This is a genomic window from Paenibacillus sp. LjRoot56 (genome assembly GCF_964253335.1).
GTDB lineage: Bacteria > Bacillota > Bacilli > Paenibacillales > NBRC-103111 > Paenibacillus_E > Paenibacillus_E allorhizoplanae.
This window is the reverse complement of record NZ_CAXURV020000002.1, coordinates 980,418-1,211,103: the sequence shown is the minus strand read 5'-3', so window position 1 is coordinate 1,211,103 and position 230,686 is coordinate 980,418. Positions and strand designations below refer to the sequence as shown.

The following is a 230,686-nucleotide window of genomic DNA, read 5'->3' as shown; positions in this document are numbered from 1 at the left end:
CCCTTGCCCACATAGCCACAGGCCAGTTGCCCTTCACCTGGTTCAATAAAACGGACGCCGCGACGAAGCAACGCCTCCATGTTGGTTTGTACCGCAGGATTCGCGTACATGTGCACATTCATCGCAGGTGCCACCCAGATCGGTGCCATGGTTGCAAGCAACGTGGTACTCAGCATATCATCACCAAGCCCTAAAGCTAGTTTGCCGATCGTATTCGCCGTAGCTGGGGCGATCAGCACGAGATCCGCGCTGTCCGCCAAATTAATATGAGACACAACTGCGGGATCCTTCTCATCGAAGGTATCGACAAAAACATGATGCCGCGACAAAGTTTGAAACGTTAACGGCGCAACGAATTGCACCGCGGAGCGTGTCATAATGACCCGCACAACAGCCCCAGCTTGTGTTAATTTACTCGTTAACGCCGCAGCCTTATAAGCCGCAATGCCTCCACAGACACCGAGCACGATCGTTTTGCCTTGCAATACACCCATGTGAATCCCCTTTCGAAATGCCAAATGAGAAAAAAATAACAACCACTAGGGTTGTTGGGTAAGGCGGTTTATTTCTTCGCGTATTTCTCGCTCTCGTTTGTGTTAATTTTCTCGTAACCGATGTAATTACCGTAAAGTTCTTCTAACGCAACACCAACATGTTTATGAGCTTTCTGGCCTTTCAAATCCGATTTCGCACCATCACGAAGGGATCTAGCTCTTTTGGAAGCTGCAACAACCAGGGAGTACTTGCTGTCTACGATATCGAGCAGTTTATCAATTGAAGGGTATAACATTCAATTCACCTCATCCATCCATTGTACGATTTTTGGAAACATACGATCTTTTTTGCAATGCTCAGCAGCTAGTATCGCTTGTATTTTCGCGCATGCGGTATCTACATGATCATTTACGATCGCATAATCATAGTGTTCCATCAGACGAATTTCATCGATGGCCACTGACATGCGACTGCGGATGACCTCATCCGTTTCCGTACCACGTGTAACAATACGATTCTCAAGCTCATCTAGAGATGGCGGCAACAAGAAAATAAATACACCCTCGTCAAACTTCTGCTTGACCTGAAGTGCACCTTGAACCTCGATTTCCAAGATCACATCGTGGCCTGAACGCAGCGTCTCCTCTACGAAACGTCTTGGTGTTCCATAGAAGTTGCCCACATATTCAGCCCATTCCAGCACTTCATCGGTTTCAATCAACTGCTGAAACTGCTCGCGGGTTTTGAAAAAATAATTAACACCGTCTACTTCACCTTGTCTAGGAGAACGTGTTGTCGCTGATACCGAGTAGACAATATCAGGAGCAACCTTGCGCAGCGCCGCACAAACCGTTCCTTTGCCAACACCAGACGGTCCGGATAAAACAATCAGAATACCTCTCTCACGCTCAAGAGTGTTCGTATTACTCGTCATGATCATCGTCCTTATTCGAAAGTCTATGCGCTACCGTCTCTGGTTGTACTGCCGACAAAATCACATGATCGCTGTCCGTGATAATAACGGCACGGGTTCTTCTACCATATGTAGCGTCAATCAGCATGTGACGATCACGCGCTTCTTGAATGATTCTCTTGATCGGAGCGGATTCTGGACTCACGATCGAGATAATGCGGTTCGCCGATACGATGTTGCCGAACCCGATATTGATTAATTTGATAGCCATCTAGGACTTCCTCCTCGCGAAGCACATGCAAGCTTCACTCGATATTCTGTATTTGTTCCCGCATTTTCTCAAGCTCTGCTTTCATCGCAATCACTCTAGCCGTAGGCTCCGAATGATTCGACTTCGATCCGATCGTGTTCACTTCCCGATTCATTTCTTGAATCAAGAAGTCCAACTTTCGGCCAACAGGCTCTTTGTCTAAAAGCAATGCATCACATTGCCCAAAATGACTCTTCAGACGCGTTAATTCCTCATCCACATTCGAACGATCTGCGAAGAGAGCAATCTCAGTCGCTAGGCGTTGCTCATCCACAGGTATCCCATCGAGAACGAGGGACTGAATGCGAATCGTCATCTTCGTCGCATACTCCTGAACGACTTGAGGAGCAAGTGCTTCTAACTCGATATGAATTCGCTTCATCTCGGCTAGCCGTTCGCGGATATCCTGCTCTAAGCATTCACCTTCGCGGTGTCTCATTGCGGATAGTTGAGCGACAGCCTCCTGTAAGCAGGCGCATAGCTCCTGTTCAATCTCGTCATCAGGCTCTTGACGTACGTCTTTCATTTGAATCAGCTCAGGAAGTTTCAATAAATCGTTGAGATCTACCTGACCCGTGATCCCATACCGCTGCTTCAACTGCTCAGCTGCCTCCAGATAAGCATCTGCCAAAGCATAATTAACCGTTAGGTTCTTCGGGGAAGCTGCTTCACGTTCCGCCGTGATGAAGACATCAACTCGTCCTCGCTTCACAGCATGCAATACCGTTTTCTTCAAAGCGTCTTCAAAAGCCGCCCATTCCTTCGGCAACCGAATCGACACTTCACTATACCTATGATTGACCGATTTCACATCGATAAACACGTTGTATCCCGCAAAAGAACGATTCGCTTGTCCGAACCCGGTCATACTGCAAATCATTCTAATCACATCCATTACCCTATTTTAATTCATTTTGAAAGTGGGTACAAGTGGAAATCATGCCTTTTCGACTTTTCCCACACATAGTTCGTCAGATCTACGCACATTTCATACGCCAGAAATGGCGTCATCAGATAAATACCATTAAAGTATTGCATCGCCGTATCCAGCAATTCTTTGGCAATTTCCACACCCATTGCGCGACCTTCTGGGCCTTTCAAGCCATCCATCCGTGCTCTAACTTCATCCGATAGACGAATACCTGGGACCTCATTGTGCAGGTATTCGGCATTGCCACCACTAGCCAGCGGGGCGATTCCGATGAAAATAGGAATTTGCAAATGCTTGGTCGCTTCATAGATGTCTTCAATGAGCTTCGCATCGTACACAGGCTGCGTCATGATATAATCTGCGCCTGCCTCAATCTTGCGCTCCAAGCGCTGAACGGCTTTATCTAAATGCTTCACATTCGGATTGAATGCCGCACCAACAACGAAATTAGCCTTCTGCTTCAAAGGTTTACCGGAGAAGGCGATGCCTTCGTTGAGCTGTTTGATCATCCGAATAATTTCGAATGAGGTAAGGTCATACACAGAGCTGGACCCGGGGAGATCGCCAAACTTGGCGGGATCGCCGGTCACGGCCAGCACGTGGTCTATCCCCAGCGCGTGCAAGCCCATGAGATGGGACTGCGTCCCAATCATGTTGCGGTCACGACACGCTATGTGAATGAGCGGACGCGCGCCCAAACGCTCCTGCACGAGGTAGCCGAGTGCTAGGTTACTCATGCGCGTCACAGCAAGGGAATTGTCGGCCATCGTAATGGCGTCGACATGAGCGTCCTGCAGGGCCTTCGAACCCTGCATGAACTTCTCGATGTCGAGATCCTTCGGAGGATCCAGCTCGACAATGACGGTTTTGCGCTGCTTCACGATGTCCAGCAGTGAAGGTATGCCCGCCGGCGGCGCAGGCTTCGCCGGTGCCGGCTCGATCACGATCGCAGCGGCTCCCGCAGGAGCTGCGCCTGGTGCAGCCGGCACGTAGCCCTGCAGCGCCTTCGCCACAGCGGCGATGTGCTCCGGCGTCGTGCCGCAGCAGCCGCCGATGATACGCGCACCAAGATCAGCGAAGCGCAGCGCGCTTTCAGCGAAGTACTTCGGCGTCGCCGCATACGTATAGTGCCCGTCTACGTAGTCGGGCAAACCTGCGTTCGGAAACGCCGAGAATGGAATACCAGGAATCGGCGCGATCTTCTCCATCGAACGCAGAATCCCGTTCGGGCCGACCCGGCAGTTGAAGCCGATCACATCAGCGCCTTCATCACGTAACCGCAGGAAAGCTTCTTGCAACGGAACACCGTCCTGCGTGCTGCCCGTGCCCTCATTGGCAAACTGGCAGATCACAGGAAGCCCACTCATGCTGCGAATAATTCGCAAAGCAAGCTGCAGCTCTTCCAAATCGTAGAAGGTCTCTAATAATAGCCCGTCCACAGGTGAGTCAAGCAGAATACCTATCTGTTCCCGTAAGGATTGCTCGACTTCAGAGGTTCTTACATTCTTTCGCTTGCCTGCGCGAATGGAACCGATAGCTCCAACGACATAAGCATCGTCGCCAACAGCGTTCCTAGCGAGCTCAACACCCGCGCGGTTAATGGCTTCAACGTCGCCTTCCAGCCCGTACTTCGAAAGCTTCTCCCGATTCGCCGAAAACGTATTCGTTTCAATAAGACGAGCACCTGCCTCGAAATAACGGCGGTGCACGTCAGCGACCGTTTCTGGTCTAAGCAAATTCAATTCTTCATATGAAATGCCGACGGGAAATCCCATCTGATATAAGTATGTCCCCATAGCGCCGTCACCGGTCAAAATCTCCTGTTGCAGCGCTGCACGAAGATCCAATTTCATGCATCATTTCCCCTATCTATAGTTTGCCTGTAAACACTTCTTCTGCAGGCCCCGTCATATAGACGTGATTGTCCTCTTCCAGCCACTCGATGAACAGGTCTCCACCTTTGAGTGAAACGGTCGCTTCACGATCAGATAGACCATTCAGCACGGAAGAGACCAGCGTAGCACACGCGCCCGTTCCGCAAGCAAGCGTAGGCCCAGCGCCACGCTCCCAAACACGCATATCTGTATAAGCGCGATCTCGAACGGTTGCGAATTCGACATTTATTTTACGCGGAAACATAGGATGTGCCTCAAGCTTAGGCCCCCATGTTGCCAAGTCAAAATTCACAGCATCCTCTACATAAATGACACAATGCGGATTCCCCATGGACACCGCTGTAAAACGAAATGATGTGCCATCTACCTCGATTGGATAATCGATCACCTCGTCAGCATCAACAGTCGTTGGTACCTGAAGTCCCTGTAGAATAGGCTCTCCCATGTCCACACGTGCAGTCACAACTCGACCATCTTGCACATGTACTTGAACCTTCTGTACACCAGCACCAATGGTTTCGATAGTAATTTCAGTAGCATCAATCAACTTATGGTCATAAACATATTTGGAAACACAGCGGATCGCGTTGCCGCATTGCTCGGCCTCAGATCCATCCGAGTTGATAATGCGCATTTGAAAATCAGCTTTCTCTGAAGGAAGAATAAAGACAACACCGTCAGCACCGATGCTAAAAAATCGATTACACAACTGAATGGCCAACTGGTCCGCCCCGGCAGGCAGCTCTTTCTCTCCGGCTACGACAATAAAATCATTGCCAAGACCGTGCATTTTCGTAAAATTCATGTCAAGCACCCCTATGTGCGGTTTAGCCATTATCATAGCGTAAAATCGTCAGTATGCATAGCCCTGCGCCCTCGCAGCACGTCATAGTCGCTAAATCGCCATAGTTGTAAATCTAACAGTGACTTTTGGATTTGGTGCAGTTGGTGGGAGTTTGCTAGGGGGATGAGATGAGATATGGTAAGTGAGTAGCGTGTGTTGGTGGAATGAGTTACGGTAGGTGAATAGTGTGAATTGGATGTGCTGAATAAATTACTGGAAAACCTACACCTATTTCGAGCGAATATGATCTAAAATTGAGTTTAAATGGTAAACATGTAGTTAATCCCTTCCATTCTATTCAAATCCAAAGAAAACCCCGAAAATAACTGGAGAAAATCCATTTATTCGGAAATTCAAGGGAAATTCCAGTATATTAACTGTATAAAATACATCTACTCGTAGGCGGAACGGGAGTCTGGCAGGGCAGTGTCGAGGTAAAGATGGGGCCCTAAACAGGAAAAAGCTGCCTCACGGCAGCTTTCCATCTTTCCATCTCTCCATGTCCCTTATCGGAAGCTCGGTTTAGACGATTTATTATACACAGAGGCGCTTGAACCTCTCGATCCTCTTGAACCTTTGTTGCGTTTTGGCGAGAACACACTGCCTAGACCCATAAAGAAGGTCGGAATACCAGCTGCAATTAAAACAAGAATCCAATCTTTCCAGCCTAGAGGAACTGTTTTGAAGATCGGTTGGAGTGCTTCGATGTACATAACGCCGAGCATGAGTATGAGCGATGATAGTACTGCCAGAACTAGGTACTTATTTTGCAAAGGATTCCGGTGGAAAATGGAACGTGAACTGCGACAATCAAACACGTGGATGAGCTGCGCCATAACCAAAGTCGCAAACGCAACACTTTGCGCTTTCAACAAGGTCTCTGCATCCGTTGGATTCACGCGTAAGATGAGCCAGAAAGCCCCCAGTGTGCATACTCCAATGAGGATACCACGGGAAATAATTTTCCATCCTAAGCGTCTTGCAAAAATACTTTCCTTCGCTGAACGCGGCTTATGCTGCATGAGGTCTTTCTCCGCCTGATCCACACCTAGCGCCATCGCGGGTAGACCATCAGTCACTAAATTCACCCAAAGAATTTGAATTGGCACAAGCGGAAGCGGAAGCCCCGCCATCATGGCGATGAACATCGTCATAATCTCGCCAACGTTAGAGGCAAGTAAATAACGAATGAACTTGCGGATATTTTCATAGATGCTGCGCCCTTCTTCAATCGCTGCAACGATCGTCGAGAAATTATCATCGCTAAGAATTAAGGAGGAAGCCTCTTTGGATACATCGGTTCCCGTAATCCCCATGGCAATTCCGATATCAGCCGCTTTAATGGCTGGTGCATCGTTAACGCCATCACCCGTCATGGCAACAACGTGTCCATTGCGCTGCAACGATTTCACAATACGCAGCTTATGCTCAGGGGATACCCTCGCATAAACGTAGGTATCATTGACTTTGGCGTCGAGCTCATCATCCGAAAGCTGTCCAATTTGCTGACCGCTCATACTGACACCATTGGTCGGAATCATCCCTAGCTGCTTCGCAATGGCTTCTGCTGTCGTTTGGTGATCCCCGGTGATCATAACGGTCTTGATGCCCGCTTTACGGCATTTGGAGATCGCTTCACGCACTTCTTTGCGCGGAGGATCAATCATACCCGTTAACCCTACGAAGACTAAGCCATTCTCAATATCCTCGTGATCATCATATCGATCACTCGCTTTAAGTTCCTTATAAGCAATACCCAATACCCGCAGGGCTGATTTGGCCATACCTTCATTCGCTGAGATGACCTTTTGTTTCAGTGTTGACGTGAAAGGAATGACCTTGCCATCCCACAAAATGTAACTGCAATGCTGCAGCAACACATCCGGAGCCCCTTTGGTACAAGCCATGCGGCCATTCTCGGAGGACACGAGTACGGACATCCGTTTGCGTTCCGAATCGAATGGGAACTCGGCGATCCGTTTATATTTTTCACTCAACGAAACTTGTGTAATCCCGCTCTTGGCACTCAGAACAACTAAGGCTCCTTCTGTTGGATCCCCTTTAATGTTCCAAATCGAAGTTGCTCCCTCGCTGCCCTCTTTCCCTTTCTTTCTCTTTGTTTCTTGTTTTTCTTCGATTAAGGTTGCGTTATTGCAAAGGGCTGACACGTGGAGTAGCTTCGAAAGTGTTGGGTGCTTGTGTGCGTCCGTATGTTGACCGCTCAGAAGAATGTTACCAACGGGCGCATATCCGTCTCCTGTAACCTCAAGTACATCACCACCGACCCATAAATGGGTCACAGTCATCTTGTTCTGCGTGAGCGTCCCCGTTTTATCTGAACAAATAACGGAAGCACAACCTAACGTCTCCACCGAAGGCAGTTTCCGGACGATCGCTTTCCGCTTAATCATTCGCTGAACGCCGAGCGCTAGTGCGATAGTTACAATCGCTGGAAGCCCTTCTGGGATAGCAGCAACAGCTAAGCTGACGCCTGCTAAGAACATCGCATACGGTGGTTGTCCATGCATGATACCAGCTACAACAACAAGAATCGTCAACGCGATTGCGACGATAATTAAGATTTTACCTAGCTGCTCTAAACGGTGCTGTAGCGGTGTTTCCATGGATTCAGTATTTTGAATCAGGTCAGCGATTTTGCCCATTTCCGTGCCCATCCCAATTCGAACGACAACTGCTTTCGCCGTGCCACGAGAAACCATCGTCCCCATGAAGCCCAGATTTCGCTGATCACCAAGCGGTACTTCGTCATGAGGAATAGGCGCAATCGTTTTACTGACGGCAATGGACTCCCCGGTTAAGGCGGACTCTTCGATATAGACACCATTCGTCTCCAGAAATCGAACATCCGCCGGGACTCTATCTCCGCTCTCCAAGAACACAATATCCCCTGGCACCAGATCACGCGCCGGAATTTGATGAATAGCTCCTTCTCTCCACACATTGGCATTCGGCGCAGACAACTCTTTCAGTGCACGTAGTGAGCGTTCCGCTCGAAACTCTTGTGTAAAACCCAAAATCCCATTCATCACAATAATGATGACGATGGTAATCGCATCTAAATATTCACCTAGCAAGCCGGATATCAGAGTCGCCCCCAATAGCACCAGCACCATGAAATCTTTAAATTGATTTAAGAGCAGTGTGATTGGTGATACACGCTGCCCCTCTGAGAGCTCGTTTCGCCCTACCTCAGCCTGCCGTTTCCAAGCCTCTTCCCAGGGCAATCCTTGCTGTATATCCACCTGCTGCAATTGCAAGACATCCTCCGAGTTCAACTGGTACCACTTATTCTGACTCATCCGCCCTTCTCCCTCCCACATCCACTTGATCTTGTCTCACACTTATACGTATTTGTATTCAGACAAGCAGGAAAATATCCCTGAAATCATCTTTCCTGTCCAGAGCCCCTTAAGTTTTTGTGAAAAGTATGGCATCATAGAGATTAGCAAAGTTGTCAGCCACGGTATGAAGAGGTAACGGCAATGACAAATGACAACTAGCCTCAAAGAATGGAGTTGTATGCATCATGGCTTTAGACGGACTCGTCCTTCATGCAATTGTTCACGAACTTCAAATGTATGTAGGAGGCCGCATTAATAAAATTCACCAACCGAGCGAAAATGACGTCGTACTTCAAATTCGCACCCAAAGGCAGAACGTGAAGCTGCTCCTTTCCGCCAACCCTACGTATCCACGCGTCCAAACGACAGAGCAAGTTACCATGAATCCGATGGATGCTCCGATGTTCTGTATGCTGCTTCGCAAATATTGTGAAGGTGGCGTCATTGAGGTCGTGGAACAAATCGGTATGGAACGTGTCATTCGTTTGCAGATTCGTCATCGTGACGAATTAGGAGATATATCCCTCAAGCATATTATTGTGGAAATCATGGGACGTCACAGCAATATCATTTTGCTTGATCCAGCTACAGGAACGATTCTAGATGGGATCCATCATGTGACGCCAGCTATCAGTTCTTATCGGGTAGTCATGCCGGGGAGTACATATGTAACACCGCCTGAACAGGATAAACAAAATCCACTTGAGGTTGATAGCACAGCATTCTTCCAAGCCTTAGAGCGGACAGCGTCGTCAGATGAGGTTTCCGTATCTCCATCGCCAATTAAACCTGAGCAGCAGCTGGTTGCTGCATTCAGCGGACTCAGTCCACTGATCGCCAAGGAAATCGTATATCGGAGTATGCAAGGAAAAACGGAAGTCGAAACCACATCGCTTTGGCAGGCGTTCAGTGAAGTCATGACCGCGATGCGCGAGGATCGCTATGAACCTGTCATTGTAGAGCAAGAACCGACAGGCAAGCTGTTCTTCGCGATGACACCACTTACGCATATCAAAGGCACGTCGAAATCATACGCTACGCCAAGCTTGTGTTTGGAGCAATTCTATGGCGACAAAGCGGAAAGAGATACGGTTAAACAACGTGTATCTGATTTATTGAAATTTTTACAAAATGAAGTCAATAAAAATGTAAAAAAACTGGAAAAGCTCCAGGATACGATCGAAGACTCCAAGGACGCGGATAGATATCGCATTCTCGGAGAGCTGTTAACCGCCTCGCTTCATACGATCAAGAAAGGCGACAAAGAAGTCCAAGCCATAAATTACTACGATGAAGATCAGGCAATGATCACCATCACATTGGACCCGCTTCTTGGCCCGGCGGAAAACGCTCAGCGCTATTTTAAGAAATATAGTAAATTGAAAAATAGTACGGTAATCGTCGAGGAGCAAATTGCCCAAACGCATCAAGAGATCACCTATCTCTCGACGCTACTGCAGCAGTTGAGTGTTGCCTCCTTGCCGGATATTGAAGAAATTCGTGATGAGCTTATGGAGCAAGGCTACGTGCGCGACCGCAACAAAAAGCAGCGTAAGAAAAAGAAAAAAGACAAACCAGCTCTAGCCTGCTACGAATCCAGCGAAGGTGTTCCTATCTATGTTGGGAAGAATAATACGCAAAACGAATATCTGACGAATCGTCTTGCTTCTTCTATGGATACATGGTTGCACACCAAGGATATTCCTGGCTCCCACGTCGTCATTCGCGGTGAGTTCAGCGACACCACCTTACTTGAAGCCGCGCAGCTAGCTGCTTACTTCAGTCAAGCCAAAAACTCCAGTCAAGTTCCTGTGGATTATACAACTATCAAACATGTCCATAAACCAAACGGCTCGAAGCCTGGCTTTGTCATTTATGTGAATCAGAAGACACTTTATGTGACCCCGGAAGAAGAAGAAATCAAGCGATTGAAAGTGACCATTAAATAGACATACAAAAAAACCTATCAAGAGAATAATTTTCTCGATAGGTTTTTCTATTTTCTAGGTAAATCACCACTGCTACAAGTCCCATTGCTTAATTAATGATAGTAAATAAGCCTTTACTTGTTCTTGCAAATCCGGACGCTGTAAGGCGAGTTCAATGGTTGCTTCAATATACCCCAGCTTGTCCCCAACGTCGTAGCGCTTCGCTTGCATCAGGTAAGCCGCCATCTGCTGTTCCTTGTTCAGCACACGCAGTGCATCCGTTAATTGAATTTCGCCGCCGCGGCCAGGCTCTTGACGCTCCAAAATGCGGAAAATTTCCGGCATAATGATATAACGGCCAATTACTGCTAAATTCGAAGGCGCTTGATCACGATCAGGCTTCTCTACCAGATCCTCGATCAAGCGATAGTTCTCGTAACTCGTCGCAGGAGAAACGATCCCATATTTGCTAACATCAGCCCAAGGCACCTCTTGAACCGCGATGACGGAGGTTTCCGTCTGCTCATAAATATCCATCATCTGTTTAAGCCCTGGCGGAGAAGATTGAAGAATATCATCCCCAAGTAATACAGCGAATGGCTCATCTCCAATAAATTTGCGCGCGCAGAGAATAGCGTGACCCAAGCCAAGCGGCTGCTTCTGACGAATGTAATGAACATCCGCTAGATTAGACACCGATTTCACAATCTCCAGCAGCTGAGTGCTCCCTTTTTCTTCAAGCATCATCTCAAGTTCTACGGATTTATCAAAATGATCCTCGATCGCGCGTTTGTTACGCCCAGTAACGATGATTATATCCTCAATGCCGGACTCAATCGCTTCTTCTACAATGTACTGAATCGCTGGTTTGTCAACGATGGGCAGCATTTCCTTGGGCTGCGCTTTGGTTGCGGGCAAGAAACGTGTACCTAGTCCTGCCGCGGGAATAATGGCTTTCCGAATTTTTTTCATGAAAGATCCTCCTAAAAGTTTTGAGTAACCCGTGCAAGCGAAGTGTAAAATGGCAACCTCAAAACTCGCTTCGGAAGCATGCGCTTGACTTTAAAAGTTCCACGACATCCATGCCGATGCGTTTCGAACCGATGGCCCCGTGGAAAGCCGTATCACCACGTACGCCATGGAAATCAGAGCCTGCCGTAATCAGCAACCCATTACGCTCTGCAAGAAGTCTATATCTTTCCTCATCTTCTGGCGAATGATCGGCATGATACACTTCAATGCCATCTATTCCTTGTGAAGTAATGACCTCTACTAGAGCATCATCGTGATAAATACCGGGGTGTGCAAGCACCGCTTTGCCCCCAGCCTCATGAATCCACGTTATCGCCGTAGCCGGCTCAATGCGAGGTGGATTGGCGTAAGCCGCCGCTCCAGTAGCCAAATAACGATCGAAAGCTTCCGTGATTGTACTTACATAGCCTTTATTCACGAGCACAGCAGCAATATGCGGTCGCCCTACCGTATCACCTTTGCGCTTCACATTCGCAACTTCTTTGAGAACTTCCTCCATCGTAATGTCGATACCAAGCTCCTGCAGTCGTGCAACGATCATCTCATTGCGTGTATCCCTTGTTTCACGCAAAGACGACAAGCGTTGTAGAAATTGTTCATCGGCAATGTTCATGTAATAACCCAGAATATGAATGTCCTGACCACCAGCAACCGTTGAGATTTCTACCCCAGGAACAACGACAATGCCCAATTCCAAGCCTGCCGCAAGAGCCTCCGCTACTCCCGAAATGGTATCATGATCGGTAATCGCAATGGCACCTAATCCTGCTTCTAGCGCCATAACGACATTGGCTCTCGGCGACTGCGTCCCGTCTGAAGCTGTTGTATGTGAATGTAAATCTGCTTCCATTGAATCCCCCGTCCTTCTTATAGAAAACGACTTAAATCTTCTTGTCTCAAGAAAGTCATGAAGCTTACGGCCGAAATGGGCAGCAAGGTCGAGTTTAAATAAATCGCATAAAAGCTGCGCTCAAACACGATATTTTCGATTTTCTTCACTTTAAATAGACCTAGCGTTACCTCATGCTTCACGGACGATTGCGAAAGGATAGAAATCCCTAATCCCGCTTCAACAGCCGATTTGATGGCACCTGTGCTTCCAAGCTCCATTACAATCTTCATCGAGGAGCAATCCATGTTGCAGCGAGCGAATTCCTCCTCCATAACTCTTCGAGTACCTGAGCCCTGTTCACGCAGAACAAACGGATACTTCAATAATTCTTCCAACGTAACAACCGGGGCATCTGCTAGCGGATGATCCGAAGGGACAATTAGTTTCAGCTCATCGCTAAGAATTGGTTCGGTATGAACATCCGGGTGATGAATAGGTGCCTCAACAAGGCCGAAATTGAGTTGATGACTAAGCACTTCATCCAAGATTTGTGCCGTATTCATTACTTTCATTGAAACAGAGATGTTCGGGTAATCCTTGCTGAAGGGGCCAAGAAGCCGCGGTAAAATGTACTCCCCCATCGTTAAGCTGGCACCTAACTGAAGCCGCCCTTCAATCATCATTGTAAATTTCGACATTGCAACATCGGTGTCTCGAATAAGTTCAATGCTATTTTTGGCAAATGGCAGCAAAGCTCGTCCCGCCTCGGACAGTTCGATCTTCTTGGTGCTGCGATGAAAGAGTTTCACGCCAAAGTAATCTTCAAGTGACTGTACCTGCATCGTCACGGCAGGCTGTGTCATATGTAACGCACCGGCTGCATGTGAGAAACTGCCTTTTTCCGCTACGGTATAGAAAATGTGTAATTGATGAAAATTAAGTGCCATGATATACCGCCTCTCTTTGCTTCATTATATGAAATCGAACCCGTACAGTCCATCAAGACGACAAAAAAGAGTATGTCTGCCCCAGACATACTCTGCTCAATGACATGATTAGCGCCGCTTGCGACTATTCTTGATTAAGGTCATACGACGAGAGTGTCTCAACCAGGAATAGTACGATTTCAAATCGCGCAGCTCCATGGTCTCTGACATTTTGCCAAGAAAGGTAACGATGATCATTTTGTGCAGAGGATTGCCTACAAGATCCGTCTCATGCTCCAAATGTGAGAATTCGGCCACAACCACCAAATCATCATCAATCAGATAGACGTCTTCTTCGTTCCGATAATAAGGGACCATGCTATCATTTTTAAGCTTCTCCCAAAGAAACGCGCAGATTTCCTCAAGTGAATTGTTATCGCTAGAAATACGATCGCTCCATCTCAGCTTAGCATGATTCGTGATCACGATATCCGCCACTTTCTTATCACCTAGCTGTACGAAGAATGGTTCGTAAGTACTCCATCTCCCCATAACCTTATCTTTCATGATCACATCCCCTTTCCTATTTAAATGGGACTCAATACCTACTCCCTGAAGTTCTGTAAGTTATATTTTACTGTATTATAACTTTTTTTCCCATGGAAGAATATATAAAATTATTAATAAGTATTTATGAAGACAACAAACTATGCCTAATTTTCGGAAAATTGAGAAAACTTCTAACAAAGTCATTCAAACAAGACTGACCAAGGTCCATATAATGAGAAAAAAAAGAAAAAAGCTTCTCACGAAGCTTTCATTTTGCACTGTAGCCTCAAAGCGTGTAAAATCTAGTTTTGTCAGGAACGTCACTACTATACTCTGTTTTAATTTCATTACGATATGATTTCTCTACCTTCTTGACGTAAGGTAACTTGAGTAGGCTGCGTGTGGTCTCTTCCAATTTGCTGGCATGTATATAAAGAACTGCATAATTCATTTTCTTGGATATGTAATGAAGGGAACCGAACCGCTCCAAATTCCTGGCGGCTTTAATATCGTTTACCCAAATGATTAATCCGCTTCGCTCAATCATCATGATTGCAACCTCTTTTCAATAATCCTAGTATGGAGTGATCTCACAACATGAAGCCATCAGACACTATTGTCCGCGTGTCTCGCGGACATATAACAGAAAGCATACATCGCATCCACCTTGCTGTTGTCGATAACCAAGGAACGCTCCTGCACGGTGCAGGCGATCCACACCTGCTCACCTTCGCCCGTTCGACAGCGAAGCTGATTCAAGCCTTGCCGGTCATTGAATCCGGCGCGGCTGATCATTTCGGCCTGACAGAGGCCGAAATTGCCTTATGCTGCGCTTCCCACAATGGGGAAGCTGAGCATGTAAGCACGGCCCGCGGCATCCTAGGCAAGCTAGGGTATCATGCCAAGCATCTGCAATGCGGTGCGCATGAGCCGTACCATGCGCCAACTGCACAAGCGATGCGTGAACGGGGAGAGTCCCCGTCAACTTTGCACAACAATTGCTCGGGCAAACATTCGGGTATGCTATCCTTAAGCAGCCATCTTGGCGCTTCACCAGACACCTATATGAGCCCGGATCATCCTGTTCAGGTGTTAATGTTAGATGCTGTGAGCGCCATGTCAGATGTGCCTAAAGAGCAAATGGAGCTCGGAATTGACGGCTGTGGCGTCCCCGTGTTTGGGATGCCGATCAACCATCTCGCGCTCGCTTTTGCCCGATTGGGCAGCCCCCAAGGACTATCTGCAGAGCGTGCAAACGCTTGCCAGAGAATTGTCAATGCTGTGCGAAAATATCCTCAATTCCTCGCAGGAAGCGACCGCTTCGATACGCGATTAATCGAGGTTACAAATGGTCGAGTCATAGGCAAAATGGGCGCTGAAGGAATCTTCGCCCTCTCCATACCTGAGCAAGCCATCGGCTTCGTCTTAAAGGTAGAAGATGGTAACATTCGTGCCTTGTATCCCGCAGTCACTGAAGCGTTAAAGCAGCTAGGGTATCTCTCGGAAACCGAGGTCAGTGAGCTCAAGGAGTTCCATACACCTGCCGTTCACAACTGGCAAGGAACCGAGGTCGGACGCATCCGCCCCGATTTCTGCCTGTGAGGCCGCCGCTTTTGATCACGAAGTAGTCCATGAAGCATATTCGACATCGAAGATTGCATTCAGCCGGAAATTCCGGTGCTCACGTAGCTTACACTACGCTACGCTCCTCATTTCCTAGCTTCTTTCAATCTTCTTGGTGGTGAAAACCGGACCTTTTGATCACGAAGTAATCCTTACATTAACCGCAATTCCCACTGCAGCTTCCACCGGAGCTGCAGCCTTTGCCGGTTGGCAAGGGGTTATTGCTTGGCACTTTAATCGAATCTGATACCGCGTGAGCAATCGTCGTTGAAACGGTGAACAACAAGTCATCCAAGCGATCCTCAGCTTCTTTGTACTTACGAACAGCCTCAACAGCTAGGAGCTTCTCTTGCACATCATTCACAGCTGCTAAGGCATCGTGATAGCTCGGGTGATAATGCCCAAAACGCTCGCACTCCTCAAAAGCATCTTTCTTCCTAGCAAACACAGCTTGCAAATCTTTCACTTCTTTGCTGTTCGCGACCTCGGTCTTCCAATATAAATAATCTGCAACTTCCGCAGAAGAATTGATCATATCACCCATATCGTAGGCTTGCATAAGGATAGCCGACATATCCAGTGTTTCTGTTTCCATTGTTTGTAACATTACGACAACCTCATCCTTCCTCGCGAAAAAGTCTATAACACTTCTATCATATCACAGTTCGCCAAGAGTTTCTTCCTTTTCTCTCACAGATCCATCGTTGATTCCTGGTAATATGAGCTTCATCTCTTTCCAATCCTCGCTGGTCCAAGCAATCTCCTCATATTCTTCCCACCCCTCCAGAATCCAACCTGTTCGATCTTCGCGCAGCATGCGAGGGATAATGAAGCAGTCGCGTCCTTCTTTTCTCAACTGCAGTACACTTTTCCATTCGATGGCTTTACGAATCATATCCTTTCGAGTAGAGGCATGATAGTCGCGTAACTCTTTAATCCAACTCATGGGAATTTGCTGCATATCTGGATATAAGTCCTCCCGCTGTGGCAAATACGGATCAATTTCATATAATTGTATCGTATCTTTAGAGTAACAGAGACCTAATTGAGGCTCATACAATGATGGAATCTCCTGCCCTTCATCACTCGATACATTCGGAATTGTACTTTGATTGGGGTGGAACCCCATCGCTTCCAAGCATTTCGTCAAATGTTTAATATGCGCGTGTGAAATAATAAAATTAGTTTCTCCCATGCGCTCTCCGAGCAGCTTGCGGCACTTCTCATTCCGAAGCAAAGCTTCAGCTACCTCATTCGTTTGACAGCGAAGCAGTGTCACATCTGTTAGGTAGAGCTTGTCCTTCTGTTCCTCCCACTGCTGTAAGGTGATGATTACTTGTTCTGGAACCTGATAATAAGCATGATCTCGCAGAATTTGAATCACGTTTGAGGCCCTCAGACCGTGATCTAACGCTCGCCCAAAGCTATCTTTGGTCAAACGATAGGTACGTACGAGATCAGCGTTCTGCAGGTCAGCAAATGCGGCTACTTCCCACTCTAAGCGCAGAGAAGCATTGGGCGGTAAAAGCACTTCGAAATCGGGCTGAACATAGAGCGAGGGCTCGGTTCGGAGACACCGTTCGATGTGGAAGTCTGAACCCTCACCTGTAATCAACCGCGGTTTGATCAGCCATCTGAACCAAAGTTCCCCCTCTTGATCTTCTGCCAATTCGACAAAACGAAATGTAAACAATGGCCTGATCCAAACTGCCATCAACTCCTGACGAAGAGCCACCTCGTCCATCGGTTTATGTCCAATCGAGCAGCAAGAGAGTATGGCTTTCATCAACTCCGAAAAACTGTACCAGTGTAAGTCAGTTGCCTTATCCATGAATGAGATTCCATGCTCGAGCCAAACGGGCGCTGGAATTAATGCCTGCCGCCAAATACGATACAATTGAGTTTGTTGGTGTTCATAGGGGTTTTGAAGCCAACGCTCGAAATTACGATGATGGAATAGAAACCGGTTGCCCACTTCATTTTTATAGAGAAAGCCCATCCGTATGCCCAATTCAAGCATCAACGCAGCAGGCTCATCATACACGTCCGTGAATGCGTAAGTAAGTCCTGACTGCGTGAGGATTCTTGCGGGCAAACTCACATGTTCTGTAATCTTCTGCAACTGCTTCTTATGTAAAGTTCCTTTATTCGTAAGGGAAAGTTCGGACTGTCGCGAACAGCTGACCATACAATGAAACAATTGCTGCGCGAGTCCCCGTGGATTCGAAGTGACACCTTCATCCATATCTGCCATACGGTCGCTGAGATCGAGATCACTTAACTCGTCTAACTCATTTTGCCCGGTAGGCCATACGGTAGGAAATACTAGGCTCTGCCACCCTGAGAATGCATCCTCAGGCAACGTATACAACTGTTCTCCCCATGATTTACGGAAAGCAACAATGACACCATAACGACGAAGCCCCCATAGCCCCAAACTGACTTGAGCACCAGCCATTTGGAGCACCGCTTCTTTTTCCAACCTCTCGCTAGTAAAAGGCAGACAGCCGAACGTCGACATCACTAGGTGCAGCGTACGCTGCTCATCAGATGAAAGCTGACGATAGAGTTCAGCTAGGTGAGTAGGCTGCGTAAGAATCTCTCCTAAAGAGTCCCCTGACGTACGGAGTGCAGAGCACCACGGTTGTCTTAAAATAGACTCCTTTAACGAAACCGGCATTTTCCTTTCCACATGCTCATACTTCATTTTCCAAGCCTACCTCCTCATCTTATCGCTTCATTCCAGCTTGTAATCTCATATTGATAGCCTTGCTCTACAAGAAAAAGCTGCCTCTTCATTGCGAAATCCTGTTCTTTCGTGTCTGCGCTAACGAGTGAATAGAAGACGGCTGTGTTCTCACCATTTCGCTTCGGCCGAAGAATACGACCCAGTCGTTGTGCTTCTTCTTGCCTCGAGCCATAACTTCCCGAAACCTGAATGGCGATTGCTGCATCTGGGAGGTCGACAGCGAAATTCGCCACTTTGGAAACGATGAGCAGTGGGAGCTGTCCCTTTTTGAATTGCTCATATAGCTCTTCTCGACGTTCGTGAGGAATACTGCCGCATATCATGGGAGCACCTGTATGAACGGCAATTTCTTCGAGCTGATCAATATATTGACCGATAATTAACGTCGGTTCATCCGGATGGAGCTTCAACAAATAATCAATGACCGCAAGCTTCGCTGTATTCTCCCCAGCAATCCGGAACTGGTGCCGAGATTCTGAGGCATGGTAACGATCACGGTCCATAATTGATAGAGGTACGCGCACTTCTTGGCAGGTCACCTTGGCCAGCCACCCCATCGTTTCAAGCTGCTTCCACGCCATGTCATATTTCTTGGGCCCGACCAATGAGAAAACGTCACCCTCTAAGCCATCTTCTCTAATTAGCGTTGCCGTTAAACCGAGCCTACGCGTGGCTTGTATCTCCGCAGTCGCACGAAAAACGGGGGCAGGCAGAAGGTGAACCTCATCATAAATGATGAGGCCCCACTCCCTCTCGCTAAATAACCGTAAGTGCGAGAATTCAGCCTCTTTGCTCCCGCGGTGCGTTAGAATTTGATAAGTGGCAATGGTGATGGGCCTAATCTCCTTCGTGGTGCCATTGTACTCACCTACTTGATCACTCGTTAGACCTGTCTTACTTAATATTTCGCGCTTCCATTGCTTCACCGACGTTACATTCGAGGTAAGGATCAGTGTTGCACAGCTTGCTTTCGCCATTGCGGCGATCCCCACTACCGTCTTACCTGCTCCGCAAGGAAGCACCAGAACACCGCTTCCACCATGGCCAACCTGCTGAAAAGCGTCTACGGCTTGCTTTTGATAATCACGCAGTTGGAACGGCTCATCCATCTGATCTTCCTCACGCCAAGGAATTTCCAGAAATTCGCCGCTGCGGTAGGAAGCTAGATCCTCCACTGGATAACCGAGCTTCATTAATTCTTGCTTCAAAATCCCCCGATAGCTAGGTGATATGGCAATAGCCCGTTCACCACGGGCATCCTTGAGATATTTTTGCAAGGATTCATAGGCACAAATTTCTTTGAATACGACGGTATCCTCGCTTACTAAGAAAAGTTCCTTCCCCACATGCAGCATGCGTAAAATCCCATAGCGCTTCGTATATTTGCGAATCATGCTAAGAACAGCAGAAGGGACACCGAATTTGGCATGCTGCTGCAAGCAAGCTGTCATCTCCTCCAACCCCATGCCTGCTGCAGCTGCATTCCATAAAGACAGCGGAGTAACCCGATAGGTGTGAAGATGTTCTGGACTTTTCACTAGATCTGCAAAGCGAGCCAGCTTACCTTGAAGCTTGTCAAATTCAGGATGATTCGTTTCGAGGAGGATAGATAAATCGCTCTGAACAATCAGAGGCTTTGAAGGATCCATAGTCAATCGCATATTCCCTCCTTTTTCCTTTAGTATGAAGGGAAAGTACTTGATTTAAACATGGACTCCATGCTAACGTATCTCAAAAGAGTTCATATATGGCAATAATCCCGACAATCATGATGGCGAATACAGATACCCAACTTGCAACTATGCCAGAGCGCACACCAACTTTTTCCTCTTTCGTGTACCAATGTGCTTTCCTCGCGCGGTCTTCAACATCTTTCACATGAGCCTCAAATTTTTTCTCTATATCGTATAAGTTCCACATGATAATTCCCCCCATCCTTTGGTTGGAATTGATTTTAACATGGCAAGAAGTACCAGAGTTATCTATAATAAATGATCGTTTCGATCGAAAATAGTGATGGTTGAGGAGTGCATACAGATGGATCTTACCTTATATAAAACACTGCTCGAAGTAGCGAAATGGCAAAACTTTACGAAGGCTTCCGAAAAATTGGGATACGCTCAGTCTAGTGTGACCTCCCAAATTCAAAAGCTAGAGATCGAATACGGGGTTGAAATCTTCGAACGCATCGATAAAAAGATGAGACCGACGCCTGCGGGGGACATTTTACTGCGATATGCAGCGAAAATTTTGAAGTTATATGAGGAATCCAAAATCAATGTAGCTGGTCAGACGACAGGAAGCTTTATGATTGGCACACACGAAACAACGCTCTTCTCCTACATGCTGCCGCCGTTCCTTGGCGCTTTCAAAAAGTGCTTTCCAAACATTACAATCACCATCAATGAACTATTGGAAAATGATACGTCCCGTGCGCTGAAGGCAGGCGAATGCGATTTAGGATTCATCGTCGACAAGGAACTCAGCGATCCTGATTTAATCTATAAGACGATACAGGAAGAGGAATTTGTCATTGTGGCAGCACCTGATCACCCCTTAGCCGCGAAATCGGCTATTGTACCAGAGGATCTCAATGGCGCTGAAATTCTGATGTCCATCTCAGGAGGACGCTGCCGGAAATTATTTGAAACGATGCTGCGTAAGCATAATGTGCAGTATACACTCACCTATGAGATCAACAACTATGAAACGATCAAGAAATGCGCCATGCACGGGCTCGGTCTTTGCTTACTGCCAAAAACGACCGTAACGACGGAAACACAAAACGGGCAGTTAGCGATATTACCGCTGAACTACCCGAATTTTAAATTGAATGTGCAATTATGCTATCATGCCAAAAGACAATTATCTGTACCCTTGACAAACTTCATCCAGCTCATGTGTGAAACTACTCCACACGAACGGCTTTCTCTTGGGCAATCAAGCACAATTCAGCCGCTTTGAACGTATGTGCTTGTGTCATCGCATTTTCTGTACGATGAATGCAATCCAGAATCAACTGACCGAAGAAAGGAAAGCCTACTTGTCCATGCAGACTGTAGTGCTTTTCTCCTTGTTGGTTGACTAGATACAATTGATCCCCTTGCGGATCGCGAGCAATATCAATATATTTACGCAGCTCGATATAACCCTCAGTTCCAAGAATCAATGTGCGCCCGTCTCCCCATGTTCCTAAGCCATTAGGTGTCAGCCAGTCTACACGGAAATAATTCGTTGCCCCATTATCTCCAATCAGTGTCGCATCGCCGAAATCCTCAAGCTCTGGATAATCCTTCGCATGATAATTCGCAACTTTACTACTTACGACTGTCGCATCTTTACAGCCCGAATAGAAGAGGAACTGCTCGATTTGATGGCTGCCGATATCACATAGAATACCGCCATATTTATCCTTCTCGAAAAACCAATCCGGACGGCTTGAGGCATTTAAACGGTGAGGTCCTAAGCCAATAACTTGAACCACGCGACCAATCGCGCCTTCTTCAATCAACTGACCTGCGAAAACCGCACTTTCCACATGAAGCCGCTCACTATAGTAAACAGCATACTTACGTCCTGTAGCTTCAACTACAGCCTTCGCAGCAGCAAGCTGGTCCAGGGAAGTAAATGGTGTTTTATCAGTAAAGTAGTCCTTGCCATGCTCCATCACACGAATCCCTAAAGGACCACGCTCTGAAGGTACAGCTGCGGAAGCGACAAGCTTCACTTCTGGATCATGAAGAATCTCCTCTTCAGAACCAGCAACCTGAGCCTGTGGAAACTTCGCGACAAATGCCGCTACTTTCGCCGGGTCTTGATCGTACACCCATTTAAGCTCAGCCCCAGCTTCAAGAAGTCCGTTACTCATGCCATAAATATGACCATGATCCAACGCAATTACTGCAAAGGTAAACTCCCCTTTTTGAACAACAAGGTTCGGTTTCCCTTTTGGCGCATAATTCATGCCATCATTTTTTTGCATATTGAATTTCCCCCATGATCTTAGACATCAAGTGTTTTAAAGGAGCCTGCTTCTTTACTTGATTTGGAATTTTTGATTTTCTCTTGCAAATGCTGTTCAAAAAGATCTTCATCGATCGGCAAATCAACCCAGTTGTCTGTGAATGTTGAGAGCATGATCGCATTGGAAATCATTAAGCCTTTAATGCCTTCTGCTCCTGGAGCAATCAATGGTGTGCCATGAAGAATGGCATCAACAAAGTTCTGTGTGATCCCCATGTGGCCTGTTTCTGTACCTTCAACTGGGATTTCACATTTCCAACATTCCGGTTGACCAAAGCCACCCTTGTACGTTTCATTAAATTCTCTTTCGGAAACGCGCAAACGCCAGAACGTCAATTTGCCATCTTCAACGACAATTTTACCGCGGTCGCCGGACAACTCGAAACGATTCGTCCCTGGTGCTTCACCAGTTGTCGTCACGAACAATCCTGTTGCGCCATTTTCATACTCAACGAATGCCGTTACATCATCTTCAACTTCGATATTGCGGTGCTTCCCGAAATAACAGAATGCACGAACACGCTTCGGCATCATATCAATCGTCCACTGCCATAGGTCCAGTTGATGCGGATCTTGGTTAATAAGTACACCGCCGCCTTCTCCAGCCCAAGTTGCACGCCAGCCGCCTGAATCGTAATAGCTTTGTGATCTATACCAATTGGTAATAATCCAGTTCGTTCTGCGAATCTCACCTAGTTCACCAGAAGAAACCAGATCCTTTAATTTTTTATATAGAGGATTTGTACGTTGATTGTACATCATGCTGAATACTTTACCTGAAGCTTCTGCTGCTTCATTCATTTGACGCACTTGTTTGGTATACACGCCAGCCGGCTTTTCACAAATAACATGCAGGCCTGCTTGGAAAGCGCGTACAGCTGTTTCAGGGTGATCATAGTGAGGCGTTGCGATCAAAACCCCATCAATTAAGCCAGAAGCCAGAAAATCATCAAGATTGTCAAATAGCTTGACACCTTCACCAAGATTTTCCTTTGCCCACTCTAGACGATCTGCTCGCGGTTCACAAATAGCGGTAAGAACGCCGCCCTTGACTTCATTTTTCACTAAATATTTGGCATGTCCAGTTCCCATGTTACCTAGACCAACGATACCAATCCTTACTTTCTCCACTGTACGTCACCTTTTTCTTGTCAGATTCACAATTATTAAGCACGTTTTCACTTTAGCATATTTAAGAGGAGGCATCTTGTCGCAGATTGACTACCTTATTGCGAACTTTGACAGTTACACACGATTGGGACCAAGTTTACTGTACAGATGCCGGTAATTGAATACTGACCGTCGTTCCAACACCTAGCTTACTTTGATATCGGATCACACCGTGGTGCTCTTCAATGATTGTAAAACTCACCATCATACCAAGCCCTGTCCCTTTTTCCTTTGTCGTATAAAAGGGTTCACCTATCCGAGGCAGTCTGTCCTCTGAAATGCCTTGGCCTTGATCCACAAACTGCAGGTTGACCCCGTTAGCTTGATTGTGTGCCGTGATGGTCAATATACCGCCAGATGGCATCGCTTCAATCGCATTTTTGATCACGTTGACAAAAACTTGCTTGATTTGATTCCGCTCACAATTGACAGATGAAAGAATCGTATTGGCAATCAACATAATTTCAACATTATTCATAATGGCTTCTGTATTTAAAAGCTGTATCACTTCTTCAAGTATTGTTACAGGATCATGCGGCATGTAAGCAACCGCTTGCGGCTTGGCAAGAATGAGCAGCTCTCCAAGAATCAACTCAATCCGATTAAACTCTTCTTGCATGATTTGATAATAGCGCATTTTACTTTCTTCATTGGCGTGGCACATCAGCTTCACGAAGCCCTTAAGCGCCGTCAACGGGTTGCGAATCTCATGAGCAATACCAGCTGCCAATTGGCCGGCTACATGTAATTTCTCCGTTTTACGAAGCAGTTCCTCCGTCTGTTTCTGAACAGTAATATCCTGAACTGTGCCAAATAAACACAGCGCTCTACCCCATTCATCATACGTAGTCTTAGCTAAAGTATGCAAAATTCGCACATCACCTCTAACCACGACTCTAAAAATGATATCCAAGGCGCCTTCATTTAAAGCTTTTTTTGTTGCCAACTTCATCTTCAGACTATCCTCAGGGTGGATACTTTCATGAAGTACCTCAATAGGCAACGTTTGGACCGCATCTTTGCAACCAAATAATGCGTTCAATTCATCTGATACATAAACCATGTTATTAATTGTATCCCACTCATAATGGCCCAAGCCTGCTATTTCTTGAGCAATTTCCAACTTAGCTTTGCTTTGAGTCAACTCCTGCTCAATTCGTTTGTGAATGGTAATATCATGAACCAATCCACGTACGGCCATTCGCCCCCCATCTAGAACCACTCGCTCGATTTGGGAACGCAAATGGCGAATATCGCCATCTTGTCGAATAATTTTGTATTCTATATCTGACATTCCGACCAGTATTGCTTGCTTAATCGCGAGCGCTACTTTCTCACGGTCATCTACGACAATAGGCTCAATTGCTTTACATAAATCAATTCTTAAAGCAGGTTCTAGCCCATGTATTCGAAACATTTCGACCGACCACGTAATCGAATCTTCATCCAAATCTCGTTCAAAACTGCCGAATTGACCTAAACGTTGTGCCTGTATGAACCGATCTTCAACAATCTTACGTTCTGATATATCACGCCAAATCCCTAAATTCTGAGTACGTTTACCTTGCTTGTCCAATAGCCACTTGAAACTATTCTCCAACCAAACATACCAACCCTTTTTGTGAAGGAAACGACAGGTTACAATTCCTTGATCATTCGCAGCACACTCTTTTTCATTGATAAAAATGCTCTTCAGCCCATCGATATCTTCCGGGTGACAAAAAGCTAATACGCTTGCACCGTACATATCCTCCAGCTCAAATCCAAGAAGGTTTTTTACCGAGGGCGAAACATACAGCAGAATGCCATCTTCTGAAGTCAATGTAATAAGATCTTGAATATAGTTTGTGTACTTTTGATAGAGATCGTTTTCCATAGCAAAATGATTGGCAAGCATCTCTGTTTTACGAATAACAATATGTAAATTCTCACCAACGGGAAAGGCACTAACATGTATCCATTGATTGGATGGCTTTACATATTCATTGAATGAAGTTTCTTTACCACTTTTGCGGGCTTGATGAAAATAACTGTAACAAGCATGCCGAATAGCAGCAGGGAACTCAGCCCACGCCATTTTGCCAAGAAGCTCTTCAGGAGATCGGTTTAAAATACTTGCACCATAGTCATTTGCGTATATAAAATGCCAGTTTGAATCTAGAATGATAAATCCCATGGAAGCGCTTTCTTCAAACGTGCTCATCTATTCTATACGGACCCCCTCACCATTTCGTTATTATTATCGCTCACTTGTATGCACCTCGTAAAGAGAATATGCAAAAAAAAGCAACCCTCCCTCAATTTCGGGAAAGCTGCTTTCACATGAAAATTGACTTCGTTAATGACTTCCAACCAGCGATCGTTCTTTCGAAATTTGACTTAAGGCTTCACCAGCCTCATCTTCAAATTTCCCTCTAACAGCCAAATCGCCTATCGCTACAATACCGACAAGTTTCCCATTATCAATGACCGGTAAGCGCCTAATCTGGTGCTGTGCCATGATCTTAGCAGCTTCATCAACAGTCGTACTAGGACTCACGGTGGTCATCTCTTTGGTCATAACGGTTTCTACAGCCGTTGACCCGGAATGTTTTTCCGCATAGCCACGAATAACAAGGTCCCGATCCGTCACACCTCCTATGAAGGTATCCCCGTCCAGAACCCCAACAAATCCAATGTCGTGTTGTTTCATTTTCAAAGCAATCTCGAATACATTATCCAGCAAGGTAACCGTCACACAGTCTTTACTCATGATGTCCTTCACTAATTTATCTGACAATCTCATCATCCTCCTTGGTGTCCTGTTAAGCAACAGATAATTGCTACATTAGCATTCACCAAAGCACGGAGAGCATTCATGCCATATAATCCAAGGCCATGGATAGGAGTAAATTCGCTGCGTTCAGCATAGATCTTTCATCTATATCAAACTTCGGGTGATGATGGGGGTATACGATGCCCGCTTCCACATTACCAGCACCGACGAACATAAAGCATCCTGGCTTTTCTTGCAAATAATAGGAAAAGTCTTCTCCGGCCATAATAAGTGGGGATTCATGTACAGCTTCCTCACCAAACAGTGCCGCGCCCACTTGAAAGAAACGAGCAGCTTCATTGGCATCATTAATTACGGTTGGGTAGCCAAGCTTATATTCCAGCTCATACGTTGCTTGAGACATATCGCAAGTAGCCTTTAGGATTCTCTCCATGCGTGTTCTCACTTCTTGTCTTAGTTCTGGATTGAAGGTACGTACAGTTCCATTAAGTACACTCGTCTCAGCAATGACATTAAAGCTTGTACCGCCATGGAAAGAGCCTACACTGACTACACAGGGCTCAACTGGGTCAACTTGGCGGCTCACAATCGATTGCAAATTAACGACTAATTGTGAGGCCACGTACACGCTGTCAATCGTTTGGTGAGGCAAGCCGCCATGTCCGCCTTTCCCTTGGACGCGAATCGTGAATTCATCTGGCGCGGCCATAAAAGCCCCAGATCGCGTGTAAACATGACCTACGGGGAACGGTGTCCATAAATGTACACCGAATACAGCATCTACACCATCTAGGGCGCCGTCTTTAATCATCGAGTCCGCTCCACCTGGTGAAATTTCTTCAGCATGCTGGAATAGAAACACCAAATTCCCTTTGAGCTCCGTCCGATGCATGCTTGCAACCTTAGCAATCCCAAGCAAAGTTGACGTGTGTGCATCATGTCCACAGGCATGCATAATCCCGTTCTTTGTTGATGTATAGTCACAGTTCTTCTCATCCTGAATAGGTAGAGCATCCATGTCTGCACGCAGAGCTACCGTCGGTCCTTCGCCGTTGCCGCGAAGTAAGCCAACAACACCATTCCCGCCTACGCCAGTACGCACTTCAATATCCCAGCTTAGCAAATGCTTCGCTACAAATTCTGCGGTCTGATATTCGTGGTAGGAAAGCTCAGGATGCTGATGTAAATAACGTCTCCAGCCCACCATTTCTTCGTAAATGGCTTGGAGATCTTCATGAAAATGATTCATAAGTTCATCCACCTCCTAAGGCGTGATCACCTAACTATATATCTAAAATGATCTCTTGAAACCTATTCTATCAAATATCAATCACGGTTTCATCTCTAAAGTGCCATCAAATATTAGAATTTACAGATGGCAATCGACTTGCAGAACCATTAGAAACATACTATCATGAGAAAAGAATGCATACGTACAATATGGAGGCGTTAAAATTGATTATTGAAGCAACTGGCTTAAAAGGCCTAAAAAGCGATTTGGCTCACTTGGACGAAGTAACAACTAAACTTGGTTTCGTGCGCTGGCAATGGGAATACACCCGTGCTACTTACGATTTTAAAATGGAAGATAAAGCAAGTAAAGCTGTTTACTTCTTACGTGTAAATGCACGAGTAGAAACAGGTAAGCTAGAATCTCCTTATGCGGTACTGTATCTAGAGGAAGCTTACATAGGCAAAGAAACGTTCCCACATGGCTTGGACTACAATTCTCCAATCCCAGAGAATGTACTTAAGATTTCCAAACAAAAATTAGACCAACTGCAACAATTATTAGCAGACTAGGCGAGGAATCAGCATGAATCCCCCTCGAAGAGGAACGCCGGATTTTCTGCTGCTCTTATTAACCTTTGTATTGGTTTGTTTTGGTTTAGTTATGGTGTTCAGTGCAAGCTCAATGACAAGTGCCTATCGATGGGACGACCCTTGGTTCTTTACGAGAAAGCAAATTTTTGCTGTCGGGGTCGGAACCATTGGCATGTTATTTTGCATGAATATCCATTACACGAAGTTAAAGAAGCTTGTTATCCCAGCTTTTTTCTTCATTGTACTTGGCTTAATCTTCGTCGTCTTTACAAGTAAAGCGAATGGGGCGAGCAGCTGGTACTCACTTGGCAGATACGGGATACAACCGACCGAGTTTGCCAAATTAATTGTCGTTCTTTACTTAGCATCGCTGATCAGTAATAAAGAAGAGAAATTCAGAAGTTTTCGTAAGGGATTACTCCCTGCCATCTTGATCGTAGGCTTCGTGTGCAGTTTGATCCTCTTACAGCCCGATTTCGGTTCCTGTATGATTCTCTTGGCGTGCTCAGCTATTGTCATTATGGTCGGTGGGTCTAACCTCAAGCATATTTTTTATCTTGGAACTATTCTTACGATTTTTCTAGGTATTGCAATTCTTTTATACTTATTATTAGGCGATACTGACTCTAACTTTAGGCTCAATCGGATAACTTCCTTTATGGATCCATTCGCTGACCCGCAAGGCTCAGGCTTACAAGTTGTGCAATCCTTGTACGCATTCGGTCATGGCGGATTAACTGGCGCCGGATTCGGACAAGGTATTCAGAAGCTTCACTACTTACCGGAAGCACATAACGATTTCATCTTTGCTATTATAGGCGAGGAGCTCGGATTTATTGGCAGCTCTCTCTTCCTTCTCATCTATTTAATCTTCATTTGGCGAGGAATCCTCATTGCAGTGCGTTGTCCAGATATGTTCGGTATGTTATCCGGTGTAGGAATCATGGTCATGTTCGCTATACAAGCCTTTATTAATATCGGCGGCGTCACCAATACCATTCCACTTACAGGTGTAACGCTCCCCTTTATCTCAGCAGGCGGCTCCTCTATGATGGTCTCTCTCATCAGCATGGGGGTTATTCTCGGGATTTCTCGTGAACAATCCTACAAAGAATTACCAGCTTCACAAAAAACGCAAAAAACCCATAAAAAGAGACCCTTATCGACATAATATAACGTCGATAGGGTCTTTTTTTATGGGTCTTATTTAACTCGAAGTTGATCTTCAATTTCTTCTTCAGTAAATGCGACACCTTCTACTTTCACATTGACTTCCACAACATTTAACCCCGTCATATTTTCAACGGCTTCCCGAACGTTCTCTTGGAGATCTCTGCAAACATCTTGGATTCGGGAACCATATTTAACGATCACTCGTAAATCAATCGCTGCTTCAACTTGTCCTACCTCAACAGAAACGCCACGCTGCACATTTTTACCACTTAAACGCTTAGCTAAGCCTTCTGAAATACCACCTGACATGCCCGCGATGCCTGCTGTTTCCAAGGCGGCAAGCCCTGCAATTGTCGATACTACGTCATCAGAAATTCGAATTAAGCCGGTTTGATTGTCTTCGGACATACGGATCACTCCCTAAACTTGGTATAAATCTATTGTAATAAGAACAAAAGCTTAAAGCAAGAACTCCCTGCTTGTATCCATTTTAATTTACATTGGTACGCAAAGTAGGTATATTAAAAGAAGTGTAAAAATTTCCAATACATTAGAGTCGGAGGGTTCCCATTGAAAGGAAAATTGTTCTACATAGGCTTGTTAGTTTCGTTCATAGCAGCCGGAATCGCACATTATACGCACCAGAATACAACACTGCAATTCGTAATCGCATGTATCGCCATCGTTTTTGTGGCTGGATTCTTAGGAAAAGCAACAGAAAGCGTTGCACATTATGCAGGAGACCGCATGGGTGGGTTCCTCAATGCAACCTTCGGAAATGCAGCTGAGCTCATTATTGCTTTCTTCTTAGTCAGAGATGGGTTGTTCGAAGTCGTCAAAGCCAGTCTAACTGGTGCCATCATCGGGAACTTGTTGCTCGTACTTGGACTCAGCATATTCGCAGGCGGCTTAAAGTTCAAAGAACAATCCTTTAACGTTAAATTGGCTGCTCACAACTCTTCACTGATGATTCTAGGTGTTGTCGCACTCTTCATTCCCGCATTATTTGCCCGCGGTTTGACCACTGATGAAACATCCTCCATGAGTATGATTGTAGCTATTATCCTAATCGTAGCTTATCTGCTCTGGCTGTACTTCTCCATGGTAACCCACAAAAGTGTGCTGTCGGATGAAGCCATTGAACATGGTGAGGCTCCATGGTCAAAAGGCACCTCGATTCTATTCCTCATCGTTGCGACTGCTATGGTTGCCTTTACGAGTGAATGGTTAGTAGGAACCATTGATGAAGTTAAAGATAAATTCGGTCTGTCCGACCTATTTGTCGGTGCATTCCTAATTGCTATTATCGGGAATGCAGCAGAGCATAGTGCCGCGGTCATGATGGCTATGAAGAATAAAATGGGCGCAGCCGTGGAAATTGCGGTCGGAAGCTCCTTACAAATTGCTCTATTCGTTGCGCCAGTCCTAATCCTTCTCAGCTTCTTCATCAGTGGTACGCCAATGAACATTGTCTTTACCACCTATGAGATTGCAGCGATCGGCGTCGCCGTCTTCATTACCAAATCCATTACACAAGATGGATCTACGAATTGGTATGAAGGACTTCTTCTCTTGTTCGTCTATATCATCCTTGGTGTCGTATTCTTCTTAGTCTAAATACCTAGATGCAAACAAAAAAAGTAACCCCCCGGGGTTACTTTTTATTGTTCAACGCTTCATACAGCTGCGCAAGATTACGTTCAAGCTTATTGAGAATTTGTTTGCCTGGTAATTCGGAGATCAGTCCCGCTCGAATGGCAAAATCAATTTCTCTCGATAGTCCGTACATTTGCGTATCTAATACCTCTTCGTAAAGTGGACATTGACGCGTCGTCAAGTTTTCCATCTGAACTTCGATCAGCTTTTCGATTTTATCTGCATCTTCTTGAAGAAGATTAAGCGCCTTTTGATTCATATCCAGCAATAAATCAGATGAAGACATTCCCAACTTCCCCCTATACGCAAAGTCATCCGTCCTTATATGATCTATATTAAGCGAAATTGCCGTAATATACAAGAGAAGGTACCCTCAGAGATTCTGAGAATACCTTCTCTCTATTCAAAACTACTCTTGAACGACGTTTACGCCTAGATTATGCTTCGCAAATACTTCTGCCATAGCTGTTTTCGCTTCTTCAGCATCCGGTCCATGAACATGTAAATCATAGTTACTGGAGCTAAGTAGAGTCGTAAACAAGCCAAGGATACTTTTTACATCGATATACTTATTGTCGTATTGAAGAACGATAGATGATCTGAATTTATTAGCTGTTTGGGAAATCTCTACAATTGCTGCATTATTGGCACTTGGCATATTTCATTCCTCCATTATAGTCGCGTAATGAGTTGGTCGTCTTACTTCCTCTATGATAACTTGGAATAGGAAGGGAAAGCAACTACAAAATTTCCTGCATTCTCCATGTAAGCCCTTTATTTTGCCTTTTGAGCTAGAGCCCTCTTCACACTATTTCCTAGGAATACTAACAAGACCAGTATCCCAAGCAATAAGAGCAATCTCCCCTTATACCGCTGAAAATGAAATAGATCATGCGCGATCATCGACTCCAGGAATACGATTGGGAGTTTCCCCAGTAGTGTACCCCATAAGAAATGCCGAAATTTCATTCGAGTTAGACCTGCGGAGAAATTAACAGCAGATGATGGCAATATCGGAATCAATCGTCCGATTAGTACATAGAAAAAGCCGTGCCTTTCCATCCGCTTGCTAAATTGCGTAACGATCGGAAAACGTTCCAGTTTCTTTTCTACCCAAGCATGTCCATAATAACGTGCAAAATAAAAGGAAGCAACGGCTCCTAAGCACGACATCACATAGTTCACAAGAAACCCCATTTTTATTCCAAATATCGCAACATTAGTACCCGCTACGAGAACAAAAGGAATAAACGGGAAGAAGGTTTGGAAGAAAATCAAACTCATTCCAATTATTTTACCAGGCCAGCCGATGTCCCTTAAATGTCCGGACAATTGCCGCATATTACTGTGTGCAAGTTTAATGCCTACAGGATTAAAGAAGAAGAAATATAGCAAGCCAACGAGCACAATAAAAATACAAATAAGCAGTCCTGTACGTTTACTTTTAAATGCCGACAAAATTCGACCATCCTCCCTTAGACCAACTCATTGTAACATGTTACAACAGGTTCAGGAAGAGCAAACAGGTGATCGTCATCCTGACTCCATGCTCACTGGACTTAGTGAAATACGTTCAACTGGATACATACGATTGTATCTCGACTTCACATACCTGCTTAATAAAGGAAAAAGTGCCTGTCCGAAGACAAGCACCACTATGCGTCAACCGATTTGAATTTGATTACGGCCATTATTTTTGGCCTGATAAAGAGCCATATCTGCTCGGTAGAAGAGCGATTCTACACTTATCTTATCCTCTTCCCAGTTCCAGTCAGATACACCGCAGGACACCGTAACTTGAGGCTGCGTCTCTTCCATTACACGCCTCCGAATGCGCTCTGCAATCCGAACCGCCTGATCCTTAGACACTTGAGGCAGATAGACAGCAAGCTCTTCTCCACCCCATCTAGCCGCGATATCCATCTCTCTAATACTGGACTTGATGATCTGGCTGACATGAATAAGAATCTTATCACCAATTTGGTGACCATAGGTGTCATTCACTTTCTTGAAATTATCAATATCAACGACAATTAGTGACCCACAGAAGTCTTTCTTCTGCATCAAATTCGCTTGTTCATCCAAATAATGCCGAGCATAGAGCCCAGTTAAATTATCCGTAATCACCATTCGTTTCACTTCAGCATGCAAGGAGGCGTTCGTCATGGCGAGTCCAATATGGCTTGAGAGCACTTGCAAGAGCTTATAATTATCATAAGAGAAGAAGTTGGGCAAACGATGCACGATGAGGATTACCCCTTCTACGTTACCGTTTACAAGGATAGGCGAACCAATAAGTGAGCGAGAATTCGTTCGTTGCATCAAGCTTGAAGTCACTTTATCATTACTCCAATAGTCGGAAATAATGATCGGTTCTTTAGATGAGTAAATCAGACCTGAGAACCCTTGATCAAGCGTAAATGTTTCATGAAACATGGCAGGTAAGTTCGTAGCTTGAACAATAAGTTGATCACTATCTTTGGAGTTTTGAAGGATACAGCTATAATCAGCACCAAAAATACTTAAAATTTCACTAGATGCTGAATTAAAAATTTCATTTAGACGTAAACTTTGATTAAGCTGTTTGGTAATTTCATTAATGAGTCGCAATTCGTTAATCATTAGATTCGATTGCTCGTACAGTTTCGCATTTTCAAATGCTGTACCTGCAGAGTCCGCTAAGAGCGAAATGAATTGTAAATCCGATGCATCAATTAGTTCATCCGTAAACTCCATGTACAGAACACCATACACGCCTTGTTTCCCTGATAAAGGTGCCGCGATATTGCCCGAGCTTGAAGCGCTCCCTCTTAGGGTTGGCTCAAAAATGACTTGACCTTCCATAAAAGCTCGCGTTCGAATATCGGACTCTGTCCGTTGGAAGTTCAAAGGCTTAACGGACAAATTCGTTGAATCATTATCTTGTGAAAGAAGTAAATCAACACGCGTGTTGGGGTAAACACGCCCCAGACAATCAATAACTTCTGTCAAAACAGAATGCACATCAATCTTCGCAAGTAGTTTCTTGGATGCTTCAAAAAGAATGACGTGCTTTTTGGATTCCATTTCCTTCATATGGTGAAGGTTATTTAAACGATCGTACTTTCTACGTTCTTCAACATTTTGGATGGAACTTTGAAAGGAAAGTGCAAGACTATATAGCAATTGTGCTAGATTTTCCATATTTATGCGAGATTGGGTAAAAAGACCTAAATAAAACTGAATTTTACCATGATTATCCATAACTGGCGTAACAGCAATCAAATACGCTGTCAGTTCTTGCGCGTGCCAGTCATCACCATTCATTAATTGCAAATAACCTGCACTTTCACAGCGGGCAAGCGGATTATCTCCTTGATCTGCAACTTTCCAAGAACTGCCTGGTTGCAGGTACTTGCCTATCGAAGGCGTATCGTTCGAACAAGCGTTGATCACACATAGATGCTCGTTTGCGCACAACAGCGCAGTTTGCGAAGGCAGCATGTTCGGACCGAATTGCTGATTCCAGTTTTCAAATACTTGGTGTAAGTTTGGGTTTGCCTGCAAACCCTCGTAAGAAAAGTTGCCAGAAAGTATAAAGCCTTGCCGAAGAAACACGTCAAAGTGTTCTGTGCGACTATGCTTTTGTATACTGCGAAGTTCACTCATAGGCTCTCCTTCACTCACTAACAATAGTCCTGAAGTACCAATTTAAAAACTACTTATTCTTATCATACTATTTTTTCACATCTATTGCACGATATTTTCCTCTCATTCTGGCGATGAGAGACTTGACACTTGCTCTTGTTTTTAATAAAATTAGAAGTCGAGTAACACCATGATTTCGGTGAATGCCATTTGTGATCACCCTCACTGCTTTTGCTCCTGACAAGACAGCGGCTGAACTACTCTTGACAGGGAATCACTTTATGATTCGTAAGCAAAATCGGGCACTTGTCTTCACCCTGACATCTAGATGCTATTTACAAACTAATTGTCATGAGAAGGAGTTTTCCCTATATGTCACGTTATACAGGACCTAAATTCAAATTAAGCCGTCGTGTTGGTATTTCCTTGAGCGGTAACGGTAAAGACTTGAAACGCCCATTCCCTCCAGGTCAGCATGGCCCAGGACAACGCAAAAAAATGAGCGGTTACGGTGTACAATTGAACGAGAAGCAAAAACTTCGTCACATGTACGGTTTGAACGAAAAACAATTCCGCAACTTGTTCGACAAAGCATCCAAGCTTAAAGGTATTGCCGGTGAAAACTTCATGGTATTGCTTGAAAGCCGCCTAGACAACTTGGTTTACCGTCTTGGTCTTTCCAACTCCCGTGCAGGTGCTCGTCAACTAGTTGCTCATGGTCACGTAACTGTGAACGGCAAAAAAGTTGACATCGCTTCTTACATCGTATCCACTGGTGATGTGATTTCACTTCGTGAAAGAAGCAAAGGCCTTTCCACTGTGAAAGAAGCTCTTGCTAACCGTAACTACCTTCCAACTTACCTTGAGTTTAACGACGCAAGCGTAGAAGGTAAATACATCCGTTTACCAGAACGTTCCGAGCTTCCACAAGAAATTGACGAAAAACAAATCGTCGAGTTCTACAGCCGTTAATAAAAGCAACCCCCTTAGGGATTTCCCTAAGGGGGTTATTTTGTTGCCTAAGTTTTATTCAAATTTGACGAGGAAGTAATTCTTTTTACCGCGGCGAATAATGAGATAGGAATCACCTAGTCGACCCAATTGTTTCGTCGTCGCTTCCAGGTCCGTCACCTTCACGCCGTTCACTGTTACGGCTCCGCTTTCAATGTCTTGACGCGACTGGCGTTTGGATGGTGCTGCTCCCACAGAAATAAGAAGATCAATCAACGCGACATCGTCTTGCTCTAATGTTGTTGAAGGTACATCCTTGAACGCTTCTTCAATTTCAACACGTGATAGTGACTGAATATCCCCACTGAATAAGGCAGATGTGATATTAAGCGCACTCTCTAGCGCCTCTCCCCCATGTACGAGCTTCGTAACTTCGCGAGCTAGCACTTTCTGAGCTTCTCTCTTCCCTGGTTGTGCAACTACTTCAGCTTCAAGTCTTTCAATTTCTTCCTGGGATTCAAATGTGAAATATTTTAGGAATCGGATAACATCATTGTCCGCAGTTCCTAACCAGAATTGGTAGAACTGATACGGTGAAGTTTTGCTTGCATCCAGCCAAATAGCTCCGCCTTCCGTTTTACCAAACTTCTGCCCATCGCTCTTCGTAACAAGTGGCAATGTCACACCGAAAGCGCGGCGATCTGTTGATTTGCCAATAAGCTCAAGTCCAGCCGTAATATTCCCCCATTGGTCACTTCCACCAATTTGAACGGAACAGTTCTTCGTTTCATTTAACTTCAGGAAATCATAGGATTGAAGAATCATGTAACTAAACTCTGTAAACGAAATCCCTTTCGTAATACGAGAATCCACTGAATCCTTAGCCAACATGTAGTTCACTGTAAAGTTTTTGCCTACATCGCGTAGGAATTCAATGACGTTCAGGGAGCCTAACCAATCGTAATTGTTCACTAACTCAGCACTGTTTTCAATTTCAGTTGAGAAATCAAGGAAACGTGAGAGCTGATTTTTAATACTTTGAGACCATGCCTCAACGACTTCAGGTCCGTTCAATGTACGTTCATTCGCCTTACCACTCGGATCACCAATAAGCCCCGTCCCACCGCCTACCAAAGCTAAAGGAACATGTCCAGCAAGCTGGAATCTTCGCAATGTTAAAATGGGAAGCAAACTGCCAATATGCAAGCTATCAGCTGTCGGATCAAAGCCGCAGTACAGGACAACGCGCTCTTCACTCAGCTTCTTGTCTAAACCTTCTCTATCCGTAATTTGATGCAGCAAACCGCGAAACTCTAAATCCTTCAGAATACTCATGTACAACCATCCTTTATTATGAAATGAAAAAACAAAAAAGCCTTCTTATCCCAAAGGGACGAGAAGACTTGACTCGCGGTACCACCCTAATTAAAACAGCAGTTACGTACATCTATAACGGAAGTCGTAGGCACGGCGTGCTATTTTCACTCAAGAACCGATAACGAGGTTTAATCGGTAAATACTACTTGTGCAGGCACATTCCTGCAGGTTCCCATTTACTGCTCAAGACCGTAATTCACTAACCTGCAGGTACCGGTTCGCACCCTCCACCGGCTCTCTGAAAGCATCCACAAGCTACCTACTGCTGATCCATCAACGCATTTGTACTTGTTATAACACAGGAATCTGATGGTTGTCAAACCTAGAACTGAACCTTTCTCCCATCAGCATTACCGCAAAAGGTGCAATTATGGTATACTATTAGGGGTCATGTAAGGAGGATATTGGAACTTATGCGTAATTTTTTCGCGAAATGGAATCGTCCCTGGGTTAGAACGACATTTAAAGTAATTGGAATTTCATTAAAATGGGCCATTATTTGTGTGTTTTTGGCTGGCCTGCTAGGTGGATCCGCCGCTTTCGGATATGTAAGTGCACTAGTTAAAAAAGATCCTATCCGCAGCGAAGATGCGATTCGACAACAAATGCAAGAGAATGCCATCACAGGGTTCGCCTACTTCAATGATGATGCTGTGATTGGACAATTACGAACCGAAGAAGATCGACGTCTTGCCCAACTCGAAGACATCCCGCAGAACTTGTTAGACGCCGTCCTCGCCATTGAGGATAAAGATTTCTACAATCATCGCGGCATCGATTTCCGTGGTCTCTACCGTGCAGTCACACAGAAGCTTCTGAATGAAGAAGTGCAAACCGGTGGAAGTACAATTACGCAACAGCTAGCTAGACGTGTTTTCCTCACACTTGATCGCGATGACGGCCGTAAAGCAAGAGAGTTGCTGCTTGCACTTCGGATGGAACGCATCATGTCGAAGGATGAAATTTTACTTGCTTACCTAAATAAAATCCCATACGGCAATGGAGCAACGGGTTATAATCTTTACGGCATTAAAGCCGCTGCCAAAGGTCTGTTCAATATCGATGATTTAGCCAAATTGAATATTGCACAAGCCGCTTATTTAGCCGGATTACCTCAATCTCCATCGCAATATTCGGCTTTTACAAGTAAGCCTGCTTTCGATGAGGATGGCTTCAAAAAAGCGGTAACGCGTCAGCAATTAGTATTAAAGCGGATGATGGAAGAAAACAAAATCACCAATGATCAATATCAAGATGCCTTGAAATTCGATCTTAAAGCTTCCATGCCGGCAGCAGCTCAAAAAGCGTATACGACCTACCCGTATCTAATGATTGAGACCGAGCAGGAAGCATCCGAGATTTTATTGAAGCTTCAACATCCTGAGCTTGATCCGAAAACGAACCAAACCGCTTATAATGAAGCACTCAAAAGCATACATACACAGCTATTACGCGGCGGTTATCAAATCTACACCACGATTGATAAAACAATTTATGATTCGATGCATGAGATATCAAGCAATGAGAAGAATTTCGCACCTACGGATGAGAAAAAAGGCGGCATAGAGCAAGTTGGTGCCATCATGATTGATTCCAAAACGGGTGCCATCACAGGAATGATTGAAGGTCGTGACTTCTTCGATGAGCAGCTGAATCATGCTACACAAGCCTACAGGCAGCCTGGGTCTACAATGAAGCCAATTGCTGCTTATATCCCTGCACTTGAAAAAGGAGTCATTCAGCCTGCCACCATCGTAGATGATATCCCAATCATTCTCAAGGATGGCGTTAAAGGCTTCCATCTACCAGAGAACTGGGACCATAAATTCCATGGTCTGATGACGGCGCGAAGAGCTTTAAATCAATCCTATAATATCCCAGCTATCGATATATTCCTCAATAAAGTAGGCATTACGCAAGCATGGGATTTCGCTAAGAAACTAGGTATTACGTCTCTTACCAAAGAGGATAATGTCGCACAAACCGGTGTTATAGGTGGTTTAAGTCGTGGAACCTCGGTCAAGGAACTAGCAGGTGCATATGCATCTATTCCGAATAAAGGCGTGTTTAATGCACCGTACTTAATTCGTGAAATTAAAGACTCGAATGGCAAGACCATTTATGCTCATGAGCAGAAGCCCCAAACCGTGTACTCACCGCAAACGGCTTACCTAATAACGGATATGATGAAAACCGTTATTAGCAATGCTAGCCAAGGGACTGCTACGGATCTCATGAAAAAATTCAAATCATACGGTAAAATCGAGATCTCTGGAAAAACAGGCTCCACACAGGATGATGCTGATGCTTGGTTCATGGGCTTCACCCCTGATGTAACTGTCGGTGTGTGGATCGGTTATGATCAGCCGATTAATAAGCTGTCTTCCAAAACGGGCCAAACCAATCATGCAAAAGATATTTGGGCGCTCATCTTGAACAAAACAATTGAGCAAAAACCAAATCTGTTCCCGAACAAAACATTCGCGAAGCCAGATGGTATCGTTTCATCAACAGTCTCCAGCTTATCCGGCATGCTTCCAAGTGAACTGACGACAAGCTCCGAACATTTGGTGACCGATATTTTCAACAAAAAGTATTTGCCTACAGCAACCGATAATGTCATGGTTAAAATGAAAATCAGTTCGCTAAATGGGCTCAATTATGTAGCTCAAGAAACGACACCTGCTGATTTCGTATCAGAGAAAGTCGTGATTAAACGACAAAAATCAATCACCCAATTATTAAAAGAAATCGATGAAGCGATGCAAAAGCTTCCTGAGAAAAGCAGAAAGCCTATCGATTTCTATAAGCCAACTGACTATGACGTAGATGCTCCTTCCGAAGTTGATCCAAGGGTTGACGATGGTAAAGCACCTCCAGCACCTCTGAACGTCGTGACAGTCAAATCAGGTGATACGGCGACAATTACTTTCCAACCGAACACGGATGCAGATATCGTAGGCTATCGCATTTATCGTTCGGATAATCAAGGCAAGTTCCAGCTCATGGGAGGTAAAGTCGTGCTGGCAGGTGCAGAAGCGAAGATTGTTGATCAACTTCAAACGGCAGCTATAACAGGCTACTATGTCACTGCTGTTGATGTAGCAGGTAAAGAATCCATACCAAGCCGGTCTTCTTATACGGATGGTAGCTCTCTAGATTCATTAATCATCCCTGGTGTCGATAGCAATGGCAATCCTTTGACAGATCTTACTATCCCATCACCAGGAACAACAAATGGTGGAACGGGAGCTGGCACTCCTACGGGCAAGCCGGTATCCAAGGATGCTCCTTCTGCACCTACGGGCATCAAGGCAAAGGCTGAAGAAGCTTCACTTGTCCTAACATGGAAAGCGAATGATGCCAAAGACAAAGTCAAACAGTATATCGTGTACTTTAGTGATAAAGAAAAGGGCACTTACACGAAGCTAGGCACCGTTGAGAATGGAACTGAATTCCATTACTACGCGGCAGCATTCAATGGCTATTATAAAATAACAGCCATTAATGAAGCTGGAGAGTCTAAATTCTCTGCCACCATCGCTTATAATAAATAAGCGTAATTGAAGAAGAACCTGGCTGCTGTCAGGTTCTTCTTTTTTTGATGCACAAAAAAACTTTCTCCGCACCACTAAGGGTACAGAGAAAGCTAGAGATGAACCTTAATTAATCTTCAATTGTCGATAAGTCACCTGTCGGCAGGTTAAGCTCCCATGCTTTAAGCACACGACGCATGATCTTCCCGCTGCGTGTTTTTGGTAGCTTGTCCTTGAATTCAATCTCACGCGGTGCCGCATGCGCAGATAGACCTTCCTTAACGAACTTAGAAATTTCAGCTTTCAGTTCATCAGAAGCAACAAAGCCTTCACGTAACGCGATAAACGCTTTGATGATTTCTCCACGCATAGGGTCTGGTTTCCCAATAACCCCAGCTTCAGCAACAGCTGGATGCTCAACAAGTTTGCTTTCAACTTCAAATGGACCCACGCGCTCACCTGCCGTGTTAATCACATCATCCACTCGACCTTGGAACCAGAAATAACCATCCTCATCTTGATAAGCGGAATCTCCGGAAACGTACCAGCCTGTCAAACGGAAGTACTCTTCATACTTGGACGGGTTATTCCAAATTTTACGCATCATCGATGGCCAAGGTGTTTTGATCGCGAGGTTCCCCATCCGATTCGGAGGCAGAACATTACCCGCATCATCGATAATGGCAGCATCAACACCTGGAATTGGACGACCCATAGAGCCTGGTTTAATCGTCATGGAAGGATAGTTACAAATCAACTGTCCGCCTGTCTCTGTCATCCACCACGTATCGTGAATACGTTGATTATAGACCTTCATACCCCATCTGACGACTTCCGGATTCAATGGTTCACCAACACTCAATACATGACGAAGTGCCGACAAATCATAGCTTGCAGAAACATCATCGCCCGCCCCCATCAACATACGGAAAGCTGTTGGCGCACTGTACCAAACGGTTACTTTATATTTCTGAAGTGTATTGTACCAATCCTGCGGACTGAAACGTCCTCCGCGAATTACATTCGTCGCACCATTCAACCATGGAGCGAAAATCCCGTAGGAAGTCCCTGTTACCCAACCTGGGTCTGCCGTACACCAGTAGATGTCATCTTCTTTTAAATCAAGAACAATTTGTCCCGTATAGTAGTGCTGCAACATCGCATTTTGAACGTGGAATACACCTTTCGGTTTCCCAGTTGACCCGGATGTATAATGAATAATTAATCCATCTTCACGGTCCAACCATTCAATCTCAAGCTCTGTAGAAGCGTTTGCCATTTCTTTATGATAATCAACTTGTCCTTCACCAAGCTCGATGTTCTCCCCTACAAGGATCACATGCTTAAGGTGCGGAAGTTCACTATAAGGCACACGTGATAATTGGCTAGGCGTCGTGATAATCGCAACCGCTTCACTATCTTCCAATCGATCTCGAACTGCTGTTTCCATGAATGCTTCAAAAAGTGGTCCAACAACCGCGCCTACTTTGAGTGATCCCAGTAAAGAATAATACAGTTCAGGTGTCCGCGGCATGAAAATGAAAACTCTCTCACCTTTGCCAATGCCTAGATTTCTAAGCACATTACCAAATTGATTGGATCTTTCCTTCATTTGTCCAAAAGTAATCGCTTCATCACGTGTGCTGTCGCTGTAATATAAAGCAATTTTGTCCTTCTTCCCGCCTTCCGCATGACGGTCAATGGCTTCATAGGCCATATTCACTTTACCTGTTTCGTACCAGGAGAAGTTTTTCTCGATGTCTGCCCAATCAAATGTCGCATGTGTTTGTTCGTAATTAGCCATGTTTGGATTAAGGGATACTGATTTAATGAGTTCATCTTTAATTTGATCCATAAACGTAAAACCCTCCTCACGAAATAAACCGCTTTCACTTTACTGATGAATTCGAGCAAAATGTGATCGATTTTTGACATGTTCTATTATAACATACTCAGAATATTTCGCCTATGTTTAAGTTTTGCTATGATTTCAAACAAAAGTTTGGTATAAAATTACTATGAATCCAAAATAAACGACTACGCCGTCCTTCATGGACTTCTCACAATGTTTATGTAGAAATATAACCGACTAATTATGTGAAACATATAAATTCTTATATTTTTAGTAAAGGAAACGCCCATCATGCTGTTTTTTAGAAGGAGAGCAAAAGTTATGCAGCATATCAAGATCTACCACTCACAAAGCTTGCGCACTGCTCCCGATCAACCTGAAATTATAATTGAGGGTCCCGTTTCACCAGAAAAATTGCAGGAACTTACCATGCACGCGAAGCTTGACGCCTTCCGGAGACCGAAAGAACAACTCGAAGCACTCATCGAGATAGCCGGGTTACCTGAAGGACGAATCATACTTGCGAGAGATGGATCCACCATTGTCGGTTACGTTACCTTCCATTACGCAGATGAAATTGAGCGATGGTCACAAGGCAATATGAAGGATTTAATTGAACTCGGTGCGATTGAAGTCGCTGATGATTACAGATCGATTGGTTTAGGCAAAAAAATGATACAGCTTGCATTTGAAGATGATCAAATGGAAAATGTCATTTGCTTCACAACCGAGTATTATTGGCATTGGGATTTGGAAACGAGTAAATTAACCGTTTGGGAATATCGTCAAATGATGGAAAAGCTCATGAAAAGCGTCGATATGATCTGGTTTGCAACCGATGATCCAGAAATTTGCTCACATCCTGCCAACTGTCTGATGGTGAGAATCGGGAAGCAGGTACCCATCTCGTCAGTCGAGCAGTTTGATCGCGTGCGTTTTCAGCAGCGCTTTATGTATTAGCTCCATGAGATGCAGTTAGCAGCAGATCTTCAAACGAAATTGTTAGCCAATTCGGGGGAATTTGGAAATGGACATGAAGTTTACGGAACCTGTGTTTATCTATGATGATCAAGAGATTCAATATAAATTTAATGATACACATCCTTTTAATCAGGATCGTCTCATTATGACCGTTGATTTGCTACGTAAATCTGGCGCACTTCCAGACAAGGCGGTACTAACGTCTCGCTCAGCGACTGATGCAGAACTCTTGCGGGTGCATTCAGCTAGTTATATCGAGGCAGTAAAAGCGCTAAGTGTTCCTGCTCCTGAGGAACGCTGGGTGCGTGAAGCAGCCCGTTTCGGGCTCGATACAGACGACACGCCCTACTTCCCAGGGATGCATGACATCACTGCGAAGGTCGTAGGCGGCTCTATCCTTGCCGTAGACCTCGTTATGACCGGCCAAGCGCCTCATGCCTTACATTTAGGCGGTGGCCTCCACCATGCCCTGCAGAGCAAAGGTGCGGGATTCTGCGTCTATAATGACGCATCTGCGGCGATCGCTTATGCCAAAGAGAAGTATGGCGCTAAGGTGCTGTACATCGATACAGATGTACACCACGGCGATGGCGTGCAGTGGAGTTTCTACGCCGACCCACAGGTCGGCACGCTCTCCATTCACGAGACGGGGAAATATTTATTCCCCGGCACGGGGGCTGTGAACGAACGCGGAGAAGGCGACGCGTTCGGAACAAGTGTAAACATCCCGGTGGAGCCCTACACCGAGGATGATTCTTGGCTGGAATGTTTCAGCGAGGTGCTAACCGAGCTGATCGCCCGCTTCCAGCCGGACGTCATTATCTCGCAGCATGGATGCGATGCCCATGCTTTCGACCCGCTCGCGCATGTGCATTGCTCCATGCGCGTGTACAAGGCCATGCCCGAGCTTATCCATCGACTTGCGCACCAATGGTGCGAAGGTCGGTGGGTCGCGCTCGGGGGCGGCGGGTACGACATCTGGCGTGTCGTACCGCGGGCTTGGAGCCTGCTCTGGCTCGTGATGAGCGAGCAGGCGATTGTGAGCCAGCTGGAGGCGGAGCCCCAGCTGAGGCTGCCCCAGGCGTGGCTAGACGCCTGGCAGGGCAAGAGCCCCGTCCCACTCGTGGAGACGTGGCTCGACCCGGTTGAAGCTTGGGCGCCGATTCCAAGGCGCCAGGTGATCACCGAGAAGAATCGACAGACCAAGGAACTGGCGATGATGTATTTGAAATAAATCGTTCCGAAATTGAAAAAAGCTCAGATCACCGCCAACTAAGCGATGTTCTGAGCTTTATTCATGGGTAGCTGTTTTACAGCTGCTTCACCATATCTTCAACCATTTTATACGAGTTCTCCGATGCAATCACCGTAAACTCCGCGAAATTCACATGCGCAGAACCATCTGCTTTGTCGGACATGGAGCGCAAAACAACATAAGGTATGCCATTCATCGCACATACTTGCGCAACAGATGATCCTTCCATCTCCACACAGACACCATTCAGCTCTTGATACAGACTAGCTACTACTTCTCGGCTTGCAATGAATTGATCCCCTGAAAGTACTCTACCCTGCTTCACTTTACCTGCAAACAATTTCTCTCCCGAAGCAACAGCTAGCTCTACGAGTTTGCGATCAGCTGCGTACACCGAGTTCTCAGCGTACGGAATAACGCCGCGTGGAAATCCTAATGCTGTCACGTCCATATCATGCTGTACACATTCTGTGGAAATAACTAGATCGCCAATTTGTAATTCAGGATCTAATGCCCCAGCTACACCTGTGAAGATAACAGCTTCTACACCGAACTGATCAATTAGAATTTGCGTGGTAACTGCTGCATTCACTTTCCCAACGCCTGTGCGACAGACAACGACATCTTTACCGAAATAAGTACCTTCTCGAAATGTAATGCCTGCTTTTACCGTTTCGCTTATATCTGTCATATGAGCAACGAGCAGCTCAATTTCTTCATTCATTGCTCCGATTAATGCGATTTTGTTCCAAGTCATATTAATTTCCCTCTCTCTATTCCTACATGAGAAAACCTCTATCGCACCTCTTCCAGAATGGAAGGACACGATTAGAGGTTTATTTTTCACTTAAGCTCGAGCTTTTACCGAGTGACGATTAATGATTTCATGCGGTAAAATAACTTGCATATTTTCTGTTGATTCTTTATTCATCAGCTTCGTCAGTAGTCGCATCGACACAGCTCCGATATCATACATGGGTTGAGCTACCGTCGTTAATGTAGGTCTTACCATGGATGCCATGCGGATATTGTCCACACTGATTACAGCGATATCTTCAGGAACGCGAAGCCCATTGTCTTGAATCGTATGAATAGCGCCTATTGCCATTTCATCCGTTGCCGAGAAAATGGCGGACGGTCTAGGAGAAAGCTCCAAGAAATAGTTGACTGCATCCACGCTTGACTCATAACGGTAATTACCAATCCGTACATACTCATCACGTACTGGAATACCAGCTGTTTCAAGTGCGCGTTTGTAACCTTGATATCTAGCGAAGCCATTCGCTGGATCCTGTAGAGTTCCAGAAATCATGGCAATATCGCGATGCCCTGCTTCAATAAGTACGTTCACTGCATCAAATGCAGCTGCCTCATGATCAATATCAACGGATGCCATCGCTTGGTTCTCATCCTTCGTGCCACATAGGACAACGGGAACGGATGACGTACGGAAAGCTTGAATATGTTCTTCCGTAACAACACCACCCATGAAAAGCAACCCGTCAACTTGTTTCTCAAGCAACGTGTTGATGACACGAATTTCTTTCTCTTTCTTCTTGTCCGCATTACACAAAATAATATTGTAATGGTACATATTCGCAATATCCTCAATTCCACGCGCTACTTCAGCAAAAATAGAATTGGATATATCGGGAATAACAACGCCAACCGTTGTCGTCTTTTTACTTGCTAATCCTCTAGCTACCGCATTTGGACGGTAACCCAATCGTTCAATCGCTTCAAAAACTTTCTTACGTGTTTGCGGCTTCACGTTCGGGTTATTATTAACGACCCGAGATACGGTTGCCATGGAAACGCCTGCTTCTCTCGCTACATCATAAATGGTTACGGTCACGGTTACTCTCTCCATTTTCACAAGTATTCTGCGAACCTAGTATATTATCGTTATGATACGACAAATTAATCCATCTTGCAATGCAAAATGAAAATGCTTTGAAAATAATTTTCATTTTATTTTCAAAAGAGTCACAAATAGAATAAAAGCCAACCTCTTGTCGAGATTGGCAGCCCATTTTTAGGTTGAAATTGCGCTTTGAGTGATTTGAGATAACCGTTTACGAATTTCCTCCGCCCATGGCTCATCGCCTAGCGATTGCGCTAGCAATAAGATGTCCAACAGCTCATTGATTCGTTCCTCCACAATTTTCTCCATAGAGTCATTCATACGCTCTTTTTCTGTTACTTTTAACAGCAGAAAGGCAACCTCCGAAACTTCATGGAAGAAGAATTGCTGCTTCTCTGGTTTACTACCCAGCCTACCGATCAGACCGGTAAGTTCAGGCTTTACATGAGGTACGACCTCACTTCGTCCACAGGCCTCACAGGAATAGATAGGAACATTCTCGATATCTACTTTACTTTGATAAATAACCGTGCGCAGACGAAGGTTCATCGTGCGTCCGCACTTACAATACTTTTGCATTCTAACACTCCTTCACTGACAGGCGGCATGTACATTAGTTGCTTGTACTAAGTTATTCTACGATGTCATCAGATTTCCTTCTGATCGATACATAGTAGTTTTTGCCACCTTTGGAAGCGAGTTGTTACTTTGCCTGTTGCTTGCTAAACGAGATAACTTCATCTACAAAGCGTTTGGAAAATGCCGGAAGATCCGGTGGTCTACGCCCTGAAATGATATTGCGATCCACAACCACTTCTTCATCAAGCCAAATTGCCCCAGCATTTTCGATATCATCGCGAATGCCTGGCGTGGACGTCATCGTATAGCCTTGAACAATTTTGGCAGAAATCAAAACCCAGCCAGCATGACAAATCTGCGCGATAGGCTTCACATCCGCATGAAACTCCTGCGTTAGTCTAAGCACATCGGCATAACGACGAAGCTTGTCAGGTGCCCAACCACCAGGTACATAAAGACCAACATAATCCGAGGATTTCACTTCATCGAACGCATAATCCGTCGTGATGGGTACGCCATATTTGCCATGATATACGGTCTTCGCTTTAGGTCCAACAATATCTACAATTGCTCCTGCTTCGCGCAACCGGTAGACAGGATACCACATTTCCAAATCTTCAAATTCTTCATCAACAAAGGCTAGCACCTTCAGACCTGCTAATTCCATACTAATTACCTCCTACAATGGATTCCGTTTGTTCCGTTTGAGCAAGAAGCTCCAAGATTTCATCACTTGTTTTGCAAATTAGAATACGATCTACTAATGCCTTGCATGTCGTGGCATCACTGCTAAGCAGTCTGTGCTTGACTTGCAAGAGCGTCTGAACCGATATGCTCAGCTCCTCAATGCCCAGTCCAAGCCAAATCGGCAGAGCCCGAATATCTCCAGCCATTTCCCCGCATACGCCTACAGGAATGCCAACACGCTTGCCTGCGTCGATCACGAGTTTGAGTAATCGAATAACGGCCGGATGATAAGGATTATATAAGTGCGCGATATTCTCGTTCATTCGATCAACAGCTAGAACATATTGTACTAGGTCATTCGTACCGATACTCATGAAATTCACTTCGCTGGCAAGCACATCGGCAATGATGGCAGCAGCTGGTACTTCAATGGTAAGTCCTACCTCAATATTAGCATTAAAAGGCACACCAAGACTACTTAGCTCCAGCTTCGCTCTTTCCAAGTGCGCTTTCGCTTGACGCACCTCTTCTATGGAGGTCACCATAGGATACATGATCTTCACATTCCCATAATGACTAGCTCTTAAGATCGCTCTTAGCTGCGTCATAAAGAGATCCGTTCGATCCAGAGAGATGCGAATGGCCCGGTAGCCTAGGAAGGGATTATCTTCTTTGGCTAGCGGCATATAGTCAAGTTTCTTATCGCCGCCAATATCAAGGGTTCGGATCACGATTGGACGTCCTTTGAGCTGCATGGCCGCGTGGCGATAGACCTCAAATTGCTCCTCTTCACTAGGCAATGAATCGCGATCCATATACAAATATTCTGTACGAAACAGCCCTACACCTGATGCGCCATTGCGCAATACTTGGTCAATTTCCATAACCGAATTAATATTCGCATGTAGATTGACCAAGCTTCTATCTAATGTCAGCGGAGCCACATCGGCAATTTCTTGCAAGCTTTCCTTGAACTCCAGCCAATTTTTCTTACGCGCTTGATAACGTTCTATTGTGATCTTGTCCGGGTTAATATACAAGGTGCCTTCTTGACCATCAATAATCAAGAAATCACCATTTTGAATAGGACGCAGCAGCTTTCCTTCTAATCCAAGAACATAAGGAACAGACATCGCTCTGGCCATAATCGACACGTGCGAGTGTGTGCCTCCTAGAATAGTCAACAGTCCTAGCACATTCGTTGGATCCAAATGAGCAAGCTGTGAAGGGGTCAGCTCCTTCGCAACTAAAATATAAGGATGATCAATCGGTGGAACTGTCGTGCTTGTATCTCCCAATAAATGCTTCAAGAGTCGATTACCGACATCTTTAATATCTAAGGCACGTTCTTTCATGTATTCATCATCGATTAAATTGAACATTCCTACAAATTTGTCAATGACTTCTTTCACCGCGACTTCTGCGGCTTTATATTGCAGTTCAATAATACCTTGAATCTCATTCATGAAAATAGGGTCTTCCAAAATAGCCAAATGTGCATCAAAAATATAGGCTTGTTCTTGCCCAACAACTTCTTTGATCTCTTGTTTGATTAGCTCTAGCTCATCCTTGGAATGCCGAATGCCATCATACAATCGCTCGAATTCATACGCTAAATCCGTCACATCTATCATTTTCTCTGGAAAATCCCATTCCCAAGTGGGAATAACAAACGCTTGACCCATTGCAATTCCCGATGACGCGCCTACACCTCTAATCATCCGTTCGCCCCCCCCTCGGATTTAGTCGGCTTAAGGACAACGGACATAACAGAGCCTTGGCCTTTCTTAACTGGCTTAAACGGAGCAAAGCTCCATGATTTCACAATATCTGGATTCGTAATTATCATAGGTGTTGCTAAGGAAGAAGCGAATTTCTTAACTTTGTTATAGTTGAACTTCACTAGTAGCTGCCCTGCTTCCACACGATCGCCTTCCTTCACCACCGCATTAAAGCACTTACCTGGTAAGCTGGACGTGTCAATTCCGATATGCAGCAGAACTTCAAGCCCTTCATCCGTTAGAATCCCAAGCGCATGCATCGTCGGGTAAATGTGCATAATGGTACCTGCTACAGGGGAAACCAACTCACCTTTTTCAGGAATAAAAGCAACACCATTCCCGACGAGTCGGGAGGCAAAGATACGATCAGGCACTTCTTCAATGGGGATCATACGTCCCTGCATCGGAGATGTAAATAAGACGACATGAATATCTTTCCGTAATACCTTCATAATTTCTTCACGTATAAGCTCTGAAAATGTTCCAAACACGACTTGAACATTGCCTCCTCCAAGACGTATGACGCCTGCTGCTCCTAAGTGTCGTAATGCCGTGATGTCCATCAGACGATCATTGACAAGCGTAAGTCGCAATCGGGTAATACAGGCTTCAATCTTCTTAATATTGTCTTTCCCACCAAGTGCCTGCAAAATTAATGGAGAACGATACGGTATGTCCCCGGCCCACTCTTCTAGCGATGAGCCTTCTTCCCTACCCGGTGTAGGAATTCGGAACTTCTGAATCGCCCATCGGAATAAGAAATAATACAGCAAACCATAGACCAGACCAATCGGAATCAATAATAAGCCATTGTGTGATAAGTGCAGATTAATGATGTAGTCAATAGCCCCAGCTGAATATGAGAATCCATGGTGGATATTTAACTCATAAGCGATCCACATAGCTACACCCGAAAGGATAGCATGAATTACGAACAAATAAGGTGCTACAAAAAGGAAAGCAAATTCAATCGGCTCTGTCACACCAGTTAAAAAGGAAGCCAATGCAGCCGTTAAGAATGTAGCTTTGATCTTCGGCTTTAAATCTTCCCTCGCTTCACCGATAATCGCAAAAGCAATAGCAGGTAATGCAAACATCATGATCGGGTACAACCCAGCCATATACATCCCTGCAGATGGATCGCCAGCGAAAAATCGCGGCAAATCACCATAGGCGTATTGTCCAGATGGCGTCTCGTACGCCCCCACTTGAAACCAGAAAAAATTATTCAAAATATGATGTAAACCCGAAGGTACGAGCAAGCGATGAGCAATCCCATATATGAATGCACCGAATCCGCCTAATCCAAGTAATCCGCTAGATATTTTGCCCATAAGCGTCTCTAGAAAAGGACCAATCCCGATCATAATATAAGAGACAATGAGTGTTGCGAGGCCCATGACGAGCGGCACCATCCGAGGTCCACCGAAAAATTGTATGTACTCCGGAAGCTTAATCTCCTTGCAGCGGTGATAGATGATTGCGGCCAGCAGCCCAATCAAGATCCCGCCAGAAACGCCTAATTGAAATTGTGTGCCCAGCCCATGCTCGATGAGTCGGGTAAACATGAAATACCCTAGCATGGCCGATAAACCAGCTATTCCGGCACTTTCTGTTAATCCCAATGCCACACCAACAGCGAAGATAATGGGAATATAATCAAAGATTGTATTTCCAGCCAACGACAGCATTTCCCCAAAGCTTGAAGCATGTATGGCATCCCAAGGTAAATCCCCTAGACAAAGCAGCACAGCAGCAATAGGAAGCGCAATGGTAGGCAGCATTAAGGAGCGGCCAAGCTGTTGTAAGTTCCCCATCCAGTTCAAACGAATGCTAACCTCCTAAAAGTTTTCGTCAGAAAACTGACTTCGTAAGCATCTTACCTTAGCAATTTCGAAGAGTATCTTCCATAATCATAAGATTCTCTTATCAAATCGTAAAGCTTGTTCGTGCTTTTGTCAAAAAAAATAAGCAGATCGCGTGTACCATCAAGGTTATTCTACATAGTAAACGCAAAAGTTGACTAAGTCCCCTAAAAGCTGTCATACTTTACTTGTACCCCAAATTCATGATTCAAGGAGGAAATATGCTTATGTCTTATGATGTTATTATTATTGGTGCAGGTCCTACCGGCGCGAGCGCTGCGCTTTTCACTTCAAAAGCAGGCAAGAAAACGCTCGTCATCGACAATGAGCAAAGTGTTACGAAGCGTGCATGGATCGAGAATCACTATGGTGTTGAAGCGATTGGCGGGCCCGATTTAGTTGAAATCGGCAAGAAACAAGCCGCTAAATTCGGAACTGAATTCGTTCATGGCAAAGCGACTCAGCTTGTTAAGAATGAAGATAGTTTTGAGATCACCACAGAAAATGGTACATATACTGGTAAGCACGTTATTCTAGCTACTGGTTTATCCGTTGAACTTGCAGAAGCTGCTGGTATCGCGACAAAAGAAGGTACTGAGCCGAGAATTAAATCTATTGTTGACTGTGATGCACAAGGAAATACAAGTCTCAAAGGTGTATGGGCAGCAGGTACGACGGCTGGTGTCAGCATGCATACGATTATCACTGCTGGTGATGGAGCCAAAGTCGCTATCAATGTGATTAGTGAACTTAACGGCGCTCGTTATGTTGATCACGATGTGTTGAAAGCCTAGTTCCTACGTATGAGAAAACCGCTAAGCGCTCCCCTGTAAAGGAGATCGACTAGCGGTTTTTTAGTTTGACACTTACTTCTTACGCAACATGTATTAATTGTTACGCGGGTTCAGTATCGCATCTTCCACTTTAATGCAGCGATCCATGATAACTTCTAAGCCAGCTTCACTAGCAATACGTCCCGCTTCTTCATTCACGATATCTAACTGCAACCAGAATACTTTCGCCCCAATCTTAACTGACTCTTCAGCCACTGGAACAACCTGATCAGCACGACGAAATACATTCACGATATCAACAGGCTCAGGAATGTCCGATAACGATGGATAGCATTTCTCACCTAGAATTTGATCCGCATTCGGATTAACAGGAATAATCCGGTATCCTCTGCTTTGCATAGCGGCTGATACCATATAAGATGTGCGATCTGGTTTATCGGATAAACCTACTACAGCGATATTTCCTGCATTGGCAAGCAATTCTTTGATATGTTCCCTAGACGGATTCTCAAATGTCATTTGGATCTCTCTCCTATTTATTCAAGTAGGTTAGACCTTGTTTCCCCATTGCTTCCCAAGTTTCAACAAACTGTGCTTTACTCACTTTCACTTGCTTTTTGCCACTCAATGGGTCATTTAAGTAAACATTCGTTTCGTCAAATCCTACAAGGACAACAGCATGTTCCGAATACGTTGTCTTTAGAGGACCGATTGGCGTATCCCACGTTACCCATTTGTACGGTAGATTATAGTCAATTGTCGTCCAGACGATAACTGGGATCCCATGCGCCACTTGCTGCTCATACAATTCAAAAGCTTCCCCTGTTATATTAATCGCTTGAGGGATATAGTCTTTCATAAGCGGAAACAATCCTGCGGAATAGATGCCAAAGCCTCTTTTCTTACGTGTTACGTCCCCAACGAAGCCGGAGTTCGGATTTCCCCAGTAAGCGATGTTGCCGCCCGCATCCAAGGTTGCTGGTGTCATGTCTGTAGGCATTTCAGCGACTAATTCCATCTTTGTTTTGTTTACACCATAGTATTTCAGCAGCATCGTGAGGCTTGTGATCTCACAGCCAGCCGGCAGCTCAGGCAGTTGTTGTACGATGGGGACATCCAACATCGCTGATTTGACTTGTGCAGGCGCTGGCGACGGTGTCGGCTTCACGGTGGCCTTCAACGTAGCGCCGGGTTTATCAACTGCTAAGACTACTGGACCAGAAGCGAATAAAGCTGGTTCTTTCCCTGTGGCCTTCGCATAAAGCAATACAGCAAATACGCTGCTCGCAAATGTAAGACCTGCTACGAGAAACAATCCAAACGTCACTTTCAATCCTTGCCAAATAATCCTCATGCTGACTCACCCATTCAATGTAATTGAGATTCTAGGACTCGCTCACTAGCTCAACCTGTGCGCCAATGGAGCGCAAGTGGTCGAAATATTGTGGATACGACTTCGCCACGTGGTGGGCATCCCGAATCGTTAAACCCTTCTCAGAGCGTAGACCAACTACAGTTAATGCCATGATGACCCGATGATCGAAATGCGCGTTGATTTCTACGCCACCTTCAACCCCTTGTGGTTTACCATGAACAATAATTTCACTCTGACGCTCTTCTACATCAGCTCCAGCCTTGCGAAGCTCATTCAAATAATCTGTGATACGATCACACTCTTTATACCGTAGGTTCTCAACATTGTAGAAACGCGAAGTACCTTCTGCAAATACGGCTGCAGCAACCATAGCAAGAACAGCATCCGTGAAATGATCACCATCGAATTCTCCAGCAACTAGACGCTGATTCCCACGAACATGTACAACACCATTGTCGTGCGTAAGATCTACGCCCATTGCCTTCAGAACATCCACACAAGCCTTCTCACCTTGCTTGCTGTTCTCTTCCAGACGAAGTACACGCACATCGGAATTCGTAACCGCAGCGGCAGCTAGAATAGCTGCTGAACCCGGATAGTCGCCTTGGATGACATATTCTTTGGCTTCATAGGATTGTCCACCTGGAATACGGTAGTGCATCAAATCTTCACTTGCATGAACGACGATGCCAGCCTGCGCTAATACTTCAAGCGTTTGCCCTACAATAATTTTGGACTTCAAATCATGCAGAACTTCAATTTCACTGTCTTCTTCCAACAATGGCGTCATAAACAATAAAGAACTCAAGAACTGGGAACTGACATTACCCGAAACGGTGATTTTGCCGCCGCGAGGTTTTCCCCCTTTAATTGTTATCGGCAGACGACCGTTATTATGTTGTACTTCTACACCCATTTGTTGCAAAGTATCGATTAAATCATCGTGAGGACGTTTACCCAATGATTCCGGATACGTATTAACAAATGTCACTTCCGGACAGAAAGCAGCCGTAGACATCAAAAAGCGTAGAACAGCACCAGCATTCCCAACATTCAATTCAGACACATGCTTAGGGTTCTTGCCGAAGCCTGTGATTATAATTTTCTCATCATCTTCTTCTATAATAGCGCCAAGATCACGTACACATCGTCTCATAGCATCACTATCTTCACTATGAGCTGGGTAATAGATTGTGCTTGTCCCATTAGCTAGTGCACCGATTAGCAAGTAGCGTGTCGTGTAGTTTTTGGAGGATAAAGCATTAATTTCCCCTTCAAGATGGGAGGTTGGTTTAACGATGGCTTTCATGTCGTTTGTTAACTCCTTCGCAAGTAGTTTATATGTATATCCAGCAGAATGACTGACAAAAACCAATCATCAGCAGGATGATAGAGATCCTAAGATTTATTGACAGTGTACCATACGGAATCTAACTTGGGAACCTTCTCCCCTAGCAGATGTATCAAGGAAAAGCTAGATAAAGAAACACTTCGTTTGACATCACGTCGTTATATTTCTATCATACTAAGTAAGAAGCTATCTTCTGAAAATACAAACATGGAGGCGTATCATGGACACGATTCTACCATCTGAGATCAAAGCAAGACTCGCGCAAGGAGAGCAGCTAACACTTATCGACGTTCGCGAAGATGAGGAAGTAGCAGAAGGTATGATTCAAGGCGCAATACATATTCCATTAGGCCAATTGCCAGAGCGGCTTAGCGAGATCCCACAAGTCGACGAAGTCATTTTAGTATGTCGTAGTGGAAATCGAAGCGGACGCGCACTAGGCTATCTAGAAGCCAACGGTTATAAAGGTCTTAAGAACATGACCGGTGGCATGCTGGAGTGGGAAGATTAAGCTGAAGAGCTTATCTTCTCCTTAATGGCGTACCGCTTGCTGAATGATGCGATCTGCAATTTCATCCTCGCTTAAGTCCGTCGTATCAATAGACGTATGAGCGAAATCATAGGCATGCTTTCTTTGTTCCATTAACGTATGAACACGTTCTTCCAAATTACCTTGCAGCAAAGGCCGATTCGTATCCGCACTCACTCTTTGGATAATCGTTTCCGCCGTTGCGTTCAACGCAACAACAAAGCCATGCTGCAACATGCAAATTCGATTAGATTCTGCAAGTACCGCACCGCCACCCGTCGCAACAACTTGTCCCTCGCTATCTAATATACGTGCCAGCGTCTCGGTTTCCAGAGCGCGAAAGTGTGCTTCTCCATGATCCCGAAATAATTCAGGAATGCTTGTCTGTTGAACTTCTTCTAACACGGCGTCAGAATCACAAAAACTCCATCCTAAACGCTCGGCAAGCTTCTTGCCTACGGTTGATTTCCCTGTTCCCATAAATCCAACAAGTACAATATTTCTGACTGTCACACAAATCCCCTTTTCCCATATGCTAGTCATACAAACTTTCCCAACATCATACCATAGCCCTTACAGCATGAATACAATCCATTAAAAAATCATATAGTAGTGTGAATAAATTCTAGCACAAACAGTTAAGATTTTAGAGAGACCACGCCGATAAGGAGAGATGGAGCTTTGAACCCAACTGTGCTGCAGCAAAACCAAACTACCGCCTTGACGAACCGCACACAACGCAAACTGGAGCAAATTTTGCACCCAAGCTATACACTATGCAAAGAGGATGTCGTCTGGATTTTAGAGTTTATTAAGAAAAAAGTGGCTGAAGAAGACCCGATGATGCAAGGTCTAACTCAACCACGATTATTAAGAAATTTCCGTTATTTTGCTGAGATATCTCTCATGCTCATCCACAAACGCAACGGTTTCGATCAAGAAGCTGATCGACTGAAGATGTGGCTGCAAGAAGCGGCGTACGGCTTACAAGATGAGAAATAACTACTCGTAACTACTCGTTACCCATCCAGTTGAAGTGGAAGGATCCTTCTTTGTCTACACGTTGGAACGTATGAGCGCCGAAGTAATCACGTTGTGCTTGTAACAAGTTAGCAGGCAATCTTTCTGTACGGTAGCTGTCATAGTAAGCAAGTGCGGATGCGAAAGAAGGAACTGCGATACCACGAGCAACCGCTTCTGCAACCACTTGTCTCCATGAACCTTGGTAGTTATGAACTACATCTGTGAAGTAAGAATCAAGCAACAGGTTTTTCAATTCAGGATTGCGATCATACGCATCCTTGATATTTTGAAGGAAACGAGCGCGGATAATACAACCGCCACGGAAGATCATCGCGATGCTGCCGTATTTCAAATCCCATTTGTATTCTTCGGAAGCTGCTCTCATTTGAGCAAAACCTTGCGCATAAGAACAAATTTTACTTGCATAAAGAGCTTGACGAACAGCCTCAATAAACGCTTTGCGATCCCCTGTGAATGCTGGAGCATCAGGTCCTTTGAGTACTTTGCTTGCTGCTACGCGTTCTTCCTTCATGGCAGAGATGAAACGGGAGAATACGGATTCTGTGATGATAGAAAGCGGCACGCCAAGGTCCAGAGCACTTTGACTGGTCCATTTTCCTGTTCCCTTTTGCCCTGCGGAATCCAGAATCACGTCAACCATTGGTTTGCCTGTTTCAGCGTCATATTTCGTGAAAATATCACGCGTGATTTCGATCAAGTAGCTGTCCAGCTCCCCGTTGTTCCACTCCGTGAAGATCTCATGAAGCTCTTCTGTGCTAACGTTAAGTACATCTTTCAGCAACTGGTATGCTTCACAAATCAATTGCATATCTCCGTACTCAATACCGTTGTGAACCATTTTTACATAGTGACCCGCGCCGTCTGGCCCGATATACGTACAACAAGCATCTTCGCCAACTTTTGCGGAGATTGCTGTTAGGATAGGCTCTACCAATTTATACGCGTCTTCTTGGCCTCCTGGCATGATCGAAGGTCCTTTAAGCGCGCCTTCTTCACCGCCGGAAACACCTGTTCCAACGAAACGAATACCATGAGCTTCAAGCTCTTTGTTACGACGTTGTGTGTCTGGGAAGAATGCATTACCACCGTCGATCAAAATATCGCCTTTATCCAAATGCGGAAGCAATTGGTTAATTGTGTCATCAGTAGGTCCGCCTGCTTTGACCATGATCAAAATTTTGCGCGGCACTTCAAGGGATTGAACGAATTCTTCAACCGAATATGTACCTACAAGTTGCTTGCCTGGTGCTTCATTAAGAAGCTCCTTCGTTTTCTCAGCAGAACGGTTGAATACGGACACCGTAAAGCCTCTGCTTTCAATGTTCAATGCTAAGTTTTTCCCCATTACTGCTAAACCTACAACACCTATTTGTTGCTTAGACATGTCTCTCATACACCCTTCCGATATATAAATAGTTAAATCGTCATCGCGCCAAAACCGCCGTCTACTCTCAAAACTGTTCCTGTTACAAAGCTTGAAGCTTTCTCTGAAGCCAGGTACACCGCAGCACCTTGAAGCTCTGCAGCTTCGCCAAATCGATTCATTGGCGTATGACGCATAATGGATTCGATCCGCTCAGGGGACAAAATCTTACGATTCTGCTCTGCTGGGAAAAAACCTGGAATAATCGCGTTCACACGTACGCGGCTCGGAGCGAACTCACGAGCTAAGTTTTGTGTGATATTATTCACAGCTGCTTTAGAAGCGGAGTAAGTGAACACACGAGAAAGTGGTGGATCCGAGGAGACGGATGAAATATTAATAATACTTCCGCCTTCGCCTCGTTCAACCATGTATTTCCCGAACACTTGGCAAGCTAGCACGACGCTTTTCAAATTTACCTCCATAATAGAATCCCATTCTTCCATGGAAATGTCAAAGAAAGGTGTCGCACTATTTTTACCTGGACAATTCATTAGGATATCCGCACTGCCGGACCAAGCGATAACATCTTGAAGTACTTGTTCTAAATCTTCACGTTTCGTTGCATCCGCTTGGAAAGTCTTAGCTTCGCCGCCAATTGCCGCAATACCCTCTCGAACCTGCTCGCTTTTCTCTTGATTCCGCCCAACGATAGCTACTTTTGCACCGTGTCCAGCAAGGGCTAAAGCCATTGAGCCACCAAGTGTGCTATTACCGCCAATAATTACTGCTGTTTTCCCAGAAAGATCGAATAAGTTCATTGTCGTCATCCTCTCGAATAATAGTGCTTTGTCTAAAATAAATTATGATTGAGGACTCCGTAGGTGCTGACTTTGAAAAGCGGTGATCGCGTCGAATTGATCTTTTAACTGATGATATACGCTCGTATAAATAGATGTCAATTGTTGATATACGCGATAATCGTTTTCATTCACCTCGTGAGCCTTTCCTACCCCGATCCATTTATGTGCATGCGACAAGTCTTCAATCTCACCCATTGCGAGTAAACCAAGCAAAGCTGCGCCAATTCCTGAACTCTCAATGGAGTCTGGAACGGTAACGGCCGTACCGAGCATATCAGTCATCATCTGACGCCAGAACTCTGAGCGAGCGAAGCCGCCTGATGCACGGATGACGGTTGCAGGTCCCATCATCCGTTCCAACGATGTGGCAACGGCTTGAATGGAGAACATAACACCTTCCAAAGCGGCGCGGATCATATGCTTTTTCTGATGACTAAGCGATAGACCGAAATAAACGCCACGTGCATTAGCATTCCAATAAGGTGCACGTTCGCCAGATAGCAATGGTAAGAAGAGCAATCCTTCGGAACCTGCTCCCACTTCAGCAGCAAGAGCCGTCAAGTAATCATAAGGATCCATACCCAAGCGGCGTGCTTCCTCTGATTCTGCTGTCGCGATCTGGTCTCTCACCCAACGGAAGACGATACCGCCGTTGTTAATCGGGCCGCCAACGACCCAGAAATTCTCGGTTAACGCGTAACAGAATAACTTGCCCTCGGGGTCAGTTTGCGGTTTGTTCACGACGCTGCGAACTGCGCCGCTTGTACCAATCGTAACCGCGACAACACCGGGCTCGAAGGCTCCTACGCCTAGGTTGGCAAGTACACCATCAGAGGCGCCGACAATAAACGGCGTGTCCATGGACAAGCCCATGGCAGCGGCATAAGCAGAGCTCATACCCTCTACACGATGTGTCGTAGGCACAAGTGCGGAAAGCTGTTGAGGTGTTACCCCTGCATAATCAAGCGCACCTGCATCCCAATCCAATTGCTCAAGATTGAATAATCCTGTCGCACTCGCCAAGGAATGATCGATCAGATACTGATTAAACAGTTTGGCGAACACATACTCTTTAATCCCTATAAATTTATGGGTATTTCGAACAAGCGCTGGTTCATGCTCCCCGAACCACTTTAATTTCAAAAGTGGTGACATGGGATGAATCGGTGTGCCTGTTCTCGCATAAATCTGTTGGCCAAGCCCACTCTGCTTCAGATCCTCCGCATATTTTGCGGCACGATTGTCTGCCCATGTAATACATTGGGTTAATGGCTTATTGTGCTCATCTACGGCGATTAAGCTGTGCATCGCAGAACTGAAGGACACGCAAAGCACTTGTTCAGGCGAGATGCCTTGCTTGCGAACAACGGCGCCAATCCCCTGCACCACAGCATCAAAGATTTGATCCGGATCCTGCTCGGCACGATCTGCTGCAGGTGTGAATAGCGGGTATTCGATGGAATGGGAGGCAAGTACCTGTCCATCCCGATCAATGACTAGCGTTTTGGTACTTGTTGTTCCAATATCAGCAGCTATGATATAGGGCTTCTGACTTTGCGTCATTTGCAAATATTCCCCTCTGCATCGAATGTTAGTTCAAATGGCTCCGATAAAATTTCAATGTCTGGATGCTGACGAGCAGCATCAAGGAGGTTTACCGAAATTTCAATTTCACCTAAGTGAAGTGTATCTTGGATACGAACAAGCTTACAGGTCGTGTAATCTAAAATATTACAAGTTTTCACGGCTGCTTTGATCGCATAGAAATCATTTTCTAAGGTTGTCGCGATTTTCGTAGGTGCACAAACCGTAGAAGTTAACCCATTGGCATACGTGAATTCTAGATTTGTCTTATCAACTAGACGTTGGGTAGTGAAATCCGCAGTGCCCACGCCATTCGCATTCCCTTTGGTTTCATGTGTCAAATCAAGGACAACCATCTTCGATACTTCAGGTCCACCATGTGCATACGGGGTAGGATAACGTCCTGTAACGTTAGGATCCATGCCGTCACCGCTAATATTTTTACCGATGTAATCAATCACAAGGACGTCGATTTCATCGAATAAAATTTTAGGTAAACGTGACTTCGCTTCTACCAATAGGACTTCCTCACGCGCTTCAATCTCAGCGGCTGGAAGAACCTCAACCTGACAAGTCTCATCGTATGCATTCTCTACGAGGGCTACGCCAAAGACGATTGGCAGCTTCTCAATCATCAAATTCGCCATAGCAGGAACATTCTCTGCCATATATTTAAAGCCAAGCTGATGACACGCTTCAGCCCCTTTTTGCTTACCTAGACCAATCGCAATCATCTTCATGATGCCGCTCTCAATGCGTCCGCGGAAAGCAGTGTGCGGCTTTACACGGTTAATAACGACAATGGCATCTGCTTCTGAGGCAATACGATCTACATAGACCGGCAAACCATTCGGCAGTTGATCGATTTTGACCACGTCCATGGAAGAACGAATCGGTGCTCCCATCGTTTCTTCTGTAATGCCAAAGTGCTGGAGCACCTCAGTCTGACCATCCGCAGTCGCGCCGCCATGGCTTCCCATACACGGTACAATAAACGGATGTGCACCTCGTGCCTTGATGGCATCCAAGGTTGTTTTCGTGAAGCCCGCAATATTGGCAATCCCTCTGCTTCCTACAGCCACTGCAACTTGCTGTCCAGGAAGGATACTCGGCATTACGCCACTGCTTTCGAGCTTATCGGCAAGTTCCTGCAAAGGATTTTCCAGAATCGAACGATCAAACTTCTGACGAATTTTGACCATTTGCGGAATCGGAATGTCATTTAACAATTCTCTTAGAATACTCATCGACTTTCCCCACTTTCTTATGCTTGTAATAATTGCACAGATTCACGAACAATTAATTCAGTTCGCAATAGAACTTGCTCTGTTGTATGCAATTTATTCTCTATATTACCTAAGAGACGCAGTGCGCCTTCTTTGCTAATTTGTTCGATCGGCCTGCGCACGGTCGTTAAAGCAGGTGTCACATATGCCGCGAATACTGTATCATCAAAACCAACCACGGAGATATCTTTAGGAACATGTAAACCTGCTTCAAACACAGCTTTAATGGCTCCCAGTGCCATCTCATCATTGCAACAAAAAACCGCTGTCGGTCTCTCTTCGAGGCTCAAAAATTGCTGCATCGCTTGATGACCGCTTTCCAAATCGTACAGTCCCGGCATGCGGAACGCAGCAGGAATGGAAATCCCATAATGCTCCATTGCTCGTTCGAAGCCAGCCTTGCGATTCTGAGCAGATTTAAAACCCTTGCGCCCCTCGATTAAGGCGATTTTCTTATGACCCTGATTCACAAGGTAAGCTCCTGCGTGAAAAGCACCTTGCTCCTCATCAGAGAGGACATTCAGAACACCGGCGGTGTCCACTGGCCGATTCAATACGACGAGCGGTATCCCTTTGTTCGCAATATGCTCAATGATCGGCCCATCATCGTCACTTTGGCTAACAATAATAATGCCATCAAAGCTCTTCTTGGTGATGGAATGAAAGCTAGTGTAATCATCAATACCCTTGACAATCAATTGGTAGCGATCTCGAATCACGGAGTTAACCCCTCGTATGGCTTCGTAGAAGAAACCAGCGGAAGTTCCATTGCTTAGTGTGGTAAAGAATAGCCCCAAGTTATACGAACGATCCAGCACTAAACTTTTCGCATTATAATTCGGCGTGTAATCCAGCTGTTCAGCGATGATGCGAATGCGCTCCTTCGTCTCCTCTTGGATGAGCGGACTGTTGTTCAACGCTCTGGAAACTGTCGTGTGGGAAACACCCGCGAGCTTCGCAATATCCTTAATAGTTGCGCTCATACATTCACCTCTAACAGAAGCATATCACATCTATGCACACGTTAACAATAGTCTTTTCGCGATACAAAAAAACTCCCTTCTCAGGGAGTCCAAAACCATTTATTTATGATTTCGCTTTGCAGTCGATTGTCTCACCACTAGCTCAGGCAGCAACTTTATCGTGTGATACGTGTTTGCGTCTACCACACCATCAATCTTTCGCATTAATTCATCGACAGCGCAACGCCCTAGCTCGCCTGCAGGCTGACACACAGTTGTTAATTGCGGACGAAATTCAGAAGCGAATACTTGATCGTCGAATCCGACGATCGAAATATCTTTGGGAATCTGGTATCCTACGGTTTTAAATGCATCCATCAAGCCGATTGCAATAAAATCATCTGCTGCAAATACAGCAGTGGGTACCTTCACGTTGCGTATCCAACCGTCTGCAATATCGTAGCCAGAAGATATGCTAAATTCGCCTTGTTCAATCCACAGTTCAGTCAAACCTGCTTCCAGCATCGCATGAATATATCCACGCTCACGTTCCGCACTGCTCAAGAAGGGCTCTGGCCCACGAATATGAGCAATTGTTTGATGCCCGAGATCAATGAGATGCTTGGTAGCTTCATAGCCACCGATGAAATTATCTACAATGACGGACGAAACCGATTCATGACAATACTGATTATCAATCAGCACAAAAGGGATTTTCTTCTTTTCCAACTCCGTTACATAGGCAAATTCATTCGTGGGAGACACGACGATTAACCCATCTACGCGATCTTCTTGAAATAAAGAATTCTCAAAGGATTTGAACACGTCGGTCGAGACTGATAAAGCAAGAAAATAGCCCCGTTCTGCTAAACGATCATTCATTTCTTTCACAACGGCATCGAAGAATGAATCATTGAGGGTCGAAATCGCAACACCAATGATGCCTGTCTTACCTCTAGCTAAACTGCGAGCAGCGGCGTTCGGCTGATAGTCCAGCTCCTTCATGGCTTGCAGCACCTTTTGCCGATTCCCCTCCCGCACCGTACCTGCTTGGTTGATTACACGGGAGACGGTGACCACAGAAAGTCCACTTTTCTTCGCAACATCAAAAATACTGACCTTCATGGCTTCAACTCCTGTAATTCACCCTAAAAAGTATAAGCGCTTTAATTTTATTGAAACAATTATAATCGAAAGCTTCATCCCTGTATATGTTTCATTCTTCTCTCCCTATAAACACACAAAAGAGAGTCCCGTATACGTTCATACAGGCTCTCTTTCATCCCAGCACACTATTCATTCTCACATCTCCAATAGAAGCATTTCTTGTCTCAATTCGATCAATTTAACTTTACTTTCCATCGCAGCTTTGGTATCCCCGGATGAGAGTGCATCTTGCAGCGTAGCTAATTCATAATCAAGCTCCATGCGCAAAATAGGGATGCGTTCGTCTGTCCTCTTCGATCTTAGTGCTTGCATGACTTCTTCTACGGTCACAGCAGGCTCCTTCTGATACAGCACCTTATGTTCAATTCCGCTAATCTCCACCATGCGGATAATTTCCCCGAACATAATATTCTCAATGAGAATTTGCCGATCCTTAAATCTTTTTACAACGGCATGACCGCGAGTGTCTCCGATCAGCTTCTCCATCATTTCAGCAAGCTTCTCATCTTTGAATGAATAATTGCCAACAATCTTATACTTCTCGCCAATTCGTTCGAATTTCAGCTTAATCAGCTTTCGTCCAGTGCGAATAGAAATGATAAACTGAAGTTCACTTTCGTTCCAGTAGAGCGAATATCCTTCTTGGATGAGGGCTTTAATGAAGTTCCGGATTAGCCGGCGATCAAATCGTAACTCTAGGTTGCAATACTCCACTTCATGACTCTTACTCACGGCAATCCCCTCCATAATTGGCGCAAACCATTTATTTAAATATTCAGACAACTTGTGTTCTTACAGTTATCTTATTATGAATTCTATGTTTTAGCAACTTGGATTATGGATATTTTTTTAAAAGAAAGCGCACAAAAAAGCCGATGCCTGTTTGCCATCAGCTACAGCCCATGTTCACGCCAACCTATGATTAATGCCAGCCCCAGAAAAATCCATCGCGTTCCCATGCAGCTCTTCCGCCATGCAATTTCTTGAAAATTTTCTTAACCTCTTTGGAAATAGCTTGATTCCCATTGTCATTCACATAAATATAGGATTCCCCAAAATTCTTAACAATATAGTCAACGGCATCCTTTTGATACAAAATCCCTGCCGATTTCAGTTCATTCAGCATCCACTCTGCAATTTCATTCGCTGTCATTCTCCAATCACTCTCCATTCCTTGTCCATTCGATCATTATACCATAAATTCATGCAAAATCCGCATCTGACTAGGGACACCAGCACAATCATTACAGAAGTCTGGCATAGCCCATTCCATCTCCCCCATTGCTCCATATGCTATGTCGAAAGTCAATGAACAAGACTTAACACAGAGAGGGTGAATGAAATGAGTTATGGTGTAGCAGGTGTTGGTGGAGTTGGCTGTGGCGGTGGTTATGGATCATCTGCAGCAATTTTGGTTCTTTTCATCTTGTTGGTTATTATCACTAGCGCTTTTGTAATCTAATACTTCACAATTGATAAAAGGGCAGCCCCGTAATTCAGGTGCTGCCCTTTGAGTTTATTTAACCAGCTTCAGTCTCCGCTGGATTGAGGATTGCTGAGCCAATACTCATTAGGATAAGACCGAATAAAGCCAATACCCCCAGATTCATCCAAAGCTGAGACAATGGTTCACCTGCAGACATTCGCTCGATCGCATCGAGCGCCCACTTTTGCGGGACAAAGTTTGCGAACTTTTGCATCCATTCCGGCATGAGACTAATCGGCCAGAAACACCCGCCCAACATGCAGGTTGGCGTAACAACAAGAGCGTTTATCACGTTCATATTGGTCGCATTTTTCACCATACTCGCTACAGCACTGGCAATTCCCATACTCGCTAACAAGAAAAATTCTAAGATGACAAAATGAGATGCGTATGGGAGACCGTACTCATATCCAGCCACGTATCTAGTAATGAAGAGGATAACCAACACTTGAAGTGTACCCACAACAAAACTGCCCAAGAAGTTTCCTGCTACAATTTCAAAAGCTCGGACTGGCGCCGTGTACGTTCTTGCTAATGTACGAAGTCTTCGATCTTCCATAACGAGAGACACTGTATTGTTCATTAAGCCCATCATAAAGATCAGCATGAGTCCAATCACGATATGCATGTTAGGATTCGTATACAAATCCAAATCCGTTATTTCAGGACTAACTTGGTACTTTTGAATCTGAGAAATGGTTTGCATGGTGATCTCTCGCAAATCAGTCTCTGTTAGACCTTGTTTCCTGTATAAAGCAATCGTATCTTGATACCTAGATAAGATTCCTTCCAGACTTATTTTGAGCGTAATCGTTGATTCATTAGAAGTGAGTTGATACATGTCAAGCTGCGGCACAGTTTCTCCTGCTAATAACTTTTCACTTAAGTCTGCAGGAAGGATGAAGGCACCTGTGACCTTCTGTTTAATTACATCGTTTTTTAATTCGGCTTCAGATGCAGCCAATGTCAATCGATATTCAGGTAATGCACTTAACTCTTGTATGACCTGTGTGCCTAATGCACCTTGATCCAAATTAAGATAAGCGATGTCTGCTCGATTCTCACTTTGTTTACCAAGAACAGTAATAATGAGTGAAACCGCGGCAGCCGGAATAACCAAATACATGAGAAGTCCTTTTCGTTGAAAAAGGGAACGGCGCAGCATATTTAGAGCGATCACCAGACTATTCATGATATCCCCCTTTACGGTAAACAAGAAATGCGATTAGTGACAAGCCAATGGCCATGCAACCTAAAATCAATAAGTGATGCGCTACGATTGTCGTTTCGCTCCCCAGCATGAGTTGAAACATACTTTGCATCCCCCAATAGTTTAACGTGTATGAACCTACTTGCTTAAGGAATCCATCAGGAAGCGGTGTAAAGCCCCCACTTAAGAATGTCATGATCATAATGCCCGTTTGAAAAGTCACCGCGATCGTACTATCTGATTGAAAAATGAGCATGACGACGATGGCCAAACTCATAGAAGCTAGAATCATACATAAACAAATAAGAAAGAGTGTTAGATACTGAGAACCCCAATCCACACCATAGAATAGCTTGGTAGCACCGATGATAACTGCAACCTGACCAATAGAAAGGAACATATTCCCAATAATTTTGCCGAGTAAAATTTGATACTCATGAATAGGCATGCCATTCAAACGAGATAACGTGTGATTCACCTTTTCATTCTGTAAGCTAAAAGCAGTGATCATGCCCGAATATAATAAAAACATAACGAGAATCGACGCCGCATAATATTGCATGGCCGTGTAGTTGCTATTTGAAGCCGCTAATTGGCCTACATGTACCAACGAAGGGCTTGCAGCAGCATGTTGTGAAGAAACGTCTTCGATCTGCTTTAGAGGCTCCAAAGACGACGTACGAGATGTAATCTGGAAAGCTTGAATCTGATTAACTTTATCGAAATAGGTACGAAACACCATTTGAGCTGTGAGATTTTTCAAATAATCATGTCCCACTATCATCTCCCACTGGGCTGCTTTTCGCGCCTGTACTTGAGCGCTGAAATTGATCGGGATGATGACTGCAAATTCAGATTTTCCATCCTTCAACCGTTGTATCGCTTCCTCGCGTGTTGATATCACATGTGTTTGCAGGTGCTTCAGGGTCTCTTGAGACGCCAAGAAACTTTGAAAACCTTCCCGCAAAGCTCCTGAATCCGATTGAAGTATATCAACCTTCACTGAATTTAATACTTTATCCTCGACCTTAAACACGCCTGAAAGAGCTGATCCCAAAATAAAAATGAGCAGTAGGGGCATCAGAAATTGAATCAACAGCACATAGCGGGTCCGCAGTTTCCTTATGATCTCATATTTAGCAATCGTCCAAATTGGCATGTGAATCTCCCCCTAATCTCTCAAGGTTCTTCCGGTCAAAGACAGGAACAAGGCTTCTAGATCAGGCTCCACCTGCGTGAGCGATTGTATTTTAACCTGATGTTTAGACAAAATGAAGAGGATATCTTGCAAATAACTTTGCGACGCACTTACGATCAGTTCCAGTGTTTGTTCATTAGCATTTAACTGTTTTATCAACGGATACTCCCTCAACTCTTTAACCGCTTGATCCGTGAGGTTCGTAATTTGAAGCACAATTTTATTGTCTTGGGAAACTTGATTACGCAGCTCTTCCTGTGTTCCGCAAGCGATAAGATGACCATGATCCATGATCCCGACTCTCGTCGAAATGGCCGACACTTCTTCCATATAGTGGGATGTGTATAGAATAGTCGATCCCATTCGATTCAATTCTCTTACAGAATCTAGAATATGATTACGTGATTGAGGGTCGATCCCAACCGTTGGTTCATCCATAATAATGAGCTTCGGTTGATGCATGATGGCACATGCAATATTTAGTCTTCGCTTCATGCCACCTGAAAATGAACTAGGTTTATCACTCGCACGATCCAGGAGTCCCACAAAGGCTAAAGATTCCTCCACTCGCTCCTTAAGCAGCTTTCCTCTCAACCCATATAATTTAGCGAAAAAAGTGACGTTCTCCCGAGCTGTTAAGTTTTCATATATCGCTAAATCTTGGGGCACGAGCCCCAAATTACGTTTGACTTCCATTGGGTATTTAGCAACAGATTTGCCACCTACCAGAATGTCACCTTGATCGATTTTCAGTAATCCGCTTAGCATTTTAATCGTTGTACTTTTGCCCGCTCCATTAGGGCCTAACAAGCCAAACACTTCACCTTCTCGAATCGTCAGATTCAGATGATCGACAGAAATACGATTGTCATATTTCTTAACTACATCCTTCAATTGAACAAAGCTCATAGATCTCTTCCTTTCTTCACTGCACTTATTACCGTAATTGTACGCTTTTGTGAGCAAGTCGACAGGTAGAAGAAGTCATTTTACAAAGTGACAAAAGTCACTTTATTTTTGTAAAGAAAAGTGTTATCCAACGAAAAGTCGTATGCTATACTTTCTTTACTAAGATAAAGGATGCGAATCTGGATTGATAAACCAACTCTTACTCACACGCTATCTTCTCCTACTTGTACCTGCGATCGCTTCCATGTATTTGGAAACCTACATATCCAATGAAACCTATGCCCTATTCGTACTCTTATTTATTGGACTGACCGAAATCAGGCGAACACGCTTCCCGAACACGAACTGGATGCTCCTCCTTGAAATCAGCTGTACAGGCTGGATGAGTTATCACTTCGAAGGAGTTTGGTTTCTTTCGTTCTTCTCAACCCTTCTGACTTACGTACCCAAGCTGAATCGGCAGCAGCAAGTTGGTGCAATCTTGTTACAGCTTCTTGTTCTTAATTTTTCCTTGCAAAATCAACCATCTATGTATTTCATCTTTGCGAATGTCATGTTTTGCACAATCGCCATCCTCTCTTTCCAGCTTCAGCGAATGAAAAAAAATAAAGATGATGTTGAGCTGCTCTATGATCAACTCCGAAAGCAGCATTATGCATTGGACGAGGCTCGTCTTCAATTAATGGATTATGCCCGAAAAGTCGAGAACATTGCCCAAACGGAAGAACGTAACCGCATCTCACATGATTTGCATGACGATTTAGGACATAAGCTTATCCGAATCAAAATGATGATGGAGGCCTCACTTACCATCCTTCCCTCACAACCAAGTAAAGGTACCGAGATGTTACGTTCTGTTCGCGATCAACTCGGTGAGAGTATGGAACTCCTTCGTTCGACTGTACGTCGATTGAAGCCGAACAAGTATTCGCTGCAAAGTTATTCCTTGGCTAAGTTAATTGATGAGCTAACTCGAGAGAACGCTATCGACATTGAACTCGATATTCAGGGAATGCCTTATGAATTGTATCCTAGCCTTGAATATATTCTTTACCGAAATGCGCAAGAAGCGATCTCTAATGCGATTCGGCATGGCGCTGCTACATACGTTCAGATCACGCTGCAATACGCAGCCAATCAAGTGACCATGCAAGTCTCTAATAATGGCACACGTCAGATGGAGCCTACGGTTAAAGGTCTTGGTTTATCCGGTATGGAAGAACGAATTAAAGTAATTGGCGGGCAACTTCTTATTTCGAATGAGCAACATTTTACCGTAACTACCATACTGCCAGCTTTTCGACACAATGAAGCTAATTAAAAGGGGGATTGTTGATGATTCATGTACTCATAACCGACGACGATCCATTTATTCGTGAAAGCTTACAACTAATTATTGGACTTGATCCTGAAATCTCTGTTGTTGGAACTTGTACGAACGGGAACGAAGCTCTCGCTTTTATTCAAAATGGGACACAAGTAGATGTAGTCCTCATGGATATCCGTATGCCTCTCTGTGATGGTGTTCAAGGAACTAAACAAATCAAGGCAGCGTACCCGGAAATCGCGATACTGATTCTGACTACCTTCGATGATGATGCGTACATCATTCAAGCACTACGAAACGGCGCTAGCGGTTATTTATTAAAAAATATTTCCCCAGATCATATTATTCAAGGCGTTAAGACAGTGAAGCAAGGGAATTTGCTTATTCATCCTGATATTGCTAAGAAACTAACCAGTTTCATTCAAGTTAGTCCCTCAAAAACTGATGCACCGACCCATCCATTTGATGGATATGGCTTGACAGCCAATGAGCAGGTTATCATTGCTAAAATCTCCGATGGCCTTTCAAATAAAGAAATCGCCCAGGAACTATTCCTGAGCGAAGGTACGGTGAAGAACTATGTAACTGAAATTTTAAGTAAATTGAATCTTCGAGACCGTACACAAATTGCCATCTTCTATCTGAAACGGCAACAAGGCTGAGAAACTAATTCACAACTTTACCCGCCTCGATATCTTCCACCGAAGTACTGGCAACTAAGTAATCAGAAATTTCATTGCTATAATTGGTAAAAGGTGTTAATTTGATCGTGGTTTTGAAGAAATGTCCGTTATTATTCAATAAATAATAATACGTGTTTTCTTCTGGCAGCTTATCAATAATGATTGGATTCCAGGAGTAACTAACTTTATCTACAACAAAATAACGGTATGATTCAACATAGGCCTTCAAGGCTTTCAATTTAATTGGATCAGTCTCACCTGACACGACTAATGACTCAAATCTGGAATAAGACATTTGCGGGGGCTGGTTCCCCCACACATTTTTTAATTCCGATTCACTTACATACACTTGACCCGTAAATTTTTCTTTAGCCTTACGTAAAGCATCCGTACGGATCCCCATTCGTTCAATATCACTTAGCCGATAATACGTTTGATCGGTGTTGTTTAATAGGACTGGGTAGGTTGCTCCCTGGTAATCCACATATTGTGCATAGGGATATTGCAGAATAATCTCTGTATAATTCGACTCATTCCCTTCAGTCGGCTGATTCGAATTCACACGTGGGACTACATAAATCGTTTTCGTGTTTTCCTGCCAATTCACGACTGCGCCTAAATAACCAGCTAGCTCCTTAACCGGCAAATAACTTGAATTATTATAAATTAATGGCGGATTCGCTAATTGAACAGCTTGACCATTTACGACAACCTTATAATCACTTCTGAGATACGCATCGACACGTTGAAGTACATCTTGTGCATATACACCTGCCCCAAAGCATGTTCCCATCAGTGTTCCGACGATCGCAACTTTCGACCATTTTGGCATCTTCTTCATTCCAATTCCCCCTGTACCTTTCCTCGCTTGTTAACTTAACTCATTCGACAACTACCTTAATTTACCTCCTTGTTTCGACAATATCCGTCTATTGACCTATATAAGCTAACTAAACAATGCGCCTGATTCATTGCGAGTTGCGCGAAATTGCTTTAGAATAGTTGAAAAACATGCATGTGAAATGAGGACCTACCATAATGAGTTTTACAGGATTTACACAACACGATTTCGATACCTTCGCTATTGAGGGTTTAGACGGACGTATGGCCGCCATTCGCGAGCGAATTCAACCTAAATTTAAAGCCCTTGGCGATGTATTGGCAACCGAATTATCTGTACAATCAGGAACCGAAATGTTCCTCCATATTGCAAAACATTTGCGTCGTAAGATCAATCCGCCTGTCGACACCTGGATGGCTATCTGTCCTAACAAACGCGGCTACAAGCAAGTACCTCACTTCCAGGTTGGACTTTTCGATGATCGAGTTTTCATCTGGCTTGCACTCATTTATGAGCTGCCGAACAAAGGCAATATCGCTACGACTTACATGAACAATTTAAAGCAGATTCAAGCCGAAATTCCAACAGATTTCCTACTTTCCTTTGATCATATGAAAAAAGATACAATTCCCGTGTCTCAACTCGACACTACAGGCTGGAACGAAGCCTTAATTCGCTTTCGTGATGTCAAAAAAGCAGAGCTGCTCATCGGTCGAAACCTACGTTTCGATGACCCTATATTAACAAACCCTGCTGAATTGGAGCAGTTAATCGAACAAACCTTTGAGAAGCTTATTCCTTTGTACAAACTTGCTGTCGACACACCATCGCTCTAATTTCATTAAAAATTTATGTTAAATTAAGGTTACTTTCAACTAAAACGAGGCTTTCCTGCGCAGACTAAATCCTGTAATTCCCAATAACCAGGAAAGGAGGCCTCGAACCCATTGGAAACAACAAACATAAGGAAGCTGCTCATCAGCTCCATCGCACTCACCTGTATCTTGGGTGGTAGCCTCACTGCTGTGGCACAAAACCCTGATTCTGAAGATCAGCCAACCGTTACATGGGAACAGGCAGATGAGACTGGACATAGCGGACACCATAAGCGGAAATGGCCGATCATTGAAGAATCCGCCACCGTTATCGGTGTCGACAAAGAGGTTCTCTTCAAATCGCTGAAGAGCGGAAAAAGCATTGTGGAAGTCGCCGCCGAAAAAGGCATCTCGGAAGCCGATCTCACTGCGAAACTGCAACAACTTCGGACGACGAAGATTGAAACCGCTGTGAAAGATGGCAAGCTGACTGCCGATCAAGGCGATCACATGAAGCAAAAGCTCGGCGAGCATTTAAAGTTCATTCTCAATGAGAAGAACCTGCTAGCTCACCATCCTGGGCATGGCAAGCATAAGTTCGGCTTAAAACCTGACACTGAAAAGCTTGCAAAATCGCTTGGCATGAGTAAAGACGAACTCCGTGCACAACTGCACGCAGGTAAGTCTTTGGCTGAAATTGCGCAAGCGAAAGGCATTTCCAAAGACAAACTAGTTGTATCGATTAAGGATCAATTAACACCTTCCATTGAGAAGTGGGTTGATCACAAAATGGAACCAAAAGCGAAAAAGTAGCGATTGGCGTTAACAGGAGGGGCATTCTATGGAATGCCTCTTTTTCATATTAGCCATATTCTATTTATAAAATGAGTGATTACTCACTTCTCAAGTGCATAAATTTATCGTATGATGAGTTTAGCGTTAAAAGTGAGTGATTACTCACTTTATTATGAATGGAAAGAGGTGCAGAACATGACGTCCGCCACAGCGATTCAAGTGCAAGGAGTCAGCAAGCAATTCGGTGAGAAAACGGTTCTGAAGGACATTACGCTTGCGGTTCCCCGTTCACAGATTTTCGGACTCCTTGGCCCTTCCGGTTCGGGAAAAACAACACTTGTCCGCATGATTGCAGGCATTGATGCCCCCACAAACGGTCAGGTGACCGTACTTGGTCAGAAGATGCCACAGCTAGCTATGCTCTCCCAAATCGGCTATATGGCGCAATCAGATGCCTTATATACCGAGTTGACGGCGCAGGAGAACCTGGCTTTTTTCGCAGCCTTGTATGGCCTCAAAGGAGCCAAATGTAAGCAACGCATTCAAGCTGTCATGGAGCTCGTGGATTTGAGCGATCATTTGAAGAAGCAAGTCAGCAACTACTCAGGGGGTATGAAGCGACGGTTATCGCTTGCCATTTCCTTGCTCCATGAGCCAAGCATTCTTATTCTTGATGAACCGACCGTAGGAATTGACCCTGTCTTACGCAAATCGATCTGGCAGGAGCTGACGAATCTGAGTCTGAACGGTACTACCATTCTTTTGACCACACATGTAATGGATGAAGCAGACAAATGTCATCAACTCGGCATGATTCGAGACGGGAGTCTAACAGCCATAGGTACGCCAGAGGAGTTAAAACACGCTACCTCTTCCTCCACGATTGAAGAAGCATTCTTAGTTTATGGAGGTGCAAAAGCATGAGAATTCGGGCCATTGTGATTCGCATCCTTCGCCAATTTTTCCACGATAAACGAACACTTATGATGATGCTGGTAGCTCCTATGCTCATTTTGTTCATGATGTCCTTAGTTTTCAATGGCAACACCTACGTGCCAAAGCTTGGCGCCGTGAATGTCCCTGCCCTCCTTATTCAGAAGCTGCAGGATTTGAACGCGGAGGTCACCGTCTACTCGGCAGAAGAAGCACAAACGGAACTGGACAATGTTCACTTAGACGCTGTGCTCGTCATGAATGGAACTACACCTCAACTAACCCTGGAAGGCAGTGATCCAAGCAAGAACAAAGCTGTTCTCTTCCTGCTACAAAAGGCGTTGCAGAGCTCTGCCCCGACTGGCACCGCAGCAGTACTTGCGCCAACGATTATATATTTACATGGTGCTGCTGACATGGCCGCTTTTGACAATTTCGGACCGGTTCTTATTGGATTTTTCGTTTTCTTTTTCGTCTTCCTATTATCAGGTGTGTCCTTCTTGAGAGAACGTACAGGCGGAACCTTGGAACGATTGCTCGCTACACCATTACGTCGTTGGGAGATCGTTGTGGGCTACATCCTCGGTTTTGGAATCTTTACCACCCTGCAAGCGACACTTATTGCGTGGTTTGCTACGAGCGTCCTCGGCCTGATGATGGTAGGATCCTTCTGGTATGTGCTGCTGATTACCCTGTTGTTGGCTCTGACTGCGCTCTCCTTGGGAACGTTGATTTCTGCCTTCGCGAACAATGAGTTCCAAATGATTCAGTTCATTCCGCTCATCATTGTGCCTCAGGTCTTCTTCTCCGGCTTGTTCAGCTTAGACACGATGTCTGTATACCTACGCTGGATCGGTCATTTGATGCCGCTCTATTATGGCGCTGACGCTCTGCGGAATATTATGATTCGCGGCGCGGGCTGGGATCGCATCTGGCTTGATGTGCTTGTGCTTGCATCCTTTACTCTCGTTTTTATGATCTTGAATATTGTGGCATTAAAGAAGCATCGTAAGATATAATGGATGGATGTTTAGAACTGAGGAAGAGGTGAATGCAATGTCCGAGATCGAGCCATGGTTAACTGAACTGCTGCGTCTGAACGACGAAGAAGAGAAAATGACCGATAAACAGATTAAGATTGTTCAAGCGGCTGTGGAGATTTTCTCTGAGAAAGGTTTTGCAGGCTCCTCGACAAGCGAGATTGCCCAGAAAGCAGGCGTCGCAGAAGGTACGATCTTTCGTCATTACAAAACGAAAAAAGAGCTGCTCCTCTCGATCGTAGCACCGATGATGTCTAAGCTCATTGCGCCATTTGCGGTTAAAGATTTTACGAAAGTTTTGGAAGCTGATTATCCCGATGTTGAGCAATTCCTACGCGCGATTACCATAAATCGCTTAGAGTTTGCTCGCAAGCACTTTCCTATTATCAAAATTTTCATGCATGAAATCCCATTCCATAATGAGCTTCGCGAACAATTTAAAGAGACGGTGGCTGTTCTGGTTCTGGAGAAAGCTTATAAAGCGATACGGCATTTCCAAAAGCAGGGACAGCTCATAGAACTCCCTGAACCTACTGCGATGCGGCTGATCGTTTCCACGATAATGGGGTTTCTCATTACACGATTCCTTCTAGTTCCAGATTCTGAGTGGGATGAAGAGAAAGAAATCGACTATACGATTAAGTTTATTTTGTACGGACTATCTCCACGATAAAATGGGAAATAAACAAAAAGCTGCACATCCCTCTCCTTCTGGAGAAGTGGATGTGCAGCTTTTCTACGTTCGGCTAAACCGCACGTTGCGCGGTAGCTTGGCGATCAACCATAATGAAGCGCTGCAGCAGCAAGATCGCAGCTAGGCAAAGCACGCCGCCGATGATGAACGGCAGCGAATGTGCGATCGCGAACACCGCTCCGCCAAGGAGCGGGCCTGCAATGCGGCCCAGGCTGTCCATGGAGGAGCTGAGACCTGTCGCGACGCCTTGTCCAACCTTCGTACGCTGCGTAATCAGCGACGTCACACACGGTCTGATCAGCGCGTTCCCTGCGCCGAAGACCGATAAGTAAATCGCAGCGGTTACGACGCTGCTGGAGTACAGCAGCAGGAAGAAACCAGCTGCTGAGAGCAATAACCCGATGCCGATGACGAACTGTTCGGCACCTTGCTTCACGAGGCGGCGTACGACGCCGCCCTGGATCAAGGCACCGACGATGCCGCTCGCGAGGAACATCATGCCGATGTCAAACGGCGTGGCGCCGATTTTGTCCATTTGATAATACTGAAGCGTTGCTTCAAGCCCTGCCAACGTGAACGACACGAAGAAGGACAATACGTACAAATACTTAGAAGCCCCATCGAAAGCTGTCCAGCGCGAAGGCGCTTTTTCTTTGGAAGATCTGCGCTTGTCCGATGTCAAGGATTCTTTAAGTATCGCAGCCGCAAAGAGGAACGAAGCAAATGAAAGCGCAGCAGCTACAAAGAAGGGTGTGTAAGTTCCCCATTTGCTAACAATCCCGCCAAGTGCTGGTCCGAAGATAAAGCCTAGCCCAATCGACATCCCAACCATACCCATGCCTTTGGTTCGATTCTCTGCCGTCGTAATATCTGCTACATAAGCTACAGCACAAGCTGTCGCCGCGCCTGAAAATAAGCCGCCTAGAATACGGGATACATACATGATCCATAACTGATCATTAGCGAATCCGAAAATCAAGAAACTCACACTAAAGCCTAAAAGTCCGATTAGAATAATCGGTCTACGACCAATCCGATCCGATAAGCCTCCCCAAATGGGAGACATCAAGAAAGAGGCTGCTGAGTACACCGACAAGAGTACGGCGTTATGAAACTTCGCTCCCGCTCCAGTCACGACTTCTGGCAACACTGGAATGATAATTCCGAAACCAATAAAGATCGTCATCAGCAACAACATGATGATTCCAATCTGTTTATTCATGATGCATTAAGCCTCCAAACCAATTCTTTTTCCTTATCGTACCATACCTTTTTTGGGGATGGAAATGAACATTTGAAGAACAAGTAACAAGATAAGTACAAATCCACTCGTTAAGAATGGCGCATGATACCCATATACGTCCCAAAGCTTTCCTGACACGATAGGGCCTACAATCATCCCTAATCCTTCAATCGTGAGGAAAAACCCCCAGACTGCCCCTCTTTTCTCAGGCGGAATGGCAGAAGCAATCAGCGCATTCCAAGATGGAATAATGAACGCATAACCCACTCCAAGCAGCGCTACTAAAATGTACAGCATACTCATTGCTTTCACGTATGTGAAGAGCAGTAAGGCTGCCGCACTAAGTGTAAACCCGATCAGTAAAAACGGGCGAATCCCTAAGCGGTCTACCATTTTGCCCATTGGAACTAGAAAAATAACCGTAACCGCTCCCCCAGCGACCAGAAATAGGCTGTATTGAAAGGAAGATAACATCAATACTTCTTTGGCATAAAGCGTTAGAATCGGCGTTAATATCCCTAGAGCAAAGGTCTGTGCAAACATAGCGGGAAACATCAATGGACTAATTGACATCGATCTCCGAACCTCGCTTAAATAGGTAGATACACGTTGTAACCAAGATGGCTTTTGTATTTGCTGAGACTTGATGGCAACCTGTTGCTCCACGAAATCATGGCTAGACATATTCACCTTCTGTTTTCGTGGAAGCATGAGCGCGACTAGCACGACTACCGTCATACAGCCAATAAGCAGCTTGAATGCAAAGGCATAGTTATTTTCACCGACGAAGAAGTTAATCACCACAGGACCTAGCCCTACGCCAGACAACCAAGCCATATATACCACACTCATGATCGTCGCTTTGCCTTCATCCCCCGCCACTTCAGTTGTTCCCGTGATGACACAAGGCCATAATGGGGCCGTCCCAAATCCGAGCAGCGCACAACCTACAATCATCCACACGTATTCGGTTGAGATGGCCATGATGATAACGGAAAGGAATGTCAACAACACGCCTGTTAACATAGTCACACGGTAGCCAAGCCGATCAATAATCCAGCCCACAGGTGTACGTAATACATTATCGCCAATATATTGGGCCGCTAACGTCCATCCGATAACAAATGCAGAAGCACCGAGCGATGTTGTCATGTAAACGGGCAAAACGGTTAAAAGCAAGGCTCCCTTTACAAATTCTACGACAAACATAATAATTAACAATTCCATCACAAATGGTGAGAAAAGTCGATTATCCCGCCATTTTCGCATCCAAATCATCCGATTTCTCCTTTTTATTGCCTATTTATACATTCTCGTGTTAGTTTGACCCCATTTTGTGCAAACTATTTTGAAAAAATTAACTTGCATCAAATCTCTAGTTTGATATACTCATTTTGTTTGTTGCAACTTTTGGACAAGCAATCCACGATAGAAGGGAAGCGATAATCAGGTGGATCATACCCGTACACCCCTGTTCTCTGCATTGCTTGCGCATGCGGAAAGAAATCCAATTCAGTTTCACATTCCTGGCCATAAAAAAGGAGTCGGCATGGACCCGGAGTTTCGTGCTTTCATAGGCGATAATGCCCTTTCCATCGACCTCATCAATATAGCACCGCTAGATGATCTTCATCAGCCAATGGGCGTTATTGAAGAAGCTCAGAAGCTGGCTGCGCATGCGTTTGGCGCGGATCACACATTCTTCTCTGTGCAAGGTACGAGCGGAGCGATTATGACAATGATTATGACGGTTTGTTCCGAAGGCGATAAAATTATCGTGCCGCGGAATGTCCATAAATCTGTACTAGCCGCAATTATTTTCGTTGGAGCTAAGCCTGTTTTCATTCAACCTGCTCGCGATAAAAATCTTGGAATTGATCATGGTATTCCGACTCGTTCTGTTCGCCGTGCGCTTGAAAAGCATCCGGATGCGAAAGCCGTGCTTGTCATTAATCCTACCTATTATGGTGTATGTACGAACCTTAAAGAGATCGTAGATCTCGTTCACAGCTACAATATGCCCGTTCTTGTTGATGAAGCGCATGGTGTGCTAATTCATTTCCACGAGAACCTGCCGATGTCTGCTATGGAAGCTGGTGCTGATATGGCGGCTACAAGTGTACATAAGCTTGGTGGTTCCATGACGCAAAGCTCTGTCCTCAATGTCAAAGGAAATCGCGTGAACCCGAAACGTATACAAACGATCATTTCGATGCTGACTACGACGTCGACTTCGTATATTTTACTAGGTTCGTTAGACACATCTCGCCGTCACCTCGCTCTGAACGGACGTGAAATGGCAGAACGCACCATTCAGCTGGCTCACTATGCGCGTAAGCAAATCAACGAGATTCCAAACCTCTACTGCTTCGGGGAAGAAATTCTCGGGGATGAAGCCACTTTCGCTTATGATCCTACCAAAATTTGCGTACATGTTCGTAAGCTAGGTGTCACGGGCTTTGAAGTAGAGAATTGGCTGCGCGATCACTACAATATCGAAGTCGAGATGAGTGACATGTACAACATCCTCTGTCTCTTCACACCAGGAGATACACCAGAGAATGTTGACATTCTATTAACGGCTTTGCGTGAATTATCCCACATCAATGATGATGTTGTCGAAGTCAAAGAAGTTGTCATCAAGGTTCCTGCGATTCCACAACTGACTTTGACGCCACGTGATGCTTTCTACGGTGAAACGGAAGTTCTGCCATTTAAAGACTCTGCGGATCGAATCATTGCTGAATTCATCTATGTTTACCCGCCAGGCATTCCGATTCTACTCCCGGGTGAAGTTATTACACAAGAGCTGATTGATTATATTGTTGAGCACGTAGAGGTCGGATTACCTGTCAAAGGACCTGAAGATCGTAGTGTCCAACAGGTGAAAGTGATTGTAGAAACACAAGCTATCTTCTAAGCTCTCTACCCTGAGGGATATATTGTAAAACCGTTTACATGATGCTATGATATGGGTGATGTTTTGCGAATGAGGTGATCAAGGAATGGCTCAAAGCGCTTATATTAAATTCGTTTCAGGATCCGCTGTCGCGGCACTTACCTTGGATGAAATCAAGGACAAGCTGCTGCATTATCGAGATCAACTTAGCCTGACAGCCAAACAACTTGGTTGGGAGTATGACGAAGCCGGATTCCCTTATACGATTGAAACGAAGCCGGAAGGCGAGGGCAAATGGTTTTATTTGAAAGGCACCAACGCTTTATATCATACGATCGTGGTTGGGGTCGGTTCTGAACAAAACCAGGAGCAAGAGCGCCAGTTCGTGCAATTCGTATTACCTGACAATGCCACACATGGTGACAAGAGCAAAGGCAATGAATTCTGCAAATATTTGGGCAAACTTCTGAAAGCTGAACTTCATCTATTTAACGGTAGAATCATGTATTTCAATCCTAGAAAATGAATGAACACAAACAGAAACCCCCTAACAGATCACTCTGCTAGGGGGTTCTTATGTATAGCTCTTATTCTTCGCCTTCTTGAGCCACGATTTCATTGTAAATCGTTACTACACGTTCCCACTCTTCTTCATCTTCAATGTTAACGAGGAATGCATCTTCGTCCTCTTCTTCAACACGGAAAATCACGCCATCTGCTTCAGGATCATTACGATCGAGTAAAACAGCATACGCTTGCTCCTGAGATTGGAAGGTATATACCATGACCATTTCATGTTCTACACCGTTCTCGTCCGTTACGATAAAAACATCTTCCCCTTGCTCGTCGTGATCGTGGTCACAGTCCGGGCCGTGCACATGATCATGCTTCTCATCGCTCACAGGCAGAACCTCATTTCATTAAGTAATAAGTTACTTAAATATCCTAACATTTTCATATTAAGAGGTCAAACCAGATAATCCCTGCTTGCGTTACTCGGATTGAATTTGCTTTTCCGAAACGACAGAATACTCACTGCTTCCACTTTGCTGCATAGCAAATTTAACAACATACGTACCCGCTTCATCGAATGAAACACCATATACAGGAACCTTCAACCAGAACGATTCTTTGGAATCGGAAATTGATTTCTCGACAGGTGTAATCACACTTTTTCCACTTGGAGAAACAATGGAAACGCGAACGGAATTAATGCCCGTTTTCAAGTTGTCTACCTGTGCGAACACGATAAAATCCGCTTGTTTGCCTCGTTCAACAACGCCGAAAGGGACGATCGCCGAATCTTTACGAACTTCCGTTGTAAAGAACATATGTACATTTGGCTTGAACAAATAAGCTGTTTTACTCGCATCATCCCATTTGAGCAGGGACTGTAAAGCATCACTCATTGCACGTAATGGAAGCACCGTCTTGCCATCCACAATAAGCGGCGGGACATCGGAATCTGCGAATTCCTTCGTTTGATTGTTTACGACTAATCTAGCGATACTATATCCTTTATAATCCCCCCATATCGATGAGGCTACCACCGCAGCCGTACTTAAAACAAAGAACACAACCATCAACGTAAAAATTCGCTGAACTTTCATCTCTCTTTTACCTCCAACCTCGTTAGTCATCTGTCTGCATCTTTATACGCCGATGTTTAGGAAGAGTTGCGATGAATTTAACATTTTGCAATAAAATTCAGTACACGCTTAATATACGCTTCTGATTCAAGCTGAAAGGAACCGACATGCCCTGCTTTTTCTGTAATCCATAGCTCAAAAGCCGCTGGATGACGCTTGTACATCTGGGCACTATTGGTATAGGGAATTGCTTGATCATCTTTACTATGAATGAACAAAATCGGCCTTGGCACAATCTGGTCAACGGCAGCTAATGCATCAACAGCATGCGGGTTCACACCTATCAATTTTGGCAAAATAAATAAAATCAGCGGGGTAAATGGGTAGCGTGGTAGCTTAGACCACACCGGCAAGTTTTCCTTGAGATAGGGAAGTAATTGGCTAAATGCGCTGTCCGTAATGACCCCTGCCACATCTTTCGCCTCCGCAGCTGCTAAGATGGACGACGTGCCTCCCATTGAAAATCCAAGTAATATAATTTCCGTTGGTTTGCTAGTATAGGTCTGTACCCACTCGATAGCACCAAGGATGTCTTCTTTCTCCAGGAAGCCAATTGTCGTTGTATTCCCTTCGGATCTTCCTGAATTCCGAAAATCAAACATGAGAACATGATAACCTGCGTTCACAAGTGCTTGAGCTAATGACAAGGCTGGAAGACCTTTTTCTAGTCGTGTACCGGCATAACCGTGTGACATGATGACTGTCGTAGTCTTAGCTAAAGAAGCCGCATTAGGCGACTCCAAGTACCAGCCATCTAACAACACCCCATCTGTTCGACTTGGGAATGTGACATCCTTTCGGTGCAAATTATAATTCTCCGGGGTATCATCCACGATCTTCCGTTTAGGATGTGTTAACTGCCACCCCACATAGGTTGAAAGTCCAACTACACCAAGCAAAATCAACAAAAGAATGCAACTTACAAGTAACCCAATCATTATGAAATCAACACCTTCTATTTGTTTACTTTAACTTTACTGCATCTTTATTTCTATATATAGTGGTTGAAAGTCGGCAACCTCCCATGTTACATTAGAAAAAGATGGATTTTGTCGAAAATTGGAGGACACTGAATGAGTTTGCAAATTCAAATGTTGGGAACCGGCAGTGCCTTTTCCAAATTGTATTACAATACAAGTGCATTAATTCGATCTTCCGATGCCACTATTCTTATTGATTGTGGACCCACAGTCCCTAAATCACTTAGCGAGATTGCGTTAGAGCTCGATCAAATTGATGGTATTCTCATTTCACATATTCATGCTGACCATATAGGCGGCCTTGAAGAAATGGCTTTTCGATTATTCTATCAATATAACCGAAAACGCGTGCAGCTTTATGTAACAGAGGCATTAGCTGAAGTTCTTTGGGAGAATAGTTTGAAAGGCGGACTCTATAATCCAGAGGATGGTTTCCATCAGCTTCAAGACTATTTCGAACTGGTTTTTCTACAGGAAAGAGTACCTTATCCAATATCACCAGAGCTAACCGTTGAAATCGTCCCTACCTTGCACATTGCCCAAAAACTTAACTATTCGATCTTTATTAATCACCGGACATTCTATAGTGCTGATTTGCAATTTAATAAAGACTTTCTCCTCAACGAAGTTATCCATTTAAGAAATTGTCACACCATTTTTCACGATTGTCAATTAAACGGACCGGGTTATGTACACACAACATTGGATGAACTACTTACCCTTCCAGAGGATATACAGAAACTCATATACTTGATGCATTATGACGATCACATGTCAGAATTCATTGGTCAAACAGGTCCCATGACCTTTATCCACAAACATGAAATCATTGAGATCTCCGAGTGATCTTGCTGCACGCCGAAGCCTTGAGAATTAATTTTCTCAAGGCTTCTTTCGATAAATTCCCCCATCGTTTTTCATTTTTTTTTGAAGAACAGCAGGGATTTTATGACAAGTATAGAACATGTCACAAGAGTATGAGAACTGCGGAAATTTCCAATCGGGAGCTGATATGGTGATTATCAATGTGGTTTATTATGTGTATGTGATCTTGTATGGCCTATATACGATTTATCTGCACGCGGTCTTGAATATCCCATTGTTTCTTCTAGCTGTTTGTCTATTTGTCTTATCTGTTCGCTTCCACTCGTCACATCCGGCTATACCTTGGCTTCAACTACTCCTTATTGGTTCTCTTCACGTACTGGGACAATCTGCCTTATGCTATCCTTTATTTTTATTAACGCTTTCACATTATTCCTACAAGGAAGTAAATAAGTGGAGAGCATGGGGACTATCCGTAAGCGCGATGATCATTTATTTATCTACGGTTAATTTCATAACGCATTCCGCATCTAGAGAATCCATGTTTGGATTCATGAGTATCCTCGACTTTGCTGCCACCACTTGGCTAACACGAACCATCCATCTCCGTAGTGGCAAATTGGAACGTATTCGCAATGAGCGTCATTTATTAACGCAAAAAGATTCCCTTACTGGTCTCTATAATTATGAAGAATGTCATCGAAGACTTGAGCAGCAAATTAAACTTCATCAACCCCTTGTACTATTTCTTATCGACTGTACGGATCTGAAAGCAATGAATACCTCTGGCGGATTTCAAGCAGGTAATTTCGTGCTAAAGCAAATGGCTGATCTCCTTCAGATCCTATTCAAAGAAGCACTATTTATCTCGCGATATGGCGGCGATGAATTCGCAGTCGTCATGCCGCTCAACAAGGATTTTCTGACAACAGCCTCCTATCAGCAGAAGCTTGATTCTGAACTCCCTAAGCTTACTGGGATTCAAAATACATATGGGATTGCCATCTTTCCTCAAGACGCATTGACAAAAGATGATCTTATTTTGCACGCAGAGCATAATCTATTTATGAAGAAACGTGAATCTTGGTTAAAACGCGAAGAACAAATGCAACGCTCAGAGAAGCTGCGGGTCGTCGGTGAACTAGCTTCTGGCATGGCTCATGAGATTCGAAATCCCTTAACAACGGTTAAAGGTTTTCTGCAATTATCAAAAGCAAGCGATTACAATATTGAAAATTGGTACGGACTCATCATGGATGAGATTGATCGGATGAGTGATTTGACTGGTGAGTTCCTTCAATTCTCCAAGCCACACCAAACTGTCTTTCAAACCCACTCGCTGAATGAATGCGTACTCAAAGTTATTTCGCTTATTGAATCCGAAGCGACCAGCTCAGGACATGAGATACATTTTCATGAGTCAACCTATGCTGTTCATATGCTTATGGATCAAGATAAAATGATACAACTCTTGTTAAACATGATGAAAAATGCTTGTGAAGCCATGGAAGCAAACGGTTCCATCCACATGAAATTAAGCCGCGATCAGAAGAACGTGACTTTAGTCATTGCGGATAATGGTCCCGGTATACCGAGTGATCAACTCGAGAAGATTTTCCATCCCTTCTTTACGACCAAAGAAACGGGTACAGGTTTAGGATTATCGATTTGCTATAAAATCGTACAGGATCATCATGGTACATTAGAAGTAGAGAGTGAGCTCGGTATAGGGACACGATTTATTCTGACGTTCCCACTTGCCGTGAACATGACTTCAGGGAATGACAATTCAGCTGTAAGTTAAAGAGTTTTCTTCATTCTGACATGAAGAATTCCGGCATCATAGAAAGGCTCATCCGAGATCACTGTGTAGCCTAACTGACTGTAGAAACCTTCTGCTTGACATTGCGCATCTAGAATCGCATATTTGCAACCAAGCTCAAGAGCCTGTTGCTCCATAGCATGTATGAGTTGTTTCCCAAGCGATCTTCCTCTATAATCTTTCAAGACAGCGACACGTTGTAATTTGGCTGTTGCTTCTTGGTATTCATACCATCTGGAAGTCGCAATCGGAGTCTCACCATCCATGATGAGCAAATGATGGCAGGCTTCAGGAGACTCGTCCTTTTCATCCATCTCCAGATGTGCGGGGACTTGCTGTTCATCAACAAATACGTTAAATCGCACAGCAAAACAAGCTTTCAGTTGATCCATTGTTGTAACTCGAATAGTTTCCATGTGGGCTTCTTCCTCTCTAAGATCGTTTCTTGATCTTATCCCATTCCGGAAATGTTGTCCACATGTACCATGTTCTGAGCATTTACTTTCTTTCCAATAAGTAGCTGCAAGCCCCAATTGCAAATCCTAATAGGGCACCAACTGCAACTTCCCGTGGCAAATGACCTAATCTCTCCTTTAGAGCTTTCCGTCTTCTGGCGTGATAGATCCCCGGGTGCTGCTGAGCTATCCGCTCCACCTGTTCGTCTAAATCGTTCACTTTTACCGCGATCTCGCCAGCGGATCTACGAATGCCCATCGCATCATACATGACGACAGCGCCGAATACGGAGCTCACCGCGAAATCAACAGCTGAGAAGCCTCTTTTCATCCCTATGTAGGTAGCGAGTGCCGTAACGCCTGAAGAATGCGAACTCGGCATACCACCTGTTTGAACCAATTGTGACCAATCCCATTTTTTGCTGAACATATACGTTAAAGGTAATTTGATGGCTTGTGCGGCACCAATACCGATAACAGCTGTAGTCAATGCTCGATTCATTCCCATTCACCTCACTACTAGCATCCATCACAGGTTTAGATTCTATTCGCAAAGTTTGCTATACTAGACACATTGATTCTTTTGTAAGGAGTGTGACTGATGAATATCGCTTTTTTCCTGTTACCTAAATCCGAAGTCATTACCGCGACTCCACAGGCAACCCTTCGTCAAACGTTGGAGCGCATGGAGTATCATCGATATACCGCAGTTCCTATCCTTTCCGATGATGGCCATTATGTAGGAACCGTTACGGAAGGAGATTTACTTTGGTTTCTCAAAAATTCAGCGCATATCGGCTTTGAGAATGCTCATCGCCATGTACTTGAAGAGGTTCCTCTACGAGTTAAAAATAAACCCGTTCATATTCATGCTGAGATGGTTGACCTGATTGATTTGGCAAAAGCACAAAACTTCGTACCTGTCGTCGATGATTCGGACAAATTCATCGGGATTGTCAGACGTAGCGAAATTATTGAGTATTGCGCCAAACAAATGAATTTACAAGCCAACGCTGTACAGTCCTAATTATTTTAATTATTAATTTATAGGCAAAGTAAAAAGGCTGAGAAAACTCAGCCTTTTTACTTTGCTTTTTTACATTGGATATTGTTACTGTACTTGACCATTGGAGGAAGCTTTAGACGAAACAAACTCGCTCGCCCAGTCAACCATACCATTCATTAATGTCAAAATGAGATTCACCGCATCCTTTTCCGTTAACGAGCCATTCGATTGACTGCTAACGTACTGGGATGTCTTTTGTTCCAGTTTCACGACTAAATCTTTAATTTTCAAAAGTTCATTCGCCAAATCAGTTACTTGCTGATTATTCGAATTACCTTGGTTTGATTTCATATTTTGACCTTGATTTTGTCCTTGGTTCTGATTCTGACCTTGGTTCTGATTCTGACCTTGCGATTGGCCCTGTGCTTGTGATTGACCTTGATCTTGGCCTTGACTTTGGGACGTATCTTGAGTCGAGTCGTTTGACGCGGCGGAATCATTTCTAGAGGAAGCTTGCTGCTGCCCCTGGCTGTCTTGTGAGCCTTGCGCACTTGAGATCAACATTTTTTTAACTTGCTCTAATTCAATGAGTACCATATCATTTTGTTTGGTTAATTCATCCATTTGCAGCTTGAGATCCTGTGTTTTGATCATGTTGTCGAAACCCTTCCTTCCCTTATTTCACAGCACCGCAAGCAATCCGCTTACCCGAATTGCCAGATGGATCTGTTTTCAAATCATCTGCTTTCTCATGGATAACTAAACTAGTTCCTTCCGGTTTGAACAACGAGTTGGGCTTATCCTTTTCTAAGACGACTGCTTTCGTAACACTACTAAATCGCCCATTACCTTGTGCATCTACAATGAGATTTGGCAAATCACCAGCATGTGCTCCCTTCGGATTAAGGAAGCCATGCTCCTTCATATGTGGATTGAAATGCCCACCTGCCGAATCAAACGTTGGCGCTTCACATATAGCCTTCTCATGAATGTGCAGACCATGAACGCCAGGAGGAAGACCGCTTACTTGTACATCCATCTGTACACCGTCTCTAACAGCGGTTAATTGTGCAGAACCTACTGATTGGTTATTAGAACCTATGAGCGTTACACGAATCGTTTCTGGCGATGTGGTGGCCTCTGATACTGAGGTACTTCTAACTGATTGGCACCCTGTCAATATCAGGAGACCCAAGCTGGCCGTCATCATCATTTGAACTGTTTTCATATTGTACAATCCTCCTGTAAAACCACACATTGGTATATTCTACCCTTAGGATGCACAACTGCCCTTCACGATAACCACATAACAACTAACAAATTTTCAAAATCATCCTTTGAAAAAACAAAAAAACCTGCAATCTTTCGATTACAGGCTTCCTCTTCCGTGTTCATTGTAGCCGAGATTATAAAATAGTCATGAGCTTAGCGATGATTTGTAGGTTTTCTAATTTCCGTTTGTAAAAGTGAAATTCCACCTTCGTATGCTCAACCGCGTCTTCCATCTGTAGAACCTGTTTTTGCAACTCTTTCGTGTATGGCCATAATTCCGCCTGCCGCTGCAGCTCATTCTTTCCTGTTACGAGCCCTTCACCAATCACTTCATACTCCTTCGTAAGAAGCATATGCTTTGCCCAATTCAATTCAGATACGGCATCGACATAAATGGCTTCCGCTTGTTTCAATAATTCTGGTACAAGTTGTAGCTCTAAAATAACATCCGACCGATTCATTCGGATTCCTCCTATGAGTTTTCATAGAAACTCAGCATAGTAAAACATCAAATATTGTTGCTTAGCCTCATTTATATTCATAGTAAAACAAAACATGCACACAAGCTGAAATCCGCGAAAATAGCGGCTTTTATCCTCGTGTTCGACTTATTTTGCAAGACAATTCCGCTATAGAATGACAAAACTATTAAGTCTACATTAAATCTGATAGATTCGCTCCCAACCTACTTGTATAACCTATTAGAAGTGCTACAATGTTACTATACGTATCAGAGGAGGTGACAAACATGAGCCAAGAAGAAGAAGAAGTAGTACAACAAAATGAGCAAGAAGAAATCTCTGCTGAATCCACTGAAGAAGTGGTGAGTCAAGAGGCTGAAGAAGAAATCGCTGAAGCGATTGAAGAAGCAGCTGCTGCAGAGGAAGAAGCAGAACAATCCGAAGAATAATGTAACCGTTATCATACATGATCAAATATCCCCCTCAACTTCACAGTTGGGGGTTTATTGATTTTATATACTAATAAAATTATTTTTTTTTTGAATTCAGCGAATAAATATTCTGAACATTCAAATAATACTGGTGTACCAATAAAAAGGAGATGATTTTGAATGGCTAACAGATCAAACACTTTAGTCGTACAAGAAGCAAAGGCAGCACTTGATCAAATGAAGTATGAAGTCGCTCAGGAAATTGGTGTCCCTCTCTCCCCATCTGGTTACAATGGTAATTTGGCAACACGTGATGCTGGCTCAATCGGTGGCAACATCACAAAAAGATTAGTGCAAATGGCTGAACAATCTTTAGGCGGCTACAAACGCTAATCCTTTGATGTAGGAGCAAGCTCAAAAAAGACTGAATCACTCGATCCTCCTTAGAGTGACCTTCAGTCTTTTTTCTATTTCCTTGAAATTCCTCCGATTTCCCTTGAATTTTCTCACCAGTTTCCACAAACACCTATAATTAATCCTCTAGCTTTAGTATGATTACCTTGCTCGGATACCCGAAAAAGGAGTGTTGAAACCATGACCACGCAATACGAAATTTTCCGCGATCCTTTCCGCATGTTAATTTTACTGGCCACATTAGTGAGCGAAAAACAAAACGAACCAGCACTGCAATTTGACAAAGTACCTTTTTTCGAAAATGATACCTTTCTTATTCAGCATGACAAGTTTGTGTACAAGAAAAACCTTACAGAAATCACTTGGTTTCAATTTTTAGGAAGAGACATCGCTTGCAGTAAAGACCTCACACGTGAAGAGTATAATAAAATGTTCGTTGATTGCCTTGCGTCCTTATACCACATTGCATAAAAAAAGAAGGAGTAGATCACTTGGATCTGCTCCTTCGGTTATTTCATTACTTCTTCTTCACTTCTTCTACAAAAACGTCACTTGCGTCACGTGTGCTGCCGAGCTCAAGAATCGCATATTTCTTCTCACCGATCATGATCACATCTTCCACTTCAGGTAGCGGATCGCCTAGGTACACCGTACCTAAATACATATTACTACTCTTCAAACGTAAATTCCAACGATGTTGTTGTTTCGTCATAGCTAATCCTCCCAAACTCTAATGTTCTCAAGTTACCATAAATTCACGCAAGATGAAAGCTATATGAAGAAACATCGTTCAAATAGGAAACATTACTTCACTATATTGACCATCTCCAATATTCCGCGATCCAAAAAGAGACGAAAACCATATTCTATCCTACATAAGTTGATCTTTTGGGGCAGAAGTAACACACCCCAACAATTGACAATCTCTCGGGTATTTGGTATATTACTAACTGTATAAATAAACGACTTGTTAGCTCAGCTGGGAGAGCACTATCTTGACAGGGTAGGGGTCAGTGGTTCGAGCCCACTACAGGTCATACACAACAGAAACCCGCGAGGCCTAGTGCTTCGCGGGTTTCTGTTTCAATCACGATGGTCCAACTTACTAGCGCAACCTCTTCCCTTCACATCTCCCGCTACGCAAAAAGAACCCCTCCCAGGGTTCTTCAGCATAAGACTTCTACACCTTAAATCTATCAACCACTTCTTGCAAACCTGTCATCTGATCATGCAGCTCGATCGACTCTTTATGTACACGCTCGAACATTTGTCCCAGCGTCTCCACATTGGCCAAAACTTCCTCGGAGCTGGCTGCTGTTTCCTCGGAACTCGCGGAGGAAAGCTCGATAAAGCCAACAATGATGTTTTTACGGTTATCAACATGCGCCATATCAGCCGAGATACTTTCAATGGATTCATGGATTTGTTGCAAAGAGGAATGAATGAAATCAAATGTATCTGATGTCTGTCCTGCATTCTCTTCTTGCGAGCCCACGATGTGAAGCGACTGCTCCATCGCTGCGGATGTTAGCTGTGCAGAATGCATAACATTCTCAATCAACGTCTGAATATGCTCAGATGCCTCGCCTGCTTGAACGGAAAGTGTTCTCACCTCAGCAGCAACTACGGCGAATCCGCGGCCGTTTTCGCCAGCTCGTGCTGCCTCAATCGAAGCGTTAAGCGCAAGTAAATTCGTTTGTCTCGAGATGCCGTGAATCGTGGAGACCATCTCTTTAATCGCGTCAATATCCTGCATAAGTTTGCTTACGCTGGCCGCTACTTCTTTGGTCACGGTAACGTTATTGCGGATCAACTCGATCATCGCGCGCATCGCTTCAGCGCCACGTTCTTCCTTTTCACGAATAATCGCGCTATTATTCTGTAAAAGTTGAACATGTCCCTTCGTGTCGTCAATCAATTCTGCCAATTCGTGAACACCCTTCAATCCATCCTCTACTACCTCCGCTTGAGTTCCAGCAGCCGTTGCCAATTCATGAATGGTCGTATTAATTTCATATGAGATCGTTTTGGTTTGCTCCATCGAATCTTGAATATGATCGGCATTGCCTTTACTCAGATGTGCAGATTGCTTAACATCCTTGACAATCACATGAATTTTCTCAATAAATTGATTGGTCGCCGTCGACAGTCTGCCGATTTCGTCCATCGAGGTATCGGGAAGCCTTCTCGTCAAATCTCCATCCCCCTGAGCGATCGCAACCATGGCGGATTGCAGTCTCTCTAGCCTTTTGAACTGACGGCTAACAATATAAAATAATACCGCCCCCGCGATTAGTAAGCCTGCCAATGTGGCAATACATGTCGTGTAGAAGAAGTTTCTCAAGACTTGCTCCGACAACGTCAATACAAGCACTTGACCCGTCGATAACGCTCTAAAATAATACTTGGCTTTGGTTCCATTGTACGACATCGTCTCATACGCTTTATGCTCCCCAGTTAAACTTACACTAAGGGAGTCTAGCAGCTTCGCGTCTAACTGCGTAACCGCATCATCGGATGAAGCAACGAGTTTGCCAGTGGCATCAACAACTCCTGCAAATAGCACATCTCCGCCCAGCTCTGACTTTAATTGCGTCAGTACCGGCTTCGCTCCTATTTTACTATCGAGTTCTGTTAGTGTGGCTCCATCTCTTCCTGTTTGTACAATGCGTGGCGATGACCAACCGGACACTCCCACATATTTATACACTTTAGGATCGACACTTCGTTGTTGAGCCGGTTGTGTGACAACTTTTTGCTTACCAGAAATTAAATCCATAAACTCATAAGCTTGATTCTTAGGATCAGCACCGAAATTAAAATCTATCTTTTCTCCCGCATTTGTCAGTACCAACTGACCCTGTGCATTGGTGATCCAAAACTCATCTATACCGGAGCGCTCGGCTATTTCCACAGCTTGCTTATAGTTCATCGGAATTTTATCATACATATACGACAGAAGGGCTGCTTGTCCGACCATCTCCTTCTCCATCACACTTTCCGTTGTCTTTCTCGCAATTATTGCGTTTTCAATGCCTATTCGAGCTGTTTCTAGTGTCGTGAAACCTTTTTCATGAAGACTTTCAGCCGTTTGCTGATACGTTAGTGTTGCTGTCCCTACGGACACTGCAAACAATACGACCATTAAGGGCCAAATGATTTTGTACTTGATTGATTTGATAGCCATCTTGTTCTCCCTTTTTTTGTAATTTCAATAATTCTAAATATTCCACTTCGTCATTTACCAACATATTCCTGCTAAAAGACCTATCATTCGACGGAATCTTGCGATTTTGTAGGTCGATAGCACTAAAAAAAGCTCCCCGGAAGTAGAAATGATCTACTCCCAGAAAGCCCTTTAACACCTTTTTTACAGATTCAGCATGCTACGTATTGTACCTTTTGTCTCCTCGATCGCCATTCTCAGAGGCTGCGTCTCTCCTTGATACGGGTGTACACTCCCAAAGGTATGGTTGCCCCCTGGAATCTTCATCCATTGAATCGCTGCGTTGTTCGCGACTAGCTTTTCAGAACCTTTGAGCAACCGTTCTCCGTCTTCCGTGCCTTGAATAAGTGCAATGGGGAAGGTCGCTTCACGAATTCTTTCAACAATATCAAATCTCTCTTCGTTGCGTTCCATATCTTCTAGGATTTCAAGATCGAGCGGCATCATCTGCTTTGTTCGTCCATTCAAGGTATAGGAGCGGCCCGTGGCCCTCATCTCCGCTTTATTCTCAGGTGTGAGCAAATCGACATGAGCAATCCCATTCCAGCTGATGACGCCTGCAATTTCCTCAGGATGATCCAACGCATAGATCAAACTTACACCAGCGCCTCTGCTATGACCCAGTAAGAGGATTGGCTTATCCGTACCTACGTGTTTATGAATATCCGCAATAATAACTTGTACGTCCTCTAGATCTTTAGAATAGGTATCACCTGCAAATTTCTCTAGTTCTGTAAAATCCATCAAATCTTCACCCACTCCATTATGGGAAAAATTCAAGGCAACGACATCAACATCATCTGCTAATTCGCTTGCGACATGGGGGAACATCCCCCAGTTTTTGAAGCCTTTATAACCATGTAATAGTAATAAGGTGCCCTTACTCGGTTCTTGCTTTGCTTTATAAATATCGCCTCGTACGATACGCTGCTCTGACATATGTAGTTCAAAAGGTATTCCTTTATAGTCCTCCATCTGTTTCTCCTGCCTTTCGTTACCAAATCAATAATCAATCGTATACTTTTGTCATTTTATCACAATCTAACTCAGACAAGACAACTTTAGCCAACCGAGCCTGTAAATTTCTTGTAAAACAACCAACTCGCATCTTTGACAAAAATGCCCTACGATAAGGAGGAAGCTTCCCTGTTATCAAGCCGAAAACGCAGTAAACTGCGACTACTATTTCTCACCTTCCTTCTAACTCAACTTTTGAGTCAAGGAATTAACAGCCGCTCACAAGCACAACATATGGAACCGTTACACAAAGAGACGGCCGCCGAGGCGGGAACCATTCAACTTCAAGTCAAAGCATCACCCGGTGCTCTTTATCAAACAGAACTTTCCTTCGTCAATAAAACATTACAACGCGCATTGGAAGAAGGTACGGCAGGCGATGCATCTTTAGAACCGATTCCCCCAGACACCACACTCATGTATTACAAAAAGGGGCAACCACTTTATCTTGGGGTCACCCCAAGCGGAGACGTCGTTGATTGGACTTTGAAGCAACAGATCAATCTCCCCAAATCAGCTCAGGAAACGCTGCAAGCGCAAGTGCAATCCCTTCGCACTAAGCATTATGGCGAGATGCTGCCTTGGGAAGAAGCAAGTCTTGTTCTCCCAAAATACAGTTCATTTACCGTCATTGATGTGATGAGCGGACTTAGCTTTGAAGGGCAGCGTCGCGCAGGCTCCCACCATGCGGATGTACAGCCGCTAACGAAAACCGACTCCGCGACGCTCAAAAGCATTTATGGCGGCCAATGGAGCTGGGACCGCCGCGCGGTCCTAGTGAAGCTGAATGGCCGCACGCTCGCCGCCTCCATGCATGGCATGCCGCATGGCGGTGATGGTATACCGGGAAATGACTTCAATGGTCATTTCTGTATTCACTTCCTAGGGAGCGTGACCCATGGCTCCCGCTCCGCTGACCCGGCGCACCAGGTCATGGTGCACCGAGCTGCAGGCTTGCTGCTGGACTACGTCAGCAAGCTCTCCCCCTGGGCGCTGATCGACGTTTGGATCAGCGCTGCACACCAAGGTGACCTGCAGCTGTTGCAGGTCACCACAGGGCAAGAACAGGCGATGCATGTGCGAAGCATGCGCCGCCTGTCCAAGTTCAAGGAGCTGGATACATCCCAGCTCCTGCAGTTCGACACAGCTGTCGACGTGACGATGACAGGGGCTAGAGCTTCCGCGGTTTCGAGTCGCCGCGTGCTCTTCCATCTTGAACGCGCCTCGGTACAAGATCGGTGGTACATACGCAGCGCGGTGATCCAATGAGTAAAGCCCGGCCACTTTGGAAGTCCCAAAGCAGTCGGGCTTTACTTATTTATTTTTTCACCGTTTCTATTGCACGGATTGACCCGAAACCTTACGTAATTCATTGGCGAGTCGATGAAACTCATTCTGTGCAGGTACGGATGAAGTTGCTCCATAACCTGCTGATAGGAAGGGAATGATCGCATTGGCATCATTCACAGTAAGTGGATAGCTAGGTGGTTCTGGCGTAATCCGTTTATTCCACCAGCCTTCATTCCCATACGATTCATCATAATCAACAGCTATACCATTCGCCATGACATCATTGAGGTATTGATAAATCTGAATAAACGTCGATTTCTTACCTCCGCTCCAAGCATAGGTTTGCCAGAACCGAGAGCAAGCCCCTGCGGCATATACTGCCTCCATGACGGCGTATGAACCATACACACCCGTCGTGTAAGCAGGCGTAGCTTCACTCGCCGCTTTAATATATGCGATAACCGTTGGCATTTGAGCAGACGATACGTCAAAATCAACAGCAAAATAGATACAGCTGCCCTCCGGTTGACCCACTTGCGCGGCAACCTGCAAAGCTGTTGCACCGTCCGCCAAACCAGCACTTCTTCCACCAAGAGCACGACTCGCCGTTGTTTCATAAACAGAAACCAACTCTAAACCAGCTGCACTAATTGCGTCAGACTCTGATTTCGTTAATGCCTTTGCACCGCTTGGTACCAAATATCTGGCGACAAATGTATATCCCTGTCCGACGAAAGCAGCCGCTTTTTGTGCCGTAAGCGGTGTTGAACAATCAAACCCTTTCGCCACTTGCCATCACCTACTTTCCAATTGGTATTTACAGCATATGCCAAAAGAACGAGACCCGACACCACCAGGCATCTAAAGTCCCGTTCTCGGGCATGAAAAAAGGCTTTTCTCTCTAGAGAAAAGCCCATTGCTTTAATCCATTAAACTTCTTTCGTACCAAAGCGGATTGCATTTCGCTCTTTGGCTCGCTGCGCTTCTACTTCTCGATTCCGAGGCTCCGCATGCGTAACCAAAGAGTCCATTAGCTTCTGTGCTGCCAACGCTACCTCTTGTACAGCCAACTGGAAAGCTGCTTCATTCACTTTAGAAGGCTCTGTAAAACCTGAGATCTTGCGCACAAATTGCAGGGACGCTGCCCGAACTTCATCTTCTGTCACGACCGGTTCATAGTTGAAAAGTGGTTTAATATTTCGGCACATATCGTACTCCTCCAGGCTAGGCATCCCATTTACCATTTACATACTCTGTTCTCAATATAATAGATGCCCATTGTTTTTTCAAGATCGCGTACACCTAGGCGCTGACCTTCAATAGGTCTATACCATAAATCTATATCCAGATCCCCAAACGGTTCCTATGTACTGAGGTTTAGAAGGGGTTTCCTCGATTTTCTCTCTAATCCTGGCAATATGAACCGTTACTGTAGAGGCGTCACTCATCGCATCCATTCCCCAGATCCGCTCAAATAATTCTTCCTTGCCAAATACCCGATTAGGATATTGGACAAGAAACAGAAGCAGGTCAAATTCCTTTTGAGCCAGGACAACTTCATTTCCGTTCACAAACACGCGTCTGGCATCCTTCTGAAGCTCAAGACCCCTAATCTGGATCGAGCTCCCCTCATTCCCTTTACCAAATCGCTCTTTCATCCGCTCGAACTTTTTCAGATGGGCACCTACCCGAGCCACGAGCTCCCCTGAGCTGAACGGCTTTGTAATATAATCGTCCGCACCGAGGCCTAAACCATTCACTTTATAAATTTCCTCTGCTCTCGCCGATACCAAAAGTACAGGAATATCATCATTCTCACGTATCGTTCTCAACACTTCAAACCCATCTATATCGGGCAGCATGATATCTAAGATAACAAGCTCAAACGCTTCCTCTTTGAGCGCTCTCAGACCATCCGTGCCGTTATTTACCATCTTAACTGAATAACCGCTTAACTCCAGATAATCTCTTTGCAAATTGGCAATGCTCTGGTCATCTTCAACAATCAAAATTCTTTTCATCATAACCTCCAAACATGTTAGAACTTTTTAAGAGATATCATGATCCCGGTTCCCTCACCTAAAGAGCTCTTGGCCCATATTTTCCCATCGTGCCCTTCAATAATTTGCTTAGCTATAGCTAGACCCAGTCCACTTCCATTCTTTCTTGAAGGATCTACTTGATAAAATCGTTCAAATATAAAAGGAAGCTTGTCCTCGGGTATGCCATTTCCATTGTCTTTAATTTCAATAATCGCAGATGTTCTAGTTTCCCTGAGTATAATGTCAATCTTGCCATTAGCTTTTCCGGCATACGTCATGGCATTATCAATGATGTTTTGCACGACCCTCTTTAATCTTTCGCCATCTATTAATACTTTGACAGGCTCTTTTAACTCATTGATTAATGCGATGGCTACATGCGCCTTTTCACATTCATATTTATGATCTGCCACACAATCCTCAAAATAACTAGCCAAATCGCTCTTCTCAAAATGGTAAGGAAGCTGATTTAAATCGAGTTTTGAATATAAAAGTAGATCATCAATCATCGCATTGACCAAAATAGCTTTGGAGCGCGCTGTTTCCAGATACTCCTCCATCTTCTCAGGCGTCTTCGCAACTCCATCAATAATGCCTTCGATATAGCCTTTAATGGAAGTCACAGGGGTCTTTAAGTCATGAGAAATACTTGAAACTAGAAACTTTCGATTATCATCATATTTTTGCTGTAAATAAACAGATTCCTTCAATTTGATCCTCATTAACTCCAAGGTTATCCCTAATTCCCGAATTTCGCCCTCGCCATCCTCGGAAATCTCTCCAGTAAGATCGCCTTCCCTAATTTTGACCGCGGCATCCTTTAATCTGGCGATTGGAATTATAATACGACGTGAGAACTTATAGGAAATCCATATATTCATCAGCAAAAAAACAACTGTGAAAAAACTAATCGTAAAGATGCCAAGCATCCAATATACCTTTGTATTCACCTTGATTGGGGCAAGCAGCAGTAGAATACCCGAATCGCCTGACAAGAGTTTGAAATCTGCTCTGTTAAACATATAAGTTTTGCCATCAAGCTCGATCTCACTTCGATCAGAGTCACTGGAGAGCATTATGCTTTTCTCGATATCTATCTTATTAAAATGTTGCGTTGCGAACATTACCTCTCTGCCCACGATAAGGATCGCACTGGCATTCAAAACGTTCACGCGATCAGCGAGCTCTTGTTGATACTTCGTATCCAGGAGTCCCTCGAACCCCAGGATCAGCGCTTCTCTTTTAATCTCACTGATGGCTGCACGAACTTCAAACGCTCGTTGAAACTGCTCTATACCGGCTTCGCGGCCCAAAACTTTCGTATACGTAGCAATAAAAATAATGACAGCCAAGATCGTTAAACCAATGGAAAGCAGCACAGCCAGCGTATTCATCGTGAAAAAACGTTTCGTTAAGTGCATGTAGATTCCTTTCTATATATCCTTTCTGTCAAACAAGTAATACCCCATCGTAAATAACATGATACCACAACCGAAAATAATTAGAATCTGGCGGCTTATTTTGAAGACATTGATGGATTCAGATATCCAAAGGGTATACCAGTCAAACATCGACGTGATAAAAAAACTGGAATAGGATGAAAAGACAATGCCCAGAAAATTAAATCCAATAAATACAAGAATGGACAGGAAAAATACGGCTAGTCCTCCCTGAATGAGATTGGCTAGCAGCACAACGATAAGCGCAAACACAAATACAGGAAAAAAAGTTAAGCCATATGACACCAGCACCTTTACGATACCAATGAAACTGGCGGACGAAGGATTAAATATAAACCCGGCTAACAGCGATAGAACCATAATAAATAAAAGATTACCAGCAATAAATAGTGCTAAATTCAAAACCTTAGCTGTAAACACGCCGAATCTAGATACTGGTCTTAAAAGAGTGATTTTCATTGTATTCGATGAGGACTCACCATTAAACATATCAATGGCTACAAATACTGCAAATAAAGGTAACAGCGTATACGTTACAAACGACAGTACGGCTATGGGAAATTCAACGCTCCCTACAACTCTTAATCCAAGACCATGTTTAATCGTCGTTACAGCAATTTGACCGATCATGACGGCAAGAATGGATAATATCGCGGCTGCCATGATTTTTTTCTTTTTAAGCAGCTTCACGGATTCATTCATAAATGCAGCTTTAAACCCTACCATTCCTGTCCACCTCACTAACAAAATAATTCTCAAGCGACGAATAAAATGACAGAATATGTTGGGTATATTCTACATTAACCAGCTTGCCTCCGTAAATAATCCCGATTCTCGAACACGTTAATTCCACATCGTGAATCAAGTGGCTCGATATAAAGAAGGTCGTGCCTTCCTGGGAAAGCTGTTTGATCAACTTCCTCATCTCCAGCATCCCTTCCACATCCAGTCCATTTAAAGGTTCGTCCAAAATTAACAGTTTCGGCTTCGATAGAATCGCCGCCGCTATCCCCAGTCTTTGTTTCATCCCGAGCGAAAATTTTTGTGATTTCTCATTTTTATATTTCAGCATCCCTGTAATTTCAAGACATTCATCAATTCTACGCTGATCGATTTCAGGATAAAATCTTGCAAACAGTCTCAAATTCTCATTTGCCGTCAAATAAGGATACGATTCCGCTGTTTCAATAATACAGCCTACATATTTCATTGCGTTGACATAGTCTTCTGCCACGCTCGCTCCGAAAATCTTCACATCGCCTCGATCTGGCTTCATGAGTCCTGTAATCATCTTCATAGCTGTCGTTTTGCCCGCACCATTAGGTCCAAGGAAACCGAATATATCACCTTGATCTACCTCTAAATTCAAATCGCTGATTCCTCGGCCATTCGTAAATGACTTGGTTAAGCCCGTTATTTCAATCGCCTTGACAGTCAATTCATCATCTCCCTAAAAAATCTCAGGAAGCCGCTATCCGCAGCCTCCTGAGAATCATTTCTATTCAAATACGCGATTAAATTCTCCATCATAGAAAGGCTTCATGTTACTTTGTTTGTAACCATTTTTATCCATTTCTAGATTCATTTCAAAATAAATCTTACCTGCCATGCTTGGATGAATCATCCCTTGCTTCTGTTCACCCTTCGAGTCTGTGTAAGTAAATGCTGGAGACGTCGACAAATTGTATTCGAAATTAAATACATCCTTGTTTGGATACTCTTTCTCAAATCCAGGATTTACGGTTTCGGAATACGTACCTGTTACTTTGTCGCCATCTACACTTGTGATTTTAACTGTTCGCTCACCGATCTTCACGAATTTACCGTCTTTGTCCAAAATAATATCATTTTGATAGGTTCCCACATATTTAGAGCTGAATCCACCAGAACGACTAACCTTCTCAACCTTGGCTGTAGTTAGATCAGGCATAGTAATCTTTGTACTGCCAATCTCAGACAGCTTTAACATCACATTGAGGTTTAAGTCATGCTGAACCCCATTTTTATCTTTTCCTGACAGCGTGATCTCACCCGTCAGATTTTCTAGATAACCATCTTTACTCTCATTTGCCGTACCTACAACCTTTTTCACGAAAATATCGCTCTCTATAGCTGGTAAATCTCTCTCACTATCCAGCATTTGTTTGATACCGAAGGAGGAAACTGCATTCACGATGGCCGGCACTTGTGCCTCTGACAAACTGCCCGAGAACACTTTACCTCCATTTGCGCTTTCTTCAACTTGTACATAATCTTTCAAAGAGCCAACAACAGCGTCAACGATTTTCTCAACCTCCGTTGCTCCCTTTTCTTTAAAAGGGTTATCGAAATCGGCTGGACCTTTACGGTTTTGGTTCACTTCCGCCGAATGATCAAATACATAATATGTATTGTCCAATTCGTTTTTGTCAATCGTTTGCTTCTTGTCAGCATACGTATATCTGGAGGTCGTTTCACCTTTGGCGTTTTTCGTTACCTCGTTATTCTCTTTCACTTGATTTACCGTATCCATTTTCATGAAATTAGACGATTGAATCAAAATTTTATCATTATCTTTCAGTGTATACATCGTCTCAACCGTATAGTTGTTAAGACCCTTTTCCATCACAGACGCCGTATTTTTCACTGAATCCTTCAACCGGTCATATCCGGATCCAAGCAGCGCATCAGCGAATGCCGTAGATACAAACAGACAAGCTCCAACCGTAAAAGAAAGTACTGTTATTGATTTTTTGCTAAGTTTCATTTCTCTTCTCCTTTTTTAAAACAATTTGCGGGAAACGTTTCCTTACTAGTTATTTTAGTATACGCTTATTGAATCCATCTAAATGGATTATTAACAAAGTATTAACTCTTATCGTAACTGCGTAGAAATTAAATTTTAAATGCTAGGAGTATGATGAATGATGAGTGAATTTGTAAAATTGTCTAAATCCACTGTCTTAGGAGCTGCCAATGGCGTCATGTTCATGACTTTCTTTGGTGCGCTCTGGTCATCCATTGGCATTGTAGGTTCAAATCGACTTGGAGCTCCATGGCCACTTGTTCTTTCAGTACTAATAACATTGATTTTACTGAGCGGAGCCATTTCACTCTTTGTTAAATCTCGCAGTAGGAATCAATCTGTTACTCCGAAAGAAAAGGAAGAAACGAAGCGATTAAACCAAAAATTCGGTTTGATTTTTGGCTTGGAAGGTGTTGCGATCTTTCTTGCAAGTGTCATTTGCAATGCACTCGATCATTTTGAAGTCTTTTTCCCTGTCATGGCGATGATTGTTGGTATTCATTTCTTTCCTTTAGCTACATTATTTCGAGAAAAATTTTATTATGGTACGGGTATTGTAATGTGTATGCTAGGCATCATTTCACTATTTCTACCTATCAACGCCACGTTCGGCGATGTATCTCTCATTCCGATGTCTACGTTTATCGGATTTGGGTCAGCTGTGACGCTCTGGGTGACTGGTTTGAGAATCTGGGTGACCATACTGAAACAGCTGAAACAATCCTAATCAAAGCATTGTGCACAAACGTGCACAAACAAAGAACAAGCCGCTCATTCCCATCAGCATTGATGAGAACGAGCGGCTTGTTCTGTCTCTAAAATAAATAAAAACCCTTATATACCAAGGGTTTCCGTACAATGGGCCCAGAGGGACTCGAACCCCCGACCAATCGGTTATGAGCCGACCGCTCTAACCAACTGAGCTATAGGCCCTAATGAAATTTGGTTGCGGGGGCAGGATTTGAACCTGCGGCCTTCGGGTTATGAGCCCGACGAGCTACCGAGCTGCTCCACCCCGCGTCATGTATGCCGCTCAACAGCGACAAAAATAAATATACACCAACGGAGATGGCTTAGTCAAGCGTTAATTTTATGCATAATTAATTCGTTTATGTATTGTATCTGACGCCAAAGCGTCCTTTCTTCGACTTATAAACCTCAACTTCCTGCGGGCACTCATACCCATAGATCCACCAATCTTCTTCCATACGTTTCGCTAAAACACCTGCTTGAAACTTCGAATCGTATAATTTCGCCCAATATATCCAGTTCATGCGTATCCCTCCATTGTAGTCAGATCGTTACATTTAGCTTATCCATATAAAGGATCTCTTATTAGCAGTATTGTCCAAAGACGATCTGAAATATGGGAAAAGTCGTTCTATTTGACCATATGACAAATAAAATGTGACGGTTTACAAGCATAGCAGGATTTTCCCTGTTTTTGGGGAAGTTAAGTGATGTAGACAATTTGGCAGTGAGAAAAAAGGAGAAAAAATCCATGATCGAGTCAATCAAAAGTTACTTACAAACGCATAGGGAAAAACACATAGAGGAACTCATGGCTTTTTTGCGGATCCCAAGTATAAGTGCAGTTGCCCAGCATCAACCGGATATGCAGAAATGCGCGGAGTGGACGGCTCAATCTTTACAAAAGGCTGGACTTGAAAACATTGAAATTATGCCTACGAAAGGTTACCCTGTCGTTTATGCCGATTGGTTACATGCCGCCGGCAAACCGACGGTCTTGATTTATGGTCATTATGATGTGCAACCCGCTGAGCCATTAGAGTTGTGGGAAACGCCCCCTTTTGAACCCGTAATCCGTGATAATAAGCTGTTCGGTCGCGGAAGTACCGATGACAAAGGGCAACTGTTGCTTTATGTGAAGGTTGTTGAAGCTTTTCTACAAACGCAGGGTTCACTTCCAGTTAACGTGAAATTCTGCATCGAGGGTGAAGAGGAAATTGCTAGTAAGAATCTCCCTGCCTTTGTTGAAGAACATGCTGCTAAATTGCAAGCTGATTCCATCGTACTTTCCGACACGCAAATGCACGGTCCTGGTAAACCGGCACTCATGTATGGACTTCGCGGCTTAGCGGGATTCGAAATCACAATCGATGGCGCGAATAGTGATCTGCATTCTGGTCTATTCGGCGGTGCTGTACAGAACCCAATTCACGCTATGACTAAGCTGTTAAGCTCTTTTCATGACGAGAATGGCCGAGTAGCTGTACAAGGGTTCTACGACCGTGTTATCGAACTTTCGGACAAAGAGCGTGAAGCCTTCAAGAAAGTGGAGCCGGATGAAAACAAAGTTCGCACGAATTTGAATGTCACAGAGCTTTATGGGGAGAAAGGATTCTCCTTTTACGAACAAACGACATCCCGCCCTACACTTGAAATCACGTCAGTTAGCGGCGGCTTTCAAGGTGAGGGAATTAAACCAATCATTCCGAATCGGGCTACTGCCAAAATTGCATGTCGCCTCGTCGCTGCGCAGGTTCCTGAGGAAATCATGGATCTGGTCGAAGCCCATATACATGCACAGTCTCTTCCAGGCGTGTCAGTTACGTTAGATCGCCAATTGCGAGGGAATCCCTTCATTACACCTATTGATGAACCCGTTATGGTAGCGGCAGCAGAAGCATATGAAGAAACATTCAGTGAATGGCCGGTCTATACGCGCAGCGGAGGATCAATTCCGATTGTCGAAGTGTTAGGTCGCGTCTTAGACGCACCTGTGGTACTTATGGGCTTTGGTCTGCCAGGGGAGAATCTTCATGCTCCGAATGAACATTTCCATTTGATGAATTGGGACAATGGGACTGAGACGATTAGCCGTTACTGGTTGAAGCTAGCTGCATTGGCCGTAACTACAACAGAATCTAACTAAGGTAGAGTAAAAGGAGTAACTTCTATGGGGAATCAATTACACATGCGTGATGCACAATTGGAAGATTTAGCAGAAATCGTACGTATCTACAATTCCACGATTGCTGGACGCATGGTTACTGCCGACACAGACCCCGTCACAACATCTTCACGGGAACGCTGGTTTCACGAACACTCTGCGGATTTCCGTCCACTTTGGGTGCTTGAAAATGAGAACGGCATTTGTGGTTGGCTGAGTTTTCAGTCCTTCTACGGACGTCCCGCCTATAACGCAACAGCGGAAGTCAGTATTTACGTAGATGAAACGTATCGTGGCCAAGGGATCGGTCGATATTTGATGGAACAAGCACTTGAAGCTAGTCCAAAGCTAGGGATCAAGTCTTTGTTAGGTTTTATATTTGGACACAATGAGCCGAGTCTACAGCTTTTCCGCAAATTCGGATTCACGAATTGGGCGCATTTGCCTGGCGTCGCTGAGTTAGATGGCGTTGAGCGCGATCTGATCATTTTGGGCAAACGTGTTGGTTAGTCGACACTCGTAAAATAAAAAGCGCTACTCCTCCCCTACCCGCGAAATCATATTCGCGATGTTAGTGAGATGTGGCGCTTTTTTGTTGATCGTTTGGGTAAACCTGAACCAATTGTGGTTCTTCTTCCATATAGATGGAAAAACTACAGATAATTCAGTCAATTTCACTTCATTTTACTCTACGTCACACCATTCTCTACTCGCCCTTCGCCACAATCGCTTCTACCTCTATTTCAATCAGCAATCGGGGGTCAATCAGCGCTTTCACTTCGACCATCGTCGCAACGGGCTGCACATCACGGAAATACTCGCCATGCGCTTTACCGAACTCTTCCCATAACGTTATATCAGTCACGAACATCCGCGTTCGCACCACATCAGAAAGCTGTGCGCCGAGCTCTTGGAGCGCCTGCTCAATCGTTTGAAGGATGAACCGGGCTTGCTCGTACGCATTACCTACACCAACAACCTCGCCGTCTTTCATGGCTGTCGTCCCGGCTACCTCGATTCGATCACCTACACGAATGGCTCTGCAATAGCCGACCACTGGCTCCCATGGTGAGCCTGTATACACTCTCGTTCGATTCATTACGCAATCGCTCCTTACATTTTACAAATAAACCGCTAGTCTCGCTTGTAATCCCTCTGTCACCGGCAATAGTGGCAATCGTAACGCGCCTGAACCAATGACACCTTGTTGGTGAAGCAGCCATTTAATAGGAGCTGGATTCGGCTCTTGAAATAGCAGACGAATAAGCGGAAGGAGCTCTTCGAACTCTCTTCGACTCTCCTCATGTGCCCCGTTAACGAAGCTGCGGATAAAAGAAACAAACCTCTCCGTCTCCACATTCGCAGAAGCACTCATAACCCCTTTGGCGCCAGACTGCAGTGCCGCATACAGCAAAGTGTCCTCGCCACACAGTACAGGTTTAGAGCCTACTCTAGTCAATTCCGTGACCAGGGCAATATTCGGTGTACTGTCCTTCATCCCGATGACCCCATCGATATCTAGAATGGTCCGAACCGTATCCAGCTCAAGCGTTACACCTGTACGATGCGGCACATCATACAAGATCACCGGTACACCAACCCCCGCCACCTGACGAAAATGTTCAATAATCCCCTGCTGACTCGGCCTGTTGTAATACGGAACTACAACTAATGCAGCTTCTGCACCAAGTTTGCCTGCTTCTGCTGTTTTGCGAACGGTTGAACGCGTATCGTTCGTACCTGTTCCAACGATTAAATGCACATCAACGTGAGCAGCGTCGCGAGCGGCTTGAGCTGTAGCAAACAACACGCCAAGCTCGTCTTTCGTGATCGTTGGTGATTCTCCCGTTGTCCCATTGACAACCAATCCATCTATTTCATCTTGAAATAAGTTATAAGCCTGATTATAAAAAGATGCAGCATCCACTTCAAACTCTTCATCAAAAGGTGTGACAATGGGTACATATAACCCCTGTAGGTCTTGTTCTTTTAGCAAAATAACCATCTCCCTGCTTCGTTTGTTTGTACATTTACTTTAGCATGGAACTCTTCATCACAGTTAGCTATAATAAATGATAGAACTCATCAAAAATATTGATAATGAAGCGAGGCTATTCATGGATCTGACGTATTTCCGCACCTTGCGGGAGGTTGCCCGTAGGAAAAGCTTCACGCGTGCTGCTGAAGAATTAGGGTATGCCCAATCGAGCATTACCATGCAAATTCAAAAGTTAGAACGTGAATATGGTGTCCCCTTATTCGAAAGGTATGGCCGACAGTTACGCCTAACTCCACCTGGAGAAAGCTTACTAGTAATAGCGCAACAATTGTTGGAACTTTATGACCAATCTAAGGAAATGATAGCCCATCAAGTTAGTGGAACGTTGACCATCGGGACCATTAACTCATTAGCAGCCTATTATCTGCCCCCATTTTTGCATAAGCTTAAACAGCTGTATCCAGGTTTAAATATTCAACTATTTCCTGATAGTGAAGCTTCTATCCTCACCAAGGTCAAAGAAGGAGATTATGATATTGGCCTTCTGTTAGATCAATATCCGGCAGATCCCACGCTCGCTTGTACAAGTGTCCGAGAAGAACAACTCGTCTTCGTTGCACCTTTAGATCACTCTTTGACGCAACAATCTGATATTCAGCTTACGGACCTGGGGAACACGGAATTCATCGTCACCGAGGAAGGCTGCATTTATCGAGGGAAGTTTGAAAGATTACTTAAAGATAATGCCGTCGCCTTACAAATCGGTTTCGAGTTAGGCAACGTTGAAGCCATCAAACAATGTGTGATGAGCGGATTAGGCATCGCCTTGTTACCTCGTATCACCGTAGCGAATGAGCTGGCCATCGGCAAGCTTGCACAGCTTCCTTTTACGCATAACCAACTTTCCATGGACTTACAGCTAGTGCTTCATCCCAAAAAATGGATGTCCCAACCCTTGCAAGCGTTCATTCAATTGTTGACTAAACAACCCGTTGAATGAAAAAAAGAAGCTCACCTTTGCGAAAAGGTAGAGCTTCTTCTAATTGTAAGTCAATTCAAGATTTGCGCACAAGTGAGGCGCCGAACGTACGGTAACCTGCTTGGTATTCGCAAAATCTTGATAGTCTGTTGCAAGACCACTCTAGTATAGAGGAAGCAACACAGTTCGTCAATTTCCGTCACTGAAACAAGCAGTTATACGCCGTAAGCGGATGGATTAACTCTCCAAGAACGTAGGAGCTCCATATCATCTGGCTGGATCTTCCCTTTTTCCAAAGCTACCTCAAGCAAGGTTGAGTAGTTAGAAAGTGTGTGAAGAGGCATTTCTGCCGCCGCGAATGCATCCGTTGCTTTATCCAGCTGATAAGAGAAAATCGCAAGAACGCCAAGTGCTTCAGCGCCTGCATCTTTTACCGCAACCGCTGCTTTCAGCGAGCTGCCTCCTGTGGAAATCAGGTCTTCGATAACGATGACTTTTTGTCCTGGTTTCACGGAACCTTCAATCAAGTTCTCTTTACCATGACCTTTCGCTTTATCGCGAATGTAGATCATCGGAAGACCTAGCTTCTGAGCTACCCAAGCCGCATGTGGGATTCCAGCTGTTGCTGTTCCTGCCACAACCTCAGCTTCAGGGAATTTTTCCTTGATCAAAGCAACGAAGCCATCGGCAATCGCATCACGGATCGCAGGGTGAGACATGGTCAAACGATTATCACAATAAATCGGGGATTTCAGTCCCGATGTCCATGTAAAAGGTTGTTGTGGACGAAGAGCCACGGCTTCAATATCTAATAACGACGCTGCAATATGCTGTGCGATTGTTTCGAGATTACTCATACGCTCACCGTTCCTTTCAAAGTTAAAATAAAGTGCCTAGACGATTGAATCGATAATCGATTCAATCGCTGCTCTTGGGTCCGCTGCGCCTGTGATCGGACGCCCGATCACGACATAGTCCGTCCCCTGCGCGAACGCCTCAGCCGGCGTCATAATGCGCGACTGGTCTCCGATGTCGGCCCCCGCCGGGCGGATGCCTGGTGTCACGGTGACGAAGCCGACACCGCACGCCGCCTTAATCGCCGTCACCTCAAGCGGTGACGCGACGACCCCGTTAAGCCCCGCGGCATGCGCCAAGCGGGCATACCGAATGACGGCCTGCTCGGTTGTACCGGCAAGGCCGATCTCGTCATTCAGCACCTGCTGCGAGGTGCTAGTCAATTGCGTCACGCCGATCACGATCGGACGTGCTGCCCCTAAAGCTAGCCCCTTGTCGACACCCTCCAAGGCGGCTTCCATCATGTACTTGCCTCCGGCTGCATGTACATTGAACACATCAACCCCAAGGCGCGTCACGCTCTCCGCGCCGCCCTTGACCGTGTTCGGAATGTCATGCATCTTCACGTCGAGGAACACCTTATAGCCGCGATCCTTCAGACTCGCGACAAAGGTAGGACCTGCAGCATAAAACAGCTGCATTCCTACCTTTACATAACACGGTATGCCTTCGAGCTGCTTAAGCAGCCCTTCAGCACTTTCCGCATTCGCGTAGTCCAAGGCGACCATGATGCGTCCGGTAACATCGTTGCGAGTTAACGTACTCATGTTTGGCACCATCCTTTAGACATGTATTGGCATTGCACGTGAGGAGAAGTTGATAGCTTCAAGCATATTCACTAGCGCTCTTACAGTATCAAGCGATGTCATACATACTACACCGTTCTCTACTGCTTCACGACGAATGCGGAAGCCGTCACGCTCAGGCGTTTTGCCCTTAGTCAATGTGTTCACGACGAACTGAGCATCACCGCTGCGGATGAGGTCAAGAATGTTTGGTGAACCTTCACTAAGCTTGTTGACGGTTGTAACCGGAAGTCCTGCTTGAGCAATCGCTTCGGCAGTTCCACCTGTTGCAATAATTTTGTAACCTAGGCGATAGAAGCCTTTCAAGATTTCAATCGCTTCTTCTTTATCTTTATCAGCTACGGTTACCACGACGGAACCTGCAGCAGGGATCTTCATACCAGCACCGATGAGTCCTTTGTACAGGGCTTTTGCAAAATTCACATCACGACCCATAACCTCACCTGTGGACTTCATTTCAGGTCCGAGTGTTGTATCTACACGGCGAAGCTTCGCGAAGGAGAATACTGGTACTTTGACAGATACGTATTTATCTTCTGGCCATAGACCACTTTGATAACCCATATCTGCTAGTGATTGACCCATGATTACGCGTGTTGCCACGTTCGCCATCGGAATGTTCGTCACTTTGCTTAAGAAAGGCACAGTTCTGGAAGAACGCGGGTTAACCTCGATCACATACACTTGATCGTTATGAATAACGAACTGGATGTTCACTAGACCAACAACGTTAAGCTCTAAACCGATTTTCGTCGTAATCTCGATGATTTGCTGCTTGATCTCATCGGAGATGGATTGTGGCGGATAGACCGCAATGGAGTCACCAGAATGAACCCCTGCGCGTTCCACGTGTTCCATGATCCCTGGGATCAGAACTGTTTCTCTATCGCAGATTGCGTCAACCTCTACCTCTTTACCAAGCATGTATCGATCGATTAGAACCGGATGCTCAGGGTTGATTTTCACCGCATATTCCATGTAGCTCAGAAGCTCTTCATCGGAGTAGACGATTTCCATTGCGCGTCCACCAAGTACGTAGGAAGGACGAACGATAACCGGATATCCGAATTTCGCAGCTGTACCAACCGCTTGATCGACTGATGTTACTGTGCCGCCTGGAGGTTGAGCTACTGAAATTTTGCTAAGCAAAGCTTCGAATTTCTTACGATCTTCTGCTGTATCGATACTTTCTAGGTCAGAACCTAGGATACGTACACCAGCTTTGTGTAATGGTGCAGCCAGGTTGATGGCAGTTTGTCCACCGAATTGAACGATAACACCGATTGGTTGCTCACGCTCAATTACGTTCATAACATCTTCGAAGAACAATGGTTCGAAGTACAAACGATCCGATGTGTTAAAATCTGTTGAAACTGTTTCTGGGTTGTTGTTGATAATAACCGCTTCGTAACCAGCCGCTTGAATTGCCCATACCGCATGAACGGTGGAGTAATCGAACTCAATCCCTTGACCGATACGAATTGGACCCGATCCTAGAACAACAACTTTTTCTTTGGTCGTTTCTGTTACTTCATCTTCTTGCTCATAGGTGGAGTAGTAGTATGGCGTTGAAGCTTCAAACTCAGCCGCACATGTATCTACCATTTTGTATACGGGCTTAATATTATTTTGCAAACGGAAAGTTCTTACGTCCGCTTCTTTCGTGAAAGTCGAGCAACCTGCCAATGTACGAATTTCCGCTACAGCACGGTCTGTAAAGCCTTTACGCTTAATTTCGAAAATAAGCTCAGCTGTCAAATCCTTCGCTGCAATTTCCTTTTCATACGCGATAAGTGCACTTAATTTGTTCAAGAACCACCAGTCAATTTTCGTCAAATTTTGCAGTGTTTCCACGGTATACCCTCTGCGGAACGCTTCTGCTAGTAAGAAGATACGCTCGTCGTCTGGTTTTACCAAACGCAGCTCTAATGTTTCTTTATCTAGTAAATCCGTTTCTTTCAAGAACAAGCGGTGAACACCGATTTCTAGGGAACGAATCGCCTTTTGAATGGACTCTTCGAACGTACGGCCAATCGCCATAACTTCGCCAGTCGCTTTCATTTGTGTTCCTAGCTTACGGTTAGCAGCTGTAAATTTATCGAACGGCCAACGTGGAATCTTGGATACGATGTAATCAAGTGCTGGCTCGAAGCAAGCATATGTTTGTCCTGTAACTGGGTTAACGAGTTCATCAAGTGTGTATCCAATCGCAATTTTCGCTGCCATTTTCGCAATTGGATAGCCAGTTGCTTTGGAAGCAAGCGCCGAAGAGCGACTTACACGCGGGTTAACTTCGATAACATAATATTGGAAGCTATGTGGATCTAGTGCATATTGAACGTTACATCCGCCTTCAATGTTCAGAGCACGAATGATTTTCAAGGAAGCAGAACGAAGCATTTGGTACTCACGGTCCGACAATGTTTGGCTTGGTGCTACTACGATACTGTCGCCTGTATGTACACCAACTGGATCAAAGTTCTCCATGTTACACACAACGATACAGTTGTCGTTCGCATCACGCATAACTTCATACTCGACTTCTTTCATACCCGCGATACTGCGCTCTACGAGACACTGACCAATTGGGCTGTAACGAATACCGGAAGCAACGATTTCCACTAGTTCTTCCATCGTGTTACAAATACCGCCGCCTGTTCCACCTAGTGTATAAGCAGGACGAATGATGATTGGAAAGCCGATTTCATTGGCAAAATCAACTGCTTGCGCGACTGTCGTTACGATAACGCTATCTGGTACTGGCTGTTCTAGTTCTCTCATCAAGTCTCTGAAAAGGTCACGATCTTCTGCTTTTTCAATCGCCGTAAGTTGTGTTCCTAGAAGCTTAACGTTCTCGCTCTCTAGAACGCCTGCACGAGCAAGTTCAACCGCCATGTTCAGACCCGTTTGTCCGCCAAGTGTTGGCAGCAAACCGTCTGGACGTTCTTGACGAATGATTTGTGTCACGAACTCAAGTGTAATTGGCTCGATGTATACTTTGTCAGCCATGTTCGTATCCGTCATGATCGTAGCTGGGTTGCTGTTGATCAGGATAACTTCCATGCCTTCTTCTTTCAATGCTTGGCAAGCTTGCGTACCAGCGTAGTCGAACTCCGCCGCTTGACCAATAACGATCGGTCCGGAACCGATAACGAGAATCTTTTTGAGTGTATTATTTTTTGGCATATTGCAGTTCCTCCTTCACAGATGTCGATGCCGTGGAAGCATTCCACTGAGCAAGCATTTGCGCTTGGCGCGGCTGCTGTGGGTTATCTAGTTTGTGCTGACGAATCAGCGAGATGAAATCATCGAACAGGTAGCTGGAGTCGAATGGTCCAGGTGCTGCCTCTGGGTGATATTGAACTGAGAATGCTGGGTATTGCTTGTGACGTAAGCCTTCGATCGTGCGATCGTTATTATTAATGTGCGTCACTTCAAGGTTCGTTCCTTGGACGGAATCTTCCTTAACCGTGTAGCCATGGTTTTGCGATGTAATGTAGCAACGTCCGGAGATCAAATCTTTAACCGGGTGGTTACCGCCGCGATGACCGAATTTCAATTTATCTGTATCGGCGCCGCACGCAAGTGCGAACAATTGGTGACCCAAGCAAATTCCGAATAATGGAATGTCGCCAAGCAAACCTTTAATCATTTCAACTGCGTGTGGAACATCCTTCGGATCCCCAGGGCCATTGGAAAGCAATACGCCATCTGGTGCTAAGCGGCGAATTTGTTCAGCTGTTGCGTTTTGAGGCACAACAACAACATCGCAATCGCGTTTGCTAAGATCGCGGATGATGCCGCTTTTTGCGCCGAAATCCACAAGAACTATACGTTCTTTGTGCCCAGGAGCACCGAATACACTTTTCGTGGACACACGGGAAACTTGATCCGTCATAAGCGGTGTGTTTTTAAGAGTTGCCATCAATTCTTCTACAGATTTATTCGACGTTGTGATGATACTTTTCATAACGCCATAATGACGAAGTTTGCGAGTCAACATACGTGTATCGATGCCGCTGATCCCTACGATGCCGTATTCTTTCAACAGGCTGCCTAGCGTGTATTGTGCTCTCCAGTTACTTGGAATTTCTTCATGCTCACGCACAACGAAACCATGGATAAAGGGACGTACGGACTCAAAATCATCACGAATCACACCGTAGTTCCCTACCAATGGATATGTCATTGTTACGATTTGTCCACAATATGAAGGGTCCGAAAGCACCTCTTGATAACCTGTCATTCCTGTATTGAATACAACCTCGCCGACGGATTCACCTTCACTACCGAACGATTTTCCTGTAAAAAGAGTGCCGTCTTCCAGCAACAATCTTGCCTGCATGTTCTTTCAACTCCTTCGCTATTGTCAGGCGGTTCTCACGAACCGCAGATGTCATGCTTACCATGTAATGATTCAAGGACTTGCATAAAGATTAATCTTTCTGTATAAATATACACGATTTTAACGCAATCGTATAGATGCTTCTCGTGATTTGGGCTTTAAAATTAAGGCTATTTTTTGAACTTAGGAGTACACAACTTTACCCGAAGCGATCGTGACAACCGGCCAACCTTGCAGTTCCCAACCGATGAACGGGGTGTTCTTGCTGCGTGATACGATTTCTTCTTTCAGAACGGCTTTCGTTGTATCCAGATCAACGATTGTAATGTCAGCCGCGCTGCCCACTTCTAAAGTTCCGTATGGAAGACCGAATACGTCAGCAGGCTTTTTGGTCATGCGATCCACTAGGAATCCAAGAGTCCATTTGCCTGTAAGTACAAATTTTGTATACAGCAAGGAGAAAGCTGTTTCGAATCCAAGGATTCCGAATGGTGCTAGCAACATGCCTTTGGCTTTCTCTTCTTCTGTATGCGGCGCATGGTCTGTCACGATAATGTCGATCGTGCCATCTTCCAACGCTTCGATAACAGCCTGTACATCACGAGGTGTGCGAAGCGGCGGGTTCATCTTCCAGTTCGCGTCCATCCCTGGGATGTCTTCTTCTGAAAGAAGCAGATGATGCGGGCAAACCTCAGCAGTTACCTTGATGCCGAACTGTTTGGCATGACGGATCAAACGAACCGACTGCTCTGTGCTGACGTGACATACATGGTAGTGTACCCCAGTTGCTTCCGCTAGCAATACGTCGCGGCCAACATGAATCGCTTCGGATTCATTCGGGATACCTTTCAAGCCATGCTTTGTCGCGAAAGTACCTTCGTTTACTGGCGCTCCTACAACCAATGTGTCATCTTCGCAGTGTGCGATGATTGGCATACCGAGTGATGCGGCAAGTGCCATGGCATCCTTCATCATTTGCGCGCTTTGAACCCCTACGCCATCGTCCGTGTACCCGATAACGCCAGCTTCTTTCAATGCTGCGAAGTCAGTCAGTTCACGGCCAAGCTCGTTCTTCGTGATCGTACCGTAAGGAATGACGCGTACAACGCCTTCTGTTGCTGCTTTATCTAATATGTAATTTACCGTATCTACGGTATCAATAACCGGTCTTGTATTTGGCATGCAAGCAATCGTAGTAAAACCGCCTCTTGCCGCAGAACGTGTTCCAGTTGCAATGTTCTCTTTATGTTCGAAGCCAGGTTCTCTCAAATGCACGTGCATATCAATGAAACCAGGTGATACAAGCTTGCCAGCAGCGTCAATGACTTCATGACCCGCTGTTTGCGGAATTTCGCCATTAGAAGCATCAACAACCTGTGCAATTTTATCATTTTCGACTAAAACATGTTTCTTAGTTTGTACATTATTCGCATCAACGGTTAGTCCGTTTAGAATCCAAATTCCCATCTTGTGAAATCCTCCTCAAAGTTATGATAAAGCTCGTTCAATGACAGCCATACGAATCGGCACACCATGAGCAATTTGTGTAAAGATCTTGGACTTCTCATGTTCCACGAGTTCATCATCTAGTTCCACATTGCGATTAACTGGAGCAGGATGCATGATGATCGCATGAGGAGCCATGCGGCTTGCACGTTCTACTGTTAAGCCATATTGTGCGCGATATTCCTCAGCTGAGTTCAGCAACCCTGTGTCATGACGTTCTAATTGCACTCGAAGCATCATAACGACATCAGCTTTCAAAGCCTCTTCGAAGGACACATACGGTGCGAACTGTGCCAACTCTGGAGCCTGCATACTTGCTGGAGCACAGAATTGAACTTTCGCTCCCAACGCGATTAAGCCCCAGAGGTTCGAGCGAGCAACGCGGCTGTGTAGAATGTCTCCGATGATGGAGACCGTCAAACCTTTGATAGCGCCGAATTGCTTGCGCATTGTATAGAAATCAAGCAACGCTTGCGTTGGATGCTCGTTATTGCCGTCCCCTGCGTTGATGAGCGGGATTTTGATTGTCTCAGCTAGCTCTTGCAGCACACCATTAGGCTTTAGTCGAATCACACCAGCATCAATCCCCATGGATTCAAGCGTGCGAACTGTGTCGTAGATGGACTCGCCTTTTTGAACACTGGATTCTGCCGCGGAGAAATTCAGGACATCTGCACCAAGGCGCTTTTCTGCAAGTTCAAAGGAGAAGCGAGTTCTTGTACTATTTTCAAAAAATAAGTTGGATACGAATTTGCCTTGGAATTGGTTATTCACTTTGTTAGGGCTTTGTTCCCAATAGGCTGCACGATCCAGAATGCTTGTGATCTCCTCTGCACTAACGCCTTTCAGTCCCAAGAAATGTCTAGTTGTATATGTGCTCACGCTACTCACTCCTGTTTCCCCCTTTGGATAATAACTTCATCTTTATCATCAATTTCCGTTAACATCACTTCAATGCTCTCACTCTTGGACGTCGGTACATTCTTGCCCACATAATCAGGCCGGATTGGAAGTTCCCGATGCCCTCTGTCTACAAGGACAGCCAGTTGAATCATTTGCGGTCTGCCTAAGTCAATTAGCGCATCCATCGCGGCTCTTACCGTTCTGCCGGTATACAGCACATCATCGAAAAGGATGATTTTGCGATCTTGGATTTGCATTTTGCCGCCTTCTTGCACGTTCTCCACCGATCTGACTTTCACGCGATCATCGCGATAAGACGTGATGTCAATCTCTCCCACTGGAATCGGTACGCCTTCAATTTCTAGAATCCGTTCTGCTACTCGCTTCGCTAAGTAAATGCCTCGGGTCCGAATACCAATCAAGGTACAATTCTCTACACCTTTATTCTTTTCCAGTATCTCGTGTGCAATCCGCGTAAGTGCTCTGCGAATTCCCATTTCATCAATAATGGTGTGTTCGGTGGTCTCATTCATCGTTTTCGCCTCCTGGCTAAACTATCTTCGTCAGCATTCACATACGTTTTCTGGTGGTAAAACCAAAAAACTCCTTGCCCAATTCTTGGCAAGGAGTTTACGAGTGCATAAAGAGATAGAGCGGGGCTATAGGATGCGCACATCCGTAAGCTTGCTGAATTCTCGATTCAGCATTACCCGACTTTTCTTATCGTTTTACCTTGCCAGCCTCTCTGGACTGTTTTTAAAGGCACATATGTAATTAAAAGAATTATGCCACTTTCGACAGGATAAGTCAATGTTTTTTGATCTTCTTTTTTTGAGCAAAATCAAGGCCATGTGTTATAATTTACATATAAACTCGCTTTTTCACCTAGGAAATCCCAATTCATCGAGGTTACAAAAATAAGGAGGAAACTATGTTCAAATTGTTTAGGTATTTGAAGCCTTACCGGGTTTCCGTGGTTGCAATCATTACATTAATGTTATTGCAATCGCTTGCTCAACTGTACTTACCAACTTTACTTGCAGACATTGTAGATGTCGGTGTAGTGAAAGGTGATGTAAGCTACATTCTACGATTTGGCGCTTATATGCTGCTAGTCGCCATGGGAGGCATGGTCTGTGTCATGGTGGCCAGCTATTTGCTAGCTAAGACGGCAACCGGCTTTGGAAGAGATCTACGCCGTAAGCTCTTCTCTCATGTCGAGAGCTTCTCCTTGCATGAATTCGATAAGCTTGGAACCTCTTCCTTGATTACTAGAACAACAAATGATATCGCACAGGTACAACAATTAGTTGTCATGATGCGAATGTTCATTGGTGTACCTACCATGCTCATTGGTGGTGTCATTATGGCATCGTACAAAGATACGAATCTCGCAATTGTCCTTTACGCTGTAATCCCCATCCTTGTCCTTGTTATTGCAGTTATCATGCGTAAGAGTTTACCTTTATTTAAAACCTTGCAAATTAAAATCGATGGCATCAATCTTGTTCTGCGCGAACATTTAACGGGTATACGTGTCATCCGTGCTTTTAACCGCTCGAGTCATGAGAAAACGAAATTCGAACGAGCCAATCAAGACTTCACGCAGACTGCCATCAAAGTCAACACGATCATGGCTACGATGATGCCGATCATGATGCTTGTTTTTAATCTCGGCATTGTTGTCATCCTTTGGTATGGCGGCATTCGTATTGATAACAATCAGATGCAAATTGGAGATTTGATGGCTTTCATCCAATATGCGATGCAAATTATGTTCAGCATGTTTATGATGACCATGATATTCATGATGATTCCACGAGCTTCCGCTTCCGCTGTACGTATTAATGAAGTCCTTGCCATTCAGTCCAACATACATAATGCAGACAACGCACAAACACTCCATGAGGACCAAACCGTGGTTGAATTCAATCAGGTGACTTTCAGTTATCCTGGTGCCGAGCAGCCCGCTATTCATGATATTTCATTCCGTGCTAAACCTGGAGAGGTAACAGCAATAATTGGAGGAACCGGTTCCGGCAAAACGACGCTCATCAATTTATTACTGCGATTCTATGATGTGGAGTCCGGTGCAATAACGTTGAATGGCCAACCGTTACCTTCCCTTTCCTTGGAGAGTGTTCGGAATCAAATCGGCTATGTGCCACAGAAGGCTGTCCTATTCTCAGGTACAATTGCGGATAACCTCCGATTCGGCAATGATGACGCCACAGATGAAGAGCTCTCCGCTGCAGCTTCTACAGCACAAGCTGCTGACTTCATTCAAGGTATGAAAGATAACTTCCAAGCTACGCTCGCACAAGGTGGTACTAATCTATCAGGTGGTCAGAAGCAACGCCTTGCCATTGGACGAGCACTTGCACGTAAACCGAACATTTATATTTTCGATGACAGCTTCTCTGCCCTTGATTTCAAAACTGATGCTAAGCTTCGTGCTGCGCTTAAATCAGAAACTGCACGAGCTACTATGATTATTGTCGCTCAACGTGTGAGCACTATTATGGATGCGAATCAAATTATCGTTTTAGATGAAGGAAGAATCGCAGGTATAGGTACGCATAGTGAGCTTATGAGAACCTGTGAGGTTTATCAAGAAATTGTTGCTTCTCAGCTATCAGAGGAGGAAAGTGCATGAGTGAGAAACCCAAAGAACCACAGCGACCCGCAGCTGGCATGAATCCAGGTTTTATTGGTCGTGGCGGAATGGCTGGCATGGGGATGCCTGTCCAGAAGGCGAAGAATTTTAAAGGTACTCTGAAGAGACTCATGACTTATATGCAGCCTTTTCGTGTGTCCATATCCTTTGTACTCCTTGCAGCCATATTAAGCACATTATTTAGTATTATTAGCCCAAAATTAATGGGTAACGCAGTTACGAAGTTATCTGAAGGTGCTATCGGCAAGATGAAAGGCATCGCAGGTGCCAAAATAGATTTTGATGCGATCCTACAAATCGTACTCATCCTTGCTGCCCTCTATATTTTTAGCTCCATATTATTGTATATCCAACAACAAATCATGGTAAAAGTTACGCAGCGCATTGTCTTCAATCTACGCCGAGATATTAGTGAGAAGCTAACGCGTGTTCCACTCTCCTTCTTTGATGCAAGAAGCCATGGCGACACCATGAGCCGCGCTACGAATGATGTGGACACGATCAGTTCCACGATGCAGCAAAGCTTGACGCAGTTGATTACGTCCGTTGTCACGTTAATAGGGATCATTATCATGATGCTGACAATAAGTCCTCTGCTCACATTAGCTACTATTGTTACCCTGCCGCTCAGCATATTAGGAACCAAAATGATTGCTACCCGCTCTCAGAAATATTTCAAAGGGCAGCAACGAACGATTGGCGAGCTCAATGGGCATGTCGAAGAAATGTATACAGGACATACGATCGTTAAAGCTTTTGGAAGAGAAAAGCAATCCGTTGATAAATTCAATGAAATTAATGATCGGCTGTATCATTCTGGATGGAAAGCACAATTTATTTCAGGTCTTATCTTTCCTTTGATGTCCTTTATCGGGAATATTGGTTATGTACTCGTTAGTGTCATCGGTGGCATCATGGTTACTCATAACGCCATTAAAATAGGCGACGTTCTCGCCTTCATTCAATATTCGGGTCAATTTGGCATGCCGATCACACAAGTCGCAAATATCGCGAACGTGATTCAGTCTACGATCGCAGCTGCAGAGCGTATTTTCGAATTATTAGATGAGACAGAAGAAGTTTTAGAGAACAAAGTGACGGATTCCGTTACTCACGTGAAGGGGCATGTCCAGTTCGAAGATGTTTCCTTCGCCTACAAAACAGATACACCGCTTATCGCCAACATGAACATCGATGTGAAGCCAGGGCAAACCGTTGCGATCGTTGGACCCACTGGCGCAGGCAAAACAACGATAGTCAACCTGCTCATGCGTTTCTATGAATTAGAGAGTGGCCGAATTTCCATCGATGGTGTGGACTCACGGAATATGACTCGCAGTCATCTTCGTGGACTATTCGGTATGGTACTGCAGGATACTTGGCTCTTTAACGGTACCATCCGCGACAATATTGCTTATGGTCGTCATGGCGCTACCGAGGAGGAGATTATAGAGGCTGCACGCGCGGCTTATGCAGATCATTTCATACGAACACTGCCGGATGGGTATGATACGATTTTGAATGAGGAAGCGTCCAATCTATCCCATGGTCAAAAGCAATTACTCACCATTGCTCGTGCGGTTCTCGCTGATCCTCCGATATTGATACTTGATGAAGCAACGAGCAGTGTTGATACACGGACGGAAGTGTCTATTCAACGAGCTATGAACAATTTGATGGCAAATCGCACTAGTTTCGTCATTGCTCATCGGTTATCTACGATCCGAGAAGCTGATCTTATTCTTGTGATGAATCAAGGAACTGTCATTGAACAAGGTACTCATGGCGAGTTGCTCGAACAGCAAGGCTTCTATGCTGAACTCTATCAGAGTCAATTTGCACAAAAAGCTGTCTGAAACAGATTGGCTCAAACGCCTCCTTTCTGCTAATATAGGAGAGTCAATCATAAATTAGAAGGAGATGTCACCATGACCGAAATGAATACCCTAGAAATTATCCAGTTTATTAAAGAAAGCAAAAAGAAAACTCCGGTGAAAGTATATGTAAAAGGAAACCTTGATGGTCTTGAATTTGGCGAAGGCAGCCAATCCTTTATTACTGGCGGGAGCGGAGTCGTTTTCGGCGAGTGGAGCGTACTTCAACCTATTCTAGAAGCTAACAAAGATAAAGTTGTTGATTTCGTAGTTGAAAACGATCGTCGTAACTCTGCTATTCCTATGCTAGATTTGAAACACATCAATGCTCGCATCGAGCCAGGCGCTGTTATTCGCGATAAAGTACATATCGGCGATAACGCGATTATTATGATGGGCGCGCTCATCAACATCGGTGCTTCCGTTGGTGATGGCACGATGATCGACATGAACGCTGTTCTTGGCGGACGTGCACAAGTAGGTAAAATGTGTCACATTGGCGCTGGCGCTGTTGTAGCTGGTGTTATCGAGCCACCTTCTGCTCAACCTTGTGTGATCGAAGATGACGTTCTTGTTGGCGCTAACGCGGTTATCCTAGAAGGCGTACGCATCGGTAAAGGTTCTGTTGTAGCAGCAGGCGCTATCGTAACGCAAGATGTTGAAGAGTACACAGTGGTTGCAGGTGCACCTGCTCGCGTTATCAAGAAAGTAGACGACAAAACTAAATCCAAAACCGAAATTCTAGCAGACCTACGTACCCTATAAGGTGAACTAGATCTGGAGGAAATCGTTATGCTTAGCCCTTTTGTAGAGCTGCGACGTCAGCTTCATCAAATCCCGGAGCCAGGATTTCAAGAGTTCAAAACGCAGCAACTTCTTCTTGAGCAATTGGCCAAGCTGCCGCAGGATCGTCTGACGATCCGTACATGGCGTACGGGCATTCTAGTTTATATCAAAGGCTTAAACCCTAGCAAACGCTTTGGCTACCGCGCCGATATGGACGGGCTTCCTATTACGGAAGAGACCACTCTACCCTTCCCCTCTCAGCATCCAGGCTATATGCATGCATGTGGGCATGATTTTCACATGTCCATTGGGATGGGAGTTGTGACATACTTCACAGAGAATCCTATGCAGGATGATCTTGTTGTGTTGTTTCAGCCGGCTGAAGAAGGTCCTGGCGGTGCATTACCGATGCTAGCTGCAGAGGAATTGCAAGATTGGATGCCAGACCAGATGGTTGCGCTCCATATTGCGCCAGAGTATCCTGTCGGTACAATTGCTGTCAGACCTGAAATCTTGTTCGCCAATACATCAGAGCTATTCATTGATTTGCTTGGAAAAGGTGGCCATGCGGCTTACCCGCATCAAGCGAATGATATGATCATCGCGGCAACGCAGATGGTTGGGCAGCTTCAAACCATCGTATCCCGAAACGTGAATCCGCTGGATTCCGCCGTGATAACGATTGGCAAAATGGAAGCTGGAACGAAGCAGAATATTATCGCGGAGAAGGCTCGCTTAGAGGGTACGATTCGCACATTGTCTGCTGCTTCCATGAACAAGATCAAGGGGCGCATCGAAGCGGTTGCCGCGGGCATTGAAGCTTCTTTCGAATGCCAAGTCACCATTGACTGGGGCTCGAATTATCGGCAAGTGTACAATGATCCAGCAATAACTGTGGAATTCATGGACTGGCTTCGTGGACGTGATAACGTTACGTTGTTCGAGTGTACAGAAGCCATGACTGGCGAAGACTTTGGTTACTTTTTGGAGAAAATCCCTGGCTTTATGTTCTGGTTAGGTGTGGATACACCGCATGGCCTGCATAATGCCAAACTTGATCCGGATGAGCGTGCCATCGATGTAGCTATCGATACGATTACGGCATACCTGCGATATAAGTCTAGCTAATATGAAAAAGCCTCTCGATCAACCACTAGGTTGATTGGGAGGCTTTTTTGTATAGTATATGTATGATTATACTAACTAACTCAACCTTCCAACTTTCCTCCACTGGTAGCAGTTAGAGTAAATAACTGGAATTGATGCAGCTAATTTGTGCAAAACACCTTCTAAAACACAAATAACTGGATTTCATGTAGCTAATTGTGCTCATTTTATTTAAAACTAGCCCAACCATTGAAATTAACTGCAGGTTTTCCATCTACTCTTTATTCCGGGTCTAAATCGAGGAATTTAACTGTATATTTTCCATTTATTGATGGTAGTTGGATAGCTAGAGGTATATCCGTTGTATTTTGTTGGCAGTTTAGGGGGTGGGTTGGGGGTGGGTTGGGGGTGGGGCACTGGGTGTGTGCCGTTTGCACTTAGGAGGCGGCAGCAGCTAATGGTCCCTCAAATAATAAAAAAACCACCGCTGCTACCAGCGATGGCTCCTTTCTACAACTTGCTTACAAATCGTTCAAGTCGATCCAACGATTGCTCCAGCACATCCTGTGCATAGGCATATGAAATCCGAATATAACCTTCCCCGTAGGAAGTGAAGGCATCTCCCGGTACGACTGCAACATGCTCTTCATGCAGCAGCCTCATCGCAAACTCTTGCGAGGATAAGCCGAATTTTGCAATAGACGGGAACAAGTAGAACGCGCCATCTGGCTTTTCTAGCTCAATTCCCATTGCGTTCAAACGATCGTAGACATAATCCCGACGGGCTACATAAGCTTCACGCATCGGAAGTGCATCGTCAATCCCTACCGTCAACGCCTCCAAGGCGGCATACTGGCTTACTGAGCTAGCGCAGGTCACGTTATACTGGTGAACCTTCACCATGTGCGCTGTGAGGTACGCAGGAGCCAATGTAAACCCTACACGCCAGCCTGTCATGGCATGAGATTTGGACAAGCCATTAATGACGATTGTCTTTTCACGCAACTTACCGACTGTCGCAATGGAACGATGTTGCACGCCATATACCAACTCGCTATAGATTTCGTCGGATAAAATAAATAGCTCCCGATCAGCCAATAATTCGGCCAAATCAGCAATTTCCTTCTCCGTTAGCACCTGACCTGTCGGGTTAGACGGATAACAAAGAATGACACAGCGGGTTTTCTCTGTTAGATAGGGTTCCAATAGCTCAGCTGTTAATTTTAAGCCACTCTCTCTTGTGTCCACATAGACAGGAACGCCACCAGCTAAGTGAATTAAAGGCTCATAACCAGGATAAATCGGTGCCGGAATGATAACTTCAGCCCCTGGTGTCAAAATGGTTCGCAACGTGATGTCAACCGCTTGACTAGCACCCGCTGTGACGATAATCTCATCAGCCGCTCGATAATTCTGACTATACTTGACCTTCACAAAGTTAGAAACAGCTTCTCTAAGTTCGATTAAACCAGGGTTTTGCGTATAGACCGTTTTGTTTTGGTCCAATGCTCTTTGTCCCGCTTCGATGATATGCCGCGGCGTAGGGAAATCAGGCTGCCCAATCGTTAAGGTCAAAGCTCCCGGAATCGTACTGACTAGGTTCGAAATTTTACGAATACCTGATATTTGAATATCTTTTACTTGCGGGTTAATCAAATGCTCCAACACTATTAGCTCTCCTCTCTCCCTTGAACAAGAACTATGTTGTCCGTATCGTTGATATTAGGTTCTCCATATCAGGTGGAATTGGCGCTTCAAACTGCATCCATTCCCCTGTTCGCGGGTGTTTAAAGCCCAGAATCGCCGCATGTAAGGCTTGACCGTCCATTAACATGCCTTTGCTCTTACCATACATCGGATCCCCAACTAACGGATGGCCAATGAATTTCATGTGTACTCGGATTTGGTGCGTACGACCTGTTTCCAGCTTTAACTCTACTAAAGTAAAATCACCAAATCGTTCGAGAACAACGAAGTGCGTTACCGCGGTTTTACTATTTTTCTCCGTAACGGTGTACATCTTACGATCATGAGAATCGCGTCCAATCGGCGCATCGATCGTCCCTTGATCATGTTGAATATATCCGTGTACCAAAGCGATGTACTTGCGGTTAACGGTATGTGCCTTCAATTGCTCAGCAAGGCTTGCGTGAGCTTTATCATTTTTGGCTGACATAATTAAGCCTGAGGTATCCTTGTCAATTCGATGCACAATACCTGGCCGAAGCTCACCATTAATGCCGGATAAGTCCTTGCAGTGGTACATTAACGCATTTACTAAGGTACCCGAGTAATGTCCAGGCGCAGGATGAACTACGAGTCCACGCTGTTTGTTAATGACGATCACATCGCTGTCTTCGTACACAACATTTAGAGGGATGTTTTCAGCCAGCAACTCCACACCTTGAGGCTCTGGAATCACTAGCGCAATCACATCTTGTAAGGACAATTTATAATTGGGCTTTACTGCTTTCCCATTCACCTTAACATGACCATCTTTGACCCATTGTTGGACAAGTGTGCGAGAAATATCTTCCTCCAACGCCTCTGTAATAAACTTATCAATCCGTTCGTTGGCATATTGATTTTCTACTGTCCATTCAATTGCCTCTTGCGTCACGGACTCAGGTGAGGTCTGGTTTGTGTTCATGTGTTGCTCCTTTTTTCTCTTTTCGTGAAGCTAGAATGGACTCAATAAAGATCAGGATAACCCCGACAACGATGCAAGAATCCGCTACATTGAAAATAGGGAAGATGTAATCGACTTCTTTGCCGAAAAAGTTAAAATCGAATGTAAACTGGAAGAAATCCACGACTTCTGCAAATAAGGCCCGGTCAACGAAATTGCCGAATGCTCCTCCAAAAAGTAAACACAAGGCGAAAGGTAACAACACCTTGCCTTCACGAATGGTCCGTTGCATGTACCAAACAATACCGCACAGCACAAGTATAGTTACAATGATGAAAAACCAACGTTGATTTTGTAAAATGCCGAAGGCCGCACCACGGTTACGATGGGATGTAATCATGAAAAAATCCCCGATGACTGGACGTTCTTCACCGAGCGGAACTTTCTTCACAATGATCCATTTCGTAACTTGATCTAGAATGAATGCAAGAAGTGCATACAGGTAATATTTCAAATATTTCATCTAAGAGTACCTCCTACATTGTGAAAAGCTTGTACATTCCTTTTTTTCAAGGAATTACCTCACTAAAAAAAGCGGTCTATCGGCATCATAAACGGTATGAATGAGCTGTTAGAAGGGAGCTGTATGACCTATGAGCCATTTAACCGATGAGCAATTACAATCCTTATATGTACAACTGTTGGAGGAAAAGGTTGCACTTGAAAAGCACTTCGCTTCGAATGATCAATTTGGACTCGCAAATTCATTCTCAGATTCCATAGGCGAGCTTTCCATGTATGATAATCATCCCGGGGATATCGGGTCCGAAGTTTTTGAACGAGCCAAAGATATTTCGCTTAATGAACACGCAGAGATGCATTTACAACAAGTCAATGAAGCTTTAGCACGTATGGAAAGTGGCGAATATGGCATTTGCGTTTTTAGCCATCAACCTATACCGTATGAACGCCTAGAAGCCATTCCTACAACTCTATACAGCATAGAACATGTCCCTGATCCCGACCAATCGTTCCGGCGCCCTGTTGAAGAGCAGGTTCTTTACCCGCCTTTCGGGCGTACTAGCTTCGATGAGAAAAACAACGAAACCGAATTTGACGGTGAGGATGCCTGGCAAATCGTTGAAAGCTGGGGAACTTCAAATACCCCCGCTTTCGCTGAAAGCAACCAAGTCGAAAGCTACAATGACATGTACATTGAAGCCGACGAGTTGGAAGGCTATGTAGAGTCATTCGAAAGCTTTGTAGCCACTGATCTCTACGGTGAACATGTTACCATTGTACGAAGTAAAGCTTACAACGAGTATATGCACAGCGATGAAGGCGACCCTTTTCTTGAACCCGAAAGAACTGCCGATTTAGACGATGAATAAATACAATAAATGACCCTGATTAAAAACAGGACAAACGAGCTTCGCATTTCGCGCAAGCTCGTTTGGTTCCTCTACTCGTGATAATGAGCAGTCACAACATCATTACATCTGACGCAGAGTGTTGGATGCTCTTTACTGTGCCCAACCTCTGGCGTCACTATCCAACAACGCTCACATTTCTCACCGTCTGCAACAGCGATGGCAATTGCAACATCTTTGGACTGAAGTGCACCTTCTGGTACAGAAGTACCAACTGGGTGCAGGTTAACAGCAGACACGATGAACAACTGATCCAATTGCTCGAATTGTGTCAACAAAGCAAACATCGCTTCATTTGGATACAAATTCACTGCTGCCCCTAAGGAATTGCCAATGACTTTCTCCTTACGCGCTTCTTCTAGCGCCTTCAGCACGTCATCACGCACTTCCAAGAAGGAATTCCATTTATTTTCCAATTGTTCGTTGTATACACTCGTTTCAACTTCGGGTAATTCAGCAAGTTGTACGGAGCTTAATTCCACACCTGGAATGTACTTCCAAACTTCATCAGCCGTATGAGGAAGAATCGGTGCAATAAGTTTCGTAATCGCAGTCAAAGCAGCATATAACACAGTTTGTGATGCTTTACGTGCTGGATCCTCAGCCGCATTTGCATACAGACGATCCTTGATGATATCCAAATAGAAGGAACTCATTTCGACCGCACAGAAGTGGTGAATCGTTTGATACACAACATGGAATTCATATGCTTCATAGGCTTTGATAACTTTCTCGATCATTCGATTCAAACGAATCAACGCATAGCGATCAAGTTCGGATAAATTTGTATAAGCAACACGGTCTGTAGCTGGATTGAACTGACTCAAATTCCCAAGTAGGAAGCGCATGGTGTTACGGATTTTACGATAAACCTCAGTTGTTTGGTTCAAAATATTGTCCGAAATTCGGTGATCGGACTGATAATCGACGGAGGAAACCCATAGACGAAGAATATCAGCGCCTAATTTGCCGCAAACCACATTCGGATCAATCGTGTTACCGATGGATTTGGACATTTTGCGCCCTTCGCCATCTAGGGTAAAGCCATGACTCAGAATGCCTTTATAAGGCGACTTCTCTCTCGTTGCCACACCAGTGATCAGGGAAGAGTTGAACCAACCGCGATACTGGTCTGAACCTTCCAGATACAGATCAGCAGGCCATTGAAGTTCAGGACGCGACTCGAGAACCGCAACATGACTGGAACCGGAATCAAACCAAACATCCATAATGTCCGTTTCTTTGCGGAATTCACCGTGACCACATTTCGTACAGCTAGTACCGTGTGGAAGAAGATCCTTCTCATCCTTGATGAACCAAGCATTCGAACCTTCTTGCTCGAATAATTGAGCAACATGTTCAATCGTTTGCTCGTTGACAAGTGGCTCATTACAGCTACGGCAATAGAAAATTGGAATCGGAACGCCCCATGCCCGCTGTCTAGAAATACACCAGTCCCCACGATCAGCAATCATGTTGTGAAGGCGTACTTCGCCCCACTCTGGCGTCCATTGCACTTGCTTGATTTCATCCAGCATCTCTTGTCTGAACTTATCGATCGACGCAAACCATTGCTCTGTTGCACGATAAATAACAGGTTTCTTCGTACGCCAGTCATGTGCGTATTGATGCTGAATGTCAGCAGCTTTTAGCAATAAACCTGACTCCTTCAGCTGCTCAATGATCAGCTTTCCGCCTTTTTCATAGAACAAACCTTCATAACCTGGTGCTTCAGCCGTAAAATGTCCTTGATCGTCCACTGGACAAAGTACACCGATGTTATACCTTTGACCAATTGCAAAGTCGTCTTCCCCATGTCCAGGCGCTGTGTGAACACAACCTGTACCCGCTTCTAACGTAACGTGCTCGCCAACCATAACAAGGGATTCACGATCGTAAAAAGGATGTTGGCAGGTAACAAACTCTAACTCACTGCCTTTTACCGTCGATAATACTTCGTATTCGCTCCAGCCAATTTCCTTAGCCGCTGCTGCAAGAAGTCCTTGTGCCAGCACATATTTCTTCCCATTCGCTTGAACGACTGCGTACTCGAATTCAGGGTGTACTGAAATCCCTAAGTTCGCAGGTAATGTCCATGCTGTTGTTGTCCAGATGACGATGGCTGCATCTTCAGGCAGCTTGCCTTTGCCATCCTTTACTGGGAACGCCACATAGATGGATGTTGAAGTTTTCTCTTTGTACTCGATTTCTGCTTCAGCTAAGGCGCTCTCAGAGGATGGAGACCAGTAGACAGGCTTCAACCCTTTGTAAACAAAGCCCTTCTGTACCATCGTACCGAACACACGAATTTGTTGTGCTTCGTAGCCCGGTTGCAGTGTGATATACGGGTTTTTCCAATCTCCACGAATACCTAGACGTTGGAATTGACTCTTCTGCTTCTTAACAGATTGCAAGGCGTATTCTTTGCAATATTCACGGAACTCCGGAACCGTCATTTTCTTACGATCGACTTTCCCGCTATTTGTAATCACTTGCTCGATTGGTAAGCCATGTGTATCCCAACCTGGCACATAAGGCGCGTCGAAACCTTGCAGTGTTTTGAAACGTACGATAATATCCTTGAGCACCTTGTTTAGTGCGTGACCGATATGAATATCGCCATTCGCGTAGGGAGGCCCATCATGTAAAATGAACTTCGTTCTCCCCTTACGACTTTCTTGTACCTTCGCATAAATGTCTTCTGCTTCCCAATGCTCTTGCATTTTCGGCTCTGCCTGCGGCAAATTACCTCTCATGGGGAATTCTGTTTGTAATAGGTTTAATGTTTTTCCATAATCCATTTTTACCACTCCACTCCTGGTTCAATCTATCCTAGTCTAAAAAACAAAAAAAGCCTCTCATCCCAAAAGGGACGAGAAACTCAACTCGCGGTACCACCCTCGTTAAAAAGCATCATGAACACGCGCCTAAAGGCGAGTCGAACAGAGCTTCTTCACTCGATCATGTGTAACGGCATGACCCGTTTCTCCCTACTCATTTCAAGAGACGCTCCTGGGGGATATTCGGTACGCTGCAGAGATTAGGCTCACACCAAAACCCTAATTCGCTGACACTGCTCTTAAACGCCCTACTCGTTCCAGTCATAGCTTTATTGCGATACATTTAACAGGAGTATACCCAATCTGGCAAGCATAGTCAATAAGAGAGAACTGCCCTTTGCCCTATTACTTCTCTTCAGCAGTTTCAAACTGCATACTTTGCCAGCCTTCTGTGTTTAATAATTCAAGCTGTGCTTCAAGTAAAGTCCGAAAGCGCGTACGATAAATGGAAGCTTGTTTCTTGAGTTCTTCGATCTCAAGAGCTACTTTGCGTGAACGCGTCAACGATTCATTAATAATCCGATCCGCATTTTTCTCCGCTTCTTTCAGTATTAACTGAGCTTCTTTCTTCGAATTGCTTCTGACTTCATCCGCAGCCTCTTGCGCTACAATGATCGTTTTGCTCAACGATTCTTCAATATGCGTGAAATGATCCAAACGCTCCTGCAAGGCCATCGATTGATTCTGCAAATCCTTATTCTCACGAATAAGCGCTTCATAATCCTTGATGACTTGATCTAGGAATTCATTCACTTGATCCTCATCATAACCACGAAACGAACGTGAAAACTCCTTATTATGTATATCTAGCGGTGTTAATGGCATCAGTGCCCCTCCTTAGCGTTTTGCGCAGCAAAACTGACTTCGTAAGCATAAGCTGAGCTTGTCTGAAAGCTAGCCTACACCCATGTCTATACAGTTCAGTTCGACAGAAAATTAGCAATTCCTGCAAAGTTCGTGGATAAATTATCCACGATCATGCAAACTTGCCAATCTTCACACGTATTCGACCTTTTTTCGATACGCCTTCCACTTCAAGCACTTTAAATCTACCAAAACCCTGCAAGGAGATCATATCGCCTTCTTTCAGTGGCTTGCTTGGATCTTCTTCCAACTTCCAGTTCACGCGACAACGACCAGCTTGGATCGGTATTAAAACTTTGGCTCGGCTAAGTCGGAATACATCGCTTACAATTCCGTCCATTCGCATGGAGGCAACGGATAGATGGAGCTCATCCAATTGCACTCGTGCTACTTCCAGCTTATCTAAAGAGAGCAATTCCGTTTGGACATGCACTCTATGTACTTGTGATAGATTCAAATGCAAATAGTCGGCTGCATCCTGCGTTACCAAGCAATGGCAGCCCCCCTCTATAACATGAATATCCCCAACCTTGTCCCGCTTCATGCCGAGTCCAAGAATGGCGCCCATGTAATCTCCGTGTTCTAACGTAAGAAATTTACCGTCGCCTGAAGAGACAGCTAACACAGCCATCGCCATGTCTTCACTATCCAAACTGCGGTAGTCAGGAGCAATAATAGCACGCTTACGCTCTGCTGTTTCATAGCCGCCATCAAGTCGGCAATGTACATCCGGGTGTCGATTCACGAGTGAATTCAGAATGAAAGCCTGTCTGGGATCGAGGAAATCGGTTAACTTCACAGCATGCTGCTCGGCAGCTCGCTCAACCCAATCCCAGGCTTTATCAACAAAATGATGCTCGTCTTGGTGAAAATGCCCATAAATATCCTTCGTCAAGACTAGAAAATCCCCACGATGAAATCAAGAACAGCAAAGATACCCATGACGACGAATTTCAATGCAATCAACGCCACGATTGGCGAGAGGTCAATGAAACCGATGCTTGGTATGATTTTGCGGAATGGAGCCAGATACGGTTCAACCAGCTTCGAGAGCAGTCCACCGACAAAACTACCACGAGCGTTTGGAAACCAAGATAAGATCAAGTAACCAATAATCATGAAATAATAAATTTCTGTCAAAACGCTTAAAAAAGAGTAAACGTTATCCACGTTGTTTCCCACCTCTGTCTATGTGTTTGGGGATATGCGTCTATTCCTCGCCCATCATCTCAGAGATATGACCATGAATATCTACTGAGTCTGGTGTACAGAGAAAAATATTCGGTCCTAGCTTAGAGATAGACCCATTCAATGCGTAAACCGTACCACTCAAGAAATCTACAATTCGGATCGCTTGATCGCCGCGAACTCGTTGCAAATTAACGACAACCGCTCTACGAGCACGTAGATGATCTGCAATGTCCTGTGTTTCCTCATAAGTGCGGGGTTCACTAAGGACAACGCGTGAATTCTTCTGTGAATGAATACTGACGACATTCGCCTTATTTTTATTACGTAATTCGTATGGATTGGTTTCAGGTTCTTCTGTTGCTTCTACAATCCGTTCACGCTCTACAATTTCTTCCTCTTCCTGAAGTCCCAGAAAGTTCATAAATCGGTTATATACACCCATAGCGCTTCCCTCCTATCGAAATCATCCCAATCGGAATCAAATTCCTAATGCCCTTTAGCCCTCTTTGCCTACTAATACAGTACCCAAACGAACCCAAGTTGCACCTTCTTGAATGGCCACGTCGAAGTCACCTGACATCCCCATAGAGAGCTCTTTCACTTCATAAGGGAACAACCTGCGTTCATTCAATTGATCCCGAAGTTCACGTAATCCTCGAAAAACAGGTCTCGTTTCTTCAGATTCTAACTCATAAGGAGCCATCGTCATCAATCCGCATACGCGAATATGAGCAAGCTTGCTTACTTCCTCAGCAAATTGGAAGAATTCATGAGGCGATACGCCATATTTCGTTTCTTCACCTGAAATGTTCACTTGCAAGAAACAATTGACTTCTATTCCCAAACCAGCTGCTTGCTTGTCCAACTCTTTCGCAAGCGACATCCGATCAAGTGAATGAATATAAGCAAATTTGCCAATGACATCCTTCACCTTATTCGTCTGCAAATGCCCTAGAAAATGCCATGTACCACGCTCATGCAGAGCTTCCCACTTCGGTTTTACATCTTGCCAACGATTTTCTCCAATATGTTGTAGACCGATGTTCAATACTTGTTCTGTCGTTTCTAAAGATACATATTTGGTTACTGCGATGATCTTAATGTCATTTTCTTGACGACCTGACTCCCGACATACAGTTGCTATCCGAGCTTCAACCTCTAGTTTGCGTTCTAATACGCTCATTCTCTCTACACCTCAATTCAAACACGTTGCCCGTTCCTTTCAACGAAGACCGATCCAAGCGATCATTCGCCCTGTGGAACCCCCTTCCTTTCGATGCGAAAAGAAGAGATCAGTTCGACAACTCGTACATAACTGAGTTACTTCGATATGGGACGACAAAATTCCTGCTTGCTCGATCAATTTTTGATTTAATAATTGCAAATTCAACATGTACTTCCCGTTGCCTTTATCGGTGATAATAGCTTCTTGTTCCTTAGGCAATATCTGTACTTCCTCAAAAACCAACCTAACGCGCGATGCTACCATCTGATCAACCTCATAGCAACAGGCACCAATTGAGGGTCCTATTGCTGCTCGGATATCAGATGGCTGACTACCAAAAGTATGTGTCATTAAGGATATTGTAGCCATGGAAATGTTTAACACAGTACCTTTCCAACCTGCATGAGCAAGACCTACTACACGTTGAACGGGATCATAGAAAAATAGCGGTACACAATCCGCAAATTGCGCACAGAGTACGATGCCTTTCTCCTTTGATATAAATCCATCCTTCGCTTGAAGAGCTGTTTCTCTGCTATTACGCCCCATGCCCTGCTCGTTCAGACTGACGATAGCAATGTCTTTCCCATGTACCTGCTCCGCGTATGTATAAGATGTAAATGGCTGCCCTACTGCGTCTGCAACGCGCTCTCGATTACGAACAACATCGTCCTGGTTATCATTCACGTGTAAGCCGAGATTTAATGTTGAAAAGGGGGCCTGACTCACTCCACCTAAACGAGAGCTGAAGCCAGCAGTAATCTCAGGGAATAATGACATCCACGAAGCTATAGGTAAAAGGACCGGATGATCCTCTTTTGAATGTAAGGATGGTTGTATGACAAATGGTTCCAATGTAAATCCCTCCAGCCCTTTTTGTTTATCTCTACTTTAGCACAAAATAAAAAGACACACGATGTCTGATCAGCTGCTATAGTGCTGATACAGCGTCCCCGTGTGTCCAACGTCAATTTTTAAATTGACGATTAAACTCATATACCACTTCAGTGTCGTCCGTTTGTCGATATGGCCGTACGTCTTCTAGCTTCACGAGCACAACGTCAGCACCAATTTTTACGATATGCTTCCAAGGAATGATAACATCGGTTCCTGTTCCAAACAATCCAAAAAAACGACTCTGATTCGGAACAACAATGGATTCGATTCGTCCTTGGCGCAGGTCAAGCTCCAAATCACTGATTTGACCAAGCTTTTTGCCGTCCACAATATTAATTACGTCCTTCGTCTGGAAATCAGATATTTTCATGAGGCCTATCACCACATATCTCATTAGAATTTGTACTGATTTTTTATTAGTATATGTGTCTTATGGGCAAAATGTCCTGTCAAACAAAAAAAGACCTTCACGGCTTGTCTACCAAGGCCGTTCCAGTCTTTGTTAATTGCACTTAGGATTTCACATGTTTCTGCATCTGACAAATAGCCGATTTCTCTAACCTTGAAACTTGTGCTTGAGAAATGCCAATCTCATCTGCCACTTCCATCTGGGTCTTCCCTTCAAAGAAGCGCATAGATAGGATCATCTTCTCTCTAGCATTCAACTTATGCATCGCTTCGCGCAATGCGATACCCTCGATCCATGACATGTCTTTATTGCGCTCATCGCTTATTTGATCCATCACATAGATCGGATCGCCTCCATCATGATAAATGGGCTCAAATAAGGATACTGGATCTTGAATAGCATCAAGCGCGAACACGACATCTTCTTTGGGTACATTCAAGGCTTCAGAAATTTCATAAATAGATGGCTCGCGTGAGTTTTGATTCGTTAGACTGTCTCTAACTTGCAATGCTTTGTAAGCAATATCTCTCAAGGAACGAGAAACGCGAATCGGGTTATTATCTCGTAAGTAGCGGCGTATCTCACCTATAATCATCGGTACAGCATAGGTCGAGAATTTGACATTTTGACTTAAATCAAAGTTATCAATGGCTTTCATCAAACCAATACAGCCAACTTGGAAGAGATCGTCCACATACTCTCCACGATTGTTGAACCGTTGAATCACACTCAGTACCAACCTTAAATTGCCATTGACCAATTTCTCTCTTGCAGTTCGTTCTTGTTTTGTTTGCAGGTCAGTGAACAACTCACGCATCTCTGCATTGGTTAGCACAGGCAGTTTAGCGGTGTCAACTCCACATATCTCAACTTTATTTCGGGTCACCGTGATTACCTCCCAAGGAGAAACATTACTGTTAATTATCCCCGTGAGCGGTCGATTTATTCCTGCCATATCCCTTGCTCAGCCACTTGACAAAAGGGTACTGACTCGCTCCCTCCCGTGACACCTGAACAATTTCGACATTTACTGCCAAAAAAAAATTTCAGACCATCTTGTTAAACTCTTTGCGAAGCCGCTTAATAATCCGTTTTTCCAATCTGGAGATATAAGATTGCGAAATGCCTAACAGATCTGCAACGTCTTTCTGCGTCTTTTCTTCCCCATCCTGCAACCCGAACCGCAGCTCCATGATAATACGCTCACGTTCACTAAGCTTATCAAGCGCCTTATGCAAAAGCTTCCGATCAACTTGTTCTTCGATATTACGGTAAATGGTATCATTCTCTGTGCCTAGTACATCGGACAATAGAAGCTCATTACCATCCCAATCAATATTCAAGGGTTCATCAAACGATACTTCTGTTCGAATTTTACTATTTCTGCGCAAATACATCAGAATTTCATTCTCGATACAGCGTGATGCGTAGGTTGCCAGTTTAATTTTCTTCTCGGGGTCAAATGTATTTACGGCTTTGATAAGACCAATCGCTCCAATCGAAACTAAATCCTCAATGTTAATGCCCGTATTTTCGAATTTTCTCGCTATATAGACAACCAATCTCAGGTTGCGTTCAATCAACATAGCTCGAATAGCTGCATCCCCGGATGGTAATTTTTCCAATAAGTATTCTTCTTCTTCACGAGTTAGCGGCGGTGGCAATGCTTCACTACCACCTATGTAATAGATTTCCTCACCTTTAAGTCCTAGCAGCATCAAAATGCGATAATAGGTTAGTTGAACAAGCAGTTTCCACTTCAAGAACATGTTAGTTTCCTCCTAAGAGTTTTGCCATAGCAAAACTTTCATCGTAAGCTAAGCTGCGTTTTCCAATGGAAAACTGACTTTGTAAGAATGAACCGTGAACTGCCGTTGAACCTCTCATGAAACTGGACTAGCCCCTCTTCTCGAAAGATTAACCAGCCTGAATCAATGCAGGATGGATAATGGCTTGGTAGGAACCATCGCTGCACAGCTTTCCTCCGTCGAGCCCTATAAGCACCTTCGTTGCCTCCAATTGCGATTCATTATGAATAATCACCACCTTATCGGGTTTAATCGCTAGCATGAATTGCGTATTCCGGTTGACCCCACGGTAAGGTACGAGTCGCAAACGGTCCTGCCAAATAAACTCTTCCTCTACCCCTAAGCCGCTGATGATTTGATCCACATCGGATGAGCGTATCCTTTGTAGCCATAGCTCGGGCAGAACATCTCCCCATTCCGATACTTCCATTACCATAACTGGTGTTCGCGTCAATGGATCATATAGTTGGTTACCCGTATCGATCAAACCTTTGCAGGTAGCACTAAAATCCCCAACGTGAATCGTGACCTCTGCCAAATAGGTCGTCATAACCTCACGCTGCTTACTACTTTGAAACACGGTTCTAAACCACCAGAGGAGAGGAAGCAGCAATAGGACCACAAACAAGATACTGCCGATTTGAAATTGGAATACTGCGACACCAGATTGCGTAAATACGATACCCTTCATAACATCCGAGGAAGAGGCAAGCACATAATGAATGCCGAACATCCCACCAGCAACAGCAAAATTGATGAGCAAAAAAGTTCCCATATTCCGTAATAAATTTTGTAAGGAACCGTAACCAAAAGCGGTCATAATCATACCTGTACAAAACATACATTTCACAGAAAATGTAAAAAGCAAGGTTGGAACTGGTAAAAACATCATAACGACATACGAAGCCCCTAATGCTGCAGAAAGTGCAATTCTCCACCATTTGAACGCTATTTTCCGCGTTTTTGCAGTGACCAATAGTAAGGCTGCATCCACCAGAAAGTTCAACAGGAAAATGAGATCCGCATAGACGACCATGCCATGCCTCACCTCCAAGAAGGGCACTATCTAGCAATTTCGTGACGAAACTTTAAGGTTCTAAATCAGTATATTGGATTCCAAGTTCAAAGTCTGTCTAAACATGCTAGTAGGAAGCTACTTTTTTTGTCAGTTAACGCGGTCTCGTCCACAGGAGAAAAGCTTACAGAACAACAAAAAACCGAAGCTTCTACATCAAGTAGGGCTTCGGTCTCTAGACAATTATTATGTAATTATTTGTCAGTATTGCGTCCGCGATTTCGTAAGAAAGTCGGAATATCTAATTGATCATTAGAAGGCTGTGCGCCAAATGGTTTAAGATTATTTAAGCGGTTGTCAGGTGCTGCCGTCTCTGGTTGTCCTGGTGAAACCGGACGTTTGATAGACTGATGAATCGGAGCCGCTTTATGCTCGAAACCAGTTGCAATAACCGTAACTAAGATCTCATCTTTTAACTTTTCATCGATAACAGCACCGAAAATCATATTTACCTCAATGTCAGAAGCGGATGCCACGATATCAGCAGCTTCATTCACTTCGTACAAGCTAAGGTTCATACCGCCTGTGATATTCATCAAAACACCACGTGCGCCTTCGATGGATGTTTCTAACAAAGGACTAGAGATCGCTTTTTTCGCCGCTTCTGCCGCACGATTCTCACCTGTAGCTACCCCGATCCCCATAAGGGCGGAACCGCGTTCAGTCATAATCGTTTTGACATCTGCAAAGTCCAAATTGATAAGTCCAGGTACTGCGATCAAATCAGAGATCCCTTGAACACCTTGGCGAAGAACATTATCCGCTTCGCGGAATGCTTCAAGCATCGGAGTCTTTTTGTCAACAATCTCAAGTAGACGATCGTTCGGGATAATAATAAGTGTATCTACTTTCTCTTTCAATGCAGCAATCCCTTGCTCTGCTTGTAAGGAACGCTTACGTCCTTCGAAAGTAAACGGTCGCGTCACTACACCAACTGTAAGTGCACCAACTTCTTTTGCGATTTCCGCAATGACTGGAGCAGCTCCTGTACCTGTACCGCCGCCCATACCTGCCGTTACGAACACCATATCTGCGCCGCGAAGCGTATTCAGAATCGTCTCCCTTGACTCTTCTGCTGCTTTCTTCCCGACTTCAGGATTTGCACCTGCACCTAGACCGCGGGTCAATTTATCGCCAATTTGCAATTTATGAACGGACTTGGCCAAATGAAGCGCCTGTGCATCCGTATTTACGGTAATAAATTCTACACCTTTAACACCGTTTTCAATCATGCGATTAACTGCATTGCTACCGCCGCCACCAACACCAATGACTTTAATTTGAGCCAATTGGTCTAAATCCATATCAAATTCAAACATATGAGCCATATCCCCCTAACTTAACGTTCACTAAATAAATTCACTGAAGAAATTTTTAACTCGATCAACCCATCCTGGCTTTTGACTATCGGAGGATTTTTTGGTAGTCTTAACAGCCAGTTTTTTGGTGATGCCTGAATTACGATTCTTCATGTATTTGGAGACGAATTGAATAATACCAACACCACTTGTGTAGGAAGGATCACGTACCCCAATGAAATCAGGCACTGCAATACGTACAGATGTAGCCAGTTCGGATTGTGCAATCGCCAGAATACCTGGGATACAAACTGTTCCACCAGTTAGTACATAACCACCTGCAAGATTTCCAAATCCCAAACGATGAACTTCGGCACGAATTAATTGAAAAATCTCTTCGACACGAGGCTCAATGATATTTGCAAGATCAACCTGAGAGAACTCTTTTTCAACATTGCTGCCCATTCTCGTCACTTTAAACACTTGATCAGGCGCGGAATCTTCTACGGATGCACAGCCATATTTCAATTTGATCTTCTCAGCAATTTCCAGCTGCGTATGTAAGCCAATCGAAATATCATTGCTGATAAATTCTCCGCCAATCTGAATCGTTGACGTTGCAACTAAATTACCCTCGTCGAAGACAGCAATTGTCGTTGCGCCAGCTCCGATATCAACTAATACGGTCCCTACAGCCTTCTCATCTTTGGAAAGTGCCAAATTACCGGATGCGAGCGACATTAAAATAAGTCCTGCAACCTTCAATTCGGATTTTTCCACAACACGCATTAAATTATGTATGCCCGTTTTCGCTCCAGTAATAATCGTCGCTTCTACTTCTAAACGAACACCGATCATACCGCGTGGATCATTAATACCTTCTTGCCCATCAACCAAATATTGCTTAGGTACAACTCCAACTATTTCACGTTCGGGAGGTAATGCGATGACCCTTGCCGCTTGAATGACGCGATCAATATCTTCTTCTCCGATTTCTCGGTCCTCATTTGAAACAGCAACTACGCCGTGACTTGATTGAAGAGAAATATGATTTCCTGAAATTCCAACGTAAACCTCGGAAATTTGTATACCGACCATTCGTTCAGCATGATCAATGGCACTTCGAATTGAATGTACAGTTTGATCAATGTCAACGATTGCGCCTTTACGAATACCCTCTGACTCGGCAGATCCCACTCCTATTATATTAATGGTTCCGTTAACAACTTCCCCAATAATAGCTCGAACTTTGGATGTACCGATGTCTAAACTAACAATGATATCATTGTTGCTCAAGCCCCTGGCACCTCCTGTAACTTAGGTAAAATTGCAAAATCTTCACAAATACTTTTATACGTATTCCACACAACCGCCATATTCCCTCTTTTTTCTACATTTTTTTTGCATTTGAAAATCAACTTCAACTTCTCTTTTCAATGTTGTAAAATGCAAACAATTTCGTCTAGTAAATACAAGAAAAAATAGAGTATGCAGATAGAGCCTATTTAACCATAAAACTAATTTTAACATTTTTTTCAGAGATTGAGTAGTCTCTGCTACGAATTTTTGTTAGTTTCTCCGCACTATTACGGTTGTTATGGCTTTGGTGTTGTTTTCGGCGTAGGTTTCGGGGTGATCTTAGGTTCCGTTTTGTTATCTGTCTTGGAATCCCCGCTTGTTGCAAATGGTGTGTGATATTCGACTTCGAGCATTGTGATGACGCCATTCGAAATGTGATCCTCTGCTAAACCGGCAATATAACCAGGCAAATTATCTATTCTATCAGGCAGATAGGAAATGGTTGTATGGATTTCGAATTGTGAGCGTGTATAAATCTTAATTTTGTCAGGGTACGATTCCGAAGGATCCGGCTTAATCTCTGACACGTCTGACAAAGCACTCTGAGGGATTTCCCCTAGTATTTTACAAAGCGCCGCTTTATTCGGATCCGTATCGGTCCAACCCGTTAAGATTGGCATGTCGAGCGGGATAACGCTACTAGCTGGCAGTTCAATAACGTTGCCATCTGCGAGCACAGCTTGCTTTTTACCGTTAGGATCAATTTGGAATGCTACTTTAGGGAATTCTTCGACTTGAATGTGAATAACTCCCGGGAACATCTTCTTCACGGCAGCGCTCTTGATCATAGGCATCTTCGAGATCCGCTGTCCAATCGTCTTAGAGCTCACTGCAAAAAAACGATCTCCTACTGCAACTTGACTAGCTTGTCCAATTGAATCCGAGGCTAATAGCACATTTCCCTCAACATCAATCCGACTGATCCGACTTAGTGAAGATTGAAAGAACAAAATGACTAGAACAATTAGAAAAAAAATGATCAAAAAAGAGAGCAGCTTCCGATTCGTACGTGTACGCGGCTTAGGTACAGGCAGCGTTGGTACTTTGTTATCTTCGGACAAGAGGGGCACCACCTAATTATATTTATTACAATGAAAGTGAATATCGTGAATCCCCTCCTGCTTGCAGGAAGGGATACGCGATAGCCACACAAGCTACTACTCACTGGGAACCGGAGCTTGTCGACGCACAGAAGCCCCAAGTCTGACTAGCATATGTTCGATCCTATCATAACCTCTATCGATGTGATGAATTTGCTCAACAATCGTTGTGCCATGCGCAGCTAGACCGGCGATTACAAGAGCAGCACCAGCCCGCAAATCAGTTGCTTCAACAGTGGCTCCATACAACCTTGGCACACCACGGATAAAGGCTGAACTCATATCTACGCGAATATCTGCCCCCATCCGAGACAATTCATCCACGTGCTTAAATCTACCTTCAAATATCGTTTCTTTCATCACACTTAGTCCATCTGCTAGAGATAAAAGTACCATGACTTGAGATTGTAAATCCGTTGGGAAAGAAGGATGAGGCGACGTCACGATACGTTCAACTGCTTTGGGTCTTGCCTTGCAGCTTACATGTATTATATCACCGTCTGCGATGATTTGAACACCTGCACGCTTAAGCACATGGATAACCGAGGTTAAATGAGCAGGGTTTACTCTTTCCAAAGTAATATTACCTCTAGTAGCCGCTGCAGCAACTAGAAAGGTACCTGCAACAATACGATCTGGAATAATCCGATATGTGCAAGGAGACAACGTAGTAACGCCACGAATCGTGATTGTATCCGTTCCTGCTCCAATAATATCTGCGCCCATCGCATTCAAGAAATTTTGCAAATCCTGTATCTCTGGCTCGCGTGCAGCATTATAAATCGTTGTCGTACCTTCCGCTCTCACGGCGGCCATCATGATATTCTCGGTCGCCCCGACGCTTGGAAAGTCCAAGAAAATCTCATTACCTTGTAATGTTTCGGCCGTACAGACAATTTTATTGGAAAATTCTTCAATCTCGGCTCCAAGAGCCTGCAAACCTTTGAGGTGCAAATCAATTTTACGTTCACCGATCGCACAGCCACCAGGTTGATATACGGTGACACTGCCGAATCTAGCGAGTAGCGGACCCATGAGAAAGATGGAAGAACGCATCTGACCCATCAATTCTTCGGGGATGTGGGAGGAATGAACTGTGGATGTTGTAATGGTTACTGTATCTCCTTGCTGCTCGGCTCGACAACCAAGTGAACGAAGAATATGAAGCATGGTGTCGATATCGAGCAGATTAGGAACATTCTGTAGAGTATGCGTACCACTTGCAAGTAAGCATGCAGCTAATATGGGTAATGCGGCGTTTTTAGCGCCGTGTATCTGGATGGCTCCCGTAAGGGGTCTTCCACCTTCGATAACGAGCTTCTCCAAAATTCCACCTCCGATTTACCTCTCACCCATTACCAAAACCTCAGGTACTAGCTTAATACCGTACGATTGCTCTACGATCTGCTGTACTTCGTTGATAAGAGTAAGAACGTCCTCGGCTGTAGCTTCTCCTGTGTTAACAATGAAATTGGCGTGAAGCATAGAGATCTCTGCTCCACCGACACGTTTGCCCTTCAGGCCTGCTTCTTCGATGAGCTTCGCTGCGAAGCCCCCTTCGGGGTTGCGGAATACACTTCCTGCGCAAGCTAATTGCAAAGGTTGGGTACGCAGTCGCCGATCTCGGTAAGCAGCCATAGCCCCTGCGATTTCGTTGCGGTCTCCAACCTGTAATTCAAAGACAGCCTCTGTTACAATGCCAGGCAATGTGTGCAAAATAGAATGTCGATAAGCATATTGTAAATCTTCTGCCTGCATGACGACCAATTCCCCTGTATCCAGGATGACTTCAGCCTGCTTGAGTATGCGTGACACATCGGACCCGTGAGCCCCTGCATTCATGTAGACGGCGCCTCCCACAGTACCGGGGATTCCTGAAGCAAACTCCAGTCCGGTCAAACCTTCTCTGGCTGCGAGTACGGACAATTTAATGAACGAATAGGAACCTCCTACATACACCATCGCGCCTTCAAAACGAAGGGTTTCAAGCGCCTGGCCCAGCTTAATCACGACGCCTCGAATCCCTTTGTCTCCCACAAGCAAGTTGGAGCCCCTACCGATTACAGTCCACGGTACTCCACGTTCATGAAGAAACTTGATGGATGCAGCTACCTGCTCTTTAGAGTGCGGAATAATCAAGCAATCAGCCGGACCGCCGATTTTCCAAGTGGTGTATGGAGCTAGTCGTTCATTCGTTCTTATCTCGCCAATATTTGATGCCTTTAAGTCGGCTATTAACTTCTGCATGGGAAAACCTCCTTCACAGAACGTAGGGCGAAATGTAGAAATGTAAGATGTAAGACATACAAGTTCTGACATTTCAATCATAAGGAGCTGAGCGAAGTCGGCCGTTCTTCGTTCCTTGTTCACTTATGAAGCCTTAGGTGTCTGTCACGGTTATAGTGTAGTTTATGTAAAATCGGTTAGAGTGTGACAATCGCCTATACGCTTTAACAAATTCACAACGAATTGCTATGCGATTCAATCAATTTCACGATAGCAGCTACGGCATCACTTTCATTACGTGATTGCATTGCTGCTTTATACGTCTCACGGTTCTTGTAAAGCGCTTCGACATGATCACCAAGTCCCTCAGTGGTTAAATCTTCTTCCTGAATCACATCGGCATAACCTGCCTTCTGAAAAGATGCTGCATTCAAAATTTGATCCCCTCGACTAGCTTGACGGGATAGCGGGATTAACAGCATGGGCTTCTCTAAACCTAGAAACTCAAAGATAGACGTTGCACCTGCACGAGAGATGACCAGGTCGGTCATCGCCAGCACATCAGGAAGCTCTTCGTTCAAGTACTCAAATTGCTTATATCCACGGGTATGAAGATGCTCAACAGACACATTTCCTTTGCCGCACAGATGCACAATTTGAAATTGTTGGAGTAAGCGACCTAAGTTAGAGCGTACAGCTTGATTCAGCACCTGCGAACCTAAGCTTCCACCCATAACTAATATCACAGGCTTCTGAGAATGGAAATCACATAGCTGAAACGCGCGCGTTGCTTTACCACTGCTAATATGTTCACGGATCGGCAAGCCCGTAAGAACAGACTTTCCGCCCTTAATATGCGAAAGGGATTCAGGAAATGTCACACATACCTTCGTTGCAAATGGGATCGAAATTTTATTCGCCAGTCCTGGCGTCATATCGGATTCATGGATAATAACAGGAATATTGTTCATACGGCTCCCAAGAACGACAGGAACGGAAACGAACCCGCCTTTCGAAAAGACAATGGCGGGTTTCAAACGTTTAAGCAACCGATACGATTCATAAACACCTTTCATCACTTTGAATGGATCTTTTATATTTTTGAGATCAAAATATCGGCGCAATTTCCCTGAAGAAATCGGATAAAAGGGAACCCCTTCTCGATCAATGATCTCTTTTTCAATACCTGTAGCCGAGCCTATGTATTTGACATCCCAACCTTGCTGCTTCAGCTTATGCATCAGCGCTAAATTAGGGGTCACATGGCCTGCGGAGCCTCCTCCGGTAAATACAATTGTCTTCATTCCCCTGTCACCTCGAATAGCGGGATATATTAAGCAGGATGCCGACAGATGTCAGCATGAGTGTCAGTGAAGATCCCCCTGCACTTATAAATGGCAGCGTAATACCAGTTACCGGAAACATTCCAATAACGACGCCGATGTTAATAATAACTTGAACGGCGATCATGCCGATAATGCCTACTGCTATTAAGCTGGCAAATGTATCTGGTGCCGTAATGGCCGCACGCATCCCCCTCCATACTAAGATGGTGAAGAGCAGCAGAACCAACGTACCCCCAATAAAACCAAGTTCTTCAGCGATAATAGAAAAAATAAAATCAGTTTGCGGCTCTGGTAAGTAACTATACTTTTGCCGGCTCATTCCGAGTCCAAGTCCTACTAGTCCGCCTGGTCCAATCGCATATAAGGATTGTATAGATTGATAACCAGCACCAAGTGGATCTTGCCATGGGTCGAGAAAGGCAGTTATCCGTTTAAGGCGATATGGAGCGGCAATAACGAGTCCAATAAAACCCGCAACTCCTATCATACCTAGATAGGAAAGATGAAGCAATCTCGCGCCAGCCGTGTAAATGATTAAGAGCGAGGCACCAACTAATACAACTCCAGTTCCTAAGTCCGGCTGCAGCATGATCAAACCGAATGCAATTCCCATAATACCTAGAGGCGGCATCAACCCTTTGGTAAGCAGTGTAATCTTGGACTGATTTTCGGATAGCATCTTAGAAAGAAAGAGAATCATCCCTATTTTCATAAATTCAGAAGGTTGAATCCCGAAAGCTCCGATTCCAAGCCAACTTCTGGCACCGCCACGAATAACGCCGATACCAGGAATTAAAACAATGACCAGCATACCAAAGCAAACAAACAAGGCTAACTTTGCAAATCGTTTCCACACCAAATAATCCACATTCATCGTGAAGAACATCGCTACAATTCCTAGTACGGCGAAGATCAGTTGTCTTTTTAAATAATAAAAAGAATCGCCAAACTCACGAAACGCAAGTACACTACTAGCGCTGTAGACCATAATAACGCCGATTGTCAAAAGCAGCAAGGTCGGAATAATAATCCAAATGTCAGGAGCGGAGCGTGCTTTACCCATTACAGACACCTCTTTGTCAGTTGTGGGCTCCCTTTAAAATGTGGATAAGCCCTACTTAAAGGTTATGCACGGACTCCTTAAACATGCGTCCCCTGTCCTCATAGGATGGAAACATATCCCAACTTGCACAAGCTGGTGATAGAAGCACGATGTCTCCTTGCTCACTCATTTGCCAGGCAAGCTGAACGGCTTGTGAAACCGCGTCCGCTGCATCCTTAGCAGTATCGACGGTTTGCACCTTACTAATCCCTGCCAATTCGGCAATATGCTTGATTTTCTCTTTGGTTTGCCCTAAAGTGACAATTCCTTTGATGCAATTACGAAAAGTTGGCAGCAGTTCCATATAATCCGAACCGCGATCCAAGCCGCCAGCTATCAAGACAACAGGTTGATTGAAAGCCTCAATGGTCACTATAGTAGCGGCAGCATTCGTTGCTTTAGAGTTATTATAAAAGCTTACGCCATCATGTTCTCTCACAAGCTCTAGGCGGTGTTCTACGCCTTGGAACTTTCTTAACTCATCAGCAATCACAGATAGTGCTACGCCAGCTGTAATGGCCGCTGCAGCGGCTGCCAACGCATTCCCAACGTTAAAGTTGCCCGGTATGCCCATGTCAGAAGCCGGCATAATGGTTTGAACAGATCCCTGACCGTTCGCATACACAAGACAGTCCGTCTCCGCGTCTAAATAGACACCATATGCAAGTTTTTCTTCCAGTGAGAAATGAAATTGTTTCGCCTTCAAACTTGGCATGAGACGTCGACACACTTCGTTATCCCAATTCAAAATAGCGGTGTCAGACTCTGTTTGATTTTCAAAAATTTTGGCTTTAGAGGCGATATAATCGTCCATGGAGCCATGATAATCCAGATGTGTTTCGTATACATTTAACAATAAGCCAATGTTTGGACGGAACGCTGTTGTGCCTTTGAGTTGGAAAGAGCTTAATTCAACTACCATCCAATTCTCTGCCGTCACCTCAGGTGTGGCTTCTGTTAACGCACGGCCAATGTTCCCTGCAACAACTGGCTTTAAGCCCGCCGTTTCCAGCATCAAGCCGATCAGTGTTGTTGTCGTTGTCTTTCCATTGGAGCCTGTAATACCAATAATTGGCGCTTCACAAAATTGATAAGCTACCTCAACCTCAGTCACAACCTCAATACCGAGTTCTTCTGCTTTTCGAATCGGGTCTACCGAATACGGAATCCCTGGATTTTTGACAACTAGCGCAACCCCTTGATGCACGAGGGACTCCGGATGAAACCCACATACAACAGAAATACCCAGAGCCTCCAGTTCGTCGGCTTCAGGGCACGCGCTTCGTTCCTTTTTGTCGTTGACAGTGACGAGAGCTCCTTTTTGATGAAAAAGCTTAGCTGCAGCGACACCGCTGCGAGCCAAGCCAAGTACGATCACTTCAAGTCCACGATAATCCCGCGGATGCTTCATGTTCTACAACACCTCATTCATATATAATCCGAGCACAGCAAGCACTAAACCTACGACCCAGAAAGTAATTACAACTCGCCACTCCGACCATCCAACCAACTCAAAATGATGATGAATCGGACTCATTTTGAATACGCGTTTCTTCCTAGTTTTAAATGAAACAACTTGAATGACAACAGATAAAATTTCAATTAAGAAAACTCCGCCAATAATAGCTAGAAGAAGTTCTGCTTTCGTTAAGATGGCAACGGCCACAAGTCCACCACCGATACCCAAAGAGCCAGTGTCACCCATGAATACTTTGGCAGGATGCGCATTGAAAACTAGGAAACCGAGTACGGCACCAACCATTGCTGCTGAGAAGATAGCTGCTTCAGGCTGTGTATTATTCATGGCAATAATCGTGTATGCCCCAAATGCAATTGCACTTGTCCCCGCTAACAAGCCGTCCAAGCCATCAGTAAAGTTAACGGCATTCGAAGCGCCCAGCATCAAAATAGCCATTAACGGGAAATACAACCAACCCGCATTCATATGATACGAAACGAATGGCACATAAATATCTGTGCTGTGTCCTTGCATAACGAGTAAATAACAGACAATGGCTGAAATCAATAATTGACCAAAAAGCTTTTGCTTTGCTGTAAGTCCCAATGAACGCTTAAAAATAATTTTGATATAGTCATCAAGGAAGCCAACAAGTCCATAACCTAATGAAGCTAATAATAAAATGAGTAAATCTGTATTTTTATCAGCAAAACGAAGTGTAGCCAAGGAGAGCGCGAGTAAAATAATGACGCCGCCCATCGTTGGTGTACCTTGTTTTTTGAGATGTCCCTGCGGGCCATCCTCACGAATTTGCTGACCAAATTTCATTCGTCTTAAAATAGGTATACATAATGGCCCCATGATTAGCGCAAGCACAAATGCCACACCCATTGTTAATAATACTGCGTTTTCCACGTTGGTTCCCCCTGCTCATTTCCGTCACTCTATTTCATACATGCAATCGATTTCGCTAATTAGGCTAATAAGCTATGGACAACCTGCTCGAGCCGCATCCCGCGCGAACCCTTCACGAGCACGAGATCCTCGCGCTTTGCGAGTGCTGCGAGCTCCTCCGCGAGCTGCGCCTTATCGTCGTAGGCGCGTACCTGCGCCTGTGGGAACTGCTTCGCCGCTTCCTCCGCGATGAAGCGGCCGAGACGCCCAAACGTGAAGACGTAGTCTACACGTTCCGGAGACAACATCGCGCCAATGCCGCGATGGAACTGCTCTTCGTTCTCGCCAAGCTCCAGCATGTCTCCGAGCACGAGGAACTTCCGACCGAAGCCGCTCAGCTGCTCGGTCAGGGCAATTGCCGCCCGCATCGAGGCGGGGCTGGCGTTGTACGCATCGTTAAGCACGGTCAGCCCACTGGCTGCCGTGAGCTTCTCGATGCGCATGCTTGTCATCTGCAGCGCGCGAAGCCCCGCTGCAACCGCACTTGGCGTGACGCCGAAGGCCTCGCCGACGGCAATGGCCGCGAGTGTGTTCACGACGTTATGCGTGCCAAGCAAAGGAATAAATAATTCCTCGTACCCAGGGGAATTGATGGTGAAGTAAGCGCCATCCGCATCCATCCGGATATCGGTTGGGAAGCGATCGTTATCGTAGCCTTGGCCGAAACGAATGCGCCGCAAGCCCTCTGGCAGATCCAGCTCGCCCAGTGCTTGTTCAATTAACGGCTCATCCCCGTTATAAATGATCAAACTGTCAATTGGCATGCCAGTAACAATCTCTGCTTTCGCACGGGCGATTTCATCTCTAGAACCTAGCTGAAGCATGTGTGACTCACCAATCATGGTGATAATAGCGGCTTCAGGCTCTGCGATTTCAGACAATAAAGCAATTTCGCCGCGTCCGCTCATGCCCATTTCGACGACTGCAAATTGCGTCGTTTCTTCAAGAAGCAGGAGTGTAAGTGGTAAACCGATATGGTTATTCAGGTTTCCCTTTGTTTTATGAACTTCATAAGTACTGCCAAGAACAGCTGCAACCAAATCTTTGGTTGTCGTCTTCCCATTACTTCCTGTTATGCCGATGATTCGTACAGAGAGCTCTTGGCGGTAAGCTTTGGCCAAACCCTGAAGCGCTGTAAGTGTATCTTCGACTTGAATGTAAGGGATACTGCTTGGCGCAGGACCATGGTCAACTTGCCAGAGAATGGCCGCAGCCCCTTTCTGATAAGCATCTTCCGCATATTGGTGACCATCAAAATTTTCTCCGATAAGCGGGATAAACAGACTGCCAGCCTGAATCGAACGTGTATCCGTAGAAACTCCTTTAATCAAAATGTCGCCATGAACACCGGACACCTCGCTGCGGAGCATCGTTGCTATTTGACCTAAAGTACGCTGAATCACTGTGTTCTCCCCTTTATCGCAGCCTTAGCCACCAAACGATCGTCGAAATCATGCTTGACACCCATGATATCCTGATACGTTTCGTGGCCTTTTCCCGCTATCAATATTACATCTTTAGGGCCTGCCTCTTCAATAGCCTTTTGTATCGCTTTTTTACGATCAGCCAGCAAGATATACTGATTTTCTGGGTAATTAACTTCTTTGAGCCCCGGTACAATATCTTCCAAAATCGCATCTGGATCTTCCGTGCGCGGATTATCAGATGTCACAAATACAAAGTCGCTATAGTGCGCAGCCACCTTCCCCATGATGGGACGCTTCGTTTTGTCACGATCCCCACCACAGCCAAACACGGTAATGATTTTCCCTTCGGCAAACTCACTTACTGTGGAGAGGGCATTCTCTAAACCATCCGGCGTATGCGCATAGTCGACCAACACCAGAAAATCCTGGCCTTCGTTGACAACTTCCATTCTACCTTCTACTACTGAGATACGTTCTAAACTAGTACGGATGGCCTCCAAAGGGATCCCTTCCGCTAAGGCAGCAGCGATCGCCCCAAGCACATTGTACACATTGAATTTTCCTACCAATTGCATACGAATGAAAGCTTCTCCTGCAAAGGAATGCAGCTGAAACTCAGTTCCCTGTGAAGTCATCCGAATATCAGAAGCCCGCACATCACAATCGTTTTCAATGCCGTACGTAATCACTTGTGCAGCTGTCAAGCGATGAAACGTCTGTGAAGCCTCATCATCAACATTAAGGATGGCATATTGGCGAGCATTCGGATCCGCTGAGAAACCATTACCAAGTCGAGAGAATAGCAATCCTTTCGCTGCCGCATAGCCATCCATCGTTTTGTGATAATCCAAATGATCCTGTGTCAAATTCGTAAATATACCTGAACGGAATTGAATCCCCTTCACTCTTCCCATATCAAGACCATGAGAAGAGACCTCCATGATACAATAATCAGTCCCCGTATCCGCCATTTTCCTTAGAATACGTTGTAGTTCCAAAGCTTCCTGTGTATTCGTTGCTTTATTTTCTATGTATTCATCACCAATTTTGATATGGATATTGCCCATTAAGCCTGTTACATAGCCTTGATCCGCGATAATTTTCTCCAAAATATACGTTGAAGTTGTTTTACCGTTCGTCCCAGTAATTCCGATAATCTTGAGCTCTTTGCTTGGATATCCGAAGAAATGGGCGGAAAGAGCCGCCATCGCATATCTGGCATCTTTTACAACGAGTTGAGGGACTGGTACGTCCAGCACTCTCTCCGTAACAAGCGCAGAAGCCCCAAGCATAATCGCTTTGGGGGCATAGTCGTGGCCATCAGCTGTCAATCCAGGGATGCAAAGAAACAAATCTCCCTGTTTTATTTTACGAGAGTCTGCCTCAATTCCCGTGATCTCCGTGTCTTTATCGCCATGTATGTGGGTAATGAGCAGTGCGGAAGCAAGCTCCTGCAGTTTCATAAGCAACCCTCTCTTCCTAGATTCATCTATCTATTATGGACAATTTTATGCAAGTAGAAAAGCTAAACATGTCTTCTTTGTAAATCTTTTTTGAGTGATGTGCCAGATCTCTATTTCTCTGGATCCACATTGGATAAGAAGATACGAATCGTAGAACCCTGATCCACACGTGAGCCTGCTTTAGGTGCTTGAGAGATGACATACTTCCCATTCCCTGATTTGGCTAACTTAAAATTCATGTTCAGGTCTTCTAATATATCATCAACTGACGCTCCAACCAAGTCCGGCACTTCAACAATTGGAATTTCACCATAGCGATATTCTTTATCAAGTTGATTTTTGTCTGGTTCAACCTTCATGTAACGCAGGGCATCTGCCATAATATCTCTGACTAAAGGCGCTGCAATCAAGCCTCCGAATTGAATGCCTTTCGGATCATCCACAGCCGCATAGACAACAATCTTCGGATTATCCGCTGGCGCAAAGCCAATGAATGACACGATATGCTCATCAGGTGAATAACGTCCATTGATAACCTTCTGGGCTGTTCCTGTTTTTCCGCCAACACGGTAGCCGTCAATAAATGCATTGCGACCTGTCCCCTTCGCGACGACACTCTCAAGCGCTTCACGAACTTGTCTGGACGTATCCTCCGAGATAACATTCCGGACTAACTCTGGCTCTACAACATCGACAACTTCACCTGTATCTGGATTGGAAAAGGATTTTGCAACATAAGGCTTAAATAGTTTGCCGCCATTGATCGCCGCTGAGACCGCAGTAATTTGCTGGATCGGTGTCACAGAAACCCCTTGACCGAAAGCGGTTGTTGCCAACTCCACAGGACCTACTTGCGATGGTTTGAACATAATCCCATTCTCTTCACCGCCAAGATCAATTCCTGTCTTCTTTCCAAAACCAAATCTGGAAATATAGTCAAATAATTTCTCTTTGCCTAATCGCTGACCCATCACGACAAACCCTGGGTTACAGGAATTTTGAACAACTTGCAGCATTGTTTCACTGCCATGCCCGCCACGTTTCCAACACCGTAACCGAGCGCCTCCAACTTCAATGGAGCCTGGATCATAAAACTGTTCATTCTTTAGATCCACTTTCTTTTCTTCAAGTGCTGCGGCCAGCGTAATAATCTTGAAGGTAGAACCAGGCTCATACGTTTTCCAAATCGGTAAATTCCGATTATACGTTTCAGCCGGTGACTCCATATATTTGCCTGGATCATATGTCGGTCGGCTGCCCATTGACAGGATCTCACCAGTATTCGGATCCATCATGATGGCAATGACATTCTGCGCTTGATACTGCACCATCGCTTGATCTAACGAACGTTCCATCACCGATTGCAGATGGCTGTCGATGGTCAACTTCACGTTTAGCCCATCTTTAGGGGCTGTGTAGGTATCTGTTGTACCAGCCAATTTCCGTCCAGCTGCATCTGTCATATAGGCAATATTGCCTGCGATACCTGTCAGTTGTGAGTTATATTTCGACTCAATCCCCGTTAACCCTTTATCTATCCCTGCGAAGCCTAGGATATGCGCTGCAAGCGAACCATAAGGATAGTAGCGCTTATTATCTTCCGCTACGATGATGCCAGGCAGTTGCAAATCACGCACTTCCTGCGCCTTTTCTATCGTAATTTTACGGCCCGAAGGCTTTATATAGTTTTGCATTTCTTTCTTGGTAATTTGTTTGTATATGTCCTCTTCATTTCCATCCAACACTTCTGCCAGCTTAGCGGCTGTGGCATGAGCATCTTTAATTTGTATAGGAATCGCCACAAGTGTAGGAGTACTCATACTATACGTAAGTGTCAAGCCATTACGGTCTTGAATTTCGCCTCGTTTGGGTGCAAAACCAATTTCTCTTCGCCAACTGTTCTCGGCCAGCTTCGCGAGGTCTTGTCCGATCCAAAGTTGAACATAGGCTAGACGGATAATAAGTGCTGTAAAGATGACAGTTCCAATGATTAACGCCGTAAACAATCTGCGACGAACGGTAACGTTAGAAGCCCGCATGAACGTTCAGTCTCCCTTCCCACTATTGTCATGTTCATTCCTAACATGACTATTCGGGACAAACAGGGGTTAGAACAAGCTGTTCACTAACGCTGTTTATTTGCTGTCGTTGTCGTTCGTTGTGTCTCCGTTTTGGCGTTAGGCGTTGGTGAAGGCGTCGGTGAACCTGTAGGCGTTGCAACTGGGTTTGAACCGCTTGCCGTATCCGATTTATCACTTAACGGTTTAAGTTGCAGCGTTACGCCACGACCTTCACTTGCAGCGGATTGCTCAGATACATACCCTTCCCCTGAGGTTTGACAATCAATTTTGAAGAAAGAACATGTCTCAACAGCGTCTCTCAGGGATCTGCCAACAAGATTCGGAAGCGGCATTTCCTCGACGGGTTGCATGGCAACGTAAATATGCTGTGTTGATAAAATTTGAGTCCCAGCTTTCGGGAACTGATCAACTACTTTCTCACCTTTACCAAACACTTCAAGTGATAGACCTATATCTTTGGCAGTCTCTTTAGCGCTTGTCGATGTAACATCTAACAAATTCGGTACATTCAGACGATTCGCTTCTTTGGTGATCGTTTTCGGCTTTTTACTTGAGGCAACGCCCATGTACTGCAAGGACTCACCCACGATTTCTTTGAAAGCAGGCGCTAGGACTTGACCGCCCAAATGATAGTTTCCTCCTAGATCAGGCTGATCTGCGATAAGTGTAATCAGAATCCGTGGATCTTCTACCGGCGCATAGCCAATAAACGAGATTACCCATGTATCGGAAGAGTAGGTTTTTTCACCAGGAAGTACGATATTCGCTGTCCCTGTTTTTGCTGCTATCCGATAATCCTCCATATAGGCAAGTTTACCTGTTCCGATTTCTTGATCCGAGACGACTTGTTCCAAGTAGCCACTCACTTGCGTTGCCGTTTGCGGACTCACGACTTGTCTGATTACTTGAGGTTCATACGCCGTGATTACTTTGCCTGTTTTAGGATCAAGAATGTCCTTCACAATGTGCGGCCACATCAATTTACCACCATTCGCAATGGCTGCATACGCTGCGGTTTGTTGGATGGCTGTAACTACGACTTTTCCTTGCCCATATGTCGCTGTTGCGTACTCAGACGGATATTTCATGTCAATTAGACCTGATACTTCTCCAGGCATATCGATGTTCGTTTTTTGATCGAAACCAAACTTATTAATATAATCGCGTAGTTTATTTTGTGTTAACTTCTCAATTCCTAGCTTTACAAAAGCAACGTTACTAGACCTCTTCAAACCTTCTAAGAAGGTGATTTTCCCCCACCCGACGAGATTATGGTCATGGAGAATACGGTCTGATACTTTAATCGAGCCCGATTGATAGGTTTCTGTTGGATTAAACAATCCTTCTTCCACCGCTCCTGCTAGGGTAACTAACTTAAATGTAGATCCAGGTTCATATCTGGAAGAAACGGCGCCATTTCTAAAATCTTTCTGTGGATCATAGTTCCAGTACGTATTCGGATTAAAGTTCGGCGTGTTTGCCATCCCTAGAATTTCCATCGTTTTCGGATCAACCGCGATAGCTGTCAGGCTTTTGGGATGCCACTTGTCATTGACTTTCGCCAAGGCGCTCTCTAGATAAAACTGTATGTTTTTGTCGATTGTGAGTCTTACATTGTTCCCGTCTTCCGCAGGTTTAAAGTTGACTTTGGCATCGGGAAGTTCTACACCTTTACCATCCTTTTCATAACTTAGCATCCCTGGAATACCCTTAAGCGTGTCGTTTAATTTCAACTCTAGGCCAAGTGATGCTTCACCTTCTTTGTTGGTATACCCTAGAATATGGGACGCCAACGTTTCACCCGGATAGTATCTCTTCTCATCTTCAAGAATTGAAATCCCTACGCTCGCTCTGGTGCTCAATTTGAGCTTCGTTTGTAGGTTGGCAATGAGCACACGAACTTGATCCGCTTTCTCTTTCTCAATCTTCCAACCTTCATTACGCACTTCAACATTGGCAGCGAAGTCTGTACCATCGAGATTTTTTTTCGTTGCCCTCTCGCGAATCTTATTTACAAGTTCTGCACGAGACGCTTCGGATTCTTTCAAAATATCCGCTAACCCCTGAGTCACATCCTCAGCAATGTGCAAAGCATCTATCACTTTCGGATTTAGCGCAATTGTATAAGCTGTTGCTTCTACGGCGAGCACCTTATCATTACGATCCAAAATCGAACCGCGTACGGGAGCCAGCACTTTATCCGTTTCCCATCTTTTCTCAGCCTTCTCTAGCAACCAGGATGCTTCTACCACTTGAATCCAATAGACTTTGACCATGAGGACAACAAAAAGAAGGGTGAAAAACCCTCCAAGTAGCAAAGAACGTAGCTTAATTTTTTTTGTCATAGGAGTACCTGCCTGTTACGGTTTAGAAGCAGCTTTCGTACTTTTGCCACTCGTTGTAGCTGTCGTCGTACTAGATTTCGCTTTCGTAGATTGAGCTACGATTTCACCTTGCTTCACATCTTGTAAATTAAACCCGAGGCGTACGGCTTCCTCTTTTAAACGATCTGGACTTTGCAGTTTCTCAACTTCTTGCTTAAGCGCACTGTTCTGTGCTTGAATTTCACGGATTTCACCTTGCATTTTCAAAATATTCGCATTCATCTGATAAATCGCTGCAAACCGCCAAATGATCACGCCAGCAACAATAACACAGAGTACAACTGTGAATAAGTAGAGCATTTTCTCTTGCGCTGGCAATGAGGAATTGCGATAAACAACCTTAGTTGTTTCTTTTATCTTAACACGCTGTTGTTGGTTCGGTTTCCGTTTCGGATCAAGTGCCAAATTGCCTTGAATATATGATGACATCGCTTATTCCTCCCTTGGTCAAAGCTTTTCTGCTATTCTTAATTTTGCCGATCTGGCTCTTTGATTGACTTCTAATTCATGTTCACTAGGTAGAATTGGTTTACGCGTAACGAGCTTCAAATCCCCAGCCTTCTCACAAACACACATTGGAAAAGCTGGCGGGCACGTACATTTCTCCACATTTTTCACAAAAAATTGTTTACAGATGCGATCCTCCAAGGAGTGAAATGTAATGACTGCAATACGCCCTTGAGGCGCCAAACAGTTAAGTGATTGTTGAAGCGCTTCTTCAAACGCGCCTAGTTCGTCGTTTACTGCGATTCGTAATGCTTGGAAACTGCGTTTCGCTGGATGTCCACCTGTCCGTCTTGCGGCTGCTGGGATCCCCTCTTTGATCAATTCAACGAGTTCCCCCGTTGTTTCAATCGCTTTCTTCTCTCTTGCCTCCACAATGACACCAGCAATTCGTCTTGAGAACTTTTCTTCCCCATATTCGAAAAAAACTTTAGCAATTTTGTCAGCTGGCCATTCATTCACGATCGTTTTGGCCGTGAGGAGTGTATCTCGATCCATTCTCATATCAAGCTCAGCATCATGGTTGTAGCTGAATCCACGATCACCATCATCCAACTGTGGAGAAGATACACCTAGATCGAACAAAATGCCGTCAACCTGGGGTCTGCCATCTTTCATAGCTTTGGGTACTCCGCGCAATACATGCTCGATTTCTCGAAAATTGCTTTTGATAATGGCTACGCGATCTAGATAGGGTGCAAGCACCGTTTGCGCATTGGCTAGAGCAACATCATCTTGATCAAGGGCAATGAGTAACCCTTCTGGTCCTAGTTTGGAAGCGATAAGCGAGCTATGTCCCGCGCCTCCCATCGTACAATCCACGTAAACGCCATCTGGTTTTATATGTAAACCTTCTACAGATTCTTCTTTAAGTACAGTCACATGATGAAACACTCGTTGTCCTCCTAAAAGTTTTGCCTTGGCAAAACTGACTTCGTAAGCATAATCTTCGTTTTGCTTCAGCGAAACTCAAAATTTCTATAAATCAAAATTAAAATCGACCAGCTTCTCTGCTATTTCATTGAATGACTGTTCAGACTCATTGGCATAGCTTTCCCAAACTTGCTTACTCCAAATCTCCACACGATTAGAAACTCCGATAACGACACAATCTTTTTCTAACTTGGCATGGTCGACGAGATTGCTTGGAATGTTAGCTCTCCCTTGCTTATCAATCTCACACTCTGTTGCACCAGAGAAGAAAAACCGGGTAAAAGCACGTGCATCTGATTTCATTAATGGCAATGCTTTCAGCTTCTGTTCGAGAATTAACCATTCGGATTGAGGGTATACAAATAAGCACTGATCTAATCCACGTGTGATGACAAAAGCTTCGCCAAGGGCTTCACGAAATTTAGCCGGAATAATCATTCGGCCTTTCTCGTCAATGCTATGTTGATATTCACCCATAAACATAGCATCAAGTCCCCCTTTCCCTCCACTTTGTACCACTTTTCACCACATTTGAATCAATATTCGCTAAAAATAAAAGAAATCCTGCTTAGTTAGCAGGATTAATTAAATTTATTTCGTTTTTTAGGTCTATTCTGTGCCTTTTGTTCCTTGTTCCGTATCTTCAAGTGTATTTTCAGTTACTTGTTGCTCCTTCAGCTTTAAGCGCAATTCCTTCAATTGCTGGTTCCGCTTGCGTCTGTATACCCAGATTGGGAATGCAAAAAGTAGTAATATCACCAAAACGGGCACCGCGGCAGCCAGGAAAACGAGGACACCTTGCATCACAGCGACCAGAACATTCAGGCTAGAGCCCCATGCTTTTTCAACACGTTCTGCTAGAGTTAGTTCATTCGGGTCAGAAAGCAACGGTTTTTTACCGGTTTGTTGATACATGCGCAGCTCGATGGTGGAGTACGAAACATTTTGATCCAAGTAACGCATTCTGCCTTTGATTTGCTCAGTCGCCTCTTGTACCTTGGCAAGCTCATTAGAAAATGCTAGTAAATCATCCGTCTTCGTTGCTTTCTCCATAAAGCTAAGCAATCTAGTTTCAACAAGCTGTTTAGCCGTCAAACGAGAGCTAAGATCTACGTACTCCTCCGTCACGTCCTGCCCTTGTACATTCCTTTGGAGCGCCGGGCTTATCTTTTCTAGGCCGTCCAGCATGGATACAAAACCATTCGCTGCGACTTTAATCGTATACGTACCACCCTTTTCACCGGTATTCGCACTCTCGGAAAACTGCAAAATGTAAGCTCCGCTTAGTGCAACGAGATCCCGCAGCCGGGTTTGAGCATTACTATAGTCTTCAACTGGCATTACGAGATTAGCCCGATAAATTAGTTTGCGGTTAAAACCAGCCTCTTGGTCGTTCCCGCTAGCAGGCATCACAACATTTGGAGCAGCTGCCTTCCCATCCGTTGTAGGAGCTATCGGTGCTGATTCCTTCGCCTTAGCCGCTGGAGCGGCATTACTTGCATTCACTTGTTTAGCGTCGGCAAACTGATCGGCTATCGCACCTGATGTTTGCGCGCTATTCATTTCACTTTTGGAAGCGGCCATGGACGAGTCTTGTTCGCTCTTGGAGGTAGAACTGCATCCTGCCAGCACCCCCAACACCAATAAACTCATAACAATCATAATGGCTAAGCTTGCTCTTATCTTTATCCTCATTGCAACACGCCCCCAATTTCCATTTATAGGTTATACACCCTTCAAACGGAATGTTCAACTCAAAAGTTGCATGGAAACAACGTGGATTGCAATAAAAGAGATTAAGATTTTCGAGACAGTTGAATGTTTTACTAATTGGCGTGACATTGCTGGGCTTGCTGGAGCTAGTGGGGTGTAAGAGCTGGGGACTTTTAGGAGTTAGCTGGAAAAAGTACAGTTATTTTAGCTGAATATCATTGAAATATTGATTTAGATGTATTTTATGTAGTTAATTATCCCTTTAATGCTCAGTTTAACGAAATTCCCTGAAATCACCTGTAGAAAATCCAGTTAATGTTATAAACTAGCCAATTCCCACTAAATTAACTGTACAAAATACATCTATTGTATCGGGACTTGGACTAACTTCAAAAAAAAGCACCCTCCAATCCACAACAGTGGACCAAAGGGCATCATCATCACATCATGTATATTCTAGTGCTCATCCCAGCTATCTAGGTAAGCTTTTTGCTCATCTGAGAGCGCATCTACACTCGTACCTAGTGATTCAAGCTTGAATCGAGCAACTTGCTCATCCAGTACATATGGAACATTGACAACTGTATTTCCTAACGATTCGTAAGAATCATTCACATATTTCAAGGACATCGCTTGAAGCGCAAATGTCATATCCATGATCTCGGCAGGATGACCATCCCCAGCAGCTAGGTTAACTAAGCGGCCTTCTGCTAAGATATATACTTTGCGACCATCAGTTAACTGATACTCTTCAATGTTACGACGAACTGTACGCTTGGAGGAAGACAACGCTTCTAGCTCAGGTTTGTTTACTTCAACATCAAAGTGACCCGCGTTCGAAAGAATCGCGCCATCTTTCATCACTTTGTAGTGTTCGCCACGGATGACATCACGGTTGCCTGTAACCGTGACGAAGAAATCACCCAATTTTGCAGCTTCGATCATCGGCATCACTGCGAAACCATCCATGTAAGCCTCAACGCCTTTGATCGCATCGATTTCAGTCACTATGACGTTAGCGCCTAAGCCTTTGGCACGCATAGCCACACCTTTACCACACCAGCCATAACCAACTACAACGACGGTTTTACCCGCTACCACCAAGTTTGTTGTACGGTTGATGCCATCCCATACGGATTGGCCTGTACCGTAACGGTTATCAAACAAGTATTTACAGTAAGCATCATTAACAGCAACCATTGGGAAACCGAGCTTCCCGTCTTTTTCCATCGCTTTCAAGCGAAGAATACCTGTTGTTGTCTCTTCCGCACCACCGCGCACATTTACAGCCAAATCCTTACGCTCGGAGTGAAGAAGGGAAACTAAGTCGCCACCGTCATCGATAATGAGATCTGGTTTGGATTCCAATGATTTAATAAGAAGCTCTTTGTATTCTTCTGGACTTGGGTTATATTTCGCAAATACCGTGATTCCATCTTCAACAAGCGCCGCACATACATCATCTTGCGTGGAGAGCGGGTTACTACCAGTGATCGTAACTTCAGCACCACCAGCTTTAACAACCTTTGCTAAGTAAGCTGTTTTAGCTTCCAAATGTAAGGAGATCGTTACTTTCAAACCTTTGAAAGGCTGTTCTTTCTCGAATTGCTCACGAATTCGATTCAAAACAGGCATATGCGCCTGAACCCAATCAATTTTCAAATGACCATCCGGCGCTAACGCCATGTCAGTTACAATACTGTTTGTTGCAGTTGTCATCTTCGTTCCTCCTACAAATAATAGATACGATGCATGCCGTCTACGGGTATTGGCGTCTCAAGTAAATGATGAAGCCAAACATTCCCATAACGATTCAGATAAGCACACCCATTATACACTCTTTCTTGGGGCTTTGCTAACGGAAAAATAGTAAGTCGAACACGGTCCAACTGCCGGATTGCTGCATCGAATTGCGTATGTGACGCTTCGCTTGCCTTATGGTGCAAATATTCAATTTGTTCCACGATTTTAGCCAGATTCGTATCTCCAAGCTTTTTGACACCAGGATTAATACTACTAAGAGACTCCACAAGGGGAGCGTAGGCGCTAAGGAAGGACTCCTTAACAGCTTCAAACCGTTCGTTGAGCTGAAGTGTATCTTGCGCATCCAACCAAGCTTGTTTCTTCTCATCAAAGCGTTCCAGAACGTCTGTCAAAGTAAGCTCGTATTTGTCCATCTGTTTCTTTATCGTACCCTCAATCAAGGTAAACTCCAAGCGCGGCACCACAATCGGCATACGCATCTGAAAATGCTCGAAAGCTTGCTTCGTCAGCGCCCAGTAAGCAATTTCCCCAGGGCCAAGGACTGTTGCCAGAACTGGAAATAGATATTCCTGCATAAGCGGCCGAGACATGACATTATTGCTCAACTGTTCCGGTGTCGAAATTGCTTTATCGCGAAGTTCAGCTTTCGTGTAACTAACCGTATTTTTCTTATCCGTAAAGTGCTCTCCCTCACGATGAAGCAGCAACCTCGCACCTTCGGCGAAAACGAAGAGGTTCGCAGCATCCTCATGAATTTCCGCTTGAATCCCATAACCCGATTGACTGACTTCAGCTTGACTGCGCAGTAAGGAAGCGGTAAATAACTCATTTTGCTCTACCATTTGCTCAAACATAGATGACTCTAGTGCACGAACCGAAGGCTCATCCGCATCGATTAATACAAGTCCATACTCGCCAAACAACATCGCCATCCAACGTGCAAAAGCATCTGAAAGTGTCGCGCCATCTCCTGCAGCTGAACGCATTTTATCTAACAAGGACGCTTTGAATTCCGTATCCATTAGTGATTGATCTAACTTATTCAATGCCTCTTCCCATGCTTCAGTGGACAGTGGCAGGCGACTCACGGACGTCCTTACACCAGTTGGATGCTCCACCTTCAGCTTCTCAATCTGCTGCGTATTCGAAAGAACATGGACGTGATTGACTTCATCGAAGTCGTGATCCTCACCAGCGATCCAAAAAATCGGAACGACTGTGCGTTGCAGCTTAGTACGCCACTCCCGCGCCAATTGAATAATCGTGATGGCCTTATATAGGATCATTAACTGTCCGCCAAACAATCCCGCTTGTTGACCGCCAACAATCGCTAGCGTTTGCTGATCGCCTAATGCTGCGACATGCGCGAGAGCCACTTCTGTATTCCCTACACGTCGGTTGTAAGCTTCTAGCACCCCTACAAGCCGCTCACGCTCGACATGCGGGGCATCCTTAGCTCCGTCCAGCCAATTCACACGAGCTTGCCAATCTTCCGCATTTCCAAAATGATAAGGGAACAACGACTTCGCCTTACCTTTACCCGTTATATAATCTTCCGCCAATGTCTGATTTTTCTTCCATTGAAAAGTTTCCATTTGCATATGCGACTAGTGTCTCCTCTTCATAACAAATAAAACAACTATCCTTGATTGTACACGGTAGCCCTGAAATCGTCAAAACTGTATTTTTTCTAATTACAATTATGCAAGGGTTAAGATAACGAGGAAAAGCCGCCCCACACGGGACGGCTAGACTTATTAGTATAGATGACAAGCAACAAAGTGATTCGGTTCCACTTCTTTGCTAGGCGGCATGGAATCTGCACACTTCGCCATCGCTTGTGGACAACGTGTACGGAATGGGCAACCACTAGGCGGGTTAAGCGGACTCGGTACATCTCCTTGAAGGATAATACGCTCGCGTGTACGCTCAACTTCTGGATCCGGAATTGGAATCGCGGAAAGCAGCGATTGTGTATATGGGTGTAACGGCTTCGCATATAGGGCATCAGAAGTTGTAACTTCTACTAGATTCCCTAAATACATAACCCCGATACGGTCGGAGATGTGCTTCACCATCGCCAAATCATGCGCGATAAATAAGTAAGTTAAGCCCATTTCTTTTTGTAATCTTTTGAACAGGTTAACGACTTGCGCCTGAACGGAAACGTCCAAAGCAGAAATCGGCTCATCTGCGATAATGAATTTCGGTTCAATCGCAAGCGCACGGGCAATCCCGATACGTTGACGTTGACCACCGGAGAATTCATGCGGGAATCGGCTAGCATGCTCATCATTCAAACCAACTGCACGAAGTAATTCCATAACACGTTCTTTACGCTTTGCACCTTTGTATAAGCCATGGATATCAATACCTTCAGCAATGATATTCCCGACAGTCATACGTGGGTTCAGGGATGCGTAAGGATCTTGGAATACCATTTGCATATTCCGGTTGAATTCCTTCAACTTTTTCCCAGTCAGCTTATGAACATCTTCGCCATCGAAAATGACTTCGCCTTCCGTCGCATCATAAAGCTTAATGATGGTTCTTCCTGCTGTGGATTTACCACAACCGGACTCCCCAACAAGACCAAACGTTTCACCACGTTTAATTTCTATAGAAAAGTTGTCTACGGCTTTCAAGATCTTGCCGTTTCCAAGATTGAAATGTTTCTTCATATTGCGAATTTGCAAAATTGGTTGTTCAGACTTAGCCAATGTTTTAGACATGCCTATTACCTCCCACTCCTACAGGACGTTCAACCTTCGGCGCATCCGGGTGAAGTAACCAGCAAGCCGCTGAATGTGTTTCAGACAGCACGGAATGTGCCGGATCTTCTTCCAGACAGTGATTCATCGCATATGGACATCTAGCTGCGAAGGCACACCCTTTCGGTGGAGCGAACAAATCTGGCGGTGTACCCGGAATCGGCACAAGCTCTTCATTCGCGTTCGTATCCAACCGCGGCACTGAACGAAGCAAGCCCCATGTATATGGATGCTGCGGCTCATAGAATATTTCATCTACGGTACCTTGTTCAATAATTTTTCCTGCATACATAACCACAACGCGCCCTGCCATATCAGCAACAACACCAAGATCATGCGTAATTAAGATAATGGATGAGTCCGTTTCAACAGAGATCTTCTTCATCAAATCAATAATTTGAGCCTGAATGGTAACGTCTAGCGCTGTTGTCGGCTCATCTGCAATCAGAAGCTTAGGCGAACACGCAAGAGCAATCGCGATCATAACGCGTTGACGCATACCACCGGAAAGTTCGTGTGGATATTGATGGATACGACCCTCAGGCGAGTTGATCCCAACAAGCTTTAGAATTTCGATAGCTCTATCTCTTGCAGCGCTTTTACTTAAACCTTCGTGTTTGATCAAACCTTCCGTGATCTGATCACCGATTTTCATTGTCGGATTCAATGAAGTCATTGGATCCTGGAAAATCATACCCATTTCTGAGCCACGAATTTTCTCCATTTGCTTATTGGAAAGTTTGGTAATATCCACTTTCCCATCAAACATGATAGAGCCGCTTTTTATATAACTAGGCGGAGTAGGAATTAAACGCATGAGCGTTTGTGCCGTTACGGATTTACCGCAACCGGATTCACCTACAATCGCCAACACTTCACCTTTTTTCAAAGAAAAAGATACGCCACGAACAGCTTGAACTTCACCCGCATAAGTCTGGAATGAAACTCTCAAATCTTTCACTTCTAGCAAATTGTCTTTGGTGCTCATCATTATTCACCCCTTCTTACTTGCGCATTTTTGGATCTAGCGCATCACGAAGCCCATCGCCGAGTAGATTGAAGCTCAACAAGATTAAGCTGAACACAATTGTCGGGAAAATAAGGCGATGCGGATATAACCGAATATAGTTAGCACCGTCTGACAGCAAATTACCTAGCGATGCCAGCGGCGGCTTTACACCAAGACCGATAAAGCTCAAGAATGCTTCAGTAAAGATCGCAGATGGCACAACGAATGTGATCTGTACAATGATTATACCAAGCGCATTCGGGATTAAACTACGCATAATTATTCTCATGGGAGAAGCTCCCAGTGTACGCGAAGCCAATACGAACTCTTGTTCTTTGAGTGTAAGCATCTGCCCACGAACAAGCCGCGCCATAGGTACCCACCCTGTAATACTATAGGCGATAATAATGGAAGAAACCCCTGAGCCAATAACCATGATCAATAGAATGGCAATCAACAAGAAAGGAATTGCGTAGACAATCTCAATGGAACGTTGCATCACTTCATCAACTTTCCCACCGTAATACGCGGAAATCCCACCGTAAATAACACCAACTACTAAGTCAATCAATGCCGCCGTAATACCAATAAATAGGGAAATTCGAGTACCCCACCATACACGCGTCCACACATCTCGACCGAAATCATCTGTTCCAAAGAAGTGCGAACTGCTTGGCACCGCATTTTTAAGCTTTAAGTTTTGCGTCTGATAATCGTAGCTTGAAACAAATGGTACGATAATCGAAAGTACGATTAAAGTTACCAATATAATTAAGCCAGCCATAGCCAGTCTATTTTTCTTAAGTCGTCTCCATGCGTCCTGCCAATAATTAAGTGAAGGTCGTACAATTACTTCACCAGTTAGAGATTTATTTGAAACGGGAGCAAACTTGTAGTTAGTCTCTGTTGATTCATTTGGAGTTTGCATGAATTATTTCCCGCCTTTCCCAAGACGAATTCTAGGGTCTACTAAGCCATATACAACGTCAGTAATAAAGATAACGACAATCAAAATTGCTGAGTAAAATATAGTTAATCCAGAAATCATCGTATAATCATTCGAATATACAGATGACACAAAATGTTTACCCAAACCTGGTACACTAAAAATTTGTTCAACAACTAACGTACCTGTGATGACGTTTACAAATATTGGACCGATAATCGTGATAACCGGCAATATCGCATTACGAATTGTATGCTTAACTACAACTGTTATAGTTGACAAACCTTTTGATTTCGCTGTTTTAATATAATCTTGATTCAAAACGTCTAACATGGACGTACGCATTAACCGCGCCAAAATCGCAATAGTACCGAAGGACAAAGCAATAGCTGGTAAAACCTTGTATTCAGGACCTTTCCATAAACCAGCTGGCAAAATTCCCCACTTCACCCCCACGTAATAAGAAAGCATTGGCCCAAGTACGAAGGATGGAATGGAAACACCTAGGATCGCAATGAACATAGCTGTGTAATCGCCAGCTTTATTATGTTTCAAGGCTGCAATAATCCCTAAAGTTAAACCAACAACAATTGCGATTACAATTGAAATTAATCCAAGTTCTAAGGATGAAGGGAAAGCTTGTTTGATAATATCAGTTACTTTGTGAGCAGGGAATTGAAAGGAAGCTCCTAGATCGCCATGGATGATATTGTTCATGAATGTCAAGTACTGTTCCCATAGCGGCTTATCTAGACCGTATTGCTTCATCAACATATCTCTCGTAGCTTTCGGAATCTTCTCAGCGCCTTCTCCTAGTGGATTACCTGGCAAGTTTTTCATCAGTACGAAAGTAAATGTTGCAATTAGCCATAATGTAATAAGCGCATATAGGAAACGGCGAAGAATGAACTTAATCATATTGCTCCTCCTTTATTAAAATATAAGACAAGAAAGTTAGAAGAGGCCGCTCCCACGAGGTGCGAACGGCCCCTTCTGCTCTAAACTATTTTTAAAGATTACTTAACTGAAGCCCATTTCAATTCCCATTCTTGTCCAAACGAAGGAAGAATCAAACCGTTAATTGTTGCTTTTTTCAGGTACGCACGAGTACGGAAGTACAATGGAGCTACACCTTGATCATCCATAAGGATTTTCTCAGCTTCAACCAAAGCTTTAGCACGTTTCGTAGTATCTGTTTCTGTTTGAGCGGACTTCACAAGTTTATCGTACTCTGGGTTGCTGTAGTCACCTTCATCAAACTCGCCGCCAGTTACCCACATATCCAAGAACGTCATTGGATCGTTGTAATCAGCGCCCCATAGGGAAAGAACGATATCGAAATCTTTTTTGGAGGAAAGCTCGATACGCAATGCATGAGGAACTGGGTTCGCTTCAGCTACGTAACCAAGGTTTTGTTTCCATTGTGCAAGGATGAACTCAAGTGATTTTTTCGCAGTTTCTGTATCATCCGCGTTCACTTTCATTTTTGGAAGTGCTGTTAGACCAAGCTCTTTCAAACCTTCAGCTAGCAAAGTTTTCGCTTTAGCAGCATCGAACTTCGGTTGAGTTTCGCCAGCTGTTTTACGGAATTCTCCGCCAGCACCGTCAGAAGTACCACCTGGTACTAGACCAGTGGAAGCAACGGAACCGTTAGCAAGAACTGTATCTACATAAGCTTGACGATCGATTGCCATACCAAGCGCTTGACGAATTTTTTTGTTCGCAAGAGCTGGTTGTTTCTTCACTTGGTACATCAAGTAGGAGTTCGTCAACTCTGGTTTAGGCAGGTTGTCCGGTTTACCTTTGTACAAAGTAAGTTGATCACGATTGATTTCAGTCAAATCAGCCGCATCTGTTTCATATAGGTTAAGGCCTGTATTTGTGTCTTTAACGATATTGACTGTTGCTTTTGTTAACTTCACATTTGCAGCATCCCAATATTTTTCATTTTTAACAAGCTCAAGTGTTTGGCCATGATCCCATTTACTCAAAATAAATGGACCTGCACCGATTACTTTGTCAGCTTCTGCGCCATATTTGTCGCCAGCTTTCGTTACGAAATCTTCGCGTTGTGGCAAGAAAGTTCCGAATGCAAGCATTTGTGTAAAGAATGCAACCGGTTTTTCAAGTGTGATTTCTAGTTTTTTGTCGCCAAGAACTTTAACTCCTAGAGCGTCTTGCGCTTTTTTCACTTCTTCAGGAGTTTTAGCTTTAGTAACAGCTTCTCCACCTTTAATCCATGCTACTACAAAGCTATATTGCCCTTTTGTAGCTGGATCCAATGTACGTTTGAAGGAATAAGCAAAATCTTGTGCTTTAACCGGTGTACCATCTGACCAGTTCGCATTGTCACGAATGTCGATTGTGTAAGTTAGACCATCCGCAGAAATTTTAGGGAAATCTTTTGCAAGACCTGGAGTTGCTTTACCGTCTTTATCTGTACGGTATAGACCTTCGTTAAATGCGCTAATAAATGTAAAAGCAGCATTCGCTGTAGCTTTGGAGCTATCCATAACAGGAGGCTCTGCCGAGAAATTGATTTTAATTTCTTGAGGTTTGTTGGAAGCTGGTGCTGTTGTACCTTTTGTACCATCTGTTGGTGATACCGCTGGTGTTTCCTCACTTTTACCACAACCAACTGCTACGCTACCCATAAGCGTTAATGCTACTGCTGTAGTAACCCACTTTGTCGCTTTCATATAAACTCCTCCTTTAAAATATGTATGTCTAGACATCTATGGTTAGGTGATTTGTCAGCTTTTCTAACATTAGCATTACACCTTTAACCCGGAGAACAATGAAACCGCTTCTTTAATGTTATATTATATTCCTCGAACCTCTGGTAAAAAAATTTACTAGAGTCTACGCAAGGAATTATAACATAAACGATGAGTTTGTCCACAATTAATTTACCTCTGTCTAAATAACTGGTAAAAAAATTTACTCTCACGGTTTTTAATTATACAACCAACGGTTAATAAAATCTAGACGATTTTGTTTGTTATTTTCTACAAATCTCAAATAAATATTACAAAGATCCGTTTAATTAATGTCCATAATATCCAAAATAAGGAAACAACAAAGAGATTTAAGTTGAAAAAAGGTAGTTTTTACCTATATGAACGAAAAATAACAGAATATATAATGCCGATAAGCCTACAAAGCTAAGACGCCATACCAGCCTGCCTACTTTGATTAAATTAGTTTCCCCTTTCAAATGATTTTGATAACCCCCAATAACCCCAAATGCAATTAATAGGATTAGGACAATTAACCAAAAACCAAATTGGGTATGAAAAAGTTTGTTCCACATCAAGGATACGGATCCTAGCAGAAACAAAGTTGTGACATCCATAGTAAACCTCGTGGTCATCTTCTTATCCTTCAGAAATAGAAAGATGAGAAACCAAACTAAAACAAACGTGATAAATGGCGCTACAGCCAACATGGCATATAAGGTAGATAATAGACTAACGAAACTATTTAGCAAAAAGTTTCACCTCTTAATTTTCTATCGCTTTAATCATTCTATACACCAAGCTATTTGCAGGTAGATCGAGGCCCATTTCATTGCCCATCTTCACTAAACTGCCATTTAAATAGTCAATTTCCGTATGACGCGAAGCCTCAATATCTTGCAACATAGAGGAATGATTCGTTTTTGTCCCTTCGCAAACAGCCTGAACGGTATCCCATAAGTCAACCGGAAGTTCAATTCCTTTGGCAGCAGCCAATCGAAGCACTTCTTGATAAAGATCTTGCATAAGTGAAAGGGTCCATACCGAACGCAGCAACTCACCATTTTGAACACGTAGAATGGCTGTGAGTGGGTTGATGACCGCATTGATGACTAATTTAGTCCAGATTCTAACTTCCATATTTTTCGACAATTCCGCACGAAATCCTGCTAACTCCAGCAACTGCACAATGAAAATATGTTGATGATTTGTGACAGTAAGATTCTTAGGTTCTAACTCCCCCAAATATGTGATTCCATGCCCTGTATGTTTAACGGATGTAGGCCCAATTCGCTTAGCCCCTTCTGTTGTAATAGCAAATAATAGCTTATCCCACCCGATGGCTTGGCTTAATTTCACTTCATGACCAACACCATTCTGAAAGCATATCAAGTAGGTGTGACATGTCATTTTGTTTTGAATATAAGTGATAAGTTCTGGTGATATTGCCGTCTGTTTCACCATAAGGAAGATATAATCGACTTCCCGCGCAACATTTCCACTAATCTCCTCAGAATAGCTTTGAAATACAATCGACTTCGCAAGCTTCGTCTCTAGTGACTCTGTCCCAACGAGTTGAATGCCGTGCTCCGCCAATTCTCTAGCTTGTCCTTCAGATCTTGTTACTATTGTTAATTGCGAACAATTCGGGGCAAGCTTAGCAGCAAAAAGAAGGCCAAGTGAGCCAGCGCCGATGATCATGATATGCATGCAATAACCACCTTTATTCATGTATCCACTATTATACAGCAAAAAAGCCACAGACCAAGGCTCCCCTTGATTTGCAGCTTTTCATTTTAAGTCATTTACAGATTACTCGACTCTTTCCAAATTACCATTTGCATCCATTTTGAAGCGTGGCTTCTCTTCTTCCTCTTCCTCTACAAGGAAGGCCATTTTTCTGGCACGGTCCATGATTTGAATAAGCGCTTTATAATCATCATTCACGACGCGATAATCGGTTTCAACTTCATTCACTTGTTTATTCAGCTTATTATTTTCTCTGCCAAGTCTATCGAGTTCGTCCTCTTTGTCCTGCAGTTCTTTTTCCAACGTTTTAATATGACGATTCATATCCTGATAGGTACTGCGCCATTGCCGTAAGAAACGAATGACTGCATCAATAGATAGCGTTTCTTCAGTAAACACTTCATTCTTGCCAGTAGATACATCAGGACTATCCAGTAAACCAATGGAAGAAGATCCGGAAATTGAAACAGGTGCATGCTTCTTCAGCTGTGTCCGTTTCTGACGCTGTGCTTTCGCAATTTGAATGGCTGCTTCATATTTCTTCCGTACAAAGCTGTTCCAGCGAAATCCGCACGCGGCCGCGGTTCGTCCAATGCGCTCCCCAACTTCTTCAAACGCAGATAATTGTGTACTTCCTTCTCGGATATGACGCAATGTCAACTCCGCTAAAATTAAGTCGTCTTCATCGCTCCAAGCATCTTGTCTAATTGCCGACATAAGGCCAAACCTCCTAACAAATTATAGGGATCTTTGGTCGGAGAGCAAAGTCTCTCCTTTTCGGGAGCTTCGATTCCTGATCAAATTCTCTCCTACCTGCGGATACATCATAAAGAAGAATCAATTAGTCAGACAGGTATCAATTGATTCGTTGCCATTATTACTATTTCTATGCCCGTACTAGAGTTCATAGAATCTATTTGATACTAAATGGTATTGCCAAATTTTTTGACCCTCATACATGGGATTCGTATAAAAAGACATACTACGTCTATATGATGAAATGTTTTCAATTTCGTCACCGTTTGACGGTTTACACCACTTGGATCAAACGGTATAATGTGTTGTAGTTATTGTGCAACGTGGTACGAGAGGGGGATGTAACGAGAATGGATCGCATGTTTCGGGTTCTAGGTTTTTGGACACTTGTTATCGCACTAATGAGCTTAGCTGGCGATATGATACCTATGTCTCTGATTTTCTTTTTTCAAACTGCCGTATTCGTCATTCTAGGCTATATGCGCTTGTCAGAACGTACTTACATATTGCTGTTCTGGGGATACATGATTATCTCCTTCAGCGGATTTACGTATTGGTCATTTTTCAAAATGTCCGTCTAACGCAGATAACGAGCAAAAAGGTGAATCGGCAATTATGCCGGTTCACCTTTTTTAATGGCAATAAACACTTTAAACAATTCACTCATTCCATCGCTTAACAATAATTGTCGGATCGAACGATTTCTTTTGGACACATCACTAAATGGATTGGGATCGAAATGATTTTGCAGTTTTTCCAAAATACCCTGCTCAACTAAGAACTGACGCTGTGTCTGGAACACATACGACTCAAACCCTGCGGCAACCGCAGCCTTTTGACATAAGCTAAAATTAACATGTGCCGTGATGTCCTGTTCACCTGGGTCGATAAAAGGATTATCGTGCGCTTCGTGCTTACGATAGCACATTAATGTCCCTTGATGCCGATGTGAGGCGTACAGCTCCTCCTCCACATCACCATAATCAATTGCCATAACGCACCCGCTTAGCATCCGTCCAGAAAGTCGAACATACCAATCTACTGCCTCGAGATTCAATTCACTAATCTGACCATCTTGCCATTGAACTTCTAATGCAGTTAGATAGTCTAATATGCGTCCGGACCCAAGAGGTAACCAGATCTCTTGCAAATGAGGCTCTTGCTCCTGCCAAATCACAAACGATTCACGGAAGGCCCCTTCTTTGTATTGCAGACGATGAATCGGGAAGGCATCCAGCAACTCATTGGCCAATACATAAACATGATCGCTTGGAGGCTCACTTAACCAAGCTGTTTCATCCACGAAACGAATTCGATCCACATGTTCAACAAGTCTTTCTTGTTGCAATTGGCGGTGATAGGCACTCGATTCAATTAGCGTATACGTTAAACGTTCATATAGATCGGGTGCAGCAAGCCTCATTTCATCAAGCAACTGGCGTGCCATTCGCCCATTGCCTCCCCCCCATTCAACAATTTCAAGATGAGGAGGCAGATTTGATTGCGTTCGTAGTTGTTTATAAACGAAAGAAGCAACCATTTCACCCATTATGGTTCCTATGGAAGAGCTGGTATAGAAATCTCCTTGTTTACCTATTTTTATTTGATCCTTTCGGTAATAACCGACTGTATCGTGGTATAAGCATATCTCCATATAGTCTCGAAAGGATATTCTTTGATCTAGTGTCGAGCAAATATGTTCCTTCAGTGCAGCGGCAACGCTAGCAGGCTCTAGTTGATTCACGATTGTAAAACCTCCAGTTCTTTACATACAGACAAATGAGTAGGAAACCCTTATAATGATAAAGGATTATGGAAGGAGAGACAGCCCAGCATGACAAAAAAGTGGATTACCCTAACAGCGATAACGGCAATTGGCCTAGTCTCGTTGACCGCTTGCACAGACAATACGCAAGTTAAAGAAGCATTTCAACAATCTGTAAACAAACAATCGGAATTGAAGTCTTATACGTTCGATGGAAGCACGACTCTCGCAATCAGTGATGGTTTAATGAAATCAGCAAATCCTCTTACCAACGGGTTGTTATCTTTGATCAGAGAGAGCACGATTACGTGGAAGGGTATTAGCCAAGTAGACCCGCTCCAATATCAGTCAGACTTACGTATAACACCTAAGGGATCTACTTCCCCCGTCGATATACCAATTCTCATTAAAGATAGCAAATTGTATTTTAATATGCCAGCCTTAAATAAGACAGCTGATGAGTTCTATGCCATAGATTTACAAAAAACGAGCAGCACAACGGCTAGTCCATTAACGGCTGACACGTTGAAAAATACACCTCAAGTTTCCACCGCGCTTACGAAATTGATTTTCGAAGGATTGGATGCGAAGTGGTTTAAGCAAGCCAAAGATCCTATTAAACTAACTGACGGGTCCACAGCTAAATCGATTCAAGTTGATCTGACTACCAAAAATGTAAAAGAAATAAATACGCAATTCCAAGCCAAATTACCAGAGTTCATTGGTACCTTACAAACAAATGGTTTACTAACAGCTGATAAAGCTGAAGCACTCAAGAAAAATGGGATGGCTTCTATAGCGCTGAAAGCACCAAGCAGCATGAAGATCGCGATAGATGATCAAGGCTTTATTCGTGATCAGACACTTGATATCACGTTCTCAGTAACGCTAGATGGCAAAGTCCTCGACAATCACATTACACTCCATCAAACCACTGATGCGATTAATCAAGGCACACCTCTGACAAAGGAAATTCCTGCTAAAGTGAAGAGTTTTGATGATATTCTCAAACTCTTAACACCAGCTGCCAAAAAATAGAAATAAGGTTAAATACTTACCTTTCCCCAAAGGTAAGTATTTTTTTGTGCTTCATTTAATAGAAATATGATAATCTATTCATAGGGGGAGAATACCATCAATGAATTCAAAAAAACTCACAGCCTTGCTGTTGTCCATTGTTTTGCTCATACAAATCACATTGCCTTCTGGAGGCGCTTTGGCCGAAGAAACGACATCATCTCAAGATGAAGCCAAGGAACTGCTCCAGAAAGGGCTCACTATTTTCGAAATCGATAAAGAGGTCGCTCGTCTCAACGAGCAGGATGCTAAAATTGGTGAGCAAATTAAACAGAATGAACAAGATATCGTAAAGCAAAGCAGTAATGTGGATGCAACTCGCAAGCATGCAGGCAAAGTGCTACGAGCATATTATACAGGAGATCGAGACTCGATCTGGATGCTTCTTTTCGCGGCAAACTCCTTTACTGACGTCTTGCGGATGTTCGAATACTTACAGATGATCATCACGAATGACCATCGCTCACTAGCGCAATTCACGGATTCCTTTCAGAAGCTCACTAAGTTACAAACGGAATTAGCGAATTCTCGGACTGAGCTACAGAATACCAAAACTAAATTCCTTGAGCAGCGCGAGCGGCTTGTCAAGCTTCAAGAAGAGCTGGACAAACAGCTGGCTGTCAGTGCACAAGCTCAGGTTATTGCTACCCAGATCAAGAGTTTAAATGATCAATGGAAGCAAGAAGGCTTGCCTTTGGCCAGAGATTATCTGGACAATTTATCTTTGGCTTTCCGCGAACTGCCACAATTTCTAATGTCAGACAGTAAATATATTAGCATCACATCCACAACACCAGTTGTCAATCTGACGGACACAGATTTCAATACGTATCTTCACTCGAAGAGCGAGCTTCTGAAGACGTTGAATTTTGAATTCAAAGACGGAGCCATGGTCGCGACTGGCAAAAAAGGTGAGTTGCAGATATCCATACAAGGGAACTTCGTCCTTCTTACGAACGCAGAGAACTTGAATGAAGTCCGCTTTGTTGTTTATAATCTTGAATTTAACAGCTTCAAGCTGCCAGACACGACCATCGCAGACTTTACGAAGGAATTTTCATTAGGTTTTGTACCGAAAAAAGTAGTAAGCTATCTCGATGTGATCAGTGTTGAAACCAAAAAAGGTGTGGCAGTTGTGAAACTCAAATTATCTCTGTAAACTAGTAGGGATAATGAACGCAAAGTGAGGACAACAACCATGGAATTCAAAATTGGTCTAATGATGGATCTGCCCGACGGAAAAATACCTGGCTTCTATGCCCAAATCGTCAAAGCGCTTGCTGACAAAGTCGAGTTATTCGATCGCGATAAAGAAATGCTGATTGTTAGTAACGAAGAGCAACAACGTGCTGCGCTTGAAGTCATGGCCCATTTTAATATCGAGACCTCTATAATGGAGCTCCGTTTGCTAGTTGAAGAAGCAGAATTGACTGATTTGTTCAGTGACTACGGGTTCACTAGTCGTGCAGAACATAACTATTTGTACGATAAAATCGTGATCCCTTTCCGCTTCACCGCCAATAGTCCCGCTGCCGAGGTTGATCAAGCAGCCCTTCAGGTTGAAGAGCATCTCATCGCCCAGTACAAGGATGGCGACCATGACGTGTACGTCGTTGATCGGCAGCTCGAAGAGCTCATGCACGGAATTGCCAAAGCTTATCGCTGCAGCATCGAAATCCTTAGGTAAATGCAGCAAAAAGCCCACATCGGCTGATGTGGGCTTTTCTCTATTTAGAGCAAATCTGCAGCCAATTGAGCCAGATGCGAGCGTTCGCCGCGTTCTAATGTGATATGTCCGCTTATGCCTTCCTGTTTAAAGCGCTCTACCACATACGTAAGCCCATTGCTTGATGCATCTAGGTATGGATGGTCAATTTGATCTGGATCACCGAGGAGAACGATTTTACTGCCCTCTCCAACACGCGATACGATCGTTTTCACTTCGTGTTTCGAGAGGTTCTGTGCTTCATCGATAATAATAAATTGCCCTGGTATGGAACGTCCGCGAATATACGTTAACGCCTCTACTTGAATACTACCTAAACCGGCAAGTATTTTTTCAATATCACCTGGTTTTTTGGTATCGAATAAGTATTCCAAATTATCATAGATCGGCTGCATCCAAGGGCGCAGCTTTTCATCTTTTTCACCAGGCAGGTAACCGATATCCTTGCCCATCGGAACGACCGGACGAGCAATTAACAATTTTTTATATTTACGATCATCCTCAATTTTCATGAGCCCCGCAGCTAACGTAAGCAGCGTTTTACCTGTACCCGCTTTCCCAGTTAGGGTGACGAGCGGGATATCGTCATTGAGCAGAAGCTCAAGAGCCATTCGCTGCTGCGCATTGCGCGCGGCAATTCCCCAGATGGGATCATTACTCATGTAAAGCGGCTCAAGCTTTTTGGCATCTGGTGTAACTTTGAGCAGTGCGGACTTGGAAGAGCCCAACTCATCGCGCAGGATTACGAATTCGTGCGGGTGCAGCATATAGCTCAAATTAAGTGATGTCACGGTCAAGAAGCGATACGAATAGAACTCATCAATGATCGAAGGATGAACAAAGAGCGTGATATAACCAGTATACATATCGGTTTGAGCCACAATCCGATCTGTTAAGTAATCCTGTGCTGGAATACCCAGTACATCCGCCTTAATTCGAACCAACGTATCTTTACTGACAATAACGACAGGTCTAGCTACATCATTTTCTTGTTCTTCCAAATGATAATTAAGGGCAACTGCTAAAATGCGATTGTCGTTCGTTAATTCTGCAAACGTATCTTGCAGTTTCGCAAAGCTGCGATGGTTAAGCTCCACTTTAATGCTGCCACCATGTCCAAGTGTAATACCGTCGGATAAATTGCCTTTGGCTCTTAATCCGTCTAGTAATCTCGAGACATGTCTAGCATTGCGACCGATTTCATCCGCATTTCGTTTCTTAGAATCGATTTCTTCCAACACCACGGCGGGTATGACCACTTCATTATCTTCAAATGCGAATAAAGCATTGGGATCCTGAAGCAGTACATTGGTATCTAACACGTAAATTTTTTTCATTGGTGTGTCCCCTCCCAGATTTGGCGTTAGATCATTGGTTATATTCATACATACAACCTAACCGTACAGGACAAACTAAACGCGAGATTCAAGGAAAGAAGGGAACGATTCTGGTGAGACTAATATACGTATGCGGACTGATACTGATCCTCGCGGTAGGCTGCAGTCAAGCGCCGAAAAGTGGTGCCCCCTCTCAAGATACGAATCAAAAGCAAGTAAAAGTTCAACAAATTGCTCCGCAAAAGCTAGAAATTAAAGATTCTAAGGCGGTTGCAGCGCATTTGGAAAACCTAGCAATGGGTATCCCGCAGGTTGAAAGCGCACATTGCGTCGTCTTCGGCAATACAGCTGTCGTCGGTATTAACCTTAAGAAGGAACTTGATCGAGCCAAAGTCGGAACCATTAAATATTCGGTGGCCGAGGCACTCAAGAAGGATCCTTATGGTGTCAACGCAATCGTGACGGCTGATATGGATTTAGATCAACGCTTACGCAACATCCGGGATAACATTCAAGCAGGAAGACCTATACAAGGCTTCGCAGAACAAATGGCTGATATCGTTGGTCGTGTGATGCCACAACTGCCACGAGATATCCGCAATGATCCAGACATCGATAACGCAGGTCCTAGTGGGAATAGCCCCCAGGTTCCAGCCCGATAAATCGCTGAAGATGACAAAAAGCCTGCCTGCATACGCAGATCTAGGCTTTTTTTATCGCATCAAAAACTTGGCCGAGTGAAAAAAGGGCATCTCGGCTCTCACAAGCTTTCGCATATTCAGCTTTATTCATCATGTGGGCGCTATCTATCCATTGCATCGGTGCAGCTGTTAGAAGTTCAGCCATATCGTTTGCGCCTCCTACTAGGTGGTTGAAAACGCTCCTTACACTTACAGTATAGCATAGCGAGTGCCAAGCGTTCCACCTTTATGTATCTATTTTCAAATCAACAGGCACTCCTTATTGCCCAGATATATTTAAGTGTACGTTGATTTGTTAAAGTTATGTCCTTAATTCACAGCGTTAAACCGCTATTGATTATTGTAGATGGGATTCGATTTGATATCATCCAACAGCTTTTCCGCACTCTCGCGGTCGAAACAATGTTTATGATATTCCCCTTCATGGTCATAGCCAATCCATATTTTCATTGGATCTTCAATAGGCAGCACTTCAAGATTACTAACCCCGTGATCTTCGACTAAAATAAGTGCAAAAAAATCCAACGTATCTTTCGCCGCTTCATCCTCAGGACGAGCCTGGGACACAATATGCATCTGCAGCCAATTGAAAAAAGCATCCCCTAGCTTCATCTCAGCGTCCATCCTCTCTTAGTAACACAATATCATAACCGGCGTCTAACCAATCCAACCATTGTTTGATCCACACGGCATGCATGCCATTGCTAGCTTCCCTATGTTCATCCATTGCCATTAGCAGTGCCTTCGACTCCCGCCTAGTCAACAAACGGTCCAGAAAGGCTTCTGCGCAGTGCGAAAGATGAAATGGTTCACCATCAAATACAAGGTCACCTTCATTCGTTAAATCTAATTCTACGAGGTCTGATCCACATATCTCTTCATCATCACTCAGCAGGAGGCTCGCTTTAAACATCTGGAGCAAGCGAGGATGATGTTGGCCTGCAAGCTGGCGGAACGATTCGAATTCTGCGTCTGGCATGCAACTCATGCGCTCTGCCCCCAACACGAGCGGTGAATAACTGAGAATAGGTGTTAACCAATATCGCGTCATCAGGCATGAGCTCCTTACTCGTTAAGTTAAGTCGGCCTTTTGCCAGTTCTTTTTTCAATGAAATAACGAATTCTCACCATGAACATGAGAGAGATCGCTACGGCCAAACAAAGTACAATAGGCAAGCCTACGATTTGGAAGACGAGGAGCATCACGGAACCGATTGCTAGCAGCACATAGATTAGAGCCGTTTTGAGTACAGGCAGTTTGCGTGTACGAAACACTTTATTGTACACATAGGACATGAAAACAAAGATTAATAGATACGTGATCAAGAGGTGATTTGCAAACCATTCATTCAGGGCAGTCAACGAATATACACTCCATTTCATTAATACGTAATAAGTTAGCTCATCGCTTAGTCATTTTTCATTATCCCTTAAAACGACAAAGAAATAAAGGGAAATGCGGCTGAATAGCCGACATTTCCCTTTATTCGAACACTTTGTGAATTAAACGTTAGCTTCCGCAGTTTTGCGGTGCTTCTCAGCACGCTCGCGCTCGCTCTTGTTCAAAATCTTTTTACGGATACGAACCGATTTAGGAGTGATTTCACAATACTCATCATCGTTCAAATACTCAAGCGCTTGTTCCAAAGAGTACGAACGAGGTGTTTTCATTTTTACTGTTTCTTCTTTGTTCGCGGAACGAATGTTGTTTACTGCTTTTTCTTTACAAATGTTAACGATGATATCGTTGTCGCGTGTATGTTCACCAACAACCATGCCTTCGTAAACTTCTGTTTGCGGATGTACGAACAAGATACCGCGATCTTCTACTGAAAGAATTCCGTAAAGTGTGGAAACACCGGATTCGCTGGATACAAGTACGCCTTCATGACGTCCGCCAACGCCAGCTCCTTGGTAAGGGCCGTAGCTATCAAACGCATGGTTCATAATTCCGTAACCACGAGTCAATGTCAAGAAGTTCGTTCTGTAACCGATCAATCCTCGTGCTGGGATCTTGAACTCTAGACGAACGTTACCGCTGCCGTTGTTGATCATGTTGACCATTTCGGCTTTACGTGAACCTAAGCTCTCCATAACGGAACCCATACTGTCTTCTGGAACGTCGATGATCAAATGCTCAATCGGTTCCATTTTTTGTCCGTCGATTTGACGAATGATAACTTCTGGTTTGGAAACTTGCAATTCAAAGCCTTCACGGCGCATGTTCTCGATCAAAATACCTAAGTGAAGCTCACCGCGGCCAGATACGATGAAAGCATCCGGGCTGTCTGTATCTTCAACACGAAGGGAAACGTCTGTTTCAAGCTCTTTGTATAGACGCTCACGGATTTTACGGGAAGTAACCCATTTACCTTCACGACCCGCGAATGGCGAGTTGTTCACAATAAATGTCATTTGAAGCGTTGGCTCATCGATTTTCAAGACTGGCAAAGCTTCTGGGTTCGTAGGGTCTGCTACCGTTTCACCAATGTTAATATCTTTGATACCTGCAATGGCAATGATGTCCCCTGCAGCCGCTTCTTCAATTTCAATACGCTTCAAACCACTGAAACCGAAAAGTTTCTCGATTCTAGCTTGTTTTTGTCCGCCTTCACGCGTCATAACTGCAACAGTTTGACCTTGACGGATTTTACCACGGTTCACACGGCCTACACCGATACGACCCAAGTATTCATTGTAATCCATCAATGTAACAAGGAATTGCAATGGTTGCTCAACATCTTCTGTTGGAGCTGGAATGTGTTGAACGACTGTTTCATAAATAGCTTCCATGTTGTCATCTTGTTTCTCTGGATCAAGGCTTGATGTACCTTGTAATGCGGATGCATATACAACGTGGAAATCAAGTTGCTCGTCAGTAGCACCAAGTTCGATGAACAAGTCAAGAACTTCGTCAACAACTTCTTGTGGACGAGCATTCGGACGGTCAATTTTGTTTACGACAACAACTGGAGATAGGTTACTCTCAAGTGCTTTACGTAGAACGAATTTCGTTTGTGGCATTGTACCTTCGAAAGCATCAACAACTAGCAATACACCATCTACCATCTTCATAATCCGTTCAACTTCGCCGCCGAAGTCAGCATGTCCTGGTGTATCTACAATGTTAATCAAGTAATCTTTATAGTTAATCGCCGTATTTTTGGCAAGGATGGTAATACCGCGCTCTCTCTCTAGATCATTGGAGTCCATCGCTCTTTCTTGAATAGCTTCGTTATCGCGGAATGTTCCGGATTGTTGAAGCAATTTATCTACGAGTGTTGTTTTACCGTGGTCAACGTGTGCGATAATAGCAATGTTGCGAATCTTGTCTCTTGCATGCATGAATGTCAAACCCTCTCTACCCTATAATTTTCGTCTCTGTTCATAAAACAAGCGTCGGACATAAGCGCCGACGCTTGACATTTACCCTTAGTATACGCAGTTTCTCGACATTATGCAAGACAAAAGGCACACTTAACAAAACTTTTAACTGGAAAGAAGCACGTTCACCACATTCTTCGCTTACGGAAAATCATGGAAAGTCCAGCAACCACAAGGATCAAAGCGATTACATAAATCCCTAATTTGACTAGTAAAGTCAAAGCAAAAAGCGCTGCCGAAATGATTCCTAACACCATAGCTGCGATCCAAATACCGCGATCACTCCCCCGATCAAACAAGTGGAGTTCATATAAACCAATTGCAGGACCTAATATGAAACCTGGCCAAATATAGGCCATAGAGCCCCAACCAAATAAATTGCAAAAGAAAAACATAAGGGCATATACGGTTAAAATGCCGCCAGGAACGAGAACGCCCGCTGGTAATCGACGGTTGAAATACAACAAATGAAAGAGCAGTCCAGGCACGAGTAATACAAGCGGCCAAAAAAAGGATATCAACAGCTGGAAGACTCCCAATTTGCCTAGCAACAACAAGACAGCCAAGCCAATAAATACGATACCAATGGAGTAGCTATTTCTAGCGATACGAATCCCTCCTCAAATGGGCATAGGTTGAATAGGGTAATCGGCTCATTAATCGACACCCTTCAACAAATATTTTAGCTCACATGGCATGAAATTGCTAGGTGTTTATAATGGACACAACTTTGCGTTTGATTCCAATTGACTGGGTATACTAAAGCTCGCAAAGAACCCATTTGCCCTGGCGAATGGTCGTCTGATGTTCACTGGGGAGGTATCATGGAACGAACTCTTAGAAGTAACAAGTCACAACGGAAACCACTTTGGACCAAAGCCTTTCTAATCACATCACTCGCAAATTTATTGCTTTTTTTTAGTTTTCAAATGCTGATCCCTACGATACCTACCCATCTTTCACAATTAGGTGGAGACAATATCCAGGTTGGACTTGTCATTGGGATCTTCACCATTTCCTCGCTCCTGACAAGGCCATTCGCAGGCAGAGCATTAGATCTTTTAGGAAGAAAACATGTTCTTCTAGTTGGTTTAGCGATTTGCGCATTTACGATTGCAGGTTATTCGTATATCGCAGCAGTTACACTAATTCTAGCAGCACGCTTTGTTCATGGCATCGGCTGGGGGTTGTCGACGACATCACTTGGAACCGTAATAGCGGACATCATCCCTCCTGAACGCCGCGGTGAGGGGATGGGTTATTACGGGTTATCCAACACTTTGGCCATGGCCCTCGGACCGTTAACGGGCCTGTGGGTCATGCAGTCCATTGGGTTTTCTTATGTGCTTTTAATCTCAACCATTCTTGCGCTATTATCTTTGTTTAGCTCGCTTTTCATTACATATCCGAAGCCCCTTCTACCCGTGAAACCACGTCAGCGACCTCGCTTTGTCGATCGCCTATGGGAACAGAGCGCGCTCCTCCCCTCTGCCCTGCTACTCTGCAGCGCAATCTGTTATGGAGGCATCGTGACCTTCATTACCTTGTTCGGCTTAGAAGCAGGTATCCCCAATGTGGGTTTATTCTTCTTATGCAATGCCAGTATGGTTCTACTCGTTCGCCCCCTAACAGGGGTTCTCTTTGATCGTAAAGGACCAGAGTGGGTTCTGCTTCCTGGCGCAGCATTCACGATTACTGGCCTATTATTGCTTTCGTATGCACACTCCAATACTAGCCTTGCTATTGCGGCCTTATGCTATGGCGTTGGGTTTGGCTCCATACAACCTGCTCTGCAGGCGTGGACAATCCAACGTTCTTCCCCTGACCGTCGAGGTGCCGCTAATGGAACCTTCTTCTCAGCCAACGATCTAGGCATTGGATTAGGCGCCATGGCGCTAGGGGCCCTCGCTAACTGGAGTGGCAGTTATGCCATGATGTATCGGTATTCCACAGGATTAATTATCCTTTTCCTCTTGATCTATGGCTGGTCCTTCTGGGCTTTCACTTGGCAAAAAAAAACAGCACACTGACCCATGGTCAGCGTGCTTAGTACTCATTCATTCCGTGTCTTGAATTGAAGTGTTCGTACCCCTTTGGCGATTCCACCCGCCGCAATAACGACTATGGTCGCCATAATGGGGATCCAAACATGTAAAAACTCATAATCATGGAGCAACCAATCAATCATTTTCTCATCTTTCACAAACATTTCCCCTGCTGTATAACCAAGAATCCCTGCTCCGATAAATACCAGAATCGGGTATTTCTGCAATAAATTCATCACTAGTGTACTACCCCAAATAATGATCGGAATACTGAGTCCAATACCTAAAATTATGACTGTATTATTGCCATTTCCTTTGGCTGCAATCGCTAATACATTGTCCAAACTCATGACGAAATCTGCAACAATAATGGTCCAAATCGCTTTGCCAAGCGTTGAAGCTTCCTTGACATTCGAATGCCCCTCTTCGTCAGTAAGCAGCTTTATCGCGATCCATAAGAGCAAGATAGAACCGCCCGCTTGAATAAAAGGAATGGAAAGCAGACTTACGGCAACAAGTGTCAATATTAAGCGCAAAGCAATAGCGCCGAACGCCCCCCACCAAATCGCAAGCTTGCGCTGCTCGAGCGGGAGATTCTTGCTGGCTAATGCGATGACAACAGCATTATCGCCGCTCAGAACGATATTGATCAACATAATCTGTAGAAATAATAATAGCGCTTCAATCATTGCTTCACGACCTCCTGGCGAACATGGAGAGCAAGTGATGGAAAAGGTTGCGATCACAGCAGCATCGAGGAGTTAGAATAAATGGGCGTTAGTTTCCTGTTTCAATTGTCCATGTACGATTTCAATAGTTTCTGTTTCTAGAACCGCTTTGTCAATTAACTCATTTAGAAAACCCATGCTAGCTTCCAGTTTCTCCACCAAGGTTAAATTAGGATTCGTACTAGGCGATGGCGGAAGAAATAAGGAGCAGCAATCTTCATAGGGTAAAATCGAAATAGAAAAAGTCCCAATCGATTCAGCAAGACCAATAATCTCTTGCTTGTCCATCATCATCAACGGTTGTAGGAGCGGTAAAGTGACCACACGACCAATGGCATTTAAACTTGGCAGAGTTTGACTGGCAACTTGCCCCAAGCTCTCACCAGTAACTATGGCTCCGAGCCCTTCACGCTCAGCAATACGTTCGGCAATGCGGTACATAGCCCTTCTAATAAGCGTGACTAGCAGATTATCCTGATACACACGATGAATGGAGGTCTGAACCTCCGTAAAAGACACCATGTGAAGCTTGAGGGAATCCGTGTAGCCTGCCAACTGATTCGCAAGCTGAATGACCTTATCCTTCGCCCGCTCGCTTGTATAGGGGTAACTATGGAAATGAATAGCCTCCATCGTCAATCCTTTGCGCATGGCTAACCACCCTGCAACAGGACTATCAATACCTCCAGACAGCATGAGAAGCGCTTTGCCACTTGTACCTGACGGGAATCCCCCAGCCCCTTCAATGACTTCAACGTATAAAAGCACCTTATCCTCTCGGATTTCTACTCGCAATTCAACCTCAGGCTTTCGAACATCTACATGTAACCCCGGAATCGCTTGAAGCACATAGCCGCCAACTAAGTAATTCATCTGCTGAGAGTCATGTGGAAATGATTTATTGACCCTGCGAACTGTCACTTTAAAGGTCGCCGGTTGCTTAGGTAATGCCTGCATCATCCGCAGCGCTGTCTCCTGAATTGACGTTAGTTCTAATGGCGCATGATAAGCTGGACTGAAGGATGCAAGTCCAAAAACACGCTGTAAGGAAGCAGAAGCCTGTTCATAAGCGGCACCCCCTAGCTCCACATATACGCGTCCAAACTCAGGAATATACCTAACATCAGGAAAAGAACTTAAAACTTTACGTATTTGAATCATAACGCTCTGTTCAAATCGTCTGCGATTTTTACCTTTTAACATCATTTCGCCAAAACGTAATATTAAACAATCCGGTTTCAATTTCGCTTCCCCCTATGGATGACGGATGGATTTCTCATGGGAGCAAGCTCCTTGACCACCTCTTGTAATGAGCGCAGGAATAGCGCTATATCTTGCTCTTGATGTTCATCAGAAAAGCTTATTCTTAAGCCGCTAGCAGCCACATCGCGCGGATAACCCAATGCCAGCATGACCTCACTAGGTTCCGACTCCCCAGAAGTACAAGCTGATCTCGTAGAGATGTAGATCCCCTTCTGCTCAAGGGCATGCACGACGACCTCTGCTTTCATTCCTGCAAAAGCAAAATGAACAATATGGGGAGCCATCTCCTGCTCTAGCTCAGAGCCAGAAATCGAAAGCTCAGGTATTTCACCGATGCCGGCCAACAATTGCTGCCTAAGCGCCTGCTTGTGTGAAATCTTCGCTGCAAGATTATCCATACTGATTCGAAGTGCTTTAGCCATGCCCACGATCAAAGGGACGTTCTCCGTACCTGAACGAACACCAAGTTCTTGTCCCCCTCCTGCAAGCAGTGGTTTGAGCTGTACGCCTGCTCTCCGATACAAGAACCCCGTACCCTTTGGCCCTCGAAATTTATGCGCAGAAGCGCTGCAGAGATCGATTCCCCATGACTTCGAATCTAGAAGAAGCTTAGCAATACCTTGCACGGCGTCCACATGAAATATGATTTTCGGAAATCCCGCGAGGTATTGACCGATTTCTCGAATCGGTTGAATCGTACCAATCTCATTATTCACATACATGATGCTAACAAGGATCGTATCCTCACAAATCGCCGCTTGAAGATCCTCTAACTGCACTCTGCCAGACTTTGAGACAGGCAAATAGGTAACACGAAAGCCCTCCTGCTCAAGTCCAGCAAATACTTCCTTAACGGATGGATGCTCAATTTGCGTAGTAATCAGATGCTTGCCTCGTTGCTGGTAGTTGTAGGCTACGCCTTTGATCGCTAAGTTATTACTCTCAGTCCCGCCAGAAGTACAAATGATTTCACTCGGCGATACCTTAAGCGATGAAGCTATGACTCCCTTCGCACTCTGCAGAAGCTTTTCGGCTTCTACACCAAGCCGATGAATGGAGGAAGGATTTCCATAATGAGATTTCATTACTTCAGCGATCGTTTCTATGACTTCTTCATAAAGCGGCGACGTTGCCGCGTAATCCATATAAAGCATGGTTTGCAGATTCCCCTTCATACCCCTAAACTAATTGTTTCATGTTTCATGGGATGCTTTTCCTATTAAAACGTATATCCGATGAGAACTCAAGTAAGTAGGCAACAATGCGAAAAGCCGATCTCCGCATAACACATGCGAAAACCAGCCCATTGGAACCCTATTTATTGAGCAAAATTAGTACGATGATCGAGTACTTTCGACACATACGCTTGTGTCTCTTTTGGCAAGAACTGAAGCTTAGTGGCCAAATCCTCATCTGTTTTTATCCCTAAGCGATCGACACGACCAGGCCCAGCATTGTAAGCAGCAAGCGCAACGCCTTCGTTCCCATTATATTTCTTTAGCAATCCACTAAGGAAATGTGTACCTGCATCTATGTTCTGCTTAGGATCAAATGGATTCGTGACCCCATAACCGCTGCTCGTCCCGTCCATAAGCTGCATTAATCCTTTGGCACCTGCGGAGGAAACCGCCTGATGATTGAAAGCAGATTCTTGCTGAATGACGGCTTTAACCAAAGAGGTATCTACGTCATATTTTAAACTAGCTTGCCCAATGAGCCCTTCAAACTGTGAAGCTGATGTTGATTGTGAGAGGGACTGCAGAGGTGTATATGATTTATTCAAAGCGCCTAACGCGCTTGGCAGGTTGCTTAGCGATTGATTAAAATCAGATGCATCTAGCGGATCAGTCCCCGTACCCACACCTTGACCCATCAATGTGTTCAAAAGCTCACTAAAATCACTGGTTTCGTCTGAGCTTGAAGATGAGGGGTTATCCGCGAAAAGACTTAATTTACTCATCGTCTGAAGCTGAAGCAGCTCCTTCAACACTCTAGGGTCAATTCCTTGCGTATTCGTGATGCTGTTCATTCTCAGACCTCACTTTTTCATTTTCGATGTATTCATTGTACACGTTTTGTGCCCTGACGACTATACTTTTATTCGAACGCAAAAAAAGGACAGTCTATTGACTGCCCCCTCTTGCCTTTCAAGAAATATTCTGTTGCAGCATTTCATTCTCATTCAATGATCTTCTCACTGTGACACGTGATATGCGCAAATGATCGGTTTCTTCAACGATAAACATAAACTCGTCGTTATAACTTACCTGTTGATTACGACTAGGAGGAATTTCCGTTTGAGAATAAATCCAACCACCGATCGTATCATAGTCATCCGACTCGATTTCAAGTCCGAAGTAATCATTGACTTCATCAATCAACAACAGTCCATCTATTGAGAATGTATTCTCATCTTTCATTTCAATCGTTGGGCGCTCCTCGTCAAACTCATCTTGGATTTCACCAACAATCTCTTCCATAATGTCTTCCAGCGTCACTAAACCTGATGTACCGCCGTATTCATCAATGAGCAAAGCCATTTGGCTCTTGCGTTTCTGCATCATTTTCAGCAAATCACTGATATGAATGGAATCCGGCACTGTGGTAATCGGTCTAATGATTTTCTTAATGCCTTTTAGGTTGGCATCTGGTTTTAGCAAATCCTTAATGTGAACAAAACCGATGATGTTATCCTTATCTGGATCACACACAGGGTAACGTGTTCGCATTTCTTTGATCGCGATAGCAAGGTTCTCCGCATAAGAAAGTCCTGCATATAAGCATTCCATCTCAGTACGAGGAATCATAATCTCGCGTGCTGTCGTCTCAGCAAATCCGAATATATTATCAACAAGCGTGAGCTCTGTGTTATCTATTAGTCCGTTTTTGTGGCTTTCCTGCATCAGGACTCGAATTTCGTCCTCCGTATGCGCAGATTCATGTTCCGTTGTAGGCTCAATCCCAGCACGGCGCAACATCCAATTCGAAATGCCATTCAATGTCCAAATGAACGGGTACATCATTTTATAGAATAATACCATGGGTCCTGCAGAGAGCAACGTAATTTGTTCCGCTTTACGAATCGCATACGTTTTGGGGAACTGTTCACCTAATGTGATATGAAGAGTTGTCATTAAGGAAAAAGCGATAATAAATGTAATCGTGTGAAAAACTGAGTCTGGTAATCCCAGCGGAGCAAATAAAGGCTCTAAAATTTTGGCAAACGTCGGTTCACCTACGTAACCAAGTCCTAATGAAGTAAGTGTAATTCCTAATTGACACGCACCAAGGTAAGCATCAAGATTATTCATAATACCTTGTGCAAACTTCGCATTACGCCGGCCTTCACCGACAAGCGATTCAATCCGACTTCCACGAACTTTCACCATTGCAAATTCTGCTGCGACAAAAAAACCGTTTAACAACACTAGTCCAAACATTAACAGAAAACTGATTAACGTTTCGGGCAAAGGATCTTCCAATACCTTACCTATCCCCTAACAAGTGCAAAAGCTGCACCCAGGAGAGTAGGTACACCTCCCTTAATTTTCGATTTTAATTTTATTAAATATCACTACTCATTATATAATAATACTGTAATCATTCAAAGGTGCGAATATGACACTTGAAGCCAAATAGTACGAGCAAATGGGCGTAAACACATTAAAATGAGCCCTTCTTGCGCTTTTACACAGGAATAGTGGCATTCTTAAGCTCTTTTTCACTTTTTTTTCATAAAAAAAATAAAAAGCAAGCCGATTTCTCAGCTTGCTTTGCTTGCTAGGAATAATATGGAACCAATAAAAAATAGGCGGCAACGGCAATAAAACCAAGAGCAACAGACCAAGAACCCAAGCTCTTATTCCCCATTACAAAAGCAATAACACCGAGAATAATACCTGAAATCCCAAGCAGTACTGGCCATACAAATAGAGAGGCCAGAGCAACAAAGAGTGCCACATACCCAACTGCTTTATTGCGTGTTACAGCTTCTACGAGCTCAGCGACTTCCTCATCAGAAACTGTCGAGGTCGAACTGGACTTATAATCTCGGCTTATTCTGGCCTGAGGTACAGCAATCTCAGCTGCGTATTCTTCTTGGGCATGGAGTCCGCTTTCGAGATGAAGCTGACTCTTCTGGAATCGCTCCTTGGTGGCATTGTCTAAAGAACTGTCCTCTTTATTCATGCTACCTCCGCGTTACACATACCTAATGTTTAGTTGCAGGCTTAAACGTGTGGCAACACGTATTAGCTGCTTTAGTTGCAGTATCATGATGAGTAGTATCAAACGATTCCTCTGAAGCAAATTCTTCATTGTAGCTAGCATGAGCATGTTGATCAATTTCAATCATAATCGTGTCCGCATGACAGTTGTTTCCTTGTGTCCAGTATTCACAATTCGCTACTGCGCATTTGACTGCTGGCATCATTATCACCCCCTTAACAATTTGCCCGCCTCAGGAGTGAACTATGCTTAGTTAAGTCTGTCAGATAAGACCAAGAACATAGCGTGTGACCACAACAGCGGAACCGCAGGCTCACCATGTTTCTCAATCCATTCCTTATACACTGCCGCTTCGCGAAGATGATCATCTACTTGCTCTGGTAAACGTCCGAGCTCATCAGCCTTACTGGCTATCCATGCCAAACAGCGCTGAGCTTCATCTTTATTTCCAAGTTCAAGCTGGATCCAACCATACCAAGCGGTCAGTAGCAGCCACTCACCACCACCGTAATATCGATCCTCGATGTAGCGCTGAATCCCGTTATGTTTGAGATCAGCTTCAATCGCTTGCACCGTTCGAAGCATAATTGGGTCAGTAGGCTCACATACCCCAAATGGTAAGGCGAGCCACATTAGGCTTGCATCCACACCAAATAGAGCAGGTTGCCAAACTTCGTTCACACAATGAATAGACTTCACGAATCGTCCGTCATGAACAGCATGGGTATGTATGAAATGTCGTATGAGATCAGCTTTCTCGATCAAGTCCTGACGCCCTTCTAGCTCGCCTAACGCCTTCAATCCTCCATATAAGCAAGCCAAAGTTGCGGGATGGACATAATCGGGATATTCCTCCCAGCAATCAAAATTCGGATAGTGCCAGAATGTCATTATATAGTCAACTGTTATTTCAATACTTTCCCTGAACTCTTCCAGAAGTGTCGTATGACCAGTCATGCGAATATGTTCGACAAGCCCCCAGATCCATGCGCCGTAACCATCCAACTGGAAGTGACCCCATTCAGAATGATCATCCCGCCCATCCAAGTGATACCTTGTCCCCAAAAACTCGGAACGATCAATCCATTCCTTATTCTCATGTTTTCGCAATAGCCCCGTTAGCCGCGGACGTTTATCTTTCAGAACTCGATGTACCCAGCGATAGAATTGCTCTGCACTTTTCGTTTCTCCTACACGATCCATCGCATTTGCTATAAAAGTACCATCACGAAGCCAACTATAGGAATACGTTGAAAAAAGAGGAGAAGCCACGTAACCTCCGCTAGGATGTTGATTCAGCTTAATGATGTCCTTGCTAACGCTGACTAAGTGTTCTAGCTTCATACGATTTCCTCCCTTTTATATGAAAAGGGATGCGTTGTGGCCGCATCCCTTTGTAGGTATCTTTGTGATTGATTAAACTTTTTCGCCTTGCATACGGCGTTGTGTAATGTAATCTGTTTCATAGTAAGCAAGATCTTCACGAAGCTCTTCGAACACCTTGGACAATTCGATCGTTAAATCACGTACTTCACGTGATGGTTTCTTGCGGAAACGAATCGCATCTTGTCCTGTATAAGCGTAACGACCATCTTCGGAATAGCACTCATTCTTAGGATAGAAAAAGGTATTAACACATGTATGGTATACCTCATAGAGCACTTTTTCCGAAAAATCAACATTAAAAGTAGGACGTCTTAAGCTAACGCCCAATTTCTCATATGCCACTTCACAAAAAACTAGAAGATGACGAGTATCCTGTAAATACCCGCGGTAAAATTCATCCATTGCTGGATCATTTTCCACATTTAACAATGAGAGCGAATGTTGATTAAGAAACAGTTCCATTTTGGCCGTCGTTTCTTTGAGTTTCGTACGCGTGGAATCACAAACATTTTTCACATTAAAAACAGCCATGTTAGAAGACCTCCTATAATTGCGCTACTTCTATCCTACCATAATTTATCCCGAAGTGGTATATGTAAAACACCAGTTACCATGCATAAAAGATACCCGCTCGCCTAACCCTACTCTTAGATAATATGTTTTTCATTAACGAGTTGACCTTTTTCTACAAACAAAAAGGAGGGCATGATCATGTGGCGTTATCTCTCCACCATTGCGGTTGTTCTGGGATTAGGAGTTATCCTCTTCCCTCACCAGCCTGGGCATCGTACTAAACCTGGTCCTGAGGTTTACAGTGCGAAGTATGAAACAACGTCCAAGCTTGCGCTATTAGAACAAGATGTAAAACTTACAGACGAACTTTGCAGAAGTCAATGCGCTATCGATTATACGACTATGCTCAGTCAAATCGAAAGCGGTGAACCTGTAACCAATGTGTTAAAAAACATGCGAAATCACCATGAGAAAATGGATGTGCTTGTGTGGTCAAAGCGCGGCCAAAATTGGGAGCAAGGCATCAAATCTGGCGAACTCCCTCCAACTTATACAGACCAGGCCGCTACCTATTTGAAAGAAGCGAAAGCTGCCGTTGATAGGGGCGAGATTTACCAATCACCTAAATTCGGTGCTGGACATCACGTTTACTTCGTACAAGGTACTCCTTCAACCAATGGTCAGGATTCACTTATCGGGGTCATACATCAAGATGTACTCGCACAAGTCACCGATCATCAGATGAAAAATTTAAGACTTGAACCTTATCCCAACGAGAACCGTTGGAAAGTAAAAGCCGTTGAAACGAATACACTAAATGAGAAGATTGTCGATCATCCCGAAGATAATCAAGGGACTAGCCATTATCAACAGAATGAAGTCGTCGTCCGTTTCAAAAAAGATCCAACAGAAGATGAGCTCAATCAAATCAAAAAGGAAATCCATGCAACATCTGCGCAAAAATTAGGCTATACCTACGTTTTCCGCACGAATGATAGAGACGCCAAATCATTGATCGCTTATTTCGGTAAATGGAATGTTGTGTATGTTGAACCACACTTTCTTTATATGACCAATGATTATTATGATGATCAAGAGCGTAAAGATTCAAACCCATCCAGCACCAATTCAAATAGCAATCAAACACCAGTCTCTACAAACTTCATACCCAATGATAATTTATATCAAAAATATCAATGGAATCTGCCGCTGATCGAAACATTACAAGGCTGGCAGCTAAACCGCGGCGCTGACAATGTCATTGTAGCTGTTGTTGATACGGGTGTAGATCTGGCACATCCAGACCTCCAAGGACAATTACTGCCTGGTTACAATGTTATTAGTGGCAATGATAATCCACAAGATGATGTTGGACATGGTACACATGTCACAGGCGTCATTTCAGCTCTTGTCAACAATCAGTTAGGCGTTGCGGGGATGACTTGGTTTAACAAAGTGTTACCCGTTAAAGTACTGGATCAGACAGGTGCAGGAAGCACATATTCGGTAGCGCAAGGGATCATTTGGGCAACGGATCACGGTGCAAAAGTCATGAATCTCAGTCTAGGCAATTACGCAGATTCAGGATTTCTCCATGATGCTATTCAATATGCCTATGATAAGGATGTTGCACTCATCGCGGCTAGCGGAAATGACAATACCGAACAGCCTGGATATCCAGCCGCTTATCCTGAGGTATTTGCGGTTGCCGCTATAGATTCACGGAATGAGAAAGCACCCTTCTCCAATTATGGCGACTATATTGATGTGACTGCGCCTGGTGTCACCATCGCCAGTACGTATCCGAACAATCAATATGCTGCCTTATCAGGTACATCCATGGCTAGTCCCCATGTAACAGCACTCGCAGCTTTAATTCGATCTGCTAATCCCAGTCTAAAAAATACGGACGTTTATGAAATTATGAGGCAGTCCGCTCAGGATCTAGGTGACAAAGGTCATGACAAATACTTTGGTTATGGCGTCATTGATGTCGTTAAAGCACTTGAAATGGCGAAGCAGAATACATCCCCTTTGTCCTACTGGCCACAGGAATTAGCGCGCCAATTACATCTTGTACCGAAGAAGTATGCGGGCAGCTTAGGGCTTGAGAAATAGAACACTCACCACCTTCCATGCACAATTAAAAACCTTCAAACCCTAGCGGGATTGAAGGTTTTATTCATTTTAAAATTAAAATACCCGCAAAGCCGAAGCCTTGCGGGTAACCGACTGAGTGGAAAGTTTGCCGTAAGCCGGGTTCTGTACTTCCAGTGGTCGTAACGGGCGTCTGCTCCCCTGCCACTATTGAAGCGACAATCATCTATCTAGGCTGTACATTGCTGCACAGCTCAAGCGACCAACCCGAACGCGTCTCAGGCTAAGACTGCTGCCTCGAAAGCAGCTAGCGTTCCATTAGGTCTTGCTCCAAGTGGGGTTTACCAGGATCTATGTCACCATAGAACCTCGTGGTCTCTTACACCACGGTTCCACCCTTGCCTGTGCTATATTTCAAGCCATCGGCGGTCCATTTCTGTGGCCCTATCCTTCAACTCGCGTTGACTGGACGTTATCCAGCACCCTGCCTTATGAAGCCCGGACTTTCCTCTCGCTATGGCTTACCCATAGCCAGCGATTGTCTGTCAAACTTTCCATTGCATAGGCTAGTATACTAGGAATACCTTCGAATTACAACACATGGTCGTTTCCTTTCTTTCCAAAAGCAACCTTAAGCTGCCTAGACGAATTGAAACGGCTCCGTGTTAATTGCGGATGCGAGCACTTGCGTATCCGTCTTAGCAAGCTGCGCGGCGAGATATTCCGCGACGCCGCGCTTCATAATCTTCTCGACGTTATGCCCAACGTCGAGGAGGGCTAACCCTGCCGCGAGCGCATCGTGCGCGGTGTGGTAATCGATGTCGCCGGTGACCAGCACATCAGCGCCGGCAAACATGGCGTGCCGCATATAGCGGCCGCCAGAGCCACCCAACACGGCCACCTTGCGGATGGGCCGTGATAGATCGCCGACGACGCGCACCGTCGGCACGTCGAACACAGCCTTCGCGTGCTCCGTGAGCTCGCGAAGTGTCATTGCCGCGGGCAGCTTGCCCACGCGGCCCAAACCGAACACTCTACCCTTGAGGTCCATCGGGTAGAGGTCATAGGCCACCTCCTCGTAGGGGTGGGCCTTCAGCATAGCAGTAACCGCTTTGCGCTGCACGCTAGCGGTTACGATCGTCTCCACGCGTACCTCTTGTACGCGTTCCAGCTTCCCAACTTCCCCGATAAATGGAGTAGCCCCTTCCTGCGGCAGGAACGTCCCCGTCCCGGGGATATTGAAGCTGCAAGAGCTGTATTGGCCAATACCGCCTGCTCCAGCCTTAAATAGAGCATCCAGCACGACTTGATGATGCGTCTCAGGTACGAAGACTACAAGCTTCTGCAGCTTCTCTGTATGCACATCTTCCAAGTGCGTCATTTCGGTTAGGCCAAGTTGTTCCGAAAGCAAGTCATTAACGCCGCCTTCTGCCACATCAAGGTTCGTATGGGCTATATAAACCGCGATATCATTCTTAATTAATTTTTCATATAAACGACCTGCTGGTGTTTCTGTCTGCAGATGAGCCAAAGGTCTAAAAATAATCGCATGATGCGCGATTATAAGGTTGGCCCCAACTTCAATAGCCTCATCAACAACGGCATCTGTCACATCAAGTGCGACAAGCACTTTCGTGATCTCTTTTTGAAGAGAGCCTAGCTGTAGGCCGATCTTATCATCTGCCATCGCGTAATGCTTAGGAGCCAGCTGTTCAAACAGCTGGATTACGGTTTGACCTTTTGCAAGCACGCGAGTACCTCCTTTATTTCATGCATTTCTTGGCTAACTTGCTCTGCTTTTGCAATAGAGGCTTCTGCCGTGGACAGCTTTAACTGATCTACGATCATGGCAAATTTCTTTAGTTCACTTTCCCACTTCATAAACCAGACCTCAGACGCCTCATTAATCAAATAAGGCCCCATTTGTTGCAAGCGTTCCTTCGAAACAGTAACTCCACCTGGAAGAAGACGCTCCTCATAAAGTGCTTCTAAAGCTCCGCGCTCCTCTGTATCAGCGGTCACCGCCGTTAATATCTCATAGATTTTGCCGTCTTCTTCAAGAATAGTCTCTGATTCCAACTTCCAACCATTACCCAGAAGCCAACGGCGCACATGATCTTCTCCCACATTCGGCTGTAAAATCAAATGCTGAACACCCGGAAGCTTTGATTTACCTGCTTCTAGAATACTCGCCATCAAGCTGCCGCCCATGCCAGCAATTGTGATGACATTTACTTCGCCAGCCTCAATTACGGCAAGACCATCACCCGATCTAACTTGAATGACCTTAGATAAACCACTTTCGAGCACCTGTCTTTGCGCTGCCTCGAAAGGTCCAGGGTTTACTTCCCCTGCTACCGCAGCTACAATAATCCCCTGCTGCGCCAAATAGGTTGGCAATAAAGCATGATCCGATCCAATGTCGGCTACTTTCGAACCAACTGGCACGCGATCAGCAATCATTTGAAGTCTTTTCGATAATTTAACCATATGCTACATTACCCACTCTACCCATTTTTTTCGCAGCAAAAATAATGCTACGCCTACCGAAACTAATTTGGCCGTAAATGATATTTGAATGAGACGCGAGCTCATTTCTATATCCACAAGGAAGGTCATCGCCTCAGGAATAAACCAAACCAAGCCTCCTACTAGCATGAGCACGCTTGCCGCTTGTTTATTCGTGTGATGCGCAAGCCAAGCCATCCATATGAGTACAACACTCACAGGAACCCAGCTTAATTCTAATGAAAACCAAGCAGGATGCTCTAATTTTTGCATCAACAACCAACTATAAGTCCCTATAAGCCCTAGCCATCCACAAATTTGGAAAATAGCCATTCGACCAATCAAACCATTAAATAACCAAATACAACTGCAAAATGCCAAATAACCAATATACGTAGTTGACGTGTGAATACCCGACAAATCCATTATATATAGCCCCAAAAGTAACATAGCAATAGATGCTATGCCGCACAAGACATAGGCAATGACAGGCGTACGACTAAATTGTCTGTATGCGACTGCATAACAAATGATGACAAAAAGTGTGGAAATACCAATTTGCATTGGCAATCCAAAAGAGTTAAAATTAAGAGCAGATAAGGCAAGAGCGGCAATTACCGCTAATGCGAACAACCATATTTTCCAATTACTGTTTGTTACAGCCGTAGCCGAAACACCTAAAAGTGAAGCAGGTTTAGGGGTCATATCATCCACATACAAATTCATTAGAAAATCGCAATAATGCTCGGGAAGCAATTTGCTCCGGCGCCAATGATCGATTTCTCTTACTATTACTTTTCTTCTCTCAGCATCCATCTATTCGCTCACCTTCCTAGCTACTTTATCGGTGATTCAATGCTCAGATTTTAGTAAATTTTTTATTGAAAACCGCAAAAAAAGACCCCGCCGAATTTGGCAGGGCCCACTCCAAGCGATTTTATTCCAAAAAATCCTTCAAACGTTTGCTACGGCTTGGATGTCTTAATTTCCGCAATGCTTTTGCTTCAATCTGACGGATCCGTTCCCTTGTAACACCGAATACTTTACCGACTTCTTCTAATGTTCTTGTACGTCCGTCATCAAGTCCGAAACGTAAGCGAAGCACATTCTCTTCTCTTTCAGTTAACGTATCCAGCACGTCTTCAAGCTGTTCTTTCAGAAGTTCGTATGCCGCTGCATCCGCTGGCGCTAGCGCCTCTTGATCCTCGATAAAATCCCCTAAGTGTGAATCATCTTCTTCACCGATCGGTGTTTCTAAAGAAACAGGCTCTTGTGCAATTTTCATGATTTCACGAACTTTATCTGTGCTTAAATCCATCTCTTTAGCAATTTCTTCTGGCGTAGGTTCGCGCCCCAATTCTTGTAGCAATTGACGAGAAACACGAATCAATTTGTTAATCGTTTCAACCATATGTACCGGAATCCGAATCGTTCTCGCTTGATCCGCAATGGCACGAGTAATCGCTTGACGAATCCACCAGGTCGCATAGGTACTGAATTTGTAGCCTTTGGTATGGTCGAACTTCTCCACAGCCTTAATAAGACCCATATTACCTTCTTGAATCAAATCAAGGAACAGCATACCGCGACCTACATAACGTTTGGCAATACTTACAACGAGTCGAAGGTTAGCTTCTGCTAAACGACGCTTCGCTTCCTCATCCCCATTTTCAATACGTTTTGCCAACCCCACTTCGTCTTCCGCGGAAAGAAGCGGTACGCGACCAATTTCTTTCAAATACATCCGAACTGGATCATTAATTTTAATCCCCGGCGGCAAAGCCAGATCATCATCGAAGTTAAATTCATCGCGCTCATTTTCTTCTGGATTCATCGAATCTTCATCCGATTCATTCCCCACATCAATACCTTGCTCGGAAAGTTGTTCAAAGAACTCATCGATTTGCTCAGGATCCTGATCGAAGGGAGCTAATTTCTCCATGATATCCTTGTAAGTTAGTGAGGACCGTTTTTTCCCCTGCTCTATAAGTTGGTCTTTCACCTGGTCCAGGGTCAATTCTGTCTCTAATTCTGTACGCTGATCATTCGCCATGGTACGGACTCCCTCCTCCCTAGTCATATCAGTTTAGCTAAGATGACTTCAACCGTTTTTCTAGGGCAATAATTTCAATTGCAATTTGTGCAGCTCTAAGATGGTCTCCCTCGCGTACTGCGCGAGCTTGTTCTTCTTTCTTTCGTTCAACTTCTTCTTGCATTGGAACTTTGCGAATTTGGCGAATATAGTCGTCAATCACTTGTTCGTTTAGTCCATGACCAGCTCCCATCATAACGATGGAACTAGCCAAGCTCTCCAGCTGTTCGTCTTGCAGCATGGCAATGTATCGGCTTGCATCGGGCTCTAAATACTGAGCGTAGTAAGCATATAAATAAGCAGCTAAGACTGCGTGAGCTTCAACATTAAACTGGTCACCCAATTGCGCTTCAACATGAGCACATACGTCACGATCGTGCATCATTACAGCTAAAATCAAACGCTCTGCATTATGATATGCGGGTAGTAGCGAGGGCGTTTTTTTCTTTGTTCGTTCCGCTGGTCTCCCATTATTCATAACATTATTCCACAGAATTGGTTTATTATCCCCATCTGGTCGGTTTTTTTCCGATTGTAATAAGATTTCATGGAGATCTAACTTCATGGCTTCATAAGAAGAATCCGGAAACTCTGAGGCTAACTGTTTGAGATAATGTTCGCGTTCCATTGGAGAATGCAACTGGCTAATTAATTTCACAGCGGATTGCAGATAACGTAATCGTTCACCGTCCTCATGCAATTTAAAATTTTTGCGGATATATAATAGCTTATATTTCATCGATGGCACGGAAGCTCCAATAATCTCCCTTGCGAATCGGTCAAACCCATATTGACGAACATAATCATCAGGATCTTTGCCATCTGGCAGCATCGCAACCGTGACTCGGCTTCCGGTGTCTTCCAATAAAGGAATACTCTTGAAAGCTGCAGATTGTCCTGCATTATCACCATCATAGCAAATGACGATTTCATCCGCGTTGCGGTTCAGTAAGGCAGCATGTTCTTTGGTTAATGCCGTGCCCATCGTCGCAACACCATTGGTAATCCCCGCTTCCCACGCTTTGATCAAATCCACATATCCTTCGAAAATAACGGCTTGCTGAAGCTTTCGCATATTCGGCCGAGAAAGGTGTAGATTATACAAAGTTCTGCTTTTATTAAAAAGGATGGATTCGGGACTATTTAAATATTTGGGTTGCGCATCCCCCATGGCTCTGCCAGCAAATGCGATGACCTTGCCCGTAGAGTCGCAAATAGGGAACATGATACGTTCACGGAATTTGTCCACGTACCCATGACCTTCATGTTTGGCGGAAATCAAACCGCCTTTTTCCATTAGAGCTAAATCAAATCCTCGTTTGTCCAATTGTTGAACAAGCGTGTCCCACATTAACGGTGCGTAACCAATCTGAAACGTATCAATCAGCTTATCGGAGATTCCTCTAGAGGTCAGATAGCCTTTCGCCGCTTTACCTTGATCCGTATTACCCACAACATAATGATAGAACTTGGCTGCAAATTCATAGGCCTTTAAAAGGGTAGCTTTTTCTTGCTGCTGCTCATTCTGCTCGTCAGATACTTCCTCCCAAGTTATTGGGATATCTGCGTCTTCTGCAAGCTTCGTGATCGCTTCTGCAAAGCTTAAGCCTTCGATTTCCATAATGAAACGAATTAAGTTCCCGCCTGCCTGGCAACCAAAGCAACGATAGATCTGTTTCTCTGGTGTAACCGTAAACGAAGGACTTTTCTCCGAGTGGAAAGGACATAATCCCTTCATATAATGCCCTTGTTTGCTTAAATGTACGTGCCTGCCGATGACATCTACAATATCATGGCGCTTCAGTACAGCCTCAATAACCTCTTCAGGTATGCGTCCGTACCTCATTTCAATCCACCTACAATTCAGGTCGCTTTTCCGACTAATTACTATTCGCTACTTGTTTTCGATTTCCTGCAAATTTTTTAAAAGATTTGTCAAACCATGTAGAAAATTTTTACGATCTGTCTCTGTAAAGGGTTTTGGCCCTTTCGTATGCTTACCATTTCTTCGCATTTTGGCGGAGGCATGGCGGCGTTCCAACAGATAATCAATCGAACTATCGGTATATTCCTGCCCCCGATTCGTCAAACAAATCGAACCCTTCGCTAAACCTAACGCGGCGAGTCCAAAGTCTTGTGTTACCAGAATATCACCTGACCGAATCTGATTGGCAATATATAAATCGACAGATTGATCGGAACGATCTACTTGAACTACCTTCACACCTGGATTTTCCTTCATCTTATGATCGAATGAAGCAACTAGAACAACTTGTACGCCAAACTGCCTACCTGCCTGTTCGATTTCCGACTTTACAGGACAAGCATCGGCATCAACGATTATACTTCTTGCACTCAAGTGTCAGCCCCTGCCTTCAGAAGAAATCTCACCGTACTATTATATACGATGGACTTGCAAAAAATCCTGCAAGCCAGAACATAAAAGCTTACTAGATATGTTCAATGTGATCCATAATTAAACTGGCTGTTTCTTCAACAGCGCGATTTGATACATCAAAGATAACACACCCGATTTTACTCATAATTTTATCAGCAAAATCCAGTTCTATTTTAATACGTTCTACATTCGCATAGGTTGCATTTTCTGCAAGACCAAGTGTACGAAGTCGTTCTTGACGGATCACATTCAACTTATCAGGATCAATACGCAGCCCAATAATCTTATCCTTTGGTACGGTATAAATGGCTGCAGGCGGCTGCATTTCCGGTACTAATGGCACATTCGCCACTTTCAATCTTTTGTGCGCTAAATACATAGATAATGGTGTTTTGGACGTACGCGATACACCTAATAGAATGATATCGGCTTTCTGAATGCCGCTAAAATCACGACCATCATCATATTTAACCGCAAATTCAACGGCTTCAACCTTCTTGAAATAATCTTCATCCAATGGATGGATCATTCCAGGTTGTCTACGTGGTTCTTGCCGTAATGCTTTCCCTAGCGTCGTCACAACGGGTCCAAGCAAATCGATATAGGGAATATCATATTGTTTCGCTTTCGTTATCAAATCGTCACGCAGCTCGGGGATAACTAACGTAAATACAACGATTCCTCCATGCGTTCGAATCCCATTGATCACTTTATCGATACCCTCGAAATCGTGAATAAAAGGAGCACGTACGATTTCAACAGGCACTGGATGAAATTGCATAGCAGCTGCCCGAACGACAGATTCTCCTGTTTCACCCACAGAATCAGAAACAACATAAACACGAGTAGGTTGTGGATGTTCCATCTTCCTAACCCCTTTCAGCAGGGACAGACCCTACACTAGCATTTGTATGTAAAGAACATTAGAACAGAACGACAGCATGAGAAAAACCTCACCGATATGCGGACAGCACAAGGGCGAGGTGTTTTCCACCACATCATATCAAAGGGAGAAACACATGTCAATTGAATCCATCGTCACTTAAATATTGTATTTCTCCATTTGTTCAATGAAACCTCTTGATTTCCACTGTACACCAATATGAACGTCCATGTAGGCACGCATGCATTGCTTAAGCTGCTCTTTCGTCTCAGCTTTCACTTGCACAGAACCCAGTCTGCGCATATCCATTCTTGGAAAAAGTCTAAGCAGTTTCTGCGCTCCTTCACCAATTGCAATCGCAGAAGGATCTTTAAACCGACACCGACTACATAATGTACCACCCATATTAGGACCGAAAGTCGTGATTCCTGTAGTTTCACCACAGGCGACACAGGCATCCGTTATTGGTAAATAGCCAGCTAAATCAAACATTTTCATTTCATATAAATGGGTGACAATTTGCATATCCTTATTTTCTTCAATTGCCATTAAACCAGCCTTGAGCTGTTCAAATATGTAGTTATTTCCCTCTTCATCACCCAGCATGCGATCCGTCATCTCAGCTAAATACGAAGCATAGGCTGATTTATGTAAGTCTTCTCTCAGCGCATGATGTGCCTCAATAATTTCTGCCCCGTTAAGAGATCCCATCTGACCTCGTTGTTTGAAAAAAACAAAATCGCCGTACGTAAACAGCTGCGTAACGGCGCCATGTTTGCTTTTCAGTTTCTTCGCACCGCGAGCCATGACTCCCACTTTCCCCAGCTCGGGGGTGAATAAACGAATAATTTTGTTGCCTTCTCCGTAGTCCATACTACGAATGACAATTCCTTCAACGCTATGCAGCAAATAGCTTCCCCCATGAATGCCGCTCTCTGAATACATGAATTCTTACTGTCACATATTCAGACCATCAAGCGGCTCTTCGTTACTTTGATCCTCTTCTTGCACTTCTGAATCCATGCCAGGTTCTCCCGTTACTTGTTTGTACAGCAGATAGGCGTCCACATCACCGGTCTTTGAAAAATACGTCCACGAAAAATCTTTCATGTTCAGCATCCTCCCCATCGAACGTGATGTTCATAGGATGTGCATTGGGCGCCTCAGTATGCGATGTAAAAACTGGTACTCTTAGGAAAAAAAATTACTCGTGGCGGAAACCAAGATCACGAAGGACTCTGTCTTGATTTCTCCAGTCTTTCTTGACTTTCACCCATAATTCTAAGAATGTTTTGGAGCCTAGAAGTGTTTCAATATCTCGACGGGCTTGTCGCCCAATTTCCTTCAGCAACGCACCTTGTTTACCGATAACGATTCCTTTTTGCGACTCACGTTCCACGAAAATGACCGCGGAGATATGAACGATCCCATTCGGTTCGACACGCATATCTTCAATCTGTACGGCAATAGAGTGTGGAATTTCTTCCCGTGTCATATGCAAAATTTTCTCGCGTACAAGCTCCGCACATACGAATTGCTCCGGGTGATCTGTAATTTGGTCCGCAGGATAGTATTGAGGGCCTTCCGGCAAGTAGCGAATAATTTGCTCTAGAAGCGTCGTTACATTGTTCCCTTTCAACGCAGACACAGGTACGATTTCAGCAAAATTATACAGGTCTTTGTAATTCGTAATAATGGCAAGCAGAGCCTCAGGCTGAACGAGGTCGATTTTATTTAAGACCAAAATTACTGGCGTTTCAATATGCTTTAACTGCTCGATAATATAACGGTCTCCACCACCTATACCATCTGCAACGTCTACCAAAAATAATACAGCATCTACTTCACCAAGTGTCCCATGAGCAACTTTACTCATGTAATCACCTAACTTAGACGTAGGTTTATGGATACCTGGTGTGTCTAGAAATACAATTTGCCCATTATCCGATGTATATACACCATGGATCTTATTCCTAGTTGTTTGAGGCTTATCTGACATGATCGCAATCTTTTGTCCGATAATTTGGTTCATTAGTGTTGATTTCCCGACATTTGGGCGTCCGATAATCGCAACAAACCCTGATTTAAATTCTTTTTTGGCCACTTCTACTTATCCTCCATTTATGTGCAAATCTTTCGTTGTAAAAGCGCCTGGCAATAAAGCAGCCACCGTCGTTTGAACGAAAGCTCCTTTGAGATTACTCAAATAAACAGGCATTTCCGGTTCGCACAATTCAATTAATACTTGTCGACATACGCCACATGGCGAAATCGGCCCTTCCGTATCTCCAGTTACCGCGATTGCTTGAAAGGATCCCCTCGGATGCCCATCTGCAATAGCACGGAATAACGCAGTTCTCTCGGCACAATTCGTCGGTCCATAGGCTGCATTTTCGACATTACACCCTAAGTGCACGTGTCCATTCGCATCCAATAATGCGGCACCGACCTGAAAGTTAGAATAAGGCGTATAGGCTCGCTTCATCGCTTCTTTAGCGAATTCAATGAGTTCTTGCGGATTCATAGCCATCCACCCTTTTATTTAGTAATAGTTAAGTTATAGCATGTTTAAGCAGGAAAAAGCGAGGATCGTCACTACAATACCAATCATTGCTCCCAAAAAGAGTGCTGGGAAGGGCCTTGTTTTCTTATCATACAAGACAATAAGGATAATAATAGACAGCGTATACCCAAGTAACGCGGCGATCGTTTCGGTGACTAATACCAATATGACAGTAGCAATCGCAAAGGCGATAGCTGTTAACAAACTTGGTCTAACTAGTTTCCCTTTGTCCGAGAACCTAGTCTCAATTACGATAACTGTTAGCATGACTAAAGCTATCAAGATCCATATCGAACCCGCTGACATCGGTGTTTCTTCGAGTCTGGCGTGCCTTAACAATCGATCGACAGGCTCATAGAAGACAACTAAACCGACAACGATTGCAAACATAGCAGACACCAATACGGACGCCGCGGCGACGTCCTTCGCAATTTTGGCTAGCGGATGGCGGTCTGGCATAGCTAGATCCACCGTTTTCTCGACAGCCGTATTAATTAATTCTGTGACAATCATAAGTGTGACGGCCAACAAAATAAACAAAATATCGGTTTTGGATAAATGAATGAAAAGAGCTGCTAATAACACAAGAAACGCAACGGAAAAATGAAATTTCATATTTCGCTGCGTATCTAGTGCATATTTGATTCCTTCATAGGCATACCGAAAGCTTCTGCGCCATTTACGGAAGCCGCCTGACATTAGCGTGTCAAGCCTGCCTTCTGCAAAATGTCCTCCTGTTTAGCGAACATCACTTTCTCTTCTTCTTCACTCTGGTGATCATATCCAATCAGATGCAAGAAGCCATGGACAAATAAGAATCCAAGCTCACGTTCAACGGAATGACCATACTCTTCCGCTTGCGCAATCGCACGTGGTACGGAAATAATAATATCGCCAAGCGGCTCGATGAACGCCTCTGATACGGTTTCACCTTCTTCTAGCTCTCCCTCAGAATCGTCACCATCATCTTCATAGTTAATTTGAATCTCGTCATCCCCAAATTCACTCATTGCAAAGGATAGGACATCTGTAGGCTTGTCTAAATTGCGGTATTGCTTGTTCAAATCTTGGATCGTCTCATCATCAACGAACGTGAGGGCAACCTCACCTTCTGATACGCCTTCAATCTCACCTGCAAGCTTGAGAAGCTCCTCGAGCTTTTCAATGAACGCAGGCGAGATTTCTTTCTCTTCTTGTTCACTGCTCCATGCTAATGTCAAATCTACACTTGCCATAGGGATAAGCCCTCCTTCTTATGCTCCTGGCTTCTTAGCCGTTAATTCACTTGGATATTCAATGCGAGAATGGAAGATGCCTAACAAAGTTTCATTCAATGTTTTAGCAATCTTATCAAGCTCCTTCAATGTGAGGTCACATTCGTTGAATTGACCATCGTCCAAGCGTGATTTAATAATTTTGGTTACCATGGAATCGATTTGTTCGAGGGTTGGGTTACGTAGTGAACGTACCGCTGCCTCCACACTATCTGCAATTCCGACAATAGCCGCTTCCTTCGATTGTGCTTTAGGCCCAGGATAACGAAAATCTTCTTCACGTATCCCTTTCTCACTATTCTCTTCTTCAGCTTGCTTCTTCGCTTTATGATAGAAAAAGTGCAATAGTGTTGTTCCATGATGCTGTTCAGCGATATCGCGGATCGGTTTAGGCATTTTATAATCCTTCAGCATATCAACACCATCGCGCGGATGCGCAATAATAATGGACTTGCTAAGATTCGGATCTATTCGATCATGCGGATTCTCGATATTCGTTTGATTTTCAATAAAGTAGCTAGGCCGCTTGGTTTTGCCAATATCATGATAGTACGAACCTACCCGGCACAAAAGACCATCTGCACCAATGGATTCAGCAGCAGCTTCGGACAGGTTGCCAACCATCACGCTGTGATGATACGTCCCTGGTGTTTCCGTTAGCAGCTTGCGTAGCAGTGGATGATTAGGATTTGAAAGCTCTACCAGCTTAAGCGGAGACAGAATTCCGAAAGAAGCTTCAAAAAACGGAAGCAATCCGATGACGAAAACGACTGTTACAAGTCCTCCAGCTGTAGCGAAAGACAAGGACATTAGTGCTTCTCTTTGTTGAAAGTGATCTTCCATCAACAGCATCGCCGTGATCGTTAGCATGGAGAAAAAGGCGATCATTAAGCCCGCTTTCAAAATTGTCGCACGCTGACTTGCACGTTGAATCGTAAAGACACCGCTAAAACAAATAACTAGGCTAACTAAGCCAAACCGAAAATCGAATAACGCATCATGCTCTGTATTAAAAATAATACTTGCAATGATTGAGAACAAAACAGATGAAATAAAAGCAAGCGGTGCATCCAGTAATATAGCGATCAATATGCTGCCGAGTGCTGTTGGAGCCAAATACCCAATAAATGGATAATCAAAATTCTGGAGCAGTGAAATGATTTTCATACCAGCAATATTCATCACGAAGATGAGAACAAGCATAACCAGTTGCAAATTATTGTATTTGACCTGCAAGTTACTCTGTCTAACAAATATAAAGATCACAAATGACAAGAGTGCACAAAGGATGCCAAGACCGAGCTGAGGCAAATGATTCGCTTTATCCTTTAGCAGCTTCAGCTTTTCCAACCGCGTGTATATTTCTTCCGTAATGACATCTCCGGCTTTAACCAGGACATCATTCTTATTAATATAAACGGTCTTCATGTTGCCCCTAGCTTGTCCTTTCGCATCATCGGTACCCTTTTGATCAAAAAATTTATTCGGGGTAATCAACGCTCTAGCGATCTCCGTTACCATTTCACGGGATGTATTCTTTGCTAGCGTGGACGTATTCACAACCTCTGCTACCTTAGCCCGTGCTGTCTGTGCATCAAGAATTTGGTCATTCATCAATTTCATAACAATCTCTCTGGTTACAGGACGCATGTCAGCAAGGTCTTCCTTGGTCAACCGCGGCAGTTTAAAATAAACTTCCTCCGGAAGCGGATATTTCTGATCCGATAGTCCAAGTTGAATTTGTTCTAATAACAAATCATTATATTGCCCACTATTTCGCAATGTTTTGATGCTATCATTCGTCAAATCACTAATAAGCTGTGGGATGACACGGCGGTAAATGCTGACCTTATCATCAAACTTCACTTCTTCATCGGCATTGATCTGAGATAATTTATCAAAAATAGCATCACTAATGACTTCATTCTTGAGATTAACGATCCGATAAACAGGTTGAACGCGCTTCGCAGCATCCTCTTTGGCTTGCTCCGTAGCGACAGCGTTCTCAATCTGCTCTGGCGCGTAAATCGTCTTCTCACTCTTCATACCTAAGGTAATATCGAATACTTGTGGAACGAGCTTAGCATAGAGGGTGGCATAGAATATCAATCCCAATATGAGAAACAAGAGTACTCTTAAGCCAGTATTGTATTTCCATCCGCTCAGCCGGTAATGAAATTTGCCCTTCATCTGCACTTCATTTTTCATTACGGAGGTCATTCCTCTCTATCTATCCAACCTACATCACTACTTATTCATTTCAGCGTTATAGGCAACAATTATTTTCTGAACAAGTGAATGTCGTACAACATCACCTTCATCAAAATAAATAAACCCCAGTTCTTCAATACCACTAAGAATACGGGACGCTTCAACCAAACCAGAGGATTTCCCTCTAGGTAAGTCAATCTGTGTCACATCGCCTGTAATGACCATTTTGGAACCGAAACCAAGTCTCGTTAGGAACATTTTCATTTGCTCTGGCGTCGTGTTCTGTGCTTCATCCAGAATGATGAAGGAATCATCCAACGTACGCCCTCTCATATAAGCTAAAGGGGCGATTTCGATGAGTCCACGCTCTAGTGACTTCGCAACTTGCTCAGGCCCAAGGACGTCATTAAGAGCATCATACAATGGGCGTAAATAAGGGTCAACTTTTTCCTGTAAGTCCCCTGGCAGAAACCCTAAACTTTCCCCTGCTTCGACGGCTGGACGTGTGAGAACAATACGTTTGACAGCCCCTTCTTTCAATCGCGTCACGGCAAGAACTACTGCTAAATAGGTCTTACCTGTTCCTGCTGGACCTATCCCAAAGACAATATCCTTCTTCTTGATCGTGTCCACATACTTCTTCTGCCCAATCGTTTTGACACGAATCGGCTTTCCTTTATGTGTGGATGTAATTTCACCTTTGAACAGATCCAATAATTGCTCTGCTTTCATTTGCTTCGCTAACTCAACAGCATATAGAACATCACGCTCAGTTACCGTGTAATTATTGCGAATCAGCTGCAGCAGAACTTCAAAAAGCTGCTGAAGTGAGTTCACTTCCGCAGCTCTGCCCTGTATTGTTATTTCGGCTTCGCGCGTAAAGATTTGAGCTTCAATTTCTCGTTCGATGACATGTAAGAATTTATCCTGCGGACCAAACAAAGCTAGTCCTTCGTTTGGATTTTTCAATGTAATTTTTACAGATTGCGCATTTTCTATCAACAGGGCCTCATTCTCCTTGTGTCACAATTGGTTGTTCTTCAGCAATATTCTCTTCGACCTCGAAATGAACGTCTATATAAATTTTACCATTCTCTGTTTTTTCATGCAAAATTTTTTCTCCAACGATCCTCGCATCCTCGCCTGCAGCGGCCAATAATTTAGCTCTAGCTTGCTCGATACCCACCTTTTTCGCGTTCGCCGCTTCCACAGGCTCCTCAACGACATGTACCTCCATTATTTTCTCATGTAGCCAACCTAGTGGGATTGAAAATGAGCGCCAAGCTAGTGTTTTGCGATCAGGTATCGTTTCAAATTGTTCGAATGCCGTCTTCCCATAGCCTGTAAGCTGCAACGCTCTTGAACCTACTACAAGATAACTTCGATGTTCTGTTTCCCCTGTGAAGACCTTATATTGTTTCGTAAGCGGAGCTTCAATTCGGGAGGTATACCAGACCACTCCTCTTATCTTACCATCTGCGACCACGATTTGACTATTTTGCTCGTCGCCAATCGTACCCGAGATCAAAACAGCCCCTTTGCGGACATAGGTATTCGGTTTAACCATCGGCTTTCCCTTTACCGATTGTATTTCCGTTACGAGCGCACTTTTGGAAGCCACAATGTTTCGCGGATTTTTCAATGGACCTTTTCCTGGGATGGTCGCCTCAACAACCTTAATTGTGATGTGCGTTCCTCGAATTTCGACACCAACCCACGCTGCACTAGGCAATTGCTGCTGAATAGCCCGTGAGAGATCCTCGGTCTTGTCCAACTTAAATTTCCACTGAAACTTATGTATGCCTTGCTTGGATGCGGCCTGCAAAATGTCAGACGATGCAATACGGTCATTGCCGTCCACACTCACTTGCCACACCAAAGACGTGAGCACATAGAGACTAATAATGAAAGCAGCAATGCCGCCAAATAATACTTTTCTCCGTCCAATTTTATCCATAAAAAATGGCAGCCCAAACCGCTCTACCACATGCATTCTGCAGCCTGTCCGTTTCAAAAGCGGCCGAAGTCGGAAGAAATCTTTGATAAGGATGTACAGCTCCAGCTTCCCATCTTTGCCAGTTTGAATATCCCAAATGGAGAAGCCCCCCTCCACCATGGGACGAATCAACCTTTCGCAGTCCTTGCCTCTAATTTGTATGCGTACATAGCCACGCAAACGGGCAATGAATAGGGATTGTTTCATGACTCAGCCTCCAGTTCTCATTCGCACTACCACTACATTAAGGCATATATTTCACATGATCGATGATGCCTTCAATGAATACCTCTTCTGAAAGAATCGCTCTTATGACCAATTGTTGGCCGCATACTTCCAGCGTTCCTTTCGCTAACTCCAGCTTCAGAATTTCACTGGAAAAATGCAGTACGCCCCGGTGGTTCTCAACATAAAGCTGTACGTTGCCGATCATCGTGATTCGCGGCAAATCCTGTACAACATCTTGGGGAAGATCAAGGATCTTGGCCGTGAACTGGTTCCATTTGCGGGTCAAGCGACGCATAGCTGGGCAGTACCCCCTCTAACTAGAAGATCGAGAATGCAGAAAAGGCGCATAGACTTTCTACCAAATTATGCGACAGTAGCCGCTTTTATGAAAAAGAGGCATAAAAAAAACGTCTCCTCGCATTAGCAAGAGGACGTTCATGAAATGGTCGTCATCGACGGTATGGCTTTTTGGCACGTGGCGGGCCTAATATCTCTGCCCAAACAACGCCTTGAAGAACTTGATCCCGATTCGGTTGATCTGGAAATTGACTTGCAGTTGAGATCTCATCAGCATAAATAGGTGAAGTTACTGTTGTTCCACTTTTCACAACTGGCGTGAAAGGTGAGGGCTTCTGCTTCTGAGCAGTTGCGCTTGATTTACCAAGCCCAGACTGATTAAATTCGTCTCGTGTGCGCTCTGGACGACTAGCTTGAGCCAAATGACCTGATTGTACTTTCTTCGCTTCTGCAGGCCTTCTAGCGTCGCCTGGGCCGTTACCAAAGGTCGGCATGCCCTTCCTTTGCGCACTCTGCTCAGCTCGCTTGCGTCTGCTTTGTATTTGATAGAAGAAGGTTAACGCTATAATGACCAAATACCAGTTCTTAAATAAAAATGCGATAAGCTGTTCCATTTGATCACCTCACAAACCTTATTCTTTTTCATTTTTCCCATCGTTTACTTTACCTAAAGAGGAACGCATTTGCGTATCGGATTCAATATTTTTGAGATTCATGTAATCCATAACGCCTAATTGACCATTTCGCAGAGCTTCAGCCATGGCAAGAGGTACTTGTGACTCTGACTCAACAACCTTAGCACGCATTTCAACAACTCGTGCTTTCATTTCCTGTTCTGCTGCAACGGCCATTGCGCGGCGTTCCTCTGCTTTCGCCTGAGCAATACGTTTGTCTGCCTCCGCTTGCTCTGTTTGCAAATGAGCACCAATATTTTTACCAACATCCACATCCGCAATATCAATAGACAGAATTTCAAAAGCTGTCCCCGCATCCAAACCTTTACCTAAAACAGTACGTGAGATCATGTCTGGATTTTCTAGGACATCCTTATGAGATTCACTGGAACCTACGGTTGTCACGATCCCCTCTCCGACACGGGCAATAATTGTCTCTTCGCCGGCTCCACCTACGAGTCGATCAATGTTCGCACGAACCGTAACTCTCGCAATAACCTTTACTTCAATACCGTTCTTCGCGACGGCTGAAACATTCGGCGTTTCAATAACACGCGGATTTACACTCATCTGAACAGCTAACAACACATCACGACCCGCCAAATCAATGGCCGCCGCGCGCTCAAACTCCAAATGAATTTTGGCACGATGTGCAGCAATTAATGCGTTCACAACTCGGTCAACATTACCTCCAGCTAGGTAGTGACTTTCCAATTGATTGACACTAAGATCAATCCCGGCTTTCGTTGCTTTAATCATTGGGTTCACAATTCGACTTGGGGTAACCCGGCGCAGTCTCATCGCAATCAAGGTAATAATGCTGATTCTTACACCGGAAGCCAGCGCAGAAATCCATAGCATAACGGGTACAACACTTAGTAAAATCGATAACACGATGATAATGATGGCCGCAAGCAGCACTAAGTATAAGCCTGGTTCAATCGTCATTTGTTTGTATCCTCCTAATGATTAGGTTGGTCATCCGCGGCTTTCACCACAACACGAACCCCTTCAACTTCCACAACGATAATTGCTTTATTTACGGAAATAAAACTACCATGCGTGACAACATCAACTCGTTCTCCTTGAATCAACGCCGTACCTGCTGGTCGCAATGGCGTTATGGCTTCCCCCGTCAAACCAACTAAATTAGATCGATCTGGGCTAGATGTAAAACCCTTGCTCGTGGTTAGCTGCTCCTTGAGAATGAAACGGTTCCAAACGCCGCGATGTTTAAACGTTCTAATTGCTGCAATGATAACCACAATAGCCACTAGTAAAGCAATAATTAACATGAACGCTGCTTCCTTAGGATCTGAAGAAGCCATCAGCACACCGCCGAATAGGCAAATCGCCCCTAGAACACTTAGAATACCGAAACTTGGCACAACCAATTCTAAAATCAAGAGAACCAAACCAAGTCCCAAGACGGCTAAGTCTCCAAAACTCGCAAAGCCAGCTAAGTAAAAACCTAAGAAATATAAACCAAAGCCAGCAACCCCCGCCAAAGCCAACAATCCACTACTGAAAAAAAGCAGCTCCAGCGCTATTCCAATAATCCCAACCATCAATAATACAGTACCTGTCACAGGGTGAGTCAGAAACGCGGATAGATTATCGAGAAACATCGTCGTTCACTCCTTCCCTTCAAACTTCCTACTCAATAGGTATGTACGTATTAACTTATGAACTGTTTCGGAAATTAGTAGAAATTTTGAAAAAGCTTCTGATTATGTAGAAAAAAGACCAAATGGAATAATCCACTTGGTCTTCACGAAACATATTTGGTATTAACCTAATAATTGTTGAACTAACTGATTGATAAGTTTACCATCAGCGCGTCCTTTAACCTGAGGCATCAATGCCGTCATCACTTTGCCCATATCCGCTTTGGAAGAAGCACCAATTTGCTGGATGGTCTGCTGTACAATGGCTTTCACTTCTTCCTCAGAAAGCTGTTGCGGCATGTACTCAGCTAGAATAACAAGTTCCGCCTTCAGGTTGTCGGCTAGATCGTCACGACCTGCCTTGCTAAATTCTTGGAGGGAATCCTTACGCTGTTTGATCTCACGAGTTAGAACATCAAGCACTTCATTGTCGTCTAAGGGTCTTTTCAGATCAATCTCAGAATTCTTAATCGTAGAACGTACCATTCGAATTACAGAGAGCTTAAACTTGTCCTGACTCTTCATCGCTTGTTTCATATCTTCGTTCAATCGATCGCTTAAGCTCATGTTGCCTCCTAGAACTTTCTTTTACGAGCAGCCTCAGATTTAAGCTTACGCTTAACGCTAGGCTTGTCATAATGCTTACGTTTCTTAACTTCTGCAAGAACGCCATCCTTAGCGATGGAACGCTTAAAGCGACGAAGTGCAGCATCTATAGTTTCGTTCTTACGAACTCGAGTTTCTGACAACAGTTTTCCCTCCCTCCGAACAGACCATCTAAGACAAAACGGTTCATCAAATCTCATTATAGGTGATAGTAATTAGGGTGTCAATCGCAAAACTGATCTTTCCTACTAGAAAGATTAGTTATGGACCCCAAGCGGTGCCAATCTAGCACCGGCCATCAAATGATAATGCAAATGGTGAACGATTTGACCAGCGTTTGCTCCAATGTTCGTGATCACACGGTACCCGGATTCTTCTACCTCTAGCTCTCTAGCAATTTGCGCAGCCACACGCTGCATTTGCCCCACGACTGCCCAATCTTCCGGCTGTCCTGCCGATAGTGAAGCAAAGTGTTTCTTCGGAATAATAAGGACGTGAATCGGTGCTGCAGGCTGAATATCATGAAAAGCTAGAATCTGATCATCTTCATAGACTTTCTTAGAGGGAAGCTCCCCCGCAATGATTTTACAAAAGATACAATCACTCATTGATCCATTCGTCCTCCCGACATTGTTATCCTACTTACTTATAAGTTTATCGGAAAGCTCTCAAAAAATCCAATCCAAATCTTATCGAAATTAGCGATGAGGTTGACTTTTGAGGGATTGGTGGATCTTCTTCCATTTTGCTTTCTCAGCTGCTTGAAGTCCTTTGTCCTCTTTGCGAGCCAAATAAGCCAGTTCCTTCTGTAATTTCACATAATTCTGAAAACGCTCCGCGGACAAAGCTCCCGAGTCTAACGCGGATTTCACCGCACATTTCGGTTCATTCTCATGCTTACAATCTTGAAAGAAGCATTGCTCAGCGAATTCCTCAATATCCTGGAAGGATGTACTCAACCCATCGGAAGCGCTCCAAAGCTGCAGTTCTCTCATTCCTGGTGTATCGATCAAAATACCGCCATCCGGCAGTAAAATCAGCTCACGATGCGTTGTCGTATGCTTCCCTTTGTCATCCCCAGATCGAATGTCTCCCGTGTTCAAAATATCTCTGCCATAAATTCGATTCACTAAGGTTGATTTCCCTACCCCTGATGAGCCTAGCAGCGCAACCGTCTGTCCGCGAGTCATATAGCCAGCAAGTTCATCTAAGCCGCGATTTTCGGCAGAGCTAATGATATGAATGGGTACGCCAATGGCAATAGCCGCCACTTCCGCTGCCAACTCATCTGGTTTCTCGCACAGATCAGATTTGCTTAATACGATGACGGGATTAGCGCCGCTTTCCCAGGCGAGGACTAAGTAGCGCTCAATTCGACGAACATTAAAATCTTGGTTCAAAGCGTTTACCAGAAAAACGGTATCTACATTGGTCGCAACAATTTGCTCTTCTGTGACTTGTCCAGCCACTTTACGGGAAAACTTACTTCGACGAGGAAGCACGGCATGGATCACAGCACGCTGCTCTCCTTCACGGATTGATATCACGACCCAATCCCCTACTGCTGGGTAATCCTCGCGGCGTAGAGCTTGGTGACGCATTTTGCCAGAAACTTCAGCCAACACTTCGCCAACTTCTGTCTGAACGCGATACATATGTTTATGTTCTAAGGAGACGCGGCCTGCGACAAATCCTTCTTCATTAAGATAGGGTTCAAATGCTTTTTCGAAACTTACATGCCATCCTAAATCTGCTTTATTCAAGTGGTTATTTCATCCTCTCAAGATGTTCTAAGGTGAAGTATATACCGAACTGAAGAGCTTCACACGGGAAAGAATGAGTTAGATTATTTAATCCGCGGATCCTTTTGGACGCCGGTCAATTCACTTGTAGACTACAAGTCTATTTTTGCATATAATAAGTGTAAATGGATCGTTTGAATGGAGTGAGCGGATGAGTCAATTCATGAGAGCCTCGACCCGCAAAAAGCGTGATGTAATGATGGAAGTTGCCCTAACGATGTTCATGGAGAAAGGCTACGAGAACGTATCTGTCGATGATATTATCGCAGCAACGAGCACCTCCAAAGGAACCTTTTATCATTATTTCAAAAGTAAAGATGCCATTATTTCAGCATTATACAGTAAACAAACGCAACTGATTCAGGATTGGGTGAAACAGCCTCCCTCGAAGGTACAATCGCTAGAAGGTCATATTAATCGTCTATTTTTAGACTTATCGTCGAATATTCAAATGTCACCACGACTAATTCGTAGTTTGCAGGCACTTTCTTTACAAAATGACACGGTAAAATCAGAAGAACTTCAGCAATTGAAAGTCCTGACTCAAAGCTTAATGCACTGGCTCCCGGAGCCTAAAAAGATTGAACTGCTTGTATGCATGTATACCGGAACGATTCTCACTTGGTGCAATCAAGATGATGCCGACCTGCTCTCCATGATGAAAAACAACTTAGCCTGGCTTTGGGTAGGACTTCGTTCTGAAGAACCTTACGCATCGTTGCAGGTAGAACCCGTCCCCAAGGAGGAAAAGCGAATGAAAGTAGCCATTATCGGCGGAGGTTTAGCTGGTTTAACAGCAGCCGCGTATTTATCAGAAAATCCACACGTAGAAGGTATTCTATTTGAACGCAGTCCACAGCTGGGAGGGCGAGCATTTACGTATGAAAAAGCAGGTTTCACGCTCAACTACGGTGCGCATGCCATCTACGGCATTGATCGTCATACACTGACTACGATGGAACGTGAACTTGGTCTTTCCTTCTCCTCTAAACAAGTAGATAAACGGAAAGTCGTCTATGCGAAGCATAATCAACTTACAACCGCGCCGCTGGATGCCATTAATTTACTCAAAACTGATTTGCTAAGCACGATTCAAAAAGTTCGCTTTGTAGGGGAAATCGCGGCCATTATTGCTAATATCCACAATATCAAGAACTACGCTACCTTAGCCGACTATCTTGCCGAATCTAACGCAGATGAAGATGTTAAAGAGCTATGGGAGCATTTGGTTTGCTCCAACTTCTTCATTACGCCTGAGGATGCTCGCAACGTGTCCGGCGCTGTAATCAGCGAGTATTATCACAACTTGTTCTTGTCTAGTAAGCCTGTTAATTATGTCTTGGGCAGCTGGGCTGTTATCACAAATCAGCTCAAACAAAAGTTGACCACTTCTGGCAAGTGGGAAATCGCCTTACAGGAAGGTGTCGACGGACTTCGTTATGAAGATCGTAAATTTGTATTAAAAACGAAAACACGTGAAATGGCGTTTGATAAAGTGATCTTCGCAATGCCGGTACAACAAGTAGTAAAACTACTTAAAGGTTCGGCATGGGAACCATTCTTAGCACCCTATGAATCCAACACAGCAACCGAAGTTATGGTTTATGACATTGGATTAAGCCGCGTCGTCGCTAGACCATTTAGTTACATTAGCGACATGGATAATAAACTATTCATCAGCGATGTTTCTGCAACAGACCATACACTAGTCCCAGAGGGTGGACAATTGCTGCAAGGTATCGCTTACCTAAGTGATAAATTCGATAACGACGAGGAACGCAAGGCCTATTTGGACAATAAAACCTCGCAAATGGAAGCCCTATTCGACATGCATTACCCAGGCTGGCGCGATGTCACTGCGGTTAAGCGTGTATCCAAGAAAGCGATGGTTTCCAGTGTGAAAAATATTGCAACCAACCGACTTTTGCCAACTCGCGTGGAAAATATTCCGTTCTACTTCTGTGGAGACGGCTGCACAGGGAAAGGCGAGCTTGCTGAACGCGCATTCTCGAGTGCACGCAGCGCGGCTTTATCCATCGTACAGGAAGTGGAGCAGGCTTTGCAGAACGTATAATTTTGCATAAATGAAACTATATACAAAAAGCTGCTCAAGATCTGACTTGTCGTCAGAAATTGAAGCAGCTTTTTATTTACCAATTATTTGCTGGTAATGGACACCGTTCTAGTTGCCCCATCCCAGTTGACGATCCCGCCAAAAGTTTCACCTACGAATCTAGCAGGCGCAAGTGTGTAGCCATTGACTAGTCTGGCTGGTTCTTCCAATTCAATCGGCTTGCCATTCACATAGACCGTTTTTTGGTCAAGTGTCAGCTTTACGGTAGTGTTCCCTTTGGTTGCCGTGACGGATCGGGTAGCCGCTTCATAATCAACTTTAGCTCCCATTGCTTCGAAAATGGCTCGAAGTGGCGTAAATGTCGATCCATTTACAATGGCAGGGGCTTGTTCAAACTGCTGTACATTACCATTGATATTCACTGAAACTTGTGATGAAATTCCAAACGTGCGGAACGCCACTTGTTGACCGGATTTATTCAAGACACGTAGCTGTAGAACAGAGCCTTCTGGCACCTCGCCAGCTTTAAGATCAAGTCCGTAAGGTAAACTCGTTTGAGAAGCAATAACCCGACCATTCAGGAGATACTCCACTTTACCAATGTACACTTCAGGTACTTTGATAAAAGGAATGATTCTCGTCTGCTTCGTAAATGCTTGGTGATCAGCATCGATCGGCACATAACCTACACGGTCAGCTGGTTTAGCTGCGTCTTTCACTTCAGAAAGCAGATAAGGATTCGCGATCAACTGGCTGTAATAGGATTGAATATCAGAGGAAGTCGATAACGAGTAGTCATTCTTCGCATTATTCATTTGCTGATCCACATTAAAATACGTAATAGCTTTCAATCTTGGATACTTGTAAGGCATAATTTCATACAAACGCTGTAGATTCAACTTCGCCCATTCCGTGTAATCTTCACCAGCCGAATGTGAGTAATGTGGAACACCAGTCTCACTCAGCATCAAAGGTTTACGCTCCGCATAGGTGTTGTACAATCTTGTAAGTCTTTCAACGTTGCTTGTCGCAAGCATTGAGGGTAGTGATGGATCTCCATTTTCGTAAGGCTCGATGTACAAACTGACACCAACCCAGTCCACATACGCGTCTCCTGGATAGTAAGGATCGATATCGTTAGCCGGTACATCTCCCGGACTCCACACCATAGCCACGTTAGGCGCGTCCGTCGCAAAAACATCATGAAGCATTCTAAACTTCGCGATATACTGCGCAGGATTCCCATGCCATTTCACCCATGCACCGTTCATTTCTCCTGCAAATCGTAGAAAAATTGGAATTCCAGCGGCTTTCGCTTCTTTCGCCCAGCTCCGTAAATAAGCTCCGTCTGTAACAGGATCTAGTCCATTGTCTGGCTCCCAAGCGATTTGCAAGGCACCGCCAGCATCTTTGGCACGTTTCGCATAAGAGGCTGGAAAACCTTGACCCCAATGAGCATAGGCTAAGTAAATTGCATGCTTTTTGCCATAAACGGATTGCATTTTGGTAAATGTATTACCAACTTTAGGATCTTGCTCGGAGTACACACCTAAATATGCTCCATATTCGGGTTCAAACTTAGCCAAGCGCGAGCTGACGGATTCGGAACGCTCCTGCACGATGCTCTCGATATTTTCTTCCCGATACAATTCAACGGTTGTCCGAATTTGATCCGCACGCTGTAATTTGACAGCGCCCCAATCCTTGCCTGCATTGACCCAATACTGATTTTCCTGCTCATAATAACGAATCGCTTGATCATAATCACCGATATCGTCAAAATACTTGTCTAATTTGCCACTGAAAAGGGCCGCGTTCTCCCAGTCCCCCGCGCTGGCATAATGGTCAGCCAGATATACCCAATGGGGTACCGCAGCTTTGGAGTTTCCAGACGCTTGCAACGACTCTGCTTGTGTCCAATGATCCCATACAACATCCGCACGTGTTGGTGCAGGAGATCCCGCGATACCCGCTGCAAGAATACTAACAGCCAGTGATAGAATTCCTATTCGTTTATTCATTTTCAAGAGATACATACTCCCTTTCAAGGTGTTCTAACATATTCACTTGTACTTGATACGTTATCAGAGGGGAAAAGTAGCATATTCCTCAAAAAAATTACAAAATCCCCTACCTTTCAGATAAAGTTGGCTCGAATTTCATGATTTCAACACGAGGGTTCGATCCCTTTTGCAATTTACCATTGTTAAAATATAGAAAAAGCTAGTGCGAAAGGGTTTGCATCGTATGAAATATAAAGGGGCAGTTCTCCTGTTGGCAGTTTGTATAAGTTCATTATTTGTTGGTTGTGAAGCCACACCTAACCCCTTGTCCATTGGAATGAAGTCCATCCCTATTGAATCAAGATCATCTGAATCTGCACAGAAAGTAAACATCGAACACGTTTTGGAACCCTTACCAACGGCAAAACCGACAGGATCCATTGAAGAAATTAGCCAAACACCTCCCTCTATTCTCGGTACGATCGAAACTGACAGTTCTCCAAGTGTCGTATATGTACAACCAACACCAATCAAACAAGATAGACCAGAACCCTTGCATATTCTTTATGCCGGCGATGCGATGTTCGATTGGTCAGTCAAAGAAGCGATTAACCGATATGGCCCTGATTATCCCTTCTTACATATTCAATCCGAGATCGAACAAGCTGATTTCTCTTTCGTCAATCTTGAAACGGCAGTAACCCTAGAGAATGAAAAGGATACCAATCAGATCTATAATTTTAAATCGAATCCCGAATCCCTTAGTGGTTTGAAAAATGCTGGTTTTGATATGGTATCCGTTGCCAATAATCATTCCATGGATTTCTTGCAGAAGGGGTTTCTCGACACACTTACCCATCTAGATACCGCTGGCCTGCTTTATGTGGGAGGTGGTCTGAATGCACAAGAGGCGTACCGAGCAAAGAGCGTTAATGTGAAAGGAAAAACAGTGAAATTTCTCGCCTTCTCTCGGTTCATCCCAACCGGAGATTGGTTTGCAGGTAAGAACAAGCCTGGTATTGCTCAAGCCTATGATCGAAAGCCAGTGCTTGATGCGATCGCTCGGGAACGCGAGAGTGCCGATTACGTTCTCGTCTATTTGCATTGGTGAGTGGAGATGAATAATCGCCCTGAGGCATGGCAGCGCGAATTCGCTAAACAAATGATAGATGCAGGTGCAGATGCCATCATCGGGAGTCATGTGCATGTATTACAAGGTTTTGAATATTACAAAGGCAAGCCCATTGCCTATTCGATCGGTAATTTCCTATTCCCTGACTATGTCACTGGTCCCAAAGCGGACACAGGTCTGCTCCATTTGAAGCTCGATGAAGAGCAAATCGAGATGTCGTTTCAACCTTTTTACATTGAAAAAAATCAAATCGTCCCCAAAGGTTCCGTGTACGAAGAAAAGCAATTGGCTTATTTGAAATCCATCTCTTATGGGGTGGCACTCGAGGGGCAGACGATTCGACCAGAAATCGGGATCGCCAGTAAATGATTGAGTCGTGGAACTATGTAAATGGAACTGCCGCTGGCTTTCACCTAGAATATGAGAACCCATCGGAATTCCACTTCTTCCTATTTATTTCATTTATGAGATTTTACCAAAATAGCTCTTGTACGCTTCCGTTGTTGCGCCGTCAAAGGCTGTACATAAGAGGCATCGCCATGAGGTGCAGCTCCTTTTATTTTACCTGCCGTATATGTGCCACCTGCAGCTGGAATAGCCGTACGCACCCCATAAGATGCCATAACAACACCGATCGGATTACTAATTGAACGAGAGCCATCCGCTGGACCGGCGAAATTAAGCGCTACCGCATAGCGATCGCTGGAACGAAGCCATACAGAGCCTGAATCACCTGGAAGTGATACGGGACCCGAAGTTCCTACAATGACAGTCTGATTGCGAAACAACAGCGTACCTAAGCTGCCTCCATAAGTAACACGCACATCCACATTATTAGACTCCACAGTTCCTCTTACAGCACCTGAAGTACGACCCGATTTAAACACTTGAAGTCCAACAGGATAGCTTAGAAGATGGCCTGGAACTGTAATTAAGTCACCCGATGCACTGCGTAAATATCTTGGATTTAATAGACTGTTTGAGGTTGGAAGGGCAATAGACGAATCCTGAAAATTAACTTCACCAGGACGTAATGGCACAAATTGATACGCTCTCCCTACACGATCAGACCCCGATGTTCCGCCATCTGCCGGACCAGGTTGGACCGTTTCGGAGAATGTAGAAGAATTATTTCTGATCAGTACATGGTTGTTACTTAGGATGTAAAGTTGATTATTTTTGATTACGATTAAGCCAGCAGTCCCTGTCGAGGAGGGATTCGTCTTACCAATGCTCACCCCGCCAGGGACTGGACGATTTCTACTTTGGAAAGTAGTTGCCCTGTACACTTTGGGTTTAGGAGTCTTTAACACATGTGCTTTGAAAGAATCCGCAGAGAGAAAACGCACAGGAACAGACGAACCTAGTTTAGAAGCAACGCTTTTCAAATTATTTAATCCTGATGGCATGATTTTTTGATTGGTGTACACAATGACACTCGCACCCGCGGTTGGTTTTTTGGGATCTGCGTATCCGACGCCGACGCCCATAACCTCTGCCCTTTTTAATAATACAGGCGAGAGACGATTCTTATGTTTCAGTGCTTCATGAAATGTTGCCATTCACATTCCCCTTTTCGTCATGTTGGTGCAGTGTATGCCAACTTGTACGATTCGGCATGATGCCTTTACCTAAGGAGCAGGCAGGAAACAAAAAAAGGCTATTGACCGATAGTGGGTCATTAGCCTTCATTCAGGTGATAGAAAATGAGGAGCGCAGCGTAGTGAAAGCTGTGCTCCATCGACTATTCCGTGTTCAATAATAGACTTATTGAACAATCCAATTAAAGTTCTTCAAGAGAAATGCGACTCCCGCGGCCTGATGGTTCTGCGGGTTGAACAATTAATTTACGTACGAGTCGTGCACGGAGTTCGGGTACGTGAGAGATGACACCCACAGCTAATCGATCTGTATGCAGCTTCTCTAGCGCACCTATGACCATGTCTAGCAACTCTTGGTCCAATGTGCCGAAGCCTTCATCAAGGAAGAAAAACTCTAAAGGATATTCGCCTTTAAGCTGAATCTGAGCGGACAAGGCTAACGCTAATGCTAACGAGGTAAGGAAGGTTTCCCCACCAGAAAGCGTGCCAACTGGCCGCTTCACCCCACCATTCGCATCGTCACGAATAACGAAGCCACCGCCAGAGTCGACCTCAATCCCATATCGTCGACGCGTTAACTCACCCAGTCGCTCAGATGCCGCGCGGCTTACTTGCATTAACTGCTCTTCGGCAAGGTACTCGACGAAGGCATTCGCCTTGAGCACGGCTTGCAGCTTGCCAAGCCGTTCTAGCAGCGTCGCCTGCTGGGCGCGCTGCGCTTCGAGCTCGCACCAGCGCAAGTGCCGCGCAGCGAGCTCGCTGGCGCCCTGCGCCGCCTTAGCCCGCGCCTCCAGCGCGGCCTCGGCGCCGGCCTTCGCGTCGCTCAGCTGCTCCTGCGACTGCGCCCATTCGGCCGCGCTCAGCACGCGGCCCTGCAGCTTCGCTGCCAGCTGCGCCAGCTGGGCGCGCAGCGCCTGCTCGCGCTCGCGGTGCTCCGCCGCGAGCAGCGTCCACTGGCGGCGCTGCTCAGGCGCCAGCGCCGCTGCCTCTGCGGCTTCGCGCGATGCGAAGCCGCCTTTCTCGAGCGCGCTGGCCAGCGCGCTCTCGGTCTGCGCCAGCTGCCGCGCCGCGGCGGCAGCAGCTTCGGCGGCGGCGCTGTAGCGCTGCGCCGCCAGGGACTGCTCGCGCTGCGCAGCAGCGTGCGCGAGCTTGGTCTGCTGCGCGAGCTGCCGCAGCTGTGCAAGCGCGGAGGTCGCCTCCGCGATGAGCTGCGGCACCGCCGCGCCAGGCGCGCGCAGAGCGAGCTGCCGCGACTTGTCGGCGGCGAGCAGTTCGAGCCCTTGCAGCCGCTCATGGAGCTGCAGGGCCGTACGCTCACGCTCCTGCGCAGCAAGCTGTAGCTTCTCGATATTGACGAGCAGCTCCTCGAGGAAAGGGATGCTTTTCTCAATCCGACCACGCAGCTCATCCGCTATCCGCTCATGATCAAGGATCTGTTGGAGTTGTTCTTCAACAATTTCCCAGCTCAGCTCTGCGAATCGCTCTTGCCACTGGAGAACTTGATCTTGGATGGCAGCCGTCAGGCCACTTAATCTAGTTTCAGCTTCCACAACCAAGCTCGCAGCCGCTTGCGCTTGCGCTCCAAAGACTAGATCTTGTTGTGTCAATTGTACATGTTCTTTGAGCAAATTCTCATAAACCCTCTCAGACGCTTCCACTTGAGAAGCAACTGATTGAGAAGCTGAGTTCACACTATCCCATGCCTTATGCCAATCCTCCAAGCTCATGAGCATAAACGAGCTAGATGAACTTAGCTGAGCACCAAATTCTTGACCTGCGGCAGCTTCTTGAAGTGCAAGATTGTGTACAGCAAATTCATCTATTCGCTTACTTATCGTTTCATCAGGGAACTTCAATCCGGCGGCCTTCTTATGTTGATCCGTCATTCTACGAATGAGTTGCAACCCTTGATACTGGCTTTCTTTCGCTTGCTGCAAGAAGGGCTCAATCTGATACAGTAGGCTTTCAGAGACACTTGTCGTATCCGGATCCACTACCTTCCCGCTGCTCTTATGAAGCGCAGGGTGCTCTAGCGCGCCACACACAGGGCATGATTCACCTATTTCTAATTCTGCAGCCAACAGAGCAGCCAACGCATATCGCTCTTGATGCTTCAATTGCTTTCTTTGCTCCTCCAACCACCCTTGCAGGCCAGTTGAGAAAGCTGTAAATAAGCCTAGTTGTTTCTGCAATTGCCGTTCACACGAAGCACTAGTTTCAAACCAACTTATTAGCTGAGAAAACAGCACTTTCTGTTTGTCCAAAATCAAAGCTCTCGATTGCTCTACAGTGTTACATGCATTCACTTTGTCAACTTTGTTTCTTTGTGCTTCTTGCTCTTGAGCCTGAAGAAGAAGTATAGCCTTTTTCTCCTGCACAGCGTATTGCAGTTGTTGCCTCTTCGCAGCATCCGTCTCAACTAGTTTTAATTGAGCTTTCAGTTCTGTTTGTTTGGCAACTGCTTTTTGTTTCGTTTCATGCGCTTTAGACATATCTGCTTGCAAACTCAATAATACTGATTTAACCTCAGCTTCTTGTGTTTGAGCCATTTGAATTTGATACTGTACTTGTTCGAGCTCTTGCCCAATCACAAGCGCTTGTTCTAATTGATCCAAACGAAGCAATAATGGCCCTTCTTGTGCGACTAGATCCTGTTGTGCTCTGTCAAAAGCAAGCGATGCTTGCTGGAAATCAGTTTCCGAGCTAGCAAGGGATGACGTTGCCGTTTCAAGAAGTGCTTGACTTGATAACACATCTTTAGCAGCTAATTTATGTTGATCCAAGTAGGGAATAACCCGCTCCGCTTGTTCAGCCAGCTTTAGGATCTGTTCTTTTTCCGCAATAAGCCCTTCTTGTTCATGATGCTTTCGCTGCTCTTGTTCAAGACCTTCCGATTCCTTTAACCATTGATAGACTTGTTTGTTTTCTTCGTGCGCCTTCTCCTGCTGCTCCAAATGAAGTCGACTTCGAACCGCTTCTTGTTCCGTTTCAAGAAGTCTTCTATTCGCTTCCTCCAAAGCAGCTGTGGTCGCATCGCCCAAGCCCTGCTGTTCGGCAGCAAGTTGTTTAACGGCACTATCCGTTTCCTTTACTTTAGAGCTGACCTTTGCGCTTAATTGGTCACCATAGGTTTCAAGATGAAAAAGCCGCTGCAGCATTTGCCTGCGATCTTTGCCTGTCAAAGTCAGGAACTCTGCGAACTTCCCTTGCGGGAGTACGACTGCTCTTGTAAAATCCTGCATGGACAGACCGAGTATATTCTGGACCTGTTGATTGACTTCGCCTGCCTTATCCGCCAGCACAATCGTTTCGTTATCGCGTATATGTAAGAGACGTGAAATCGTTCCGTTGATGGACATTTCAGCTCCTCGTTTGAATTGCCTCTCTACTCGGTAGCGCGCTGTGCTCGATGCGTTAGTCAGCTCAAATGTAAAAGAAACGAACAGCGTTTGCTCCGCATGATTCATGATCGCTTGTGTGCCACCGCTTGCCCTTTCTACTTTGCCATAGAGGGATAGCGTTATCGCATCTAAGATCGATGATTTCCCGCTGCCTGTTGGTCCAAAAATACCAAACACACCCGCATCAACGAGTTGGCTAAAATCAATCGTTTGCAGCTCTCGATAGCTTTGCAAACCTGACATCTGTAACTGAATTGGACGCAATTAATTTCCTCCTTTCATACACATCGCAAAGTTATCCACAAGTATTAATTGGGGAAAACATTTGCTAGCAACTTCTCGCCAAACTACATCCATCCCCGCTCAATTACTCGGTGCCAGTGGAATCCCCAAGATCTTTCTCTTGCAGTAGCTCCAAAAATAATTGAACTAATGCAGGCTCAGGCTGTGCGCCTCCCGTTTGGCGCGCATAGAAGCGCGTGAAATGCTCTTCCATCGAAAAAGCTGCTCTTGGCATCGCCGAACGAACAACTTCCATTTCCGGATATATAGGGCGAATGTGAATGAATCCTTCATACGCTTTACGTAACGATTGTATTTGTTCAATGGACATAGCCGATGTCATCGTAATCTCCAAATCAATCCATGCCGTGCTATCCCGTTGCTCATCTAACCATTGATGAACCTGTCCAATGCCTTCCTTCGCCTTCCAGCTCACTAGTGGACGGCCAGAGGTCAAGAAAATCTCCTTGGGTTCGGCTACCTGACCTGGGGCAAGATCAAGTATCGTAACCGACTTGGCTTGACCCTCTTCCGAGAAGCTGTAGGCTAACGGCGATCCACTATATCGAATGGGTGATGCTGCCTTCACATTTTGCGGACGGTGCAAATGGCCTAGCGCAACGTATTGCGCTCCCGCTGTCAATGCCGTTGTATCAACCGTATAAGCGCCACCAACCTGAATAGGTCGTTCAGACTCCGTTTCATGCCCTCCAAGGACATACAGATGACTCATAATCAAATTCACTGTACTAGCTTCAAAGGAAGCTGCCTGTTTGCGAATGAGTGCCCCAACTCGCTCCGAATATTTGCTGCGCAGCACTTCTTCCTCTGCAACCTCGGACAACAACTCCTTCAAACGTGATTCCGAAGGATATGGCAAAGCGATTAGTCGTGCAAGCTCTCCAGTACGCGTGATTCCAATCGACTGAATTTCTTGTATTGGCAAACCTATCAAGGTGATTCCTTGCGTTGCTGCTAGTGGACCCGAAGCTGCAAGCCGATCCGGATGATCATGATTTCCTGAAATTATCGCCACATGCCTTTTCCCGCCATTAGCCAATCTGGCAATGCCCTCATAAAACAACTGCTCCGCTGCAGCAGGAGGATTCACACTGTCATAAATATCACCTGCAATCAACACTATATCAATAGCTTGATCTTCTACGATGCGCACCAATTCATCCATAAACGCGATTTGTTCATCCATCCGACTTCGACCTTCCAAGGCTCGTCCAAAATGCCAATCCGCTGTGTGTAAAATTCGCATGTCTCATCTCCTTCCTACCCCTGGTTTGGCTCTCGTTTTCTATGACTACATTTCTACCAATTTCGCTCCATCAAAGAAATAGAGGAATTTTCCGTGTATTGGACGTTTCCAGATATGTTCCACAGCTCGTGCGTACAAGCCTATTTGCTTCTCATAGCGTAGTTGAAGTTCTGATTCCGTGCTTCCTCTAATAGCATCTGTTTTATAATCTACGAGAACGAGTCCCAGTTCATCTTCAAATAGACAGTCTATGACCCCTTGAATAAGTACTGTCTCACCAAGCGTTGATGGATCCGTCTCCGAATAAACCTCATCTGCAGGAAGTCCATAGCTAAATGGAACCTCACGCTGAACATGATGTGACTGAATCATTCTTTTGCCAACTGACGTCTCAAAAAACTTCAATATGACAGGAATATCTACTACATCACGCTGCTCTTGCGTCATGGTTTGTTTGTCCAACATCTCCTGAAGTGTCGATTGGATACTTGCCACTGTGGGCAATTCCGATAGGGACATATTTTGCATTACAGCATGAACGACAGTCCCTTTCTCTGCCGCAGTCAGCTTCTTCTCTTCCATAAATCTCGGTCTATGCCAAATCGAAGGAGCTGGTTGACTGGTTACTGACGCAGGCCCCAGTATAGATGTGGTATCCACAGCGTTCGGTGACTCCAACTCATCTGCGATTCGGTTGATTTCTGATAATCGTTTCATCTCCGAAACTGTGGTTTTGGCAAAATGTTTAGGTGCATCTGGAAAATCATATTGCCAGGATAAACGCTCATCTAAAGCATCTTTCCATTTCCCCGATGTAGTGACAACCTCTCGTTGCTGAATGGCCATAAATCGATCTTGATCTGGCTCGAAAGCCGCATCTTCTAAAACATCCAATTGCTGCAAGCTTTCTGGCGTAATGATAGATAGTTTCCATTGCGAGGAATCACGCAGCAAACGTACATCTGAAGACATCTCACTAATGCCAATTCTTTCTCGCCACAAGACTGCATCAGGATGACGAAGCAACGCAGGCCCAACCCAATCCAGATAGCTCTTCGCTTTCGCTAACTCAAAATCAGGCAAGTACCAAGCCTCTCTTGATAAGTGACTTCCCCATCCGCGCAGAAGTTTATCAAGAGATTTCACAGTGCCTAAGAGGTACAACTTCTCGCGCGCTCTCGTAAGAGCTACATATAGAACACGCATTTCTTCAGCTAGAAGCTCTAGTTTCAGCCTCTTTTTAATAGCAAGAGAAGGTAACGTCGGGTAACTGACACGAAGCGTCGTATCTACAAATCTCGGTCCAAAGCCTAGCTCTTTATGCAATAAAAATGCTTCATTCAAATCGCGTTGATTAAACATTTTCGCCATTCCCGCCACGAAAACCACAGGAAATTCCAAACCCTTACTCTTATGAATGGACATAATTCGTACGACGTCTTCCTGTTCACCTAACGCACGTGCGGTTCCAAGATCGCCTCCGCTTTCTTTCATCCGCTCAATAAATCGTAAAAAGCGGAATAATCCACGCAAGGATGTACTCTCATATTGTCTAGCTCTATCATATAGCGCCCTTAAATTGGCTTGTCTTTGCATGCCGCCAGGCAAACCACCAGCGAAATCATAATAGCCGGTTTGTCTAAAGATACTCCAGATTAAGTCAGCAAGAGAGCCCTGCCTCGCGTCATTTCGCCATTGTTCTAATTGTTCAAGAAACACAGTCAATTTCTTCGACAACTGTTCATTCTCATTATGGGTATTTTGCCCGGCAGTCCGCAGTACAGACTCATAGAAAGCTACGGATTTATCCGCAACTCGAATTTGTGCTAAATCTTCAGCAGTTAGCCCCACCACCGGTGATCGCAAAACAGCAGCCAAGGGTACGTCCTGATAAGGATTGTCGATGACCTTCAATAAGGAGAGCATCGTCTCGACTTCGGTTGCCGAGAAGTACCCTGTGCTAAGCTCAGCATAAGCAGGTATTCCCTGCTTCTTCAGCTCGTCGATTATAATGGGAGACCACGCTTGGGTTGCTCGGAGTAAAATCACGATATCCCTGTAGGTTGCCGGCCGATTGCCGCCCGTTCTTTTATCAAACACCTGAAATGATTCTTGATTCTCAGCACCTAATAAACCCCTGATTTGACGAGCAATGGTACGTGCTTCCAGCTGCGCAGTTTCCAGCTCTTCTGCTTCCAAGGCAGGATCAGTTCCGCTTTCAGCACCATCGACGTTCGATTCGTCCCCATTTTCATCCGATTCTTCCACGAATGTATCGCTTTTGTCGGCTCCGTCCTTCGCACGGTCTATGATCAGCATTTCCACAGAACAATCGGAAGCCGAAGGCGGATACCCAGCCCCATACACCAGCTCAGCACGCTCATCGTAAGCAATCTCACCGACAGTTTCATTCATCATTTGTTTGAAAATAAAGTTAACCGCGTCGACGACTTGAAGACGACTACGAAAATTTCTCGCTAAGTCAATTCTTCCACCGTTCATTTCTCCATCCGATGCTGATTCTTTATTTGATCGATAGGCTTTATATTTTTCTAAAAATAACCCTGGTTCTGCCAGTCGAAACCGATAAATACTTTGCTTCACATCGCCGACCATAAACCGATTCCCTGGCTTAACTGTTGAAATCAGCTCAACAATGGCTTCTTGAACACGATTCGTATCCTGGTATTCATCCAGGAGCACTTCAGCAAATTGTTTCCGATACGCCTGTGCAGCTTCCGAAGGATATAATTCACCAGGCATGGACCCAGGTGCACTAAGAATTTGCAAGCAGTAATGCTCCAAATCAGCAAAGTCAATCAGACCCTTCGCCGCTTTAGCTGCTTGGTATCTTTTGCCAAAATCAACGATAAGATCAACAAGGACATGCAACAAAGGAGCCATTTCTGCAATTTCTTGATGAAATTGCTCTGGTGTCCGTCCGAACAATTCTTCTTTTAATTTGTTAATTTGATCTTTCGCCTTGTTCCGTAGTTCTTTAACTTCTTCTTGTAGTCCTTTATCATAATCATCGCCTTTGCAGGCTTTGAGCTTGCCAAACTCGACCGTTTGAAAACCAAGATACAAGACGGACCAGGGATATGTCGTTGTTTCCAGTAAATTCTGAACGAGTAATAAATCATCACGAAGATTATCGATATAAGGAGCAGGTCCTCCCGGGGATTCAGCAATATACATGGCTTGTCCTAGCAAGTCCGCTGCCCCCTCTAGTTCAAGGGAAAGATCACGAATAAGACTTTGCTCCCAAAGTGAATAATCCACTGGTGCAGATGCCGCGGCAACAAAAGGCAGGGCCTCTTCAACTATTGCGTTTGCCTCACCCACACTCACTTGGTCAGCTTGATCTGCTCGCGGCCCGAACATAGAAGCTGTCCCTCTAAGCCAATGCTCCGGCCAAGGATGACTGCGCGATACATCGTAAAGCTTCTGAATAAGCTGCATAATCGCGTTATCGTTACGTTCACCACTGAAGGAGTCAACTAATCGCCAAAAGGCGCTATTCTCATCACTTGCTGCATAGTACTCTTCTAGCATCTCGCCAAGCAGATCTTGACGAAGTAAATCAGCTTCCGTTTCATTCGCAATGCGAAAGCCAGGATCCAATTGAATTAGACTAAAATACCGTTGTACAACCTCTAAACAAAATGAGTGCAGCGTGGTAATGGATGCCTTCCCCATTAGTGCTAGCTGCTTACGCAAATGTTGGGAATGGGGCTGTTTCATGAGTTCTTTCTCCAGCGCTTCTCGAATCCGATGCTTCATTTCAGAAGCTGCCGCCTTCGTAAAGGTAGCAACGAGTAAACGGTCTACATCGATTGGCTCCCACTCATTAGAGATCCGTCGAATGATACGTTCAACAAGCACAGCTGTCTTACCAGATCCCGCAGCTGCGGCAACTAACATATTCTGACCTTTGAGGGTTATCGCGTCCCATTGATCGTCCGTCCATGTACTACCGATAGGTTTAGGTTCTTGCTGATGCGTCACCTGTAAGCTCCTTTCCAACTTCACGTATGGCCTACTTGCGCAGCCAACTCCGTCCATACTTGATCCTTCGCACGTGGTCGAAAGACTTGTATTTCATTCCCTTCAAATAAGGGATCTATTTGACAAATCGACGTATACGAGCAATGCTGACAAGCAGATTTTTTCCCTAACCGATAAGGAGCAATATCAACGTGTCCGTCCGTAATGTTCGTACCAATTTGCTTTACTTGTTTGCGTACATAGGTCCGCAGCGTATCCCACTGCTCGTCCGTCGCTACCGATGAAGTCGAGTAAAAACTCCCATCTTTCTTTAAAGCAACAGGTATGAGCTGTGAATGCCCCGAGCTATGGATAAGCTCATCATCCATCAATCCAGCTATCTCAGCATCAGCCGTAATCAAACCCTTCATTTTGAAACGTTTACGCAGCTCCTTTTCGACAGAGGCAGGATCAAGAGCATTCTTTTGTTGGAGCATCGGATTATGCACATGGAAATAAAGCACACCTGCTGGCTTTGCGTGGACGCCAAGCCATGTTTCCGCATGCGTAAGAATAACGTCCAAGTAAGTCAGCATCTGTAAGGATAATCCGTAGTATACTTCTGAGAGCTGCAATGCTGTTTGACTGGATTTGTAGTCAATCACTCGTAAAAGCACACCATTCTCACCATCCGCTCGATCCACACGGTCGATTCGGCCGATAATCTCCATCGTACAACCGTTTTCCAATTCAAACGTTAACGACGGCAAATCCTTACCTGGTCCAAAATCAATCTCCAATCCTAGCGGTTGAAATTGACCATGTTTGGCGTGTTCGCCGAGAATAACTGCCGCCCTACCAACCACTTGCTTAAGTTTCCGAGCTATATAAGCGTAACGACTTGAACTAAGGAGAATTTCTCCTTGGAGTCTAGGTGCGAGCTCGTCCACAACTTGTGCAGACCTCTCCATACACTGCTCTGCAGAAAGCGAACCCCAGTCTAGCTGGTCCTGCTGCAGGTTCTGAACAAATTGATTCAATGCTGCGTGGAACAATTGTCCGATATCCGGAGCATCTAAGCGGTACACGCGACGTTCTTGCAACCTTAAACCATGAGAAATAAAGTGCGAGAAGGGACAGGCTACATACTTCTCCATTCGCGAAACGCTGGCACGTAAGTGCTGCCCATATAACAGTTTGCTAGTAGTAGTGGAAAGCCCCTTCTCTTTGTTTGTATATTGCAACGCCAGAACCAGCGATTGTAGTTTCATCTGCCAAGCGGGTTGTTCCGCGTACCAATTGTACGCATCCCACCATAGTTCTGATATACGGCCACCTAGCATCCAATGCTTCATGCGTACAGCCAAATATGAGATCGCCTGTGTCGGATGCGACAGATAGGCAGCTTGCTCACTTTCTGGGGCTTCCGCTGAAGGTTCGGCAAGAAGCAGAGGTTCTTCCGTTCCTGGGAACAGCTGTCGCATCTGTCTGATCAGCTCCGAAGGCAATAAGGATTTTCCCTCTTCATCTGCTAATGGATAACTCATCCAAAGCCTCTTGCCTGGCACAGTCAACGATGTATAAACGATAAATTGCTCATCTAACAGCTTACGACGGCTTCCATCCGCCATTGGTAATCCAGAGTCCATGAGAACACTACGTTCGGCTTCTGTGAGCACACCTTTCTCAGCCATCTGCGCAGGAATAACCCCGTCATTCACACCTAATATATACGCATACCGAATCCCGCTTGAGCGAGTTCGATCCATACTTCCGATCAGCAATTGATCCATCGATGGCGGAACTAACCCCAGCTTCATGCTTTCCATCCCAGTTTCAATCAGGCCATTAAACAGCTCTAAGGAAAGTTCATCATCGCCCATGGTTTCTACCAATTGATCAAGCATATCCATGACACTGTTCCACATTTGACCGTGCTCGCGAGCCTTTTCTGGCTTTCCATCAAGTGTTGCTTGCTGAGTCCACGCTTCTAACTTCTCTGGCGCCTGAACGGTTACCAATAACTCATAAACCGCTTCGACCTGAGCCTTTACCGTACGCGCTTGTGTAAGGCGATTGGATAACGCCAACAATGGACCAACGACCCACGATTTACTCGTATTTAAAGCTTGAAGCTCCGCGGTTTGTTCATTTATCCCATCTTCTGCTTGCTCCAAATTGGCACGAAATTTATACGTCCATGGCTTGCCATCGGTCCATCTAAAGCCTTGTATCCCGAATGCAAGCACATAATTCTCTAATTTATCAAGCTCAGTCCTTTGCGTTGTCGCATCAGGAGGTAGCAGTAAATCTGTTTTGATACAACGGAATACAGCATCGTAATGCCAATTATGCTGTATAACCTCGAGCGCAGAGCGAATGAATTCCACAAGTGGAT

General features: G+C 44.6%; 217 protein-coding genes, 3 tRNA genes, 1 other RNA gene, 1 pseudogene and 2 other annotated features (2 of these 224 only partly in view). Of the genes and pseudogenes, 50 read left to right on the top strand and 172 right to left on the bottom strand.

The window, feature by feature from the left end:
* The 8 genes from coaBC to ACSQ8O_RS17805 form a co-directional block, all read right to left on the bottom strand.
* Positions 1 to 494 carry the beginning of a bifunctional phosphopantothenoylcysteine decarboxylase/phosphopantothenate--cysteine ligase CoaBC gene (coaBC, locus tag ACSQ8O_RS17840; RefSeq protein ID WP_436242741.1) on the bottom strand. 730 nt of this gene lie to the left of the window's left edge, so the window shows 494 of its 1,224 coding nt (coding positions 1-494); the start codon lies at positions 492 to 494; its stop codon lies off the left edge, out of view.
* A 68-nt stretch (positions 495 to 562) separates the two neighbouring features.
* Positions 563 to 790, bottom strand: coding sequence for a DNA-directed RNA polymerase subunit omega (gene rpoZ, locus ACSQ8O_RS17835; protein WP_056612362.1), 228 nt, complete (start codon positions 788 to 790; stop codon positions 563 to 565).
* The gene (gene gmk / locus ACSQ8O_RS17830) at positions 791 to 1,429 is read right to left on the bottom strand and encodes a guanylate kinase (protein ID WP_056612367.1); all 639 of its coding nucleotides are present in this window, start codon (positions 1,427 to 1,429) and stop codon (positions 791 to 793) included.
* Positions 1,419 to 1,679 (bottom strand): extracellular matrix/biofilm regulator RemA, encoded by a 261-nt coding sequence (gene remA, locus ACSQ8O_RS17825; RefSeq protein WP_009672664.1) that lies wholly within the window; start codon positions 1,677 to 1,679, stop codon positions 1,419 to 1,421. Before remA ends, gmk begins: the two co-directional genes overlap by 11 nt.
* A gap of 34 nt (positions 1,680 to 1,713) precedes the next feature.
* Positions 1,714 to 2,613 (bottom strand): YicC/YloC family endoribonuclease, encoded by a 900-nt coding sequence (locus ACSQ8O_RS17820; RefSeq protein WP_436242740.1) that lies wholly within the window; start codon positions 2,611 to 2,613, stop codon positions 1,714 to 1,716.
* Between the two features lie 14 nt (positions 2,614 to 2,627).
* Positions 2,628 to 4,502, bottom strand: coding sequence for a bifunctional homocysteine S-methyltransferase/methylenetetrahydrofolate reductase (locus ACSQ8O_RS17815; protein WP_436242739.1), 1,875 nt, complete (start codon positions 4,500 to 4,502; stop codon positions 2,628 to 2,630).
* Between the two features lie 16 nt (positions 4,503 to 4,518).
* The gene (gene dapF, locus ACSQ8O_RS17810; RefSeq protein WP_436242738.1) at positions 4,519 to 5,349 is read right to left on the bottom strand and encodes a diaminopimelate epimerase; all 831 of its coding nucleotides are present in this window, start codon (positions 5,347 to 5,349) and stop codon (positions 4,519 to 4,521) included.
* A gap of 545 nt (positions 5,350 to 5,894) precedes the next feature.
* Positions 5,895 to 8,708, bottom strand: coding sequence for a calcium-translocating P-type ATPase, SERCA-type (locus ACSQ8O_RS17805; protein WP_436242737.1), 2,814 nt, complete (start codon positions 8,706 to 8,708; stop codon positions 5,895 to 5,897).
* 227 nt (positions 8,709 to 8,935) lie between these two features.
* Here ACSQ8O_RS17805 and ACSQ8O_RS17800 point away from each other — a divergent pair, with 227 nt between their 5' ends.
* Positions 8,936 to 10,699, top strand: coding sequence for an Rqc2 family fibronectin-binding protein (locus ACSQ8O_RS17800; RefSeq protein ID WP_436242736.1), 1,764 nt, complete (start codon positions 8,936 to 8,938; stop codon positions 10,697 to 10,699).
* Between the two features lie 72 nt (positions 10,700 to 10,771).
* Here ACSQ8O_RS17800 and galU read toward each other — a convergent pair whose 3' ends face one another.
* From galU to ACSQ8O_RS17775, 5 genes are all read right to left on the bottom strand, one after another.
* A complete protein-coding gene (gene galU, locus ACSQ8O_RS17795) occupies positions 10,772 to 11,650 on the bottom strand; it encodes a UTP--glucose-1-phosphate uridylyltransferase GalU (RefSeq protein ID WP_056612386.1) in 879 nt (292 codons plus the stop codon).
* 58 nt (positions 11,651 to 11,708) lie between these two features.
* Positions 11,709 to 12,560, bottom strand: coding sequence for a PHP domain-containing protein (locus tag ACSQ8O_RS17790; RefSeq protein ID WP_436242735.1), 852 nt, complete (start codon positions 12,558 to 12,560; stop codon positions 11,709 to 11,711).
* 17 nt (positions 12,561 to 12,577) lie between these two features.
* A complete protein-coding gene (locus tag ACSQ8O_RS17785; protein WP_056612395.1) occupies positions 12,578 to 13,489 on the bottom strand; it encodes a selenium metabolism-associated LysR family transcriptional regulator in 912 nt (303 codons plus the stop codon).
* Between the two features lie 108 nt (positions 13,490 to 13,597).
* Entirely contained in the window at positions 13,598 to 14,035 is a 438-nt protein-coding gene (locus ACSQ8O_RS17780) for a hypothetical protein (RefSeq protein WP_056612399.1), read from the bottom strand.
* 268 nt (positions 14,036 to 14,303) lie between these two features.
* Positions 14,304 to 14,567 carry a YlbG family protein gene (locus ACSQ8O_RS17775; protein ID WP_056612401.1) on the bottom strand — a complete coding sequence of 88 codons (264 nt, stop codon included), beginning with the start codon at positions 14,565 to 14,567 and terminating at the stop codon, positions 14,304 to 14,306.
* A 47-nt stretch (positions 14,568 to 14,614) separates the two neighbouring features.
* On the opposite strand from ACSQ8O_RS17775, the gene ACSQ8O_RS17770 reads away from it, so the two are divergent.
* Positions 14,615 to 15,619, top strand: a complete 1,005-nt coding sequence (locus tag ACSQ8O_RS17770; protein ID WP_436242734.1) for an asparaginase — start codon at positions 14,615 to 14,617, stop codon at positions 15,617 to 15,619.
* 178 nt (positions 15,620 to 15,797) lie between these two features.
* Here ACSQ8O_RS17770 and ACSQ8O_RS17765 read toward each other — a convergent pair whose 3' ends face one another.
* The 4 genes from ACSQ8O_RS17765 to ACSQ8O_RS17750 form a co-directional block, all read right to left on the bottom strand.
* The gene (locus ACSQ8O_RS17765) at positions 15,798 to 16,247 is read right to left on the bottom strand and encodes a YlbF family regulator (protein WP_436242733.1); all 450 of its coding nucleotides are present in this window, start codon (positions 16,245 to 16,247) and stop codon (positions 15,798 to 15,800) included.
* Positions 16,248 to 16,298: 51 nt separating this feature from the next.
* Positions 16,299 to 18,347, bottom strand: coding sequence for a helicase-associated domain-containing protein (locus ACSQ8O_RS17760; protein WP_436242732.1), 2,049 nt, complete (start codon positions 18,345 to 18,347; stop codon positions 16,299 to 16,301).
* A 17-nt stretch (positions 18,348 to 18,364) separates the two neighbouring features.
* Positions 18,365 to 20,050, bottom strand: a complete 1,686-nt coding sequence (locus tag ACSQ8O_RS17755; RefSeq protein WP_056612410.1) for a DNA repair helicase XPB — start codon at positions 20,048 to 20,050, stop codon at positions 18,365 to 18,367.
* Positions 20,051 to 20,120: 70 nt separating this feature from the next.
* A complete protein-coding gene (locus ACSQ8O_RS17750; RefSeq protein WP_436242731.1) occupies positions 20,121 to 20,309 on the bottom strand; it encodes a hypothetical protein in 189 nt (62 codons plus the stop codon).
* A 117-nt stretch (positions 20,310 to 20,426) separates the two neighbouring features.
* Here ACSQ8O_RS17750 and ACSQ8O_RS17745 point away from each other — a divergent pair, with 117 nt between their 5' ends.
* A complete protein-coding gene (locus tag ACSQ8O_RS17745) occupies positions 20,427 to 21,353 on the top strand; it encodes a LysR family transcriptional regulator (protein ID WP_436242730.1) in 927 nt (308 codons plus the stop codon).
* Here ACSQ8O_RS17745 and ACSQ8O_RS17740 read toward each other — a convergent pair.
* The 5 genes from ACSQ8O_RS17740 to ACSQ8O_RS17720 all read right to left on the bottom strand — a co-directional run bounded on the left by ACSQ8O_RS17740 (position 21,298) and on the right by ACSQ8O_RS17720 (position 27,607).
* On the bottom strand, positions 21,298 to 22,371 hold the full coding sequence (locus tag ACSQ8O_RS17740) for a Gfo/Idh/MocA family protein (RefSeq protein ID WP_436242729.1): 1,074 nt from the start codon (positions 22,369 to 22,371) through the stop codon (positions 21,298 to 21,300). The two genes, ACSQ8O_RS17745 and ACSQ8O_RS17740, sit on opposite strands and share 56 nt — an antisense overlap.
* Positions 22,372 to 22,391: 20 nt before the next feature.
* On the bottom strand, positions 22,392 to 23,543 hold the full coding sequence (locus ACSQ8O_RS17735) for a Gfo/Idh/MocA family protein (RefSeq protein WP_056612422.1): 1,152 nt from the start codon (positions 23,541 to 23,543) through the stop codon (positions 22,392 to 22,394).
* A 136-nt stretch (positions 23,544 to 23,679) separates the two neighbouring features.
* Positions 23,680 to 25,785, bottom strand: a complete 2,106-nt coding sequence (locus tag ACSQ8O_RS17730) for a PAS domain S-box protein (protein WP_436242728.1) — start codon at positions 25,783 to 25,785, stop codon at positions 23,680 to 23,682.
* Positions 25,786 to 25,920: 135 nt separating this feature from the next.
* The gene (locus ACSQ8O_RS17725; RefSeq protein WP_436242961.1) at positions 25,921 to 26,334 is read right to left on the bottom strand and encodes a CBS domain-containing protein; all 414 of its coding nucleotides are present in this window, start codon (positions 26,332 to 26,334) and stop codon (positions 25,921 to 25,923) included.
* 103 nt (positions 26,335 to 26,437) lie between these two features.
* Positions 26,438 to 27,607: a M20 family metallopeptidase gene (locus ACSQ8O_RS17720; protein ID WP_436242727.1), complete on the bottom strand. Its 1,170-nt coding sequence runs from the start codon at positions 27,605 to 27,607 to the stop codon at positions 26,438 to 26,440.
* A 206-nt stretch (positions 27,608 to 27,813) separates the two neighbouring features.
* Here ACSQ8O_RS17720 and ACSQ8O_RS17715 point away from each other — a divergent pair, with 206 nt between their 5' ends.
* A complete protein-coding gene (locus ACSQ8O_RS17715; RefSeq protein WP_056612435.1) occupies positions 27,814 to 28,161 on the top strand; it encodes a YugN family protein in 348 nt (115 codons plus the stop codon).
* 13 nt (positions 28,162 to 28,174) lie between these two features.
* Positions 28,175 to 29,353, top strand: a complete 1,179-nt coding sequence (ftsW, locus tag ACSQ8O_RS17710) for a putative lipid II flippase FtsW (RefSeq protein WP_436242726.1) — start codon at positions 28,175 to 28,177, stop codon at positions 29,351 to 29,353.
* 32 nt (positions 29,354 to 29,385) lie between these two features.
* Here ftsW and ACSQ8O_RS17705 read toward each other — a convergent pair whose 3' ends face one another.
* Positions 29,386 to 29,763 (bottom strand): Asp23/Gls24 family envelope stress response protein, encoded by a 378-nt coding sequence (locus ACSQ8O_RS17705; protein WP_056612440.1) that lies wholly within the window; start codon positions 29,761 to 29,763, stop codon positions 29,386 to 29,388.
* A 162-nt stretch (positions 29,764 to 29,925) separates the two neighbouring features.
* Between ACSQ8O_RS17705 and cax the strand changes: the two genes are divergently transcribed.
* Positions 29,926 to 30,972 carry a calcium/proton exchanger gene (gene cax / locus ACSQ8O_RS17700; protein WP_436242725.1) on the top strand — a complete coding sequence of 349 codons (1,047 nt, stop codon included), beginning with the start codon at positions 29,926 to 29,928 and terminating at the stop codon, positions 30,970 to 30,972.
* Positions 30,973 to 31,009: 37 nt separating this feature from the next.
* Here cax and ACSQ8O_RS17695 read toward each other — a convergent pair whose 3' ends face one another.
* The 4 genes from ACSQ8O_RS17695 to ACSQ8O_RS17680 all read right to left on the bottom strand — a co-directional run bounded on the left by ACSQ8O_RS17695 (position 31,010) and on the right by ACSQ8O_RS17680 (position 34,659).
* Complete coding sequence (locus ACSQ8O_RS17695) at positions 31,010 to 31,297, bottom strand: YlaN family protein (protein WP_056612445.1); 288 nt, start codon at positions 31,295 to 31,297, stop codon at positions 31,010 to 31,012.
* Between the two features lie 123 nt (positions 31,298 to 31,420).
* On the bottom strand, positions 31,421 to 31,669 hold the full coding sequence (locus ACSQ8O_RS17690; protein ID WP_056612449.1) for an HPr family phosphocarrier protein: 249 nt from the start codon (positions 31,667 to 31,669) through the stop codon (positions 31,421 to 31,423).
* Positions 31,670 to 31,785: 116 nt separating this feature from the next.
* The gene (locus ACSQ8O_RS17685; protein WP_436242724.1) at positions 31,786 to 32,469 is read right to left on the bottom strand and encodes a TVP38/TMEM64 family protein; all 684 of its coding nucleotides are present in this window, start codon (positions 32,467 to 32,469) and stop codon (positions 31,786 to 31,788) included.
* A 204-nt stretch (positions 32,470 to 32,673) separates the two neighbouring features.
* A complete protein-coding gene (locus ACSQ8O_RS17680; RefSeq protein WP_436242723.1) occupies positions 32,674 to 34,659 on the bottom strand; it encodes a sensor domain-containing diguanylate cyclase in 1,986 nt (661 codons plus the stop codon).
* A 351-nt stretch (positions 34,660 to 35,010) separates the two neighbouring features.
* On the opposite strand from ACSQ8O_RS17680, the gene rpsD reads away from it, so the two are divergent.
* On the top strand, positions 35,011 to 35,610 hold the full coding sequence (rpsD, locus tag ACSQ8O_RS17675) for a 30S ribosomal protein S4 (protein WP_056612460.1): 600 nt from the start codon (positions 35,011 to 35,013) through the stop codon (positions 35,608 to 35,610).
* A gap of 54 nt (positions 35,611 to 35,664) precedes the next feature.
* Here rpsD and tyrS read toward each other — a convergent pair whose 3' ends face one another.
* On the bottom strand, positions 35,665 to 36,924 hold the full coding sequence (gene tyrS, locus ACSQ8O_RS17670; protein WP_056612464.1) for a tyrosine--tRNA ligase: 1,260 nt from the start codon (positions 36,922 to 36,924) through the stop codon (positions 35,665 to 35,667).
* Between the two features lie 51 nt (positions 36,925 to 36,975).
* Positions 36,976 to 37,252 (bottom strand) — a binding site (T-box leader).
* A gap of 127 nt (positions 37,253 to 37,379) precedes the next feature.
* Here tyrS and ACSQ8O_RS17665 point away from each other — a divergent pair.
* Positions 37,380 to 40,523 carry a transglycosylase domain-containing protein gene (locus ACSQ8O_RS17665; protein ID WP_436242722.1) on the top strand — a complete coding sequence of 1,048 codons (3,144 nt, stop codon included), beginning with the start codon at positions 37,380 to 37,382 and terminating at the stop codon, positions 40,521 to 40,523.
* 109 nt (positions 40,524 to 40,632) lie between these two features.
* Here the strand turns inward: ACSQ8O_RS17665 and acsA are convergent, their stop codons facing one another.
* Entirely contained in the window at positions 40,633 to 42,357 is a 1,725-nt protein-coding gene (gene acsA, locus ACSQ8O_RS17660; RefSeq protein ID WP_056612470.1) for an acetate--CoA ligase, read from the bottom strand.
* A gap of 318 nt (positions 42,358 to 42,675) precedes the next feature.
* Here acsA and ACSQ8O_RS17655 point away from each other — a divergent pair, with 318 nt between their 5' ends.
* Entirely contained in the window at positions 42,676 to 43,314 is a 639-nt protein-coding gene (locus ACSQ8O_RS17655; protein ID WP_056612473.1) for a GNAT family N-acetyltransferase, read from the top strand.
* 73 nt (positions 43,315 to 43,387) lie between these two features.
* Complete coding sequence (locus tag ACSQ8O_RS17650) at positions 43,388 to 44,569, top strand: acetoin utilization protein AcuC (RefSeq protein WP_436242960.1); 1,182 nt, start codon at positions 43,388 to 43,390, stop codon at positions 44,567 to 44,569.
* 76 nt (positions 44,570 to 44,645) lie between these two features.
* Here the strand turns inward: ACSQ8O_RS17650 and ACSQ8O_RS17645 are convergent, their stop codons facing one another.
* The 6 genes from ACSQ8O_RS17645 to ACSQ8O_RS17620 all read right to left on the bottom strand — a co-directional run bounded on the left by ACSQ8O_RS17645 (position 44,646) and on the right by ACSQ8O_RS17620 (position 51,327).
* Positions 44,646 to 45,347 carry a 5'-methylthioadenosine/adenosylhomocysteine nucleosidase gene (locus ACSQ8O_RS17645; RefSeq protein WP_056612476.1) on the bottom strand — a complete coding sequence of 234 codons (702 nt, stop codon included), beginning with the start codon at positions 45,345 to 45,347 and terminating at the stop codon, positions 44,646 to 44,648.
* 90 nt (positions 45,348 to 45,437) lie between these two features.
* On the bottom strand, positions 45,438 to 46,445 hold the full coding sequence (ccpA, locus tag ACSQ8O_RS17640; RefSeq protein ID WP_056612480.1) for a catabolite control protein A: 1,008 nt from the start codon (positions 46,443 to 46,445) through the stop codon (positions 45,438 to 45,440).
* A 180-nt stretch (positions 46,446 to 46,625) separates the two neighbouring features.
* A complete protein-coding gene (locus ACSQ8O_RS17635) occupies positions 46,626 to 47,033 on the bottom strand; it encodes a hypothetical protein (protein ID WP_056612481.1) in 408 nt (135 codons plus the stop codon).
* 124 nt (positions 47,034 to 47,157) lie between these two features.
* Positions 47,158 to 47,700, bottom strand: a complete 543-nt coding sequence (locus ACSQ8O_RS17630; protein ID WP_056612483.1) for a type 1 glutamine amidotransferase domain-containing protein — start codon at positions 47,698 to 47,700, stop codon at positions 47,158 to 47,160.
* Position 47,701: 1 nt separating this feature from the next.
* The gene (gene ptsP, locus ACSQ8O_RS17625; protein WP_436242721.1) at positions 47,702 to 49,441 is read right to left on the bottom strand and encodes a phosphoenolpyruvate--protein phosphotransferase; all 1,740 of its coding nucleotides are present in this window, start codon (positions 49,439 to 49,441) and stop codon (positions 47,702 to 47,704) included.
* A complete protein-coding gene (locus tag ACSQ8O_RS17620) occupies positions 49,438 to 51,327 on the bottom strand; it encodes a glucose PTS transporter subunit IIA (RefSeq protein ID WP_436242720.1) in 1,890 nt (629 codons plus the stop codon). The genes ptsP and ACSQ8O_RS17620 overlap by 4 nt, the downstream gene beginning before the upstream one ends.
* Positions 51,328 to 51,593: 266 nt before the next feature.
* Between ACSQ8O_RS17620 and ACSQ8O_RS17615 the strand changes: the two genes are divergently transcribed.
* Positions 51,594 to 52,160: an NAD(P)/FAD-dependent oxidoreductase gene (locus ACSQ8O_RS17615; protein WP_436242719.1), complete on the top strand. Its 567-nt coding sequence runs from the start codon at positions 51,594 to 51,596 to the stop codon at positions 52,158 to 52,160.
* Between the two features lie 93 nt (positions 52,161 to 52,253).
* On the opposite strand, the gene ACSQ8O_RS17610 is transcribed toward ACSQ8O_RS17615, so the two are convergent.
* The 3 genes from ACSQ8O_RS17610 to aroA are packed head-to-tail and all read right to left on the bottom strand — an operon-like array spanning position 52,254 to position 54,844.
* Entirely contained in the window at positions 52,254 to 52,679 is a 426-nt protein-coding gene (locus ACSQ8O_RS17610; protein WP_236287677.1) for a CoA-binding protein, read from the bottom strand.
* Between the two features lie 13 nt (positions 52,680 to 52,692).
* Positions 52,693 to 53,514, bottom strand: coding sequence for a C39 family peptidase (locus ACSQ8O_RS17605; RefSeq protein WP_436242718.1), 822 nt, complete (start codon positions 53,512 to 53,514; stop codon positions 52,693 to 52,695).
* A 31-nt stretch (positions 53,515 to 53,545) separates the two neighbouring features.
* Positions 53,546 to 54,844, bottom strand: coding sequence for a 3-phosphoshikimate 1-carboxyvinyltransferase (gene aroA, locus ACSQ8O_RS17600; RefSeq protein WP_436242717.1), 1,299 nt, complete (start codon positions 54,842 to 54,844; stop codon positions 53,546 to 53,548).
* A gap of 262 nt (positions 54,845 to 55,106) precedes the next feature.
* Here aroA and ACSQ8O_RS17595 point away from each other — a divergent pair, with 262 nt between their 5' ends.
* Positions 55,107 to 55,397, top strand: a complete 291-nt coding sequence (locus tag ACSQ8O_RS17595) for a rhodanese-like domain-containing protein (protein WP_056612497.1) — start codon at positions 55,107 to 55,109, stop codon at positions 55,395 to 55,397.
* Positions 55,398 to 55,418: 21 nt separating this feature from the next.
* Here ACSQ8O_RS17595 and ACSQ8O_RS17590 read toward each other — a convergent pair whose 3' ends face one another.
* Complete coding sequence (locus ACSQ8O_RS17590; protein ID WP_236287672.1) at positions 55,419 to 55,928, bottom strand: shikimate kinase; 510 nt, start codon at positions 55,926 to 55,928, stop codon at positions 55,419 to 55,421.
* Positions 55,929 to 56,096: 168 nt separating this feature from the next.
* On the opposite strand from ACSQ8O_RS17590, the gene ACSQ8O_RS17585 reads away from it, so the two are divergent.
* Positions 56,097 to 56,417, top strand: coding sequence for a hypothetical protein (locus ACSQ8O_RS17585; RefSeq protein ID WP_436242716.1), 321 nt, complete (start codon positions 56,097 to 56,099; stop codon positions 56,415 to 56,417).
* Between the two features lie 10 nt (positions 56,418 to 56,427).
* Here ACSQ8O_RS17585 and gndA read toward each other — a convergent pair whose 3' ends face one another.
* The 8 genes from gndA to ACSQ8O_RS17545 form a co-directional block, all read right to left on the bottom strand.
* A complete protein-coding gene (gndA, locus tag ACSQ8O_RS17580; RefSeq protein ID WP_236287670.1) occupies positions 56,428 to 57,843 on the bottom strand; it encodes an NADP-dependent phosphogluconate dehydrogenase in 1,416 nt (471 codons plus the stop codon).
* 32 nt (positions 57,844 to 57,875) lie between these two features.
* Positions 57,876 to 58,643, bottom strand: coding sequence for an SDR family oxidoreductase (locus ACSQ8O_RS17575; RefSeq protein ID WP_436242959.1), 768 nt, complete (start codon positions 58,641 to 58,643; stop codon positions 57,876 to 57,878).
* Between the two features lie 42 nt (positions 58,644 to 58,685).
* Positions 58,686 to 60,248 carry a gluconokinase gene (gene gntK, locus ACSQ8O_RS17570; RefSeq protein WP_436242715.1) on the bottom strand — a complete coding sequence of 521 codons (1,563 nt, stop codon included), beginning with the start codon at positions 60,246 to 60,248 and terminating at the stop codon, positions 58,686 to 58,688.
* Positions 60,245 to 61,516 (bottom strand): lactate racemase domain-containing protein, encoded by a 1,272-nt coding sequence (locus ACSQ8O_RS17565; RefSeq protein WP_056612506.1) that lies wholly within the window; start codon positions 61,514 to 61,516, stop codon positions 60,245 to 60,247. The genes gntK and ACSQ8O_RS17565 overlap by 4 nt, the downstream gene beginning before the upstream one ends.
* A gap of 17 nt (positions 61,517 to 61,533) precedes the next feature.
* A complete protein-coding gene (locus tag ACSQ8O_RS17560) occupies positions 61,534 to 62,538 on the bottom strand; it encodes a LacI family DNA-binding transcriptional regulator (protein ID WP_436242714.1) in 1,005 nt (334 codons plus the stop codon).
* A gap of 99 nt (positions 62,539 to 62,637) precedes the next feature.
* Positions 62,638 to 63,642 carry a LacI family DNA-binding transcriptional regulator gene (locus tag ACSQ8O_RS17555; RefSeq protein ID WP_436242713.1) on the bottom strand — a complete coding sequence of 335 codons (1,005 nt, stop codon included), beginning with the start codon at positions 63,640 to 63,642 and terminating at the stop codon, positions 62,638 to 62,640.
* Positions 63,643 to 63,819: 177 nt separating this feature from the next.
* Positions 63,820 to 64,416, bottom strand: a complete 597-nt coding sequence (locus ACSQ8O_RS17550) for a hypothetical protein (RefSeq protein ID WP_056612513.1) — start codon at positions 64,414 to 64,416, stop codon at positions 63,820 to 63,822.
* Positions 64,417 to 64,606: 190 nt separating this feature from the next.
* Positions 64,607 to 64,837 carry a DUF6953 family protein gene (locus ACSQ8O_RS17545; protein ID WP_056612515.1) on the bottom strand — a complete coding sequence of 77 codons (231 nt, stop codon included), beginning with the start codon at positions 64,835 to 64,837 and terminating at the stop codon, positions 64,607 to 64,609.
* Positions 64,838 to 65,026: 189 nt separating this feature from the next.
* On the opposite strand from ACSQ8O_RS17545, the gene ACSQ8O_RS17540 reads away from it, so the two are divergent.
* The gene (locus ACSQ8O_RS17540) at positions 65,027 to 65,146 is read left to right on the top strand and encodes a YjcZ family sporulation protein (RefSeq protein ID WP_436242712.1); all 120 of its coding nucleotides are present in this window, start codon (positions 65,027 to 65,029) and stop codon (positions 65,144 to 65,146) included.
* 58 nt (positions 65,147 to 65,204) lie between these two features.
* Here ACSQ8O_RS17540 and ACSQ8O_RS17535 read toward each other — a convergent pair whose 3' ends face one another.
* From ACSQ8O_RS17535 to ACSQ8O_RS17525, 3 genes are read right to left on the bottom strand one after another with little or no spacing between them, the layout of a single operon-like run.
* On the bottom strand, positions 65,205 to 66,362 hold the full coding sequence (locus tag ACSQ8O_RS17535) for an ABC transporter permease (RefSeq protein ID WP_436242711.1): 1,158 nt from the start codon (positions 66,360 to 66,362) through the stop codon (positions 65,205 to 65,207).
* On the bottom strand, positions 66,355 to 67,539 hold the full coding sequence (locus tag ACSQ8O_RS17530) for an ABC transporter permease (protein WP_436242710.1): 1,185 nt from the start codon (positions 67,537 to 67,539) through the stop codon (positions 66,355 to 66,357). Before ACSQ8O_RS17530 ends, ACSQ8O_RS17535 begins: the two co-directional genes overlap by 8 nt.
* A gap of 12 nt (positions 67,540 to 67,551) precedes the next feature.
* Positions 67,552 to 68,487 carry an ATP-binding cassette domain-containing protein gene (locus tag ACSQ8O_RS17525; RefSeq protein ID WP_436242709.1) on the bottom strand — a complete coding sequence of 312 codons (936 nt, stop codon included), beginning with the start codon at positions 68,485 to 68,487 and terminating at the stop codon, positions 67,552 to 67,554.
* 184 nt (positions 68,488 to 68,671) lie between these two features.
* Between ACSQ8O_RS17525 and ACSQ8O_RS17520 the strand changes: the two genes are divergently transcribed.
* A complete protein-coding gene (locus ACSQ8O_RS17520; protein WP_436242708.1) occupies positions 68,672 to 69,808 on the top strand; it encodes a sensor histidine kinase in 1,137 nt (378 codons plus the stop codon).
* Positions 69,809 to 69,822: 14 nt separating this feature from the next.
* A complete protein-coding gene (locus ACSQ8O_RS17515) occupies positions 69,823 to 70,476 on the top strand; it encodes a response regulator transcription factor (RefSeq protein ID WP_436242707.1) in 654 nt (217 codons plus the stop codon).
* A 4-nt stretch (positions 70,477 to 70,480) separates the two neighbouring features.
* On the opposite strand, the gene ACSQ8O_RS17510 is transcribed toward ACSQ8O_RS17515, so the two are convergent.
* Positions 70,481 to 71,338 (bottom strand): stalk domain-containing protein, encoded by an 858-nt coding sequence (locus ACSQ8O_RS17510; RefSeq protein ID WP_436242706.1) that lies wholly within the window; start codon positions 71,336 to 71,338, stop codon positions 70,481 to 70,483.
* A gap of 197 nt (positions 71,339 to 71,535) precedes the next feature.
* On the opposite strand from ACSQ8O_RS17510, the gene ACSQ8O_RS17505 reads away from it, so the two are divergent.
* The 5 genes from ACSQ8O_RS17505 (at position 71,536) to ACSQ8O_RS17485 (ending at position 75,594) form a co-directional block, all read left to right on the top strand.
* Positions 71,536 to 72,174 carry a DUF1054 domain-containing protein gene (locus ACSQ8O_RS17505; RefSeq protein WP_436242705.1) on the top strand — a complete coding sequence of 213 codons (639 nt, stop codon included), beginning with the start codon at positions 71,536 to 71,538 and terminating at the stop codon, positions 72,172 to 72,174.
* Positions 72,175 to 72,285: 111 nt separating this feature from the next.
* Positions 72,286 to 72,966, top strand: coding sequence for a hypothetical protein (locus ACSQ8O_RS17500; protein ID WP_056612530.1), 681 nt, complete (start codon positions 72,286 to 72,288; stop codon positions 72,964 to 72,966).
* A 177-nt stretch (positions 72,967 to 73,143) separates the two neighbouring features.
* Positions 73,144 to 73,872 carry an ABC transporter ATP-binding protein gene (locus tag ACSQ8O_RS17495; protein ID WP_436242704.1) on the top strand — a complete coding sequence of 243 codons (729 nt, stop codon included), beginning with the start codon at positions 73,144 to 73,146 and terminating at the stop codon, positions 73,870 to 73,872.
* On the top strand, positions 73,869 to 74,900 hold the full coding sequence (locus tag ACSQ8O_RS17490; protein WP_436242703.1) for an ABC transporter permease: 1,032 nt from the start codon (positions 73,869 to 73,871) through the stop codon (positions 74,898 to 74,900). The genes ACSQ8O_RS17495 and ACSQ8O_RS17490 overlap by 4 nt, the downstream gene beginning before the upstream one ends.
* 7 nt (positions 74,901 to 74,907) lie before the next feature.
* A complete protein-coding gene (locus ACSQ8O_RS17485; RefSeq protein ID WP_436242702.1) occupies positions 74,908 to 75,594 on the top strand; it encodes a TetR/AcrR family transcriptional regulator in 687 nt (228 codons plus the stop codon).
* A gap of 73 nt (positions 75,595 to 75,667) precedes the next feature.
* Here ACSQ8O_RS17485 and ACSQ8O_RS17480 read toward each other — a convergent pair whose 3' ends face one another.
* Both ACSQ8O_RS17480 and ACSQ8O_RS17475 read right to left on the bottom strand, forming a co-directional pair.
* Positions 75,668 to 76,837, bottom strand: coding sequence for an MFS transporter (locus ACSQ8O_RS17480; protein ID WP_236287640.1), 1,170 nt, complete (start codon positions 76,835 to 76,837; stop codon positions 75,668 to 75,670).
* 33 nt (positions 76,838 to 76,870) lie between these two features.
* The gene (locus tag ACSQ8O_RS17475) at positions 76,871 to 78,136 is read right to left on the bottom strand and encodes an MFS transporter (protein ID WP_056612541.1); all 1,266 of its coding nucleotides are present in this window, start codon (positions 78,134 to 78,136) and stop codon (positions 76,871 to 76,873) included.
* 172 nt (positions 78,137 to 78,308) lie between these two features.
* Between ACSQ8O_RS17475 and ACSQ8O_RS17470 the strand changes: the two genes are divergently transcribed.
* The gene (locus ACSQ8O_RS17470) at positions 78,309 to 79,778 is read left to right on the top strand and encodes an aminotransferase class I/II-fold pyridoxal phosphate-dependent enzyme (RefSeq protein WP_236287636.1); all 1,470 of its coding nucleotides are present in this window, start codon (positions 78,309 to 78,311) and stop codon (positions 79,776 to 79,778) included.
* A gap of 85 nt (positions 79,779 to 79,863) precedes the next feature.
* Positions 79,864 to 80,283, top strand: coding sequence for a DUF1885 family protein (locus ACSQ8O_RS17465; RefSeq protein ID WP_436242701.1), 420 nt, complete (start codon positions 79,864 to 79,866; stop codon positions 80,281 to 80,283).
* Between the two features lie 61 nt (positions 80,284 to 80,344).
* Here ACSQ8O_RS17465 and ACSQ8O_RS17460 read toward each other — a convergent pair whose 3' ends face one another.
* From ACSQ8O_RS17460 to ACSQ8O_RS17450, 3 genes are all read right to left on the bottom strand, one after another.
* The gene (locus tag ACSQ8O_RS17460) at positions 80,345 to 80,659 is read right to left on the bottom strand and encodes a DUF1292 domain-containing protein (RefSeq protein WP_056612546.1); all 315 of its coding nucleotides are present in this window, start codon (positions 80,657 to 80,659) and stop codon (positions 80,345 to 80,347) included.
* Between the two features lie 90 nt (positions 80,660 to 80,749).
* Positions 80,750 to 81,367, bottom strand: coding sequence for a stalk domain-containing protein (locus tag ACSQ8O_RS17455; RefSeq protein WP_056612548.1), 618 nt, complete (start codon positions 81,365 to 81,367; stop codon positions 80,750 to 80,752).
* A 77-nt stretch (positions 81,368 to 81,444) separates the two neighbouring features.
* Positions 81,445 to 82,344, bottom strand: a complete 900-nt coding sequence (locus tag ACSQ8O_RS17450) for an alpha/beta hydrolase (protein ID WP_436242700.1) — start codon at positions 82,342 to 82,344, stop codon at positions 81,445 to 81,447.
* Positions 82,345 to 82,479: 135 nt separating this feature from the next.
* Here ACSQ8O_RS17450 and ACSQ8O_RS17445 point away from each other — a divergent pair, with 135 nt between their 5' ends.
* A complete protein-coding gene (locus ACSQ8O_RS17445; protein ID WP_436242699.1) occupies positions 82,480 to 83,232 on the top strand; it encodes an MBL fold metallo-hydrolase in 753 nt (250 codons plus the stop codon).
* Between the two features lie 118 nt (positions 83,233 to 83,350).
* Positions 83,351 to 85,015 carry an ATP-binding protein gene (locus ACSQ8O_RS17440; protein ID WP_436242698.1) on the top strand — a complete coding sequence of 555 codons (1,665 nt, stop codon included), beginning with the start codon at positions 83,351 to 83,353 and terminating at the stop codon, positions 85,013 to 85,015.
* On the opposite strand, the gene ACSQ8O_RS17435 is transcribed toward ACSQ8O_RS17440, so the two are convergent.
* Both ACSQ8O_RS17435 and ACSQ8O_RS17430 read right to left on the bottom strand, forming a co-directional pair.
* Entirely contained in the window at positions 85,012 to 85,449 is a 438-nt protein-coding gene (locus tag ACSQ8O_RS17435; RefSeq protein ID WP_056612557.1) for a GNAT family N-acetyltransferase, read from the bottom strand. The two genes, ACSQ8O_RS17440 and ACSQ8O_RS17435, sit on opposite strands and share 4 nt — an antisense overlap.
* Before the next feature lie 82 nt (positions 85,450 to 85,531).
* The gene (locus ACSQ8O_RS17430) at positions 85,532 to 85,990 is read right to left on the bottom strand and encodes a divergent PAP2 family protein (protein ID WP_436242697.1); all 459 of its coding nucleotides are present in this window, start codon (positions 85,988 to 85,990) and stop codon (positions 85,532 to 85,534) included.
* A gap of 99 nt (positions 85,991 to 86,089) precedes the next feature.
* Between ACSQ8O_RS17430 and ACSQ8O_RS17425 the strand changes: the two genes are divergently transcribed.
* The gene (locus ACSQ8O_RS17425; protein ID WP_236287624.1) at positions 86,090 to 86,515 is read left to right on the top strand and encodes a CBS domain-containing protein; all 426 of its coding nucleotides are present in this window, start codon (positions 86,090 to 86,092) and stop codon (positions 86,513 to 86,515) included.
* Between the two features lie 84 nt (positions 86,516 to 86,599).
* Here the strand turns inward: ACSQ8O_RS17425 and ACSQ8O_RS17420 are convergent, their stop codons facing one another.
* From ACSQ8O_RS17420 to ACSQ8O_RS17410, 3 genes are all read right to left on the bottom strand, one after another.
* Positions 86,600 to 87,148 (bottom strand): hypothetical protein, encoded by a 549-nt coding sequence (locus tag ACSQ8O_RS17420; RefSeq protein ID WP_436242696.1) that lies wholly within the window; start codon positions 87,146 to 87,148, stop codon positions 86,600 to 86,602.
* Between the two features lie 22 nt (positions 87,149 to 87,170).
* Complete coding sequence (locus ACSQ8O_RS17415; protein WP_436242695.1) at positions 87,171 to 87,722, bottom strand: superoxide dismutase family protein; 552 nt, start codon at positions 87,720 to 87,722, stop codon at positions 87,171 to 87,173.
* A gap of 178 nt (positions 87,723 to 87,900) precedes the next feature.
* Positions 87,901 to 88,227: a hypothetical protein gene (locus ACSQ8O_RS17410; RefSeq protein ID WP_056612566.1), complete on the bottom strand. Its 327-nt coding sequence runs from the start codon at positions 88,225 to 88,227 to the stop codon at positions 87,901 to 87,903.
* A 287-nt stretch (positions 88,228 to 88,514) separates the two neighbouring features.
* Here ACSQ8O_RS17410 and ACSQ8O_RS17405 point away from each other — a divergent pair, with 287 nt between their 5' ends.
* The 3 genes from ACSQ8O_RS17405 (at position 88,515) to ACSQ8O_RS17395 (ending at position 89,543) form a co-directional block, all read left to right on the top strand.
* Entirely contained in the window at positions 88,515 to 88,676 is a 162-nt protein-coding gene (locus tag ACSQ8O_RS17405) for a hypothetical protein (protein ID WP_436242694.1), read from the top strand.
* 162 nt (positions 88,677 to 88,838) lie between these two features.
* A complete protein-coding gene (locus ACSQ8O_RS17400; RefSeq protein WP_056612568.1) occupies positions 88,839 to 89,051 on the top strand; it encodes an alpha/beta-type small acid-soluble spore protein in 213 nt (70 codons plus the stop codon).
* 201 nt (positions 89,052 to 89,252) lie between these two features.
* On the top strand, positions 89,253 to 89,543 hold the full coding sequence (locus ACSQ8O_RS17395) for a hypothetical protein (RefSeq protein ID WP_436242693.1): 291 nt from the start codon (positions 89,253 to 89,255) through the stop codon (positions 89,541 to 89,543).
* Positions 89,544 to 89,589: 46 nt separating this feature from the next.
* On the opposite strand, the gene ACSQ8O_RS17390 is transcribed toward ACSQ8O_RS17395, so the two are convergent.
* Positions 89,590 to 89,784, bottom strand: a complete 195-nt coding sequence (locus ACSQ8O_RS17390) for a hypothetical protein (RefSeq protein ID WP_436242692.1) — start codon at positions 89,782 to 89,784, stop codon at positions 89,590 to 89,592.
* Positions 89,785 to 90,036: 252 nt separating this feature from the next.
* Between ACSQ8O_RS17390 and ACSQ8O_RS17385 the strand changes: the two genes are divergently transcribed.
* Positions 90,037 to 90,109, top strand: a tRNA-Val gene (locus tag ACSQ8O_RS17385).
* Between the two features lie 143 nt (positions 90,110 to 90,252).
* Here the strand turns inward: ACSQ8O_RS17385 and ACSQ8O_RS17380 are convergent.
* Together ACSQ8O_RS17380 and ACSQ8O_RS17375 are read right to left on the bottom strand one after the other, a co-directional pair.
* Positions 90,253 to 92,259 carry a methyl-accepting chemotaxis protein gene (locus ACSQ8O_RS17380; RefSeq protein WP_436242691.1) on the bottom strand — a complete coding sequence of 669 codons (2,007 nt, stop codon included), beginning with the start codon at positions 92,257 to 92,259 and terminating at the stop codon, positions 90,253 to 90,255.
* Positions 92,260 to 92,442: 183 nt separating this feature from the next.
* Positions 92,443 to 93,273, bottom strand: coding sequence for an alpha/beta hydrolase family protein (locus ACSQ8O_RS17375; RefSeq protein WP_436242690.1), 831 nt, complete (start codon positions 93,271 to 93,273; stop codon positions 92,443 to 92,445).
* A gap of 276 nt (positions 93,274 to 93,549) precedes the next feature.
* On the opposite strand from ACSQ8O_RS17375, the gene ACSQ8O_RS17370 reads away from it, so the two are divergent.
* Positions 93,550 to 94,584, top strand: a complete 1,035-nt coding sequence (locus ACSQ8O_RS17370) for a hypothetical protein (protein WP_436242689.1) — start codon at positions 93,550 to 93,552, stop codon at positions 94,582 to 94,584.
* A 66-nt stretch (positions 94,585 to 94,650) separates the two neighbouring features.
* On the opposite strand, the gene ACSQ8O_RS17365 is transcribed toward ACSQ8O_RS17370, so the two are convergent.
* From ACSQ8O_RS17365 to ACSQ8O_RS17335, 7 genes are all read right to left on the bottom strand, one after another.
* The gene (locus ACSQ8O_RS17365; protein ID WP_436242688.1) at positions 94,651 to 95,394 is read right to left on the bottom strand and encodes a DUF1906 domain-containing protein; all 744 of its coding nucleotides are present in this window, start codon (positions 95,392 to 95,394) and stop codon (positions 94,651 to 94,653) included.
* A 140-nt stretch (positions 95,395 to 95,534) separates the two neighbouring features.
* Positions 95,535 to 95,813, bottom strand: a complete 279-nt coding sequence (locus tag ACSQ8O_RS17360) for a DUF2277 domain-containing protein (RefSeq protein WP_057314704.1) — start codon at positions 95,811 to 95,813, stop codon at positions 95,535 to 95,537.
* A gap of 117 nt (positions 95,814 to 95,930) precedes the next feature.
* Positions 95,931 to 96,626 (bottom strand): response regulator transcription factor, encoded by a 696-nt coding sequence (locus ACSQ8O_RS17355; protein ID WP_436242958.1) that lies wholly within the window; start codon positions 96,624 to 96,626, stop codon positions 95,931 to 95,933.
* A gap of 17 nt (positions 96,627 to 96,643) precedes the next feature.
* Entirely contained in the window at positions 96,644 to 98,068 is a 1,425-nt protein-coding gene (locus tag ACSQ8O_RS17350; protein ID WP_436242687.1) for a sensor histidine kinase, read from the bottom strand.
* A gap of 12 nt (positions 98,069 to 98,080) precedes the next feature.
* The gene (locus ACSQ8O_RS17345) at positions 98,081 to 98,833 is read right to left on the bottom strand and encodes an ABC transporter permease (protein ID WP_436242686.1); all 753 of its coding nucleotides are present in this window, start codon (positions 98,831 to 98,833) and stop codon (positions 98,081 to 98,083) included.
* Positions 98,820 to 99,545: an ABC transporter ATP-binding protein gene (locus ACSQ8O_RS17340; protein ID WP_056612588.1), complete on the bottom strand. Its 726-nt coding sequence runs from the start codon at positions 99,543 to 99,545 to the stop codon at positions 98,820 to 98,822. Before ACSQ8O_RS17340 ends, ACSQ8O_RS17345 begins: the two co-directional genes overlap by 14 nt.
* A 60-nt stretch (positions 99,546 to 99,605) precedes the next feature.
* A complete protein-coding gene (locus ACSQ8O_RS17335) occupies positions 99,606 to 100,853 on the bottom strand; it encodes a hypothetical protein (RefSeq protein WP_436242685.1) in 1,248 nt (415 codons plus the stop codon).
* A 157-nt stretch (positions 100,854 to 101,010) separates the two neighbouring features.
* On the opposite strand from ACSQ8O_RS17335, the gene ACSQ8O_RS17330 reads away from it, so the two are divergent.
* The gene (locus tag ACSQ8O_RS17330) at positions 101,011 to 101,619 is read left to right on the top strand and encodes a DUF7010 family protein (protein ID WP_436242684.1); all 609 of its coding nucleotides are present in this window, start codon (positions 101,011 to 101,013) and stop codon (positions 101,617 to 101,619) included.
* Positions 101,620 to 101,751: 132 nt separating this feature from the next.
* Here ACSQ8O_RS17330 and ACSQ8O_RS17325 read toward each other — a convergent pair.
* The 3 genes from ACSQ8O_RS17325 to ACSQ8O_RS17315 all read right to left on the bottom strand — a co-directional run bounded on the left by ACSQ8O_RS17325 (position 101,752) and on the right by ACSQ8O_RS17315 (position 102,166).
* Positions 101,752 to 101,825: transfer RNA gene (locus tag ACSQ8O_RS17325), tRNA-Ile, on the bottom strand.
* Positions 101,826 to 101,835: 10 nt separating this feature from the next.
* Positions 101,836 to 101,912: transfer RNA gene (locus ACSQ8O_RS17320), tRNA-Met, on the bottom strand.
* Between the two features lie 89 nt (positions 101,913 to 102,001).
* Complete coding sequence (locus ACSQ8O_RS17315) at positions 102,002 to 102,166, bottom strand: hypothetical protein (protein ID WP_164483565.1); 165 nt, start codon at positions 102,164 to 102,166, stop codon at positions 102,002 to 102,004.
* A 227-nt stretch (positions 102,167 to 102,393) separates the two neighbouring features.
* Between ACSQ8O_RS17315 and ACSQ8O_RS17310 the strand changes: the two genes are divergently transcribed.
* A complete protein-coding gene (locus tag ACSQ8O_RS17310) occupies positions 102,394 to 103,788 on the top strand; it encodes a dipeptidase (RefSeq protein WP_436242683.1) in 1,395 nt (464 codons plus the stop codon).
* A gap of 24 nt (positions 103,789 to 103,812) precedes the next feature.
* A complete protein-coding gene (locus ACSQ8O_RS17305) occupies positions 103,813 to 104,316 on the top strand; it encodes an N-acetyltransferase family protein (protein WP_436242682.1) in 504 nt (167 codons plus the stop codon).
* A gap of 196 nt (positions 104,317 to 104,512) precedes the next feature.
* Here ACSQ8O_RS17305 and ACSQ8O_RS17300 read toward each other — a convergent pair whose 3' ends face one another.
* Both ACSQ8O_RS17300 and dapA read right to left on the bottom strand, forming a co-directional pair.
* Complete coding sequence (locus ACSQ8O_RS17300; protein WP_436242681.1) at positions 104,513 to 104,905, bottom strand: RidA family protein; 393 nt, start codon at positions 104,903 to 104,905, stop codon at positions 104,513 to 104,515.
* Between the two features lie 21 nt (positions 104,906 to 104,926).
* Positions 104,927 to 105,811: a 4-hydroxy-tetrahydrodipicolinate synthase gene (gene dapA, locus ACSQ8O_RS17295; protein ID WP_436242680.1), complete on the bottom strand. Its 885-nt coding sequence runs from the start codon at positions 105,809 to 105,811 to the stop codon at positions 104,927 to 104,929.
* A 112-nt stretch (positions 105,812 to 105,923) separates the two neighbouring features.
* Here dapA and ACSQ8O_RS17290 point away from each other — a divergent pair, with 112 nt between their 5' ends.
* Positions 105,924 to 106,805 (top strand): LysR family transcriptional regulator, encoded by an 882-nt coding sequence (locus tag ACSQ8O_RS17290; protein WP_436242679.1) that lies wholly within the window; start codon positions 105,924 to 105,926, stop codon positions 106,803 to 106,805.
* Between the two features lie 194 nt (positions 106,806 to 106,999).
* Here ACSQ8O_RS17290 and pyrE read toward each other — a convergent pair whose 3' ends face one another.
* From pyrE to pyrR, 7 genes are all read right to left on the bottom strand, one after another.
* Positions 107,000 to 107,641 carry an orotate phosphoribosyltransferase gene (gene pyrE / locus ACSQ8O_RS17285; protein ID WP_436242678.1) on the bottom strand — a complete coding sequence of 214 codons (642 nt, stop codon included), beginning with the start codon at positions 107,639 to 107,641 and terminating at the stop codon, positions 107,000 to 107,002.
* A 36-nt stretch (positions 107,642 to 107,677) separates the two neighbouring features.
* On the bottom strand, positions 107,678 to 108,406 hold the full coding sequence (gene pyrF, locus ACSQ8O_RS17280) for an orotidine-5'-phosphate decarboxylase (RefSeq protein ID WP_436242677.1): 729 nt from the start codon (positions 108,404 to 108,406) through the stop codon (positions 107,678 to 107,680).
* A 15-nt stretch (positions 108,407 to 108,421) separates the two neighbouring features.
* On the bottom strand, positions 108,422 to 111,631 hold the full coding sequence (gene carB, locus ACSQ8O_RS17275) for a carbamoyl-phosphate synthase large subunit (RefSeq protein ID WP_236287585.1): 3,210 nt from the start codon (positions 111,629 to 111,631) through the stop codon (positions 108,422 to 108,424).
* Positions 111,618 to 112,790, bottom strand: coding sequence for a glutamine-hydrolyzing carbamoyl-phosphate synthase small subunit (carA, locus tag ACSQ8O_RS17270; protein ID WP_436242676.1), 1,173 nt, complete (start codon positions 112,788 to 112,790; stop codon positions 111,618 to 111,620). Before carA ends, carB begins: the two co-directional genes overlap by 14 nt.
* A gap of 183 nt (positions 112,791 to 112,973) precedes the next feature.
* On the bottom strand, positions 112,974 to 114,257 hold the full coding sequence (locus ACSQ8O_RS17265; protein WP_436242675.1) for a dihydroorotase: 1,284 nt from the start codon (positions 114,255 to 114,257) through the stop codon (positions 112,974 to 112,976).
* 21 nt (positions 114,258 to 114,278) lie between these two features.
* A complete protein-coding gene (locus ACSQ8O_RS17260; RefSeq protein WP_436242674.1) occupies positions 114,279 to 115,178 on the bottom strand; it encodes an aspartate carbamoyltransferase catalytic subunit in 900 nt (299 codons plus the stop codon).
* Positions 115,179 to 115,183: 5 nt separating this feature from the next.
* Entirely contained in the window at positions 115,184 to 115,732 is a 549-nt protein-coding gene (gene pyrR / locus ACSQ8O_RS17255; RefSeq protein ID WP_056612614.1) for a bifunctional pyr operon transcriptional regulator/uracil phosphoribosyltransferase PyrR, read from the bottom strand.
* 398 nt (positions 115,733 to 116,130) lie between these two features.
* Here pyrR and ACSQ8O_RS17250 point away from each other — a divergent pair, with 398 nt between their 5' ends.
* The 4 genes from ACSQ8O_RS17250 (at position 116,131) to ACSQ8O_RS17235 (ending at position 121,664) form a co-directional block, all read left to right on the top strand.
* Positions 116,131 to 117,855, top strand: coding sequence for an ABC transporter ATP-binding protein (locus ACSQ8O_RS17250; protein ID WP_436242673.1), 1,725 nt, complete (start codon positions 116,131 to 116,133; stop codon positions 117,853 to 117,855).
* Positions 117,852 to 119,732, top strand: a complete 1,881-nt coding sequence (locus ACSQ8O_RS17245; RefSeq protein WP_436242672.1) for an ABC transporter ATP-binding protein — start codon at positions 117,852 to 117,854, stop codon at positions 119,730 to 119,732. Before ACSQ8O_RS17250 ends, ACSQ8O_RS17245 begins: the two co-directional genes overlap by 4 nt.
* 72 nt (positions 119,733 to 119,804) lie before the next feature.
* A complete protein-coding gene (dapD, locus tag ACSQ8O_RS17240) occupies positions 119,805 to 120,515 on the top strand; it encodes a 2,3,4,5-tetrahydropyridine-2,6-dicarboxylate N-acetyltransferase (protein ID WP_436242671.1) in 711 nt (236 codons plus the stop codon).
* 27 nt (positions 120,516 to 120,542) lie between these two features.
* On the top strand, positions 120,543 to 121,664 hold the full coding sequence (locus ACSQ8O_RS17235; RefSeq protein ID WP_436242670.1) for an N-acetyldiaminopimelate deacetylase: 1,122 nt from the start codon (positions 120,543 to 120,545) through the stop codon (positions 121,662 to 121,664).
* 489 nt (positions 121,665 to 122,153) lie between these two features.
* On the opposite strand, the gene ACSQ8O_RS17230 is transcribed toward ACSQ8O_RS17235, so the two are convergent.
* The 3 genes from ACSQ8O_RS17230 to lspA are packed head-to-tail and all read right to left on the bottom strand — an operon-like array spanning position 122,154 to position 124,786.
* The gene (locus ACSQ8O_RS17230) at positions 122,154 to 123,308 is read right to left on the bottom strand and encodes an aminotransferase A (RefSeq protein WP_436242957.1); all 1,155 of its coding nucleotides are present in this window, start codon (positions 123,306 to 123,308) and stop codon (positions 122,154 to 122,156) included.
* A gap of 34 nt (positions 123,309 to 123,342) precedes the next feature.
* Positions 123,343 to 124,293 carry an RluA family pseudouridine synthase gene (locus ACSQ8O_RS17225; RefSeq protein ID WP_436242669.1) on the bottom strand — a complete coding sequence of 317 codons (951 nt, stop codon included), beginning with the start codon at positions 124,291 to 124,293 and terminating at the stop codon, positions 123,343 to 123,345.
* Positions 124,268 to 124,786 carry a signal peptidase II gene (gene lspA / locus ACSQ8O_RS17220; RefSeq protein ID WP_436242956.1) on the bottom strand — a complete coding sequence of 173 codons (519 nt, stop codon included), beginning with the start codon at positions 124,784 to 124,786 and terminating at the stop codon, positions 124,268 to 124,270. Before lspA ends, ACSQ8O_RS17225 begins: the two co-directional genes overlap by 26 nt.
* A gap of 139 nt (positions 124,787 to 124,925) precedes the next feature.
* Between lspA and ACSQ8O_RS17215 the strand changes: the two genes are divergently transcribed.
* Positions 124,926 to 125,663, top strand: a complete 738-nt coding sequence (locus ACSQ8O_RS17215; protein WP_236287569.1) for a molecular chaperone DnaK — start codon at positions 124,926 to 124,928, stop codon at positions 125,661 to 125,663.
* A gap of 71 nt (positions 125,664 to 125,734) precedes the next feature.
* Here the strand turns inward: ACSQ8O_RS17215 and ileS are convergent, their stop codons facing one another.
* The 38 genes from ileS to ACSQ8O_RS17025 form a co-directional block, all read right to left on the bottom strand.
* Positions 125,735 to 128,503, bottom strand: coding sequence for an isoleucine--tRNA ligase (gene ileS / locus ACSQ8O_RS17210; protein WP_436242668.1), 2,769 nt, complete (start codon positions 128,501 to 128,503; stop codon positions 125,735 to 125,737).
* A 64-nt stretch (positions 128,504 to 128,567) separates the two neighbouring features.
* Positions 128,568 to 128,816 (bottom strand) — a binding site (T-box leader).
* Positions 128,817 to 128,887: 71 nt separating this feature from the next.
* On the bottom strand, positions 128,888 to 129,367 hold the full coding sequence (locus ACSQ8O_RS17205) for a DivIVA domain-containing protein (protein ID WP_056612630.1): 480 nt from the start codon (positions 129,365 to 129,367) through the stop codon (positions 128,888 to 128,890).
* Positions 129,368 to 129,518: 151 nt separating this feature from the next.
* On the bottom strand, positions 129,519 to 130,301 hold the full coding sequence (locus tag ACSQ8O_RS17200) for an RNA-binding protein (RefSeq protein WP_436242667.1): 783 nt from the start codon (positions 130,299 to 130,301) through the stop codon (positions 129,519 to 129,521).
* Positions 130,302 to 130,303: 2 nt separating this feature from the next.
* Positions 130,304 to 130,576: a YggT family protein gene (locus ACSQ8O_RS17195; RefSeq protein WP_157256863.1), complete on the bottom strand. Its 273-nt coding sequence runs from the start codon at positions 130,574 to 130,576 to the stop codon at positions 130,304 to 130,306.
* A 40-nt stretch (positions 130,577 to 130,616) separates the two neighbouring features.
* Positions 130,617 to 131,039, bottom strand: a complete 423-nt coding sequence (locus ACSQ8O_RS17190) for a cell division protein SepF (protein WP_056612633.1) — start codon at positions 131,037 to 131,039, stop codon at positions 130,617 to 130,619.
* A 54-nt stretch (positions 131,040 to 131,093) separates the two neighbouring features.
* The gene (locus tag ACSQ8O_RS17185) at positions 131,094 to 131,780 is read right to left on the bottom strand and encodes a YggS family pyridoxal phosphate-dependent enzyme (RefSeq protein ID WP_436242666.1); all 687 of its coding nucleotides are present in this window, start codon (positions 131,778 to 131,780) and stop codon (positions 131,094 to 131,096) included.
* A gap of 39 nt (positions 131,781 to 131,819) precedes the next feature.
* Entirely contained in the window at positions 131,820 to 132,602 is a 783-nt protein-coding gene (gene pgeF, locus ACSQ8O_RS17180; protein WP_436242665.1) for a peptidoglycan editing factor PgeF, read from the bottom strand.
* Positions 132,603 to 132,789: 187 nt separating this feature from the next.
* Complete coding sequence (locus ACSQ8O_RS17175) at positions 132,790 to 133,089, bottom strand: YlmC/YmxH family sporulation protein (RefSeq protein WP_056612638.1); 300 nt, start codon at positions 133,087 to 133,089, stop codon at positions 132,790 to 132,792.
* Between the two features lie 142 nt (positions 133,090 to 133,231).
* Positions 133,232 to 134,014 (bottom strand): RNA polymerase sporulation sigma factor SigG, encoded by a 783-nt coding sequence (sigG, locus tag ACSQ8O_RS17170; protein WP_056612640.1) that lies wholly within the window; start codon positions 134,012 to 134,014, stop codon positions 133,232 to 133,234.
* A gap of 160 nt (positions 134,015 to 134,174) precedes the next feature.
* Positions 134,175 to 134,897, bottom strand: a complete 723-nt coding sequence (sigE, locus tag ACSQ8O_RS17165; RefSeq protein ID WP_056612642.1) for an RNA polymerase sporulation sigma factor SigE — start codon at positions 134,895 to 134,897, stop codon at positions 134,175 to 134,177.
* Positions 134,898 to 135,045: 148 nt separating this feature from the next.
* Positions 135,046 to 135,972 (bottom strand): sigma-E processing peptidase SpoIIGA, encoded by a 927-nt coding sequence (gene spoIIGA / locus ACSQ8O_RS17160; protein WP_236287559.1) that lies wholly within the window; start codon positions 135,970 to 135,972, stop codon positions 135,046 to 135,048.
* 233 nt (positions 135,973 to 136,205) lie between these two features.
* On the bottom strand, positions 136,206 to 137,330 hold the full coding sequence (gene ftsZ, locus ACSQ8O_RS17155) for a cell division protein FtsZ (RefSeq protein WP_056612645.1): 1,125 nt from the start codon (positions 137,328 to 137,330) through the stop codon (positions 136,206 to 136,208).
* Between the two features lie 30 nt (positions 137,331 to 137,360).
* Complete coding sequence (ftsA, locus tag ACSQ8O_RS17150; protein WP_056612647.1) at positions 137,361 to 138,605, bottom strand: cell division protein FtsA; 1,245 nt, start codon at positions 138,603 to 138,605, stop codon at positions 137,361 to 137,363.
* A 299-nt stretch (positions 138,606 to 138,904) separates the two neighbouring features.
* The gene (locus tag ACSQ8O_RS17145; RefSeq protein WP_436242664.1) at positions 138,905 to 139,729 is read right to left on the bottom strand and encodes a cell division protein FtsQ/DivIB; all 825 of its coding nucleotides are present in this window, start codon (positions 139,727 to 139,729) and stop codon (positions 138,905 to 138,907) included.
* A gap of 96 nt (positions 139,730 to 139,825) precedes the next feature.
* The gene (gene murA, locus ACSQ8O_RS17140; RefSeq protein WP_236287555.1) at positions 139,826 to 141,094 is read right to left on the bottom strand and encodes a UDP-N-acetylglucosamine 1-carboxyvinyltransferase; all 1,269 of its coding nucleotides are present in this window, start codon (positions 141,092 to 141,094) and stop codon (positions 139,826 to 139,828) included.
* 15 nt (positions 141,095 to 141,109) lie between these two features.
* Positions 141,110 to 142,015, bottom strand: a complete 906-nt coding sequence (gene murB / locus ACSQ8O_RS17135; protein ID WP_436242663.1) for a UDP-N-acetylmuramate dehydrogenase — start codon at positions 142,013 to 142,015, stop codon at positions 141,110 to 141,112.
* A 212-nt stretch (positions 142,016 to 142,227) separates the two neighbouring features.
* Positions 142,228 to 143,298, bottom strand: coding sequence for an undecaprenyldiphospho-muramoylpentapeptide beta-N-acetylglucosaminyltransferase (locus ACSQ8O_RS17130; protein ID WP_436242662.1), 1,071 nt, complete (start codon positions 143,296 to 143,298; stop codon positions 142,228 to 142,230).
* 7 nt (positions 143,299 to 143,305) lie between these two features.
* A complete protein-coding gene (gene spoVE, locus ACSQ8O_RS17125; protein ID WP_056612658.1) occupies positions 143,306 to 144,403 on the bottom strand; it encodes a stage V sporulation protein E in 1,098 nt (365 codons plus the stop codon).
* Between the two features lie 55 nt (positions 144,404 to 144,458).
* Positions 144,459 to 145,853: a UDP-N-acetylmuramoyl-L-alanine--D-glutamate ligase gene (murD, locus tag ACSQ8O_RS17120; RefSeq protein WP_436242661.1), complete on the bottom strand. Its 1,395-nt coding sequence runs from the start codon at positions 145,851 to 145,853 to the stop codon at positions 144,459 to 144,461.
* 3 nt (positions 145,854 to 145,856) lie between these two features.
* Positions 145,857 to 146,792: a phospho-N-acetylmuramoyl-pentapeptide-transferase gene (gene mraY / locus ACSQ8O_RS17115; RefSeq protein ID WP_056612703.1), complete on the bottom strand. Its 936-nt coding sequence runs from the start codon at positions 146,790 to 146,792 to the stop codon at positions 145,857 to 145,859.
* Between the two features lie 83 nt (positions 146,793 to 146,875).
* The gene (locus ACSQ8O_RS17110; RefSeq protein WP_436242660.1) at positions 146,876 to 148,258 is read right to left on the bottom strand and encodes a UDP-N-acetylmuramoyl-tripeptide--D-alanyl-D-alanine ligase; all 1,383 of its coding nucleotides are present in this window, start codon (positions 148,256 to 148,258) and stop codon (positions 146,876 to 146,878) included.
* The gene (locus ACSQ8O_RS17105) at positions 148,255 to 149,745 is read right to left on the bottom strand and encodes a UDP-N-acetylmuramoyl-L-alanyl-D-glutamate--2,6-diaminopimelate ligase (protein ID WP_436242659.1); all 1,491 of its coding nucleotides are present in this window, start codon (positions 149,743 to 149,745) and stop codon (positions 148,255 to 148,257) included. The genes ACSQ8O_RS17110 and ACSQ8O_RS17105 overlap by 4 nt, the downstream gene beginning before the upstream one ends.
* Positions 149,746 to 149,855: 110 nt before the next feature.
* On the bottom strand, positions 149,856 to 151,784 hold the full coding sequence (locus ACSQ8O_RS17100) for a stage V sporulation protein D (RefSeq protein WP_436242658.1): 1,929 nt from the start codon (positions 151,782 to 151,784) through the stop codon (positions 149,856 to 149,858).
* Between the two features lie 86 nt (positions 151,785 to 151,870).
* Positions 151,871 to 154,171 carry a penicillin-binding transpeptidase domain-containing protein gene (locus tag ACSQ8O_RS17095; RefSeq protein ID WP_436242657.1) on the bottom strand — a complete coding sequence of 767 codons (2,301 nt, stop codon included), beginning with the start codon at positions 154,169 to 154,171 and terminating at the stop codon, positions 151,871 to 151,873.
* 15 nt (positions 154,172 to 154,186) lie between these two features.
* Positions 154,187 to 154,639 (bottom strand): cell division protein FtsL, encoded by a 453-nt coding sequence (gene ftsL2 / locus ACSQ8O_RS17090; protein ID WP_236287540.1) that lies wholly within the window; start codon positions 154,637 to 154,639, stop codon positions 154,187 to 154,189.
* An 18-nt stretch (positions 154,640 to 154,657) separates the two neighbouring features.
* Complete coding sequence (gene rsmH / locus ACSQ8O_RS17085; RefSeq protein WP_436242656.1) at positions 154,658 to 155,608, bottom strand: 16S rRNA (cytosine(1402)-N(4))-methyltransferase RsmH; 951 nt, start codon at positions 155,606 to 155,608, stop codon at positions 154,658 to 154,660.
* A gap of 84 nt (positions 155,609 to 155,692) precedes the next feature.
* Positions 155,693 to 156,130, bottom strand: coding sequence for a division/cell wall cluster transcriptional repressor MraZ (mraZ, locus tag ACSQ8O_RS17080; protein ID WP_436242655.1), 438 nt, complete (start codon positions 156,128 to 156,130; stop codon positions 155,693 to 155,695).
* Between the two features lie 126 nt (positions 156,131 to 156,256).
* The gene (locus ACSQ8O_RS17075; protein WP_436242654.1) at positions 156,257 to 157,342 is read right to left on the bottom strand and encodes a DUF4349 domain-containing protein; all 1,086 of its coding nucleotides are present in this window, start codon (positions 157,340 to 157,342) and stop codon (positions 156,257 to 156,259) included.
* Positions 157,343 to 157,816: 474 nt separating this feature from the next.
* Positions 157,817 to 159,079 (bottom strand): adenosylhomocysteinase, encoded by a 1,263-nt coding sequence (locus ACSQ8O_RS17070; RefSeq protein ID WP_436242653.1) that lies wholly within the window; start codon positions 159,077 to 159,079, stop codon positions 157,817 to 157,819.
* An 11-nt stretch (positions 159,080 to 159,090) separates the two neighbouring features.
* On the bottom strand, positions 159,091 to 160,719 hold the full coding sequence (gene bshC, locus ACSQ8O_RS17065) for a bacillithiol biosynthesis cysteine-adding enzyme BshC (protein WP_436242652.1): 1,629 nt from the start codon (positions 160,717 to 160,719) through the stop codon (positions 159,091 to 159,093).
* Between the two features lie 162 nt (positions 160,720 to 160,881).
* Positions 160,882 to 161,856, bottom strand: coding sequence for an ABC transporter ATP-binding protein (locus ACSQ8O_RS17060; protein ID WP_056609662.1), 975 nt, complete (start codon positions 161,854 to 161,856; stop codon positions 160,882 to 160,884).
* Entirely contained in the window at positions 161,849 to 162,886 is a 1,038-nt protein-coding gene (locus ACSQ8O_RS17055) for an ABC transporter ATP-binding protein (protein ID WP_276574849.1), read from the bottom strand. The genes ACSQ8O_RS17060 and ACSQ8O_RS17055 overlap by 8 nt, the downstream gene beginning before the upstream one ends.
* A 13-nt stretch (positions 162,887 to 162,899) precedes the next feature.
* Positions 162,900 to 163,832 carry an ABC transporter permease gene (locus ACSQ8O_RS17050; protein ID WP_056609666.1) on the bottom strand — a complete coding sequence of 311 codons (933 nt, stop codon included), beginning with the start codon at positions 163,830 to 163,832 and terminating at the stop codon, positions 162,900 to 162,902.
* Positions 163,833 to 163,835: 3 nt separating this feature from the next.
* Positions 163,836 to 164,768 (bottom strand): ABC transporter permease, encoded by a 933-nt coding sequence (locus tag ACSQ8O_RS17045; RefSeq protein ID WP_236287527.1) that lies wholly within the window; start codon positions 164,766 to 164,768, stop codon positions 163,836 to 163,838.
* A gap of 98 nt (positions 164,769 to 164,866) precedes the next feature.
* Complete coding sequence (locus ACSQ8O_RS17040; protein ID WP_436242651.1) at positions 164,867 to 166,549, bottom strand: peptide ABC transporter substrate-binding protein; 1,683 nt, start codon at positions 166,547 to 166,549, stop codon at positions 164,867 to 164,869.
* Positions 166,550 to 166,938: 389 nt separating this feature from the next.
* On the bottom strand, positions 166,939 to 167,298 hold the full coding sequence (locus ACSQ8O_RS17035; RefSeq protein WP_436242955.1) for a DUF3397 domain-containing protein: 360 nt from the start codon (positions 167,296 to 167,298) through the stop codon (positions 166,939 to 166,941).
* Between the two features lie 55 nt (positions 167,299 to 167,353).
* Positions 167,354 to 168,298, bottom strand: a complete 945-nt coding sequence (locus tag ACSQ8O_RS17030; protein WP_436242650.1) for a ketopantoate reductase family protein — start codon at positions 168,296 to 168,298, stop codon at positions 167,354 to 167,356.
* Positions 168,299 to 168,400: 102 nt separating this feature from the next.
* Positions 168,401 to 169,054: an RsfA family transcriptional regulator gene (locus ACSQ8O_RS17025; RefSeq protein WP_056609674.1), complete on the bottom strand. Its 654-nt coding sequence runs from the start codon at positions 169,052 to 169,054 to the stop codon at positions 168,401 to 168,403.
* A gap of 389 nt (positions 169,055 to 169,443) precedes the next feature.
* On the opposite strand from ACSQ8O_RS17025, the gene ACSQ8O_RS17020 reads away from it, so the two are divergent.
* Positions 169,444 to 169,674, top strand: coding sequence for a DUF2626 domain-containing protein (locus ACSQ8O_RS17020; RefSeq protein WP_029196536.1), 231 nt, complete (start codon positions 169,444 to 169,446; stop codon positions 169,672 to 169,674).
* Positions 169,675 to 169,706: 32 nt separating this feature from the next.
* On the opposite strand, the gene ACSQ8O_RS17015 is transcribed toward ACSQ8O_RS17020, so the two are convergent.
* The gene (locus ACSQ8O_RS17015; protein WP_436242649.1) at positions 169,707 to 170,837 is read right to left on the bottom strand and encodes a class I SAM-dependent methyltransferase; all 1,131 of its coding nucleotides are present in this window, start codon (positions 170,835 to 170,837) and stop codon (positions 169,707 to 169,709) included.
* Positions 170,838 to 170,927: 90 nt separating this feature from the next.
* Between ACSQ8O_RS17015 and ACSQ8O_RS17010 the strand changes: the two genes are divergently transcribed.
* The 3 genes from ACSQ8O_RS17010 (at position 170,928) to ACSQ8O_RS17000 (ending at position 173,622) form a co-directional block, all read left to right on the top strand.
* The gene (locus ACSQ8O_RS17010) at positions 170,928 to 171,896 is read left to right on the top strand and encodes a hypothetical protein (RefSeq protein WP_436242648.1); all 969 of its coding nucleotides are present in this window, start codon (positions 170,928 to 170,930) and stop codon (positions 171,894 to 171,896) included.
* A gap of 100 nt (positions 171,897 to 171,996) precedes the next feature.
* On the top strand, positions 171,997 to 173,094 hold the full coding sequence (locus tag ACSQ8O_RS17005; RefSeq protein ID WP_436242647.1) for a hypothetical protein: 1,098 nt from the start codon (positions 171,997 to 171,999) through the stop codon (positions 173,092 to 173,094).
* 39 nt (positions 173,095 to 173,133) lie between these two features.
* Positions 173,134 to 173,622 carry a hypothetical protein gene (locus ACSQ8O_RS17000; protein ID WP_436242646.1) on the top strand — a complete coding sequence of 163 codons (489 nt, stop codon included), beginning with the start codon at positions 173,134 to 173,136 and terminating at the stop codon, positions 173,620 to 173,622.
* Positions 173,623 to 173,666: 44 nt separating this feature from the next.
* Here ACSQ8O_RS17000 and ACSQ8O_RS16995 read toward each other — a convergent pair whose 3' ends face one another.
* Positions 173,667 to 174,998, bottom strand: a complete 1,332-nt coding sequence (locus ACSQ8O_RS16995) for a PhoH family protein (RefSeq protein WP_056609685.1) — start codon at positions 174,996 to 174,998, stop codon at positions 173,667 to 173,669.
* Positions 174,999 to 175,111: 113 nt separating this feature from the next.
* Between ACSQ8O_RS16995 and ACSQ8O_RS16990 the strand changes: the two genes are divergently transcribed.
* Positions 175,112 to 175,660 (top strand): YhcN/YlaJ family sporulation lipoprotein, encoded by a 549-nt coding sequence (locus ACSQ8O_RS16990; RefSeq protein WP_436242645.1) that lies wholly within the window; start codon positions 175,112 to 175,114, stop codon positions 175,658 to 175,660.
* Positions 175,661 to 175,700: 40 nt separating this feature from the next.
* Here the strand turns inward: ACSQ8O_RS16990 and ACSQ8O_RS16985 are convergent, their stop codons facing one another.
* The 6 genes from ACSQ8O_RS16985 to ACSQ8O_RS16960 form a co-directional block, all read right to left on the bottom strand.
* Positions 175,701 to 175,844: a hypothetical protein gene (locus tag ACSQ8O_RS16985; protein ID WP_171635279.1), complete on the bottom strand. Its 144-nt coding sequence runs from the start codon at positions 175,842 to 175,844 to the stop codon at positions 175,701 to 175,703.
* A gap of 185 nt (positions 175,845 to 176,029) precedes the next feature.
* Positions 176,030 to 176,311 (bottom strand): hypothetical protein, encoded by a 282-nt coding sequence (locus ACSQ8O_RS16980; protein ID WP_436242644.1) that lies wholly within the window; start codon positions 176,309 to 176,311, stop codon positions 176,030 to 176,032.
* Between the two features lies 1 nt (position 176,312).
* The gene (locus ACSQ8O_RS16975) at positions 176,313 to 176,750 is read right to left on the bottom strand and encodes a hypothetical protein (RefSeq protein WP_436242643.1); all 438 of its coding nucleotides are present in this window, start codon (positions 176,748 to 176,750) and stop codon (positions 176,313 to 176,315) included.
* A 26-nt stretch (positions 176,751 to 176,776) separates the two neighbouring features.
* Positions 176,777 to 177,052 (bottom strand): YlaH-like family protein, encoded by a 276-nt coding sequence (locus ACSQ8O_RS16970; protein ID WP_056610118.1) that lies wholly within the window; start codon positions 177,050 to 177,052, stop codon positions 176,777 to 176,779.
* 150 nt (positions 177,053 to 177,202) lie between these two features.
* A complete protein-coding gene (typA, locus tag ACSQ8O_RS16965) occupies positions 177,203 to 179,044 on the bottom strand; it encodes a translational GTPase TypA (protein WP_068670741.1) in 1,842 nt (613 codons plus the stop codon).
* A gap of 164 nt (positions 179,045 to 179,208) precedes the next feature.
* Positions 179,209 to 179,604 carry a hypothetical protein gene (locus ACSQ8O_RS16960; protein WP_436242642.1) on the bottom strand — a complete coding sequence of 132 codons (396 nt, stop codon included), beginning with the start codon at positions 179,602 to 179,604 and terminating at the stop codon, positions 179,209 to 179,211.
* Between the two features lie 303 nt (positions 179,605 to 179,907).
* Between ACSQ8O_RS16960 and ACSQ8O_RS16955 the strand changes: the two genes are divergently transcribed.
* Positions 179,908 to 181,113, top strand: coding sequence for an MFS transporter (locus ACSQ8O_RS16955; protein WP_436242641.1), 1,206 nt, complete (start codon positions 179,908 to 179,910; stop codon positions 181,111 to 181,113).
* Positions 181,114 to 181,136: 23 nt separating this feature from the next.
* Here the strand turns inward: ACSQ8O_RS16955 and ACSQ8O_RS16950 are convergent, their stop codons facing one another.
* The 9 genes from ACSQ8O_RS16950 to ACSQ8O_RS16910 all read right to left on the bottom strand — a co-directional run bounded on the left by ACSQ8O_RS16950 (position 181,137) and on the right by ACSQ8O_RS16910 (position 189,263).
* Positions 181,137 to 181,817: a TerC family protein gene (locus ACSQ8O_RS16950; RefSeq protein ID WP_436242640.1), complete on the bottom strand. Its 681-nt coding sequence runs from the start codon at positions 181,815 to 181,817 to the stop codon at positions 181,137 to 181,139.
* A gap of 72 nt (positions 181,818 to 181,889) precedes the next feature.
* The gene (gene thiI, locus ACSQ8O_RS16945) at positions 181,890 to 183,098 is read right to left on the bottom strand and encodes a tRNA uracil 4-sulfurtransferase ThiI (protein WP_436242639.1); all 1,209 of its coding nucleotides are present in this window, start codon (positions 183,096 to 183,098) and stop codon (positions 181,890 to 181,892) included.
* Positions 183,095 to 184,273 (bottom strand): cysteine desulfurase family protein, encoded by a 1,179-nt coding sequence (locus ACSQ8O_RS16940; protein WP_436242638.1) that lies wholly within the window; start codon positions 184,271 to 184,273, stop codon positions 183,095 to 183,097. The genes thiI and ACSQ8O_RS16940 overlap by 4 nt, the downstream gene beginning before the upstream one ends.
* A gap of 164 nt (positions 184,274 to 184,437) precedes the next feature.
* Positions 184,438 to 185,148: a lytic transglycosylase domain-containing protein gene (locus ACSQ8O_RS16935; RefSeq protein WP_436242637.1), complete on the bottom strand. Its 711-nt coding sequence runs from the start codon at positions 185,146 to 185,148 to the stop codon at positions 184,438 to 184,440.
* Between the two features lie 118 nt (positions 185,149 to 185,266).
* The gene (locus tag ACSQ8O_RS16930) at positions 185,267 to 186,559 is read right to left on the bottom strand and encodes a hemolysin family protein (protein ID WP_056610123.1); all 1,293 of its coding nucleotides are present in this window, start codon (positions 186,557 to 186,559) and stop codon (positions 185,267 to 185,269) included.
* A gap of 340 nt (positions 186,560 to 186,899) precedes the next feature.
* On the bottom strand, positions 186,900 to 187,307 hold the full coding sequence (locus ACSQ8O_RS16925; protein WP_436242636.1) for a hypothetical protein: 408 nt from the start codon (positions 187,305 to 187,307) through the stop codon (positions 186,900 to 186,902).
* 22 nt (positions 187,308 to 187,329) lie between these two features.
* On the bottom strand, positions 187,330 to 187,551 hold the full coding sequence (locus ACSQ8O_RS16920; RefSeq protein ID WP_436242635.1) for a DUF1540 domain-containing protein: 222 nt from the start codon (positions 187,549 to 187,551) through the stop codon (positions 187,330 to 187,332).
* A 44-nt stretch (positions 187,552 to 187,595) separates the two neighbouring features.
* Complete coding sequence (locus ACSQ8O_RS16915; protein WP_436242634.1) at positions 187,596 to 188,690, bottom strand: glycoside hydrolase family 15 protein; 1,095 nt, start codon at positions 188,688 to 188,690, stop codon at positions 187,596 to 187,598.
* Between the two features lie 72 nt (positions 188,691 to 188,762).
* A complete protein-coding gene (locus ACSQ8O_RS16910) occupies positions 188,763 to 189,263 on the bottom strand; it encodes a YpuI family protein (protein ID WP_028558040.1) in 501 nt (166 codons plus the stop codon).
* A gap of 180 nt (positions 189,264 to 189,443) precedes the next feature.
* Between ACSQ8O_RS16910 and ACSQ8O_RS16905 the strand changes: the two genes are divergently transcribed.
* On the top strand, positions 189,444 to 191,363 hold the full coding sequence (locus ACSQ8O_RS16905) for a S8 family peptidase (protein ID WP_436242633.1): 1,920 nt from the start codon (positions 189,444 to 189,446) through the stop codon (positions 191,361 to 191,363).
* Positions 191,364 to 191,481: 118 nt separating this feature from the next.
* Here the strand turns inward: ACSQ8O_RS16905 and rnpB are convergent.
* The 25 genes from rnpB to rsgA form a co-directional block, all read right to left on the bottom strand.
* An RNA gene (gene rnpB / locus ACSQ8O_RS16900) (RNase P RNA component class A) lies at positions 191,482 to 191,896 on the bottom strand.
* 86 nt (positions 191,897 to 191,982) lie between these two features.
* A complete protein-coding gene (locus ACSQ8O_RS16895) occupies positions 191,983 to 193,092 on the bottom strand; it encodes a Nif3-like dinuclear metal center hexameric protein (RefSeq protein WP_436242632.1) in 1,110 nt (369 codons plus the stop codon).
* Positions 193,068 to 193,832, bottom strand: a complete 765-nt coding sequence (locus ACSQ8O_RS16890; protein ID WP_436242631.1) for a tRNA (adenine(22)-N(1))-methyltransferase — start codon at positions 193,830 to 193,832, stop codon at positions 193,068 to 193,070. The genes ACSQ8O_RS16895 and ACSQ8O_RS16890 overlap by 25 nt, the downstream gene beginning before the upstream one ends.
* A 3-nt stretch (positions 193,833 to 193,835) precedes the next feature.
* A complete protein-coding gene (locus ACSQ8O_RS16885) occupies positions 193,836 to 194,666 on the bottom strand; it encodes a hypothetical protein (protein WP_436242630.1) in 831 nt (276 codons plus the stop codon).
* A gap of 121 nt (positions 194,667 to 194,787) precedes the next feature.
* Positions 194,788 to 195,903, bottom strand: a complete 1,116-nt coding sequence (gene rpoD / locus ACSQ8O_RS16880; RefSeq protein ID WP_028558036.1) for an RNA polymerase sigma factor RpoD — start codon at positions 195,901 to 195,903, stop codon at positions 194,788 to 194,790.
* Between the two features lie 37 nt (positions 195,904 to 195,940).
* A complete protein-coding gene (dnaG, locus tag ACSQ8O_RS16875; RefSeq protein WP_436242629.1) occupies positions 195,941 to 197,788 on the bottom strand; it encodes a DNA primase in 1,848 nt (615 codons plus the stop codon).
* Positions 197,789 to 197,836: 48 nt separating this feature from the next.
* Positions 197,837 to 198,301, bottom strand: a complete 465-nt coding sequence (locus ACSQ8O_RS16870) for a YaiI/YqxD family protein (RefSeq protein WP_082593666.1) — start codon at positions 198,299 to 198,301, stop codon at positions 197,837 to 197,839.
* 91 nt (positions 198,302 to 198,392) lie between these two features.
* Positions 198,393 to 199,205, bottom strand: coding sequence for a pyruvate, water dikinase regulatory protein (locus ACSQ8O_RS16865; protein ID WP_171635244.1), 813 nt, complete (start codon positions 199,203 to 199,205; stop codon positions 198,393 to 198,395).
* Positions 199,206 to 199,382: 177 nt separating this feature from the next.
* The gene (gene recO, locus ACSQ8O_RS16860; protein WP_056609722.1) at positions 199,383 to 200,132 is read right to left on the bottom strand and encodes a DNA repair protein RecO; all 750 of its coding nucleotides are present in this window, start codon (positions 200,130 to 200,132) and stop codon (positions 199,383 to 199,385) included.
* 48 nt (positions 200,133 to 200,180) lie between these two features.
* Positions 200,181 to 200,333: a YqzL family protein gene (locus ACSQ8O_RS16855; protein WP_082593664.1), complete on the bottom strand. Its 153-nt coding sequence runs from the start codon at positions 200,331 to 200,333 to the stop codon at positions 200,181 to 200,183.
* A gap of 94 nt (positions 200,334 to 200,427) precedes the next feature.
* Positions 200,428 to 201,327: a GTPase Era gene (gene era / locus ACSQ8O_RS16850; RefSeq protein ID WP_056609724.1), complete on the bottom strand. Its 900-nt coding sequence runs from the start codon at positions 201,325 to 201,327 to the stop codon at positions 200,428 to 200,430.
* A 6-nt stretch (positions 201,328 to 201,333) separates the two neighbouring features.
* Positions 201,334 to 201,747 (bottom strand): cytidine deaminase, encoded by a 414-nt coding sequence (cdd, locus tag ACSQ8O_RS16845; protein ID WP_436242628.1) that lies wholly within the window; start codon positions 201,745 to 201,747, stop codon positions 201,334 to 201,336.
* Between the two features lie 33 nt (positions 201,748 to 201,780).
* Entirely contained in the window at positions 201,781 to 202,485 is a 705-nt protein-coding gene (locus ACSQ8O_RS16840; RefSeq protein ID WP_436242627.1) for a diacylglycerol kinase, read from the bottom strand.
* Positions 202,485 to 203,021 (bottom strand): rRNA maturation RNase YbeY, encoded by a 537-nt coding sequence (gene ybeY, locus ACSQ8O_RS16835; protein ID WP_171635240.1) that lies wholly within the window; start codon positions 203,019 to 203,021, stop codon positions 202,485 to 202,487. The genes ACSQ8O_RS16840 and ybeY overlap by 1 nt, the downstream gene beginning before the upstream one ends.
* 18 nt (positions 203,022 to 203,039) lie before the next feature.
* Positions 203,040 to 205,268, bottom strand: coding sequence for an HD family phosphohydrolase (locus ACSQ8O_RS16830; protein WP_436242626.1), 2,229 nt, complete (start codon positions 205,266 to 205,268; stop codon positions 203,040 to 203,042).
* Positions 205,269 to 205,307: 39 nt separating this feature from the next.
* Entirely contained in the window at positions 205,308 to 206,273 is a 966-nt protein-coding gene (locus ACSQ8O_RS16825; RefSeq protein ID WP_056609732.1) for a PhoH family protein, read from the bottom strand.
* Between the two features lie 7 nt (positions 206,274 to 206,280).
* Positions 206,281 to 207,474: a sporulation protein YqfD gene (yqfD, locus tag ACSQ8O_RS16820; RefSeq protein WP_056609734.1), complete on the bottom strand. Its 1,194-nt coding sequence runs from the start codon at positions 207,472 to 207,474 to the stop codon at positions 206,281 to 206,283.
* A 37-nt stretch (positions 207,475 to 207,511) separates the two neighbouring features.
* Positions 207,512 to 207,790 carry a sporulation protein YqfC gene (yqfC, locus tag ACSQ8O_RS16815; protein ID WP_056609736.1) on the bottom strand — a complete coding sequence of 93 codons (279 nt, stop codon included), beginning with the start codon at positions 207,788 to 207,790 and terminating at the stop codon, positions 207,512 to 207,514.
* Between the two features lie 154 nt (positions 207,791 to 207,944).
* Complete coding sequence (locus tag ACSQ8O_RS16810; protein WP_436242625.1) at positions 207,945 to 208,406, bottom strand: hypothetical protein; 462 nt, start codon at positions 208,404 to 208,406, stop codon at positions 207,945 to 207,947.
* 18 nt (positions 208,407 to 208,424) lie between these two features.
* Positions 208,425 to 209,414, bottom strand: a complete 990-nt coding sequence (gene floA, locus ACSQ8O_RS16805; protein WP_216626290.1) for a flotillin-like protein FloA — start codon at positions 209,412 to 209,414, stop codon at positions 208,425 to 208,427.
* Positions 209,415 to 209,428: 14 nt separating this feature from the next.
* Positions 209,429 to 210,094: an NfeD family protein gene (locus ACSQ8O_RS16800; protein ID WP_436242624.1), complete on the bottom strand. Its 666-nt coding sequence runs from the start codon at positions 210,092 to 210,094 to the stop codon at positions 209,429 to 209,431.
* 162 nt (positions 210,095 to 210,256) lie between these two features.
* Positions 210,257 to 210,700, bottom strand: a complete 444-nt coding sequence (locus ACSQ8O_RS16795; protein WP_171635233.1) for a GatB/YqeY domain-containing protein — start codon at positions 210,698 to 210,700, stop codon at positions 210,257 to 210,259.
* A gap of 8 nt (positions 210,701 to 210,708) precedes the next feature.
* Positions 210,709 to 210,882, bottom strand: a complete 174-nt coding sequence (gene rpsU / locus ACSQ8O_RS16790; protein ID WP_028558020.1) for a 30S ribosomal protein S21 — start codon at positions 210,880 to 210,882, stop codon at positions 210,709 to 210,711.
* Between the two features lie 114 nt (positions 210,883 to 210,996).
* Entirely contained in the window at positions 210,997 to 211,347 is a 351-nt protein-coding gene (locus ACSQ8O_RS16785) for a histidine triad nucleotide-binding protein (protein ID WP_436242623.1), read from the bottom strand.
* Positions 211,348 to 211,437: 90 nt separating this feature from the next.
* The gene (gene rsgA / locus ACSQ8O_RS16780) at positions 211,438 to 212,502 is read right to left on the bottom strand and encodes a ribosome small subunit-dependent GTPase A (protein ID WP_436242622.1); all 1,065 of its coding nucleotides are present in this window, start codon (positions 212,500 to 212,502) and stop codon (positions 211,438 to 211,440) included.
* A 190-nt stretch (positions 212,503 to 212,692) separates the two neighbouring features.
* On the opposite strand from rsgA, the gene ACSQ8O_RS16775 reads away from it, so the two are divergent.
* Complete coding sequence (locus ACSQ8O_RS16775) at positions 212,693 to 214,615, top strand: FAD-dependent oxidoreductase (RefSeq protein WP_056609749.1); 1,923 nt, start codon at positions 212,693 to 212,695, stop codon at positions 214,613 to 214,615.
* Positions 214,616 to 214,698: 83 nt separating this feature from the next.
* Here the strand turns inward: ACSQ8O_RS16775 and ACSQ8O_RS16770 are convergent, their stop codons facing one another.
* Positions 214,699 to 216,636 (bottom strand): stalk domain-containing protein, encoded by a 1,938-nt coding sequence (locus ACSQ8O_RS16770; protein WP_436242621.1) that lies wholly within the window; start codon positions 216,634 to 216,636, stop codon positions 214,699 to 214,701.
* Positions 216,637 to 216,862: 226 nt separating this feature from the next.
* On the opposite strand from ACSQ8O_RS16770, the pseudogene ACSQ8O_RS16765 reads away from it, so the two are divergent.
* Positions 216,863 to 218,119: pseudogene (locus ACSQ8O_RS16765) on the top strand (CapA family protein).
* Between the two features lie 89 nt (positions 218,120 to 218,208).
* On the opposite strand, the gene ACSQ8O_RS16760 reads toward ACSQ8O_RS16765, so the two are convergent.
* Complete coding sequence (locus ACSQ8O_RS16760) at positions 218,209 to 219,312, bottom strand: hypothetical protein (protein ID WP_436242620.1); 1,104 nt, start codon at positions 219,310 to 219,312, stop codon at positions 218,209 to 218,211.
* A 56-nt stretch (positions 219,313 to 219,368) separates the two neighbouring features.
* On the opposite strand from ACSQ8O_RS16760, the gene ACSQ8O_RS16755 reads away from it, so the two are divergent.
* Positions 219,369 to 219,512: a hypothetical protein gene (locus tag ACSQ8O_RS16755; protein ID WP_436242619.1), complete on the top strand. Its 144-nt coding sequence runs from the start codon at positions 219,369 to 219,371 to the stop codon at positions 219,510 to 219,512.
* Positions 219,513 to 219,533: 21 nt separating this feature from the next.
* Here the strand turns inward: ACSQ8O_RS16755 and ACSQ8O_RS16750 are convergent, their stop codons facing one another.
* The 4 genes from ACSQ8O_RS16750 to addB form a co-directional block, all read right to left on the bottom strand.
* Positions 219,534 to 223,016 (bottom strand): AAA family ATPase, encoded by a 3,483-nt coding sequence (locus ACSQ8O_RS16750; protein WP_436242618.1) that lies wholly within the window; start codon positions 223,014 to 223,016, stop codon positions 219,534 to 219,536.
* 103 nt (positions 223,017 to 223,119) lie between these two features.
* A complete protein-coding gene (locus ACSQ8O_RS16745; RefSeq protein ID WP_436242617.1) occupies positions 223,120 to 224,301 on the bottom strand; it encodes an exonuclease SbcCD subunit D in 1,182 nt (393 codons plus the stop codon).
* A gap of 45 nt (positions 224,302 to 224,346) precedes the next feature.
* Positions 224,347 to 228,333, bottom strand: coding sequence for a helicase-exonuclease AddAB subunit AddA (gene addA / locus ACSQ8O_RS16740; RefSeq protein WP_436242616.1), 3,987 nt, complete (start codon positions 228,331 to 228,333; stop codon positions 224,347 to 224,349).
* Positions 228,330 to 230,686, bottom strand: the 3' portion of a protein-coding gene (addB, locus tag ACSQ8O_RS16735; protein ID WP_436242615.1) for a helicase-exonuclease AddAB subunit AddB. The gene runs 1,174 nt beyond the window's last position; 2,357 of the gene's 3,531 nt are visible here — the last part of the coding sequence; its start codon lies beyond the right edge, outside the window — the gene reads right to left on this strand; it ends in the stop codon at positions 228,330 to 228,332. Before addB ends, addA begins: the two co-directional genes overlap by 4 nt.

Excerpts from the sequence above, each read along its gene's own strand:
- ACSQ8O_RS17645 (WP_056612476.1), bottom strand. The coding sequence starts at position 45,347 with ATGACTTGGAACAAAATCGCATTAATCGGAGCAATGAATGAAGAAATT.
- ACSQ8O_RS17375 (WP_436242690.1), bottom strand. The coding sequence starts at position 93,273 with ATGGAGGACTATAAAGGAATACCTTTTGAACTACATATGTCAGAGCAG.
- typA (WP_068670741.1), bottom strand. The coding sequence starts at position 179,044 with ATGCATGCAAGAGACAAGATTCGCAACATTGCTATTATCGCACACGTT.
- carB (WP_236287585.1), bottom strand. The coding sequence starts at position 111,631 with ATGCCAAAAAATAATACACTCAAAAAGATTCTCGTTATCGGTTCCGGA.
- ACSQ8O_RS17690 (WP_056612449.1), bottom strand. The coding sequence starts at position 31,669 with ATGCCAAGTGCCAATAATGCAGCAATTGTAGAGATTTCCCAAACAGCT.
- ACSQ8O_RS17595 (WP_056612497.1), top strand. The coding sequence starts at position 55,107 with ATGGACACGATTCTACCATCTGAGATCAAAGCAAGACTCGCGCAAGGA.
- ACSQ8O_RS16915 (WP_436242634.1), bottom strand. The coding sequence starts at position 188,690 with ATGAAGCTAGAACACTTAGTCAGCGTTAGCAAGGACATCATTAAGCTG.
- ACSQ8O_RS16980 (WP_436242644.1), bottom strand. The coding sequence starts at position 176,311 with ATGAAGCTAGGGGATGCTTTTTTCAATTGGCTGCAGATGCATATTGTG.
- ACSQ8O_RS17770 (WP_436242734.1), top strand. The coding sequence starts at position 14,615 with ATGAAGCCATCAGACACTATTGTCCGCGTGTCTCGCGGACATATAACA.
- ACSQ8O_RS17345 (WP_436242686.1), bottom strand. The coding sequence starts at position 98,833 with ATGGTAGGGTTTAAAGCTGCATTTATGAATGAATCCGTGAAGCTGCTT.
- ACSQ8O_RS16770 (WP_436242621.1), bottom strand. The coding sequence starts at position 216,636 with ATGAATAAACGAATAGGAATTCTATCACTGGCTGTTAGTATTCTTGCA.
- ACSQ8O_RS16865 (WP_171635244.1), bottom strand. The coding sequence starts at position 199,205 with ATGGAACATCCACAACCTACTCGTGTTTATGTTGTTTCTGATTCTGTG.
- ACSQ8O_RS17300 (WP_436242681.1), bottom strand. The coding sequence starts at position 104,905 with ATGAATCGAACGAGAGTGTATACAGGCTCACCATGGGAGCCAGTGGTC.
- ACSQ8O_RS17820 (WP_436242740.1), bottom strand. The coding sequence starts at position 2,613 with ATGGATGTGATTAGAATGATTTGCAGTATGACCGGGTTCGGACAAGCG.
- ACSQ8O_RS17050 (WP_056609666.1), bottom strand. The coding sequence starts at position 163,832 with ATGCAAACTCCAAATGAATCAACAGAGACTAACTACAAGTTTGCTCCC.
- ACSQ8O_RS17445 (WP_436242699.1), top strand. The coding sequence starts at position 82,480 with ATGAGTTTGCAAATTCAAATGTTGGGAACCGGCAGTGCCTTTTCCAAA.
- ACSQ8O_RS17235 (WP_436242670.1), top strand. The coding sequence starts at position 120,543 with ATGCTTAGCCCTTTTGTAGAGCTGCGACGTCAGCTTCATCAAATCCCG.
- ACSQ8O_RS17455 (WP_056612548.1), bottom strand. The coding sequence starts at position 81,367 with ATGAAAGTTCAGCGAATTTTTACGTTGATGGTTGTGTTCTTTGTTTTA.
- ACSQ8O_RS16955 (WP_436242641.1), top strand. The coding sequence starts at position 179,908 with ATGGAACGAACTCTTAGAAGTAACAAGTCACAACGGAAACCACTTTGG.
- ACSQ8O_RS17425 (WP_236287624.1), top strand. The coding sequence starts at position 86,090 with ATGAATATCGCTTTTTTCCTGTTACCTAAATCCGAAGTCATTACCGCG.
- ACSQ8O_RS17695 (WP_056612445.1), bottom strand. The coding sequence starts at position 31,297 with ATGTCTTCATCTGATTTATTGCTGGATATGAATCAAAAGGCGCTTAAT.
- ACSQ8O_RS17205 (WP_056612630.1), bottom strand. The coding sequence starts at position 129,367 with ATGCCATTAACACCGCTAGATATACATAATAAGGAGTTTTCACGTTCG.
- ACSQ8O_RS17265 (WP_436242675.1), bottom strand. The coding sequence starts at position 114,257 with ATGGGAATTTGGATTCTAAACGGACTAACCGTTGATGCGAATAATGTA.
- dnaG (WP_436242629.1), bottom strand. The coding sequence starts at position 197,788 with ATGAGGTACGGACGCATACCTGAAGAGGTTATTGAGGCTGTACTGAAG.
- ACSQ8O_RS17100 (WP_436242658.1), bottom strand. The coding sequence starts at position 151,784 with ATGCGGGCTTCTAACGTTACCGTTCGTCGCAGATTGTTTACGGCGTTA.
- ACSQ8O_RS17435 (WP_056612557.1), bottom strand. The coding sequence starts at position 85,449 with ATGGAAACTATTCGAGTTACAACAATGGATCAACTGAAAGCTTGTTTT.
- ACSQ8O_RS17400 (WP_056612568.1), top strand. The coding sequence starts at position 88,839 with ATGGCTAACAGATCAAACACTTTAGTCGTACAAGAAGCAAAGGCAGCA.
- ACSQ8O_RS17530 (WP_436242710.1), bottom strand. The coding sequence starts at position 67,539 with ATGCCAATTTGGACGATTGCTAAATATGAGATCATAAGGAAACTGCGG.
- ACSQ8O_RS17390 (WP_436242692.1), bottom strand. The coding sequence starts at position 89,784 with ATGACGAAACAACAACATCGTTGGAATTTACGTTTGAAGAGTAGTAAT.
- ACSQ8O_RS17420 (WP_436242696.1), bottom strand. The coding sequence starts at position 87,148 with ATGATCAAAACACAGGATCTCAAGCTGCAAATGGATGAATTAACCAAA.
- ACSQ8O_RS16925 (WP_436242636.1), bottom strand. The coding sequence starts at position 187,307 with ATGAATAAAGAGGACAGTTCTTTAGACAATGCCACCAAGGAGCGATTC.
- ACSQ8O_RS17405 (WP_436242694.1), top strand. The coding sequence starts at position 88,515 with ATGAGCCAAGAAGAAGAAGAAGTAGTACAACAAAATGAGCAAGAAGAA.
- ACSQ8O_RS17030 (WP_436242650.1), bottom strand. The coding sequence starts at position 168,298 with ATGCATATCATGATCATCGGCGCTGGCTCACTTGGCCTTCTTTTTGCT.
- yqfD (WP_056609734.1), bottom strand. The coding sequence starts at position 207,474 with ATGAAACAATCCCTATTCATTGCCCGTTTGCGTGGCTATGTACGCATA.
- ACSQ8O_RS17370 (WP_436242689.1), top strand. The coding sequence starts at position 93,550 with ATGGAACCGTTACACAAAGAGACGGCCGCCGAGGCGGGAACCATTCAA.
- ACSQ8O_RS17315 (WP_164483565.1), bottom strand. The coding sequence starts at position 102,166 with ATGAACTGGATATATTGGGCGAAATTATACGATTCGAAGTTTCAAGCA.
- gntK (WP_436242715.1), bottom strand. The coding sequence starts at position 60,248 with ATGACGCAAAGTCAGAAGCCCTATATCATAGCTGCTGATATTGGAACA.
- spoVE (WP_056612658.1), bottom strand. The coding sequence starts at position 144,403 with ATGGGTAAAGCACGCTCCGCTCCTGACATTTGGATTATTATTCCGACC.
- ACSQ8O_RS17765 (WP_436242733.1), bottom strand. The coding sequence starts at position 16,247 with ATGTTACAAACAATGGAAACAGAAACACTGGATATGTCGGCTATCCTT.
- ACSQ8O_RS16800 (WP_436242624.1), bottom strand. The coding sequence starts at position 210,094 with ATGTTTCTCGATAATCTATCCGCGTTTCTGACTCACCCTGTGACAGGT.
- ACSQ8O_RS17010 (WP_436242648.1), top strand. The coding sequence starts at position 170,928 with ATGACAAAAAAGTGGATTACCCTAACAGCGATAACGGCAATTGGCCTA.
- dapA (WP_436242680.1), bottom strand. The coding sequence starts at position 105,811 with ATGGTTATTTTGCTAAAAGAACAAGACCTACAGGGGTTATATGTACCC.
- ACSQ8O_RS17750 (WP_436242731.1), bottom strand. The coding sequence starts at position 20,309 with ATGTGGAACTTATACGATATAGAGAAAAAATTTGAGGCTCATGTGAAA.
- rpoZ (WP_056612362.1), bottom strand. The coding sequence starts at position 790 with ATGTTATACCCTTCAATTGATAAACTGCTCGATATCGTAGACAGCAAG.
- carA (WP_436242676.1), bottom strand. The coding sequence starts at position 112,790 with ATGCAGGCAAGATTGTTGCTGGAAGACGGCACTCTTTTTACAGGAAAA.
- ACSQ8O_RS17655 (WP_056612473.1), top strand. The coding sequence starts at position 42,676 with ATGCAGCATATCAAGATCTACCACTCACAAAGCTTGCGCACTGCTCCC.
- ACSQ8O_RS17505 (WP_436242705.1), top strand. The coding sequence starts at position 71,536 with ATGAGTTTTACAGGATTTACACAACACGATTTCGATACCTTCGCTATT.
- ACSQ8O_RS17350 (WP_436242687.1), bottom strand. The coding sequence starts at position 98,068 with ATGCACTTAACGAAACGTTTTTTCACGATGAATACGCTGGCTGTGCTG.
- ACSQ8O_RS16810 (WP_436242625.1), bottom strand. The coding sequence starts at position 208,406 with ATGGAACAGCTTATCGCATTTTTATTTAAGAACTGGTATTTGGTCATT.
- ACSQ8O_RS17805 (WP_436242737.1), bottom strand. The coding sequence starts at position 8,708 with ATGAGTCAGAATAAGTGGTACCAGTTGAACTCGGAGGATGTCTTGCAA.
- ACSQ8O_RS17355 (WP_436242958.1), bottom strand. The coding sequence starts at position 96,626 with ATGAAAAGAATTTTGATTGTTGAAGATGACCAGAGCATTGCCAATTTG.
- murD (WP_436242661.1), bottom strand. The coding sequence starts at position 145,853 with ATGAAGCATCCGCGGGATTATCGTGGACTTGAAGTGATCGTACTTGGC.
- dapD (WP_436242671.1), top strand. The coding sequence starts at position 119,805 with ATGACCGAAATGAATACCCTAGAAATTATCCAGTTTATTAAAGAAAGC.
- ACSQ8O_RS16940 (WP_436242638.1), bottom strand. The coding sequence starts at position 184,273 with ATGCTTTATATGGATTACGCGGCAACGTCGCCGCTTTATGAAGAAGTC.
- floA (WP_216626290.1), bottom strand. The coding sequence starts at position 209,414 with ATGACGATTGAACCAGGCTTATACTTAGTGCTGCTTGCGGCCATCATT.
- ACSQ8O_RS17650 (WP_436242960.1), top strand. The coding sequence starts at position 43,388 with ATGAAGTTTACGGAACCTGTGTTTATCTATGATGATCAAGAGATTCAA.
- galU (WP_056612386.1), bottom strand. The coding sequence starts at position 11,650 with ATGAAAAAAATTCGGAAAGCCATTATTCCCGCGGCAGGACTAGGTACA.
- pyrF (WP_436242677.1), bottom strand. The coding sequence starts at position 108,406 with ATGAGTACGTTAACTCGCAACGATGTTACCGGACGCATCATGGTCGCC.
- ACSQ8O_RS17635 (WP_056612481.1), bottom strand. The coding sequence starts at position 47,033 with ATGCAAAAGTATTGTAAGTGCGGACGCACGATGAACCTTCGTCTGCGC.
- ACSQ8O_RS16775 (WP_056609749.1), top strand. The coding sequence starts at position 212,693 with ATGAGTCAATTCATGAGAGCCTCGACCCGCAAAAAGCGTGATGTAATG.
- ACSQ8O_RS17000 (WP_436242646.1), top strand. The coding sequence starts at position 173,134 with ATGGAATTCAAAATTGGTCTAATGATGGATCTGCCCGACGGAAAAATA.
- ACSQ8O_RS17105 (WP_436242659.1), bottom strand. The coding sequence starts at position 149,745 with ATGAAACTGCAGGAGCTTGCTTCCGCACTGCTCATTACCCACATACAT.
- ACSQ8O_RS16795 (WP_171635233.1), bottom strand. The coding sequence starts at position 210,700 with ATGAGCTTAAGCGATCGATTGAACGAAGATATGAAACAAGCGATGAAG.
- ACSQ8O_RS16920 (WP_436242635.1), bottom strand. The coding sequence starts at position 187,551 with ATGATGCCAGCAGTCAAATGCGCAGTAGCGAATTGTGAATACTGGACA.
- ACSQ8O_RS17535 (WP_436242711.1), bottom strand. The coding sequence starts at position 66,362 with ATGAATAGTCTGGTGATCGCTCTAAATATGCTGCGCCGTTCCCTTTTT.
- ACSQ8O_RS16995 (WP_056609685.1), bottom strand. The coding sequence starts at position 174,998 with ATGAAAAAAATTTACGTGTTAGATACCAATGTACTGCTTCAGGATCCC.
- ACSQ8O_RS17610 (WP_236287677.1), bottom strand. The coding sequence starts at position 52,679 with ATGACATTTGAGAATCCGTCTAGGGAACATATCAAAGAATTGCTTGCC.
- ACSQ8O_RS17775 (WP_056612401.1), bottom strand. The coding sequence starts at position 14,567 with ATGATGATTGAGCGAAGCGGATTAATCATTTGGGTAAACGATATTAAA.
- murB (WP_436242663.1), bottom strand. The coding sequence starts at position 142,015 with ATGCAGAAGTTAATAGCCGACTTAAAGGCATCAAATATTGGCGAGATA.
- ACSQ8O_RS17495 (WP_436242704.1), top strand. The coding sequence starts at position 73,144 with ATGACGTCCGCCACAGCGATTCAAGTGCAAGGAGTCAGCAAGCAATTC.
- cdd (WP_436242628.1), bottom strand. The coding sequence starts at position 201,747 with ATGAATCCGCAAGAACTCATTGAATTCGCTAAAGAAGCGATGAAGCGA.
- ACSQ8O_RS17190 (WP_056612633.1), bottom strand. The coding sequence starts at position 131,039 with ATGGGTGTATATAACCGATTTATGAACTTTCTGGGACTTCAGGAAGAG.
- ACSQ8O_RS17410 (WP_056612566.1), bottom strand. The coding sequence starts at position 88,227 with ATGAATCGGTCGGATGTTATTTTAGAGCTACAACTTGTACCAGAATTA.
- ACSQ8O_RS16930 (WP_056610123.1), bottom strand. The coding sequence starts at position 186,559 with ATGTTTGGACTAGTGTTGTTAAACGGTTTTTTTGTCGCAGCAGAATTT.
- dapF (WP_436242738.1), bottom strand. The coding sequence starts at position 5,349 with ATGAATTTTACGAAAATGCACGGTCTTGGCAATGATTTTATTGTCGTA.
- ACSQ8O_RS17360 (WP_057314704.1), bottom strand. The coding sequence starts at position 95,813 with ATGTGCCGAAATATTAAACCACTTTTCAACTATGAACCGGTCGTGACA.
- ACSQ8O_RS16760 (WP_436242620.1), bottom strand. The coding sequence starts at position 219,312 with ATGGCAACATTTCATGAAGCACTGAAACATAAGAATCGTCTCTCGCCT.
- bshC (WP_436242652.1), bottom strand. The coding sequence starts at position 160,719 with ATGGAAACTTTTCAATGGAAGAAAAATCAGACATTGGCGGAAGATTAT.
- ACSQ8O_RS16950 (WP_436242640.1), bottom strand. The coding sequence starts at position 181,817 with ATGATTGAAGCGCTATTATTATTTCTACAGATTATGTTGATCAATATC.
- ACSQ8O_RS17785 (WP_056612395.1), bottom strand. The coding sequence starts at position 13,489 with ATGGCACTTAATTTTCATCAATTACACATTTTCTATACCGTAGCGGAA.
- ftsW (WP_436242726.1), top strand. The coding sequence starts at position 28,175 with ATGAATCCCCCTCGAAGAGGAACGCCGGATTTTCTGCTGCTCTTATTA.
- ACSQ8O_RS17225 (WP_436242669.1), bottom strand. The coding sequence starts at position 124,293 with ATGAACACAAACCAGACCTCACCTGAGTCCGTGACGCAAGAGGCAATT.
- ACSQ8O_RS17025 (WP_056609674.1), bottom strand. The coding sequence starts at position 169,054 with ATGTCGGCAATTAGACAAGATGCTTGGAGCGATGAAGACGACTTAATT.
- ybeY (WP_171635240.1), bottom strand. The coding sequence starts at position 203,021 with ATGGCAAGTGTAGATTTGACATTAGCATGGAGCAGTGAACAAGAAGAG.
- ACSQ8O_RS17560 (WP_436242714.1), bottom strand. The coding sequence starts at position 62,538 with ATGAGCGCAACTATTAAGGATATTGCGAAGCTCGCGGGTGTTTCCCAC.
- ACSQ8O_RS17250 (WP_436242673.1), top strand. The coding sequence starts at position 116,131 with ATGTTCAAATTGTTTAGGTATTTGAAGCCTTACCGGGTTTCCGTGGTT.
- pyrR (WP_056612614.1), bottom strand. The coding sequence starts at position 115,732 with ATGAATGAGACCACCGAACACACCATTATTGATGAAATGGGAATTCGC.
- ACSQ8O_RS16785 (WP_436242623.1), bottom strand. The coding sequence starts at position 211,347 with ATGAGTGATTGTATCTTTTGTAAAATCATTGCGGGGGAGCTTCCCTCT.
- ACSQ8O_RS16885 (WP_436242630.1), bottom strand. The coding sequence starts at position 194,666 with ATGGATGCTGAGAGAAGAAAAGTAATAGTAAGAGAAATCGATCATTGG.
- ACSQ8O_RS17555 (WP_436242713.1), bottom strand. The coding sequence starts at position 63,642 with ATGAAGGTCAGTATTTTTGATGTTGCGAAGAAAAGTGGACTTTCTGTG.
- ACSQ8O_RS17565 (WP_056612506.1), bottom strand. The coding sequence starts at position 61,516 with ATGAGTATTCTAAGAGAATTGTTAAATGACATTCCGATTCCGCAAATG.
- ACSQ8O_RS16985 (WP_171635279.1), bottom strand. The coding sequence starts at position 175,844 with ATGGCTGAACTTCTAACAGCTGCACCGATGCAATGGATAGATAGCGCC.
- sigE (WP_056612642.1), bottom strand. The coding sequence starts at position 134,897 with ATGTTCTTGAAGTGGAAACTGCTTGTTCAACTAACCTATTATCGCATT.
- ACSQ8O_RS17380 (WP_436242691.1), bottom strand. The coding sequence starts at position 92,259 with ATGGCTATCAAATCAATCAAGTACAAAATCATTTGGCCCTTAATGGTC.
- ACSQ8O_RS17430 (WP_436242697.1), bottom strand. The coding sequence starts at position 85,990 with ATGAATCGAGCATTGACTACAGCTGTTATCGGTATTGGTGCCGCACAA.
- ACSQ8O_RS17760 (WP_436242732.1), bottom strand. The coding sequence starts at position 18,347 with ATGAAGTATGAGCATGTGGAAAGGAAAATGCCGGTTTCGTTAAAGGAG.
- ACSQ8O_RS16975 (WP_436242643.1), bottom strand. The coding sequence starts at position 176,750 with ATGACGCGATATTGGTTAACACCTATTCTCAGTTATTCACCGCTCGTG.
- ACSQ8O_RS17745 (WP_436242730.1), top strand. The coding sequence starts at position 20,427 with ATGGATCTTACCTTATATAAAACACTGCTCGAAGTAGCGAAATGGCAA.
- ACSQ8O_RS17245 (WP_436242672.1), top strand. The coding sequence starts at position 117,852 with ATGAGTGAGAAACCCAAAGAACCACAGCGACCCGCAGCTGGCATGAAT.
- ACSQ8O_RS17545 (WP_056612515.1), bottom strand. The coding sequence starts at position 64,837 with ATGACAGCGAATGAAATTGCAGAGTGGATGCTGAATGAACTGAAATCG.
- ACSQ8O_RS17790 (WP_436242735.1), bottom strand. The coding sequence starts at position 12,560 with ATGGAAGCAGATTTACATTCACATACAACAGCTTCAGACGGGACGCAG.
- ACSQ8O_RS17475 (WP_056612541.1), bottom strand. The coding sequence starts at position 78,136 with ATGATTTGGATGCGAAAATGGCGGGATAATCGACTTTTCTCACCATTT.
- ACSQ8O_RS17330 (WP_436242684.1), top strand. The coding sequence starts at position 101,011 with ATGATGAGTGAATTTGTAAAATTGTCTAAATCCACTGTCTTAGGAGCT.
- rpoD (WP_028558036.1), bottom strand. The coding sequence starts at position 195,903 with ATGGCGAATGATCAGCGTACAGAATTAGAGACAGAATTGACCCTGGAC.
- ACSQ8O_RS17040 (WP_436242651.1), bottom strand. The coding sequence starts at position 166,549 with ATGAAAGCGACAAAGTGGGTTACTACAGCAGTAGCATTAACGCTTATG.
- ACSQ8O_RS17070 (WP_436242653.1), bottom strand. The coding sequence starts at position 159,079 with ATGACAACTGCAACAAACAGTATTGTAACTGACATGGCGTTAGCGCCG.
- ACSQ8O_RS16890 (WP_436242631.1), bottom strand. The coding sequence starts at position 193,832 with ATGGTTAAATTATCGAAAAGACTTCAAATGATTGCTGATCGCGTGCCA.
- ACSQ8O_RS17815 (WP_436242739.1), bottom strand. The coding sequence starts at position 4,502 with ATGAAATTGGATCTTCGTGCAGCGCTGCAACAGGAGATTTTGACCGGT.
- ACSQ8O_RS17780 (WP_056612399.1), bottom strand. The coding sequence starts at position 14,035 with ATGAAAGATAAGGTTATGGGGAGATGGAGTACTTACGAACCATTCTTC.
- ACSQ8O_RS17615 (WP_436242719.1), top strand. The coding sequence starts at position 51,594 with ATGTCTTATGATGTTATTATTATTGGTGCAGGTCCTACCGGCGCGAGC.
- gmk (WP_056612367.1), bottom strand. The coding sequence starts at position 1,429 with ATGACGAGTAATACGAACACTCTTGAGCGTGAGAGAGGTATTCTGATT.
- tyrS (WP_056612464.1), bottom strand. The coding sequence starts at position 36,924 with ATGAGTATTCTGAAGGATTTAGAGTTTCGCGGTTTGCTGCATCAAATT.
- ACSQ8O_RS16855 (WP_082593664.1), bottom strand. The coding sequence starts at position 200,333 with ATGAAAGATTTTTCGTGGACGTATTTTTCAAAGACCGGTGATGTGGAC.
- acsA (WP_056612470.1), bottom strand. The coding sequence starts at position 42,357 with ATGGATCAAATTAAAGATGAACTCATTAAATCAGTATCCCTTAATCCA.
- ACSQ8O_RS17130 (WP_436242662.1), bottom strand. The coding sequence starts at position 143,298 with ATGAAGACAATTGTATTTACCGGAGGAGGCTCCGCAGGCCATGTGACC.
- ACSQ8O_RS16755 (WP_436242619.1), top strand. The coding sequence starts at position 219,369 with ATGATGCCTTTACCTAAGGAGCAGGCAGGAAACAAAAAAAGGCTATTG.
- ACSQ8O_RS17175 (WP_056612638.1), bottom strand. The coding sequence starts at position 133,089 with ATGAAAATATCTGATTTCCAGACGAAGGACGTAATTAATATTGTGGAC.
- ACSQ8O_RS17450 (WP_436242700.1), bottom strand. The coding sequence starts at position 82,344 with ATGATTGGGTTACTTGTAAGTTGCATTCTTTTGTTGATTTTGCTTGGT.
- ACSQ8O_RS17480 (WP_236287640.1), bottom strand. The coding sequence starts at position 76,837 with ATGAATAAACAGATTGGAATCATCATGTTGTTGCTGATGACGATCTTT.
- ACSQ8O_RS17395 (WP_436242693.1), top strand. The coding sequence starts at position 89,253 with ATGACCACGCAATACGAAATTTTCCGCGATCCTTTCCGCATGTTAATT.
- ACSQ8O_RS16745 (WP_436242617.1), bottom strand. The coding sequence starts at position 224,301 with ATGCGAATTTTACACACAGCGGATTGGCATTTTGGACGAGCCTTGGAA.
- ACSQ8O_RS17630 (WP_056612483.1), bottom strand. The coding sequence starts at position 47,700 with ATGGAATTAGCAGGTCTGAAGGTGCTAGCCTTTGTTGATGAAGAATTT.
- ACSQ8O_RS17310 (WP_436242683.1), top strand. The coding sequence starts at position 102,394 with ATGATCGAGTCAATCAAAAGTTACTTACAAACGCATAGGGAAAAACAC.
- ACSQ8O_RS16910 (WP_028558040.1), bottom strand. The coding sequence starts at position 189,263 with ATGGCTGTTTTTAATGTGAAAAATGTTTGTGATTCCACGCGTACGAAA.
- ACSQ8O_RS17510 (WP_436242706.1), bottom strand. The coding sequence starts at position 71,338 with ATGAAGAAGATGCCAAAATGGTCGAAAGTTGCGATCGTCGGAACACTG.
- ACSQ8O_RS17465 (WP_436242701.1), top strand. The coding sequence starts at position 79,864 with ATGGCTCAAAGCGCTTATATTAAATTCGTTTCAGGATCCGCTGTCGCG.
- ACSQ8O_RS17305 (WP_436242682.1), top strand. The coding sequence starts at position 103,813 with ATGGGGAATCAATTACACATGCGTGATGCACAATTGGAAGATTTAGCA.
- pgeF (WP_436242665.1), bottom strand. The coding sequence starts at position 132,602 with ATGTCATTATTCCCTGAGATTACTGCTGGCTTCAGCTCTCGTTTAGGT.
- ACSQ8O_RS16935 (WP_436242637.1), bottom strand. The coding sequence starts at position 185,148 with ATGAACAGCATCACGAATACGCAAGGAATTGACCCTAGAGTGTTGAAG.
- ACSQ8O_RS17075 (WP_436242654.1), bottom strand. The coding sequence starts at position 157,342 with ATGAGGATAAAGATAAGAGCAAGCTTAGCCATTATGATTGTTATGAGT.
- remA (WP_009672664.1), bottom strand. The coding sequence starts at position 1,679 with ATGGCTATCAAATTAATCAATATCGGGTTCGGCAACATCGTATCGGCG.
- ACSQ8O_RS16905 (WP_436242633.1), top strand. The coding sequence starts at position 189,444 with ATGTGGCGTTATCTCTCCACCATTGCGGTTGTTCTGGGATTAGGAGTT.
- ACSQ8O_RS17095 (WP_436242657.1), bottom strand. The coding sequence starts at position 154,171 with ATGACAAAAAAAATTAAGCTACGTTCTTTGCTACTTGGAGGGTTTTTC.
- ACSQ8O_RS17800 (WP_436242736.1), top strand. The coding sequence starts at position 8,936 with ATGGCTTTAGACGGACTCGTCCTTCATGCAATTGTTCACGAACTTCAA.
- ACSQ8O_RS17740 (WP_436242729.1), bottom strand. The coding sequence starts at position 22,371 with ATGCAAAAAAATGATGGCATGAATTATGCGCCAAAAGGGAAACCGAAC.
- yqfC (WP_056609736.1), bottom strand. The coding sequence starts at position 207,790 with ATGCGTCGCTTGACCCGCAAATGGAACCAGTTCACGGCCAAGATCCTT.
- aroA (WP_436242717.1), bottom strand. The coding sequence starts at position 54,844 with ATGAAAGCCATCGTTAAACCAACCTCCCATCTTGAAGGGGAAATTAAT.
- ACSQ8O_RS17485 (WP_436242702.1), top strand. The coding sequence starts at position 74,908 with ATGTTTAGAACTGAGGAAGAGGTGAATGCAATGTCCGAGATCGAGCCA.
- ACSQ8O_RS17540 (WP_436242712.1), top strand. The coding sequence starts at position 65,027 with ATGAGTTATGGTGTAGCAGGTGTTGGTGGAGTTGGCTGTGGCGGTGGT.
- gndA (WP_236287670.1), bottom strand. The coding sequence starts at position 57,843 with ATGTCTAAGCAACAAATAGGTGTTGTAGGTTTAGCAGTAATGGGGAAA.
- mraY (WP_056612703.1), bottom strand. The coding sequence starts at position 146,792 with ATGGGTGTGGCATTTGTGCTTGCGCTAATCATGGGGCCATTATGTATA.
- ACSQ8O_RS17335 (WP_436242685.1), bottom strand. The coding sequence starts at position 100,853 with ATGAAACTTAGCAAAAAATCAATAACAGTACTTTCTTTTACGGTTGGA.
- mraZ (WP_436242655.1), bottom strand. The coding sequence starts at position 156,130 with ATGTTTATGGGTGAATATCAACATAGCATTGACGAGAAAGGCCGAATG.
- ACSQ8O_RS17755 (WP_056612410.1), bottom strand. The coding sequence starts at position 20,050 with ATGCGATTGACTATGGATCCTTCAAAGCCTCTGATTGTTCAGAGCGAT.
- ftsL2 (WP_236287540.1), bottom strand. The coding sequence starts at position 154,639 with ATGTCATCATATATTCAAGGCAATTTGGCACTTGATCCGAAACGGAAA.
- ACSQ8O_RS17045 (WP_236287527.1), bottom strand. The coding sequence starts at position 164,768 with ATGATTAAGTTCATTCTTCGCCGTTTCCTATATGCGCTTATTACATTA.
- ACSQ8O_RS17185 (WP_436242666.1), bottom strand. The coding sequence starts at position 131,780 with ATGAGCGTATTAGAACGCAAACTAGAGGTTGAAGCTCGGATAGCAACT.
- ptsP (WP_436242721.1), bottom strand. The coding sequence starts at position 49,441 with ATGATTAGAGGTGTAGGCGCGTCATCGGGAATTGCAATGGGTCAAGCG.
- ACSQ8O_RS17020 (WP_029196536.1), top strand. The coding sequence starts at position 169,444 with ATGGATCGCATGTTTCGGGTTCTAGGTTTTTGGACACTTGTTATCGCA.
- ACSQ8O_RS17055 (WP_276574849.1), bottom strand. The coding sequence starts at position 162,886 with ATGATGAGCACCAAAGACAATTTGCTAGAAGTGAAAGATTTGAGAGTT.
- ACSQ8O_RS16830 (WP_436242626.1), bottom strand. The coding sequence starts at position 205,268 with ATGAAAAATGAAGTGCAGATGAAGGGCAAATTTCATTACCGGCTGAGC.
- ACSQ8O_RS17725 (WP_436242961.1), bottom strand. The coding sequence starts at position 26,334 with ATGAGTAAAGACTGTGTGACGGTTACCTTGCTGGATAATGTATTCGAG.
- ACSQ8O_RS17605 (WP_436242718.1), bottom strand. The coding sequence starts at position 53,514 with ATGAGGATTATTTGGCAAGGATTGAAAGTGACGTTTGGATTGTTTCTC.
- ftsZ (WP_056612645.1), bottom strand. The coding sequence starts at position 137,330 with ATGTTTGAATTTGATATGGATTTAGACCAATTGGCTCAAATTAAAGTC.
- ACSQ8O_RS17680 (WP_436242723.1), bottom strand. The coding sequence starts at position 34,659 with ATGAGTGAACTTCGCAGTATACAAAAGCATAGTCGCACAGAACACTTT.
- rpsD (WP_056612460.1), top strand. The coding sequence starts at position 35,011 with ATGTCACGTTATACAGGACCTAAATTCAAATTAAGCCGTCGTGTTGGT.
- ACSQ8O_RS17525 (WP_436242709.1), bottom strand. The coding sequence starts at position 68,487 with ATGAGCTTTGTTCAATTGAAGGATGTAGTTAAGAAATATGACAATCGT.
- spoIIGA (WP_236287559.1), bottom strand. The coding sequence starts at position 135,972 with ATGGTCGTCTATGCGGATCTCATTTTCCTGTTGAACTTTCTGGTGGAT.
- pyrE (WP_436242678.1), bottom strand. The coding sequence starts at position 107,641 with ATGAGTAATCTCGAAACAATCGCACAGCATATTGCAGCGTCGTTATTA.
- ACSQ8O_RS17415 (WP_436242695.1), bottom strand. The coding sequence starts at position 87,722 with ATGAAAACAGTTCAAATGATGATGACGGCCAGCTTGGGTCTCCTGATA.
- ACSQ8O_RS17060 (WP_056609662.1), bottom strand. The coding sequence starts at position 161,856 with ATGTCTAAAACATTGGCTAAGTCTGAACAACCAATTTTGCAAATTCGC.
- ACSQ8O_RS17440 (WP_436242698.1), top strand. The coding sequence starts at position 83,351 with ATGTCACAAGAGTATGAGAACTGCGGAAATTTCCAATCGGGAGCTGAT.
- ileS (WP_436242668.1), bottom strand. The coding sequence starts at position 128,503 with ATGGATTATGGAAAAACATTAAACCTATTACAAACAGAATTCCCCATG.
- ACSQ8O_RS17730 (WP_436242728.1), bottom strand. The coding sequence starts at position 25,785 with ATGAGCACGTTTGAAGAAAGCGCTTCCATGGGATTTATCATTCTAGAT.
- ACSQ8O_RS17575 (WP_436242959.1), bottom strand. The coding sequence starts at position 58,643 with ATGAACTTATTCGATCTTTCTGGGAAAACAGCAGTAATTATTGGCGGT.
- ACSQ8O_RS17215 (WP_236287569.1), top strand. The coding sequence starts at position 124,926 with ATGAGCCATTTAACCGATGAGCAATTACAATCCTTATATGTACAACTG.
- ACSQ8O_RS17005 (WP_436242647.1), top strand. The coding sequence starts at position 171,997 with ATGAATTCAAAAAAACTCACAGCCTTGCTGTTGTCCATTGTTTTGCTC.
- ACSQ8O_RS16840 (WP_436242627.1), bottom strand. The coding sequence starts at position 202,485 with ATGTCAGGCGGCTTCCGTAAATGGCGCAGAAGCTTTCGGTATGCCTAT.
- ACSQ8O_RS17490 (WP_436242703.1), top strand. The coding sequence starts at position 73,869 with ATGAGAATTCGGGCCATTGTGATTCGCATCCTTCGCCAATTTTTCCAC.
- ACSQ8O_RS17515 (WP_436242707.1), top strand. The coding sequence starts at position 69,823 with ATGATTCATGTACTCATAACCGACGACGATCCATTTATTCGTGAAAGC.
- ACSQ8O_RS17290 (WP_436242679.1), top strand. The coding sequence starts at position 105,924 with ATGGATCTGACGTATTTCCGCACCTTGCGGGAGGTTGCCCGTAGGAAA.
- ACSQ8O_RS17665 (WP_436242722.1), top strand. The coding sequence starts at position 37,380 with ATGCGTAATTTTTTCGCGAAATGGAATCGTCCCTGGGTTAGAACGACA.
- ACSQ8O_RS17705 (WP_056612440.1), bottom strand. The coding sequence starts at position 29,763 with ATGTCCGAAGACAATCAAACCGGCTTAATTCGAATTTCTGATGACGTA.
- ACSQ8O_RS17720 (WP_436242727.1), bottom strand. The coding sequence starts at position 27,607 with ATGAATCATTTTCATGAAGATCTCCAAGCCATTTACGAAGAAATGGTG.
- ACSQ8O_RS17035 (WP_436242955.1), bottom strand. The coding sequence starts at position 167,298 with ATGTTGGCTGTAGCGCCATTTATCACGTTTGTTTTAGTTTGGTTTCTC.